The organism is Paenibacillus xylanexedens, from assembly GCF_007676705.1.
GTDB lineage: Bacteria > Bacillota > Bacilli > Paenibacillales > Paenibacillaceae > Paenibacillus > Paenibacillus xylanexedens_C.
The window spans coordinates 1-213,167 of sequence record NZ_VEBF01000007.1 but is presented as its reverse complement, the minus strand read 5'-3'; the positions used below and the strand labels follow the sequence as shown (position 1 = coordinate 213,167).

195 protein-coding genes and 2 riboswitches are annotated in these 213,167 nt (G+C 46.5%); of the genes, 146 read left to right on the top strand and 49 right to left on the bottom strand.

Translation table 11 applies throughout. The annotated features are described in order from the left end of the window. Positions 1 to 295: 295 nt before the first annotated feature. Positions 296 to 646, bottom strand: a complete 351-nt coding sequence (locus FS628_RS26470) for a WGxxGxxG family protein (protein WP_260871201.1) — start codon at positions 644 to 646, stop codon at positions 296 to 298. A gap of 581 nt (positions 647 to 1,227) precedes the next feature. On the opposite strand from FS628_RS26470, the gene ppc reads away from it, so the two are divergent. From ppc to glmS, 7 genes are all read left to right on the top strand, one after another. Further along, positions 1,228 to 4,020, top strand: coding sequence for a phosphoenolpyruvate carboxylase (gene ppc, locus FS628_RS26465; RefSeq protein WP_145325922.1), 2,793 nt, complete (start codon positions 1,228 to 1,230; stop codon positions 4,018 to 4,020). A gap of 259 nt (positions 4,021 to 4,279) precedes the next feature. Beyond that, entirely contained in the window at positions 4,280 to 4,846 is a 567-nt protein-coding gene (gene sigW / locus FS628_RS26460; RefSeq protein WP_017692117.1) for an RNA polymerase sigma factor SigW, read from the top strand. Between the two features lie 136 nt (positions 4,847 to 4,982). Continuing rightward, positions 4,983 to 5,597, top strand: a complete 615-nt coding sequence (locus FS628_RS26455; RefSeq protein WP_036614042.1) for a zf-HC2 domain-containing protein — start codon at positions 4,983 to 4,985, stop codon at positions 5,595 to 5,597. Positions 5,598 to 5,909: 312 nt separating this feature from the next. Beyond that, on the top strand, positions 5,910 to 6,746 hold the full coding sequence (gene cdaA, locus FS628_RS26450) for a diadenylate cyclase CdaA (RefSeq protein WP_145325921.1): 837 nt from the start codon (positions 5,910 to 5,912) through the stop codon (positions 6,744 to 6,746). Then, the gene (locus FS628_RS26445; RefSeq protein WP_186327977.1) at positions 6,739 to 8,232 is read left to right on the top strand and encodes a CdaR family protein; all 1,494 of its coding nucleotides are present in this window, start codon (positions 6,739 to 6,741) and stop codon (positions 8,230 to 8,232) included. Before cdaA ends, FS628_RS26445 begins: the two co-directional genes overlap by 8 nt. 71 nt (positions 8,233 to 8,303) lie before the next feature. Next, entirely contained in the window at positions 8,304 to 9,644 is a 1,341-nt protein-coding gene (gene glmM / locus FS628_RS26440; RefSeq protein WP_145325919.1) for a phosphoglucosamine mutase, read from the top strand. Between the two features lie 739 nt (positions 9,645 to 10,383). Continuing rightward, complete coding sequence (glmS, locus tag FS628_RS26435) at positions 10,384 to 12,216, top strand: glutamine--fructose-6-phosphate transaminase (isomerizing) (protein WP_145325918.1); 1,833 nt, start codon at positions 10,384 to 10,386, stop codon at positions 12,214 to 12,216. Positions 12,217 to 12,623: 407 nt separating this feature from the next. On the opposite strand, the gene FS628_RS26430 is transcribed toward glmS, so the two are convergent. After that, a complete protein-coding gene (locus FS628_RS26430) occupies positions 12,624 to 13,274 on the bottom strand; it encodes a nitroreductase family protein (RefSeq protein WP_145325917.1) in 651 nt (216 codons plus the stop codon). Between the two features lie 130 nt (positions 13,275 to 13,404). Between FS628_RS26430 and FS628_RS26425 the strand changes: the two genes are divergently transcribed. Beyond that, a complete protein-coding gene (locus FS628_RS26425) occupies positions 13,405 to 13,770 on the top strand; it encodes a MerR family transcriptional regulator (RefSeq protein ID WP_145325916.1) in 366 nt (121 codons plus the stop codon). Between the two features lie 43 nt (positions 13,771 to 13,813). Here the strand turns inward: FS628_RS26425 and FS628_RS26420 are convergent, their stop codons facing one another. Both FS628_RS26420 and FS628_RS26415 read right to left on the bottom strand, forming a co-directional pair. After that, a complete protein-coding gene (locus FS628_RS26420) occupies positions 13,814 to 14,488 on the bottom strand; it encodes a VOC family protein (RefSeq protein ID WP_145325915.1) in 675 nt (224 codons plus the stop codon). Between the two features lie 21 nt (positions 14,489 to 14,509). Next, positions 14,510 to 15,457: a LysR family transcriptional regulator gene (locus FS628_RS26415; RefSeq protein WP_260871200.1), complete on the bottom strand. Its 948-nt coding sequence runs from the start codon at positions 15,455 to 15,457 to the stop codon at positions 14,510 to 14,512. 105 nt (positions 15,458 to 15,562) lie between these two features. Here FS628_RS26415 and FS628_RS26410 point away from each other — a divergent pair, with 105 nt between their 5' ends. Beyond that, positions 15,563 to 16,759 carry an MFS transporter gene (locus FS628_RS26410; protein ID WP_145325913.1) on the top strand — a complete coding sequence of 399 codons (1,197 nt, stop codon included), beginning with the start codon at positions 15,563 to 15,565 and terminating at the stop codon, positions 16,757 to 16,759. A gap of 27 nt (positions 16,760 to 16,786) precedes the next feature. Here FS628_RS26410 and FS628_RS26405 read toward each other — a convergent pair whose 3' ends face one another. After that, complete coding sequence (locus tag FS628_RS26405; protein ID WP_145325912.1) at positions 16,787 to 17,818, bottom strand: helix-turn-helix transcriptional regulator; 1,032 nt, start codon at positions 17,816 to 17,818, stop codon at positions 16,787 to 16,789. A gap of 87 nt (positions 17,819 to 17,905) precedes the next feature. Here FS628_RS26405 and FS628_RS26400 point away from each other — a divergent pair, with 87 nt between their 5' ends. Beyond that, positions 17,906 to 18,349 carry a VOC family protein gene (locus FS628_RS26400; protein ID WP_145325911.1) on the top strand — a complete coding sequence of 148 codons (444 nt, stop codon included), beginning with the start codon at positions 17,906 to 17,908 and terminating at the stop codon, positions 18,347 to 18,349. A gap of 189 nt (positions 18,350 to 18,538) precedes the next feature. On the opposite strand, the gene FS628_RS26395 is transcribed toward FS628_RS26400, so the two are convergent. The 4 genes from FS628_RS26395 to FS628_RS26380 are packed head-to-tail and all read right to left on the bottom strand — an operon-like array spanning position 18,539 to position 22,970. Next, positions 18,539 to 19,318 carry a PHP domain-containing protein gene (locus FS628_RS26395; RefSeq protein WP_145325910.1) on the bottom strand — a complete coding sequence of 260 codons (780 nt, stop codon included), beginning with the start codon at positions 19,316 to 19,318 and terminating at the stop codon, positions 18,539 to 18,541. 41 nt (positions 19,319 to 19,359) lie between these two features. After that, on the bottom strand, positions 19,360 to 20,187 hold the full coding sequence (locus FS628_RS26390) for an energy-coupling factor transporter transmembrane component T family protein (RefSeq protein WP_145325909.1): 828 nt from the start codon (positions 20,185 to 20,187) through the stop codon (positions 19,360 to 19,362). Further along, positions 20,162 to 22,090: an ABC transporter ATP-binding protein gene (locus tag FS628_RS26385; RefSeq protein ID WP_260871199.1), complete on the bottom strand. Its 1,929-nt coding sequence runs from the start codon at positions 22,088 to 22,090 to the stop codon at positions 20,162 to 20,164. Before FS628_RS26385 ends, FS628_RS26390 begins: the two co-directional genes overlap by 26 nt. Further along, entirely contained in the window at positions 22,083 to 22,970 is an 888-nt protein-coding gene (locus FS628_RS26380) for a cell division protein FtsQ (RefSeq protein ID WP_145325908.1), read from the bottom strand. Before FS628_RS26380 ends, FS628_RS26385 begins: the two co-directional genes overlap by 8 nt. A gap of 201 nt (positions 22,971 to 23,171) precedes the next feature. Here FS628_RS26380 and FS628_RS26375 point away from each other — a divergent pair, with 201 nt between their 5' ends. The 8 genes from FS628_RS26375 (at position 23,172) to mmuM (ending at position 32,309) form a co-directional block, all read left to right on the top strand. Further along, positions 23,172 to 24,005, top strand: a complete 834-nt coding sequence (locus FS628_RS26375) for a MurR/RpiR family transcriptional regulator (protein ID WP_145325907.1) — start codon at positions 23,172 to 23,174, stop codon at positions 24,003 to 24,005. Further along, complete coding sequence (locus FS628_RS32095; protein ID WP_222125293.1) at positions 24,005 to 24,175, top strand: hypothetical protein; 171 nt, start codon at positions 24,005 to 24,007, stop codon at positions 24,173 to 24,175. The genes FS628_RS26375 and FS628_RS32095 overlap by 1 nt, the downstream gene beginning before the upstream one ends. Positions 24,176 to 24,511: 336 nt before the next feature. Beyond that, positions 24,512 to 25,417, top strand: coding sequence for a methyl-accepting chemotaxis protein (locus FS628_RS26370; protein ID WP_145325938.1), 906 nt, complete (start codon positions 24,512 to 24,514; stop codon positions 25,415 to 25,417). Between the two features lie 150 nt (positions 25,418 to 25,567). Then, complete coding sequence (locus tag FS628_RS26365; protein ID WP_145325906.1) at positions 25,568 to 27,280, top strand: spore germination protein; 1,713 nt, start codon at positions 25,568 to 25,570, stop codon at positions 27,278 to 27,280. A 34-nt stretch (positions 27,281 to 27,314) separates the two neighbouring features. After that, complete coding sequence (locus tag FS628_RS26360; RefSeq protein ID WP_145325905.1) at positions 27,315 to 28,415, top strand: GerAB/ArcD/ProY family transporter; 1,101 nt, start codon at positions 27,315 to 27,317, stop codon at positions 28,413 to 28,415. Further along, positions 28,412 to 29,614, top strand: coding sequence for a Ger(x)C family spore germination protein (locus tag FS628_RS26355; RefSeq protein ID WP_145325904.1), 1,203 nt, complete (start codon positions 28,412 to 28,414; stop codon positions 29,612 to 29,614). The genes FS628_RS26360 and FS628_RS26355 overlap by 4 nt, the downstream gene beginning before the upstream one ends. A 70-nt stretch (positions 29,615 to 29,684) precedes the next feature. Beyond that, positions 29,685 to 29,786: riboswitch (SAM riboswitch) on the top strand. A gap of 92 nt (positions 29,787 to 29,878) precedes the next feature. Then, positions 29,879 to 31,291: an S-methylmethionine permease gene (gene mmuP / locus FS628_RS26350; RefSeq protein WP_145325903.1), complete on the top strand. Its 1,413-nt coding sequence runs from the start codon at positions 29,879 to 29,881 to the stop codon at positions 31,289 to 31,291. Then, positions 31,269 to 32,309 (top strand): homocysteine S-methyltransferase, encoded by a 1,041-nt coding sequence (gene mmuM / locus FS628_RS26345; protein WP_145325902.1) that lies wholly within the window; start codon positions 31,269 to 31,271, stop codon positions 32,307 to 32,309. Before mmuP ends, mmuM begins: the two co-directional genes overlap by 23 nt. An 85-nt stretch (positions 32,310 to 32,394) precedes the next feature. On the opposite strand, the gene FS628_RS26340 is transcribed toward mmuM, so the two are convergent. The 5 genes from FS628_RS26340 to FS628_RS26320 form a co-directional block, all read right to left on the bottom strand. Beyond that, positions 32,395 to 34,797: an ABC transporter permease gene (locus tag FS628_RS26340; RefSeq protein WP_145325901.1), complete on the bottom strand. Its 2,403-nt coding sequence runs from the start codon at positions 34,795 to 34,797 to the stop codon at positions 32,395 to 32,397. A 2-nt stretch (positions 34,798 to 34,799) separates the two neighbouring features. Next, positions 34,800 to 35,558: an ABC transporter ATP-binding protein gene (locus FS628_RS26335; protein WP_145325900.1), complete on the bottom strand. Its 759-nt coding sequence runs from the start codon at positions 35,556 to 35,558 to the stop codon at positions 34,800 to 34,802. 147 nt (positions 35,559 to 35,705) lie between these two features. Beyond that, positions 35,706 to 37,154: a sensor histidine kinase gene (locus FS628_RS26330; RefSeq protein WP_145325899.1), complete on the bottom strand. Its 1,449-nt coding sequence runs from the start codon at positions 37,152 to 37,154 to the stop codon at positions 35,706 to 35,708. A 20-nt stretch (positions 37,155 to 37,174) separates the two neighbouring features. Next, the gene (locus tag FS628_RS26325; RefSeq protein WP_145325898.1) at positions 37,175 to 37,876 is read right to left on the bottom strand and encodes a response regulator transcription factor; all 702 of its coding nucleotides are present in this window, start codon (positions 37,874 to 37,876) and stop codon (positions 37,175 to 37,177) included. 224 nt (positions 37,877 to 38,100) lie between these two features. Then, positions 38,101 to 38,928 (bottom strand): AraC family transcriptional regulator, encoded by an 828-nt coding sequence (locus tag FS628_RS26320; RefSeq protein WP_145325897.1) that lies wholly within the window; start codon positions 38,926 to 38,928, stop codon positions 38,101 to 38,103. A gap of 375 nt (positions 38,929 to 39,303) precedes the next feature. Here FS628_RS26320 and FS628_RS26315 point away from each other — a divergent pair, with 375 nt between their 5' ends. Continuing rightward, positions 39,304 to 40,080, top strand: a complete 777-nt coding sequence (locus FS628_RS26315) for a sugar phosphate isomerase/epimerase family protein (protein ID WP_145325896.1) — start codon at positions 39,304 to 39,306, stop codon at positions 40,078 to 40,080. Positions 40,081 to 40,135: 55 nt separating this feature from the next. Beyond that, positions 40,136 to 41,155: a Gfo/Idh/MocA family protein gene (locus FS628_RS26310; RefSeq protein ID WP_145325895.1), complete on the top strand. Its 1,020-nt coding sequence runs from the start codon at positions 40,136 to 40,138 to the stop codon at positions 41,153 to 41,155. 126 nt (positions 41,156 to 41,281) lie between these two features. Here FS628_RS26310 and FS628_RS26305 read toward each other — a convergent pair whose 3' ends face one another. Together FS628_RS26305 and FS628_RS26300 are read right to left on the bottom strand one after the other, a co-directional pair. Beyond that, the gene (locus FS628_RS26305; RefSeq protein WP_145325894.1) at positions 41,282 to 42,229 is read right to left on the bottom strand and encodes an aldo/keto reductase; all 948 of its coding nucleotides are present in this window, start codon (positions 42,227 to 42,229) and stop codon (positions 41,282 to 41,284) included. Positions 42,230 to 42,249: 20 nt separating this feature from the next. After that, entirely contained in the window at positions 42,250 to 43,254 is a 1,005-nt protein-coding gene (locus FS628_RS26300) for a Gfo/Idh/MocA family protein (protein ID WP_145325893.1), read from the bottom strand. 118 nt (positions 43,255 to 43,372) lie between these two features. Between FS628_RS26300 and FS628_RS26295 the strand changes: the two genes are divergently transcribed. The 4 genes from FS628_RS26295 to FS628_RS26280 all read left to right on the top strand — a co-directional run bounded on the left by FS628_RS26295 (position 43,373) and on the right by FS628_RS26280 (position 46,866). Then, positions 43,373 to 44,212, top strand: coding sequence for an AraC family transcriptional regulator (locus FS628_RS26295; protein WP_145325892.1), 840 nt, complete (start codon positions 43,373 to 43,375; stop codon positions 44,210 to 44,212). 106 nt (positions 44,213 to 44,318) lie between these two features. Continuing rightward, positions 44,319 to 44,726 (top strand): RrF2 family transcriptional regulator, encoded by a 408-nt coding sequence (locus FS628_RS26290; RefSeq protein WP_145325891.1) that lies wholly within the window; start codon positions 44,319 to 44,321, stop codon positions 44,724 to 44,726. Positions 44,727 to 45,007: 281 nt separating this feature from the next. Beyond that, positions 45,008 to 45,457 carry a nuclear transport factor 2 family protein gene (locus FS628_RS26285; protein WP_145325890.1) on the top strand — a complete coding sequence of 150 codons (450 nt, stop codon included), beginning with the start codon at positions 45,008 to 45,010 and terminating at the stop codon, positions 45,455 to 45,457. Between the two features lie 287 nt (positions 45,458 to 45,744). Then, positions 45,745 to 46,866 (top strand): nucleotidyltransferase domain-containing protein, encoded by a 1,122-nt coding sequence (locus FS628_RS26280; RefSeq protein WP_145325889.1) that lies wholly within the window; start codon positions 45,745 to 45,747, stop codon positions 46,864 to 46,866. A gap of 226 nt (positions 46,867 to 47,092) precedes the next feature. Here FS628_RS26280 and FS628_RS26275 read toward each other — a convergent pair whose 3' ends face one another. After that, positions 47,093 to 48,472 carry an MFS transporter gene (locus FS628_RS26275; RefSeq protein ID WP_145325888.1) on the bottom strand — a complete coding sequence of 460 codons (1,380 nt, stop codon included), beginning with the start codon at positions 48,470 to 48,472 and terminating at the stop codon, positions 47,093 to 47,095. A gap of 209 nt (positions 48,473 to 48,681) precedes the next feature. On the opposite strand from FS628_RS26275, the gene FS628_RS26270 reads away from it, so the two are divergent. The 6 genes from FS628_RS26270 (at position 48,682) to FS628_RS26245 (ending at position 52,842) form a co-directional block, all read left to right on the top strand. Continuing rightward, a complete protein-coding gene (locus FS628_RS26270; RefSeq protein ID WP_145325887.1) occupies positions 48,682 to 49,005 on the top strand; it encodes an ArsR/SmtB family transcription factor in 324 nt (107 codons plus the stop codon). 132 nt (positions 49,006 to 49,137) lie between these two features. Further along, complete coding sequence (locus tag FS628_RS26265) at positions 49,138 to 49,326, top strand: hypothetical protein (protein ID WP_076334054.1); 189 nt, start codon at positions 49,138 to 49,140, stop codon at positions 49,324 to 49,326. An 84-nt stretch (positions 49,327 to 49,410) separates the two neighbouring features. Then, a complete protein-coding gene (locus tag FS628_RS26260; RefSeq protein WP_145325886.1) occupies positions 49,411 to 50,331 on the top strand; it encodes a helix-turn-helix transcriptional regulator in 921 nt (306 codons plus the stop codon). Positions 50,332 to 50,359: 28 nt separating this feature from the next. Then, complete coding sequence (locus tag FS628_RS26255) at positions 50,360 to 51,358, top strand: hypothetical protein (RefSeq protein ID WP_260871198.1); 999 nt, start codon at positions 50,360 to 50,362, stop codon at positions 51,356 to 51,358. Between the two features lie 27 nt (positions 51,359 to 51,385). Continuing rightward, positions 51,386 to 52,402, top strand: coding sequence for a hypothetical protein (locus FS628_RS26250; RefSeq protein ID WP_145325885.1), 1,017 nt, complete (start codon positions 51,386 to 51,388; stop codon positions 52,400 to 52,402). A 248-nt stretch (positions 52,403 to 52,650) separates the two neighbouring features. Beyond that, positions 52,651 to 52,842 carry an aspartyl-phosphate phosphatase Spo0E family protein gene (locus FS628_RS26245; RefSeq protein WP_076328857.1) on the top strand — a complete coding sequence of 64 codons (192 nt, stop codon included), beginning with the start codon at positions 52,651 to 52,653 and terminating at the stop codon, positions 52,840 to 52,842. A 45-nt stretch (positions 52,843 to 52,887) separates the two neighbouring features. Here FS628_RS26245 and FS628_RS26240 read toward each other — a convergent pair whose 3' ends face one another. Together FS628_RS26240 and FS628_RS26235 are read right to left on the bottom strand one after the other, a co-directional pair. Continuing rightward, positions 52,888 to 53,766 (bottom strand): carbohydrate ABC transporter permease, encoded by an 879-nt coding sequence (locus tag FS628_RS26240; protein WP_017692164.1) that lies wholly within the window; start codon positions 53,764 to 53,766, stop codon positions 52,888 to 52,890. A gap of 132 nt (positions 53,767 to 53,898) precedes the next feature. Then, on the bottom strand, positions 53,899 to 54,819 hold the full coding sequence (locus tag FS628_RS26235) for an ABC transporter permease (protein WP_145325936.1): 921 nt from the start codon (positions 54,817 to 54,819) through the stop codon (positions 53,899 to 53,901). 318 nt (positions 54,820 to 55,137) lie between these two features. Between FS628_RS26235 and FS628_RS26230 the strand changes: the two genes are divergently transcribed. From FS628_RS26230 to FS628_RS26220, 3 genes are all read left to right on the top strand, one after another. Continuing rightward, positions 55,138 to 56,898 (top strand): sensor histidine kinase, encoded by a 1,761-nt coding sequence (locus FS628_RS26230; protein ID WP_145325884.1) that lies wholly within the window; start codon positions 55,138 to 55,140, stop codon positions 56,896 to 56,898. Then, positions 56,873 to 58,465 (top strand): response regulator transcription factor, encoded by a 1,593-nt coding sequence (locus tag FS628_RS26225; protein ID WP_145325883.1) that lies wholly within the window; start codon positions 56,873 to 56,875, stop codon positions 58,463 to 58,465. Before FS628_RS26230 ends, FS628_RS26225 begins: the two co-directional genes overlap by 26 nt. A 239-nt stretch (positions 58,466 to 58,704) precedes the next feature. After that, entirely contained in the window at positions 58,705 to 60,357 is a 1,653-nt protein-coding gene (locus FS628_RS26220; RefSeq protein ID WP_145325882.1) for an extracellular solute-binding protein, read from the top strand. A gap of 222 nt (positions 60,358 to 60,579) precedes the next feature. Here the strand turns inward: FS628_RS26220 and FS628_RS26215 are convergent, their stop codons facing one another. Beyond that, the gene (locus tag FS628_RS26215; protein ID WP_145325881.1) at positions 60,580 to 60,822 is read right to left on the bottom strand and encodes a DUF7662 domain-containing protein; all 243 of its coding nucleotides are present in this window, start codon (positions 60,820 to 60,822) and stop codon (positions 60,580 to 60,582) included. A 282-nt stretch (positions 60,823 to 61,104) separates the two neighbouring features. Between FS628_RS26215 and FS628_RS26210 the strand changes: the two genes are divergently transcribed. The 6 genes from FS628_RS26210 to FS628_RS26185 all read left to right on the top strand — a co-directional run bounded on the left by FS628_RS26210 (position 61,105) and on the right by FS628_RS26185 (position 67,055). Next, complete coding sequence (locus FS628_RS26210; RefSeq protein ID WP_145325880.1) at positions 61,105 to 62,820, top strand: DUF6138 family protein; 1,716 nt, start codon at positions 61,105 to 61,107, stop codon at positions 62,818 to 62,820. 86 nt (positions 62,821 to 62,906) lie between these two features. Next, positions 62,907 to 63,959 (top strand): hypothetical protein, encoded by a 1,053-nt coding sequence (locus FS628_RS26205; RefSeq protein WP_145325879.1) that lies wholly within the window; start codon positions 62,907 to 62,909, stop codon positions 63,957 to 63,959. 234 nt (positions 63,960 to 64,193) lie between these two features. Beyond that, a complete protein-coding gene (locus tag FS628_RS26200) occupies positions 64,194 to 65,027 on the top strand; it encodes a hypothetical protein (RefSeq protein ID WP_145325878.1) in 834 nt (277 codons plus the stop codon). Positions 65,028 to 65,071: 44 nt separating this feature from the next. Beyond that, positions 65,072 to 66,034 (top strand): hypothetical protein, encoded by a 963-nt coding sequence (locus tag FS628_RS32820; protein WP_260871197.1) that lies wholly within the window; start codon positions 65,072 to 65,074, stop codon positions 66,032 to 66,034. 50 nt (positions 66,035 to 66,084) lie between these two features. Beyond that, a complete protein-coding gene (locus FS628_RS26190; RefSeq protein ID WP_145325935.1) occupies positions 66,085 to 66,786 on the top strand; it encodes a hypothetical protein in 702 nt (233 codons plus the stop codon). Then, on the top strand, positions 66,786 to 67,055 hold the full coding sequence (locus FS628_RS26185) for a DUF4176 domain-containing protein (protein ID WP_145325877.1): 270 nt from the start codon (positions 66,786 to 66,788) through the stop codon (positions 67,053 to 67,055). Before FS628_RS26190 ends, FS628_RS26185 begins: the two co-directional genes overlap by 1 nt. Positions 67,056 to 67,122: 67 nt before the next feature. Here FS628_RS26185 and FS628_RS26180 read toward each other — a convergent pair whose 3' ends face one another. Together FS628_RS26180 and FS628_RS26175 are read right to left on the bottom strand one after the other, a co-directional pair. After that, positions 67,123 to 67,398, bottom strand: coding sequence for a WXG100 family type VII secretion target (locus FS628_RS26180; RefSeq protein ID WP_145325876.1), 276 nt, complete (start codon positions 67,396 to 67,398; stop codon positions 67,123 to 67,125). 203 nt (positions 67,399 to 67,601) lie between these two features. After that, entirely contained in the window at positions 67,602 to 68,708 is a 1,107-nt protein-coding gene (locus FS628_RS26175; protein WP_145325875.1) for a stalk domain-containing protein, read from the bottom strand. Between the two features lie 192 nt (positions 68,709 to 68,900). Here FS628_RS26175 and FS628_RS26170 point away from each other — a divergent pair, with 192 nt between their 5' ends. After that, the gene (locus FS628_RS26170) at positions 68,901 to 69,776 is read left to right on the top strand and encodes a phosphotransferase (RefSeq protein WP_145325874.1); all 876 of its coding nucleotides are present in this window, start codon (positions 68,901 to 68,903) and stop codon (positions 69,774 to 69,776) included. 11 nt (positions 69,777 to 69,787) lie between these two features. On the opposite strand, the gene FS628_RS26165 is transcribed toward FS628_RS26170, so the two are convergent. After that, positions 69,788 to 69,994 carry a hypothetical protein gene (locus tag FS628_RS26165; RefSeq protein WP_017692174.1) on the bottom strand — a complete coding sequence of 69 codons (207 nt, stop codon included), beginning with the start codon at positions 69,992 to 69,994 and terminating at the stop codon, positions 69,788 to 69,790. Positions 69,995 to 70,330: 336 nt separating this feature from the next. Here FS628_RS26165 and FS628_RS26160 point away from each other — a divergent pair, with 336 nt between their 5' ends. Beyond that, positions 70,331 to 71,953: a copper amine oxidase N-terminal domain-containing protein gene (locus tag FS628_RS26160; protein WP_145325934.1), complete on the top strand. Its 1,623-nt coding sequence runs from the start codon at positions 70,331 to 70,333 to the stop codon at positions 71,951 to 71,953. Positions 71,954 to 72,016: 63 nt separating this feature from the next. On the opposite strand, the gene FS628_RS26155 is transcribed toward FS628_RS26160, so the two are convergent. Then, positions 72,017 to 72,649 carry a nitroreductase family protein gene (locus tag FS628_RS26155; RefSeq protein ID WP_145325873.1) on the bottom strand — a complete coding sequence of 211 codons (633 nt, stop codon included), beginning with the start codon at positions 72,647 to 72,649 and terminating at the stop codon, positions 72,017 to 72,019. Positions 72,650 to 72,774: 125 nt separating this feature from the next. Here FS628_RS26155 and FS628_RS26150 point away from each other — a divergent pair, with 125 nt between their 5' ends. The 6 genes from FS628_RS26150 to FS628_RS26125 all read left to right on the top strand — a co-directional run bounded on the left by FS628_RS26150 (position 72,775) and on the right by FS628_RS26125 (position 77,484). Beyond that, a complete protein-coding gene (locus FS628_RS26150; RefSeq protein ID WP_145325872.1) occupies positions 72,775 to 73,125 on the top strand; it encodes a winged helix-turn-helix transcriptional regulator in 351 nt (116 codons plus the stop codon). 126 nt (positions 73,126 to 73,251) lie between these two features. Next, entirely contained in the window at positions 73,252 to 73,701 is a 450-nt protein-coding gene (locus FS628_RS26145; RefSeq protein ID WP_145325871.1) for a disulfide oxidoreductase, read from the top strand. 19 nt (positions 73,702 to 73,720) lie between these two features. Further along, positions 73,721 to 74,164: a FixH family protein gene (locus tag FS628_RS26140; protein WP_186327975.1), complete on the top strand. Its 444-nt coding sequence runs from the start codon at positions 73,721 to 73,723 to the stop codon at positions 74,162 to 74,164. A gap of 184 nt (positions 74,165 to 74,348) precedes the next feature. Continuing rightward, positions 74,349 to 75,836 (top strand): alpha/beta hydrolase family protein, encoded by a 1,488-nt coding sequence (locus FS628_RS26135; RefSeq protein WP_145325869.1) that lies wholly within the window; start codon positions 74,349 to 74,351, stop codon positions 75,834 to 75,836. Between the two features lie 25 nt (positions 75,837 to 75,861). Next, complete coding sequence (locus tag FS628_RS26130) at positions 75,862 to 76,263, top strand: MerR family transcriptional regulator (protein ID WP_145325868.1); 402 nt, start codon at positions 75,862 to 75,864, stop codon at positions 76,261 to 76,263. Between the two features lie 165 nt (positions 76,264 to 76,428). Then, on the top strand, positions 76,429 to 77,484 hold the full coding sequence (locus tag FS628_RS26125; protein ID WP_145325867.1) for a serine hydrolase domain-containing protein: 1,056 nt from the start codon (positions 76,429 to 76,431) through the stop codon (positions 77,482 to 77,484). Positions 77,485 to 77,576: 92 nt separating this feature from the next. Here the strand turns inward: FS628_RS26125 and FS628_RS26120 are convergent, their stop codons facing one another. From FS628_RS26120 to FS628_RS26105, 4 genes are all read right to left on the bottom strand, one after another. After that, positions 77,577 to 78,254: a succinylglutamate desuccinylase/aspartoacylase domain-containing protein gene (locus FS628_RS26120; RefSeq protein WP_145325866.1), complete on the bottom strand. Its 678-nt coding sequence runs from the start codon at positions 78,252 to 78,254 to the stop codon at positions 77,577 to 77,579. Positions 78,255 to 78,349: 95 nt separating this feature from the next. Then, positions 78,350 to 79,318: an ABC transporter ATP-binding protein gene (locus FS628_RS26115; protein WP_145325933.1), complete on the bottom strand. Its 969-nt coding sequence runs from the start codon at positions 79,316 to 79,318 to the stop codon at positions 78,350 to 78,352. Between the two features lie 22 nt (positions 79,319 to 79,340). Beyond that, positions 79,341 to 80,141: an ABC transporter permease gene (locus tag FS628_RS26110; protein WP_145325865.1), complete on the bottom strand. Its 801-nt coding sequence runs from the start codon at positions 80,139 to 80,141 to the stop codon at positions 79,341 to 79,343. After that, complete coding sequence (locus FS628_RS26105) at positions 80,138 to 80,914, bottom strand: ABC transporter permease (RefSeq protein ID WP_145325864.1); 777 nt, start codon at positions 80,912 to 80,914, stop codon at positions 80,138 to 80,140. Before FS628_RS26105 ends, FS628_RS26110 begins: the two co-directional genes overlap by 4 nt. Before the next feature lie 305 nt (positions 80,915 to 81,219). Between FS628_RS26105 and FS628_RS26100 the strand changes: the two genes are divergently transcribed. The 10 genes from FS628_RS26100 (at position 81,220) to FS628_RS26055 (ending at position 90,275) form a co-directional block, all read left to right on the top strand. Continuing rightward, positions 81,220 to 82,071 carry a DegV family protein gene (locus FS628_RS26100; protein ID WP_124118162.1) on the top strand — a complete coding sequence of 284 codons (852 nt, stop codon included), beginning with the start codon at positions 81,220 to 81,222 and terminating at the stop codon, positions 82,069 to 82,071. Positions 82,072 to 82,275: 204 nt separating this feature from the next. Next, on the top strand, positions 82,276 to 82,941 hold the full coding sequence (locus FS628_RS26095) for a response regulator transcription factor (protein ID WP_440131314.1): 666 nt from the start codon (positions 82,276 to 82,278) through the stop codon (positions 82,939 to 82,941). Then, the gene (locus FS628_RS26090) at positions 82,938 to 83,867 is read left to right on the top strand and encodes a sensor histidine kinase (protein ID WP_145325862.1); all 930 of its coding nucleotides are present in this window, start codon (positions 82,938 to 82,940) and stop codon (positions 83,865 to 83,867) included. Before FS628_RS26095 ends, FS628_RS26090 begins: the two co-directional genes overlap by 4 nt. Positions 83,868 to 83,996: 129 nt before the next feature. Further along, positions 83,997 to 84,920, top strand: coding sequence for an ABC transporter ATP-binding protein (locus FS628_RS26085; RefSeq protein WP_145325861.1), 924 nt, complete (start codon positions 83,997 to 83,999; stop codon positions 84,918 to 84,920). Then, positions 84,913 to 85,611, top strand: coding sequence for an ABC transporter permease (locus FS628_RS26080; protein ID WP_186327974.1), 699 nt, complete (start codon positions 84,913 to 84,915; stop codon positions 85,609 to 85,611). The genes FS628_RS26085 and FS628_RS26080 overlap by 8 nt, the downstream gene beginning before the upstream one ends. Before the next feature lie 105 nt (positions 85,612 to 85,716). Continuing rightward, positions 85,717 to 86,529, top strand: coding sequence for a bifunctional hydroxymethylpyrimidine kinase/phosphomethylpyrimidine kinase (gene thiD, locus FS628_RS26075; protein WP_145325859.1), 813 nt, complete (start codon positions 85,717 to 85,719; stop codon positions 86,527 to 86,529). Positions 86,530 to 86,783: 254 nt separating this feature from the next. Further along, positions 86,784 to 87,464, top strand: coding sequence for a response regulator transcription factor (locus FS628_RS26070; RefSeq protein ID WP_145325858.1), 681 nt, complete (start codon positions 86,784 to 86,786; stop codon positions 87,462 to 87,464). Beyond that, entirely contained in the window at positions 87,461 to 89,209 is a 1,749-nt protein-coding gene (locus tag FS628_RS26065) for a sensor histidine kinase (RefSeq protein ID WP_145325857.1), read from the top strand. The genes FS628_RS26070 and FS628_RS26065 overlap by 4 nt, the downstream gene beginning before the upstream one ends. A 21-nt stretch (positions 89,210 to 89,230) precedes the next feature. After that, complete coding sequence (gene pssA / locus FS628_RS26060) at positions 89,231 to 89,776, top strand: CDP-diacylglycerol--serine O-phosphatidyltransferase (RefSeq protein ID WP_145325856.1); 546 nt, start codon at positions 89,231 to 89,233, stop codon at positions 89,774 to 89,776. Positions 89,777 to 89,789: 13 nt separating this feature from the next. Next, complete coding sequence (locus FS628_RS26055; RefSeq protein ID WP_145325855.1) at positions 89,790 to 90,275, top strand: DedA family protein; 486 nt, start codon at positions 89,790 to 89,792, stop codon at positions 90,273 to 90,275. A gap of 263 nt (positions 90,276 to 90,538) precedes the next feature. Here the strand turns inward: FS628_RS26055 and FS628_RS26050 are convergent, their stop codons facing one another. Beyond that, complete coding sequence (locus tag FS628_RS26050) at positions 90,539 to 91,729, bottom strand: cation:proton antiporter (protein ID WP_145325854.1); 1,191 nt, start codon at positions 91,727 to 91,729, stop codon at positions 90,539 to 90,541. A gap of 381 nt (positions 91,730 to 92,110) precedes the next feature. Between FS628_RS26050 and FS628_RS26045 the strand changes: the two genes are divergently transcribed. From FS628_RS26045 to FS628_RS26025, 6 genes are all read left to right on the top strand, one after another. Then, positions 92,111 to 92,683: a DUF420 domain-containing protein gene (locus tag FS628_RS26045; RefSeq protein ID WP_145325853.1), complete on the top strand. Its 573-nt coding sequence runs from the start codon at positions 92,111 to 92,113 to the stop codon at positions 92,681 to 92,683. A 73-nt stretch (positions 92,684 to 92,756) separates the two neighbouring features. After that, complete coding sequence (gene gpmA, locus FS628_RS26040; protein ID WP_145325852.1) at positions 92,757 to 93,500, top strand: 2,3-diphosphoglycerate-dependent phosphoglycerate mutase; 744 nt, start codon at positions 92,757 to 92,759, stop codon at positions 93,498 to 93,500. Positions 93,501 to 93,650: 150 nt separating this feature from the next. Then, complete coding sequence (locus FS628_RS31525; RefSeq protein WP_186327973.1) at positions 93,651 to 93,818, top strand: hypothetical protein; 168 nt, start codon at positions 93,651 to 93,653, stop codon at positions 93,816 to 93,818. Positions 93,819 to 93,990: 172 nt separating this feature from the next. Further along, positions 93,991 to 94,899: an aldo/keto reductase gene (locus tag FS628_RS26035; protein WP_145325851.1), complete on the top strand. Its 909-nt coding sequence runs from the start codon at positions 93,991 to 93,993 to the stop codon at positions 94,897 to 94,899. An 85-nt stretch (positions 94,900 to 94,984) separates the two neighbouring features. Beyond that, positions 94,985 to 95,311 carry a thioredoxin family protein gene (locus tag FS628_RS26030; protein WP_145325850.1) on the top strand — a complete coding sequence of 109 codons (327 nt, stop codon included), beginning with the start codon at positions 94,985 to 94,987 and terminating at the stop codon, positions 95,309 to 95,311. A gap of 207 nt (positions 95,312 to 95,518) precedes the next feature. Beyond that, positions 95,519 to 95,701 (top strand): hypothetical protein, encoded by a 183-nt coding sequence (locus FS628_RS26025; RefSeq protein ID WP_145325849.1) that lies wholly within the window; start codon positions 95,519 to 95,521, stop codon positions 95,699 to 95,701. Positions 95,702 to 95,970: 269 nt separating this feature from the next. Here the strand turns inward: FS628_RS26025 and bacA are convergent, their stop codons facing one another. Continuing rightward, a complete protein-coding gene (gene bacA / locus FS628_RS26020; protein ID WP_145325848.1) occupies positions 95,971 to 96,780 on the bottom strand; it encodes an undecaprenyl-diphosphate phosphatase in 810 nt (269 codons plus the stop codon). 214 nt (positions 96,781 to 96,994) lie between these two features. Here bacA and FS628_RS26015 point away from each other — a divergent pair, with 214 nt between their 5' ends. The 5 genes from FS628_RS26015 to FS628_RS25995 all read left to right on the top strand — a co-directional run bounded on the left by FS628_RS26015 (position 96,995) and on the right by FS628_RS25995 (position 100,689). Continuing rightward, the gene (locus tag FS628_RS26015) at positions 96,995 to 97,627 is read left to right on the top strand and encodes a TetR/AcrR family transcriptional regulator (protein WP_145325847.1); all 633 of its coding nucleotides are present in this window, start codon (positions 96,995 to 96,997) and stop codon (positions 97,625 to 97,627) included. Positions 97,628 to 97,743: 116 nt separating this feature from the next. Then, positions 97,744 to 98,595: a substrate-binding periplasmic protein gene (locus FS628_RS26010; RefSeq protein WP_145325846.1), complete on the top strand. Its 852-nt coding sequence runs from the start codon at positions 97,744 to 97,746 to the stop codon at positions 98,593 to 98,595. 32 nt (positions 98,596 to 98,627) lie between these two features. Continuing rightward, positions 98,628 to 99,272: an amino acid ABC transporter permease gene (locus tag FS628_RS26005; RefSeq protein ID WP_062836416.1), complete on the top strand. Its 645-nt coding sequence runs from the start codon at positions 98,628 to 98,630 to the stop codon at positions 99,270 to 99,272. 16 nt (positions 99,273 to 99,288) lie between these two features. Further along, positions 99,289 to 100,035: an amino acid ABC transporter ATP-binding protein gene (locus FS628_RS26000; protein ID WP_145325845.1), complete on the top strand. Its 747-nt coding sequence runs from the start codon at positions 99,289 to 99,291 to the stop codon at positions 100,033 to 100,035. Between the two features lie 231 nt (positions 100,036 to 100,266). After that, positions 100,267 to 100,689, top strand: a complete 423-nt coding sequence (locus FS628_RS25995) for an OsmC family protein (protein ID WP_145325844.1) — start codon at positions 100,267 to 100,269, stop codon at positions 100,687 to 100,689. Positions 100,690 to 100,782: 93 nt separating this feature from the next. Here the strand turns inward: FS628_RS25995 and FS628_RS25990 are convergent, their stop codons facing one another. Continuing rightward, positions 100,783 to 101,394: a TetR/AcrR family transcriptional regulator gene (locus FS628_RS25990; RefSeq protein ID WP_145325843.1), complete on the bottom strand. Its 612-nt coding sequence runs from the start codon at positions 101,392 to 101,394 to the stop codon at positions 100,783 to 100,785. Between the two features lie 142 nt (positions 101,395 to 101,536). On the opposite strand from FS628_RS25990, the gene FS628_RS25985 reads away from it, so the two are divergent. The 21 genes from FS628_RS25985 to FS628_RS25885 all read left to right on the top strand — a co-directional run bounded on the left by FS628_RS25985 (position 101,537) and on the right by FS628_RS25885 (position 131,631). Then, positions 101,537 to 102,715, top strand: coding sequence for an MFS transporter (locus tag FS628_RS25985; protein ID WP_145325842.1), 1,179 nt, complete (start codon positions 101,537 to 101,539; stop codon positions 102,713 to 102,715). Between the two features lie 217 nt (positions 102,716 to 102,932). Next, on the top strand, positions 102,933 to 104,723 hold the full coding sequence (locus FS628_RS25980) for a sensor histidine kinase (RefSeq protein WP_145325841.1): 1,791 nt from the start codon (positions 102,933 to 102,935) through the stop codon (positions 104,721 to 104,723). Beyond that, a complete protein-coding gene (locus tag FS628_RS25975; protein ID WP_186327972.1) occupies positions 104,716 to 106,311 on the top strand; it encodes a response regulator transcription factor in 1,596 nt (531 codons plus the stop codon). The genes FS628_RS25980 and FS628_RS25975 overlap by 8 nt, the downstream gene beginning before the upstream one ends. Positions 106,312 to 106,484: 173 nt before the next feature. Further along, positions 106,485 to 109,394, top strand: a complete 2,910-nt coding sequence (locus FS628_RS25970) for a glycoside hydrolase family 2 protein (protein ID WP_186327971.1) — start codon at positions 106,485 to 106,487, stop codon at positions 109,392 to 109,394. Positions 109,395 to 109,672: 278 nt separating this feature from the next. Continuing rightward, a complete protein-coding gene (locus FS628_RS25965) occupies positions 109,673 to 110,656 on the top strand; it encodes an ABC transporter permease (RefSeq protein ID WP_036606891.1) in 984 nt (327 codons plus the stop codon). A gap of 15 nt (positions 110,657 to 110,671) precedes the next feature. Continuing rightward, a complete protein-coding gene (locus tag FS628_RS25960; RefSeq protein ID WP_036606894.1) occupies positions 110,672 to 111,574 on the top strand; it encodes a carbohydrate ABC transporter permease in 903 nt (300 codons plus the stop codon). Positions 111,575 to 111,760: 186 nt separating this feature from the next. Further along, entirely contained in the window at positions 111,761 to 113,449 is a 1,689-nt protein-coding gene (locus FS628_RS25955) for an ABC transporter substrate-binding protein (protein WP_145325838.1), read from the top strand. 388 nt (positions 113,450 to 113,837) lie between these two features. Further along, positions 113,838 to 115,541, top strand: coding sequence for an ABC transporter substrate-binding protein (locus tag FS628_RS25950; RefSeq protein ID WP_145325837.1), 1,704 nt, complete (start codon positions 113,838 to 113,840; stop codon positions 115,539 to 115,541). Positions 115,542 to 115,860: 319 nt separating this feature from the next. Continuing rightward, positions 115,861 to 117,558 (top strand): ABC transporter substrate-binding protein, encoded by a 1,698-nt coding sequence (locus FS628_RS25945; protein WP_440131313.1) that lies wholly within the window; start codon positions 115,861 to 115,863, stop codon positions 117,556 to 117,558. Between the two features lie 144 nt (positions 117,559 to 117,702). Next, the gene (locus tag FS628_RS25940; RefSeq protein ID WP_313958631.1) at positions 117,703 to 120,129 is read left to right on the top strand and encodes a glycoside hydrolase family 95 protein; all 2,427 of its coding nucleotides are present in this window, start codon (positions 117,703 to 117,705) and stop codon (positions 120,127 to 120,129) included. A 16-nt stretch (positions 120,130 to 120,145) separates the two neighbouring features. Then, a complete protein-coding gene (locus tag FS628_RS25935) occupies positions 120,146 to 121,507 on the top strand; it encodes a GH1 family beta-glucosidase (RefSeq protein WP_145325835.1) in 1,362 nt (453 codons plus the stop codon). A gap of 329 nt (positions 121,508 to 121,836) precedes the next feature. After that, on the top strand, positions 121,837 to 122,100 hold the full coding sequence (locus FS628_RS25930; RefSeq protein WP_036606904.1) for a hypothetical protein: 264 nt from the start codon (positions 121,837 to 121,839) through the stop codon (positions 122,098 to 122,100). Between the two features lie 318 nt (positions 122,101 to 122,418). Continuing rightward, a complete protein-coding gene (gene cyoA, locus FS628_RS25925; RefSeq protein WP_145325834.1) occupies positions 122,419 to 123,393 on the top strand; it encodes a ubiquinol oxidase subunit II in 975 nt (324 codons plus the stop codon). Positions 123,394 to 123,414: 21 nt separating this feature from the next. Continuing rightward, on the top strand, positions 123,415 to 125,385 hold the full coding sequence (locus FS628_RS25920) for a cbb3-type cytochrome c oxidase subunit I (RefSeq protein WP_145325833.1): 1,971 nt from the start codon (positions 123,415 to 123,417) through the stop codon (positions 125,383 to 125,385). Continuing rightward, positions 125,386 to 126,006 (top strand): cytochrome o ubiquinol oxidase subunit III, encoded by a 621-nt coding sequence (gene cyoC, locus FS628_RS25915; RefSeq protein WP_036606911.1) that lies wholly within the window; start codon positions 125,386 to 125,388, stop codon positions 126,004 to 126,006. It begins immediately after the preceding gene. Further along, the gene (cyoD, locus tag FS628_RS25910; RefSeq protein WP_036606914.1) at positions 126,007 to 126,336 is read left to right on the top strand and encodes a cytochrome o ubiquinol oxidase subunit IV; all 330 of its coding nucleotides are present in this window, start codon (positions 126,007 to 126,009) and stop codon (positions 126,334 to 126,336) included. 214 nt (positions 126,337 to 126,550) lie between these two features. Then, positions 126,551 to 127,390, top strand: a complete 840-nt coding sequence (gene kduI, locus FS628_RS25905) for a 5-dehydro-4-deoxy-D-glucuronate isomerase (protein WP_145325832.1) — start codon at positions 126,551 to 126,553, stop codon at positions 127,388 to 127,390. A 225-nt stretch (positions 127,391 to 127,615) separates the two neighbouring features. Continuing rightward, on the top strand, positions 127,616 to 128,374 hold the full coding sequence (locus FS628_RS25900) for a DeoR/GlpR family DNA-binding transcription regulator (RefSeq protein WP_186327970.1): 759 nt from the start codon (positions 127,616 to 127,618) through the stop codon (positions 128,372 to 128,374). Positions 128,375 to 128,451: 77 nt separating this feature from the next. Next, positions 128,452 to 129,204 carry a 2-dehydro-3-deoxy-D-gluconate 5-dehydrogenase KduD gene (kduD, locus tag FS628_RS25895; protein WP_145325830.1) on the top strand — a complete coding sequence of 251 codons (753 nt, stop codon included), beginning with the start codon at positions 128,452 to 128,454 and terminating at the stop codon, positions 129,202 to 129,204. A 37-nt stretch (positions 129,205 to 129,241) separates the two neighbouring features. Continuing rightward, the gene (locus FS628_RS25890) at positions 129,242 to 130,087 is read left to right on the top strand and encodes a sugar phosphate isomerase/epimerase family protein (protein WP_145325829.1); all 846 of its coding nucleotides are present in this window, start codon (positions 129,242 to 129,244) and stop codon (positions 130,085 to 130,087) included. Between the two features lie 236 nt (positions 130,088 to 130,323). Beyond that, entirely contained in the window at positions 130,324 to 131,631 is a 1,308-nt protein-coding gene (locus FS628_RS25885; protein WP_036606925.1) for a homocysteine synthase, read from the top strand. An 84-nt stretch (positions 131,632 to 131,715) separates the two neighbouring features. On the opposite strand, the gene FS628_RS25880 is transcribed toward FS628_RS25885, so the two are convergent. Continuing rightward, positions 131,716 to 131,925 (bottom strand): hypothetical protein, encoded by a 210-nt coding sequence (locus FS628_RS25880; RefSeq protein ID WP_145325828.1) that lies wholly within the window; start codon positions 131,923 to 131,925, stop codon positions 131,716 to 131,718. 83 nt (positions 131,926 to 132,008) lie between these two features. Between FS628_RS25880 and FS628_RS25875 the strand changes: the two genes are divergently transcribed. Then, positions 132,009 to 134,021, top strand: coding sequence for a heavy metal translocating P-type ATPase (locus FS628_RS25875; protein WP_145325827.1), 2,013 nt, complete (start codon positions 132,009 to 132,011; stop codon positions 134,019 to 134,021). Between the two features lie 188 nt (positions 134,022 to 134,209). Here the strand turns inward: FS628_RS25875 and FS628_RS25870 are convergent, their stop codons facing one another. Next, on the bottom strand, positions 134,210 to 134,941 hold the full coding sequence (locus FS628_RS25870) for a ZIP family metal transporter (RefSeq protein WP_145325826.1): 732 nt from the start codon (positions 134,939 to 134,941) through the stop codon (positions 134,210 to 134,212). Positions 134,942 to 135,197: 256 nt separating this feature from the next. On the opposite strand from FS628_RS25870, the gene trxB reads away from it, so the two are divergent. Further along, positions 135,198 to 136,139 (top strand): thioredoxin-disulfide reductase, encoded by a 942-nt coding sequence (gene trxB / locus FS628_RS25865; protein ID WP_036668032.1) that lies wholly within the window; start codon positions 135,198 to 135,200, stop codon positions 136,137 to 136,139. 62 nt (positions 136,140 to 136,201) lie between these two features. Continuing rightward, a complete protein-coding gene (locus FS628_RS25860; protein ID WP_090924451.1) occupies positions 136,202 to 136,432 on the top strand; it encodes a glutaredoxin family protein in 231 nt (76 codons plus the stop codon). A gap of 338 nt (positions 136,433 to 136,770) precedes the next feature. On the opposite strand, the gene FS628_RS25855 is transcribed toward FS628_RS25860, so the two are convergent. Further along, the gene (locus FS628_RS25855) at positions 136,771 to 136,968 is read right to left on the bottom strand and encodes a hypothetical protein (RefSeq protein ID WP_017692236.1); all 198 of its coding nucleotides are present in this window, start codon (positions 136,966 to 136,968) and stop codon (positions 136,771 to 136,773) included. A 146-nt stretch (positions 136,969 to 137,114) separates the two neighbouring features. Further along, entirely contained in the window at positions 137,115 to 138,281 is a 1,167-nt protein-coding gene (locus tag FS628_RS25850; protein WP_145325825.1) for an ROK family transcriptional regulator, read from the bottom strand. A gap of 200 nt (positions 138,282 to 138,481) precedes the next feature. On the opposite strand from FS628_RS25850, the gene xylA reads away from it, so the two are divergent. The 10 genes from xylA (at position 138,482) to FS628_RS25805 (ending at position 155,687) form a co-directional block, all read left to right on the top strand. After that, positions 138,482 to 139,798, top strand: coding sequence for a xylose isomerase (gene xylA / locus FS628_RS25845; RefSeq protein WP_036606941.1), 1,317 nt, complete (start codon positions 138,482 to 138,484; stop codon positions 139,796 to 139,798). 471 nt (positions 139,799 to 140,269) lie between these two features. Next, positions 140,270 to 140,398, top strand: a complete 129-nt coding sequence (locus tag FS628_RS32815; RefSeq protein WP_260871196.1) for a hypothetical protein — start codon at positions 140,270 to 140,272, stop codon at positions 140,396 to 140,398. An 81-nt stretch (positions 140,399 to 140,479) separates the two neighbouring features. Then, positions 140,480 to 141,973 carry a xylulokinase gene (gene xylB, locus FS628_RS25840; protein WP_145325824.1) on the top strand — a complete coding sequence of 498 codons (1,494 nt, stop codon included), beginning with the start codon at positions 140,480 to 140,482 and terminating at the stop codon, positions 141,971 to 141,973. A 223-nt stretch (positions 141,974 to 142,196) separates the two neighbouring features. Beyond that, positions 142,197 to 142,928, top strand: a complete 732-nt coding sequence (locus FS628_RS25835) for a glycosyltransferase family 2 protein (protein ID WP_260871195.1) — start codon at positions 142,197 to 142,199, stop codon at positions 142,926 to 142,928. A gap of 1,085 nt (positions 142,929 to 144,013) precedes the next feature. After that, a complete protein-coding gene (locus FS628_RS33495) occupies positions 144,014 to 145,084 on the top strand; it encodes a glycosyltransferase family 2 protein (protein ID WP_145325930.1) in 1,071 nt (356 codons plus the stop codon). A gap of 245 nt (positions 145,085 to 145,329) precedes the next feature. Further along, the gene (locus FS628_RS25825; RefSeq protein ID WP_145325823.1) at positions 145,330 to 145,956 is read left to right on the top strand and encodes a bifunctional 4-hydroxy-2-oxoglutarate aldolase/2-dehydro-3-deoxy-phosphogluconate aldolase; all 627 of its coding nucleotides are present in this window, start codon (positions 145,330 to 145,332) and stop codon (positions 145,954 to 145,956) included. A 167-nt stretch (positions 145,957 to 146,123) separates the two neighbouring features. After that, the gene (locus FS628_RS25820; RefSeq protein WP_260871193.1) at positions 146,124 to 147,050 is read left to right on the top strand and encodes an alpha/beta hydrolase; all 927 of its coding nucleotides are present in this window, start codon (positions 146,124 to 146,126) and stop codon (positions 147,048 to 147,050) included. 229 nt (positions 147,051 to 147,279) lie between these two features. Further along, positions 147,280 to 149,673: an S-layer homology domain-containing protein gene (locus FS628_RS25815; RefSeq protein ID WP_145325822.1), complete on the top strand. Its 2,394-nt coding sequence runs from the start codon at positions 147,280 to 147,282 to the stop codon at positions 149,671 to 149,673. Between the two features lie 201 nt (positions 149,674 to 149,874). Continuing rightward, the gene (locus FS628_RS25810; RefSeq protein WP_145325821.1) at positions 149,875 to 151,002 is read left to right on the top strand and encodes a transglutaminase domain-containing protein; all 1,128 of its coding nucleotides are present in this window, start codon (positions 149,875 to 149,877) and stop codon (positions 151,000 to 151,002) included. Positions 151,003 to 151,166: 164 nt separating this feature from the next. Beyond that, a complete protein-coding gene (locus FS628_RS25805; protein WP_186327969.1) occupies positions 151,167 to 155,687 on the top strand; it encodes a collagen binding domain-containing protein in 4,521 nt (1,506 codons plus the stop codon). Between the two features lie 128 nt (positions 155,688 to 155,815). Here the strand turns inward: FS628_RS25805 and FS628_RS25800 are convergent, their stop codons facing one another. The 3 genes from FS628_RS25800 to FS628_RS25790 form a co-directional block, all read right to left on the bottom strand. Beyond that, positions 155,816 to 156,457, bottom strand: coding sequence for a class D sortase (locus tag FS628_RS25800; RefSeq protein WP_145325819.1), 642 nt, complete (start codon positions 156,455 to 156,457; stop codon positions 155,816 to 155,818). A 387-nt stretch (positions 156,458 to 156,844) separates the two neighbouring features. Further along, a complete protein-coding gene (locus tag FS628_RS25795; RefSeq protein WP_145325818.1) occupies positions 156,845 to 158,326 on the bottom strand; it encodes an amino acid permease in 1,482 nt (493 codons plus the stop codon). Between the two features lie 118 nt (positions 158,327 to 158,444). Next, positions 158,445 to 158,660, bottom strand: a riboswitch (Lysine riboswitch). Between the two features lie 147 nt (positions 158,661 to 158,807). Beyond that, positions 158,808 to 159,950 (bottom strand): virulence factor, encoded by a 1,143-nt coding sequence (locus FS628_RS25790; protein WP_145325817.1) that lies wholly within the window; start codon positions 159,948 to 159,950, stop codon positions 158,808 to 158,810. 242 nt (positions 159,951 to 160,192) lie between these two features. On the opposite strand from FS628_RS25790, the gene FS628_RS25785 reads away from it, so the two are divergent. Beyond that, entirely contained in the window at positions 160,193 to 160,609 is a 417-nt protein-coding gene (locus FS628_RS25785) for a hypothetical protein (RefSeq protein WP_145325816.1), read from the top strand. A gap of 46 nt (positions 160,610 to 160,655) precedes the next feature. Here the strand turns inward: FS628_RS25785 and FS628_RS25780 are convergent, their stop codons facing one another. Then, a complete protein-coding gene (locus tag FS628_RS25780; protein WP_145325815.1) occupies positions 160,656 to 161,354 on the bottom strand; it encodes a response regulator transcription factor in 699 nt (232 codons plus the stop codon). A 343-nt stretch (positions 161,355 to 161,697) separates the two neighbouring features. Between FS628_RS25780 and FS628_RS25775 the strand changes: the two genes are divergently transcribed. The 6 genes from FS628_RS25775 to FS628_RS25755 all read left to right on the top strand — a co-directional run bounded on the left by FS628_RS25775 (position 161,698) and on the right by FS628_RS25755 (position 170,544). After that, positions 161,698 to 164,544: a PAS domain-containing sensor histidine kinase gene (locus tag FS628_RS25775; RefSeq protein ID WP_145325814.1), complete on the top strand. Its 2,847-nt coding sequence runs from the start codon at positions 161,698 to 161,700 to the stop codon at positions 164,542 to 164,544. Between the two features lie 339 nt (positions 164,545 to 164,883). Further along, entirely contained in the window at positions 164,884 to 166,230 is a 1,347-nt protein-coding gene (locus tag FS628_RS25770) for a cytochrome ubiquinol oxidase subunit I (protein WP_145325813.1), read from the top strand. Then, entirely contained in the window at positions 166,227 to 167,261 is a 1,035-nt protein-coding gene (locus tag FS628_RS25765; protein WP_145325812.1) for a cytochrome d ubiquinol oxidase subunit II, read from the top strand. The genes FS628_RS25770 and FS628_RS25765 overlap by 4 nt, the downstream gene beginning before the upstream one ends. An 8-nt stretch (positions 167,262 to 167,269) precedes the next feature. Then, positions 167,270 to 167,425 (top strand): cytochrome bd oxidase small subunit CydS, encoded by a 156-nt coding sequence (gene cydS, locus FS628_RS31520; RefSeq protein WP_186327981.1) that lies wholly within the window; start codon positions 167,270 to 167,272, stop codon positions 167,423 to 167,425. A gap of 71 nt (positions 167,426 to 167,496) precedes the next feature. Continuing rightward, complete coding sequence (locus tag FS628_RS25760; RefSeq protein WP_145325811.1) at positions 167,497 to 168,543, top strand: MBL fold metallo-hydrolase; 1,047 nt, start codon at positions 167,497 to 167,499, stop codon at positions 168,541 to 168,543. Positions 168,544 to 168,918: 375 nt separating this feature from the next. Further along, entirely contained in the window at positions 168,919 to 170,544 is a 1,626-nt protein-coding gene (locus FS628_RS25755) for an ABC-F family ATP-binding cassette domain-containing protein (protein WP_145325810.1), read from the top strand. 114 nt (positions 170,545 to 170,658) lie between these two features. Here the strand turns inward: FS628_RS25755 and FS628_RS25750 are convergent, their stop codons facing one another. Next, entirely contained in the window at positions 170,659 to 170,847 is a 189-nt protein-coding gene (locus tag FS628_RS25750) for a hypothetical protein (RefSeq protein WP_017692261.1), read from the bottom strand. 290 nt (positions 170,848 to 171,137) lie between these two features. On the opposite strand from FS628_RS25750, the gene FS628_RS25745 reads away from it, so the two are divergent. Beyond that, positions 171,138 to 172,025 (top strand): cation diffusion facilitator family transporter, encoded by an 888-nt coding sequence (locus FS628_RS25745; RefSeq protein ID WP_145325809.1) that lies wholly within the window; start codon positions 171,138 to 171,140, stop codon positions 172,023 to 172,025. A gap of 91 nt (positions 172,026 to 172,116) precedes the next feature. On the opposite strand, the gene FS628_RS25740 is transcribed toward FS628_RS25745, so the two are convergent. Continuing rightward, positions 172,117 to 172,599 (bottom strand): hypothetical protein, encoded by a 483-nt coding sequence (locus tag FS628_RS25740; RefSeq protein WP_260871192.1) that lies wholly within the window; start codon positions 172,597 to 172,599, stop codon positions 172,117 to 172,119. A 366-nt stretch (positions 172,600 to 172,965) separates the two neighbouring features. Beyond that, positions 172,966 to 173,130 (bottom strand): DUF1328 domain-containing protein, encoded by a 165-nt coding sequence (locus tag FS628_RS25735; RefSeq protein ID WP_017692264.1) that lies wholly within the window; start codon positions 173,128 to 173,130, stop codon positions 172,966 to 172,968. A 222-nt stretch (positions 173,131 to 173,352) separates the two neighbouring features. On the opposite strand from FS628_RS25735, the gene FS628_RS25730 reads away from it, so the two are divergent. From FS628_RS25730 to FS628_RS25680, 11 genes are all read left to right on the top strand, one after another. Further along, positions 173,353 to 173,862 (top strand): DUF948 domain-containing protein, encoded by a 510-nt coding sequence (locus tag FS628_RS25730; RefSeq protein ID WP_145325808.1) that lies wholly within the window; start codon positions 173,353 to 173,355, stop codon positions 173,860 to 173,862. 68 nt (positions 173,863 to 173,930) lie between these two features. Next, a complete protein-coding gene (locus tag FS628_RS25725) occupies positions 173,931 to 174,464 on the top strand; it encodes a hypothetical protein (RefSeq protein ID WP_145325807.1) in 534 nt (177 codons plus the stop codon). Between the two features lie 94 nt (positions 174,465 to 174,558). Further along, entirely contained in the window at positions 174,559 to 174,903 is a 345-nt protein-coding gene (locus FS628_RS25720; protein WP_062836465.1) for a general stress protein, read from the top strand. A gap of 386 nt (positions 174,904 to 175,289) precedes the next feature. Then, positions 175,290 to 176,459: a PP2C family protein-serine/threonine phosphatase gene (locus FS628_RS25715; protein ID WP_145325806.1), complete on the top strand. Its 1,170-nt coding sequence runs from the start codon at positions 175,290 to 175,292 to the stop codon at positions 176,457 to 176,459. Next, the gene (locus FS628_RS25710) at positions 176,456 to 180,181 is read left to right on the top strand and encodes a response regulator (protein WP_145325805.1); all 3,726 of its coding nucleotides are present in this window, start codon (positions 176,456 to 176,458) and stop codon (positions 180,179 to 180,181) included. The genes FS628_RS25715 and FS628_RS25710 overlap by 4 nt, the downstream gene beginning before the upstream one ends. 86 nt (positions 180,182 to 180,267) lie before the next feature. After that, the gene (locus tag FS628_RS25705; RefSeq protein ID WP_145325804.1) at positions 180,268 to 181,140 is read left to right on the top strand and encodes a CheR family methyltransferase; all 873 of its coding nucleotides are present in this window, start codon (positions 180,268 to 180,270) and stop codon (positions 181,138 to 181,140) included. A 15-nt stretch (positions 181,141 to 181,155) separates the two neighbouring features. Then, a complete protein-coding gene (locus tag FS628_RS25700; protein WP_145325803.1) occupies positions 181,156 to 182,832 on the top strand; it encodes a response regulator in 1,677 nt (558 codons plus the stop codon). 86 nt (positions 182,833 to 182,918) lie between these two features. Next, positions 182,919 to 183,257, top strand: coding sequence for an STAS domain-containing protein (locus FS628_RS25695; protein WP_145325802.1), 339 nt, complete (start codon positions 182,919 to 182,921; stop codon positions 183,255 to 183,257). Positions 183,258 to 183,275: 18 nt separating this feature from the next. Continuing rightward, on the top strand, positions 183,276 to 183,728 hold the full coding sequence (rsbW, locus tag FS628_RS25690) for an anti-sigma B factor RsbW (protein WP_145325801.1): 453 nt from the start codon (positions 183,276 to 183,278) through the stop codon (positions 183,726 to 183,728). After that, complete coding sequence (locus tag FS628_RS25685) at positions 183,725 to 184,498, top strand: sigma-70 family RNA polymerase sigma factor (protein WP_145325800.1); 774 nt, start codon at positions 183,725 to 183,727, stop codon at positions 184,496 to 184,498. Before rsbW ends, FS628_RS25685 begins: the two co-directional genes overlap by 4 nt. Positions 184,499 to 184,629: 131 nt before the next feature. Further along, positions 184,630 to 185,661: a magnesium transporter CorA family protein gene (locus FS628_RS25680; protein ID WP_260871191.1), complete on the top strand. Its 1,032-nt coding sequence runs from the start codon at positions 184,630 to 184,632 to the stop codon at positions 185,659 to 185,661. Between the two features lie 17 nt (positions 185,662 to 185,678). On the opposite strand, the gene FS628_RS25675 is transcribed toward FS628_RS25680, so the two are convergent. The 4 genes from FS628_RS25675 to FS628_RS25660 all read right to left on the bottom strand — a co-directional run bounded on the left by FS628_RS25675 (position 185,679) and on the right by FS628_RS25660 (position 187,693). Next, a complete protein-coding gene (locus FS628_RS25675) occupies positions 185,679 to 186,044 on the bottom strand; it encodes a DUF5665 domain-containing protein (protein ID WP_145325799.1) in 366 nt (121 codons plus the stop codon). A gap of 82 nt (positions 186,045 to 186,126) precedes the next feature. Then, positions 186,127 to 186,534, bottom strand: a complete 408-nt coding sequence (locus tag FS628_RS25670) for a YtxH domain-containing protein (protein ID WP_145325798.1) — start codon at positions 186,532 to 186,534, stop codon at positions 186,127 to 186,129. A 64-nt stretch (positions 186,535 to 186,598) separates the two neighbouring features. After that, the gene (locus FS628_RS25665; protein ID WP_145325797.1) at positions 186,599 to 186,856 is read right to left on the bottom strand and encodes a GlsB/YeaQ/YmgE family stress response membrane protein; all 258 of its coding nucleotides are present in this window, start codon (positions 186,854 to 186,856) and stop codon (positions 186,599 to 186,601) included. 135 nt (positions 186,857 to 186,991) lie between these two features. Next, positions 186,992 to 187,693 (bottom strand): phosphatase PAP2 family protein, encoded by a 702-nt coding sequence (locus FS628_RS25660; protein WP_145325796.1) that lies wholly within the window; start codon positions 187,691 to 187,693, stop codon positions 186,992 to 186,994. A 178-nt stretch (positions 187,694 to 187,871) separates the two neighbouring features. Here FS628_RS25660 and FS628_RS25655 point away from each other — a divergent pair, with 178 nt between their 5' ends. Both FS628_RS25655 and FS628_RS25650 read left to right on the top strand, forming a co-directional pair. Further along, positions 187,872 to 188,891: an asparaginase gene (locus FS628_RS25655; protein WP_145325795.1), complete on the top strand. Its 1,020-nt coding sequence runs from the start codon at positions 187,872 to 187,874 to the stop codon at positions 188,889 to 188,891. A 139-nt stretch (positions 188,892 to 189,030) separates the two neighbouring features. Beyond that, on the top strand, positions 189,031 to 189,756 hold the full coding sequence (locus FS628_RS25650) for a pirin family protein (RefSeq protein WP_145325794.1): 726 nt from the start codon (positions 189,031 to 189,033) through the stop codon (positions 189,754 to 189,756). Between the two features lie 148 nt (positions 189,757 to 189,904). Here FS628_RS25650 and FS628_RS25645 read toward each other — a convergent pair whose 3' ends face one another. Continuing rightward, positions 189,905 to 190,129, bottom strand: coding sequence for a DUF1128 domain-containing protein (locus FS628_RS25645; RefSeq protein WP_017692283.1), 225 nt, complete (start codon positions 190,127 to 190,129; stop codon positions 189,905 to 189,907). A gap of 158 nt (positions 190,130 to 190,287) precedes the next feature. Here FS628_RS25645 and yyaC point away from each other — a divergent pair, with 158 nt between their 5' ends. From yyaC to FS628_RS33150, 5 genes are all read left to right on the top strand, one after another. Continuing rightward, positions 190,288 to 190,830, top strand: coding sequence for a spore protease YyaC (gene yyaC, locus FS628_RS25640; RefSeq protein WP_260871190.1), 543 nt, complete (start codon positions 190,288 to 190,290; stop codon positions 190,828 to 190,830). A 75-nt stretch (positions 190,831 to 190,905) separates the two neighbouring features. Next, on the top strand, positions 190,906 to 191,697 hold the full coding sequence (locus tag FS628_RS25635) for an alpha/beta fold hydrolase (RefSeq protein WP_145325793.1): 792 nt from the start codon (positions 190,906 to 190,908) through the stop codon (positions 191,695 to 191,697). A gap of 201 nt (positions 191,698 to 191,898) precedes the next feature. Next, on the top strand, positions 191,899 to 192,588 hold the full coding sequence (locus tag FS628_RS25630; protein ID WP_145325792.1) for a DUF6483 family protein: 690 nt from the start codon (positions 191,899 to 191,901) through the stop codon (positions 192,586 to 192,588). Positions 192,589 to 192,699: 111 nt separating this feature from the next. Beyond that, positions 192,700 to 193,941: a class I SAM-dependent methyltransferase gene (locus FS628_RS25625; RefSeq protein WP_145325791.1), complete on the top strand. Its 1,242-nt coding sequence runs from the start codon at positions 192,700 to 192,702 to the stop codon at positions 193,939 to 193,941. Positions 193,942 to 195,213: 1,272 nt separating this feature from the next. Continuing rightward, the gene (locus tag FS628_RS33150) at positions 195,214 to 196,557 is read left to right on the top strand and encodes an O-antigen ligase family protein (protein ID WP_369008896.1); all 1,344 of its coding nucleotides are present in this window, start codon (positions 195,214 to 195,216) and stop codon (positions 196,555 to 196,557) included. A gap of 331 nt (positions 196,558 to 196,888) precedes the next feature. Here FS628_RS33150 and FS628_RS25615 read toward each other — a convergent pair whose 3' ends face one another. After that, positions 196,889 to 197,236: a dehydrogenase gene (locus tag FS628_RS25615; protein WP_145325789.1), complete on the bottom strand. Its 348-nt coding sequence runs from the start codon at positions 197,234 to 197,236 to the stop codon at positions 196,889 to 196,891. 160 nt (positions 197,237 to 197,396) lie between these two features. On the opposite strand from FS628_RS25615, the gene FS628_RS25610 reads away from it, so the two are divergent. The 17 genes from FS628_RS25610 (at position 197,397) to FS628_RS25530 (ending at position 211,152) form a co-directional block, all read left to right on the top strand. Beyond that, positions 197,397 to 198,011, top strand: a complete 615-nt coding sequence (locus tag FS628_RS25610) for a DedA family protein (protein WP_145325788.1) — start codon at positions 197,397 to 197,399, stop codon at positions 198,009 to 198,011. Positions 198,012 to 198,013: 2 nt separating this feature from the next. Beyond that, positions 198,014 to 198,583, top strand: coding sequence for a thioredoxin family protein (locus FS628_RS25605; RefSeq protein WP_145325787.1), 570 nt, complete (start codon positions 198,014 to 198,016; stop codon positions 198,581 to 198,583). Positions 198,584 to 198,589: 6 nt separating this feature from the next. After that, complete coding sequence (locus FS628_RS25600; RefSeq protein ID WP_145325786.1) at positions 198,590 to 199,222, top strand: MBL fold metallo-hydrolase; 633 nt, start codon at positions 198,590 to 198,592, stop codon at positions 199,220 to 199,222. A 521-nt stretch (positions 199,223 to 199,743) separates the two neighbouring features. Continuing rightward, a complete protein-coding gene (locus tag FS628_RS25595; protein WP_145325785.1) occupies positions 199,744 to 199,989 on the top strand; it encodes a hypothetical protein in 246 nt (81 codons plus the stop codon). A 102-nt stretch (positions 199,990 to 200,091) separates the two neighbouring features. Next, a complete protein-coding gene (gene sigY / locus FS628_RS25590; RefSeq protein WP_145325784.1) occupies positions 200,092 to 200,622 on the top strand; it encodes an RNA polymerase sigma factor SigY in 531 nt (176 codons plus the stop codon). Between the two features lie 2 nt (positions 200,623 to 200,624). Beyond that, entirely contained in the window at positions 200,625 to 200,960 is a 336-nt protein-coding gene (locus FS628_RS25585; protein ID WP_145325783.1) for a YxlC family protein, read from the top strand. Next, positions 200,953 to 201,186, top strand: coding sequence for a hypothetical protein (locus FS628_RS25580; protein ID WP_186327968.1), 234 nt, complete (start codon positions 200,953 to 200,955; stop codon positions 201,184 to 201,186). Before FS628_RS25585 ends, FS628_RS25580 begins: the two co-directional genes overlap by 8 nt. A 220-nt stretch (positions 201,187 to 201,406) precedes the next feature. Further along, positions 201,407 to 201,790, top strand: coding sequence for a hypothetical protein (locus FS628_RS25575; protein WP_024631336.1), 384 nt, complete (start codon positions 201,407 to 201,409; stop codon positions 201,788 to 201,790). 205 nt (positions 201,791 to 201,995) lie between these two features. Then, positions 201,996 to 202,283: an Asp-tRNA(Asn)/Glu-tRNA(Gln) amidotransferase subunit GatC gene (gatC, locus tag FS628_RS25570; RefSeq protein ID WP_076333553.1), complete on the top strand. Its 288-nt coding sequence runs from the start codon at positions 201,996 to 201,998 to the stop codon at positions 202,281 to 202,283. A 27-nt stretch (positions 202,284 to 202,310) separates the two neighbouring features. Further along, a complete protein-coding gene (gatA, locus tag FS628_RS25565) occupies positions 202,311 to 203,768 on the top strand; it encodes an Asp-tRNA(Asn)/Glu-tRNA(Gln) amidotransferase subunit GatA (protein ID WP_145325782.1) in 1,458 nt (485 codons plus the stop codon). Between the two features lie 26 nt (positions 203,769 to 203,794). Beyond that, a complete protein-coding gene (gatB, locus tag FS628_RS25560) occupies positions 203,795 to 205,234 on the top strand; it encodes an Asp-tRNA(Asn)/Glu-tRNA(Gln) amidotransferase subunit GatB (protein WP_145325781.1) in 1,440 nt (479 codons plus the stop codon). Between the two features lie 95 nt (positions 205,235 to 205,329). Further along, entirely contained in the window at positions 205,330 to 205,791 is a 462-nt protein-coding gene (locus FS628_RS25555) for a GNAT family N-acetyltransferase (RefSeq protein WP_145325780.1), read from the top strand. 33 nt (positions 205,792 to 205,824) lie between these two features. Continuing rightward, a complete protein-coding gene (locus FS628_RS25550; RefSeq protein ID WP_145325779.1) occupies positions 205,825 to 206,535 on the top strand; it encodes an MgtC/SapB family protein in 711 nt (236 codons plus the stop codon). A 147-nt stretch (positions 206,536 to 206,682) separates the two neighbouring features. Continuing rightward, positions 206,683 to 207,276 carry a hypothetical protein gene (locus tag FS628_RS25545; protein ID WP_145325778.1) on the top strand — a complete coding sequence of 198 codons (594 nt, stop codon included), beginning with the start codon at positions 206,683 to 206,685 and terminating at the stop codon, positions 207,274 to 207,276. A gap of 25 nt (positions 207,277 to 207,301) precedes the next feature. Continuing rightward, complete coding sequence (locus tag FS628_RS25540; RefSeq protein ID WP_145325777.1) at positions 207,302 to 208,711, top strand: DUF4097 family beta strand repeat-containing protein; 1,410 nt, start codon at positions 207,302 to 207,304, stop codon at positions 208,709 to 208,711. Positions 208,712 to 208,881: 170 nt separating this feature from the next. After that, a complete protein-coding gene (perR, locus tag FS628_RS25535) occupies positions 208,882 to 209,304 on the top strand; it encodes a peroxide-responsive transcriptional repressor PerR (RefSeq protein WP_026081471.1) in 423 nt (140 codons plus the stop codon). Positions 209,305 to 209,421: 117 nt separating this feature from the next. Then, a complete protein-coding gene (locus FS628_RS25530; protein ID WP_145325776.1) occupies positions 209,422 to 211,152 on the top strand; it encodes a glycosyl hydrolase family 18 protein in 1,731 nt (576 codons plus the stop codon). Between the two features lie 269 nt (positions 211,153 to 211,421). Here the strand turns inward: FS628_RS25530 and FS628_RS25525 are convergent, their stop codons facing one another. Beyond that, positions 211,422 to 211,802 (bottom strand): DUF2614 family zinc ribbon-containing protein, encoded by a 381-nt coding sequence (locus FS628_RS25525; protein WP_145325775.1) that lies wholly within the window; start codon positions 211,800 to 211,802, stop codon positions 211,422 to 211,424. A gap of 122 nt (positions 211,803 to 211,924) precedes the next feature. Between FS628_RS25525 and FS628_RS25520 the strand changes: the two genes are divergently transcribed. Beyond that, positions 211,925 to 212,803 carry a nucleotidyltransferase-like protein gene (locus FS628_RS25520; protein WP_260871189.1) on the top strand — a complete coding sequence of 293 codons (879 nt, stop codon included), beginning with the start codon at positions 211,925 to 211,927 and terminating at the stop codon, positions 212,801 to 212,803. Positions 212,804 to 213,167 lie beyond the last annotated feature (364 nt).

The window sequence follows — 213,167 nt, the reverse complement described above, 5'->3', positions numbered from 1 at the left end:
GTTCAATGGTAGAACTTTAGCCTTCCAAGCTAATAGCGTGGGTTCGATTCCCATCACCCGCTTACATGACATAATGAAAGAGCCTTTGCTGATGCAGAGGCTTTTTTATTTATATTTCACGGTTTAACACATCAACAATATTATATGTAGAGTACATTTCTTGCTAAAAAGAGCCAAGACCCCCTATGCCTTTAAAGTAGGGAAGTCTTGGCTCTTGTGCTTACTTCTGTTTACTTCTGCTTCTGAGGTTCCCCTAAAATGCAGCAGTAGTGATTATAACATGCCTTAATTAGTGTTAACGTTCGTTACGATCCGTCACTCTTTTACGCATGCCAGCCAGCCCCAGCAGTCCCAACAAACCGAGCCAACCCCAATCCATACCATTATCACGGTCGTTTGTAGTGGCGTTAGCACGAACATTGTTGGTACGATAGTCACCATTGTTGCGGTAGTTTCCATCCATGTTCATATTCATGTTGGAATTAGTGTTTGTGCGGTCCATGTAGTTGGTGTCCTGATAAGAGCGAACACGTGAACCGTTGGTGTTGGTATCCACACCTTTGGACATTTGACCATCAGCAGCTGCTGGACCCGCCAATGCTGCAACCAGCAGTATGGATGCAATAGTTGTAGTAGCTTTCTTCATCATTTGGAATCCTCCTTTTTGGTTAGAGCTATAAATTAATCTGCCCAAGAAGACCAGAACAATATGTAGAAATGTTCTGTTAAGATATCCCTGTGGTTACAGTGAATTAACAAGCACATAAGAAAGTCGCCTAATAAGCAGACTGTAGTGGTTAGAAAATTTATATTTACACCTTTAATTTATTACGTCACTGTGGTAAAGTATACAAAAGCTTGCTTTGCCGGTCATGTTTCTTTGTATATCATCTGTTCTCAAACAATGAAATTATGCAGTTTAACCTTACGATCAGGTACCATGGAATCATATCTAAAGTAACTGTATATTTATAAATTTTTAAGCATAGGTATGAGACATTTGATTTATCTAAAGTACGTGAAAAAGGTATCATGCGACAGCATATGACCATTAATTGAAGCAGAACAAGAAAATGAATAAAAAAGCGTGTTTTTGTGCTGCAAATCGGGGATAATCCCCATTTTTTCTAGTAGAAAAATAAAGATTTTCGTGCCATTTTATTGTATGATGTTATGAAGGTGTCAAATTTACGTGTACGAATGGAACGATCAGATGGGAGGATAAGCATGACTGAAACTATGGTAACCGCCAGCAAAAGCCAATCCAACAACCTGCTTCGGCGAGACGTGCGGTTCCTGGGCAATATACTCGGGGAAGTTCTTGTCCATCAAGGCGGCACGGAGCTTCTAGATATCGTTGAGAAGATTCGGGAAACGAGCAAATCGTTGCGTGCAGAATTTCTGCCAGAACTGTATGCAGAGTTTAAAACGATGATCCAGGAATTAGACTCGGACAATCGTCATCAGGTTATCCGGGCTTTCGCAATTTATTTTCAATTAGTTAATATTGCTGAACAAAACCATCGGATCCGGCGTAAACGGGATTATGAGCGTTCTGCAGGGGACGCGGTACAGCCAGGATCAATAGAAAAAGCAGTACAGGATCTCAAGGAACGTGGACTGTCTCATACGGAAGTAGAAGAGATTCTGGACGAATTATCACTGGAACTCGTTATGACAGCTCACCCAACCGAGGCCATGCGCCGGGTTATACTGGACATCCACAAACGGATATCCGAAGATGTCATGCTACTTGATAATCCTACGCTGACGTTACGTGAACGTGAACAGTTGCGAGAGAAGCTGTTGAATGAGGTTATTACACTCTGGCAGACAGATGAACTTCGCGACCGCAAACCGACTGTACTCGATGAAGTGCGGAATGGGATGTATTATTTTCATGAAACGTTGTTCCACGTACTTCCGGATGTATATCAGGAGCTGGAACGCTGCCTGAACAAATTTTACCCTGACCATGACTGGCATGTGCCGACGTATTTGCGGTTCGGTTCCTGGATCGGTGGAGACCGGGATGGAAATCCTTCGGTAACTTCAGATGTAACATGGCAGACGCTGTTGATGCAACGCAAGCTCGCTTTGCGTGAATACCAACGGATTATGATTGAACTTATGGGCCATCTCAGCTTCAGCACGAACATCATCCATATATCGGATGAGCTGGTGCAGTCGATTGAGCAGGACCGTAGTTGTGTTACATTGAAAAAAGTGGATATCTGGCGGAATGAAAAAGAGCCATATCGCATCAAATTGGCTTATATGATTGCCAAGCTGAACAATGTATTAGACGAGAACAAATTAGGTCAGCCTGACCGTTATCATAGCGCTCAGGATTTGATTGATGATCTGATGATCATTGATCGAAGTCTGCGCCATCATTTTGCCGATTACGTAGCTGATACGACTATTCGCAAAATGATTCGTCAAGTGGAGTTGTTTGGTTTCCATACCGCAGCATTGGATGTGCGTCAGCACAGTAAGGAACATGAAAATGCGATGTCTGAGATTCTGGCTAAAATGAACATTGTAGAAGATTATGCGCGTCTGACAGAGGACGGTAAAATCGATCTGCTTGCTCGTTTGCTGGATGATCCGCGTCCGCTTACTTCTCCTTATCATCAATACACGGAGGGAACCAAAGAGTGTCTGGATGTCTTCCGTACCATTAAGCGTGCCCAGAATGAATTTGGGGACGGCTGTATCACAAGTTACCTGATCAGTATGACGCAGGGCGCAAGTGATTTGCTGGAGGTTATGGTATTTGCGAAGGAAGTGGGCTTGTTCACCAAAGGACACAACGGTGAAATTACATCTACACTTCAAGCAGTGCCATTGTTTGAAACGATTGATGATCTACATGCGGCTTCGGATATTATGCAGAAGCTGTTCAACCTTCCTGTATACCGCGCAAGCGTAAGAGGACGCAATGAACTGCATGAAATCATGCTTGGTTATTCAGACAGTAACAAGGATGGCGGAGTGGTTACAGCCAACTGGGAACTGCGCGTAGCAATGAACGCCATCACGGCTGTAGGTAATGAACACGGCGTTAAGCTGAAGTTCTTCCATGGACGCGGTGGAGCTCTTGGACGTGGCGGCATGCCGCTCAACCGTAGTATTCTTGCTCAACCCCCGCATACGATTGGTGGAGGCATCAAGATTACGGAGCAGGGAGAGGTTATTTCTTCCCGTTATTCCCTTCAAGGGATTGCATACCGCAGTCTGGAGCAAGCAACTTCGGCTCTGATCACAGCAGCACTCAATGGTCTTGAGCCGCAAGAGTCAGCATCCGAGCGTCATTGGGATAGCATTATCAAAGAGATTTCGGAAGTATCCCTGACAAAGTATCAGGATCTGATTTTCCGTGATCCGGACTTCTTCACCTTCTTCAAGGAATCAACACCGCTTCCGGAGGTTGGTGAACTGAATATTGGTTCCCGTCCATCCAAGCGTAAGAATAGCGATAAGTTTGAAGATCTGAGAGCGATCCCGTGGGTATTCGCTTGGACACAAAGTCGTTATCTGCTTCCGGCATGGTATGCGGCAGGAACAGGACTGCAAAGTTACTATCAGGATAAAGAGGAAAATCTGATTGTCCTGAAAGAAATGTATGCAAGCTTCCCATTCTTCCGCACGCTGATTGATACGGTGCAGATGGCAATTGCCAAAGCAGATCTGGTGATTGCCAAAGAATACTCAGCCATGACTTCCAACAAGGAAGCACGTGATCGCATATACGGTCAGATTGAAGCTGAATTCAAGCTCACAAAAGAGTTGATTCTTAAAATTACCGGAGAAGCTGAAATTCTGGATGATGTACCGGTTATTCAGGAATCCATTCGTCTTCGTAATCCTTATGTAGATCCGTTGTCCTACATGCAAGTTCAACTTCTGAGCGAGCTCAGAGATATGCGCGAACGTGGTGAGGATGATACGGAACTGCTTAGAGAAGTATTGCTGACCATTAACGGCATCGCTGCAGGACTGCGTAATACAGGTTGATTATCAAACTGTTCAAATGAATGATTATATGAAACAAAGTACCCATTACTTTGTTAACTAAAAGCTCCATTCTCTGCTCTACGGAGTGAGAGATGAAACGGGACTCCTGCTGGAGTTCCCGTTTTTACTGTTTTTGGCGGATATTTGTCATACAGTCTTGATTTTTGACCAAAGTTGATTTACGATTTGATTGGTGAATTACAAGTGTGGACGGGTATCAGAAGACGGAAGACCCATCAGCATGTCTGGGGGAATAAGGGTGGACAATTTGGAGAATAGGCTTGTGAAACTGGTGCTTAAGGGCGACCAGAGAGCCTTTGCAGAAATCGTTGAACTATATAAGGACAAGCTGTTTCATTTGGCATACCGGATGCTGAACAATCGTCATGAAGCTGAAGACGTTGTGCAGGAGACGTTTTTGCGTGTGTTTCGTAATATGGAGAAGTACGATCCGAACCAGAAGTTTTCAACCTGGATCTACCGGATTGCGACCAATCTGTGTATTGACCGACTGCGCAGAAAGAAACCTTCATACTCGTTAGATGCCGAACTGAATGATCAGGAAGGATCTGATGGTTATGCGATGCTCCCGAGTGATGATCGCACACCGGAGAGTGAAGCACTTCTGTCAGAGACGCAGACACTCATTCGTGAGGCCATTGACAGTTTGCCAGCCAAGTATAAGTCCGTTATGATTCTGAGATATTTACAGGACTTGTCGCTACAGGAAATCAGTGATGTTACAGGTATGCCCGTAACAACGATCAAGACACGCGTTCATCGGGGCCGTGATTTTCTACGCAAAAAATTGGAGTATAAGTTATAAATGTTAAACGCCTTTAAATCTGGGCGAAATTAATTGAAACATATCCGAAACGGATGCGTATGTAATGTATGCAAGTCTTATGCGTGCTTTTTAATGGCTCATGGACTAAGTGATTTAAGAAAGGATTGGCTCTCATATGGATTGCAACTCGGCCGTCTCTTTAATGCATGAATGTTTGGATGAGTCGTTGTCCCCGGCCCAGAAGGTTGAGCTGAAAAGTCACCTTGTGATCTGTCCGGATTGTCGCATGCGCTTTAAAGAGTTGGAACAGACGGAAATGCTACTCTTTGCCATGAAACACTATTCACCGTCTGCCTCGGATGAGCTGACCAATCGAATTATGAATGCTCTGCCCCAGCCCAAGAGACAGCAAGCATGGCTCAAATGGGTGAAAGGACATCCCGCGCTGACGGCGGCAGCCTTCTTTTTGGTCGTGATGCTCTTTAGCGCCTTGAATTTCTGGAATCAGAACAACGAAATGGTCGTTAAGGGAAATAATCTGGACCAGATCGTGATTCAGGGTAACACGGTTATTGTTCCTGAAGGTAAGTCTATTGCTGGCGATCTTACGATAGAAAATGGAACTGCACAAGTATATGGTGATGTGAACGGCAATCTGACGGTTATCGACGGACAACTGTTTCAGGCTTCAACGGCGCATATTTCAGGTCAGGTGAAAAGTATTGACCAGGCGCTGGACTGGTTCTGGTACAAAATAACCAATATGGTAAATGAAGTAGCTTATCGCTAGAACAGGGTAAATCTTCAATGGTATATACCAAGCAGGGTACCTCCAGATTGCAAGGGGTACTCTTTTTTTATACGTAAACTTTGTAATTCATGGTAAATGTGATGTTTATGCGCAGTTTGTGACTGCCGTAACTTGCAACCTGAACGTTAACGTTATAACCTAGATACTAAAGAGAACATACTACTACATATAGATAAGCATTTTGCAGGAATCCAATGATGTAAAATGCGGAGACAAAGGATTATATAAAATCCTAATGGGTTAATATGAGATCAGGGTTCACTCATCAATGGGGATAGCGGGGGCTGGCTTATGAATTATTTTGCTGACTTAACGTGGAAAGAGTCCATTAAGGACGTTATCGATATATTGATCGTTACCTATATTATGTACAAACTGATTTTGCTTGTGCGGGGTACGCGTGCGGTTCAGCTCCTAAAAGGAATTCTGTTCCTTGTGCTGATCTGGGCATTAAGTACGTGGCTAAACCTGTATACGCTCAAGTGGTTGATGAACCAAATGTTTACGTTTGGTGTCGTTGCGGTGTTCATTATCTTTCAGCCGGAACTGCGTCGTGGTCTGGAGCAATTGGGACGTGGGAAGCTGTTTGGGCGTTCAGCGGCAGCAAGTGATGAAGAATTAACGGTGTTAATTGGTGAGATTATTAAGTCTGTTAATTATTTGTCACGACGTAAAATTGGCGCATTGGTCGTATTTGAACGTGAAACGGGTCTGAACGATTACACGGAATCGGGCATTAAGATGCAATCTCTCGTCAGCTCCGAGCTGATGATTAACATCTTTATTCCAAATACACCGCTCCATGATGGAGCCGTCATTATACAGGGAAAACAAATTTCGGCGGCAGCCTGTTATTTGCCATTATCAGAAAATCCGTTTATCAGCAAGGAATTGGGAACACGCCACCGTGCAGCAATCGGGATTACCGAAGTTGCAGATGCGATCTGTTTGGTTGTCTCTGAGGAGACAGGACAGGTGTCGCTGGCGATGAATGGACAGGTCGTTCGTGATATTAAGGAAGAATCGCTGATTGCCAAATTGTATGAGGAGTTGCGCCCTACTTCCAATCTGAAAAAGAATGGCTGGACAACCTTCTGGAAACGGAAGGGAGGACGTAACAATGGATAAGTGGTTTAACAACAATAACTTTGCCAAAATACTTGCACTTGCGGTGAGCCTGCTGCTCTGGTTCATGATTCATCTGGATGAAGTACCAACCACCCCTACGATTACGACAGGGACAACCAATAAGGTTGTGGAACGTACGGTGCCTGTTCAACCTTATGGATTAGACAGCAACAGTTATGTGCTTACTTCACTAAGTACAGATGAGGTCCGGCTGGAAATCAAAGGGCAGCGTTCGATGCTTACATCGATTTTTACCAATGATGATTACAAGGTACTGGTCGATCTGAGTCAGGTGAAAGATGGGTCCAATACACTGCCGCTGGTGCCAGATCTGCCTTCCGGGGTAGAAGTGGTCAGCATGGAGCCTTCCATGGTTACCGTGAATGTAGAAAAATTGGGCACCAAATCTTTCAATGTGAATATTGTACCCGAAGGAGAAGCATCCGCCGGATACAGCGCTGGGACGCCCGTAATTGAACCTTCAGGTCCGGTTAAGGTAACTCTGCCCGAAGGGCAACTTGAAGCTGTAGCGAAGGTCCAGGGCAGTGTGAGCGTGAAAGATGCCAAGGAAGATGTCATCCAGAAAAAAGTGAAACTCCAGGCATACGATGCTGAAGGTAAGGTCCTTGAAAATGCGATTATAACGCCACAAACGGTTGAAGTCCGGGTTCCGGTCAATCAGCCCTATACATCTGTACCCTTAAGAATCAAATATTCGGGACAGTTGCCTGAAGGCCTGGTTCTCTCCACGGTAGAGCCAAGCGTGAAAGAAGTCTCGGTTTATGGATCAGAGGACGCACTTGCGGGTATACAGGCCTACGACCAAGTAACCCTTGATCTGACGCAGTTCGAGCAGTCAGGTACGTCGACAGTTAACGTGGACTTGACGCCGCCTTCCGGTTTTGAGAAAATCGAGCCTAGTTCGATTCAGATTAAGGTAACCATATCCCCATTTGACGAGGCAGAGGAGACGACGAAAGTCTTTCCAAATGTCCCCATCACACTTACCGGTGCGGGGAATGGATTGGAAGGTACACTGGTTACGCCTCGAAGTGGCGGTCTAAACCTCACACTTACAGGGTCAGCTAGTATGCTCGAGGGTCTGAGTAGTGATGATCTCACGTTGACGGGGGATCTTGCTGGGCTTGCGGTCGGAACGCATGAGATTGAGCTTGAAGCCGAACTGCCCCGTTTTGCCAAACTGGATGAATCATCTAATGCTCTGAGTGCAACGGTCAAAATTAGTGAAAAGGCTGAAGATACAACGACCACTCCTGGCGAAGACCCGACAGATGAGGGAACGGTAGCACCTGACCCTGCACCAGCCGAGGTCGAAAATGGGGAAACCGAGCCTGTTCCTGATGAAGAAGAGACGGAATCGAATACGGACAATCAGGATCAGGGTCAACAGGGGAGCACAACCAATCGAGGAAGTTTAAATAACAATAACAGCGGTAGTGGCAGTAAAAGTGGCTCAAATCCGTAACGTTCTAATTCTAAAATTCTTGAAAAATAATAACAGTGCTCGTATATGATGCGAATAGAAGGAGTTAAATCATGGGGAAATATTTTGGTACAGACGGTGTAAGAGGGGTTGCCAATAAAGAGCTAACGGCAGAGCTGGCTTACAGCATTGGACGTTGTGGTGGTTACGTGCTTGCAGGTGGTGTGGAAAGACCGAAAGTGGTTATCGGCATGGATACTCGTATCTCGGGATTGATGTTAGAATCCGCTCTGGTTGCAGGTCTGTTGTCCATCGGCGCTGATGTAATTCGTCTGGGCGTTGTGTCCACTCCGGGAGTGGCATACATTGCACGTTTGTTGAAGGCTGATGCGGGCGTGATGATCTCGGCTTCCCACAATCCAGTCGAGGATAACGGAATCAAGTTCTTTGGCGGAGATGGCTTCAAGCTGTCCGATGAGACAGAGAACCGGATTGAAGAGCTGATGGATGCGGAGACAGATCAATTGCCACGGCCAGTTGGTGGCGGTCTGGGTACCGTAACGACGGATGAAGAATCCCGTTATCGCTACCTCGATTTCCTGAAAACGACTGTAAATGAGTCATTCTCCGGTCTTAAAATTGTTCTGGACTGTGCAAACGGAGCAGCTTATGAGCTGGCACCGAAATTGTTCAGTGAACTTGGTGCAGAAGTCATCGCCATTGGTGCTGAGCCTAACGGCCTGAATATCAATGAGCAATGTGGATCAACTCATCCAGAGAACCTGAAACAGGAAGTACTCAAACATAAAGCAGATCTGGGTCTTGCTTTTGACGGGGATGCCGATCGTCTGATTGCTATTGATGAGACAGGTGCTGAGGTGGATGGAGACTTCATTCTGTGTATCTGTGGTGATGCGATGAATCGTGCAGGCAAGTTGAAGGACAGTACCGTTGTATCGACCGTTATGAGTAACATCGGATTCTACAAAGCAACGGAGAAACTTGCACTGAAAACAGCTAAAACGGCAGTAGGTGACCGTTATGTGATGGAAGAAATGCGTCGCGGCGGTTACAACCTGGGCGGAGAGCAGTCCGGCCATGTTATTTTCCTGGATTACAATACAACCGGAGACGGTATGCTGACTGCGATCCAACTCGTGGATACACTCAAGGCTTCCGGTAAAAAACTGAGTGAACTAAAAGCGCTGATGACCCAGTACCCACAAGTATTGGTCAATGTGCGTGTTGAAGATAAGAGCAAATATGAGGGCAATTCTGCGATTGAGCAAGCTATTGCTACAGTAGAACAACAACTCGGCGATAATGGACGTGTACTCGTTCGTGCTTCAGGTACTGAATCTCTGATCCGTGTTATGGCGGAAGGACCAGATAAAGACGAACTTGAACAATTTGTGTCTCAAATCGCAGATGTAGTGCAAAAAGAACTGGTATAGGACTGGAAGAAATCCCTCGTTCATACGGTTCTTTAAAGGGAATTGTTGTGTAAAAGGGGTCTAATAGAACAAGATTTAGGACTTATAGTGGAATATTCCTGCGTCCCGGCCTGATGAGACCAAGGGTCCGATTATCCGGTCGGGATTGTGGGTAAATATGCTGAAATTGTCACAGGTACTTTGCTCCATTGCAAAATGGACCTGACGTGCATATAATGAGTGGAGTCGTCATTCAGACACAGAAAGTGAGGAACGAGGTTACAGTTACACAAGCGCCAGAGCTTGGAGTTGCGCGGGATGATGTTGATCAGGATTTCTTCTAGGTTGAAGAACGGCTGATTAAGATCAACGGCAATCAAGCTGACGAGGTGGAGGTGTTCGGATTGTTCGGCGGGGACCTCCCGGTGAAGCACCAGAGCCGTAAACCGGATTGCGGAAAAGGGATAGGTGACTGTCCACACAACGCGCCGGTGTAGGTGCAAGAGTTAAACTAAAATTCAAATGAATGTGCGCGAAGAGCGTAAACAGTACGCGGACGGGAAAATGATGTACATTCATGATTGCATTCATAACAGCTTATGATGACTGCGGGGCGACACGAGGTCGCTCTGATCATTGATAACTGAATAGGTAACAAGTATTCATGAACCGCTAGGCAATCACTCATTTTTCCGATATGCCGCCTCTGCCTGTTTCTCTTCGTGACACAGTATTCATATACAAACGGAGGAAATAAACTATGTGCGGTATTGTTGGATATATTGGTAATAAGAACACTCAATCGGTATTGGTCGAAGGCTTGAAGAAACTTGAGTATCGTGGTTATGATTCTGCAGGTATCGCGGTATTCACACCGGAAGGTCTGCAAATCACGAAAGCTCTCGGTCGTCTTGCGAACCTTGAAGCCAAGCTGGATGGTGCACCATTGGTAGGTAATGCCGGAATCGGACACACACGTTGGGCAACTCATGGTAAACCATCGGATGAAAACTCTCATCCACACACAGATGGAAGCCAGAAGTTCTCTGTTGTGCATAACGGTATTATTGAGAACTACCTGGATCTGAAGGACGAATTGATGGCTCAAGGTCACACGTTCACTTCCGAGACAGATACTGAGGTTATCTCTCACCTGATCGCACGTGAATACAATGGTGATATCGTTAAAACAGTGCAAAAAGTGATCACGTTGTTGCGTGGTGCATTCGCACTGGGTGTATTGACAGAGCATGAGCCGGAGAAACTCGTAGCTGTGCGTCAAGCAAGCCCATTGATTATTGGTATTGGTGAAGGCGAGAACTTCATTGGTTCCGACATCCCGGCAATTCTGGAACATACACGTAACGTGTACATTCTGAATGATGGTGAAATGGCTGTTTTGACACATGATGCTGTCGAATTGATGACGATTGAAGGCAACTTTATTTCTCGGGAAATGATTCGTGTCGATTGGGATGCTGTAACTGCAGAAAAAGGCGGATTCGAGCACTTCATGCTGAAAGAGATTCATGAGCAACCAAAAGCATATCGTGATACAATGCTGGGTCGCATCGATAATGAAAGCAAAAAGGTTCAACTTCCTGAGTTGAAAATGACAGAAGAACAAATTAAAAATATCCGTAACGTTCAAATCATTGCATGTGGTACAGCTTACCATGCAGGTCTGGTTGGACGTACAGTGATTGAGCAATTGGTGCGTATTCCGGTTGAAACAGATGTGGCTTCCGAGTACCGTTACCGTTCCCCAATTGTGCACAAAGATACACTCGTAATTGTAGTGAGCCAATCCGGTGAAACTGCCGATACGCTTGCTGCATTGCGCGAAGCACAATCCAATGGCGCACATGTACTGGCAATCACAAACGTAGTGGGCAGTTCCATTGCGCGTGATGCAGATGATGTTATCGCAACATTGGCAGGTCCTGAAATTGCAGTAGCTTCTACCAAAGCGTATACTTCACAGTTGATCGCGTTCAACTTGCTGGGTCTGTACCTTGCACAAGTTCGTGGTACTCAATCTGCAGAAGAGATTGCACACACGCTGGCAGCGATGCAAGCATTGCCTGAACAAGTGGAATCCATGTTGGAGCAAGCGGAGGCAATCAAAGGATATGCAGAGCAAATCTCCAAACATGAACATCTCTTCTTCATCGGCCGTGGTCTTGACTATGCAGTAGCTCAAGAAGGATCGTTGAAACTGAAAGAGATCTCTTACATTCACTCTGAAGCTTATGCTGCGGGTGAGTTGAAACACGGTACACTCGCATTGATCGAAGACGGTATCCCTGTTATTGCCCTGGCAACACAGGAAAACGTACTTGAGAAAACAGTGAGCAACATCAAAGAAGTGAAAGCACGTGGTGCGGATGTACTGGCAATTACGTACGAAGAGCACGTAGCACCATTGCTGAAATCCGTAGACCAGGCGTTTGCAATTCCTAAGACGCTGCCATTGCTTAGCCCGGCTCTGTCTGTAGTTGCACTGCAATTGCTGGCATACTACGCTTCCCTGGCACTGGGTCACGATGTGGATAAACCACGTAACCTGGCGAAAAGCGTAACAGTTGAGTAAGGGATTGGCTAAATTCTTATAGTAGTAACGAAGATATATTAAAAGGGTCCTGATGACTTTGTCATCAGGACCCTTTTTGTTATAAACACATTATTCAATTTTCAATGTCCAGATCAGCATAAGGATATTTTATTAAAAGACTTATACGGATAGCGGGGTTAGAGGATGAGAGCACTGTTACTATAGGGTAATGCAGGCGAGTTTCATGTTTCTTGAAATGTATATCCAATTATAGTTGTTATATGAATCGGAATGCTAGTTATAAGAAAACACTTCATTATGTCTCTCATACGATCAGTTTCTAACTGGGTATGGCCATGACAACAAGATAATTTGCAATGAGTGTGAGTATGATGATTATAAATAGCCTTATCCATTGTTATGTTAGTTCTGAAATTTACTGTTGGTTATGCCCAAGTTGTAGTCGTTTCAACCGGGAGACGATAGGAAGGATAGCCATCTTTGGCTGCTTTACCTATGGAGATCAACATCACGGGCTGGAACCGTTCTTTATCCAGGCCGAAAGCTTCAGCGATCTGACCTTTGTCATAACCAGCCATAGGATTCGTATCATAGCCATGAGCACGGGCAACGAGCATGAGTTGCATAGATATGAGGCCTGAATCAATGAGGTTCATATCACGCAGTTCGGATGCGCTCATGTTCGCATAATAAGGTTGTACCTGCTGCATCTGCATATCCATGATGTCTTGTGGCATGTACCCAAGTTCCACTGATTTGCTGAAGATCTCTTCCATGTATTCAACATTGTTAGCATCGTAGAATACGGCAATGACAGCCGAAGACGTTAATGCCTGTGTCTGGTTAAAAGAGGCCAGTGGTGCAAGCTTCTCTTTGCCTTCAGCACTGTCGATGACAAGAAAACGCCACGGTTGCATGTTAATCGCCGAAGGGGCACGTGAAGCTTTCGCCAGTATTTCGGTCATCTCCTCGCGGCTGATTTTTACTTCAGGATCGTAGGTTTTAACGGAATGGCGCTCCAAGACGATGGTATCAAAATCATTTGTTTTGTTGAATTGGCCGGTAATTGTATTCATATCGATTTCTCTCCTCATATCTAATAGTGGTGAGAGTGGGTTATGGTTTATATCTTAATCCGTCTCACTATGAGGATTGTAAACTATGAAGTATACTTTATAGCAAGAAAAAGAAATGAGGGTGTTCCATATGAAAATTAGTGAAGTGGCAAACAGGGTAAACCTTCCGATATCCACTATTCGGTACTATGAGAAGATAGGTATTATCACGGATGAACATGTGCTGAGAGATCAAAATAATTATCGGATATATGCGCAGAGCATTATTCAGCATCTGGAAGTGGTCAAACAATGTTTAGTTGTTGGTTTTACGATCCATGAGATCCAATCTATGATCTCTAAACATGGGTTTTCAAGAAATGATCAAGCAAGCATTATCCAAGCGAAAATATCAGAAATTGAAGAAGCACAAAAACAATTAGAGAATTCCAAACAAAATCTGTACGAAATTCTTAAATCGGATATTACGTGTGAGGATGGTTTTGGTAAGTATTGAGCCGGACGTCCCTCTTGAGGTTTTCATACAGTACGCTTTTACATCAAATCGATTTAATCGAGTACATACCGTCCTGTAAACACAGACTACCAGGCTGCCCCGTTTCCACCTTCACCTCAGTAGCAAATACACCGGGCATGCGCCCATCTGGGAACCAGGGCATCTGTTTATCAATGACAATAAACATACCTTCTGCATCACCTGTGGGAGAGAAGTTCTTTCCGTCTCCGGCAAATGGTTTAAGGTGATAATGTCCATCCAATGTGCTCATCGTCTCAGGAACATCATCAACAGGCATGCCGATTTCACTAATACATAGCAGATGCTTCACTTCAAAAGCTTCATCCACTGCATTATCGAGTGAGTGGTGAGCGATGAATTCCATCAAGTTGCCGCTCGGATCATAGAAATAAATGGCTGTTGCATCCCAGTAAGGGAAATAGAATTCATCCTGTCCAGCTTTGGAGAGCAGCGAAATGTTACGGTCTTGGGCCCACCTTTTCGCATCAGCAAGTTTATTCGTTGGAATCGTAAACGCTACATGATAGTAGGGCTTCTCTTGCTCTGGCGCCTTCTTGAAAGAAAGGACCGAGTCTCCGGCACGGAACGAAACGCATGTTGTACTATCCTCCATCAGATCCATTCCTAATGAAATAGCGTAAAACTCTTTTATAGCCTCAATGTGATGGGTCAACAAACCAACTTCTCTTATTTTCATTCTATTTTAATACCTCTCCTTCTAAACTATCCCATGATTAAAATACTCAATCGTCTTCTCAATAAATGCCTTGGCCGATTGCGTGAGGTAACGGTCGGAGCGATGAATAATCTCAAAGTGTCGATATGGCGGATCATCCGTAATGCGGATACAGCGTAGTCTGGGTTCATTCATCGCTTGGATCAAAGGATAAGGCAGCAGTGTTCCTCCAACGTTGGCTTTGACCAGGCTAATGATAGAGGTTGCAGAACTAGTCTCCATGATGGTGTTTAGGGTGAATCCATATTTACGGCAATAGCCATCGACCAATTCCCTGCCCGTAAATCCTTCAGGGAACATCACCGTTTGAATATCACGCAGTTCCTGGATTCCAATCGTCCCTCGTTCAGCCCAATCATGATTCTCGGAAACAACCAGTACATATTCTTCACTGCACAAAGGAATTCGTACAAGCCGGCTATCAGGGGCAGACGTGATCTCAATGCCGATGTCGACTTCATTTTCCAACACTTGATTCACGACGTAGATCGAAGAGACGACCTTCAGTTGTACCTTGGGAAATCGGGCATGAAAATCAACGAGCAGTGGAGTGATGCGGTAATCCAAATCGGATGGAAGAACACCAATGACTAACCGACCTCGCTGATCATTGCGAAATTCAGCCAACGCATCTTGGGTATTCTGTAAATGCCGGATCATCTGTACACAATGCTCGAGAAACAGAGTCCCAGCCTGGGTCATCACAATCTTTTTGCCGACACGGTCAAATAAGGGAACACCAAGTTCATCCTCCAACCCACGTATTTGTTGACTCAACGTAGGTTGAGATATGCCAAGTTTCTCAGCTGCCCGAGTAAAATGAAGCTCCTCGCACACCGTAATAAAGTTTTCCATCTGACGAATCTCCATGAATTCACCTCTATCATTGGTTTTGTTAATCATTTTAATAGAAACAATAGTATTGTTCAATCATTATATTGAATCTATACTTAGTCAGTGTACCAACCCAAGATCCTTTCGGACCAATAAGAACTTGGTAAATGCATCGATACTACTACCATGAGGTGATCCATAATGAAAATTTTTTATATTGTATTGGCGCTTATACTGGCTTCACTGAACTTAAGACCACCCATTACCTCCATTTCTCCTCTCATGAGCACTATACAGCATGATCTGGGTTTGAGTGGAATGACGGCCAGTTTGTTAACTACATTACCTGTATTATGTATGGGCATATTCGCTCCGTTCTCTGTAAGACTAAGTAGAAGGTGGGGGAACGAAGGTGCCATTGTTCTGGCTTTAATTCTTATTGGGATAGGTACGGGACTACGATGGTTCGTGGGTGCAACTCCGTTGATGATGTTCACTTCTTTTCTGTCCGGTGTGGGGATTGCGATGGCAGGGCCGCTCTTGTCCAGCTTCATTAAGCAGTATTTCCCTAACCGAGTGGCAGCCATGGTAGGCATCTACTCTACGGCGATGGTGATGGGGGCCAGCATTAGCGTGGGACTATCGGTTCCGCTGCAGCATGCACTGGGCGGATCGTGGAGAGGCTCTTTGGCTGTATGGGCGCTACTCGCAACGATTGCATTGCCAATCTGGCTGAGATTAGCTTGGACTGCGCGCAGAGATCGACAATCGGGACAAACTTCGGCTGTAATACATGCACAACTACCGGTGAAGAACAGCCGTGCATGGATACTGACATTATTTTTCGGGCTGATGGCAGCGATCTTCTATTCATTAACCGCTTGGCTTGCACCAGCAATTCAAAGCCAGGGATACAGCCAAGAGACTGCTGGCAACATTCAAACGTTATTTACATTAATATCGCTGCCCTCAACGTTATTCATTCCCATGCTTGTACACAGGTACCATAGACGTGTATTCTGGCTTGTCGGATGTGCGTTGTTGGAGTTGATAGGTGTCCTGATGCTGAATCTCTCTGTCAGCCCGTGGCTCGCGGCGATCCCGCTCGGTATTGGTGCAGGTGGACTGTTTCCGATTGCACTTATGTTGCCGATTGACGAGACAAGTAATGCTCAGGAAGCTAGCAGTTGGTCGGCAATGACTCAATCTGGTGGCTACATCTTGGGAGCACTGGGGCCGCTGGCAATTGGTTGGCTCCGCGATCTAACAGGCAGCTTCGTGCAAGCATTCTATGGTTTGGCTATCATCATCGTGTTGCAGATTATCGTTCAATTGGCTATTGGCAATAAAAAAAGCTCAAAAGTTGTTGATCATGAGCAGGAGCTAAAAGGCATGTAAAGTGAAATGGATATAGAAATATGATCTTTATATATGATCCAACAAGTTCATATAGTACAGCCGCAGTGATTCTTTTAACGTTTCCGGTTCCATGATCTTAATGGATTTTCCAAATCCTGCAAGGTACCGAACAATGAAATCAAGTTCATGAGTCTCATAAGAACCTACAAGAAGCATTTGTGCCAATTCATTGCCCGGTTCGTTGACGTGCATGATCTGCATAGATGGATAATGTTCTTGCTGGAATAGCTCAACCCCGGCTTCGTCAATCAGGCACTTGAACGTAGTTGCTTGTTCCGATGGTTTCCATAACGAATGGGTATCCTGTGCTTGAAGTTCAATAACATGAGCCAAAGGTTCAATATCTGACACTTCGGCTGAGGTGATGCGGTCGCAGCGGAATACACGATAAGCCTGTTTATTCAGATCATACGCCTGGCAATACCAGTAGCCTCTCTTGGCATAGAGCGTGATGGGTTGGATCGTGCGGATGTTGGAGTTGGATGGACGAGAAGATGAATCCGATTGCTCAGGATCAGTATGGTCTGCAGGAGACGACCTTTGATCTGGTGATCTGCGCTGATCAGGATACGTAATCTGGATTACTAAATTTTGCACAGCAGCCATCAACAAAAACTCCAAATGTGCACTATCGCGGATCTGCTCTGTATGTCGGAAGGATACCCGGTGTTGAATGTTCTCAATATCCTGTCGTTGCTTGTCGGATAACGCGCTCATAAATTTCTCATGAATATTACGGAAAGAAACCTGAAAAGGTAAGCTGGAGAAGCTGCGGAGCGCCTGCATCGCAAAATAAAGGGCATGAAGCTCACCTGTGTTAAATGATATGGGAGGCAGCTGCATCTGTTGCAGCAGTCGATATCCGCCGTAGCGCCCATATTCGACATAGATGGGCGCACCCAACTCTTCCAATGAAGCGATGTCTCTTAACGCGGTTCGCTTGGAGATCTGAAACTCCTGCATGAGATCTTGCAGGGTGAACTGTTGTTTTTGATTAATAAAGCGAAGCATCTGGTTCATGCGTTCTGATTTTTTCATATCGAACCCTCTTAATGGTGCCATGGATTGGCACCTTTCGTTGTTATAGTGTTAAGTGTAATCCAATAGGAACTAGGAGGCAACATAATGAATTTTGAAGTGATACCATTTTTGTCGATGAACGGGGACGCGGCGGCAGCCATTGCTTTTTATGAGGAGTTTCTGGGCGCCAAGGTGATATTCAAGAAAAGCTATAAGGAAATGAAGGAGATGAACCCGGGCTTTGAGTACCCCGCAGGCCAAGATGACTATGTTACACATTCAGTGCTGGAGATTGGGGTTAACAAGATCATGATCGCGGAAGAGGCAATGGACACGGAGAGACCATGGCTGCTGGGAAACAGCAGTTCACTATGTATTCAATCCAAAGATAAAAGTACAATCGATCAGCTGTATCATTCTCTGATGCAACATGAGGGTGTTAAGGTACTGGTTCCCTATGAACAAAATGAATTCAGCCCAGGTTACGGCATTGTGCGAGATCCGTTTGGCATTGCGATTCAGCTGTGTGTGACGGTGCATGATTTTTAATCGAGGTGAGGCGTCCACTCATTCATTCATGCCTCAAGTGAATATTCATCACTAAAGCCCACTTCAGTAATCTGATAGGCTACGAATGATGTTGGAATACAAAAGAGACATGCTCTTGTTGAGCATGTCTCTTTTGAGCTTGATAACTTTCATTCAGCCATTTGGTGAGTCTAAATGTGGCTCCACTTTCTAAACCTCCTGCAGACTGGTGGCCTCCAGCTTGGCAAGACGTTTCATTACTTTCTTGAGCATCATAGAGGCTTTGACGCGTAAGGGAAGATCGGCGGAGATTTCGATGGTGTACGCTTCCGTGAGAATCTGCTCTTTGAGTTCAGCCACCGATGCACATGGACGATCCAACACGTTGTATACACTGCCGTATTGCAGACATTGGTGTGTATCACTTCCGGCGGTAACCGGTTTGCCTAGGGATTGGGCAAACGGTTCGACCTGACTGCGGCAGGTTTGGATATCCATTTTGTACATGTCCTTGGCGTTCAGGTCAAATGCATCCAGACGTCCAAGCAGGTTGCGGTCCAACTGATGCAGCGGAGTGGATTCGCGGAAAGGGTGTGCCCCAATTTTGAGTAAAGGCCAAGCTTCAGCCAGATCCAGCAGGTTGGCAAAGGGAATGAAAGACCCCTTGGACGTATAATTTTCCAGGCCGGCACGGATGGTGAGGATATGTTCTTTTTGACCAATCAGCAAAATGTGCCCCGTCTCCTGAATATCCACTTCCATCCCTGGGAAAATGCGAAGTCCGTCTGCATCGTAGTATTCTCCGTTATAAGGGTAAAGACGATCCAGCGTCTCATAGACATCGTAGAAGTGACGGGTGTTAAAATGCTCTGTAAGCGCGAGGGCATCCAGCCCGCTGGCTTTCGCTTCCGTGACCATTTCTGTGAAATACTCGATCGAGAAATCAGAGTTTTTGGATAGTTTTCCGTGAGTATGAAGATCAATGCGCATAATGACACTCCCTTTATTCCATGAATGGTTAAGTATATGAATTACAGAATTTCATAATGTGTGCCGAACCAGAACAGCAGTGCCACATAAAGTGCCGATGCAGCGAGAAATCCGATGTCACGTGGGGTGATTTTTAGATGGGCCAGCTTCAGACGTTTGGATTCTGGATGTTTCATGCCGTAAGAGAAACCGCGTGTCTCCAGTGCTTCAACGGTTGTGCGTGAGCGTTTGGCTGTAGCCAGCATGAGTGGGAAGAAGGACACAATGAACAGTTTCATATAATAAACGACAAGCCGCCAATAGAGCCATCCATGCCGGGAAGGAACAAGGCCCCGCAGTCGGTAGGACAACATGATATTCCGGAATTCACCAAACAGCACTGGCAAGATCCGATAAGCGTAAGAGAGGCTGAACGAGAATGTTGCAGGCATGCCGAGTGCAAGTAATCCATCACCAATCCGTTCCGGGTCCATACCCGAGAAGACGGTAATACTCGCCAGCGAGACGATCGATAGTTTCAGGGTGAGCAGCAACAGGGGGAATGCAGATTCCCAATTGCCCCCGAAGAACAGCGAGATGATAAACATCCAGCCCACTTGACCGATTAACCCCAGGCAGAGAATGATGATAATAAAGGGAGCAGCCCGAGATAAAATCGTGGTGGTGACCATGAGCAGGAACATGCCAAGCAGCACGGTGCCGTTATGAATAAACCAGGGTACAATGGCAAAAAAGAGATACCATATCAGCATAGCACGCGGGTCAATCCGTGACAGGCTGGCATGACCACTGCCATATACGGTATTCATTAGCTCCAGCTGTATGCGTTCAATGGATAGTTTGTCAAACCAGTTGCGGACAAGCTGCATAACGAGCCTCCTCCTTGGCGAATGATTGATTCAACAGACTTGCAACAAAGGCATCGGTTGTAGGATAAAGTGTAGGCAATCCGATACGGTGCGAGAGCTCCATGATCTGCGTAAGTGCAAGTCCCGATCGACGCAGAAGGGATTCATCTGCGAATACCTCGGAAGGGGTGCCGTCGGCTTCTACCCGGCCATTGTGAAGTACAATGACCCGACTGGCCCACTGGGTAACCAGTTGCATGTCATGCGTGGCAATGACGGTTGTTCGCACATGCTGATCGAGTTCATCCAGTACACCGATTAATTCTTCGCGCGTAGCCAGATCCAGATTAGCAGTAGGTTCATCGAGCAACATGAGGGAAGGTTTCATGGCTGCGCCGATGGCGAGGGTAACTCGCCGTTGTTGTCCACCGCTAAGGAGTCGGGCATCCCTCTCTTGGAGTGGCGTAAGCCGGAAGCGATCCAGCACATGAGCGATCTGCTGGTCAGCTTCCTGAATGCGACGGGTTTTCAGGAAATACGCCACTTCTTTGCGCACACTGTCTTCGATAAACATCTCGGAGGAGTTCTGAAAAATATAAGCGACCCTGCCAGCAAGCTGTTCCAAAGATGATCGATGGGTAACTTCGCCCAAAACGCTGACGCTGCCTTCTTGAGGCAAGCTGATTCCAGCCATGAGTTTGAGCAGTGAAGACTTGCCGGCTCCGTTGTTGCCCACCAAGGCAATCCGTTCTCCTTCATGCAGTGAAAAGTTAATGCCACGAATAACCTCATGCTCTTTTTTGCCCAGTCCTCTGTACCGTAACCGCGTATTTCGAAATTGGACAATGGGAACGGGCTGCCCAGTAGAATCTGTCAGTGTGCCTCCCGATATCCGAGACATGGCTGAACCGTTCTGCTCCATGGCAGACTGGATCGTATTCACGGTTTGCATCTGCAACGAATGCTCTGCGGCAACCGTCTGTTTGCCTGAAGCATGTATGTTCTGCTGGTATTGTCGTTGTACAAAGTAAATCGCGGCTTCATCCAACGTAATGGGTAACCAATGACGAGTAGCAGAATCCTGAATACCGCTGGAGAATTCACCTTCCTTAAATTGCTCAACGGCTTGAATAGCTGCACGAGTCACCTCGGGTGGCTGAATGCCAAGCCGCTCCAGATCGGCGATTCGATTCAAGCCTTCCTTGACGGGAAGATTCCATAACACACGGCCTTTATCCATCAGCACCACATCCGCGCAGAAGTCGGCGATAAATTCGGTATGATGTTCAATGACGATAATCGTCTTGCCATATTCCGTATTTAATCGGGACAGACATTCGTAGATCAGTCTCGCATGCTGCGGATCAAGCTGCGAGACAGGCTCATCGACGATCAGAATATCCGGGTCGAGTGACAGGGCACCAGCCAGAGCGAGCAGATGTTTCTGCCCACCACTCAATTCCCAGATGTATCGGTTATGAATGGTATCCAGTCCGCACATGACAAGTGCGTGTTCACCCAACTCCCGGTAGTTGGATAACCCGTAGTTCAGAGGTGCAAAGAAGGCTTCATCCAGAACGGTTGGGCGGACCAATTGGTTATCAAAGTCCTGGTATACGTAACCGATTTTTCTGGACAGGTCTGCAACACTTCGGCCTTCAGCAGGTACACCAAGTACATGGACTTCACCAGAGAAGTCTCCCGTGTAGAATTGGGGGATCAGGCCGTTGAACAATTTGCACATCGTGGATTTGCCACAACCGTTGCTCCCGATGATTGCAGTGAAACTGCCCCGTGGGAGTTCAAGTGAAACCCCGTTCAGGACAGGCTCCTCTGAGCCGGGATAGGTAAAGGTCACATTTTGAATGGAGATAGCGGACTCCGGTGTAGGAGTAGAAACGGATTGGGACATTACATTATGCATAAGGACGGTTCTCCGTACCTGGAGCAGATTTGTTCTTGTTGCGTCTGGCCCGCATGAAGATGAGTGTCACCACAGCGATTAATGCCGCAGCACCAATACTGATCCAGATAGAGGCAGAGCCGTATTGATCCGCATAGTCCGTCTCCCACACCGCAAAGTTAATGTCCATCTCGGAGAGGGATTCGGCGCCGAAAGCTAACGCGAGCAGTAACACACCGATCAGGATAAGCTTTGGACGGAAGAAGCCAATGCCTTCATATTTCATGCCAGGATTGCGAGGTTTGATTCCGAGCAGTGGTTCAATTTTTCCATAGAGCAGTGGAACCAGATACAGCGTAGGCAGTAGAGCGAACAGGATGCCCGAGAACAGTACGTCATTGAGGAAACCAACGCCTTCGATCAGTACCACACTTTCAGCGAGTCCCGGAACCGCTTCAAGCTGTTCCACGCCGATCCATACTTTGCCGATATCGACCAGCGAACTGAGGAACTGATGAATGATGACTCCGGTCATGGCTGCAATGCCGACCTGCCTGCGATTGCGTGGATCACTGACCATACGTCCTGCGACGTACATGGCGAAGGAAAATGTAATGAACTTTTCCAGCTCGCCAAGTCCACCGAATTGTCCCAACATCAACTCACCAAAAATGACTTCGCCAAGAGCCGCACCAAGAGCGGCAATCATGGGATGGAACAGAATGCAGAGGGTCAGCGGAATAAAAGCAAAGTATTCGACTGACAGTTCAATTAATCCAAGCTGCAACTTGGGAATAAGCTCTGTGAACATGTTGGACAAGCCGTACAGTGACATGGAAAGCACAAACACCATCATTTTCTGTGAAGACGTCAGCGTATAACGCTCAGTCATCTTCTTCATCGATACATACCTCCCTGAAAGTTGGTGATCATAGCCACAGTCTAGGGGCAGAGTATTAACGGGAAAGAAGACATTTGTAAATCAATTGTAATTTTTATTACATATTATAATTTTAATGAAAAAAATATTACATAATTTGACCACTTCTTCTTCAGTCTACTGATATACTGGTTGGAGAGCGAGAAAAGGAGTGTATCCTGAATGAATTTGTTTACCCAAAAAGAGCAGCTATCGCCAGGTCATCTGAAAATTGCCGATTTTGTTGAGCGTAATCCCGAAGAGATTCTATTCATGACGGAACAGGAGATTGCCGATAGGCTGGGGGTTAGTATTGCCACGGTATCCCGTTTCTGGCGTGCAGTTGGATATGACAATGCCAAGGCGTTCAAAATACGCCTCCGCACCTCTGAAGATACCACGCCGGCGTTGAAATTAAATAAAACCATATCCCGCATGGATACGGATAGCTTGCCTGTTCAATTATTGGAAGCTTCCGTTAGCCATTTGCAGGAGACGTTGTCTCATATGAAGCAAGGGGATTTGGAGCAGGCCGCAGCGATTCTTGCTGAAGCCCGAAGAGTGTACATCTATGCCCCTGGTCCATCTGCAGGTCTGGCTGAGCTGTTGTCATTCCGCTTGTCCAGATTCGGATTGACCGTCATTCATCTCGCCAGAGGTGGACATGAGTTATTGGAATCGTTGATGCACATGCAGCAAGAGGATATGGTGATGCTCATGTGTTTCACCCGTTTGCTGCCTGAAGCAGAGGTCATTCTGGATTATGCCAGTGATATGAGAAGCAAATCCATACTTGTGACAGATCGGGAAGACCTGTTATATGGACTGGCGACCGAATTATCTTTTTACGTCAGCAGAGGGGAACTGGGAGAATTTCATTCCATGGTTACTCCACTGCTCTTAATGGAACAGATGGTGCTGGCTGTGGGATTGATGCAGAAGGAGCGTGCGCTGTCCAAGTTGGAACGGCTTGCTGAACTGCGCAGTCGGTATGGAAATAAGCTACCGCGAGGCTGATGAATGGGAAGGACGGTATAGAGCTATTTCAGTACGCGAATACAGCGCGATCAGAACCAGTTAGGGCATCGGATTACGGATTGCAGCATATGGCGTTGGATGTGGACGATAATGCAAGAAGCTGCACAGTGAAGCGAAGCGCTGGACACCACCGGGCGGGAAGACATTAGAGAAGACCAAGTAAATACAGGGTGAAAAGACAAAAACAATAAAGATGAGATTAGATAAGAAACAGGACGATGGTCGCGACGAATCGTCCTGTTTCTCTTGTTTATAGGGGCTAAGCGGTTACAAAAAAACAGAAAAAATGTTCCTGATTCACAAAGTGAAAATTAACATACTAAAAAATAAACGGCAAAAGGTGATCCAAAATACTGCAAATCGGGTATCAATAGTAGAGTCATCTAGAACCTGATGGATACATATGTTGCTATGATCGTTGTTTCGCTGGTTAAGGCTGTTAATTATGGATGGACTGTGGGGGTTATCAAGTGCCTATATTAGATATGGAAAAGAAAGATGTTGTCACCGATGCAATGGTCATCAAAGCGATGGAGAAAAGTCTTGCTATCATTCGATTTGATCTGGATCGACGGGTAACCTACGTGAATGAAGTCTTTGCCCGGACGATGGGATATACGGTAGATGAAATGTATGGCATGTCACATCAGCAGTTATGCTTCGGCCATTTTGTGAATACCCCAGACTATGATGCTTTTTGGAAAAGCATTTTCAGTGGAATAAGTTTTCAGGATAAGGTCGAGCGCAAGGATGCGAACGGAAATTCAGTATGGCTTGAAGCTACATATATGCCGGTGTACGATGAGACGAATCGAAAAGTATTAGGTGTTTCCAAAATAGCAACCAACATCACGAATCGTCAGAACAATATTTCGGTCGTGGTGAATGAACTGAAAACCATGTCTCATGAGCTGAATAAACAAGCAGATGTTGGTATTGGACGAAGCCAGGAGTTAATGTCCAGTATCTCCTATATCTCCGAGGTGTCGGCTTCTAACCGTGCAACGCTAACGCATCTACAGGAACAGGCTGGATCAATTCAGGGAGTCGTACGAACCATACGCGAGATTTCGTCTCAGACGCAACTGCTCGCGTTGAATGCTGCCATTGAGGCTGCACATGCAGGTGAATTCGGACGAGGATTCGATATCGTAGCCAAGGAAGTAAAGAAGCTATCTACAATGGTGGAGAGTTCGATTAATGAGATTCGTGATAGCGTTACCGGAATAACCAAGGAGATCGGTAATATCACAGGTGGTACACAAAAAGTAGAGGAATATGTTGAGCAGAGCCAGAAAAGGATTGAGATCGCTTTGCATGACTTTACGGCCATTGCTGCATCTGCTCAGTTGCTTGATGCGAAAGCGGAGCATGTGACCAGAATCGTTTAATAAAAGTGGGTAGTGGCGGTTCCTTATACAGGGACCGTTTTTTTGTTGTTCTGGACACAAAAAAAAACGGGAATTATTGTGATCAAAGGGGGACACAATACTTGGGAATACCTGCAGCTTCATCATGCAGAGAAATGTTGGGGTGGGAACATGTGGTCAACAATTGTATCCTACGTGCCGGATTGGACCATATGGATTCAGGCATTCTTGGTCCTTATCATACCGATCGGCATTACAGTAACCATGCGGTGGATCAATGCCGCCATTAAGCGTGGAACCTTCTCTCGTTCCGAGAAACCCTCCATATCCTCGAAAGATATTTCTCCTGCTACCGCGGGTCAGGGTCAGGGAACCGAAACGGGCCACTATGCCAATATTAAAATGACCGGCAAGTACAATACGGATCTGATTAGCGTAAGAGAAAGCTTTGGTCAAAATGCTGACGTTCATATTCGGGAATTCACCATTAGAGGTACGAATACACGGGCAGCCGTCATATATACCGAAGGCCTGGTGGATCAAGACTTAATTGATGATCACCTGATCACACCATTAATGTTGGAAGGCGTACCAGAGCTTAAGCGAGAGGGTTTCCTCCATCCGGATAATGCACATTTACTGTCAGCCTACCTACAAGAGCAATTGCTACCTGTCAGTCTGGTTGAGGAGACCAAGTCCCTCCAAGAGGTCGCAGTTGGCGTGCTTTTTGGCAAAAATGCACTGTTGGTCGATGGATTGCCAGGGGCGCTGTTAATTGGAGCTCACAAGATCAAAACACGTGGTGTGAACGAACCTTTGTCAGAAGGGTTGTTACGTGGGCCCCGAATTGGTTTTACAGAACAGTTAAGTGATAACACAGGTATTCTACGTCGATATGGAAGTGATCAGAGCCTCTTTATTCAGAAGTATGAAGTAGGTTCACGGATCAAGAAAGATTTGGCTGTTGCCTATATTCAGGATATTGCTGACCCTAATCTCGTGGCGGAAGTCCAAAAGCGAATTGAAGCGATGGATATGGATTCCATGTTGGAATCAGGGTATGTTGAACAGCTTATCGAAGACAATACGCTCAGTCCGTTTCAACAAGTGTTAAATACGGAAAGGCCAGACCGGGTGATGGGTGCTTTGCTGGAAGGGCGAGTGGCTATTTTATTGGATGGGACGCCATTTGTCTTGATTGTGCCAGTGACGTTTAGCATGTTGCTCCAATCTCCCGAGGATTACTATGAACGATGGATTCCTGGAACATTCCTGCGAATGCTGCGCTTTATGTCCGCCATGCTGGCCTTGCTCGCTCCTGCGCTCTATATCTCGTTTATCTCGTTCCATCCGGGACTTATCCCAACCAAGCTGGTATTGACGATCATTGAAACGCGGACGGGAGTGCCGTTTCCTTCAATTATCGAAGTACTGATCATGGAACTTTCAATTGAGATTCTGAGGGAGGCCGGGATTCGTCTACCTAAGCCGATTGCACCAGCGATGGGTATCGTTGGAGGTCTGATTATCGGCCAGGCTGCTGTACAGGCCGGGATTATCAGCCAATTCCTGGTCATCGTTGTTGCAGTTACCGCCATATCCTCCTTTACGATCCCTGTCTATAGTGCCGGCATCACACTGCGAATTCTGCGATTTGCTGCCATGTTTAGCGCGGCTGTACTCGGATTGTTTGGCGTGGTTATGTTCTTTCTCCTTATATGTACCCATCTTGCGAGACTCTCGAGCTTTGGCCTACCTTATGTTGCACCGGCCGTTCCTTATCACTTTGGGGAATGGAAGGATTTCTTTATCCGTGCTCCGCTAAATATGATGAGGAAGCGTCCCGAGATGTCTAATCCAATAGATAAAGACCGCAAAAAATAAATCAAGCAAATCACGAGGTATGAGGTGGGATGAAGTGAACGGTTCTGAAGGAAGTATCAGCACAAGGCAGGCCGTCGTAATTATAGTTAATTACATGCTTGGCGCGGGGATCCTGACCCTCCCCCGAACGACGAGTAAAGCTGTCGGAACACCGGATGTCTGGATCTCCATCATTTTGTCTGGACTGATTATCACGGGTGTCGGAATTATTCTGGTTACCCTGTGTCGCAGATTTCCGGAGAAAACAGTGTTCCAGTTCACCCGTGAGATTACGGGGAGCTGGATTGCTTACATATTGGGATTCGCCATGATTGTGTATTTTATGGTGATCGCCGCTTTCGAAATCAGGGTTATGGCTGAAGTGACAGGCACGTATTTGCTTGAACGTACACCAACATGGGCCATCGTGATGGTCTTTATGTGGATTGGCATATATTTGATCTCAGGCGGACTCGCCGTCATTGTGCGTGTATTTGAGATCATTTTGCCGATTACACTGATTATATTTGTGATTGAAATTTTGCTTAGTAATCAGTTATTTGAGATCGGCAATCTGAGACCCGTACTCGGAGAGGGTATCATGCCAGTCCTCAAAGGTTTGAAACCTTCGCTGCTGGCTTACACGGGGTACGAAGTCATGTTTGTCATGACTGCTTATATGAAAAACCCCAAAAAGAGCAATGTAGCCATGAGCTGGGGCATCATCATATCGACTATGATTTATCTGATTACTGTAGTGATGGTTGTAGGCAGTCTGTCACTCGACGGCATCAAAACACGTACTTGGCCCACGCTCGATCTGGTTAGAAGCTTCGAGATTCAAGGTTTGATCTTTGAGCGTTTCGAATCCTTGCTATTGGTCATCTGGATTATGCAGATCTTCTCCAGCTTCACGATCACACACTATTGTGCTTCGGTAGGTATTCGGGATTTGTTTCGTACGAAGAAGATCAAGGTCATTATGTACGCCCTTCTGCCGTTGATATATCTAACGGCATTGATGCCGAAAACTGTGGACGAAACCTTCAAACTTGGTGATATGTTGGGCAACTCATCCGTGCTTTTATTTGCCACTTTACCTCTGTTGCTGCTGATAATAAGTCTGATACGCAAAAAGGGAGGCAAACATGCATGATTCGTTTTTTTATGCTTTTACGTGTAGCCTTTGCTTTGTCCGTCCTTCTGGTAATATCCGGATGCTGGAGCAGTAGGGAGATCGAGGAACTAAGTGTCTATGTTGGTCTCGGGATCGATATCGCTAAAGAAACAGAATTTGAGAAGGACATCGCTGCTCAGGGAGGAACGTATCCAAAGAATAATTATTTAACTGCTACGGTGCAGATTGCTCCGGGCAGTTCCAACAGTAAACAGAGCGGACAATCCGGTTCACCTGCTTCTGGAAAGACTTCCTACTCCAATGAACAGCTTACTGGAGATTCCTTGCTGCAAATCTTTCGTCAGTTTGCACTAAGGCGAGATCGTCCACTTATCGGACATCATCTGAAGGTTATCGTTGTCTCCAAGGATATTGCCAAAAAGTATAGTCTGGTCCAGCTACTGGACTTTGTACTTCGGGATAACGATATTCGTCCAAATTGTCTGGTACTGATAAGTCATCATCGTGCCGTGGATGTCCTGACTTCAGATGATCCCTCCCGGATTCCAGCATTTTATCTAACAGGTATTACCAGTAATTCGTACTTGTCCAACAAAATCCTGGACCCTGTTTTGCTCTCCAAATTAGATGCCCAAATGCAATCCGGTTCCAGTTTCTTGCTCCAGAATGTACTGTACTCCAATGGAGAGGACAAATTCTCCGGAGGCAGCATATTCGATGGGAAAACAACTAAGTTTATTGGAGAACTGAGTCAAACGGATCTGGAAGGTTTATCGTGGATCAAGCCTAAAGAAAAAGGAGGCGTTTTGAAGACTTACAACAAAGCGGGATTCACCGTTGTATACGAAATGAAGAAGAAGAAAACAAAAGTAATTCCCAAGGTGGTTGGTAATGACATTTCATTCCATGTAAAGGTCGATTCCGAAGGCTGGTTGATGGAAGATTGGATTTCTCCCGAAAGAGAGGAAAAAGGGGATTATCTTAGAGAACTAGAAAATGAATTCTCAGAACTGGCCGAACAACAGATTCGCCAGGTGTTATACAAGCTGCAGCATACCTACAAAGTGGATGTTGCGGATTTTCGGGACAGCTTGCGTATTAAAGAACCCAAAACATGGAAGAAAGTCAAAGATGATTGGGACAACATTTTTAGCACTGTGCCAATCACGTATGAGGTAAAGACCACCATCACCAATCCGGGGTCTTCTACCGAATAGCGAGGTGTGCCATTTATTATTTAAATGTTGACACATTCATGATAGATCGCTATATTTATAAAAAATCATTTTCTTATCCAGAGAGGTGGAGGGACTGGCCCTTAGAAGCCTCAGCAACAGATCTGAAGGATACTGTGCTAATTCCAGCGGGTGAAAGCCTGATAGATAGGAGCGTTTGTTTTTATTTGTCAGTAACGGCGCACTCTTTAGGCAGAGTGGGTCTTTTTTGTTTTTTCTGGATGAAGAAGTAGGGGAGCAGCAGGTATGGAGAACAACAACGACAAAGGGCATTTTCAGCGGAAAATGCAGGCACGGCATGTGATCATGCTCTCTCTTGGTGGAGTGATTGGAACAGGATTATTCCTAAGCTCGGGTTACACGATTCAGCAGGCTGGACCACTTGGGACCATTCTGTCTTATCTGATCGGAGCGATCGTCGTATATCTGGTGATGCTCTGTCTTGGTGAACTCTCGGTTCACATGCCAGAGACGGGAGCATTTCATAGCTATGCTGCCAAATATATCGGACCAGCAACGGGCTACACGGTGGCTTGGTTGTACTGGTTAACCTGGACCGTTGCACTGGGTTCCGAATTCACAGCCGCTGGATTGCTGATGCAGCGCTGGTTCCCATCGGTCAACGTATGGATATGGAGTGCACTGTTTGCACTGATGATCTTTCTGTTCAATGCATTAACGGTGAAATTTTTCGCTGAATCCGAGTTCTGGTTCTCATCTGTGAAAGTAGTGACTATCGTAGTCTTTATTATTATCGGTGGCGCAGCCATGTTCGGGTTCTTTCCGATGGCGGATGCTGAACCAGCGCCGTTTCTATCGAATATTACAGCATCCGGGTGGTTTCCCCATGGGGCTACAGCGATATTGATGACCATGCTTGCTGTAAACTTTGCATTCTCAGGCACCGAGTTAATCGGCATTGCTGCCGGGGAGACAGAGAACCCGGAGAAGACGATACCCAAAGCCATTCATACGACACTGTGGCGTTTGGTTATTTTCTTCATCGGAACGATTGTTATCTTGTCTGCTTTGCTACCGATGTCGGATGCCAGTGTACTGCAAAGTCCATTTGTAGCGGTAATGGAGCGGGTGGGTGTACCGTATGCAGCAGACATTATGAACTTTGTTATTCTGACGGCGATTCTCTCTGCTGCCAATTCAGGCCTGTATGCTTCGTCACGGATGCTCTGGTCTCTGGCTGATAAAAAAACGATCTCTCCGTGGTTTGCCAAATTGACTAAACGCGGGGTGCCATTGAATGCACTTCTGATCAGTATGGTTGGTGGTGCGCTGGCCCTGCTGTCTAGCATCATTGCGCCAGGTACCGTGTATATTACACTGGTTTCCATTTCAGGTCTGGCTGTCGTTGCGGTATGGATGAGTATCAGTGCCTCCCAATACATGTTCCGCAGACAATATATCCGGGAAGGCCATGCGGTTAAAGATCTGGTGTACCGTACTCCACTATACCCGGCGGTACCGATTATCTCATTTATATTATGCCTGGCTTCATGCATAGGTATTGCTTTTGATCCTACGCAGCGAATTGCGCTGTATTGTGGGGTTCCGTTTATCGCAGTGTGTTACGCAGCTTATTATCTGACAGAACGTGTGAATAAGAAAAGAGGACAAGTACATGACGCAAGCACAACAGACTAACCCCATAGAACAGATCCTGCGTGAACATCCGGTCATGATTCTGGATGGAGCGCTGGCAACCGAACTTGAACAGCATGGATGTGATCTGGACGATCCGCTCTGGTCTGCTCGTGTATTAATTGAGAATCCGGATGTTATCGTTCAGGTTCATGCGGATTATTTTCGGGCAGGAGCTGACTGCGCGATTACATCCAGTTATCAGGCGACAGTGGATGGCTTCAGCAAGAGAGGAATCGGAGAGCAGGCAGCGTTGGATCTGATCCGCAAGACGGTGGAACTGGCTGCACAGGCGAGAGATGACGTATGGGCGGAAGTGCAAAACAGCGTGTTAGAGAACACGGAAGTCACCCCTGAGGGCAATTCTTCCTTAATGGATACAAAAAAACAAATGTCTGTTGTCCCAGAGAAAGGTCCCTTGGTTCGGCCACGACCGCTCGTTGCTGCTTCTGTTGGACCCTACGGTGCATACCTTGCTGATGGATCGGAGTACATTGGTCATTACGGCGTCACAGATGAGACATTGGCTGAGTTCCATCGTCCACGTATAGCAGCCTTGCTTGAAGCGGGAGCTGATATTCTGGCATTGGAGACCATTCCATCCTTGCAGGAAGCACAGGTGCTGGTTGATTTGCTGAAGGAGTTCCCTCATGCATATGCCTGGCTATCTTTCTCCTTAAAAGATGGAATGACAATCAGTGAAGGTACGCCGATTGAGACGTGCGCACAATTGTTTGGTTCCGAGCCACAGATTGCTGCGATTGGCCTGAACTGTGCTCCGATGGAAGTCGTGACGGAAGCCGTAGGTATTCTGAGTCGTGCCAGCGCCAAACCCGTCATTGTCTACCCGAACTCGGGAGAAGTATACGATGCAGCAACGAAGACGTGGAGTGGACAGGGAACGTGTGGCAGTATGAGTGATGCTTCGGAACAGTGGGTTGCTGCGGGTGCGAAAATTATTGGCGGCTGTTGCCGTACTACGCCACATCAGATTGGTGAACTTGCCAAGAAGTGGCGATAGCAGATCACATATATCATAAACAGCCCTTCCACCTTTTATAAAGGCATGGAAGGGCTGTTTATTGCGTTGTAGAATCCTGACTACCTTATTCGATAACCAACATACGTGGCGATGCCTCACGAATAATTCGCGAAGAGAACCATGAACCAAGACCCGCTGCAATGATACTTAGACAGGCGAACAGTATCATTCCACCCCAATTCAGGATCAGTGGAAGCTCTACGATACCATAACCGGAAAGGACCAGTTCAAGTAGAAGAGGCAGTATATATATGCCGACGATCATACCCAGTATCGCTCCCATGGAGGACAGCATGATCATTCCCATCGTGACCGAGAATCGGATTTGACGGGATGTCATCCCCAGTGATTTGTATATTCCGTAGTTTCTGCTCTCTTTGCGGATATTGATCCGACAGGTGCTGAAAATAATGATGAACGTCACAGCGATGAATAGCAATCCAATCAGGCTCATCGGATAGATCAGGATATTAGCAGCTTCCGCATAGACCGAATCAAGCAATGTCTTCTGGGTAACTACGGATGCAAAATCTTTAAATTGTTCGTTCAATTCCCCGGCAACCAGATCGGCCTGTGTAATATCCTTCACGTTGATGAAAATGGCATCGAATTCACCATAAGCCGGGTTCACACTTCTCATGGCATCGATCGTGATTCGGCCTGAAACAGACATGTTGGCGATCGCCTGATAGATTCCTGTGATGAGGAATGTCCTCTTTTCTCCTTCAATATAGATGTCGATGAGATCACCAAGATCCTTATTGGATGTTTGGGCTATACTTACACCAATGGCAATTTCATTCGCATGGCGAGGGTTATCGCCTCTCAATGTTTTGAACCCAAGTTCCTGATATTTTCCGTCCAGTACACTCAAATTAAGACTGATGGATTGGCTCTGTTTGGTGGCTGAAGATTCTGGGCTAATGACACCCGTTGTGTTCCCTTGCCAGCCCACATTGCTGATCCTTGAATCCTGTTCTAACACGTGCTTCAGCTCAGCCTTGGGGAAGGTGCTTTTGTTCACCACGACTGCTGCGATGTTGGCATTGTCATAACCCCAATGAGCTGCAGTCTGATAGATTCCGGTTATGCTTGTCAGCAGAACATAACCTAGGACCAATACAGAGGACGCCATCGTGGTCAGCAGGAGGGTTAGAATAGAACTTTTGGTGTTTTTGAACACATGTCGAAGTCCAAGGGCCATAGTCACAGGCAGTCGTGTGAACCCGATCCATTGTGCCCAGGGCGAATTCATTTTGCCCGCCATCCGGCTATTATCTGTCTCGGACATACCATAACGAATGGCCTGCACAGGCTGTATGCTGCGTGCCTTTTTGGCATATAAAACAACGAACAGAATCACTATAGCAAATAGAAGCGCACCAGCCATTACGGCAGCGTCCAATCCGTGGGCTGGAATGTTCTGATGATCCACTCGAAGAGAGGACACGGATATATTAATGATCCACTTGGAGATCCATACGCTAAGTGCAATCCCGGGGATAATGGAAGCGATGGATAGCATCGCATATTGAATGACATAGGTGCCTATCGTTCTTCGGGAAGTTAGCCCAAGTGACTTGAGAACACCTATCGTTCTGTAATTGGCCAAGATGGCATCCGAAATTGTAAACCCGATAGTCATTAAGGCGATGGATAGCATGACAACACCCATGAAGATCATAATGAAGCCAATAACCTGGTTAATAATCAGATAAAAAGAGGAAATCGCTTCGAACTCCATTTTGGATTCCAGAAACGGAGTACCTGTCTCGCGATTGTACCGTTCCCAATACAATGAATTCATACTGTAATCGTTGAAATGGATGCCGATCATGTGATTCTCGTTGCCAGCGAGTGCCACCAAATCACGTTGATAATCAGCAGGATTCATCCAGACCCGTGCAGTATTGGAGAAGGGCGCTCCGTACGGTACGTCGATGACAATGCCCGACACATTCAATTCGAGTGTGCTTGAGCCGGTTTTGAAGCCAATGGTATCACCTACCGAAATATGATAGGCATTCGCCATGGACGTTGGAATCCAGACGGAGCCCGGCTCGGGAGTCGTGCTGGGTGTTCCACTTGAAAAAATAAGTTCATCCACACCCCATGGCGGCGGAGGCGTATTAAACATGTACAGGTAGATGTTAGGGATGTGAGTTTCATTCAAGATGATGCCTGACAATGTACGATACGATAGTAACGGGGATACCTGGACGTCATCCTGGGAAGCCCACCAGTCGTGCACAGTCTCCGGGTCATTCAGCCCTTTCTCAAACGTCAGAATCTGATGAGACCCATGGGTGCGGGTATGCATTTCATGAAACTGATTGCCCGTGTTGGCCAGAATGACGATAGCTGTGGATACAAGAAGTGTCGAGAGTAGCAGGAGCAGTGCAATCAACGCATTTTGTGTTTTATTCTTGCTCAGATACGACAAGCTAAGTTTAAACATGACTGCCATCGTTATTCCTTTCCCGTAACCAAAGCGAAGATGATCGCTTCACGATCTTGAATTTGATGTTCGTCATAGGTGTCAAACTCAAGGATTCCGCCAATCTTGCCGTCCAAAATGTAGATCAGGCGATCTGCCCGACAGGCGGCCTTGATATCATGCGTCACCATCACAACGGACTGTCCTTTCCGGTGAAGGTCCGTAAGGATATCCAGAACGGCTGTGCCGTGTTCCACATTCAGGCTTCCGGTCGGTTCATCGGCAAAGATGATATCCGGCGAATTAATCAAAGCTCGTGCAATGGCAGCTCGTTGCTGCTGTCCTCCAGAAGTTTGGGAGGGAAGACGGTTGCTCTGTCCTTCGATATCCATAGCATTCATCAGATGGGCAGCCCTGGATTCGATATCATTCTTTTTGTTTCCCGCGATATATCCTGGCAAGGCAATGTTCTCTTTGATGGAAAGGTCAGGGACCAGATTGATACTTTGATAGATATAACCGATCCGGCGGGTGCGGAAGTCGGACATTTCCCGTTCACTATAAGCGTCAATCCGTTGGTCGCGAAAATAGACCTCACCGGCTGTAATCTGATCCAGTCCGCTTAGCAGATATAAGAGGGTTGATTTGCCAGAGCCAGAGTTACCCATGATGACCGTGAATTCCCCTTCATAGATGTCGAGATCGACATTACGGATGGCATGATGCTGCTCACTTCCGCTGTTGTACGTCTTGCACAGATTCTGTGCACGGATAATCACCTTTTTGGACAAGTCGAATCACTCCCGAGTGCAGTATAGGATTCATTCTAGAGGAGGGATGTTGAGGAAGCCTTATCAAATTATGAATAAAGTATTACAGCCAAATGGGGTAAAAGCGGAAGTTAAAGGCATTTGATAAAATAGCCACGCTAGTGTGGCTTAGCAGATGGGAAGGTAGAACCGGAAGGTCGTGCCTTGTCCTTCTTTACTAGTGAAGGAAATATGGCCTCCATGTGCTTCAATAATGCTTTGGCAGATGGAAAGTCCCAGTCCCGTACCTTCCTGAACACGTTGGTCTGCCTGAATAGCCTGGCCTCTGAAATAACGCTGGAAAACAAACGGCATGTCCTGTACACGTATTCCCTGACCCGAATCGGCGATGGTCACTTTCAAGTGCCCGGATTCCAGTTCCGTGACGATACGTATCGTGTCTCCCGGAGATGTATGCTTCAGGGCATTGGCGGCAAGATTGGAGATGACCTGTTCAATTCGGGTAGGGTCGATTGCGACTAACACATTGGGGATATCGTTGGATTGAGGTCCGTCGTAGACCAGACCTTTCGTGAGAACAACATGTTCAATAGGCTTCAACATAGCTTCCAAGACAGGACCACTGTACATTTCACGAGGTTCCACCGAAATTTGCCCGAGTTCCTGCAGTGCATGAACCAGCAGGTCCTCCACAAGTCGGGCCGTTTTATCCGTATGGGTCCGCATGACTCTCATATATTCCATCAGCGTTTCTTGATCGTTACATAGCCCTTCCTCAATAGCTTCTATGTATGCTTTTATCGTGGTGATCGGCGTCTTAATATCATGAGATATATTGGTGATGAGTTCCTTTTGTGCTTGTTCCTGCTGGATGCGTATCTCGTTCATATGTTTAATCTCGGTGCGCATCAAATCCAACATGGCGTAGAGGTCGCCCATTTCGTCCGTCCGGTTGTAATGGATCTGTTCTTCATAATTGCCTTTGAGGATGGATTCCGCATGCAGCTTCAATTGATGGATGGGGGAGAGCAGCTGCTTCTCCAGTTTTCGTTTCATCCGAAATAGAAATAAGCTCAGGACCAGTGACAGGAGTAATAATACGCTAATCCATATCACAAGAAAAGTCATTGGTTTCTGAACAGTAACCATAGCTTGGGGGATGGAAAAGATGGCATTGCCGATCTGGCTTCCCACGGGTCCGTCCATCACGGGAAATGCAATTTCAAGCGATTCGTTACCATTCGCAGTCTGCACGGCATGATGCAGATCATAATGAAGGGACGAACGCAGATTAACTTGGGTTCCTTCAGAGGTGGGAACGGAGGACAGAATTACTGTTCCATCCAAATTCACATAGGTAAGCAGAACCCCGCTTTCTCTGGCGCTGGAACGTATATCATCATGGATATTTTGTTCGTCCAGATGTTGATGATTTTGCTCCAGAGCGAGCAGAGTGGGATTGACCTTGAGGCGAATTTGATTCATAGACAGATTGGACTCATCTGAAATTCGATTTTGGAATAGCATCATCGACAGTGCGAGGATACTTAAAATCATAATAATCAGAAGGCCAAGTGTTGTTAACAGCCAGCGTCTGGACCAGGTGTTCAATGACATGTGGATGTCTCCAATCTGGATTATTCGTAATTGAATTTGTAACCGACACCCCATACCGTCTTCAGAACAGTGGGATGGGAGGCATCTGCCTCGATTTTTTCTCGTAGTCTGCGAATGTATACGGTTACGGTGTTTTCATCGCCATATGTTGCATATCCCCAGATGGCATCAAGCAACTGGGATTTGGAGAAAACCTGATTCTTATGGCTTGCCAGATAATGAAGTAATTCAAATTCCTTTGCAGACAAAGAAACTTCGGAGTCGTTCACTGTGACCTTATAGGCTTTTTTATCAATCACCAGGTTTCCAAGACGTAGTAGGTCTGTTCGCTCCTGATCCGATGTCATGCTGTCATAACGCCTAAAGTGGGCATTGATCCGTGCTAACAGTTCGCTCAGCGAGAAGGGTTTCGTCATATAGTCGTCTGCTCCAAAGCCAAGACCAAGCACTTTATCGGTATCACTGCCTCTGGCACTCAGAATGAGGATGGGGATATTGTTGCGCCGTCTAATCTCTCGGCACACCTCAATCCCGTCCATGTCCGGAAGCATAATGTCCAGAATAATGTAATCTGGTTGAATAAGCTCCATGATCTGAAGCCCATCTTGCCCAGTGGCTGCAACGGCAGCTTCATACTGGTTTTTGGTCAGATAATCTCGCAGAATACGCGATATATCCGGTTCATCCTCGATGATGAGGACTTTGCGCTGGTGGGTTAGCATATGTATCGCTCCAGTATTTTTAATGGGAATTCAATGAGATATATGAATGGGTAAGATGACAGTCTTTATAATTGTACAGTCTTGTTCTGTTGGAGTCACATGAAATATTGAAGTGAATATCATTCTTATTAATCGGGGCCTTACTAGTAGCTGTCTACAAGTTTCGTCGTATCAAAATAACCCATGAACCTGCTTGAAGGTCATGGGTTGCTGATACTAACACGTCACACACGTTCTAAATCAATAGGCTCATGCTGCTTGGATTTGAGATACTCTGCCGGAGATACACCAAAATGCGCCCGGAATACCCGGTGAAAATAGGAGTAGCTTGCAAAACCGCAGGATTCAGCAATATGCTCCAGTGTCATTTCACTGTATTTCATACGTTCCAGCGCCGCATTCAGACGGATCTCAATCGCATATTGAATCATGGTCTGATTGTAGTGCTCCTTAAATAACCGAACTGCACGTGACAGGCTGAGTCCGGCATAACGTGCGGCTTCTTCAAGTTTAAAGGTAACGGTGGCATGTTCCTCAATAAAACGTTTTAACTTCAACGCAGAGGAAACAGCCCGATCCGTCTGGATATTCTCGGTGATTGCCCGGTCGATATATAGACATAATCCGCGCAGTAACGCATCCTTTAGCTCCGCATTCTCCTCAAGAGGTCCGCGACGTTTCTCCAGTAACATATTTCGCCATAGGCTGATCAGCTTATCATCCAGTCCAATCCGGCTCACAGTGGATCGTTGCTGCCGTTTCCACCAATTCTCGATCCAACTGCCCTCGCAGAACAGATAATAATCTCCGCTAGACAAGCGTCCTTCCTTATGTGGTTCATCGACTACAAGATGATAATCGTCACCAGGCTTGAGCAGCAGCAAGTCCCCGCTCGTCATCCTGAATTCTTCATCCTGTACATATACTTTGCACGAGCCTTCGGTCTGCAGGCGGAACAGATAGGTTTGCAGCTCGCCCTTCATATTATGAGTGAACGCCTTATAGTGATATGAGTAGTCACAGATCAGTACAGATGTTTCTAACGTATCCAAAGATGAAATCCCCCAGTATATCGATGCTTTTACATCATAAGTTTAACTTAACATTTACACGATAACGGAGAGGACAGAAAAAACCTGAAGAAACAAAGTGTTCGCCTTTAGCTCCAGATTTTATCCTTTTGAAAAGGAAATCAAGAAAATCTGGGGATAACAGCGATCGGAAGGTTGTTCTGTCATCGGAGTGCCAGTGTAAATATCTTCAGTTGAAATTAGGTACATTTAATAGATGCAAAATGATGGAAATAAAATTTGATCAGATAGTTCATGTTCTGACTATATTGTATATGTTCATTCTAGCCTGTTTTGCGGTAGGATGATACCAGATAGAGCAATGAAAGCAAATTTGAGAACAGAGGTGTATCCTACATGAAAAAACTTAATATTGGTTTGCAATTGTTTACACTCCGTGATGAAACTGCAGCAGATTTTCGTGGTACGTTGCGTAAGGTAGCGGCCCTTGGATATGAAGGCGTGGAGTTTGCCGGATATGGTGACATTCCAGCCGAAGAAATGAAAGCGCTACTAGATGAACTTGGATTGAAAGGATTCAGCAGCCATGTTTCACTACATGCGATGCGCGAAGACTTGCAAAAACAACTCGATTACCTGAAAACAATTGGTGCACAATATATCATTTGTCCTTACCTGATGCCAGAAGATCGTCCTGAGAATGCAGAAGGTTGGACCAAGCTGTTCGCTGAGTTACAACAATATGGAGCTGAAGCGGCGAAGCAAGGTTTGATCTTCGGTTACCATAACCATGACTTTGAATTCCATGGCCAGGTTGGCGATGCCAATGCCTTTGATGCCATGTTCGCTCAAACATCACCGGAAGCGGTAAAAGTGGAAATGGACGTATGTTGGGTACAATTTGCGGGGCAAAATCCGATCGAGTATATTAATAAATATGCGGGTCGCTTACCGCTGCTTCACCTGAAAGATTTCAGCAAAGACGAACAGGGTCAGATGAAAACGCTGGAACTGGGACAAGGTTCGGTTGATCTGCCGGCTGTTATTGAAGGCGCTACGAATGCAGGCGTGGAATGGTTGATCGTGGAACAAGACGTATGTCAGAACCCTCCGCTTGAGAGCGTATCCAATAGCTACAACTGGCTGAAAGAAAACTACCTGAACCAATTCTAATGGACCATCGAACCATGAAAAATGCTAATCTAATTGTCAAAGGAGACTTATGTACATGAGTAAAATTAAAGTTGCTGTATTCGGCTGTGGAGCCATTGCCGAGCGCAGACATATTCCAGAGTACGCTGCCAATGAGAACGTAGAACTTGTCGCTTTTGCCGATCCGATTGTGGAGCGTGCGGAGAAGATGGCCGAGACTTACGGCGGTAAAGCTTATTCCAGTTACGAAGAATTGCTTGCAAACGAAACAGTTGATGCCGTTAGTGTGTGTACACCGAACTATCTGCATGCGCCAATGGCGATTGCTGCTGCAAATGCAGGTAAGCATGTTTTGGTTGAGAAACCAATGGCAGTATCCACTGAAGAAGGCGAACAAATGATCGAAGCTGCCAAGAAAAATGGTGTGTATCTGATGGTTGGACACAACCAGCGTCTGATGCCTCCTCATGTCAAAGCAAAAGAAATTCTCGACTCCGGCAAACTCGGTAAAGTCCTGAATTTCCGTACTTCCTTCGGTCACCCGGGTCCGGAAGCATGGAGTGTGGACGGAGCAGAAAGCTGGTTCTTCCGTAAAGAAGAAGCGATTATGGGCGCTATGGGCGACCTCGGCGTGCACAAATCAGACTTCATCCGTTACTTGCTGAATGATGAAGTATCTGAAGTGGCTGGTTTCATCAGCACACTGCACAAGGAAGGCACTCAGGTTGACGATAACGCAACTTGCCTGCTTCGTATGAAGAGTGGAGCAATCGGAACGCTGGTAGCGAGCTGGACGCAATACAGAGCCGGAGACAACAGTACAGTTCTGTGGTGTGAGAATGGTGTTATGAAGATTGGAACAGTGGAAGGCGATGAAGTTATCGTTGAGTTGACCAATGGTACGGTTGAGACGTACAAAGTCGGTGCCATGGCTACCAACGAGAAACAAGTGCCGAGTGGTGTGATTGACGCCTTTGTAGAGTCGATTGTGACCCAAACACCTCCAGCGATTTCTGGGGAAGAAGGCTTGCGTTCCCTGCAAGTCATCCTGGCAGCATTCGAATCCGAGAAGACAGGTCAGATCATTAAGCTGTAATTCAACTGAATAACAGTGCAATTTCTAACATTTTATATGTCTTAATCTATGATATAAAGGACTTACCTTCAGAGATGTACTCTGGGGTAAGTCCTTCTGTATTTGTTGATGAATAATTAACTTTCTTTAGATGCCAGCCGGCACTTCACTGCCCAGATCCAGCCATGCTATTTCAGCAGGAGTCAGCGTGATTCGAGACCCTTCGTCACAGGAGAGCAGTTCCGCCTGATTCTGGGCTCCGATCAGCGCACAGGTTGGGAATGTCTGATTCAATACATAAGCGAGTGCAATCTGGATAGGTGTTGTTTTCTTCGAATTGGCCAATTGCTCAGCGCGACGCAATCGTTCCCAGTTGCCGTCACTATAGAATACACGAACCAGATCTTCGTTATCCCGAACTTCAGGTGTGAATCGTCCAGTGAAGAAACCGCGTGCCTGGGAAGACCAGGACAGCAATGGCAGCTTGGTTTGCTCATGCCATGCGAGCGTCTCTGCATCTGCCGACACACAGCCTTCCCAGAAAGGCTCGTTGGCTTTGGCGAGACTGAGATTCGGACTGCTGAAGGTGAAGCCCTTCAGGCCATTCGCCGCAGCGTACGCATTGGCTTCCTCTAAACGTTGCCAAGTCCAGTTGGAGGCACCGATGGCTCCGATTTTGCCAGATTCAATATGTTCGTTCAGTGCTTCAAGAATAACACTCACGGGGGTATTGGGATCATCCCGGTGCAAGGCATACATCTCTACATGATCCGTCTGCAGACGCTCCAGACTTTCCAGCAAGTCACTACGGATCGCCTCAGCGTTAACGCGTGGTCCGTTCTGGTCATGATGCGCGCCTTTGGTGAGAATGACGATCTGGTCGCGGTTACCACGTTCTTTCATGTAACGACCAAGGACTTCTTCACTCTGTCCACCACAATAGATATGTGCTGTATCTACAGTGTTACCGCCAATCGACAGAAAAGCATCCATGTTCGTAGCTGCTTTATCGTAGGCATTATGCACGAAATAATCGGTTCCTTTAATCAATCTGGAGACACGTTTACCTGCACCAGCAATTTCGATATATTCCATAAGTCAGTTCATCCTCTCAATTATAGTGTAATTCGTGTACGTTCTTCCGCTGAACGAAGGCAAGCTTCCAGTACTTTCATATTAGCTACTGCATCAGAAGGGGCGAAGCGCAGATCCTTGCCCTGAAGTACAGCACGTGCCATATCATCTCCCTGTAGAGAGTAGTGGTTTACTTGCGGGACTTCAATCTCTCTGCGTTCACCACCAGTCGTTACATAGAAGTTGGAACTGCGGTCCTGTCCGCTGATAAATGCCGAAGGGACTTCAATAATACCGTCGGATCCCAATACCTCCAGCGTGTTGCGGAAGGCTGCCCACATGCTGCTGTCAAACGTCACGCCAACGTGATTATCGAATTCCAGCAGTCCGGAAGCCATCATATCGACTTGATCATGCTGTGGAGAGAACATGCCAATAACGGTAACTGCACTTGGTTCTTGACCAAGCAGCAGACGTGCTACGCTGATGGAATAACATCCGATATCATACAGTGCACCTCCGCCCCAATCCCGCCGAAAGCGGACATTGCCTGATGCATTGGAATTATTGAACGAAAATGTACTGTGAATGCCGCGGATCTCACCAATCTCACCGCTGGCAATGATGTCTCTGATCTGATCGTAACGTGGATGATGGCGGTACATGAATGCTTCAGCCAGATGCACACCTGCATCTGCACAAGCTTGAACCATCTCCTGAGCTTCCTGCTCTGTCAGAGCCAGTGGTTTTTCGCACAAAATATGTTTGCCTGCTTCAGCAGCCCGGATCGTCCATTCCCGATGCAGATGATTCGGCAGTGGGATATATACGGCATCAATGGAATCATCAGCGAGCAAAGCTTCATAACTGCCATAAGCCTTCTCGATCCCAAGTTGCTCGGCCGTCTGTTTGGCTTTATCTTCGTCTCGACTGGCAATCGCGGTTACTTCATTCAACTCGGATTGCTGCAGGCCTGGAATGACGGATTCCACAGCAATGCTAGCGCTACCAAGAATGCCCCAACGCAATTTTTGAACTGGATTCATGTGTTGTATCCTCCTGTGTATAAATGTATATTGTGATTATAAGGAATAGATGATCGAATTAAAATGATAATATATTGAAGTTAGTTAACACAATATTGTTGAGTAAGGAGAAGTCGCTATGATGAGGCAAACCGTATTGCTAACCTTGCAGGATATTCCATATTTTTGTTACCCGGAATCGGTCGGGCACTATATGGATCATCCCCAGCATTCCGTATTACGGGAGGCTGGCGTACTGAACAATTTTAATATTCACTATGTCGCTGCGGGCAAAGGATACGTGGAAGTGGACGGGGTGGTGCATGAGCTTCGTGCAGGTCAGGCCGTGCTTTATTTCCCGCAGCAACAACAGCATTATTACAGCAGCGTAGATGATCCGTGGGATGTGAGATGGGTGCACTTCTATGGTGAACGTCTGCATGATTATATGATTGAGCGGGGGCTGCATCGCAATCTGCTGTGGACGCTGCGGCAGCGTAGTTCATGGGAAGAGGCTCATCTGGCCCTGCTAACCGAAGCTGAACAGAACACCATGCTGCGGCCAGCTCAGCTATCCACACTGACCTATGCTGTACTCGCTGAGTTCGTGCAGCATGCGGTACCTTTAAAGAGCACACGCACTACCAGCAAGGCGGAAAGTCGGGTTCTTGCGCTGCTTCCACAGATGCAGCAGGAGGCCTGCCAGCCTTTCCTATTACAAGACTGGGCAGATCTCGCAGGTGTGAGTTCGTATTACTTTTGCAAAATGTTCAAGAATGCTGTGGAGATGACGCCCATGGAGTTTATCACTCGTTCACGGTTACAGATGGCGAAACAATGGCTGCTGGAACGGCCTACGGCCAATATTGGACAGATTGCGGAGGACGCAGGGTATCCCAATGCCAGTTATTTTAACCGTCAATTCATGGCTCACGAGGGGATGACACCTACAGATTATCGTGGATTGTATCACAATTAACCCAGATCCTTGCGATGTTTCCAGCGCTTGAAGCACAGTAGTTTGACAGAGAGCTTAATCAAGTCTATTATGGATAAATTAAATCCGTGTATAATGAGGTGCCCTCATGAAATATTCAAAAGCAACAAATTATGCTTTGCATACCATGCTTCATCTTGTAAGTACTGCTCCTGAGCAGCTGGTTAGTGTACACCAACTTGCAGAACTGCAAAAGGTATCCCCAACCTATCTGTCCAAAATCTTGACCAAATTGGTTAAGGCGGGCATGATTGAATCTACTTCTGGAGCCAATGGTGGCTACCGGCTTAGTCGTAAAAATCCCGATCCTTCCTTCCTGGAAATCATTCATGCGATTGAAGGTCAGGCGTCCCTGTTCGAATGTTCCCAGAATCATAACGCAGGCTGCTTGATCCAGCAGGTGATGGTGCAGGCGGAAGAAGAGATGGAGAGTTTTTTGAACAATAAAAAGATGTCAGAACTGGCTTCTCAGATGAAGGGTGCACATACCCTGTAACTTGCGGCTAATGAAGTATCAATGAACGGTGTATTCGTCTGAAATATCGATTTTGTCTAGATCTTTCCCCATCCTCGTGCGAGGTAAGGAAAGATTTTTTTGTATTGTAGGTATTTCGTTGCAAGGGGACATTTCAAGAGTCAGTGGAGTGGTTAATATTCAAGCGTATAATATGTCGTTGTACCTAATAGAAGTCGAATGGTACAATAAGGAAGGTATAGTATGCGTACATACATGATCCAAATCTTACATCACATTTTACATCTCTGGAGGGACAACACATGAGCCAATCAACGATTACAGGACTGGAACAATTGCTCGCGCTGGAAAACATTCGGAACACCAAGGCGCGCTATTGCCGCTATATTGATACGAAACAGTGGGATACCTTGGGTGAAGTGTTCGCTCCGGATGCAGTCGCCGATTTCAGCACAGAAGGCAATCCGATTCCGGTATTAACAGGCCGTGATACGATCGTACAAGTATTCCGTGATCTGGTGGATGTTGCCGTAACCGTGCATCATGTACATAGCGCTGAGGTTGAATTTGTATCCGAGAACGAAGCGAAGGTCATCTCCCCAATGGAAGATTGGGTAACGTTCCCGGAGGGCAATGAGAACAAATCCTTCCACGGATTTGGGCACTACCACGAGACTTTTGTCAAAATCGACGGCCAATGGTATATCAAACATACGAGCCTGAAGCGTCTTCGTCTGGACTTGTTTGAATAGTAAAAATGTTTAGAAGAATATAGAAGTGAGCATCAATAGAATAATAGCCCTGGGGAGCGATGAATGCGTCCTTGGGGCTATTTTGTGCTGCATCTATGGGGAAGGTTAGTGAAAAACAATAAATTAAATTACGTACATACCTCTTGAAGGAGAAATATGCCCCCAAAAAGGAAGTTGGTACCATACCGCGAATATGGATATATATTCTAAAGAATGCTTGGACCATTCTAAAGCTAACTGCCACTTTAGTTTATGTGAAAGCATTCAGAGTACAAGGGGGTTATCTAATGATTGATGTTTTTGCTGTAGCTGACATTATTGTAAATCATATCAAGGAACATTACTCTCAAGATGTTGCGATTGTAGGGTATTATGGATCATATTTGCAGGGTCGAGCGACTGAACGATCAGATTTGGATTTCTTTTTCATCCCAGCCACGACCAGAGGGAGACAAGTAGAATGTCAGTTCATTGTTAATGGCATAAGTTTTGATTTCTGGCCAATTGGATGGGAACGTGCTGAGAGAATGGCAACTTCTGAAGAGTGGAGCACGACTATTATAGCAGACTGTGAGCTGTTATATGTGCGATCAGATGATGATCTAGCAAAATTTATGGGACTTCGTGAGACCATATCCAGTATGGGCAGTGAATCCAAAACAGCTGAAATGATAAACAAAGCTGAATCGGCATTGAAAGATTGTCTTATTTCCATAGCTAAAATGCGGATTGCTGAGAACTCCAAAGATCTGAGTTATTTTCGAACCCAATCTCAAGAGATTGCGGCAAATATCTTTAAGTCTCTTGGATTCTTGAATCAAACCTACTACACACGTTCGTGGGGGTACTACCGTGAGCAAGTCCGAAATCTTACCCATAAACCGGAGCAACTGGACAAGTATTTGGATACCATGATGTTTAGTCTTATTCCAGCAGACATAATGTTAGCGTGTGAAAAATTAACTGCAGACATGCTTCGCCTGATCTCGAAGCGACAAAATAGCCAAGAAGTGGTGCGTTCCTATAAAGAACACATGATGGGATACTACGAAGAGGAGAGGGGGATGATGAATAAGCTGCTAACCGCGTGCGAAAAAGGCCATTACGAAACGGCATTTTTTGTGGCCACAGGTTTACAGGATGGTTTATCTCGAATTTTGTATGCGGCAGAGAAAGGACGCTGGCCTAGTATTGCTGACTTAGGTGAGTATCGGGAGTTTTATGATCGTTATGGATATCCAGATCTTGTCGCGTTGTTAAATCCCACAGATCTTGAACCGTTGCGATTAGCTATACTGCTATTAATTGATAAGGTAGAGAATCACCTTAAAACAGAAGGTGTATCTTTAAACCAGTTCGACTCTGTTGCTGAATTCAAATCATATTACATAAATAGAATTATTACATAGTGATCTGACGAGGGACGCTAATACAATTTTTCAGATAAAGGAAAATTTATACAAGAATGGTCATGAAACTTATGTTTCAAACAACAGCCTAACCGAGAATAGGGATTGTTGCAGAAATAATGACAATTCTTTTTTGTATACAATTAAAAACCAGGTTTGGACTGAAGTGGCCCTCACCTGGTTTCTTTGAGATAAATACGATGATGTAACGAGTTAAGATGAGATATTAAATCTGACGACTTGTTTCCGTGACTTTCCGTGACTGCATTCTCAGATACACCTGAGAGAAAATAACCGATGCGAGTGCGACCACAGTCATGCCCCAGAAAATATTAGTGTACGCTGAGGATAGCGGCATGTTTTGCATCGCAGTCAACGCTACACCAGTGACAGCAACGCTGAAAGCACCGCTGAAGAACTGACTAAGTTGGAACAATCCCATACCTGCACCGACCTGATCCATGGTCAGATTGCCAGACAATTCATTGGACACGCTGGTGGTTAGGGAAGAGAAGCCTACGCTGAGCAGGACATAGACAGCCATAATGGCGTAGATGCTATTGTCTGCAAATAAGGCGAACAATCCGGCAGCGGCCAGTAGCAGCCATGGTGCAAACTTCAGCAGCAATGTATTGCCATGTCGGTCAATCATTCGGCCGATCCGGTTGGACAGCAGCATGGACACGACTGCACCCGGGAAGATGACAAGCCCGGATTGAGCAGGTGTCAGTCCATACAGATGCGCCAAAATCTGTGGCAGTAGGAACAGCGTTGAGAAGTTATTGATGTACGATACAATTCCTAGTGAACTAAGCATCATATATTTTTTGTCTTTGAACAAAGCAGGTTGAACAAATGGATCTGCTGCGCGTCGAATTCGGAGCCAGAACAGAAGCAGTGCGGCAGCACCGATAACAAGTGTGAACCACTGACGGGAAGTCAGGAATAACAGCACACCCGTAGTACCGATGGCGAGAAGCACGGCACCCAGCAGGTCAAATGAACCTTTTTGCGGTGTTTCCCGAGGAAGCAGTTTGAAGAATACAGGAATCAAGAACAATGTTAAACCCGTCACGATAAACAGATCATGCCATCCCAAAAACTGAGTAATACTTCCGCCGATGACAGGACCAAGTCCAAGACCCAGCGAACTGGCGGACATGATGACAGCCATCGATTTACCCCGGCGATCATGTGGAATGTACCGAGTAATCAGCACAATGGCGAGCCCCGGAACCGAAGCAGCACCTGCAGCCTGGATCAGACGTGCAATGAGCAAAATGATGAAGTGATTACTGAAAAAACCGAGAACGGAAGCAGCACCGAGTAACGTAAGCCCGGTCGTGAATAGTGTACGAATGGGTACGAAATCGGATAGCCGTGAGAAGGTGATCGAGGAAATCGCAAATACAATGGAATACCCTGTAACAATCCATGAGGAAGCGACGGATGTAAGCATAAATTCGGCTGCTATTTTGGGCAGGGCCAGATTAAACATCATTGTATTCATCACAACGAGTACAACGGTGAAGCCAAGCAAGCTTACGATTAATCCTTCCTGTATTCCGGTCCGTTCCCCTGATGATGCGGTTGCGGTGTTGTTCATAAAAACCTCCTGGAGTGAGTGATGTGTATTTCGCAACATTTCAGAAACGGTGTGTAACATTTGCAAAATGTAGTATGATGTCAATCCCGTGCCTGACAGCAGGGGTTACATAACGAAATCATTAAAGTTCGATTGGTGTCGAACATTAGAAATATATCATGGATCTGTGTTAAAATACAATGGATAGTCTGAAAAAAGGAGACTACAGTATGAAAATTTTACATCATCCGCAAGTAGCGGATATTGAACTTTCCTCTGTATTATATGCGTTAAGCGACCCGACCCGTCTTGGGATTGTTGCGGAAGCAGCGAGAAGCGGGGAGCAACCGTGCAGTCATTTTCATGCACCAGTTGTGAAGTCAACGATGTCGCATCACATTCGGACCCTGCGGGAAGCCGGAGTTATCCGGGTCAGAGTGCAGGGCACACAGCATTTTCTCACCTTGCGGTCCGATGATCTGGAAACACGCTTTCCAGGGCTCTTGCAACCATTATTGCAGGCCGCAGCACAGACGAGCACAGATCCTTCCTAAATGGTGTCCTTTCTTCAGGTCGAAGAGGGGACATTTTTTATTTTCTAATCCTGCTACGACATTCTGTGTCGTACCATGCCCTATATAATAACGGTGAACACACAAACCATATCGAAAAGAGGTTCACAACCATTGGCAAAAACCAAAAGAGGGCGCATCTTGTGGAGTCTTCCTTCCAGGGGCCGGGGAACATGCCCGGTGTGCAGCAGTACCCGAATTAAATTGTTGTATACGCAAACAAAAACAGACGGTACAAGTCTGAAAGTATGCAAGAAATGCTCCAAAGCAGTGCAATCCAGAGTGGATAAGGCACACGTATAACATAACGGGCCTGTTCTTCGGAACGGGCCATGTCTTTTGATATAATGGAATATATTAGGATTGGATGAGATGGGGGGCGGGAAGATGAGTAGCATGCACCGGATTCACTGGTTTGACGAACAGATTCGGGGTGGACGTTTTCCGAACAGCAGCTGGCTTGCCCGTGAATTTGAAATCTCCCGTCGTCAGGCTCAGCGTGATATTGAATATATGGCAAGCTCCCTGCGGGCCCCTTTGGTGTATATGGCGAAATATCGGGGCTATTGTTACGAGGATCAGACCTTTCGGTTGCCTCATTTGTATATGACCGAAGAAGAGCAGCGTGTGCTGAAATATCTGGCCCATCGCTATAGACATTACGATTATGATCAATCGGACGCGGTGAAACGTGTAGCACATTTGCTGGAGCGTTTTACGTTGGAGGAGCAGCAGATGGGAAGTAGCGAGCTTCCAGTGTTTTCAGCGCAACCGAAGCAGCTGCAATTCTTTGAATTGTTGTCCCATGCCATAACTGACTTGCGCAGAGTACATATTCATTACAGGGATCACGATGGAGAACGGCAGTTTTCCTTGTGCCCATTGAAGATGATATCCCAGTTTAACGCCGATTACGTGGTGGGATATGAAGCAGACCCTGTACAGCAAGTGGCAATTCGCTTGGAAGGCATTGTTCATGTATCGATCTTGGATGAGAGATTTGAGTACAGGTCAGATGCTCTCCTAGGTGGATGGGAAGAACCACTGCCTGTGCGTAAACCGTTTGTAGCTGAGATTCGCTTGAAAGAATTGCAGCAAATGGACCTATGGCAAGGGTATCGTATTCGGGCTAGGCAAGATCAGATTTATTCAATTGAATTTTATGACACGGACGCTTTCTTGCAGCATTTGTTTGTTAGCGAATGGGAGGAACTTTTATCTCCTGGGTGGCTTAGACGCAAGCTTCAGCAAAGCGCAGAAGGATTAATTGACAGGCTCGCGATACAATGTAAGCAAAACGTGAAATAAAGCAGCATAGAGAGGAGAAGATACTTCCTTGTCTGAGATTATTTTAGATAACCTCATTATGAAGCGGGAGTCCAAATCGTACGTGGATAGTCTGCATGCGATACTCACCCATACGGGTCAGTTTCAAGGTTCCAAGTATTTAGTTGCCGGATATACAGGCATGGCTTTCAAGCTGGCGGTGCATCGCAGACTACTTCCCATGTCGGTTACAGCGTATGGACAATGGGGGGAAGCACATCGTCCCGGAGTCGATAACCTGGGGATATTCACGATCTGGGATGGGGGACGTACACGTCATTCCACGTTCGGTTATTACCAGCAGGATGCAGTGAATTGGGTGAGACGTAGTCTTAATGAAGGCACTGGTGTGATTTACTGGATTCCTGAGTTCGGTGTTATTCATGGATATGATGACAGTGACCGCGTCTTTTATGTGCAAGACGGATGGAGCAAGGAAACGCAGATTTTGCTGTATGATAATTTCGGCTTGAATTATACAGGGTTTTGGTATTGTCAGATGTTTGGTGATCAGGTCCGCATCCCTGAACAGCAGATGCTGCTGGAATCCCTGCGACTGGCGATTGAGGATTGGGATATCCCCTATCGTCTCTTGCCTGATCGGAATATTGCTTCAGGTAGAAAGGCATATGATGTGTGGGCCCAGGCCCTGCGGAGTGGGGATTTCGATGAATCGGGTGCAGGTTATATTTTGGAATCCTTCTGCCATTCGCGAACCGAAATAAGGATGTATTTGCAGGATGTTCGAGGGATATGGAACGAACTGGACCAGGCTTGTGCATGTTATGAACAGATTGGGGCGTTAATTGACCTAATGAAAGGATATATGGTCCAGCAGGAGAACAGACGTGTCTTGCGACCAAACACCACAGAAGATTTAGCACAGGTACTAATGAAGGCGAAAGCACTGGAAGAGCAGGCTATTGATTATTTTCGAGTGATATCCAGGAAGTATCCTGACCGTAAAAGGTCCACTATACCACGGTGGGGAGCACATTCCGCACGATAGGATGAGAGAGGAAGGGAGTGAAGGATAATGGCAACCAAAGTATTGCAGGACTTGATTCGCTTCCCGCAAGCCCCAACCTCTGCTGATGCACACCTATCATGGAACGGTGTGAGCGCATATACAGATGCGTTGTATCGCATTTTATTACATAAACAGTGGACGGTTTTCCCACACCACATGATTGCAGGTATGACGGCAAGTGCATTCCGATTAGTGGTGGATCGGCGTCTGACCGCAGAATCAATCTCGGCATACAACTGGATGGCAGAGAACTTTGTGGCGGCTGATTTTCTTGGCGTAACAACGGGACAACATGGTGGATTTTCATTTGAACCGACTTTTCCGCTCTATCAGAAGCAGGCAGTGCTTGACATCAAGGCGTCCATTGACCGGGGAATAGGTGCGATTCTCTGGCATGATCAATTTGTCATTGCTGCCGGATATGATGATGAGGAGCAGGTGCTGTTTATTGGAGAAAGTGAAGGACATGAAGTCATTCGTCTGCCCTATGATTCATTTGGCAGGAACAGTACGCCATACTGGTACTATCAGGTGCTGGAATCTCATGAATCTGTGGATCTATGGGAAGTTTGCAAGGAATCATTAATTCAGGCCGTATACAAATGGGAAACCCATGACTACATGCTGCCGTCCCAGGATTATGCCTGTGGAGCGGCTGCGTATACGGTTATGGCTGCTACTTTGCAGTCTGGAACATATGACACAGAACAAACGGCAACTGTACTGCGCTATTATGTCAGATCAAGACTGGACATTGCCTCTTATGTTGCAGGGCTGGAGTACCTATCAGCTCGGATGGTTCATGTCATGCGTGAGTATGCATTGCTCGCAGAACTGTATTCGGAGATTGTTGATGTAGTTAATGATTCAATCTCATGGAATACGAAGGAACCAGATTGTGTGCAAAGGGTAATTGAGCTTATCCGGAAGGCAGGAGCTACGGAACAACGTGCCATTGATGCGATTAAACGTGCCTTTCCAGAGACAATAGGTAATCGTTTTAAGGATGTTGGATTAAGATGAATGGAGCATGATAGAGAAAATTGGAAAACTCAGCAGGAATAAAACCGGACAGGCCGCAGCCGATCCGGTTTATTTGTATTGAACATATATGCACATCAACTCATGTGATCCACGCTAATCATAACTTTTACAAGAAAAAATAACCAAAATTTTAATTTTGGGGTAATCCAAACCCCCTCTTGTTCCGAATATTATATTAGATGGTCTTTTTTGGATGATGATATTCAAGGACAACAGGGGGCGGGAGTATGGTACATAATCCGGAAACCATTCAGGAATGTATCGAACATGCACGGCAAAGGCTCTATCAAATTGCAGCTCAATACCCGGAACTATGGCATCCGGAGGTTATTCGCCAATCCATGGTGCTGGATGAGTTAATTAATGAATATAACAACGCAACTCGCGGGAGAAAGATCTCGAATCAACTGAAATCATGACCTTTCTGAACAAAGAATTCCAAGAGGGGATTCCGTGTGTTTGCCTTACTCTTTTACCGCCCCGAGCACAATCCCCTTTACGAAGAAGCGCTGTAAGAACGGATATACGAGCAGAATCGGCAGAGCGCCAATAAAGATCTGAGCCGCGTTCACCGTACGTTGAGACATGTTCTGGAGCTGCGTTGCATCCACGTTCATGTTGGAGAAATCCTGCTGTACGATTATGGTCTGCATTAACGTGGCGAGTGGATATTTGGAAGCATCATTCATATAGATCAGCCCGTCGAACCAGGAATTCCATTGACCTACCATGGTGAATAAAGAGATCGTGGCAATGGCCGGCATGGATACAGGCAGATAGATTTTGAACAGGGTCGTGATATGGTTGGCTCCATCGATAAATGCAGCTTCTTCCAGCTCTTTCGGCACGTTACGGAAGAAGTTCATCATCAGAATCAGGTTCCAGACAGCCACTGCTCCTGGCAAAATGAGAGCCCACATCGTATTAATCAATCCAAGCTTCTGGATCAAGATATAAGACGGAATTAATCCCCCGCTGAACAGCATCGTGAAGATAAAAAACCACGCATATAGCGAGCGCCCCTTGAAGTGTAGACTTTCCTTGGATAACGGATAAGCCGTCAGGAAGACAAGTGTCATACTGAGCAGTGTGCCCAGAACCGTACGCTGGACTGAAATCCAGAGTGCACTCAGAAAGTTACTGTTACCAAATGTTTTGGTATAGGCGTCCACCGTAAAATCAATGGGCCAAAGTGTCACCAGATTGGCGGATGCTGCCGCTTTACCACTGAAGGAAACGGCCAGAATATGGACCAGCGGCAGGATGCACAGGATCGAGACGGCCGCGATGAATATCAGGTTGAAGCCATTGAATATACGGTACCCGGTTGTTTTGTGATACACCTTGATTCCTCCTTAGCATTTTGCATAATTCGATTTGAAACGCTCGCGTGTACAAGATATAGACGAACTAAACCATTTCGATCTATATCTTGCTGATTGAAAGTCGCTGTCTGGATTTATGCAAAATGCCTCTTAAAATATACGGTAATTGGCGATTTTGTACGCCATCCGGTACGCAGAGATGACCAGGAACATCGCGACAAATGATTTGAATAGCCCAACGGCGGTCGCAAAGCTCATTTTGCCATTCAGAATCCCCATCCGGTAGACAAAGGTATCGATAATATCGCCTTTCTCATATACCAGCGGATTGTACAGGTTGAAGATCTGGTCAAAGCCTGCATTCAGGATATTGCCCAGCGATAACGTACCTACCACGATAATCATCGGCACGAGTGCAGGCAGGGTAATGTGCAATGTCTGTCTAAGTCGTGTTGCCCCATCGACCTCTGAAGCCTCGTACAATGCCGGGTTAATGCCCGCAAGTGCTGCCAGAAATACAATTGTCCCGAATCCAAACTCCTTCCACACATCACTGACTACCACCGTGACACGGAACCAGTCGCCATCCCCCAGGAAGAAGATCGGTTCAACACCAGCCGCCGCTAACACCTGGTTTACCAGCCCACCTTCCGGTGATAACATGTCGAGCAGAATTCCACCAAGGACAACCCAGGACAGGAAATGGGGCAGATACACCAAGGTCTGTGAGAAACGTTTGAACGTGGAGTTCCGAACCTCATTCAGCAAAATGGCAAACACCACAGGGGCCAAAAGTCCGGCCACGATTTTCATTGAAGCAATCAGTACCGTGTTCCAGATGACCTGAACACTGTCGGGATATTCGAACATGAACCGGAAGTTGTCCCAGCCCACCCATTTGGAGCCAGTGAACCCCAGCCACGGTTTGAAGTCCTGAAAAGCAATAATAATGCCGCCCATGGGCACATAGGCGAACAGTAATGTGAGCAGTACAGCAGGCAGCAGCATTAGATGCAGCGGCCATGTGCGTTTGAAATTCCAGCGGGTACGTTTGCGTGGATGGGGTTTCATTTTTCGCACCGGCGTATTGGTTGTTAACGGTTGTTCCATAGCCATCAGGGTCCCTCCTTTATCTCGTCCAGCCCTGGCATAATGAGGCGAGTAAGCCTCTGTACAGAGTGGAGCAACTGAATTATAGCAACGGAAAAGGGCGGACTATAGAACAACATTTCAATGCGGATGTTGAAATATTAACTTGTTGATGGAAACAGAGGTTTTCAAGTCACAGGAAAGCCGGAGAACATAAAATCATATAGAAATGTAAGGGTTTTCAATATAAAATAGGACTTCGGTATAGAAAGACTTCAAATTCAGGGACAGGGTGAAACGATGAAATTCACAGTATTTGCGAAGACGGTCATTCTTCTAATCTGCCTGCTGGTACCCATTCTGCTGCTGTATACATACGCGAACCAGGCAAATGTGGACATGGTGGTGGAGGAGAAACAGCAGTCGAGTCTGAACCAGTTCAATTATTTCAGTTCCCAGGTGGATAAAAATATCGAGCAGCTCTCTCTGTATGGTCTGACATTGCTACGAGATCCGAGTATCCTGCACTACCGTTACATGACCGATTCAACCAGCCAATATGAGAAGAACAGTATCTATCTGGATATTCTCGACAAATTATCATTGTACCAGTCCACCAGCCGCTGGAAGAACGATATTACCATTGTGCTGCCACAAGCGGAACTTGTGTTATCCACCATGTCCAGCCGGACAGTCTACAATGAGAAGATGTTGACGTTCCCACAACCTGGCCAATGGCAGCTGGAGCAGGGGAGTTTCACCTACTTTTTCACGGATAACTACGAGTGGAATGAAAAACCGGTGAACACAGGCGTGCGAACCGTGATGGAGATTAATTTTGACCCGATGAACGTGGTTGCCATGTTGGATGATTTTAAAGAAACGCAAGGAGGAGATCCTTTCTTGTTAGTACCGGGCAATGATCCGTTGCTGAACCGTACGGCAGACCGCGAACTGGTCCAAGCGATCATGCGGGATATCCCCTTTAACGGAGCGGAGAGGGAAGGTAATCATCAGCTGGAGGTAGGCGACAAGCAATATCTGGTCAGTTACGTGCACTCCAAACAACTGCAGGCGGTATACGTGAACCCGGTGGTATTGGATGATCTGTTGAACCCGATGGACAAGAGCCGGAATATGTTTATTACATCCATTCTGTTGCTGCTGGTGCTGAGTATCGGGGCTGCACTGCTTTTGTATCGAAAAGTTCAGGTTCCAATCCATCGTTTGATGAGAGGGCTGCAGCACATTCGCAAAGGCCAGCTGTCTACACGGATTCCGGTCGATCACTCCCGTGATGAATTCGCGTACCTGACCCAGAGTTTCAACCATATGGCGGAGCAGATTCAGGAACTGATCGAGAAGGTATACGAGGAACGTATCCGCTCACGGGAAGCGACATTGAAGCATCTGCAATCACAGATCAATCCGCATTTCCTGTACAACTGCCTGTTTTATATCAAAAATATGACCCAGCTCGGCAACCGTGAAGCGGTTATTGCCATGTCGCTAAGTCTGGGAGACTACTATCGCTACATTACGCGGGGCGAGAATGACATGACAACAGTGGAAGAAGAGATTCGGCTGCTGGACCATTATCTGTCCATTCAACAGATGCGGACCAACCGGCTGACCTACGAGATTGCCGTACCGCAGCAACTGATGCAGCTTCACATTCCGCGACTGCTCATCCAGCCGATCGTAGAGAATGCGGTGATCCATGGCATTGAGCCGATGGAAGGCAGTGGGCATGTCGTCGTAACGGGAATGGCGGTACCCGAACATATTGAGGGTCGGAAATATACAAGATATAGCCTGTTTGTTGATAATGATGGTGTCACGCTGACAGCGGAAGAGATTGCCGAATTGGAACGGGAGATCAATGAACCAATGGGTGAAGAGATTGGAACAGGCACGTGGAATGTGCACCAGCGTCTCGTTACGCGATATGGGCTGTCGTCGGGGCTTCATTTTGGAGCGATTCCCTACGGTGGACTTAGTGTAGAAATTCGATGGTTTGAGGAGGAACAACCGCATGATGAATCTGATGGTCGTGGATGATGAACATTCGGCAGTAGAGTCGATCGCTGTCTCGATACCGTGGAGAGAACACGGGATTGGTCAGGTATTCAAAGCCTATTCAGTCAAAGAAGCCCTGGAACATATGGCAACACATCAGGTCCATATTATTATCACGGATATCCGCATGCCGGGTCTGTCCGGTCTGGATCTGGTCAGTCACATCAGGCAAAAGTGGGAACAGACCAAATGTATTATTTTATCGGGGCATGCTTCCTTCGATTATGCGAAGCAGGCGCTCAAACACGGGACGGTTAGTTATCTGCTCAAACCGGTTCGAGATGAGGAACTGATCGAATCCGTGCAGCAGGCCGCCGTGCAGATTCGCCTGGAGGGTGAGAAACAAATGCTGCATCAGCGGGCCATGTATTCGGTAAGGGAACATCTGCCTGAGAAGCGAGCGGAGCTGATGAAGGATGTACTGTTAGGGCATAAATTTGCGGATGCTGAACTCGAAGGCAAGCTGGAGCAACTGGAGATCGGGTTCCGTCCACAGGATAAAATGCAACTGCTGCTCATCCGGTATGATGACCATCAACCTACACATAAAGCGTTTCGATTAATGAAGTACGCCATCTCGAATGTAGTGGAAGAGATTTACGGGAGTACCTATCATCTCTGCCATACGGATGACGCCTATGATGATCTGGTCTTTATGGCCAGTCCCAAACAAACCCAAGCCGAACCGGAAATACTAATGGGACGGCTTGGAGAACGGTTAATCCACAGTGTGAGGCAATATCTGAACGCGACGATTTCCCTGTCTGTTAGTCGTATGGGGCGTTTCCCAGATCAGGTGCCGCAACTATATCATCAAGCCGTGAGTGCGCTTCGCAAGCAAGCCGAGGCGGGCAAAGGATTACATCTGAATGCGGCGGCAGGAACCAATGGGGCCACGTTGAAGTCTCTTGCAGCGCTGTATGAACCGCCGGGTCTGACGACGTTACTGGAAGCCGGGCGCATGGAGGATGCACACCGTAAGATTAATCAGATCTTTGCCGAACTGTCGAACAGTGTGTTCCCGGAACATGTGTATGTGGCCTTTCATTATCTGGCGGCGGCATTCTCATATATGGCTCATCGGGAAGGAAGACAGTTAGCCGAAGTGCTTGGCGAGCAGTACCAGCAGTTGCTCAAGGATGGTTATGGCATCTCGCTGCGCAGTCTGGAAACGTGGACCAGAAGTGTGATGCAGCAGTGGGAAGAGAGCACAAGCGATGCGGGACAGGATGCCGGATCAACGCTGATTCGGCAGGTGCAGCAATGGATTGACCATCATCTAGGCGAGGATCTATCGTTGCAAGTCATTGCCGGAGAGGTGCATTTGCACCCGGTATATCTGTCGAAAATGTACAAACAATCCACAGGTGAAGGCATTAGTGACTATATCATCCGTTCCAGAATGGAACGTGCGGTTCATTTGCTGAAGCATACGGCGATGAAGATCTATGAAGTCGGTCAGGAAGTAGGGTACAATAACACGCCCTATTTCATTCAGGTGTTCCGCAAACATTATGGACTGACCCCGCAGGATTTTCGGAACGGTTAACAAATCAATATGAACATTGAAATTGTGATATATGTTTGCCTCCCCGGCTGCACTATCCTTTTCATGTAAGGTGCATTTGGCATCAATCCAATCAGCGACTTGCATCAGCAAAATAAGGATCGAAATGGTGTTGTTCGTCCATATTTTGTACCCGTGAGCGGTTGAAATCGAATGATGGCAAATGCAGAGGTGCATTTGGCACAAAAGGGTATCCAAGTTACCTGAGGAGGGGTTAGTTCATGTATAGAAAAATGATGACGGCATTGCTCGCAATCACGATGGTTGCTGTAACGGCATGCAGTTCGGGGGCCAAGGAAGAACCGGCGAAGGAAGCCGCTGCACCACTTGCTTTGCAAGATGGGAAGTATGAACCTGCGGTACAAATGAGCTATTTGCGTGCCTGGAATGATGATACGAAATTCAAGAACGGGGAAACGGCTCAGAACAACGTGCATACGAAATGGGCGAAGGAACGACTTGGCATCGATCTAACCACACCGTGGGCTGTATCGGTGACCAATGATGCATTTTACACGAAATTGCGCTTGTCCCTGTCCGCTAACGAAGAACTGCCGGATATCGTCTCCATTCGGGGAGACTACAATCTGGTACGGGAATTAATTGAGTCCGGCAAATTTGCCAATGCAGGCGAGTTGTTTGACAAGTATGCTTCGGACACATGGAAACAGGCATCTGAATCGGCACCGGAAGAATGGTATCCATACATGTATGAGGGCGAGCGTTATGGCATTCCGATCTTCGATTATGCGTATAACGGCGATTCGGTCATGTTCATTCGGGAAGACTGGCTGAAGAAGCTGGGACTGGAAGAACCAAAAACCATGGATGAGCTGGTTACGGTCATGGATGCTTTTACGAATCAGGACCCGGATGGGAACGGCAAGAAAGATACGTATGGTCTGACCGTCGGCATGAAGAATGCGCTCAATACCTGGATGACGGAATCCGGCTGGATCTTCGGCATGTACAACACCATGCCTGGACAATGGAATGATGCCGGAGATGGAACACTGCAATATGGCTCCATTCAGCTAGGTGTGAAGGAAGGCCTTGCGACGATGAAAGATTGGTTGTCCAAAGGTTACCTGCCCAAAGAAGCGGGTGTCTATGACGAGATCAAGGCAGCAGAACTGTTTACCGCAGGTAAAGCTGGCATTATCGTGGGACCACACTGGATGCCAAACTGGCCGATTGATGATGTGAAGAAAAATGTGGACGGTGCCACGTACAAGGCCATTGCTTTGCCTACAGGGCCAACAGGCGAGAGCCACCAACATGGTTCTGGTGCAAGCAACGGGGTGGTGCTGATTAACAAAGACATGGCGAACCCGGAGATCTTCTTCACGTATCAGAATTATCTGTTTGATAACTTTGCCAACCCGGAAGTGGGCAGCGAGTTTGAACATGGGTTCGCGCAAGGATATGACTATGACATCGTGGATGGCAAAGTCGTTGGTGAAGCTGAAGTGAAGGATGGTGTATCACCACTCAAATATACGATTACGTATGATGGTGCACGGATTCCGAATCTCATGATGGATACGCTGGCGGAACTTGCGAAGGGCAAAGAGCCGGAGACCCCTTTTGAGAAAAATACGAAGATTGCCAACAAACCCGAAGTATTTGCAGCCGCTGAAGTGGTCGTTGCGAATAAAGATAATGCCATTAAGAATAAGTTCACGGGAGCACCGACCGAGACGATGAAAATGAAGAAGGATGCAATCGACAAGCTGGAGAAGGATACGTTCAGCAAGATCATCTATGGTCAGGTGGGCATTGAGGAATTTGATGCGTTTGTGACAAAGTGGAAGTCCATGGGCGGGGATGATATTACAGCGGAAGTGAACGAATGGTATAAGACAGTCAATTAACAATCAAAGCAGGGTAGAACGGATGAATTCATCCGTCTACCCTGCTTTTTTAGTAGGAATTTTAATGACAAAAAACAACAAGGATAAGCAAAATAGAGCCTTTGAAGTCGTAACCAATAATCGGGTTCCTTCACCCGAATCTTCTATACCGAACAAAATATCTATTAAGCACACTGAACCTGAAATGACGAGTACCATCAGTGCAAGTAAGTACATAATCAATTAGGACTCGCAGCGCACAAAAGTTACTTGTTTTCCTAAAATCACATTTTCCACCTTCCATCCGGCATTTAACCAGGATAGTGCCTGTGTATGATTATTGGAATTATTCACCCACCATTGTTCGCGATTATACGCTGTAGGCGGTAACGTAAACCCGAGGATTTCCTCGAGCTCTGAGTATGTAAGGGTGATTGCAACCTGATTCAGATAGTTTTCCAAGGGGAAGTATTTGCTGTAGCTCATTTAGTCGGACCTCCTGAAAAGGAATACACTGATTATACAACGTGGGCATGATGATAGCGAGAGCATACATAGATATGAAAGGAATCCGTAGATCTCTCTTACTAGCGAACAACCGTGCGTAAGCCTTATTGTTCCCGTTGTACTTGAGAGAGTAAAATAATAGGTAATATACGAACATCAATACGTATTTTTAATATAGATGCCTCGAATTGATTCGGGATTCACAGAGGTTCAAGTGTGGTTGATGAACATCATAAGATGCATAGGAAAGTAGGAGATTAGATGAGCACATTGTATGACCAGGCGATGGAAGAGATGATTACGACGATCCATGAATGGTTTGATGAACAGGAAAAACGGGATGACTTGGAAAGTGTTGTGAAGCGAACAACACTGCAAATGGGCATCTTTAATGATATTGTGCTGGATTACAGACCTGGACGGACCACAGTAGACAGTCTGGATCTAGGTCTGGATGATGGTTGGAAATCGAAACAGGCAGGAGCCTTTACTGAGGAACAGGTGCGCAATGAGATCGGGCCTAAGCTTGCAGAGGTTGTCCAAGTTAGATTGGACAAGCTGGCTAACACACCGTTGATTGACTACCGCTTCACCTTCCGTGGGAAATTCCCAACAACCGAAGGTAAGCTGCAATTGACGTTACTGGAATATATTAATGAAGAGAAAAGACAGCTGCTCCTTGAGTGTATTCATACCTATGTAGACAAAAAGCTGGAACATGGTACATATCCGACGAAGCAACTGGAATCTTTCTTTTTGGCGGGGCATCTGCTCGATCCTAAGCTGTTCCCGGAGTTGGATGTAGCATGGACCATCCGGCAGTATGACCGGATTCAAGAGTTGAATCAGGGTCGTCCGGATGCACTGGCAGAACATCGTGGTGAGATTACTCGCGCGGTGACGGCATGGGCAGAAAATCAATTTTTGCCACAGTATTATGATGTGCAATCTTCAGAATATCGTGCTAATGAGTATTCACTAAAACCAGGAGCAACGCTGGAGTCGAACGTTGAGACACAGGCAGGCCAACACTTGGACGAGCCTCGGAAGCAGCAAACACCCGGGTCTCAACCAATCGATCTGCTGTTGTACGCAGCAGTCATGATTCTACGTTTTGAGCCCAGTTATAGCAAACCCAAAGGTCTGACTTTCTTGGAACTCGCGAAGCAGCTTGGTAGCCGTCGTGCAGCAAGCATGATGACGGAAGGTAGCGGTACGTATGCGAAGGACGATATTCATGTGAAAACGGAACGGGTTGAATGCAAAGCAAATGATGTATTTGCCCTGATGAACATTCACATTCATAAGGAAGAGCCGGGTGCCTATCGGCAGGCACTTACCTTTATCACGCATTTATTGAAGCAGGGATTTCCGAAAAGTTATAAAATCAAGCTCAAATCTGGCGTAAAGCAGTATTTGCCGATCAAAGGACTCGCGAAGTCGGATACCCACCGATTCTTTGCCAATGCACTGGAGTACCCGGAGCTGCATCCACTCCTGGAAGAGTATGCACGTGAGGCTATCCAAGAGTTCGAGTTCTACGAGGACACCGAGGGCGAGAAGAGCTGTATGCCAGGCAGTTATGCAACCTTTGGACTGGGGCTCATGGATGAGCGGTATTTCCCGCTGGTTGAATATTACATGGGCGAAGTGGATGATGAGCATCAGTTAATTCAGGATAAGTTCATTGCGGCATTTGTGGAAAAAAAGGGTGTAACGGCCCAATCCATACCTGCGTTAGTCGCCAGCTTGCGTCGTGCGACGGATAGTCTGAAGCTGAAGATTCAGCCCGAGCTGGAGAATGAGGAATTACTCGAACTGTTGGTTAGACCGATTCAAGGACTCGAACGTTATGAAGCAGAACAGGTACTTTACCCGATCTTCGGTAAGGTTAAGAAGCTCACAACGCTCGCTCGCAAAGCGGAGGGAAGAAGGAAGGAATTATTGCTGGAACTGTTGCAGGCCGCAGGGAAATAAAAATGTAAACAACACAAGTAAGATTGTGCCGTGTAAGTAAAGCATTTTAGAGAAGTGAAAGTGCATAAGGAAAGGTGGGGAGAGTTATGGAAACATTGAGACGAAACATGTGGCAGGCGTTGAATACTCAGGAGAAAGAGGCTTTGATGCGTAAGCTTGTTCATCAGTTACCGGATGGTATGGCATATAAGGGTCTCGAGACATTTGAACGATTCGGTCAGCGGATGGAGACAGGTGTGTTTACGCAGGAAGGTTTGCGGTTTGTATTTGTCCCTGGGGATCAAGTAACGCTGGGCTGGGATCATTGGCAGCATGGAATGAACGAAGAGACCTCAACCGACCTGCTCGAAACGGTAAGTGAATATGGTGTGGAGGACGTGGATTCGTTTCTGGCGAGTCAGATGTCACCAGTGAGAGAAGTGAGTATTGCGCCGATGCTCGTGGAATGCGAACTGATCTCGCTTGGTTGGATTGAAGTATCCGAGGAGGAAGCATTGGTACAAGAAAATCCTGATTTTCCGTCAGCATTGGAGCAATTTAAGCAGTCGGAGATACGTGAATATGAATTGCATCAACAATTCCGTCTGGTTCGCCAAGGTGAGGATGAAGTCCGAATCCTGTGGTTCAACGAAGGAATAGAACTGGAGGACGTCGTGACAGAGGAAGCAGCGGCCGGCTTTGGCTTGCTGACCGAGGATGAGTGGGAGTATATCTATGGTGGCGGTTGTCGCACGTTATTTCCTTGGGGTGACAGCTTCGACTATACGATGAGATTGAAGCACTTTGGAAGTCTGGAAGGCGTGAATGAGCTTGTGGATGAATCGACAGAATCGGACTATTCACTGGTTGAAGAAAAGGATGATCGTCCTTATGATCTGGAACTACCGAATTTCTTCGGGGTGCAATTTGTCGGAGACCCCTACAAGTATGAGCTTTCACTGGATTCGGCTGGGGACGTAATGCCCAAAGGTGGAGACGGCGGGAGTCTGATTTGTGGTGGGACAGGACCTCTGGTTGGTTTCTTACCTGCTGCTGCGGTGTATTATCGAGACGTTAATGCCAGTGAGCTCGATTGGGAGGATTTGATGGATGCGATGTACTATCGCAGGGTTGTTCGTTTGGCTAGTATTCATGAATAGGAAACTGTCGAAGAAACATTTTCCTTTCAGTGGGGCCTAATTGTAGAAAAATAATAGTCCAAGTGCAGTGTCATTGCTGTGACTTGGCTATTTTTTGGGTAAATATAATCAGGCCTAACGGCTTAAGATCAGGAGTGGGGGCGCATTGAGCCCAGCCAAGGTTCCTTTTACAATAAAAGAATAGAATCTCTCGCCAACCTCTTTAAATTGACATCATGGAAAAGGGGAATGACCTTGCCTTCATATACATCGTTTCAGTGTTCCGGCCGGGAGGCCTTGTTTCTGTTTCAATTGATGAATATTCCGGAAGCGAATCAACTGCTCGTGGATCTGAATGACCCGGAATTACAGGGTGTACAGTCAGAACGGGTTTACGGACAGATTCTTAGAGGTCTTGTTGAAGACGGTGTTATGGTGGAAGATAACAAGCAGATCACCATAGAGCCACAAGTACATAACCTGCTTACAGGCTGTAAGCTCAGCAGTGCAATAACCCGACTCGAATTGCATGCAGCAGATGGGAAATCGTCGGTGACTTATGGATTTTTGTCAGGTACGCAGATGGTTGAATGGCTATGGAAGCCTGCAGAAGATCAGGCGGTACTGACTTCATTTGATGAATTACAGGATATGTTCCAAGTCATTGGCAATCGGATTGAACTACCCGATCCATCCCCATCCCATGTTAATCCTGAATCACAGGATACGATTCGCACAACCATCCAGGGAGAAACGCTGCAGCGTCTGTCCGCGTTGGCAGTCGATTCACCCATGGAGAAGTTCGCGTCCATTTTGCAGCAGGACCATCATCTGGATCACACAGTATTACAGACATTGGCGAAGGGCTTTGCCACGCTTGAGAAGTGGGGGCAGTTCGATGTGTACACCCGGGGACAGGAAGGACAGGCACAGACCATTTATTTTATAGGCAGCACCCAAGGTAACTGGTTGTTCCTGGAAGGGGAAGAATCCAGTCTGTTTACAGCATTTAAGGTGACGGAAGAAGAATTGGTGCAAAGCCTGTTTCTGTTAACGACGCGTTCGTTATATGTACTGCCCGGAGTTTAAACCCAATATAGACATACACAAACGTAACCAAGGGGGGAATCCAGTTGACCAAAATTGTCATGAAGGGTGACTACTTGAACTCACTCGCACAGCAGATTGAACAAGTGACGGCACAGCTGCAACAGGTGGACGGTGTTCTTCAACACGCCATTCAGGGAGCAGCCTGGCAGTCGGGGAATCGACAGACCATTATTGGTCTGTACCAGACCCATCAGCAGCGGTTTCAGACCGCTGGACAGAGCATGCAGCAGCTGGCTGCGTATGTAAAGACGACTCGGGAGAAGATGGAACAGGAAGATCAGTCGGGTGGTACATTTGGCCTTACGGGTGTTAACCTGCTCGCACCATTTGACGGACCCGGAAGCACAGTAGGTACGCTAACTGCGGCTGCGGCTGTCGCCAAACTGGGATACCGAGTGAAGAACGGCTATATGGTCAAGCAGGAGCTGAATCGAAACACACCACGCATTTTGGTTCGCGAAAGCTACGATTCAGTGAAGGGAAATCCATTGGTGAACGGCAGACCAAGGGATTATAAAATTCATTATGTCCGTGACATTGAAGCCAAAATAGCAAACGGAACCGCTACGCCTCAGATTAAGGAAATTGCCTCGATGATGAAGCCAGGTTATGCAGTCAAATCCGCCTTAACGGACAAGCTGGGCTGGGCCAGTGTTGGCATCGATGTATTCACAGATACACAAGAGAACATCAGCCAGAATGCATCCGGTGACAAGATTGCTGGTGATATCATCGGTAATGTTGTCGTCGGTGGAGCAACAACGGTGGGAGCGACACTCTTGGCAGCGGCTATTCTGCCTGCGGCGGCGCCTGTCCTAGCCGTTGGTGCGGTCGGCCTGGGTGTATCCGTAGGTTTGACATATCTTGCAGAAGGGGTAACCATGAATATGGATTTGGATGGCGATGGGCAGGATGATTCCGTGAAGGATGTTGTGAAACATGGAGCGAAGAAAGCCTGGTCTACCGTTAGCGGGTGGTTTAAATAGTGAAGCGTCATAAACGATCTGCCATGTCATCCAATACTTCCGAGTCTACCATGTATGAAGGAACATCCTACAACCGGGATGCATTTGAGAACTATCTTGCGGTATACGCCGTGGATGGAATTCGTTTCAGCGCAGGTACGCTCGTTCTTTTCTTTCTTAACGTATTCCTGCTGATTCCGGTGTTCAGTGTTCCGGTTCAACTTATGTATGCATATATACTACTGCCGCCTCTGGCAGTGATGAATGTGTGGGCCCTCGCTCTAATAGTGGCTCCCCGCAGGCTGCAATTGAATTATGTCCTGTTTCGAGGTGTGTTTGGTATCGTATGTTCGTTGGGTTTTATGATTATTATTCAAAAGTTTGCCTACGGCATGTTGGGCCTCACAACGCCATGGTATGCGATTGGTTCGTTTGTCGTATATGGTTTTGCATTCTTTCAGTATGCGAAGTTTCACATAAACAGATTGAAGCAGTCACCTAACAGCCCCAAGTCTGAAAAGGGCTCTCGTATGCCTGTCGCGACGCTGACCATGTTGACTGGCGGGGGTTACTTGCTGGCTAATATTTCCCTGGCCTTTGTTACAGAACAGACGGTTGCTGTTGTACTCATGAGTGTGTATATCATGCTGGCCTTTGTTGTGTTTCATTTTATGATGGATGTACATCGGTACTACTGGCTTCGCCGGGTGCTGAACACGCCTGTGGAAGTCCAGAGCAACAAATCACAAAATACAGAAAGGAAGATTACATGATGGCAAACGAAACATCTACCTTACTGCCTAATGGCTCCGTGATTCGGTTGAAAGAAGGTACCAAAAAGCTCGTCATCTACGGACGAAAGCAGATGCTGCTAACCGAACCGCCACGTCAATTCGATTATATTGGCTGTCTGTATCCGGAGGGATACATTAATCCGGATTACACATATGTTTTTAATCATGAAGATATTGAAGAGATCATTTTCAGAGGATATGTGGACGAAGAGGAAGAGACTTTTGTAGCGGAGCTTGAGAATAAGTAACTTTATTTATAAAGGGCACTTTTACCTTTTTTTATATGTGAAGGAAAATAAAATAAACGGGTCAGTCCTAACGTGACTGATCCGTTTCGCGGAAACGCGTCGCTGTCTGCTGAAGACTGGTGCTGGTTTCCTGTAAACCGCGCAAATAATGACTGATATTCGTCATGCTGTCATTCATACGCCCGAGAAACTCCCGTTGGCGTTCGCCTTCCCATTGTCCCTCAGACTGATCAATCATCGTTTTGAGTTGGGCAAGAATATCTTGTCCGTTCTGGGATGCCTTGTTGAACTCACCTGCAAGTTGTTGCAGTTCTTCTGGGGACAGATCAATACGTTGGTTCATAAGGTCCACTCCGTTTCGCTTCTGTTGTAAGATGCTGTACACTCCATTATAACCCCATCCTTTTCAAAATGAAGCTGGACGAAAGCCTTGTTTTTAGAATTGCTAAAATTCGGCTTACATAGGACAAAACACACATCATATCAGCCCTTAATCATAGAGGGGACCGAGATGATGTGTGTTTCTGGTTTATTTCTATTTATCGTTTATTTCACTTTTTGGACGGATACCGCCATTTGCTCCAGTTGAGTGTGAGTTAATTGGTTATTTGGTGAGCTGAGTGTTACATAACAATCATCCAGCTTGAACGTGAGCATATCCGTTTGATCTGGTGTATACCATTTGGCGGATACGCCATTAGGCAGTTTTACCGTTTTGCCATCATAGCTGAACGAGTAGTCTTTAGGGGATACCGTTACATTCATGCGATTGAAAACAAAGTTTACACCATCACCGCCTGCACCTACGCTTTTGAACGTATCTCCAGCAACCATATGTTGTGGGGCATAGGCAGTTGTGAACCCGTCAAACTTCGCGAATGCCTTGCGGATGTTATCCAATTGTTGCTTGCTATAGTTCACATCTGCGAATGCAGAGATTCCTTGATTGTTGCTGCTACTGGCTTGCTGAACAGAGACAGCGACTTGTTGCAGTTGAGCTTGGCTCAGCTTATGATCCGGGGAGCTAAGGGTAACGTAACGATCATCCAGTTGGAACGTGAGCATGCCCGTTTGATCGGGTGTGTACCATTTGGCGATAACGCCATTGGACAGTTTCACGTCTTTGCTCGTATAGCCGTCCGAATAATCTCTTGGAGACACATCCACTTTCATATGGTTGAAAATGAAGCTGACACCATCGCCACCCGCACCTACACTTTTGAACGTGTCACCTGCGATCATCTGTTGAGGTGCATAAGCGGTCTTGAACCCATCGAATTGTGCAAAAGCTTTTTGAATCGCCTCTTTTTGTGCTGCGCTATACGTTACATTGGTCAAGGCTGATGGATTACTTGTCGTTTGGCCGATCATGACCTGTCCTTTTTTGGCGTCATAGGATACGGGTACATGCAGCGCATCAGCAAGCGCTCTTACTGGTAGATAAGTGGAGTTGTTATAGGTAATTGGCGCAAGTTTGTTGCCATTGCCATCCGTTGGTGTGTACGCCGCGCCATCGACATTGAAGCTAATTCCATGATTAAGGTATGCAGAGATTTTCTCCAGCTGCGTTCCGGCAAATACGCCCGTCGCTCCTGTCAATGTCATGCCAAGTACCATCATTGTTGCTACGGATTTCTTCATGTTTTTTTTCATCATCTATCTCTCCTTCAAGTTGGGGTTTGTTTTGTTTGATGAGCTCGCTGTCCCTTATGGCTTTATATTAAACCCCGAACATATCCAGAATAATTCTGAATTATCTCCAACTTGTAAACATGTGCATGTCGACAGGAGACTGGCATCTGTCTGTTGAATAGATCGCTTAGGATCAGGAAACGAGGTGAAGGCATGACTATTTTTCATTACGTGGCCGATCATTATGATATTGGGAATATTGTAGGATTTAATGCCATAGAACACGGTAATAGTTCTAAAGCGATGTTGATCGAGTCTACATCAGGTAAGTTTGTTTTACGCAAACTGAGGAACGAACAACAGGCGTGGATTGAGTATGAAATGGTTCAGGCATTGGCATCCGTAAACATTTCACCATCCATGGTACAGACAAAATATAGGATTCCGTATATTACATATAATAATGAGTTTTATAATTTGCAGATCTACATAGAGGATTTGCTTCCGCGTTCCCAAAGTAACATTGACTTTGTTCGGTTAGGTCAAGTGATCGGACTTTTTCATCGTATGACGAATCATCTTAAGGTTGCTGGTATGGAAGATCGTTTCGAGTTATCTCAATTATGGCGTGAGGTTTCCAATGTAGTGTTAGCCTCGTCATCTGAACAAATTCGTACGTTAGCCCAGCTTACAGAGGATTGTCTGGAGTTTCGCAAGACGAACCATTCAGTCATTCACGGGGATCTGGGCATGTGGAATTTGTTGTTTACAAAAGAGTCCATCTACATTATTGATTTCGGTGAAGTAAGAATGGACGATCATCATTTCGATCTGGCAGCTGTACTGACTTCTACAATTCCCTCATTAACACATAGGCAGGAACTTGGAAAGATTATGGCTGACTTTGAAGATGGTTATGTGCAGGAGAATGCTAATTTTAGCAGGAGGCATCTATACGAACAGATACAAGTATGGATGTTGCGAGGATTTTTGGCGGTAATCAGGGAGAGGGGAGTCGCCCCCTCAACCATTGGATATGTAGAACAAAACCTGAAGATACTTAGCATGTTTGAACGTATTCTTTGCTGATTCGAATAATTTTAGTTAAAAAGATAGAGGATTAGTCCGCCAAAACCAAGGACAATCGCCCCAACGTATACATAGGAAAGTTTGCTGAGATTTTGCTTTGTGCGGCGATCATACTCGGGATTACTGGTCTGATTGGCTTTGGAGTTTCCGATGATCATGGTAGCAATACCTCCAAATAAAGCGATACCTACAATTAAAACATAAGGTAACCAAGTCATAATTGGACCCCCTTCACGAATGATATGATTTGTCTTCATTGTACTTCAGGATAACCTTTGATGTAAGCTTTAGTTGAGAAATAAAGGGAAATGAAGTATCTGTCTTACAGTATGTATCTAGTCCTGGATAGAAAAGATCACGACAATTTTAGTTTTTTTAAACTATAAAAATCCTTGATACAACAAGCATTCGCGGCTTTCTTCACTGGAGGCTGCGGATTTTTTTTGTCCATTGAGTGATCCAGAATAGAGAACCCTGCGTTACACCCTATGAAGACGACGGCGAGGAAACAAATTATACACAACACATAATCGAGGAGTGAACACGTAATGAAAATGAAAATGAAGAAATTTATTGCACCTGTACTTAGCCTGACACTGTTGATGCCGGGAATCGCTGGAGCAGCTTCCACACCGCAGACACCGATGACGATGATGAAAGCATCCGTGAACACACCCGCTGCGGACCTGAGAGCGAACCTGGATCACCTGTTATCCGAGCACTTTGCACTTGCAGTAACCGCAATGGCCAAAGCATATGATGGAGCAAAAGATGCAGACGCAGCTTACAAAGCACTCGACCAAAACGCACTGGATATGCAACCGGCAATCGCTTCCCTATATGGTGACGCAGGTGCCAAAGAATTCGAACGCATCTTCCGTGCTCATAACAAATACACAGATGACCTTGTCAAAGCAACCAAAATGGGTAATCAGGCTGGGATCAAACAAGCACAGGCAAATATCAACGGATTCGTGGAGGAGTTCTCCACATTCCTGAGCACAGCAACCGAAGGCAAATTGCCAAAAGCAGCAGCTAAACAGGCTCTGCAAGTGCATGAAGATCTCGTGCAAAAAGTATTCGATGAGTATGTAGCTGGAGATTATGCTGACGCATACAAGGCTTACCGTGAAGGTTTCAAAGAAATGTTCGGCGTAAGTAAAGCCCTCTCCACAGCAATTACTACACAAATGCCAGAGAAATTTGAAAACACCAAAGCGGATACAAAAGCAGCTGATCTGAGATCTGCACTCAACCACTTGGCTTCCGAACACTTTGCGCTCTCGGCTCTGCAGATGCAAGAAGAATTCGATGGCCGTACAGCAGCTTCCAACGCACTGGTTACAACTGAAGCTGGAAATACAGCTGACTTCAAAGCAGCCATTGCTTCCGTTTACGGTAACGACGGTGCTAATGCGTTCGAGAAAATTTGGGTAACGAACCACGTTAATGCACAAAGCGACTATGTAAAAGCCGTTAAAAACAACGATGCTACGGCTCGTGCAGCAGTAGAGAAACGTATTGATGGATTTACAACAGAGTTCGCCACATTCCTGGATTCGGCAACAGCTGGCAATCTGCCAAAAGCAGCAGGACAACAAGCACTGACAACGCATGAAAACCAAGTACAAAATGTATTGAATCAATATGCAGCAGGTAATTATGAAGCTTCGTACACAACGAATCGTGAAGGCTTCAAAGTGATGTTCGGTGTAGGTCAAGCCCTGGGTAATGCCATCGTGACTCAATTCAACGACAAATTCCAAGAGCCAACAACACCTGCACCAGCGCCAGAAATGACAACGGTGTGGATGCAATTGAACAGCAAAATGCTGAAAATTAACGATAAAACAACCAACATGGATACCACTCCAGTGCTCTGGAAAAACACAACATACATTCCATTGCGTTTCCTGAGTGAAGGTATTGGTGCAACAGTCAAATGGGACAAAAAAGCACAGCAAGTAACCGTAATGGCTGGCGACGATACTCTTGAATTCTGGGTGAACAACAACGTTATGGAAGTGAACGGCGTGAAGAAAAACGTGGGTGCAACTGTATTTGTAAACAAAGATGGACGTACACAAGTACCCCTGCGCTTCATTGCTGAACTTCTGAACTGGGACGTGAAATGGGCACAAAAAGATGGATCTATTACACTGACAAAATCCATGTAATAGCAGCGTTTAAATAAGATTAAAACAAAAAGAGCTGCCCCATACGGCAGCTCTTTTTGTTCATCATAAGGAGGTCATTGTGTTTCGATACATAATTTGATGAACAGGATGACGTACCGTCTGATGTCCATTTTTCGTACCTTTACCAACAGCGATCAGCATGACATCCAAGTATCTTTCAGAAATATTCAAGCTGGCTTTTAATTGAGCGGAATCATAACCTGACATCGTGATGGTTTCGAAACCGGCCTCATTGGCGAGCAGAATGAATGACATGGATGCTAGACTTACATCTCGGGTTAACTCCAACTTCAGCTCTTCATCCGATTTATTTGCATAGTATTGTATTGCCGCATTCGCCAGATAATCTCGGAGTGATGCATCAAAAAAGCCCGACTGAAAGCCTTCTTCGTGAATTCTGATGATGTTATCCGCTTCAAATGCTTGATAATCCCCTAACATGACGATCAAAGCGGAAGCATCGATCACCTGTTGCTGATTGTAAGCAATAGGTAGTAATGCGCTCCGGAGATCAGGGTCATCAATAATAAGATACCGGGTCGCTTGAATATTATTCCCATTGGGTGACTTGCTTGCAGATTCAATGAATGAAGTGAGAATCTCCGGGTGTATCGTATAACTTGAATCAAAATGTCGAACAGAACGTCTATGTTCCAAAACGGATTGTACACTCATGAGATCATCTCCATCGTTGTTATTTAGGACTCCCTTGAATTATAGTAGGCATTAACAAATGAGAAAATAACGCACAAAAAAGTGGGATAGCCACTTTAAAGTATCTATTGAGGAGGAACGGCACATTGGTTAAGTATAATACCGGAATAAATATTTTCATGGATATCGCTGGGGGGAAATGGAAGTGTCTTATCCTTTTTTTTCTGAGTCAACAATCGGTGCGAACCAAGGAATTCTATGAACTGATACCTGGAATCACACAAAAGGTCTTAACCGACCAATTGAAACAGTTGGAGAGCGATGGACTTGTTCATAGGGAAATATTCAAGGAAGTCCCGCCAAAAGTAGAATATAGTTTAACTGAACTCGGACGATCCTTCGTTCCGGTCTTGAACACGATGTGCGACTGGGGCAATACGTACGCAAGGTCCAAAGGTATGGATCAGGATGAACATATTCAATGTGATCATGAATGAACCCAAAAGTTCAAATATTTGGTATAATCATCGGGTAATGACCTACATAACAGCTTAAATAGCCGATGGAGTCCAGAATGGGGTATGATAATTTGGTATAAGCAAAATGAAGAGGGGGACAGAGGAATGAGTACATCATCAAAATCAGAGCGTCCGGCGAAAAGTGTGGATACCCGGTTATTTGTTGCTTGGGCCGTTTCAGTTATTGCAACAGGGGGAAGTCTCTATTTTAGTGAGATCAAGGGTTATCTTCCATGTGATCTGTGCTGGTACCAGCGCATATTTATGTACCCGCTAACGATCTTGTTGGGCATTGCCTACTTTAAGGATGATGCGGGTATCGCGAAATACGTGCTTCCGCTTAGTTTTATCGGTGGCGGCATTTCGTTATATCATGTAACGATCCAGCGTATTTTTTCGGCTACAGGTAATGCCGTGGCGTGTGGCAAGGTTCCATGTTATACCGACTATTTGAACTGGTTTGGTTTTATCACCATTCCGCTACTGGCACTCATTGCATTTATTATTATCATCGTGATGCTGTGGGGCATTGGCAAAACATCAAAATCTTCTTAATAAGAAAGGACAGATGGTGATGAGCGGACAAGCTCGTTGGTTCATGCCCTTCATTGTTCTGATCCTCCTGACCGTGGGATGCTCCTATGAGGAACAGTCCGCGTCCGGAGAGATGCCAGAGATGATCAAAGTGCAGCTTATGATTCCGGATAAGGTGTCTGTCAAGGAAGATGTCGCTTTGCAGATCAAGCTGACCCAGGGAGAACAGCCTGTAAATGATGCGGATCATGTACAGTTTCAGGTATGGAATGAACAGGATGAACCCGAAGCACCTTCATTTGATCAAGGAATGATGAGTGCCGATGAGCTTGAATCTCGGGGAGCAACAAAGGCTGTATCTATAGGCGATGGTATATATGAAGTGAATTATACGTTTCAGGAACCTGGGGTATATGTCGTTCAGGCGCATGTGACCTCAGGGGCGATGCATACGATGCCGAGAACAAAGGTAACCGTGGAGTAATCGTTGTAGTTCACCCGATGAATATACCGTACAAGCTCTTCCAAGCTGTATGGCATATTTACCGGGTGTTCAGTGTGTCTACATCGGCTTCATTCATCCATTTTTGTTCATATATTCAGCCTTGACCTTGAAGTATACTTCAAGGTCTATTCTTGTCTTATCAAGAAATATTGGAGGCAGAATAATGAGAATATTAGAATGGATGTTGGTGTTGGTAACCGTAGCTGTTACGGTATGTATACTACTTTTTCCGAAGCGCCGAGCAATGACAATAGGCATACTCTCCGCTTTGGTTCTGGCAGTGCTTCTGCATGGTTTAATCAATTCATTCCGTGTGCAGATGGCCCCAACCTATATGGTTGGACTTGTATTATTTATTACATTAATCATTCAACTCATGAAATTATACCGTAGTGACCGCTACGTTCAGAGCACGCAGAAACATAACCGTCGTTCATGGATTAAGAAGACGTTGGTATCCATCCTGGTTCTGGCTTTCAGTGTGGGCTCATTCATACTGACCTGGCTGTTACCTGCCTTTACGATGCCTGAACCTACCGGTACATTTGCGATTGGTACGTTCTCTCAACACCTGGTGGATGAATCTCGCGAAGAGACCAAAACACCCGAGGCAGGAGACAAGCGTGAACTTATGATTAATGTCTGGTACCCCGTAGATCAGGAGGCCGCCCAAGGGCTACCACTGGAGCATTACCCTAGTGAACTGGGAGAAGCTATTAGTCTGGTGTTCGGCATTCCGTCTCAGGTGTTCAGTTATCTGGATACTATTCCAACACATGTGGTAAAAGGAGCTGGGATGTCCGCCACCCAGAGCAAGTATCCGGTATTGCTGTTTTCGCCGGGTATCCGCTCTGCTCGTTTTCAGAGTATGACAATGATAGAGGAACTGGTAAGCCACGGTTACATTGTCGTTGGTATAGATCACCCGTATACGTCAGCACGAGTAACATTCCCTGATGGGCGTGCAGTCCCATATGAGGCCGACCCTGATTTTGCAACGTCAGAGGAATTATATCAATATAATGTAGAAGGTATAGGCATCCGTGCAGCTGATGCAAGATTTGTCCTTGATACCCTGACCCAGTGGAATTCACATGATCCGAATCAATTGCTCGAAGGCAAACTTGATCTGGCTCATGTTGGTATTGTGGGGCACTCGTATGGTGGGGCAACGACAGCGGAAGCACTGGCGCAGGATGAGCGATTCCAAGCAGGACTTAGCCTGGAGGGCGGCTTCTGGGGAACGGTATCCACGAAAGCCCTGAAACAGCCGTTTATGTATATTATGTCGGGTGGAACCGCCAAAAGTCTGGAACCGGATGCTACTGCCAAGGATAAAGTGTTTTACCCCGAGTTTGAGCCGGATCTGGATCGAGTGATGACGAGCAGTCTTAATGATACCTACTATCTGACGGTTGAGAATTTCTTCCATCAAAGCTTTACGGATATTTCATTAATTTCACCGAAAATGTTTGCCAGAGGCATGACGCCAGAACATAATGTGGATATAACAAGATCTTATGCGTTAGCATTCTTTGACCGTTATCTCAAAGGAGAAGAGCAACCGCTGCTGCAAGGGTCTTTGGCGAAATTTCCTGAGGCCACCTATGATGCCCAATATACCAAGATACGCAACGAACAAGCGCAATAAATCCGCAGAAGGGTGGAGGGTAGGCATGGAAACCATGACAAGAGGAATGTTAGCCAAGCGTACCGGTGTGAGTATGGCAACCCTCCGTTATTACGAGGATAGCGGGATTCTGCCTGCTCCCCGTCGTTCCTCCAACGGATACCGGGTGTATACCGAGGATTATCTGGTCAAAATTAAGTTCATTAAGGATGCCCAGTCGCTGGGTTACTCCCTAAAAGAAATACAAGAGACCCTGCAACTGCTTAGTCAGGAGGATATGGAGAGTGATACGTTAAAAATACTCGTCCGTGACCGAATCGCAGATATTCAGAAGCATATCAATCACCTTGAACAGATGCAGATTCATCTGGCCAGATTGCTCAAGACGCCAGAAGGTGATATCCATAGCTATATTCAGTCGTTCAGGGTGACAAAGAAAGAGCCGTAATCGCGGCTCTTTTCCTTTTTAGGAGAAACAAGCATTGGCTATCGAGCAGGGAATAGGAGATTTAAAACGAATACATACTGTAGTTTGCCAATACATAGTGGTGGTTAAAAGTAATTTCAATATTCCAATGATGAAATTTACACCATAAAAGGAGTAACATTTTCTATGAGGGATTTACAAGGTTTTGTATCCGGTTACATCAAGGGCAAGAAACATCTGCATCTTGAGATTGGCATAATTACGAAGGGAGATATCGAATATCATTCATTAGGCAATCCTCAGAAGAAGAGCGCGGCTGCACCTGAACACAGATTGTTCGAAATCGGCTCTGTAACCAAACTGTTTACAGCTATCCTTCTATTAGAATTGGAACGTCAACAGCAGCTATCCTCCGATGACACGGTTGGCAAGTACATACTCAACGGTAAAAATGATTATTTGAATAAGGTTACCTTAAAAAGTCTTGCTACGCATACCTCTGGATTACCCCGAATTGCCACAAACCTGTCTTCGAAGAAAAATCGATACAATCCGTTTTCAACGTATACGGAGGATGATTTACTTGCTTTTTTATCCGAAGCTGATTTTACGGATCAGTTGGGTTCATTTGAGTATTCCAATACCGGCGTGGGCTTACTGGGCTATATCCTATGTAAAGTATCAGGCAGTACATATGATGATATGCTGAAAAAATATATCACAGGTCCATTAAACATGACGGAGACAGCTACTATGCTGAATGCAGAACAGAATGGCAGATTTGTGGATGGATATACTTCAACGGGGAAAAAAATGCCTCACTGGGATAATGGTGTACATGAAGGGGCAGGGGCAATCAAGTCATCTCTTCACGATATGTGTTTATTTGTGCAGGCCAATCTGAATGAGGATCATCCTGCAGCCTCTGCAATACAACAAAGTCACATGCCTGTAATGATTGGAGATTCAACTCATCGTTATGCCTGGATTAGTGATAACATCTTAGATCAGGAAATTCTCTGGCATAATGGTAGCACATTTGGTTTCAGCAGTTTTTTGGCTATAAATAAGGAACAGAGTGTAGGCGTTGTATTATTGTCCAATTATTGTTTTGGATCAGCCTCCATTGTCGATGAGTATCTGGATGCGATATTCAAGTTTATAACTAAAAAAGACCTTTATCCACTCATGCCGCTGGACCCTGTGGGTATACAAATATTGGAAGAAATGATGCAAAGATAAACGCAGAAAAGTCACCTCCAAAGCGAACTCCCGAAGTACATCCTCGGGCGCTCTCTTCTGAAGGTGATTTATTTCTATTTTAATGATCTCAATCATGTTAAGCCCGCTTCACGTAGAAAATGGTGCACAATTTCCGTCTGATACTTGATACGGGTCGCGCGTTTCAGACTCCAGCAGGTCTCCACCGTAACAGAACGGGCTTGTAATAGTCTTGAAGCCGCTGTACGGGCAGATCCCGGCAATTCATGCTGTTTGAGGTTAAAGTGACGATCACGAATGGATATCGACCGATTCATCCGTTCGATAACTCTTCTGCAAGCCGGAATCGTCCGACTGCCGGGATTGGTAATCAGCGTCTGTCCAAGCACTCGCGAACTAAGCTGTGACAGCCCGTTGGCTTCATGCAGATCGAGCCACCAGTCAGCCCGATGTTCACGCGCCAGCTGAAAAACCGCTGCAGCCAGTGGATGCTTGGCCTTGCCTGACATACGACGTGGAAACGTACGATTCAGATCTGGCTTGCCTCTGATTTTCTTTGCGTAGGCTTTCTGGTTCACGCGTGGCACAATAATCAGCAGCCCTCGCTGAATGACAGGGCGACCCGTCGCACAATCATCTGCGAGCTTTTGTGCAGCGGCCATACTCGCCGTTTCATTCCCGTGCACCCCGGATGTAATGAACATTACCGGTCCCGGCATCATGCCACGTACGATGTAATAGGGAGTGGCGTGTGCGCTGGATGCCGCAAGTACATGTTTGGTCACAAGCATGACACTTCACCTCCGCTATTACAGTACGTCATGTCCCTCTTTCATGTAACGGCAGAAGAACAGCTCTTCATCCAATTTCCTCACAAAAGGGCCAATTAATACACCCGATGAATGATATCTTCAAAATCCGGTTCTTTCATCTCCACATCTTCAATCTCGCCCCAGTATTCCAGTTGTTTCAGAATGTCCATTGTGCTCCATTCCTTCCGGTTTACTTCAACGGTAACGATCTGGTTCTCCACGCCTGTGACATGGAGCGCAGAGGGTAAAGAGTCTGGCAGGTGAAACGCTCCCCGGAACGTTATCCGAATTAACGTAGGCAGTCCGATGGTTTCGCGAAGCGATGAGATCGTCCCGTCATATGTCAGTTGACCATGGTTGATCACCATGACCCGGCTGCATAACTGCTCGATATCGTCCATGTCATGTGTGGTCAACAGAATTGTTTTGCCAAACGTTTCATTTAAGGTACGTAAAAACTGGCGAATGTTCCGCTTCGCGTTCACATCCAGTCCAATGGTTGGTTCATCGAGAAAAAGCAGTTCCGGGTCATGCAGCATGGAAGCTGCGAGATCCGCACGCATGCGTTGTCCAAGCGAGAGCTTGCGGACAGGCGTGGCCCAGAATGATTCAAGGTCCAGCAGCTCGGCAAACTGGGATAGCCGTTTCTTTTTGTCCTCGGCACGGACGCCGTACATCTCGGCCAGAATATCATATGAATCTTTCACAGGCAGATCCCACCAGAGCTGACTGCGCTGTCCAAACACAACGCCCAGTCGACCGACGGTTCTGCGCCTGTCCTGATGCGGGTTCATACCACCAAGTCGTACCTCACCCGAGGTTGGGTGGAGGATACCTGTCAGCATTTTGATCGTGGTAGACTTGCCAGCCCCGTTCGGACCGATGTAGCCCACAAACTCCCCTTGCCCGATATCAAAACTGATATCGCGTACCGCTTCCTTGGACACATACTCACGTGAAAATAACGTACGTAACCCTGAGAAACGTCCTTCTCGAATAACAGGGGTCTTAAATTCCTTTTGCAGATGCCGTGCTGTGATCATGTTCATGATTCGTTTCGCCTCCTTAGCTACCTGTACTTTGATATTTGGTCATGCCGAATTGCCAGAAACGCAGACTTGCAGCCAAACTCAGTACGGCAACCGTCGCAACAGCAACAAGGACCCACGCGCCTCCTTCACCCCGCAGTAGATAGAGTGACGGGATGTAATTGACGAATCCCACCGGAATGACCGTTAGCAGAATGCCAGACATCCATTTGGGATATAACGTTAGCGGATATTGGGCAGCCGTTCGTGCTGCATCTTCAGTGATCGTCTGTAATTCCTCGATGCGCGTAGTCCAGAATCCGAGTGTGGCGGTAGCGAGTCCTATGGAAAAGAGAATGACTGCCCCCGTCAGGATAATGAACAGGGAGAAGGGAATGGCTATCCAGCCAATCTGTCCGCTATGCATCATGCCTGCCAGAGACCAGCAGAGAATGAACCCGCCTTGCAAGACTTCCCCAGCCATGATGCGGAAGTTCTGGGGCAACAGGGCCAACAATACGGGCATAGGACGTGTTAACAGTTGATCAAGCTCACCACCCACCAGATATTTTTCCAGATGGTGAACCTCATTGCCGAATGTGCGGTACAGTGTTTTGGATAAGGTCATGATGGCGAAGAGATAACCAATCTCATGGAGGGACCAGCCTTTAATTGCTCCGAATTTGTGCAGCACCAGAGCAACCATCAGAAACTCGGAGATCTGAATTAAAGCGGCGAGTACGGATGCCATGATGAAATTAAACTTGTATTGCATCCGGCTGCGGATGCTTGTTCGAATGAGCATTTTATATAAATTGAACCAGGAAGTCCGTTTCATCCGCCCTGCACCTCCACTTTACGACGTAACACCTGGGTAATCGCAAGACAGAACAACGTCATGAAGACGCACCAAAGCAAGGTTCCCCATAGCAAGGAGCCATCTTCGAAACCAAGGTAGATTCGGGTAGGTACATACAGCAGGAAAGGGTAGGGGGATAGCCAGGCAAGTTGTTCAAGCCAGTTCGGCAGCCACTCCAGTGGAATGAAGAAACCAGCCAGCAGATTCATCATGGCGTGATTGCCCCAGTGAAGCCATGAAGACTCCGTGGTCCACATCGACGTAGCACCAATGATGTAGTTCATGCAGATGGACAAGTATGCGGCGCCGGCAAGACCAAGTGCGGCATAGAACAGCGTTGAAACGTCTGAGGGCCAATCCAGGGAAAAGACAATGGAGAAGAGCAGGTAGATCGGAATACTTTTGTACACGAACTGGTAGGCGATCTGCCCCCATTCGCGTGCCATCAGGTGGGTGAACAGATGAACTGGCCTCATGAGGTCCAGTGCGATCTGCCCTGTCCTGACGGATAGGGGGATACCCAATCCGTTCGTGAGAAAACCCGAGATCCAGAGAGAGGATTGCGTGAACGCAATGTAGCTGATCATCCCTTGTGTCCCGTATTCCCCGAGCGTGTGGTCGGCCCCGATGCCGATCCAGAGGCAGGCGTACATGTAACCAAACATGGCGCTTGCCAGGTTATGTACCATGTGTGCCCCGCGGTATTGCAGATTCCGGGAGTAGGCTTTGGAAGCCAGGGTGAAATAAAGCATGTGACACCTCCGATAAGTGGATTGAACGGCGTTTCCGTTCACTTCAGTCAAGGCGAAAAAGAGAGAAGGACAACAGCATACCAATTTATTCCTTCACAGGCAAGACATTTTTTTAGCTAATACTGGTATTAATAGGGGTGTTCATGATTGCGCCACAAGACAACGGTCTGTCCGTTCATTTATAATTGAGAGGCAGTATCGCAAACGTTTACAATGTGAAATATTCAAATTTTAAATACACCGCCGGGCTTGTGCCTGACGATTGAGGATACAGAACGAACAATCCGGCAAGAGAGAAGGATGTCATGAAGAAAATTGCATGGGTCACCGATAGTACCAGTACACTGGATCCCGTTTTTGCGGAGCAAAATCATATCTACATCGTACCGCTGCGCATCGTATTTGGAGAGGAATGTTACCGGGAAACCGATGACATTACATCTGAAATGTTCTATGAGAAACTTGCGGAGGCTTCACGTGCGAGCAGTTCGCAGCCACCCATTGGCGAGTTCATTGAACTGTATGAGTCGCTCAAAGACAAGTACGATGAGATTATTACGATTCATTGCTCTACAGCGCTTAGCGGAACGCTGCATACGTCCATGCAGGCTGCAGAGATTGCAGGAGTGACGGTGACCGCAATTGATTCAAAGGCAGGTGCCTATCCTCACCGTGAGATGATTATGCAAGGACTGGAATGGCAGAAGCAGGGATGTTCAGCTGCCGAGATCAAAGTAAACATTGAACAGATGATTGATAATATGTCCTTTTACCTCATACCGGCCAGTCTTCAGCATCTTCATCGCAGTGGACGGGTGTCGGGCACACAGCTGATCATCAGTCAACTGCTCAAGATCCATCTGCTGCTTCGATTTGAAGAGGGCAAAGTGGTTGTGAATGAGAAGATCCGCACGTTCAAGCGGACGAAAGAGCGCATGCTGGATATGCTCAAGCTGGATATGGAGAAAGTAAAACATGTGTGCATTATGCATGCGAACAATCAGGAAGAAGCCGTAACGATCAAAAAACAGATTGCAGCTCTGCTGCCTAGATTAAAGACCGAAATCATGCCGTTTATCCCTGTGGTTAGTATCCATGCAGGTGCAGGAACCATTGGACTGTGCTGGATCCACAGCGAGAACGGATATAGAGATTAGAAGCACCAGCATTTATCTACAGACGCTCATAGACCTGGCAGGAAACACACTTGATGTCAAAGTGGTGCTCCTGTCAGGTTTTTTCGTATGTCATTGCCAATTCAAACAAACTGTGAGGTAATAAAGAAAAATGTTCATGTTGGAGGGAAACATGTGTTAAGTCACCGCTTGTTGCTTGTTGAAGATGATCGTTCAATTAGTGAGATGGTCGGACCCTATCTGGAAAAAGAGGGATACGACGTCACTTATGCATATGACGGCTTAGAGGCAGAGCGTCAGTTCAGCCAGTCACAACCTGGCTATGATCTGGTTATTCTGGATCTGATGCTGCCCCGCAAAAGTGGGATGGATGTGCTGCAAACCATACGGGCAGTCAGTCTGGTGCCTGTGCTCATTCTGTCTGCGAAGGATGGGGAAGTGGACAAAGCGCTAGGTCTGGGCTTCGGCGCAGATGATTACTTGAGCAAACCGTTCTCGTTAATCGAACTGACTGCCCGCATCAAAGCTGCGATTCGCCGCGCCAATTATACCACTCCGCCTGTGACTGAAATGGTTAAAGATCAACGTATTCACATTGGAGGACTTGTGGTTGATATGGAGACGTACGAGGTGGAGCGCGAAGGTACACCCGTTAAACTGACATCCAAGGAATTTGGCATCCTGAAACTATTGGTTACCCATCCTGGCAAAGTGTTCACCAAGGCGCAGATCTATGCTTCCGTCTGGAACGATCATTATTATGGGGACGAAAATATCATTAACGTACATATGCGTCGTCTGCGTGAGAAACTGGAGGCAGATCCTTCGGCTCCCCAATATATCAAGACACTCTGGGGCATCGGCTATAAGCTGGAGGCGGAGCAGGGATGACACTGATTTTTGCCATTACAACGGGTATTCTGGCCATTGCCGTCATTGGATTGTGGATGAGATTGCGGAAACGCACCCAACATCTGTCCTATATTCATCAGAAAATATCCGCAATTCTGGATCAAGGCACCTTTGAGCGCTTGCTTGTATTCAATAGTGATGACCAAGTCAGTCAGCTTCTGAAAGACATGAACGAGCTGCTGGACTATGCCCACCGCGCCAAAGCGGGGTATGCGAACCAGGAGAAGGAGATGCGTAACATGCTCTCCAACATTTCGCATGATCTGAAAACGCCACTCACAGTAGTGCTGGGTTATAGTGAGACCTTACTGCACAGCCCATCATTAACCGATCAGGAACGGAAGATTATGACGGAGAAAATACAGGATAAGGCGCAGGAAGTGTTGCGTTTGATTCATTCCTTTTTTGATCTGGCGAAGCTGGAATCCGGAGATACGGAACTGGTGCTTGGTCGGGTGAATTTAAGCGAATTATGCCGGTTGAAGATGATCTCCTTTTATGAAATGTTGACGAATCTGGGGTTGCACGTGGAGCTGGAGATACCTGATGGGGATATCTTCGTACAAGCGAATGAAGAAGCATTGGACCGTGTGCTGGATAATCTCATTACCAATGGGATGAAATATGGAGCAGAGGGTAAGGTGCTAGGACTTTCACTCGACCATTCGATAGGTGGACCTGTGACGCTACAGATCTGGGACCAGGGAAAAGGGATTCCGGAGAGCGAGCATAGTCGTGTGTTCGAACGCATGTATACATTGGAAGATTCCCGCAATCGACTCTATCAGGGCAGCGGCCTTGGTCTTACGATCACGAAGCGGCTAGTCGAGCAGATGGGTGGAAGCATTCGCTTGCATAGTGTGCCACATCAACGTACTGTATTTTCGGTTACCCTAAAGGCCTGATAGAGCCTTCGTTGGCGTTTCCGGTCAGACTTAAGGTTTTTGTAAGATTTGATTAATAAAAAAGAAGACTTTTCTCTTTACAATATAGATATAGGAACCCGGACAGGGGACGTAAAGGAGAACAAGACGATGAATTATATCGCACGAACAATAGATGTGACCAAAGTATATGAAGGGGCAGAGGTTGTATCCAACGTCAATATGAATATTAAGCAAGGTGAGATCTATGGGTTTCTTGGTCCGAATGGTGCAGGTAAAACAACCATCATGAAGATGCTCACCAATCTCGTCAAACCAACCTCAGGGGAGATTGAATTGTTTGGGGAGAAGCTTACGCCGACCTCCTATGAAGTGCTGAAGCGAATGGGCAGTATTATTGAATATCCTTTTTTCTACGATAGACTGTCTGCTCGCGAGAATCTGGAGCTTCACTGTGAATACATGGGATTCTACAACAAAAAGATCATCGACAACACGATGGAAATGGTAGGGTTAAAAGATACAGGCAAGAAATCGGTTAAAGACTTCTCTCTGGGCATGAAGCAAAGGCTCGGACTGGCTCGTGCACTCATAACCACACCTGAACTGCTCATCCTGGATGAACCGATTAATGGATTGGATCCGGTAGGGATCCGAGAGATGCGAGATTTGTTCAAGCGACTTAGCAATGAGTATCGGATCACCCTATTGGTCTCCAGTCACATCCTTGGGGAGATCGAGCAGATTGCGGACACGGTTGGTGTCATTCGCGGCGGTCGTTTGGTGGAGGAGGTCTCGATGGAGAGCATTCGTGGAAGTCAAAATGAGTACATCGAGTTACAGGCGGTAGATGTCCGCAAAGCGACCTATGTCATTGAACATCAGCTTGGTTTGAGTAATTATAAACTGGTCGATGACCAAACGTTACGCATCTATGATCCGGGAATCATTCCATCGGAATTAACCACCAAGCTGATTCAGCATGGCATTGAGATCGAATCGATATCCAAACGGGCTCATTCCCTGGAAGAACACTTCATGAAGCTTGTGAAAGGGGATGAAGACGTTGCTTAAACTAATCAGACTTGAGATGCGAAAGCACCGATTTGCACGTAATTTTGCAGGTGCAGGTATTGCCAGTATAGCCATTCTTCTTTTCCTGATCATGATTGGATTCGTGGATGTGGGAGCGGAAGATTATGCCTATGCCGATTACCAGACTGCCTTTATGATTATCGATACGTTTGTGAGAGCGACCTTTATCATATTTGCAGGAGCTTTATTAACCAAGCTGGTGATCAGTGAGTATAGAAATAAAACGATGAACGTCATGTTCACCTATCCCATCCAGCGTCATAAAATCATCGCAGCCAAATTGATTATCGTGTTTGTTTTTACATTTGTGATGATTATGGTTACCGATCTGTTGATGGGTTCACTGCTGCTAATTGTTAATCAATTCTACTCCTTCATTCCTGGATCATTGACGAGTCGGGATATATTGGGACTTCTGGTGAAGTATAGTATGAGTTCTTTATCGGCTGCGAGTATGGCACTCATTCCCCTATTCTTCGGTATGCGAAAGTATTCTGTTACAACTACAATGGTCGCGTCCATTTTGCTGGTTTTGGTTGTCTGCTCCGGATTCAACGGGTCGGAAGTTTCCATTCATTCGCTTATTATTATCCCTCTGACCCTTGGAGCAATAGGGATATGGATTGCTTCGATGTCCATGGTTCGTCTGGAGACCAAAGATGTGAACTGAATCATTCGGAAAACCATGCTCTGTATGGCTTCAGATGCCATTGACATCCGCTCGTACAAGGGATAGGATAATGTCAACTGAGACACGAAGGAGAATGCGACTACCATGACGATTCCAAAAACATTAACAATAGCTGGTTCGGACACGAGCGGCGGTGCAGGGATTCAAGCTGATTTGAAAACTTTTCAGGAGCTGGGTGTGTATGGCATGACCGTACTGACTACGGTTGTGGCAATGGAGCCCGATACATGGGATCACCAGGTCTTTCCTGTTGAATTAAATGTGGTTGAAGCGCAGCTTCGCACTGTTCTGGACGGCATCGGTTTCGATGCAATGAAGACAGGTATGCTCGGTTCTGTAGATATTATTGAACTGGTAGCGAAACATATTCGCCGCAGTGGTCTGCCACAGATCGTTATCGATCCGGTAATGGTCTGCAAAGGTACAGACGAAGTACTGCAACCGGAAAATACGGAAGCGATGATCGAATTCCTGTTGCCAGGTGCCGATCTGGTTACACCTAATCTGTTTGAAGCATCCCAACTGGCGAAGAGTGGACCGATTCGCTCTAAAGAACAGATGGAAGCAGCGGCAGCAGCAATTCATGCCCATGGCTCGAAGCATGTACTGATCAAAGACCGAGGTGTGATTAACCCGGGTAAAGCAATGGATCTACTCTATGATGGAACCAACTACGAATGGTTTGAAGCCGATGTTGTCGGCTCCGGATATACGCATGGTGCGGGCTGCACGACGTCTGCGGCGATTACCGCAGGGTTGGCTCGTGGTCTTACAGTGAAAGAGGCTGTTCGTGAGGGGAAAGCCTTCGTGACCAAAGCGATTGCAGGCGGATTCCCGCTGAATCGTTTTGTTGGTCCTACACTTCATGTGGCACACCGTCTGGAGCAACAACGTTAAGTGTTGCCAGGGAGCGCGCAGTCGTAGCGCATCACTTCTGGATGACACAAATCGATTTCATTCAAGTAGCTGTCAATGAGCAGGAAGTTGCTCGTTGGCAGCTTCTTTTTTGTGCGCATTTTGATAAAAATTAGTAACTTTTGGCTTATATTAATCGTATATATCATGGGGTTCATTCCAAAACATGTATGGACACATGAACGACACATAGAATAGGTATGTTATCATCAGAAATCTAAAAAGGAGAGTCGGCCATGATCAGAACAGTGCTTCTGGTGGAAGATGAAAGCCGCATTCGTGAGATTGTGGCCGATTATTTCATAAAAGAACAATGGAACGTCTTAGAAGCAGAACATGGAGTACAGGCATTGGAACTGTTGGCATTGCATGAGGTGGATCTGGTTATTCTGGATGTTTTGATGCCTGAAATGGATGGATGGACATTATGCGGGCATATTCGTTCCCAATCCACCGTACCTATTATCATGCTGACTGCACGGTCTGAGGATGACGATAAAATTCATGGATTCCAGCTGGGCGTAGATGATTACGTCACGAAGCCATTCAGTCCGCGTGTGCTGGTTGCACGTGCAGAGACCTTAATGAAGCGGGTTGAAGGTTCATTTGCAAGAGAGCAAGGTGTGATTCGCTTCGGACAGGTAACCCTTGATCCATGGGCTCGGCGGCTGGAGAAGGACGGGGTTGAAGTCGAGCTTGCGCCAAAGGAATATGATCTGTTGCTCTATTTGGTGCGTAATGCAGGCATTGTATTGTCCCGGGATGCCATTTTGAATCGGATCTGGGGGTTTGATTTTGAAGGTGACTCGCGTGTTGTGGATACTCACATCAAGAAGCTTCGCAGCAAACTGGGTGAAGAAGCCAAGTGCATCCGGACAGTGATTGGCACCGGTTATCGTTTCGAGGCAGAAGCATGAGAAGAAATGGCGTAACGATGAAGCTATTCCTGGTCATGGCAGGATGTCTGGTTCTTTTATACGGAACGACGGTTTTTGCCCAGTTGGTCTGGTTTCCCGACTTCTATCAGCATCAAAAGGTCAGCAGTATGAAGAAAAAGCTGTCCAAGTTCGAACAGCAATACTCCAATGGGCATTGGAGTGATTTACAACTAGCCAAGGAGACCGGGAAGTTCATGCGTCAGAATCAGTCTCATCTGGTCATTCTGACGAACACCGGAAGACTGGTTAATGATCCTTTCCACATTACGCTGCTTCAGGAGGACGGGAGTTACGTGAAGGTGTCCTTGTCCTTGTTTATCAATAGTGAGAATGCAGGTTGGATAACGTCCCATCTGAAGTATGGGCAGGAACTGACGGTGAGAGGCCCGGCCAGTGGGTCCATGGTATATCCATTTAAAATCCAGGATGCCAATTCTGCTGCATGGGGTACAGAAAGTTTTCAGGAGTCGATTGAACCGGTAAAGGAGTGGTCAGGTGTATTGACCGAGGTAGTTCTCCCCAATCTGGCAACGTGGAGTCAGAGGCAGGGACTGCTGGTGCAGGCACTGGATAGTCGTTTCCCTTTATCCACCGAAGACCAACTTGCCTTGGCAAATGGCAAAATGCTTAATGAAGAGTGGACGGATAGCTGGAGCGGTGTTCGCAATGTGATCACCATTGCTCCAGTGCATCGTTCAGGACCTGAGCAACAACTGATCTTCTCGCTCACTTCTCTGCAAGAGATGAGGGAAGCGAATGAGGCAACACGTTTGTTTTATGCATATTTTGGTATTGGCGCATTTGTATTGATTCTGTTATTGGCATTGCTCCTGTCCCGAATTGTAACGAAGCCGCTCCTGGCCTTGAACCATGTTGCCAAGAAAATGTCTACGTTGGATTTTACGGTGAAATCACCTATTCGGCGTAATGATGAAATCGGCAGCCTATCCAATAGTCTGAATGCATTATCGGGGACCTTGGGCCAGACACTGGAAGAACTGAGGCAGGCCAACACACAGATGCGCACGGATATGGAAATGAAGCAGCAGATCGAACAGCGTCAACGCAAGTTTTTTGCCGATGCATCGCATGAACTCAAGACGCCAATTAGCATTATCAAGGGATACTCCGAAGGGCTTAAGGATGGCGTGAGTGAGAACAAACGGGAGCGTTACATTGAGATTATCGCTGATGAGGCGATCAAGATGGAAACGATGGTTGAAGAGATGCTGGATCTGGTGCGACTGGAATCCTCAGCCATTCAATTGAATACAGATGCTGTTGCGCTGGCTGACATGATTGAAGATATCGCCGGCCGTCTGGGTCCGCAATTGAAGGACAAAGGATTGGATGTGGTGCTTGTATCCACAACAGAGCAGACGGTGGAGGGTGACCGAAGCAAGCTGGAGCAAGTTATTTTCAATATCATGATGAATGCTATACGTCATGCGATACCACATACCGATATAACTATTGAGATCAGCAGGCGTGACGGTTTTGTTCACATTACCATTGAGAACAAGGGCGAGCAGATTGCTGAAGCTGAGCGGCAATTTATATGGGAGAGGTTCTATCGGGTAGAGCGCTCACGTAATCGCAAAATGGGGGGAACCGGGCTCGGCCTGGCCATTGCGAAGCAAATTCTCGATCTGCATGGATGCAATTATGGAGTGGAGAATACACCGGATGGAGTCCGTTTTTATATTATTTTTCCTAAAGCCTAGTACGAAAGGGAGTCAAATCTTATGAAGTCTTTACCATCGATTTTAACCTTGGGAAATCTGAGTTCAGGCATGTTGGCAGTCATTATGGCTATTCATGGTGAGTTCGCCCTGGCTGTAATGATGATATGGGTAGCGATGTTCTTTGATCTGTTCGACGGGTATGCGGCCCGCAAATTGCATTGTGAGGGTGAGTTCGGCAAAGCCCTGGATTCCCTCGCGGATGTAGTTTCGTTTGGAACAGCCCCTGTGCTGATTCTGTACCTGAACTCGATGAATGAAGTGAGCATGCTGGGGATGGCACTGACTGCATTGTTTCCGGTGTGCGGTGCATTGCGTCTTGCCCGTTATAACTGTCAGAAGACAGCAAGCAGTGGTTTTGTCGGGATGCCGATTACATTTGCAGGGGGCCTGATGTCCTTTTTCGCGCTCTGGAGTCCTTATTTCACGCATGGTGTAGCCTTTCTTGTCATTATTGTACTATCTGGTCTCATGGTGAGCCAAATCCGATTCCCATCACTAAAACAAGTGCTAGCCTCTCATGAGAAGGATATTGTGGAACCGAAATAAGGAGCGAGTCAGTATGGAATTTGCAAAAGAATTTATTAGTCAATATGGATATTTCGCAATATACGGACTACTGGCTCTTGGTGTCATTGGCATGCCGATTCCGGATGAGGTGATGATGACTTTTGTCGGTTATCTCGCCTCCATCTCGGTATTGAATTACTCCGTATCCATCGCCGTCAGTTTCGGTGGAGCATTTACCGGCGGATTGCTCAGCTACATGATCGGCAAGAAGGCGGGCAGGCCGCTGGTTGAAAAATACGGCAAGTGGGTCGGCGTCAATGCCAAACGATTCAGCAGGGTGGAGTCGTGGTTTCTCAAATATGGATATTGGTCCATCATCCTGGGTTACTTCATTCCAGGCATTCGTCATCTGATGTGTTGTTTCTCTGGAATTAGCAAGATGGCCATCGGCAGGTACATCCTCGTATCGGGCATTGGTGCCTTTATATGGTGTGTTGTCTTTATCTCCATTGGTTTTTATGTCGGTGTGCTAACTTAAAATGGGACAGCCTGTTGCAACAACAGGCAAAGATCGAAGACCTCTTGAGTGTAAGGTGGTCTTTTTTTGTTTTTCTACGAGTTATAGCGAACTGTGAATGAGTAATGAATAGGAATAACTTTATGTAAATACAAAAAGCCGCTCGAACCATTTCCCCCTTCGCATTGAAGGAGAGAATGGATCAAAGCGGCGTGTGCTTCACGACCGATATATTACATTTTATAAAGCAAGTATAGCTTTATATACGTAATGATTTCAATACTTTACCCGTTCAAATGGGATTCCTCAATCCCTTTTTCAATCCGCTGTTCACCCTTTTTGCGTGCAAAAGTAATTTTGAGCAGAGGTGGCGTAACCAATGTGGTGATGATAACCATGATCACAACGCTGGTAAAGTACTCGGAATCAAGTAATCCTGAGGCGAGTCCGGTCGAAGCAATAATAAGGGCAACTTCCCCTCGCGAGATCATGCCTGCACCAATAGCCAGTGAGGATGAACGGTCGAATCCGGTCAGTCGTGCTCCGGCTCCTCCACCAATGAGCTTGGTTACAATAGCAATGAGACTGATGACGACAATAAACCAAATCTGTGATCCCACACCATCAAAGGTGACATTTAAGCCGATACTGACAAAGAATACCGGGACAAAAATTCCGTAAGCAATCGGCTCAATTTTGGTTTCAACCTCGTGTTTGAAGTTGGTTTGAGAGATGGCAATCCCTGCTGCGAAAGCACCGATAATGCCAGCAACTCCCATCCACTCAGCAAAGTACGAGAATCCAAAACAGATAATGAGTCCGGTTGTAATCACAGTTTCGGTGACCCGAAGCGGGGCCATCCATTTCATGATTCGCGGCACAAGCCACCAGCTTGCGGCGAAGATGATGACAAAGAATAGAAGTTTCTTGCTAATCAACCATCCAATAGAGACATCCCCCGCACCAGTGCCGAGCAAGCTCATCATAACGGCGAGCAGAACTACCACGAGTACATCATCGACAACGGCTGCACCCAGAATTGTAGTGCCTTCACGTGAACTCAGCTGATTCATGTCCTTCAACGTCTGAACTGAGATACTGACTGACGTTGCACAGAACAACAGTCCGAAGAAAAGCGCGTGTGTCTGCGACATACCAAAAGCCAAGGCCGAGCCGTATCCCCCTACAAAAGGTAAAATAACGCCGCCAACAGCCACAGCAAAAGCGGACTTCCAGTTTTTCTTCAACTGCTCCAGATCGGTTTCCAGTCCGGCAATGAACATTAACAGCAGTACCCCGATCTCGGCCATATAATGAACGAAATCACTTTGCTGAACCCAACCGAGCAGGGCAGGGCCGAGTATGACACCCACAATCAGTTTCCCCAAAACCGATGGCTGACCCAATCTTACGGATAGATCACCAGCGAGTTTGGTAAAGATCAAAATAAGTGCAAGAACCAAAATAAATTCCATAGGTGTACTCCTCTCCGGCGTTAGCGTCAATAGGTTATCCTGTCCAAGGGTGAAGCATTCCCATCCAAGCTTTAAACGAATAAAAAGGCACAGAACGGCATTTAGAAAAGTGCCGTTCTGTGCCTGAAAAAGACAAAGAGGGGCCCTTGGTGACAGGCTCCTCCAGTTTCAACGCGTATGTGATTAATTGCATTAATTATACCACAAATACAGACTCGGGTAAATGGGAGCCGGATTGGATTTGATTGAAAATAGCCGCAAAGGGGCATTTTATAGTGAAGTGCTAAGGTTTTTGTTCAGAGTGTTGTCACTTAACAGCCCGGAATTGCCGAGATATAATGATATAGAACATAGAAGTTAGGATATGAGGAGGATTTTGCATTGGGCAAAAATAACAAAGGGGAATCGAACATTCCATCCCCGACGAGCAATAAAAATTTCGCAGGCATCATTATCACGATTTCCATTCTCGCTAATGTCATTATTTTATTATTGTTCTTCGCACCATCCATTGGTTACAAAGGTGATGTAACCTTTGATATTACGGTGTTGCCGCGTTTTAATGCCGTGTTTAACAGCTTTACCTTCATCTTCCTGCTCGCAGCGCTCATTGCTATTATCAAGCGGAATGTGAAGCTGCACAAACGTTTCATTCTTGCTGCATTCTCAACGACACTGTTATTCCTTGTGACGTATCTGACCTTTCATTACCTCTCACCAGAGACGTCCAAATACGGCGGCGAGGGCATCATTCGTTCCATCTATTTCTTCATTCTGATCACCCATAGTATACTGGCAGCCCTGATCGTTCCTTTGGCGTTGTTCACACTTGTATGGGGTTGGACGAATCAATTGAAGAAGCACCGTAAAATTGCACGTTGGACTATGCCAATCTGGTTGTATGTCAGCTCTACAGGTGTTGTAGTATATCTCATGATGGCACCATATTATTAATGTTATGAACGTTTAACTGTGCTAATTAGTTTGACTTGCGGGTAATGTTTCCATGGAAGGAGGGTTCACGTTTATGTACAGAGTTGTTTTGATTCGCCATGGACAGAGCATGTGGAATGTCGAGAACCGATTTACCGGTTGGACAGATGTCGATCTGACGACGGATGGTTACGGAGAAGCTCGTAAAGCAGGGAAGATCATGAAGGAACAGGGGTTTGATTTTGATTGTGCCTATGCATCTGTGCTGAAACGTTCGATTCGTACACTCGATATTGCGCTGGATGAGATGGACCTCATGTGGATTCCCATTACGAAGACATGGAAGCTGAATGAACGCCATTATGGTGCGCTGCAAGGACTGAACAAACAGCAAACGGCCCTGAAGTATGGGGAAGACCAAGTGAAGGAATGGAGACGCTCCGTTAGTGTATCTCCCCCGGCACTGGACGAAACCGATGATCGATATGTGCAGGACCTGGACAAGTACAAGCGGCTTGATTGCACTATTCCGTTTACGGAGAATCTGATGGATACATCGAAGCGCGTGCTGGATTACTGGAATGCGGAGATTAAACCAATGGTGTCAGCTGGCAAAAGAGTGCTGATCTCTGCGCATGGGAACACGCTTCGTTCACTCGTCATGCATCTGGACCAACTGTCGGAGGCTGACGTCGTGGCTCTCAACATTCCGACAGGCATTCCACTGGTCTATGAATTGGATGAAGATCTGCATCCCATCGGACACTTTTATCTGACTGCGGATGGCTCGACCTATAAACATGAAGAAATGACTCATGTGGCAACGCCATCTGATTAATTAGTTGGAAGTGAGTAGATGACCGCTGAATTTTAATTCGGAGGTCATCTTTTTTTGCGCGATCAAGCTTTCACTTCGTTTCGTTTTCCGCTCAAAGGGTAATTGTCAAACAAGACACGATGTACATTTATCCTGAAGGAGGAGAAGCACATGTCTAAAAGAAGAGGAATCATTATGACGGCTATCGGAGCAGGCGTAACTTACCTGATGAGGAACAAACAAGCAAGAGATAAGTTGTTTAGTACCGTCTCCGGTATGATGAAAAACTCCAATTCATCTCATGCAAGCAAAACCAGACCACGCGTTGAAGTGAAATAGATTTTGACATACTCATTTAATTCATATGCCTATCATGAGAAAACCTGGAGCTGTAGTAGTTCCAGGTTTTTTGGTGTCAAAAGCAAACCTTGGCTCTAGTCTGACATGCGATTTTTGCCAGCAAGAATGATACAATGGATACTTGCAGAACGTAATGGAAGGAGATGCACACATGAAGAAAAATCATTTGGGTACATCCGAATTGATGGTGTCTGAGATTGGACTGGGCTGTATGTCTCTCGGAACCGATATAACACCTGCCGTAGCTCTAATTCATGAAGCTCTGGATCACGGCGTGAATCTGCTGGATACAGCCGATCTGTATGACGCAGGGCGTAATGAAGAAATTGTAGGACAAGCGATTAGAGGACGTCGGGACCAAGTTATTGTAGCCACCAAAGTAGGTAATCGTCGTATTGCCGGCAAAGAGGGTTGGTCGTGGGACCCGTCCAAAGCTTACATTAAGCAGGCTGTCCATGAAAGTTTAAAGCGACTGCAGACGGATTATATCGATCTGTATCAGCTGCATGGCGGTACGATGGAAGATCCAATCGAAGAAACAATTGAAGCCTTCGAGGAGCTGAAACAGGAAGGACTTATCCGTTATTACGGTATATCCTCCATTCGTCCGAATGTGATCCGGGAATATGTGAAAAGAGCTTCTATCGTCAGCGTCATGAACCAATACAGTGTGGCAGATCGCCGGGCAGAAGAGGAAGTACTGTCTTTACTTGAGCAAAACGGTATTAGCGTAATCGCTCGTGGACCTGTAGCCAGTGGGGTGCTAGCCGATTCCGGATCTGCCAAGGCAGAGAAAGGTTATCTGGATTATACGCCAGAGCAACTGCACACGATTCGGCAAGGGCTAAGTCGTCTTGTCACGGACCAACGCAGTATGGCTCAGACGGCTATTCGTTACGCGTTATCCCATCCTGCGGTAGCAGCTGTTGTCCCTGGTTCAAGTTCAAGAAATCAGTTGCTGCATAATATTGCCGCTTCGAATGCACCTGCGCTCACAGCTGCGGAAATTCAGGAAATACGGGGACTCAGTCCCGCTAATCTGTACAAGCAGCATCGTTAACTCCATCCAGCCTATTTTCAATTGTAACTATACGAGGTACAATGAAGATCAGCCAAAAAAGGAACAGATAAGGGAGAGAAGACCTATGGAAAGAATTCAAAGTGAACAACAATATCTGGATACAATTAACTCTGATGGTTTTACCGTCATTAAATTTGATACAACCTGGTGTCCGGATTGCAAAAACCTGGATCGCTTTATCGGGGACGTTATCGACCAGCACACAGATAAAACCTTCTATGCCCTGGATGCAGAGAAGTTCCAGCCATTTGCTGACGAGAATGGTGTACGTGGCATTCCAAGCCTGCTCGTTTTCCAGAACGGCAAGAAGATCGCACATCTGCATAGCAAATGGGCTAAAACACCTGCTCAAATCTCCGAGTATTTGGAGACGCTTGAATCCAAAGTTTAATTCTTTCGCGTTCGTGTAGTCAGAAGCATTTAAGCAGAAGCTACAGATAAACCCCTTCCTATTGCATCACTTGGGAAGGGGTTTTTGCTTTTGGGAATGGTACGGAAAACGGAATAGGAGATGGAACGGGGGTTGTTTAGAATTTGTTTAGTGTGTCTCTGTATACTAGGTATTACAAACTGAATACTGGAGTGAAACGAGATACTAATGAACAAAACCATTTTTGAAGAAATGCACCAACTCAGCCATAATGATGACCAAAGGTACAGATTGTTAATGAGAGGTGTAAAGCAACTGTTACAGGAACAGAAGCAAAATAGATATAATCTGCTGGAGAAATTAAAAGTTCGGAAGAAACAAAGGAATATTCAAGTGAAAGAGTGGTATTAAGCCAGAAGACATTTCAGTAGTAAACATGAATCTGGTTCCATGTTACATAGTACACCTAGTCCGCATCCCGAGTGATCTAACCGATCTAAGCAAGGAACTTATGAAGAATAAGACTTCTTCTAATTTCAGATATTCATGTGTCTCTGAAACCACAACAGAATCATGAAACAACAAAAGCACAGCATAGAACACAAAAATGGCGGCCTCGTTCCAAAGGGAACATGGGGCCGCCATTGATTTTGCCTGTCTAAATAAATTGAATTGTAAGGTTACATCAAAATAATAAAGAACACGGCTGCCAGTACGAAGCGATAGACAGCGAAGACGGTCAGACTCAATTTTTTCAAAATGGACAAGAACGTCTTGATCGCAAGCATAGCGACGATGAAAGCAGCGATGAATCCGATCGCGAAGATCGGGAAATCACTACCGTTAAGGTGATCGATACTCTTGTACAGGTCATATCCCGTAGCACCAATCATAATGGGTACGGACACGAGGAATGTGAACTCGGCAGCAGCTACACGGCTTACCCCTGCAAAGAGGCCGCCTGAGATCGTTGACCCGGAACGGGAGAAGCCTGGCCACAACGCCAAGATCTGAAATATCCCAACTACGAATGCCTGTTTGTAGGAGATATCATCGACATCATGGGTAGTAATCCGTGCACTCTTGCGACTCCAGCGTTCTGCTACAATCATCAATATACCACCAATAACTAGGCTGTACAGCACTGTCTCCGGACCAAATAAATGTGCTTTGATCCAGTCGCGGAATACAAGTCCGATGACTACGGCAGGAACCATCGCCAGGAAGATATGTCCCAGATTGAGGCGGCGGGAATAAGATCGTGTCCCTCCAGTGAAGCGGAACATATCAATGAATTTGTTCCAGTACAGTACAACAACAGCAAGTACAGCTCCGAGTTGAACAACCACCTCAAACGTTTTGACTGACTCGTTGTCCTCCGATAAACCCAGCAAGTGGGCAGTCAGAATCATGTGTCCAGTAGAAGACACGGGCAAAAACTCAGTCAAACCTTCGATGATGCCCATAATAATGGATGATATAATGTCCAATTCTCTTCCTCCTTGAAATGCAGATGACAGCACAGGCTGTCCTGCTTGACAATGCTTGTTCATCTGAACAAGACTATCCCCTATTATGATCACAAATGCACTCAACTTCAACTTATGCTTGTAACCATTTGTTTAAAACTATATTGACAAAAACCTAGTTATCCCATAGGATATAACTTAACTGACTGACTGATCAATCGGGAGGGTTACATGAATGACCAAAATTAACGGTTTGGAACCCGGAGAAGAACGCCGGGACCAGATAATACGCATAGCGATGGAACGGTTTGCGACGCAAGGCTACCATCAGACGAAAATTTCCGATATCGTCCGTGAAGCTGGTGTTGCGCAAGGAACGTTCTACTGGCACTTCAAGAGTAAAGAAGCCATTGCTTCGGAGATTGTATTAACGGGCAAGGAGAAACTGCTTGAAGCGATTGGGCAAGGCTACCGTAAGGATGCCGGATCGGTAGAGGATATGGTGAAAGCATCGGAAAGACTGTTCACCGACATGTTCTCATTTGCTGCGCAGAATCGTTATTTTATGGAACTGTTGCTCAAAGGCATCGTATCCGAAGAATCCGTACAACGTCTGGTCGAGGAGACACGTAATGCCGTCGAGACTGCGTTCCGTCACAATATGGAACGTGCCATCGAGCTCGGCATGTTGCCTAAGGACATGGATGTGCCACTTCGGGCAGCGCTACTGGTGAGCATGATTGAAGGTATGATATCCCGCTGGTTATTCGGCTCCGATGAGTTGCACAGCAAGTTCTCAGCCATGACAGCTTCAACGCTGGCAGCCGAGGCAGCAAGCTTTGAGTTTTATGGACTCCTGGGTAGATAAGATTCACATGATTAAGCAAAGAGCAGGGAATAATGGGTACAACTGCGGTTTAATGGACAACGAAATAACCAAATGTACACCATGAGTGAATACACGAATGAGAGGAAGTTAACGTAATGAACAAAACATATGGATCGAAAACTCGTAAAGGCTGGTCTTTGACAGCGATTCTGCTGATGACGGTGCTCGTACTTAGCGCTTGTGGAAGTAAGGCAACAGACAATGGAGGCACGAACGGTGCACAGGCAAGTAATGAACTGGAGCAGATCAAGTCTGCTGGTGTCATCAAAGTGGGCATGATGGGCACATACGCACCGTACAACTTCCTGAATGAAAAGAAAGAAATGGATGGCTACGATGCCGATATCGCACGTGAGGTTGCCAAGCGTCTGGGTGTAGAGGTTGAATTTGTATCCCAGGAGTTCTCCGGTCTGACTCCAAGTCTGCAAGCCAAAAAGCTGGATGCCATCATCAGCCAGATGACCATTACTGATGATCGTAAGAAAGTACTGGATTTCAGTGATCCGTATATTACGAACCAAGTTAAAATTATTGTAAAAGAAGACAATAACGATATTACCAAGCTGGAAGACTTCAAAGGAAAAACGATTGGCGTAGGTCTGGGTACGAATGATGAATCATATCTGCGTAATGAAGTGTTGCCGAAAGTGGGAGACTTCACAATTAAAACCTATGACGATGTCATCTCTTCACTCAAAGACCTGAATGCTGGACGGATTGATGCCACAATCAACAATATGTATGCACTGAAACCGATTGTGGATGCCAATGGCTTTAATATCAAAGCCGTAGGTGAACCAATTAAGAGTGACCAAGCAGGTATTGCTGTTCGCAAAGATAATCCGGAACTCGTAGCAGCACTGAATGATGCTCTCAAAGGCATGAAAGATGATGGCACGTACAATACCATTTTCAAAAAATGGTTTGGTGAAGAGCCTGCGCAATAATGAACTGGCAAGGCGAAGGGGAGATTTGACCCATGGAACTGGTATTTGAGAATATCCCCTTCTTTCTGAAGGGGGCTTACTATACGCTGTATGTAACTGTGATCTCCATGTTTTTTGCCTTTATCATCGGAGTGCTTGTTGCGATTGCTCGTCTGAAGGGACCGATGTGGCTTAGGTTGATCGCAAGATTCTATGTATCCATCATGCGGGGAACGCCGCTGCTGGTGCAATTATTCGTCATTTATTACGGATTGGTCGATTATGGAGTGACCTTGGGATCGCTCACGGCTGCATGTCTGGGATTGAGTCTGAATGCAGGTGCATTTCTGTCGGAGACGTTCCGTGGAGCCATTCAGGCTGTACCTAAAGGACAGACGGAAGCTGCATACGCAACGGGAATGACCCCGGCTCAAGCGATGAGACGCATTATCTTCCCGCAGGCTGTGCGCATTGCCATCCCGCCGATGGGTAACACCTTCATTGGCATGTTGAAGGAAACATCACTTGTGGCTGCCCTTGGGGTTACAGAGTTGCTGCGCTCGGCACAGCTGTTGGTAGCCCAATATTATGTGAATATGCCGTTTTATCTGGCTATTGGTGTGATCTACTGGATCATGAGTATCGGCTTCTCGGCCATTCTGGAACAAGTGGAGCGCCGGTTGGCCCGGGCTTACTGATGGGAGGAGAGAACCGATGATTACAACAACTGGACTTACCAAACGTTTTCAGAAAAATGAAGTACTTACGAACATCGATCTGCATGTCGATGCCAAAGATATTGTTGTATTGCTTGGCCCAAGTGGTTCCGGCAAGAGTACCTTGCTGCGCTGCCTGAATGGACTGGAAGAGCTGTCCGGAGGACAGATCGAAGTGAACGGTGTTGTGGTCAACAGTGCTGATTCGCTGCGTGTCCAGCGTACCCGGGTATTGGAGATTCGTCGCCAGACCGGCATGGTATTCCAGCAGTTCAATCTGTATCCGCACAAGACGGTCCTGGGCAATGTGATGGAAGGTCTCGTTACGGTAAAAAAAATTAAACGTGACGAAGCAGCCGAACGCGGCCGGATTCTGCTGGATCGGGTGGGCCTGTCAGACAAGCAGGATGCGTATCCATCCCGATTGTCCGGTGGACAACAGCAGCGGGTCGCCATTGCACGTGCACTCGCGATGGAGCCGGAAGTGATGCTGTTTGATGAGCCAACTTCAGCCCTTGACCCTGAATTGGTCGGAGAGGTACTTTCCGTCATGAAGGAGCTGGCAGAGGAAGGCATGACGATGCTGGTCGTGACACATGAATTGAAGTTTGCCCGTAATGTGGCGAACAAAATCGTCTTTATGGCGGATGGATCGATTGTGGAAGAGGCAAGTCCACAGGCGTTTTTTGAACAGCCGAAGCAAGAGCGCACCCGCCGTTTCTTGCAACAAATTACTGAATTCTAATTACATTACTACAATTTATACTGATTGATACGATCGATTATAGCGATAAGCTGCTGAGTGAAGGGGACGGAATCGATTCTGAAGAAGCGTAGCGCTCGCCTTTGTCACCGAATATTGTCCTTTGTGAATATAAATCAAAAATATTTGGAGACAACAGCGATCGGAAGAACGAGCCGTACCCGGAACGGAGTTCTGCAAATCGCAACTATTCTAAGAAAGAAGGATAACATCATGAATGTAACAACCGTATGGAAAGGCAAACGCGCGTTTACTTCCGAAGGACCCTCTGGCTACGCCGTTGGCATGGATGCCACTGCTGCTTATGGTGGTGACAGCAAGGGGGCGACCCCGATGGAATTGTTACTGGCGGGTCTCGGCGGCTGTATGGGAATCGATATTACGATGATTCTGGACGCATTTTTGGACAAAATTGAATCGATTGAGATTGAAGCGCAAGGCACCCGCAGCGAAGAGATGCCTAAAGGCTTCACATCCATTGATCTGATCTTCAAAGTAGATGGTGATATCCCGGATTATCGAATCTGGAAAGCCATCCAGATGGCTGAGGAAAAATATTGTGCAGTCTCCGCTTCGCTGAGCGCCGATATTCATCCGAAACTGATCCTGAATGGGGTAGACACACCTCGTCCTTAACACATATGAGTACATCTTATACTGAGAAGGCACTTCCAATCGTGGGAGTGCCTTTTTTGGCATTTCTAACCCATCAACAGTTCATAAATAAAGTCAGGCTGAATGTTGAACAATGTTCCAGATGCCCATGAATTCCGTGATAGCCTGATCGATCGTTGCATGAGGAACACCGTCCCGGGCTTGTGTAGATATGCCTTGCATAAAGGTATCAAATACAGTGGTCAGCATGGCTACATTCGTGGAAGCAGGAATCTCACCGACATCTACAGCTCGCTGGATGCAATCCTGCAGGCGGTTGCGTGTCAGCTTTCTTTTCTCAGCGGTAATGTCACGGATATGATTGTTTTTGGAAGAACATGTGCTGGCTGACAGCACAATTAAACAGCCAGATGGATGTGCGCTGTCTGTTTGCATTTTTGCTGTGCTTCTTAATGTTGTTTCGATCGCTTCTCTTGGTGACAGCGTGAGATCCGAGAAGCTTTCTGTCACACGTCCAAACGTGCCCATATATCGTTCCACCGTTTCTTTATACAGCGCTTCTTTAGATTCAAAGGCTGCATAGAAGCTGGCTGCTGAAATATCCCCCATGGCTGCTCGAAGCTGAAGTAATGATGTAGCCTCGAATCCTTGCTCCCAAAAGAGCATCATTGCCTGTAATAAGGCTTCATCCCGATCGAAAATGCGCGGACGTCCCGTTCTTGCCATAAGAGATTCCCCCTTTTTTTCTTAATTATATACTAATCGATCCAAAAGTCATTGACAAGGTGAGACAGCCTGAATAATATAAGGAATGATCGATACATAATTCGATTACTTGTTTCATACTACCTTAAAAGGAGCTGCACAGATGTCTGATATATCTTCTCATCGTTTTCCGTGGCTGGGGTTGCTGGCCCTGGCTATGGCGGGTTTCATAGCCATTATGACCGAAACACTTCCTGCGGGGTTACTGCCGCAGATTAAAGAAGGGCTGCAGGTCTCAGAGGCAGGGGCAGGGCAGCTTGTCACCTTTTATGCTGTTGGGTCACTGGTTGCGGCCATACCTGTGGCGTTGCTAACAAGGGGCTGGCGGCGGCGTCCGCTTTTACTTTTGTCCATCATCGGTTTTCTTGTCTTCAACACCATTACTGCCCTCTCGTCAAACTATGTGCTGACACTATTCGCTCGCTTTATGGCTGGTGTTGCAGCAGGTGTCTCTTGGGGCTTGATTGGTGGTTATGCATTACGCATGGTACCTGATCATCTAAAAGGAAGGGGCATGGCTGTGGCTATGATTGGAACGCCGATTGCCTTATCATTCGGTGTTCCGGCAGGTACGTTGCTGGGTTCATTTATGGGCTGGCGCTCGGTGTTCTGGCTGATGTCGTTGCTGGCCTTTGTACTGATTTTCTGGGTGCTCTGGAAAGTACCCGACTATCCGGGGCAGTCAGCTGATAAACGCATCTCTGTCAGACAAGTGTTGTTCACCCCCGGTGTCATTCCCATTTTGACTGTCGTTTTGGCCTGGATGTTGGCTCATAATATTTTATACACGTATATAGCTCCTTTTCTCGCCGATGTCGGTATGGAATCCAAGGTTGGACTCATTTTACTTGTATTTGGTCTGATGGCATTGATGGGCATCTGGGTTACAGGCATATTCATTGATCGGTGGTTGCGTATGCTGGTTCTCATGAGTCTTGCGGGCTTTGCTTTGATTTCCCTCGTATTAGGTCTTTGGAGTGAGCACGTTGTTGTGGTCTTCGGTTCTGTTGCGCTGTGGGGTCTGACATTTGGCGGTGCGGCTACCCTGTTACAGACTGCACTTGCTCAAACTACTGGGGAACAGGGTGTGGATCTTATCATGCCGATTAATACAACCGTCTGGAATCTGGCTATTGCCCTTGGGGGAATGGTGGGAGGTGTTCTTCTGAATCAAGGGGGAGCTTCGTCCTTTACATGGGCCATTTTGGCTTTATCACTGGTGGCTCTGATTGTTGCATGGCGTGCCAAAGGATATGGGTTCCGCCCATCTAGGGGTCACTAAACTACTGTAAGCAAAAATAATTCGGTAAGCCCGGTCGCCATGTTAATGGCGGCCTCTTCTGCTAGAGGTAGGCTGGCTTGTAGCCTGGCAATATATTACCCATTTCAATGACCATCCGAAATTTGGCGGTTATGTGGTATGATAAATTAAAAGGACAGGACATCCTGATCCTGCTCTTTATATGTAAGCGCTTATACAGGAGACGGAAGGTGCAGACATGTTTAAAAGGCTGATACGAACCACCAATAATCTCAAATTAAAGCATAAATTGCTCATTTCCTATGTACTGGTTGTCATGATCCCGGTCTTGATCGTCGGTCTTGCTGTGACCAGTTATTTTCGCCAGCAAGCCCTGGATAATGCGATTGGTCAGACGATCATTAATGTGGACAAGATCAAGAGCCAGACGGCGACCATGCTGCGTGTACCAACGGATATATCCAACCTGTTAATGTTTAACGCGGACCTTAAGGAAATCGTGAACAAACGGTACGAGAGCGTTGTGGAACTAACCTCGGCTTATCTCGCATACAAAGATTTTCAGGAGTATAGGCGTTTGTACCGTGAGATAGCGGGTATTCGCTTTTACTCTACTAACCCAACCTTGATCAATAACCTCGAATTCATCCCGGTGGACAAGAAGACGGAAGAGAGCTACTGGTACCAACAAGCATTGAAAACGACCAGCATCGGGTGGTTCTACATTCCGGATAAGGAAGACAATCCTGTACACAAGCTGAGTCTGGTGCGCAAAGTGCCTTTTGCCGAATATCGGACCGAGGGTGTGCTGATGATTGAGATCAATCAGGATGAGCTGAATGGATTGTTGCGTCAAGAACAGTTCGAGACGATGATTACGGACGAGCAGGGCTATGTGGTTGCAGCCAAGAATACCGAGCTGGTGGGTAAAACGCTGGATGAGCTTGATTTTGGTGTCGATCTACAGAATCAGGCGAAAGGCACCATAGAGGGTGATTTCCGGGGGGAACCATCTAATATTGTTATTGATGAGCTGGGCCCTGGATCGAGTATGAACAGCCTGAAGGTGATTTCGGTTTTTGCCACCAAAAATATAGTCAAAGACGCCAACACCGTCAGCTTGATCGGCATGATTTTTATTATACTGGTGCTGGTCATCGCCCTACTATTCGTATATATTATCTCGTTCCTCACTTCTAACCGATTGTTGCGGCTGAGTAAACATCTCAATAAGCTTGCATTAGGAGACCTGAACGTGACTTCCCGAATTGATGGCAACGATGAGATTGGACAACTGTCACGACAGTTCAACTATATGGTGAAAAGTATCAATGAACTCATGACTCAGGTGGTAGAGGCAACGGAACAGAACAATCAATTGGAAATCGCCCAGAAAGAAATTAAACTGAAAATGATGGCGAGTCAGATCAATCCCCATTTCTTGTTTAATGCCCTGGAGTCCATTCGCATGAAAGCCCATATCAAAGGGGAAGCAGAGATTGCCAACATCGTCAGGCTGCTGGGCAAGCTAATGCGCAAGAGTCTGGAGATTGGCAGTGGAAAAACAACCTTCCGGGCTGAACTAGAAATGGTACGTTCCTATTTGGAAATTCAGAAATTTCGGTACGGCGACCGACTTGCGTTCCAGATCGACATTGATCCCGAGGTGGAGAAGATGTACATTCCCCCGCTCATTATTCAGCCTTTGGTTGAGAATGCGATTGTCCATGGTCTGGAGAACAAAGAGGGTACGGTCCGAGTTCATATCAGTATTCGTTTAGTACAGAACATTGTGCAGATACGTGTAGAAGATGATGGTGCGGGCATAACGCCGGAACGACTGGCTGAGGTGATGCAGTTCATCTGTGGACCGGAGGAACAGGAGAAGAGCCGGATCGGTATGCGCAATGTACATCAACGCTTAACACTGACATATGGGGAGCCATATGGATTGCAGATTACGAGTGTATATGGGGAAGGAACAGAGGTTTCTTTCACTTTGCCAGCAGGAGGGGACCAACATGTATAAAGTATTTTTGGTGGATGATGAACCGAGCATACGTGAGGGACTGACAACCATTATCGAGTGGGAAAAATATGGGTTTCAAGTCATCGGTACAGCGGCCAGCGGGCGAGAGGCCATCACTCGTTTTGAGGAACTGGAGCCTGATCTGACCATTATAGATATTCGGATGCCTGGTATGACCGGGCTGGATGTTATTGCAGAAGTGCGCGTGAACCATCCAGGTTCGCACTTTTTGATATTGAGCGGTTATGCAGATTTTGATTATGCCAAGAAAGCCATCAGTTTTGGTGTGGATGGTTATCTGCTCAAACCTGTGGATGAAGAAGAGATTATTGGTGAACTTGAGCGTATTGCTGCGATACTGACCCGTGAACGGGAGACGATGGCGCGTCATGCAGGTGAAGATACCGTCTATCGGGAGCATCAGATCGAGGCTTTACTCTTTGACAGTCTGGAGGGTGCAGGCAGTATGGAAGAAGACAGCCTGGGTCTGCACTGGCCTCACTATCAGATCGTGCTGCTTGAGATGCATGCGGCCCCAGATTTGCAGCGGGGGAGTGTCATGAAACGCAAACTGATTGAAGCGTTTGATCAGAAGGATCGAGGCATCATATTTTCATTTCATTCCGGTCTGGGTCTGTTAAGCAAGGAAGTGATCACATCCGAGTCGTCTGCAAGGAATCTGTATGTTGAGCTGGAGGAACTGCTGGGAGAATGGGATATTCACATGTATGGGGCTGCGGGGGAACCTGTACAGTCCACAGCTGAGATTGCGCGGTCTTACACACAGGCGAATCGTACACTGGGGGAACGCTTCTTGTTTGCGGAGCAACGCGTCATTTTATGGAATGAAGGTAGCGAAGGCGGAGGCGTTGGACCAGAAGGTGAAGCTGTGGACGGAGCACCTGAACCAGATGAGGAGGAACTTGCGGACAAGTTGTATTATGCGCTGGACATCCGCAGTAGTGAGTCGGTCATGCGGGTATTGGGTGAGATGGAAGAGCGTCTGGTTCCCTATCATCGGACAGAGCAAGCCATCAAGACGGCGTTCTCACAGGTGTTTTCTCTGGCGATCAACAAGCTCGCAGCGACGAATCAACATATGCAATCCATCATGCAGGAACATTCGGTTCTGATTAACGAAGTCTATCATCAATTCACGCTGTCTGATCTTAAAGTGATGGCCGCGGAACATTTGAATCGACTTATTCAACGTATGGGTGGAGGCAGTAAGGATACCGTACTGAAGCAGATGATTGAATTTATCCAGCGTAATCCTGGTGAAAACCTCAAGCTGGAGGTACTTGCTGAAGTATTCAACTATAACAGTAGTTATCTGGGCAAGTTGTTCAAGAACCATACAGGAGAGTACTTTAATGTATTTCTGGACAAGGTCCGTATGGAAAAGGCCAAGGAATTGCTGGATGAAGGACTCAAAGTCCATCAGGTTGCGGCCAGAGTGGGGTATGCGAACGTGGACTATTTCCACGGCAAATTCAAGAAGTATGTAGGGGAATCACCTTCCGCGTACAAACAAGCCAGAACCCAGTCCCTGTCCAAAGAATCTGCTACGGATATGAACGAAGAATAAGTATGAAATGCCGGGCCTTGCCCATGCTCAATAATAAAACGTTTTCGGGATCATGGACATTTTTCAGATTCATCATATTGTCCATGCACTTCCCATGATAAGCAATGGTCACGGAGTGTATCACACCTTAGACTGGGTTTACTAGAACTCAGATGAAGGGATGGCTATACGATATGAATTTGTCTGATACAGGCACTGTCCGTCAACCATTGAACTTAAATGGAACATGGCAGTTTTGTTTGGATCTAGAGTCCGATGAACTCGTTGAACATACAATATTACCGCCTTCACTACGTGAAAACATCTCATGGGGAACCATTCAGATTCCCGGTTCCTGGGAAGAGCAAGGATACGGGGATGAGCCTGAATACGACAGGCTTGATACCTGGACCAAGGTGCGTGAGTATGAAGGCCCAGCTTGGTATGCTCAGGATGTTACGGTTCCAACAGATGATCCTGGTTGCCAGTATATATTCAGATTGGAAGGGGTCCGCTGGACAACAGATCTCTGGATTAATGGACAATATGCCGGGCAGCAGGATAGTCTGGTGAATCAACAGAAGTGGGATGTTACCTCTCTAATGAAGCGGGGAGAAGTGAATCGGGTGGAGATCCGCGTGGATAATACCATGAAACTTCCGCTGGCTGGTAGCCATATTCATTCTTTACACACGGCCACAGCCTGGGGTGGGATTACAGGTGGTGTTTATCTGGACCGTCTGCCCCCATGCCGCGTACAGACGTTACGTATTCAACCAGATGCTGAAAATGGAACCGTTCTGGTTCATTGTGCTGTAAGCGCTCCCGCTAATGAGAAGGATATCCATATGCAATTGCATATGGATATCCAGCATCCGGACGGCACATGGCTTGATCGATACAGTTGTAATGTGAAGCTGAGTGCTCCAGCGCATGCTGATATAAGCTCAGTAGGTTTAATTGAAAGTAACGCTGTAATAGATCAGTGGCGATTGGAACTCGGGACAGAGAAGTCAATTGCATTGTGGTCGGATGAATCCCCTGAACTTTACAAGGCAGTGATCCGTCTCCATGACGGTGAACAGGAACTGGATCAAGTGGAACAATCATTTGGTGTGCGTTCCTTTGCAACAAAGGGAAAGCAGCTTGAATTGAATGGGACACCGGTGTATTTGCGCGGGTACGTCGATTGCTGTATCTTTCCACTGACGGGTTATCCCGTCTGGGATAAGGAGCATTATATTCAGCAGTTTCGAGTCGCTAGATCATACGGCTTCAACCACGTCCGACTGCATGGGTGGAGTGCGCCAGAGCCATTCTGGGAAGCTGCTGATGAAGAGGGCATGCTGGTACAGGCAGAACTCCCACATTGGTCTCGATTCTTTGAGCAACCGAATCAGTCTGCGCCGGCTGAAGTGATGTCTTATCTGACACAAGAACTGGACGGGTTGCTCCAGTCGCTTCACAGACATCCTTCATTCGTCATGTTCTCCATGGGGAATGAGCTTATTGGTCCGAATGGCCATCCTGAACTTAATGCATGGGTATCAAGGGCAAGGGATATCGACCCAACCCGGTTATATACGGACAATACAGGATTTGGACAGCTTCCAGCGCAAGGGCGGGAAGGTGATTATTATATCCAGTCGTTGAACTGGCATCCCCCGCTGGAATCCGCATACTCTGCTGTGCCGGATACCACGCTGGACTATCATGCAGTAACCCGACTTGCGGAGCATCCCGTCATTGGGCACGAACATGCACAATACACCATGTATGTGTGGCCTCAGGAACGAGCCAAGTATACGGGCGTTCTGCGTCCCACCTGGTTACAACCTGTTGAAGAGTCGTTGACACACAAAGGAATGATGGCGGATCTGGAGCATTTTCAACAGGCCAGCGGTACACATCTGGTGCGGTCCCTAAAAGAAGCTATGGAGCGGATTCGGCGAACGCCAGATGCTGCGGGCGTACAGTTGCTGGATATCCGCGACTTTCCGGGCCAGGGACATGCTACGACGGGCATTTTGGACGTATTCTGGGATGACAAAGGCATTACAACACCTGAAGAATTCAAGCGATTCAACGCAGATGTGGTTCTATTGTTAAGTTGCAAGGAGCGTACATTTTACGCTGGTGAATCCATCCAAGTGGATGTACGCATATCTCACTATGGTAAAGAGCCACTTAAGGATGCATCCATACAGTGGAAGTTGATTAGCGATGATGTGATACTTAACAAAGGGGAATGGAAAACCGGAGACATCCAATGTGGGTCTGTAATGTCACTGGGATGCCTCGTCGCTACTGCACCTCATGAAGGGGCAGCAGCTTTTCGGATTGAAGCGGAATTGCGATCAGGCGATTCGGAGAGGATCGCAGTCAATATGTGGCATGGATGGTCCTTCCCATTTTATCGGACTCATTCGCAATCGAAACGAATCTGGAATACCGTGGCAGAGCTGCAGCCACTTCTCGGGGAAGCACAACATGATGTTGTGGATCATATGGATGGATTTCAGTTGTTGAAAGATCGGGAGATTGACTTGGTTATCGTTCAGTCGTTAACACCCAATGTTGTTGATTATGTGGTCAACGGGGGAAGTGTTTGGATTCAGCCAACCGCAGAAGGGATATACGATTCAGTGGAGACCAAGTACCTGCCTGTATTCTGGAATTATCTCATGTTCGCTACACAGCCTGGTGCAACGATGGGCATGTATTTGAACGATCAGTTACCACTGTTGGGCTCTTTCCCGCATGATGGAGCTTCCGACTGGCATTGGTACCACCTGGTGAACGGTACCCCAGCGATATGTATGGATACTCTGCACGGGGTAAAACCACTGATTGAAGTGATCGATCATTTCCATCGGGCCAAACGGCTCGCTTATGCTTTTGAGGCAAAAGTAGGGAAGGGCAGGATTTTGGTATCCTCCATCCCGTTCACCAACCTGGCGTTAATGAAGCGTCCGGAAGCCGCCTACTTATTTCAGGAGATACTTGCGTATCTGCATGGAGATCAATTCCGTCCGGTAACCTCCATTTCTGTTGCACAATTGCTCGGGATCGTTAAACTGCAAACAATTCAATTCACCTTGTAATTATAGGGACCCGAAAGGGTCCTTTTTGTATGCCATCAGGTTGAAGTAAACGATTTCTATAAAACGTTTTCGAAATTTACCATACCATATAGCCTTTTACCTTTATATTACTTTTGTTGCATTTGAAAGTAGAATTTATCACTGATTCTAACTAAATAATGTCTGATTATATATGCCTATATCTAATTTTTATATGATTTTCTCTAAAATCCAGATGGTATTTTGAAAACGCTCTATCGAGTATGATTATTTTATAAAACAGAGGAGGGGGAACGGAGATGGAAACGCTAACAAAAAAATCCGCTTCCGCGAACAGAAGCAGTGACCCCAAACCGCCTTTAAAAAATCGGCGGAACGGAATTTGGGACAGAATGAAGCAGCAGAAATATCTCTATCTCATGTCATTGCCATTCGTAGCTTGGGTTTTCGTATTTAACTATCTGCCACTATGGGGATGGACGATGGCTTTCCAAAACTATAAACCTGCCAGATCATTTGGTGATCAAGAGTGGGTTGGCTTTAAACACTTTGTAGAGCTGTTCAGTGATGATCGTTTCTATCTTGTACTTCGAAATACGCTCGCAATGAGCTTGATGGGACTGGTTGTCGGTTTTATCGTGCCGATATTCTTCGCCATTCTCCTGAATGAAATGAGAGGCATGTTCTTCAAACGTGCCGTGCAAACGGTATCATATCTGCCTCACTTTGTATCCTGGGTCGTTGTGGCAGGTATTATCACCAAGATGCTCTCCACCGATGGCGGGATTATCAATGATCTATTGGTAGGACTGAACATTATTGATCAGCCGATCCAATTTATGGCCAAGGGGAACTTGTTCTGGTACATTGTAACCGCTTCAGATATGTGGAAGGAAACCGGTTGGAATGCCATCATCTATCTGGCGGCGATTACAGGTATCGACAATGAGCTGTATGAAGCTTCCCGTGTAGATGGAGCCAACCGCTGGAGACAAATGTGGCACATCACGCTGCCTGGCATACGGACCACGATTTCCGTACTTTTCATCATGTCAATTGGACATCTTATCAGTATCGGTTTCGAGAAGCAGTTCTTGCTTGGCAACAGTCTGGTCACAGACTACTCGGAAGTACTTGATCTATACGCGCTCAATTATGGTTTGAATATGGGACGATTCTCATATGGTACAGCCATAGGTATATTCAACTCCGTTGTCAGTATCATCCTTCTGTTTACTGCGAACGGCTTGTTCAAAAAATTCACTAAAGAAAGCATCATGTAGGGAGGGGACGACATTATGGCGAACAAAGCATTCAATGCTACTCGGGGCGATAAACTGTTCGATATATTCAACATCCTCGCGATGACCATGGTGCTGGTTGTAACACTTTATCCATTCCTTAACGTACTAGCCATCTCACTCAATAACTCGACAGATACAGTACGTGGCGGAATTTACTTGTGGCCTCGCGAATTCACATTACAGAACTACAAAACGATTTTCCAATATGATGGCTTGCTGCAAGGTTTGCAGATCTCCATTCTGCGTACACTTGTAGGTACCGTGCTCGGATTGATCAGTTCATCCATGATCGCCTTTACACTGAGCAGACCTGATTTTGGACTTAGAAAATTTGTTTCCACAACGCTCGCGCTCACGATGTATTTCTCCGGTGGTCTGATTCCGGTGTACATTCTGATGCGTGACTTGAACCTGATCGGTACATTCTGGGTATATGTATTGCCTGGCATGATCAGTGCATTTAACGTGTTCATCATCCGTTCATTCATTGATGGCCTGCCATACTCATTGCAGGAATCCGCGAAGCTGGACGGAGCGAATGACTTTACAATCTATTACAGAATCATCTTGCCACTGTGTAAACCAGTGCTTGCTACCATCGCATTGTTCCTGGCTGTAGGTCAATGGAATGCGTGGTTCGATACGTACCTGTATAATGGTTCAAAGGCACATCTGACCACGCTCCAATATGAGCTGATGAAAGTATTGCAAAGTACGCAGCAAGGCTCAGGTGCTGGACGAAATGCCAATGATATGGCACAGCAAATGACACAGATTTCACCGGAATCAATCAAAATGGCGATTACGATCGTTGTAACGGTTCCAATCCTCATTGTATATCCATTCCTTCAGAAGTACTTTGTTGGCGGTATGACACTGGGCGCAGTAAAAGGTTAAACAATTGGGTACAGGCTGCCACATAGAGCGGCCGTACATCTACAAATGAAGCATCAGGATACCCGAAGCGCAGCCATTTGGTCTGCGCTTCACCGTATAGGGCTGCGGTGTGGTATTCATGAAGCTATAGACAGGGACAAAAAAGTCCCGGACAAACAGACATATGAAACAGGGAGGATTACCATAATGGCAAGTTCCAAAATGAAGATTGCACTGGCACCAGTGCTTGCAATGTCTTTACTCGCAGGTTGCGGTGGAGGAAGCGGCGGTGATACGTCGTTCAAAGATACAAGCGCAGAGACAACTCCACTTACTTTTGATTTCTTCAGCGTTGACCCCAGTCCGAACTGGAATGGCATGAAGGATGATGTGGGTAAAGTCCTTACAGAAAAAACAGGGATAACCCTTAACGGTGAATTTGCCGTTAGTGGTGGTCAAGATAAAATATCCTTAATGGCGGCGAGCGGAGACTATCCGGATATCGTCTCACCCAAAGGAGAACTCAGCAAACTGGTGGATGCCGGAGCAATGCTCGATCTGACAGATCTGATCGACCAATATGCTCCCAATCTGAAGAAGCTGTATGGTAATTACATGGACCGGTTGAAATACAGTAATGAGGATCAGGCTATTTATGTGCTGCCGACGTATTATGCGGTAGACCAGAAGTACTTTGATGCAGGTGGTGGATTTGGGATTCAGCACCGTGTACTGAAAGAGCTCGGATACCCGGAAGTGCGCACACTTCAGGATTACGAGAATGTATTGAAGGCATATAAAGAGAAACACCCAACGATTGATGGTCAGCCAACAATCCCGTTAACACTGGACGCGGATGATTGGAGAATCATGATTACCGTAACGAACCCTGCCTTCCAGGCAACAGGTGCTCCGGATGACGGTGAATACTATATCGATCCAGAGACGTATGAAGCAAGTCTTCATTACAAACGTCCAGAGGAAAAAGAGTACTTCCGCTGGTTGAACCATATGTATAACACTGGATTGCTGGATCAGGACAGCTTCATCCAAAAAACAGACCAATACAAATCCAAAATTGCTAGTGGACGTGTTCTGGGTGTCATTGACCAGGATTGGGGGTATTCCGATGCAGAAAATGCACTGAAATCTGCGGGCAAGGAAGAAGCAACGTATTCACACTTCCCGGTAACCCTGTCCGAGGATATCAAGGATCATGCCTATCAAGACCCTGGTTTTGTATCCGGTTGGGGTGTAGGGATTACAACATCGAATCCTGACCCGGTTCGTACCATCAAATTCTTCGATTACCTGGCTTCTGAAGAAGGTCAAGTGCTGATGAACTGGGGAATTGAGGGCAAACAGTATGAAGTGAAGGACGGCAAACGTGTGATTCCTGCCGACATTCAGGATCAGAAAACCAATAATGCAGCCGTATTCCAGAAAGAAACAGGTATTGGACTGTACACCAATATGTCTGGTCACTATGGAGACGGTGTGAAGGATTCAACGGGTAACTACTACACTACGAATTTCCCTGAACAGATCGTGGCAGCATATTCCGATGCAGAGAAAGAAACACTCAAAGCTTACGGTGCTACGACGTGGAAAGACCTGTTCCCGAGTGAAGACGAGTTCCCAATCAAACCATGGGGAGCAGCATACAATCTGCCAACACCTGGTGACTCTAACTACAATGTCATCTTCAAGAAGACACAGGATATCATTCGTAAACGTATCCCAGAAGCCATTCTGAGTACTCCTGAGCAGTTCGATGCCATCTATGACGGCATGATTGATGAAGTGAACAATGCAGGAGCAGAGGACATGGAGAAACAATACACTGAGCTTGTCCAAAACCGTGTTCAATTGTGGAGCGGCGAAGAAGCTAAATAAGCTATCGATTGAACGGATTCAAACCGAGAAAGAACCCGGATAACCGGGTTCTTTTTTATACATAAAACGTTTTCTAAAAAACGTTTTATATTTTACATATTCACTATTGACAAGGGGTATGGGAGAGATTATTATTCAATTATGAAAGCACTTACATTAGTTCGTACATCAGAGAAAAACAACATACATCATTCCTATTTATTCAAGGGGAATTCCAGAGGGTGACGAGTAAATTAAGGTGTGTGAAGATCCATTCACTGTTTTAGAGAAAGCGCTTTTAATGTTAGAGTAACAAGAAAATTACAACATCTTCATCTGGTCACGGTATGTGCAGGTCAGCCTGTTATACAAATATACAGCTTCATTATATCCATAAGGGGGATTACACATGAAGGGCAAAACACCAAAAACATTCGCAATGCTTCTGTTAGCCAGTGCACTTGCAATTACCGCAGGATGCAGTGGCAGTGGAGGAGGAACTAACGCTTCAGAAAAGCCGGTTGATTCTGGAGATACGACCAGCCCGGTAACCTTTACATTCTTTGGTGCAGATGCAAGTCCAAGCTGGAACAACATGAAAGATGCAGTGGGCCAAGAGATTACCAAAAGAACAGGTGTTACAATTGAAGCAGAATACGATGTGAACAATGGTGGCGACCAAAAGATTCCTTTGATGGCTGCCAGCGGTGATTACCCTGATATTATCTTTCCTAAAGGTAACCTGTCGAAGCTGGTGGATGCAGGCGCAATGCTGGACCTGACTGACCTGATTGAGGAACATGCACCTAACCTGAAAAAGATATATGGCGATCAGATGAATCGTTTGAAATACAGTCTGGAAGATCAAGCGATCTATGCTATTCCAACCAACATGGGTGTAGATAACGTCGCTTTTGATGCAGGTGGTGGATTCGAAATTCAGCAAAGAGTGTTGAAAGAACTGGGATACCCAGAAGTGAAAACACTTGAGGATTACGAAAACGTTCTTAGAACGTATTATGAAAAGCATCCAACGATTGATGGTCAACCAACCATTCCACTGACATTGAATGCAGATGACTGGAAGATCATGATCACTGTAACGAACCCGGCTTTCCAGGCAACAGGTGCACCGGATGATGGTGAATATTACATTAATCCTGAAACGTATGAAGCGATGCTTCACTACAAACGTCCAGAGGAGAAAGAATACTTCCGCTGGTTGAACAAAATGTACAATGAAGGTCTGCTCGACAAAGATACTTTTGTACAAAAAGATGATCAATACAAATCCAAAATCGCCAGTGGCCGTGTACTTGGTCTGATCGACCAGGACTGGAACTATGGCGAAGCTGAGAACGCTCTCAAAGCAGCAGGCAAGGACGAAGCCACATATGCGCACTTCTCCGTGTCCCTGAACAAGGACATTGTGGATCATACATTCCAGCCAACAGGATTTGACGGTTATGGCATCGGGATTACAACTTCGGCCAAAGATCCGGTACGGATTATCAAATTCATGGATTGGCTCGCTTCCGATGAAGGCCAGGTGTTGAGAAACTGGGGTATTGAAGGTGAACACTACAATGTAGAAAATGGCAAACGTGTGATTCCTGACGATGTTCAGGAACGCAAAACGAATGACAACTCCAATTTCACGAAAGAAACAGGAGTTGGATTGTACAATATTTTCAGCGCAAGATACGGTGATGGTGTAAAAGATTCTACAGACAACTACTATACAACGAATTTCCCAGAGCAGATCCAAGCAAGCTACACACCAGCTGAGAAGGAAACGTTGAAAGCATACGGTATCACAACATGGAAAGATTTCTATCCATCCGAAGACGAATTGAAATTGAAAGATTGGGGCGCAGCGTATAATATGCCTGTACCTTCTGACACAGACTACAACGTAACGTACCAGAAAACACAGGATATCATCCGTAAACGGATTCCAGAAGCTATCCTTGCCAAACCGGAGAACTTTGACAGCGTGTATGACAGTCTCCTGGCTGAACTTGATAAAGCAGGTGCAGTAGAAATGGAGAAACAATACACGGTTTGGGTGAAAGAACGTGTCTCCCTGTGGACTGGAAAAGATGTGAAATAAAATTGAAAACAAGGCATAAAAGCCATTGATTTTCATTGCAAAAAAAGCCCTTCAAAAAGGGCTTTTTTTGTTGTTGACGTAAGGTGGTGATAGCAGTATAATCTATCATGTAAGCACTTTCAGTAAGCGTTTTATAGTTATTACGAAAACGTTTTATGCTTGTTAACAGAACTGTTTCAAGTTTAAATCGATTGAAATTCTAGCTTTGCAGTAGGCAAGAAAAGATTGTATCGAAAGCGCATTCAAAAAAAGTGGTATCCTCAGGCAAAAAGCCTGTTATACAGATAAAACCTTCATAAATAATAGGGGGAACTAGACAATGAGAGGCAAAATGAAAGGCAATACACCCAAGACGTTTGCAATGTTGATGCTCGCAAGTGCAATGTTGGTTACAGCTGGCTGTGGGAATTCGGGAACGAAAGAGACTACAGAATCCAGCGGTACCGAACCCATTACAGTTACGTTCTTCGGAGCGGATGCTAGTCCGACCTGGAACAAGATGCAAGATGCTGTTGGTAAAAAGATCACGGAGAAAACAGGCGTTACAATTGAAGCTGAATATGATGTAAACGATGGTGGTAACCAGAAGATTGCACTGATGGCTGCCAGTGGTGACTTTCCTGATATGATCTACCCTAAAGGTAACTTATCTAAGCTTGTGGATGCAGGCGCGATGCTGGATCTCACGGATCTGATTGAGGAGCATGCTCCCAATTTGAAAAAAATCTATGGAGAACAGATGAACCGTTTGAAATACAGTCTCGAAGATCCGGCGATCTATACGATTCCAACCAATATGGGTGTCGATAATGTTACGTTTGACGCTACAGGTGGATTCGAAATTCAGCAAAGAGTATTGAAAGAGCTTGGGTACCCTGAAGTGAAGACACTTGAGGATTACGAGAACGTACTCAGAGCCTATTATGAAAAACATCCAACGATTGATGGTCAACCAACCATTCCATTGACATTAAATGCAGATGACTGGAAAATCATGATCACGGTAACGAATCCAGCTTTCCAGGCAACAGGTGCACCGGATGATGGTGAATATTACATTGACCCTGAAACGTATGAAGCAAAACTGCACTACAAACGTCCAGAGGAAAGAGAATATTTCCGCTGGTTGAATAAAATGTACAATGAAGGCCTACTGGACAAAGATGCATTTGTTCAAAAGGATGACCAATACAAGTCCAAAATTGCCAGTGGCCGTGTCCTCGGTCTGATTGACCAAGAGTGGAACTATCAAGAAGCGGAGAACGCGCTCAAATCATCGGGCAAGGATGATGCCACATACGCTCACTTCTCTGTATCACTTAACGATGAAATTGTGGATCACACGTTCCAACCAGCAGGATTTGACGGTTATGGCATCGGGATTACAACTTCGGCCAAAGATCCAGTGCGTATCATCAAATTCATGGATTGGCTTGCTTCCGATGAAGGACAAGTTCTGAGAAACTGGGGTATCGAAGGTGAACATTACAACGTAGAAGATGGTAAACGCGTGATTCCAGATGACGTTCAGGACCGCAAAACGAATGACAACTCCAATTTCAGTAAGGAAACAGGAATTGGGATGTACAACGTATTTAGCGCAAGATACGGTGATGGTGTAAAAGATTCAACGGATAACTACTACACAACGAACTTCCCAGAGCAGATTGTAGCTGGTTACACAGCTGCCGAGAAAGAAACACTGAAAGCTTACGGTATCACGACTTGGAAAGAATTCTATCCAGCTGAAGAAGATCTGCCAGTTAAGGATTGGGGCGCAGCATACAACATGTCAGTACCTTCCGGTACAGACTATGAGGTAACTTTCCAGAAAACGCAGGATATCATCCGTAAACGGATTCCGGAAGCTGTTCTGACTACACCAGCCAACTTTGATGCAACCTATGATGCTTTACTGGCTGATTTGGACAAAGCTGGTGCAGTTGAAATGGAGAAACAATTCACGGTTTGGGTTAAGGAACGTGTCTCTCTGTGGACAGGAAAAGACGTAAAATAATATGGATGGTTTACAATCCATGGTTACACAAGGAAAGGCCCTATATGGGGCCTTTTTTTTGTGGATGATGTGATGATTTGCATTGACGCAAATTTTGAAATCACATATAATTCTCTTATTGTAAGCACTTACCGAAAACGTTTTATGAAAACGAGAATTTTACTGCTTATTCAGGAACAGGAGCTAATCATGTCCCAACACAATAATCAAACTAAAATCAATCGTCTATGGTATCGACAACCGGCAAAACGCTGGGAAGAAGCACTCCCCATCGGGAACGGCCGTCTTGGAGGCATGGTGTACGGTGGCGCAGCAGATGAACGAATTCAGCTCAATGAAGATACATTATGGTCAGGATTTCCACGGGATACGATTCAATACAGCAGCCAACGGTATTTGAAACAGACACGTGAGTTGATCATGTCTGGACAGTATGGTGAAGCTGAGGATTTGTTAAACCGTGAAATGCTCGGTCGTGATGTAGAGGCTTACCAGCCGATGGGTCACTTTCTATTGCATCATGAAGGTCTGGATGATCTTTCGTATGATGCATATGAGCGTGAGCTTGATCTGGAATCAGGTATTGCAACCACGGCGTATTCATGGAAAGGAACTCGATATGTGCGTGAAGTGTATTCCAGTGCTGTGGATGATCTGATGGTCTGCATATTGACTGCCGATCAAAAGGGCGCTGTGAATGTAAGTGTTTCTCTAGACAGTCCACACCCTTATCAGGTTCAGACTTCGGGAGATGCACTCACCATGTTTAGTCGGGGCCCCAGTCATGTGGAATCCAATTACTTCAGAGATCACCCGGAATCCGTTATCTATGAGGAGGATCGGGGAACGGCATATGCTGTCCATGTAGCAGCTGCGGCATCAGGCGAGCAGGTGAAGGTCTCCAATCTGGAAGGTAAGCTACATATTCAGGGTGCTGATCAGGTTGTGTTTTATCTCGCAGCAGCTACGTCCTTTGAAAGTTATGATGTGTTGCCTGTGAAGGATCATCTTGTTTTGGAAGAGGAATGCAAGGATATGATCTCCAAAGCGATCACACATGGCGCGGAAGCGCTTCGTGACCGACATATTCAGGATCATAGTGCGTTGTTTAACAGAGTCTCTATTGATCTAGGTGTATCGGCTAACGCCGAATTACCTACAGATGAGAGATTACAAGCCTATCAAGCAGGGGAACAAGACTCTGGGCTTGAAGCACTTTATTTTCAATATGGAAGATATCTGTTAATGGCTAGTTCACGCCCAGGAAGCCAGCCTGCCAATCTGCAGGGAATCTGGAATCACCAGGTGGAGCCGCCGTGGCACAGTGACTACACAATCAATATTAACACCGAGATGAATTACTGGCCGGCAGAAGTCTGCAATCTCAGTGAATGTCATGAGCCGCTATTCGATATGCTGACAGATCTCAGTGATACAGGGCGCAGAACAGCGCGGATTCTCTACGGAGCCCGTGGATGGACTGCGCATCATAACGTGGATATCTGGAGAACCACCACGCCTACAGGCGGAGACGCGAGCTGGGCATTCTGGCCAATGGGTGGCGTGTGGCTGACCTCGCATCTATGGGAGCATTACCAATTTACCGGGGATCAGCGTTTTCTTGAGGAACGTGCGTATCCCATCATGAAAGAGGCTGCCTTGTTCTGTCTCGACTGGTTGGTGGAAGGACCTGACGGTTATCTGGTCACGATTCCATCCACTTCACCAGAGAACAAGTTCCTGACAGAAGACGGAGAGGCACGTAGTATATCCATGGCTTCAACGATGGATATGACATTAATTCGTGAATTGTTCAGCCGCTGCATTGAGGCCGCGAAGCAATTGAATCTAGATGAGTCATTGGTGAGCGAGTGGTATGAGGCTCTGGACAAACTCCATCCATTCCGTATTGGAAGCGAAGGACAATTGCTGGAGTGGTTTAAAGATTTTCCTGAATCTGAACCAGGACATCGTCACGTATCCCATCTGTACGGACTGTATCCGGGGGAACAGATTAATCGCGTGCATACACCGGAACTTGTGGAAGCGGCACGGGTGTCGCTTGAACGTCGTATCTCACAAGGTGGCGGGCATACAGGATGGAGCTGCGCATGGTTGATTAATCTGTATGCACGACTGCTGGATAAGAACCAGGCACATCAGTTTGTACGGACATTGCTCGCCCGATCCACGCATCCGAATCTGTTCGACGACCATCCACCTTTCCAGATCGATGGAAACTTTGGAGGTACGGCTGGAATGGCCGAGATGTTATTGCAGAGCCACTTGAACGAGTTACATCTACTACCGGCACTGCCTGACCTATGGTCTCAAGGCCATGTTGAAGGGCTTCGGGCAAGAGGCGGTTACACGGTGGGCATAACGTGGGCCGATAACAAGCTCGCGTCAGCCATCATTCAGGCAGACCGAAATGATTCGCTGACCATTCGAAGTGCTTATCCGCTGCGCGTGGAAGGGCATGAACAAGTCAAGTCAGAGCTTACGCCTCAGGGCGATTATGTAATTATTTTAACCATGACCGCAGGACAGACGATCCGCGTGTCATCATGAGACGGAGGAGTAAACCATGACGATTTTTAAATTTCCGCAAGATTTTCGCTGGGGGACAGCAACGGCTTCCTATCAAATAGAAGGAGCGGCTCAGGAGGGTGGACGTGGGGTATCCATCTGGGATACGTTTGCACGCACGCCTGGCAAAGTATATAACGGAGACAATGGTGATGTCGCGTGTGACAGCTACCACCGGTATGAGGAAGATATCGAATTGATGAAGAAACTCGGGATTAATACATACCGATTCTCCATTGCCTGGCCTCGTATTATTCCTGACGGAGATGGCGAGATCAATCAAGAAGGCCTGGACTTCTACCACCGCTTCGTGGATGCATTGCTGGAGGCTGGTATTGAGCCGTTTCTCACACTGTATCACTGGGATCTTCCACAAACGCTGGAGGATGACGGGGGTTGGGGGAACCGTAGAACGGTAGATGCATTTGTGAAATATGCCGAAGTCATCTTCAAAGAATTCTCAGGCAAAATCAACTTTTGGCTGACATTCAACGAACCATGGTGCATCGCGTTCCTGTCGAACCTTCTTGGTATCCATGCACCAGGAAACAGAGACCTGCAAACATCAATCAATGTTGCTCATGGACTGCTGGTTGCTCACGGTAAAGCCGTACAATCCTTCCGTCGCTTGGGGACAACCGGACAGATTGGTATTGCTCCGAACGTATGCTGGGCTGAGCCATACAGCAAATCTCCTGAAGACCAGGCTGCGTGTGACCGATCAATTGCGCTCAATACCGATTGGTTCCTTGATCCGATCTACAAAGGTTCATATCCGCAGTTTATGGTGGATTGGTTTGCAGAAGCGGGTGCTACCGTGCCTATTCAAGAAGGTGACATGGGGATCATCTCACAACCGATCGACCTGCTGGGCATTAACTACTACACGATGGGGATCAATCGCTTCAATCCAGATGCAGGTGCTCTTCAATCGGAAGAAGTCGATATGGGCTTGACCAAGACGGATATCGGCTGGCCGGTGGAATCCCGTGGTTTGTATGAATTCATGCATTACTTGCAAAAGTATGGCAATGTGGATGTATACATCACGGAGAATGGTGCCTGCATCAATGATGATCTGGAGAATGGCAAAATTAATGATGATCGCCGGATTGCCTATTATGAACAGCATTTGGCTCAAATTCACCGCATCATTAACGACGGCATTAACCTTAAAGGATACATGGCGTGGTCACTGATGGATAATTTCGAATGGGCAGAAGGCTACCGTATGCGCTTCGGTCTCGTTCATATGGATTATCGTTCATTGGTAAGAACGCCGAAGGAGAGCTACTACTGGTATCAGAATGTCATCAAGAATAATTGGTTGGAGACACGGAACGAACATAATCCCCAATAGACACAATGGCAGCTTCTAAAGGAATTAAAAATGAGAAAGACGGTCGCATTGGAGTATTCCAATGCGCCGTCTTTTTTTGTTGTTTCACAGATGAAAATGAGTAGTTCATAAAGGTTTCATAAGGTCAAGTGTGTTTTCTGTTATGAAGAGACGGTTTTTGGGTTATAAGAAGTAAGGAAGAAATGAATGATGTTTTGTCAACGGGTAAAATTAAAATAAAGTGTCCAAATTGCGAAGAAAATTTGAACATTTGTTGACTAAAATTCATACTGATGTGGTATATTGGTATAAGGAAAGCACTTACAAAAAGGGAAAAGGAAGTGTTTACTATGGCATCGAAGACAGCAATGGTTAGCCAATTGGAGCGCAAAGACAAAAATATGCGGCGCGCCGTCTTGACGATGACAGTTCTGGCATGGGTCGCACTCATTACGGGAGTGATCATGTGTCTGATCAATCTGAATGAATTTAATGATCGTAATCTTGGCTTGATGGTCGGCATTGGATTCCTTGTAGGTAGTGTGTTTATTTACGTTATTGCCAAAGCGATTGGCCTTGTTCATACACGCCGGGAAGACGAAGGCGCCGATTAATTATAATCCTGCGTTTATTCGTTCATAATAAGACTGGATAAGTACCCGGAATCCAGTCAATAAAGCCCTTTGCGGATTCGTTGACATTGTTCAACGGGACTGCAAAGGGTTTTATTTTGTGACTTGATGTGTAAAGATTACAATAAGCAAATATCAACCATGCAAGCGATTTGTGAGAAAAAATTCACACATTTAAGGTGTAAAATCGACAAATTTGTTAACAAGAACAAAAAAGTTGTTCATTTCTGATATCTTTAGTAGGAAGAGAGTAGTATACTGATTTTTCAGTATGAGCGAATTTAAGGAGAGGGGATCAAAATGAACAAGAAACCTAGGTCGCTAACCCGGATTATCATTCCGGTTGTCCTGACGTTGGTTACAATTGCATTGATTGTCTGGCCAATGCTGGCAGGCGGGCAGTACGTTGTTCTGGATCCGAAGGGACCAATTGGCGCTTCGCAGAGAGATTTGATTGTCATCTCGACAATTTTGTGTGCTGTCATCATTGTGCCAGTACTCATTTTGTCTGCCGTAATCGTATGGCGTTACCGCGACAAGCCGGATAACAAAGCTGCTTATGAACCTAACTGGTCTCATAGTACGAAGGCGGAGGCAATCTGGTGGACGGTTCCAATTATTATTATTGGAATACTTGCCATTGTTACGATTCGTTACACGTATGATCTGGAGCCTTCGAAGCCGTTGGCTCACGAGAAAGCACCAATTACCATCCAAGTGTCTTCACTGGATTGGAAATGGCTGTTTATGTATCCTGAGCAAGGGATTGCAACGGTCAACACGTTGAATATTCCGGCAGATCGGCCCGTGAAATTTGAACTCACTGCGGATTCACCAATGAACTCGTTCTGGATTCCGCAACTTGGAGGACAAATTTATACGATGTCGGGTATGGCGATGACCTTGTACCTGCAGGCAGATCATGAAGGTAAGTACTGGGGTTCCGGTGCTAACTTCACAGGTGAGCATTTTGGAGAAATGCGTTTTGATGTGAATGCTACATCGGACGAAGATTTTGACAAATGGGTAGCTGATGTGAAACAGAATTCTCAGCCATTGACCACAGAAGGTTACAGTGCACTGGCTGAACCAGGAACAAGCAATGTTGCTTATTATTCTGCCTTCCCAGAAGGATTGTTCCAAAATATCGTAACCAAGTATGTTGTAGATGGTCAAAGTGCTCATAGCAAACATGGAACTTCAAACGAAGCTTCTGGAGCCATTCAAAATGCAACTGATACGTCCAATCAAGACGAGGACAAGAGTGCTAACTAAAGATTCGAAAGGAGGCCCCCAATGTTAGAGGGACTTAAAGAGTTTGCATCGGAGTTTTTCGTAACCGGTGATCCGCTCATTTATGGTGCGATGGTAGCTATCGGAATTACCATGATTACTATTGTAGCGGTGCTAACTTATTTCAAAAAATGGGGCTGGCTCTGGCGTAACTGGTTAACGACTGTCGATCATAAAAAGATCGGTATCATGTATATCATCGCTTCCATTATCATGTTGTTCCGTGGTGGTGTGGATGCGCTAATGATGCGCCTTCAGCTGGCTATTCCTAACAATGAATTTCTAAATCCTGAACACTATAATCAGGTCTTCACAACTCACGGCACGATCATGATCCTGTTCATGGCGATGCCATTTATGTTTGGTCTTTTTAACGTTATCGTACCACTACAGATCGGAGCAAGAGACGTTGCGTTCCCGTTCCTGAATTCACTCAGCTTCTGGCTGTTCTTCTTGGGCGCAATGCTGTTTAACCTGTCCTTCGTTATCGGTGGTTCACCGGATGCAGGATGGCTGAGTTATCCGCCGCTATCGGAGCTGTCGCACAGTCCGGGGGTAGGACAGAACTTCTATATATGGGGTATACAGATATCAGGTATCGGTTCCCTGGCTACCGGTATCAACTTCCTGGTTACCATCATTAAAATGCGTGCGCCAGGCATGAGATGGATGAAAATGCCGATGTTCACATGGTCGGTATTCTCCACTTGTATTATCATCTTGTTCGCTTTCCCAATCTTGACCGTGACACTTGCATTGCTATTCCTCGACAGGTTTGCCGGGGCGCATTTCTTCACACTTGATTTGGGCGGTAACCCAATGATGTATATCAACTTGATCTGGATGTGGGGTCACCCTGAGGTATACATTGTCGTCTTGCCGGCATTCGGTGTATTCTCCGAGATTGTAAGTACCTTCTCTCGGAAAAAACTGTTTGGTTACAAGTCGATGGTATTCGCAATGTTGATCATCAGCTTCCTGTCCTTCTTCACATGGGCGCATCACTTCTTCACGATGGGTTCCGGAGCAGACGTGAATGCATTCTTCGCCGTAACGACGATGTTGATTGCTATTCCAACAGGGGTTAAGATATTCAACTGGCTGTTTACCATGTATCGAGGAAGGATTCGCATGGCGACTCCGATGATGTGGACACTTGCCTTTATCCCGTGCTTTATTGTCGGGGGTATGACAGGCGTTCTGTTATCCGTTGCTCCAGCTGACTTCCAGTTCCACAACAGTTACTTCCTGATTGCCCACTTCCACCAAGTATTGATCGGTGGCGTTGTCTTCGGATACTTCGCAGGTCTGTACTACTGGTGGCCTAAAATGTTCGGTTTCCAACTCGAAGAGAAACTGGGCAAATGGGCATTCTGGACTTGGAATATTGGTTTCTATGTCTGCTTCATGCCGCAGTACGCTGTCGGCTTGATGGGTATGACACGTCGTCTGAGCACTTACGGCTGGGATACTGGCTGGTGGGAATTGAACTTCGTATCTACAATCGGGGCATTCCTGATGGGTGTCGGATTCCTGTTCCAAGTTGCGCAAATCGCAGACGGTATTCGCAAATACAAATCACTCAAAGCTCCTGCCGATCCATGGGATGGCCGTACGCTGGAGTGGTCAATTCCTTCACCAGCTCCTGAATACAACTTCGCCGTTACACCGCGCGGAGATGATATTGATGAGTGGTGGGAAGAGAAAGAACGTCGTGCCAAAGGCATCTATCCGCCAGAGCAACCGCTTGAGCCGATTCATATGCCGAAGAACTCTGGAATTCCGTTCATCATGTCTGTCTTCTGGTTCATCGCCGGTTTCGGCTTTGTCTTCGGATGGCTGTGGATGGCAATTCTCGGACTCGCTGGCGTAGGGATCTGTATGATCGCCCGTTCATTCTCATACGATACGGATTATTATATTCCGGTCGACGAAATTAAGCGTACCGAAGCGTCGTTAAGGGGGTCGGTATAGATGGCTCAAGCAGCCGCTAAGCACGGTGAGAATCATGCACATGGTCACGACCATGGACATCATGATCCACAGGAAATGAAAATTCTCGGATTCTGGTTCTTCCTGATTTCCGACGTTATCCTGTTCTCCGTATTGTTCGCAACCTTCATTGTGTTGCGTGACAATACGGCGGGCGGACCGATTTTGTCTGAATTGATCAAAATGCCTGGTGTTATTGCCGAAACGTTTATCTTGCTCACAAGTTCATTCACGAGCGGACTAGCCGTACTGGCGATGAATCAAGGCAAAGTAAAACAATTAATCAGTTGGCTGGCCGTTACAGCCGTTCTGGGTGCAAGCTTTATCGCACTGGAAGTATATGAGTTTATTGAGTTGATTCACGAAGGGTTTAGCTTTACAACGAGTGCTGCTTCTGGCGCATTCTTCACCCTTGTGGGAACTCACGGACTTCACGTATCGCTCGGTCTGATCTGGATGATTGGACTTATGTTACAACTGAAAAAACGTGGTATTACCGATGTTACTCGCGGTAAAATCAACGTAATCAGCTTGTACTGGCACTTCTTGGACGTCGTATGGATTTTCCTCCTGTCGATCGTCTATCTCATGGGGGTGATGTAGATGTCAGAGCACAACTCACATGATTCCCACGGTCATGAGCAACATGGTTCACTGAAGTCTTATGTCATCGGCTTCATCCTGTCCGTCGTTCTGACAATCATTCCACTTGTGGTGGTTCTCAATGATATGATGGAAAGAACAGGAACACTCATAGTTGTTCTTGGCACAGCGGCACTGCAGTTTGTGGTTCAACTCTTCTTCTTCATGCATATTCGTGAAACAGAGAAACCACGCTGGAATGTTATGGCTCTTATCTTCGGTTTGCTGATCATGATGACTATCGTGATTGGTTCGATCTGGATTATGCTTAACAACGCTGTTGCACATTAATATGTGATCAAAGAGATCTCCCGGTCTTGTATTACAGACTGCGGGGATCTCTTTTTGTTTTTTATTGAGAAATAAACATCATTAATAATTAATTAGATGAATTTTTTTGAAAATAAAGGTACACAAAAGATACATAATGAACTAAAATGAACTTATATGAACATTAATAATATCAATCTCAACTAATTTAAATGACGAAGGGAATGGATTAATAATGGAAAATCGCTATGCTGCACACCCGAACGAAGTAAAAACCTATGATACGTCCCGACTGCGCGAGGAATTTCTGATGGAGCAACTATTCGCAACGGATGAACTGGTAACCGTATATTCTCATGTGGATCGTTATATTGTGGGAACGGCTGTACCTCAAAGCAAAGACATTGCGCTTGAAGTAAACCTGAAGGATATCGGAACGAACTTTTTCTTGGAGCGTCGTGAAATCGGTATCATTAATGTAGGTGGTCATGGAACAGTGACAGCGGATGGACAAGGCTATGAGATTGGAGCAAAGGAATGTCTCTACATCGGTAGAGGTGTGAAGGAAGTCGTGTTCACGAGCAGTGACAAGGCTCAACCTGCCCAATTCTATTTTGTATCCACACCGGCTCACCACACCTATCCAACGGTAAAAGCAACACAAGAGCAAGCTCAACCAAATCACTTGGGCAGCATCGAAACTTCCAATGAACGTACGATCTATCGTTATATTCACCAAGGAGAAGGTGGAATTCAAAGCTGTCAGTTGGTGATGGGTATTACCGAACTCGACAAGGGCAACATGTGGAATACCATGCCGGCACATACCCATAATCGCCGTTCCGAAGTATACTTGTACTGGAATCTGCCTGAAGACGGCGTTGTATTCCACATGATGGGTGAGCCGAACGAAACGCGTCATCTGGTTGTACGTGATCGTCAGGCGATCATCTCCCCAAGCTGGTCCATTCACAGTGGTGTGGGCACAAGCAACTACACGTTCTGTTGGGCAATGGCTGGTGAGAATCAGACGTTCGAAGATATGGACGGTGTAGCGATGAAAGACCTGAAATAATAAATTACAGATGTCTGAGTTAAATTGACAGGGTAGACACTAGAACGGAGGGTACAGAAAGGACCAGAAGAAGCGAAGCGTGCGCCTTTATCACCAGATTTTTCCCTTTAAAAAAGGGATTAAAGAAAATTTGGGGATAAGAGTGATCGGAAGGTTTTCTGTACCCGAAGTGTACGTGTGAAACTGTTATTCATTTAACTCAGGTAGTATAGGAAGTTGATTATGATGAATCCATTGAAAAGACATGAAAAAATTATGGAGGCTCTGTTGGAGCGTCAGGAAGTAACCGTCAGTGATCTCAGTGATCTGTTGCAGGTGACTGGGAAGACTGTCCGAGAGGATCTCGACAAGTTGGAGAGCATGGGACTGCTCGTACGTGTCCATGGCGGGGCTATGCTGGCTCAGAATGACCAGTACGGGATCCTCAACAGCCGTGGAGTCACAGAGAAGCATCATCCGGAGAAGACGGAAATTGCTGAGCGTGCCCTTGCTTACATTCGACCTGGAGATATTGTTGCTCTCGATGGTGGCAGCACCACGCTGGAGATGGCCAAACGTCTCGACAATCAGCCACTGACGGTAGTGACTAATGATCTGTTCATTATTGCGGAGCTAACCAAAAAGGAGCAGGTGCGACTGGTTGTGCCTGGCGGGGCTCGTGTACGGAATATGCTGGTGGGGGATGATACGGCTGCGTTTATATCCGGTCTTAACATTCACAAAGCCTTTATATCGACGACAGCTCTTCATCCGGACTTTGGTTTATCGATCTACACGGGAGATCTGGTTCCGTTGAAAAAAGCAATGATATCTGCCTCGCAGCAGGTATACGGCGTTGTGGATCATTATAAATTCGGACAATTTGCACTTCGGACTTTCGCTCAGTGTTCGGAACTGGACTACATTATTAGTGACGGTCGTCTGGATGAAGAGACGGCTGCCTTGTACGAACAGAGCGGTGTCACAGTGGATTATCAAAGTTAACCTCATATATCATTCACGGGATTAAAGAAACGTTAGGAGCTATTGTTTGCACATCAAACCATGCGGAGGAATCATTCATGAACCCATTTGATTTAAGCGGACAAGTTGCACTGGTGACAGGTACCTCGGGAGGACTAGGACAAGGGATGGCCATTGGCCTGGCAGAAGCGGGCGCCGATGTGGTATTGGTCTCTTACTCCAAGCCTGCGGAAACGGCAAGTGCGATCGAAGCACTTGGGCGCAAAGCTTATGTGATTGAAGCGGATTTAAGTCGTGAAGATGAGTTGTCGGCTGTGTTCGAAAAGGCGCTTGCGTTCCAGGGCCGAATTGATATTCTGGTCAACAATGCCGGAATCATTCGCCGCACACCTGCGGTTGACCATGCAGGGCAGGACTGGCACGATGTGATCGGCCTGAACCTGAATACGGTATTTTTCCTGAGCCAATTGGCTGGCAGACATATGATTGAACGCGGAAGTGGCAAAATCATTAATATTGCATCCATGTTGTCCTATCAAGGCGGGATTAATGTACCGGGTTATACAGCCAGTAAACATGGTGTTGCCGGTTTAACCAAAGCACTCGCCAATGAATGGGCAGGTAGGGGTATTCAGATTAACGGGATCGCACCGGGTTACATGGAAACGGATAATACCACCCAGATCCGTGCAGACGAGAATCGTTACCGGGATATTACAGCCCGTATTCCTGCTGGACGTTGGGGTACACCGGAAGATCTGAAAGGCCCGGTAGTCTTTCTGGCATCCGCAGCTTCGGATTATCTGAATGGTCATGTACTGAATGTCGATGGCGGCTGGATGGCTCGTTAATCTCTTAATGATCGGACTTGCATAAGGAGGCAGTGACATGAAACTTGGTATTCTGGCGCATACATTTGGCAAACAGCCTACAGCAGAGCTTGCGCAGACGATTGCGGATAACGGATTCAATTCCGTGCAGTTGGCGCTTGCCAAAGCATTATCCGATGTGGACTCGTCCAATGGCAAACTAAGTCCAGGACTTGCGAATGAGATTGGAGATCAATTTGCACAGCGCGGGGTGAAGATTGCGGTACTGGGCTGTTATATTAATCCGATTGACCCTGATCCGGTAACAAGACGTGCGGACATTGATCGATTCAAGGAGCATCTGCGTTATGCCCGGGATTTTGGTTGCAGCATGGTGGCAACGGAGACCGGGGGCTTGGACACCTATCAGGATACACATCCGGATGGATATGAAGAGAAGGCGTGGAGCGTGCTGAAAGAAACGGTTGAGGAGTTGGCTGAGGAAGCCGAGAAGTGGGGCGTACATGCGGCGATTGAGCCTGTGTCCACCCACACCCTTCATACTCATGAGCATATGACACGGTTGTTTGAAGAGATTCCTTCTTCCAATCTGGGGATGCTGTTCGATCCGTGTAATCTGATCAAACACCCACACGCAGCAGATCAAGGGGCTTTCTTGCGCGAGGTGATGGAGTCACTGTATCAGCGCATGATCGTGATTCATGCCAAGGATGTGGCCTTCGACGCACAGGGAGAGAAGTTCAATCCTGTACCTGGGGCGGGCATACTGGATTATCCGTTATTTTTTGAATTGCTCAAAACATATAAGCCACATATCGATATTTCACTTGAAGGTGTAACTGCGGAAGAAGCGGTGCCTGCGGCCAAACATTTGCGTGACGTATGGAGTGCAGTTCGAGTTTAAGTAAAAACCTATATTTGGTTTTGCATACCGAAGCCAAAATAGCCGAAAAACCTTTGCGAGGGCAAAGGTTTTTTTGGTACAGTAATCGACTAAATACATATTAATTATTTCTTATCGGATAAATCGGAAATAATTCTTTTCAAATGCGACATCTTGTGAGAGAATATGGAAAACATACGCCACCATGCGAAGACATCAGGACTCAGAGAACGTATACCAAGGGAGGATTCAGATTTATGTCAAACGAACGTGAGCTTTCATTTGAAACATTGGCAATTCATGCAGGCCAGGAGATTGATCCAACCACCAACGCACGAGCTGTGCCTTTGTATCAGACGACATCCTATGGATTCAAGGACACCGAGCATGCAGCTAATCTGTTTGGTTTGAAAGAGTTTGGCAACATCTATACCCGCCTGATGAATCCAACAACCGATGTGTTTGAGCAACGGATTGCGGCGTTGGAAGGCGGAGCTGGGGCGCTCGCTACAGCTTCCGGTCAGGCAGCTATTACGTTTTCGCTTCTGAATATTGCCGGTGCAGGGGATGAGATCGTGTCTTCGGCGAGTTTGTATGGGGGGACGTATAATCTATTCTCGACTACTTTGCCGAAACTGGGCCTGGACGTAAAATTTGTGGATTCCAGTGATCCTGAGAATTTCCGGGCAGCGATTACGGAGAAAACGAAAGCATTGTATGCCGAAACAATCGGTAATCCGAAGGGGAATGTACTGGATATTGAAGCGGTGGCAGCCATCGCCCATGAACATGGCATCCCTTTGATCGTGGATAATACGTTCCCAAGTCCGTACTTGCTTCGTCCAATCGAACATGGAGCTGATATCGTTGTTCACTCTGCGACGAAATTTATTGGAGGTCATGGTACGTCCATTGGTGGCGTGATCGTGGACAGCGGAAAATTTGACTGGAAAGCAAGTGGAAAATTCCCTGGATTGACGGAGCCAGATTCCAGTTATAACGGTGTTGTATATACGGAAGCGGTTGGACCGATCGCTTATATTATCAAAGCACGGGTACAACTGCTACGCGACCTGGGTGCAACGATCTCTCCATTCAACTCATGGTTGTTGCTGCAAGGACTGGAGACATTGCACCTGCGTGTGGAACGTCATAGTAGCAACGCTCTGGCTGTTGCGGAATTCCTTGAGAAACATGAAGATGTGTCTTGGGTAAGTTATGCAGGTCTACCGAGCCACGGCTCTTACGAGCTTGCACAGAAGTATCTGCCAAGAGGGCAGGGTGCCATTCTGACTTTTGGAATCAAAGGTGGTGCGGACGCGGGTCGCAAGTTGATTGAAAGTGTCAAACTGTTCTCTCACCTTGCGAACGTGGGCGATTCCAAATCACTGATCATTCACCCGGCGAGCACAACTCATGCGCAGTTGACCGAAGATGAACAGACTGCCGCAGGGGTTAACCCGGAGCTCATTCGCCTCTCTGTGGGTACAGAGAACATTCAAGATATTATCTATGATCTGGAGCAAGCCATCAAAGCAAGTCAGGGAGCAAGTGTAGGCGCGTAAATAAACAGGTCAAACGAATATTAAAATGATGGTTTAAGCCGTTGTCCTTCGGGACAGCGGCTTTTTGTCTTTTTGAACATGCATTTATGAGTTACCGTTGAAAAATGCCCATTTACAAATGCGAATCACAGGCATATACTGATTAAAAGTTGTATTGAGTAAAAACAATTGCATAAGTGCAAAAATGATTATCATTCTCATTCGAGATATTTCAAAATCATTCACAAAACCATGCTGCTGCGGGATTCCCGCAGCAGCATGTGTCATTTTTAGGGCATTAACAATGGCTCTCATTCTCAATACAACTTCATTTTAGGGAGCGGGATTGAGCAGACTCGTCATCCCCAAACCTACCATTCGAAAGGAACGTGATTCATATGCAAGCAATACATCAACCTGTACACAGACAGAAGCAAGCTGAGCAGCTCTCGTCCCAAACACCAGGTCCAAACCGGGGACGTAAGCCTGATTTTCGAGCCATGTTACAAAACAAAGAGATGCAATCCGCATTGGGCAGTGGGCTGTTGATGCTGATTGCCTGGGGAACTGCACCGTATTTTGGTACATTGTCCATCATGCTTTACATTATTGCCTATGTCGTCGGCGGTTGGACCAAAGCGAAGGAGGGCATCGAGACACTGGTCAAGGACCGTGATCTGGATGTAAATCTACTGATGATCGCCGCTTCACTTGGGGCAGCAGCCATTGGCTACTGGAATGAAGGCGCAATGCTAATCTTTATTTTTGCACTCAGTGGTGCGTTGGAAAGTTATGCGACAGAACGAAGTCATAAGGATATCTCATCGTTGCTGGCGCTCAAGCCAGAGACTGCAATGCGTATTGAGGACGGACAGATGAACATCGTGGCTATTGATGATCTGCAGCCGGGCGATCTGCTGTTGGTCAAACCGGGAGAATTAATCCCAGCGGATGGCCTTGTGTACCGGGGGAGTTCTTTTATCAATCAGTCGTCTATCACTGGAGAATCTCTGCCTGTGGACAAAGTTGCAGGGGATGAAGTATATGCAGGTACAGTAAACGGGGAGGGTGCATTGTACGTAGAGGTCACAAAATCGGCTGAAGGGTCGCTGTTCGGTAAAATCATTAAAATGGTGGAAGAAGCGCAGGCGGAAGTGCCCGATTCCCAGCGTTTTATGGAGCGATTTGAAGGGATTTACGCACGTATTGTTGTAGGAATAACCTTACTTTTGATTGCAGCAACTCCGCTGTTGCTCGGCTGGACATGGAATGAGGCATTTTACAAAGCAATGGTATTCCTGGTTGTTGCTTCGCCCTGTGCGTTGGTGTCTTCCATTATGCCTGTCATGCTGTCCGCGATGTCCAGCAGCGCCCGCCGTGGCATTCTCTTCAAGGGAGGTGCCCATATGGAGAATATGGCTCGGACACGGGTCGTAGCTTTTGACAAGACAGGTACATTGACCATGGGCACCCCGCAAGTCGCCGATATTCTAACTGTTGAGAGTGTAGATCGCACGCAACTGTTATCTGCGGTAGCGGCAATTGAAAGTCTCTCCATGCACCCCTTGGCTCGTGCCATTGTAGATCAGGCAAACAAGGAGAACATTACTCTTCAGGAAGTGGAGCATGTACAGGCTATGACAGGTTGGGGCATCGAAGGAACTGTAGATGGTGTGGTCTGGAGAGTCGGAAAAACAACTGGAATGGAATCAATGAAGTCTGAGGAGATGAAAGACAGCAGCATTGATCTAGGTAAACATGATGTTATCCAAGTGAACGTATCTTCAGGATGGGGTGATATATGTTCCCGTCTTGAAGGAGAAGGGAAAACCGTATCTGTTGTTATGGCAGATGGGGAAATAGTCGGATTGATCGCGATGCGGGACACGGTTCGTCCTCAGGGAGCAGCAGCAGTGAATAGGCTCAAAGCGATGGGTGTACAGGTTGCGATGTTAACAGGTGATCGGGCCAGATCCGCTTCTGTTATTGCGCGTGAAACAGGAGTAAGCATGGTCTATGCAGACTTGTTGCCTGAAGATAAAGTGAAGCAGGTACAGGCACTGCGTAAACAGTATGGTCCTGTGCTGATGGTAGGGGATGGAGTTAATGATGCGCCGGCACTCGCGGCGGCAACGGTTGGTATGGGGATGGGGTTGTCGGGGAGCGGCACTGCACTGGAGGTTGCCGATGCGGTGCTGATGAACGACAACATTGAAGAGATCGCGTGGGTGATTGGGCAAGCTCGGCGAGCACAGCGAACGGTGAAGCAAAATATGTGTTTTGCCATTACGGTCATTCTAGCCTTAATTGCAGGTAACTTTTTTCGAGATGTCGCATTGCCTCTGGGTGTGGTAGGTCATGAGGGGAGTACAATTCTGGTTATTCTGAATGGGCTTAGACTGTTGCGGTAATCAGAATTGAAGAGAGATGGGAGAAGAGGGCGTAATGCCTCTGACAGGCAATCCCATTAATTTCATGGAATCTTCATTTGTGGCTAAACAAAGAACCCGGTCGACAGTCTTGGACTGTCCGCTCGGGTTCTTTATGTTGTGCTTATAAGGGTGCCTTATTGGTTGTAATGTAAGTATTCGTTCTGCAATTAGAACAGTTCGGTCAGACCGATCATCGTGATGAGCCCGAGCAAAAAGGACATCGTCGCTACACGTGCATTGCCATCGCCGTGACTCTCGGGAATAAGTTCCTTATAGACGATAAACATCATCGCACCGGCTGCAAAAGCCAAACCATAAGGGACAAGACCAGCTACGAGACTACTTAATGTGTACCCGATCATAGCTGTAATAATCTCTACGGCACCGGTCAGGGTGGCAATACCTAGTGCTTTGAAGCGGCCAATGTTCTGATTTACTAAGAAAAGGGCCACCAGGAATCCTTCCGGCGCATTCTGCAATCCGATGGAGAAGGCAATGAGATTGCCCAGGTTCGCATCCGAGCTTGCATAGCTGACTCCAACTGATAATCCTTCCGGCAGGTTATGCATGGTGATGGCTGCAATAATCATGAAAGCTTTGGCTTCGATTTTGAAAGGCATTTTCTCGGGATTCTCCAGATCCACGTGTGGAATCTTCATTTCCAGAACCAGTAGAACCAGGCTACCAAGCAAAATACCAAATGCGAGTACAAAAAGGTTTGATTGGCCAAGTGCTTCCGGAATGAGATTATACACTGAAGCCGAGGTCATAATACCTGCGGCGTAGGCCAGCAAGATATCACGCAGACGGTGTGATATTTTGCGCATAAATAGAATCGGTACGGCCCCTAGGCCGGTAGACATGGCTGATATAAAACTGCCAATGAGTGCATCGTTCATGCTTCCATTTTCCCTCCTGATGAAGACTTCTTCATAATCGCTGCCGAGCATTGACACCGTACATAAAAGAGATCATAATGAACAACAGATTAGAATGATTATAAATTAGAATTCCGTTTCTGCATAGGGCAATTGTCATTTCGCAGGCAGGACTTGTGGACATGATGTAGGCTTTTCGTTCTAGTGTATGCAAAAGCATAAGCTTTTGATGCCGGAGGGCCCAACCTTTTTGTAGAACCCGGGGGAGGAACTATACATGTATAAATCAATTATTATTGGAACAGGCCCTGCAGGGCTGACAGCAGCAATCTATCTGGCACGTGCCAACTTGAACCCACTCGTTATTGAAGGACCACAACCAGGTGGCCAACTGACAACGACGACTGAAGTGGAGAACTTCCCAGGTTTTCCTGATGGAATTATGGGTCCAGAACTGATGGACAACATGCGCAAACAAGCAGAACGCTTCGGTGCTGAATTCCGCACAGGTTGGGTGAACAACATCGACATGAGCGAGCGTCCGTTCAAGATTCAAGTCGAAGGTATGGGTGAGCTCGTATCGGAAACGTTGATCCTGTCTACAGGCGCATCTGCCAAATACCTGGGTATCCCTGGCGAAGAAACGAATGTGGGCCGCGGTGTCAGCACATGTGCAACATGTGATGGATTCTTCTTCCGTAACAAAGAGATCATCGTTATCGGCGGTGGAGACTCTGCTCTTGAGGAAGCAAGCTTCCTGTCCCGTTTCGGTTCCAAAGTAACGCTGGTACACCGTCGTGAAGAACTGCGTGGCTCCAAAATCATGCAGGATCGTGCACGCAGCAACGAAAAAGTAGAAATGGCTCTTAACCGTACACCACTCGAAGTACTTGCTGGCGATAACGGCGTGACAGGACTCAAAGTGTTGAACAACGAAACAGGTGAAGAAGAAGTGATTCCGGCAAGCGGCGTATTCGTAGCCATTGGTCACACACCGAACACTGGATTCCTTGGTGGACAGATCACTACGGACGAACACGGTTATATCTTGACTACACCAGGTACATCCGAGACGAACATCCCAGGCGTATTCGCATGTGGTGACGTTCAGGATACACGTTACAAACAAGCGATTACAGCTGCAGGTAGCGGATGTATGGCTGCCATGGACACAGAGAAATACATTGAAAGCTTGGAGCACAGCGCAGTTGTTTTGTAATAAAATGAGCTGATCCTAAACAAACTATAGATTAATATAAAACCATATGAGGTGAATTAAACATGGAAAACGTAATTGTATATACTTCAACGAACTGCCCGAACTGCAAATCTGTAAAAACATTCCTGGCTGACAAAGGTATCGCTTACGAAGAGCGCAACATTGAGACTAGTGATGAGTTCGCACAACAAGTATGGGACATGGGCGTACGTGCCGTGCCTTTGACTGTAATTGGTGAACACCGCATTCTGGGTATGAACAAAACCCAATTTGCCAAAGCATTGGACGCTTAAATTACGCTGATCATCTGGAACATGATGTATTGAATGAACTTTTCGATGCAATTCCGGTTTTCGCGAGCCGTTAGGATATAGAAAGAACCGTACCCGATTGGGTACGGTTTTTTGTGCGTTTTCTTTGAGGGCGCCGAAACTACCCCCCTGGGTGAAAGCTCTTTTGAAACATTTGAAATAAAGTATATCCCTATAGGGATTGCAAGATACGGACTTCGACAATCATCATCCTGTATAGAAGTGCGGACAACCAAAAAAGGGAGGCGCCAGTGGCTCCTCCTTTCTCATTTGTACATCCAAGATTGTCAGAACATAAGATTCAATACACCATCTTCCATCTAGAAAAAGATGCTCATAAAAGTCTGAAATACAACATACACCAGCAATCCTGACAGCATGTACATGAAACCAGCCTTCTTTTTGCTCTGGAACAATCGGAGTATGCCAAGGCTGAACAGGGGCGCAAGCACAATCAGGAACAGGAGTACGGTGACAAACATTTGCGCCGAGATATCTGAAGTATCCACGTAGGTCACGCTTTTTTCACTCCGTTTCGTTATCGGAATTAACACAGCTGTATTCACACAGCCATGACAAAAATCACATAACCTCATTATACCTCTGGATTTCTTTAACAAAAAGGGAGGAAATGGGGCAAAATGATGTCAATTTTCATCTATTATTAGACGGACACCCTAATTCTACCTAAAAATTGGGATATCGCAGAGTAAGCGGCACCAACACGTGTAGAACGGCTGCCCAGGGCTGCCCATTCAATCTGCAGACTACGACGGTGATAAGGTAATGTTCGCTCCTCAACCACTTGCTTTAAGGCTGTCTCAATCCAGGGACCAGCTTCGGAGAGGGGACCGCCAATGATAATGCGTTCCGGATTGAAACTGTTCACGATATTGGTAATGCCAATCCCCAGCTTTCGTCCAATCGTGTCGTATAATGCCTGAACATCCTCGTGACCTTGCTCCGCATAATGAATCAGATCTCGGGTGGTATGAGCAGGTAACTTCAGCTGATGATCCGGATGCTCATAGGCTTTTTCCGATGCATATAACTCCCAGCAGCCACGATTACCACAGGAACAGGGCAGACCTTCCGCTTCAATGGACATGTGGCCTGTTTCCCCAGCGTAGCCCCACGCTCCTTTGTATAATTCACCATCCACCATGATGCCTGAACCAATACCCATGCCTGCACTGATGTAGATCATGTGACGGACACCGATGCCTGCCCCAAAATTCAACTCTCCATGGGCACCCGCATTGGCTTCATTATCGATGGTTACTGGCAGTTCAAATTCTTCTTCAAGCATGGAGCGAAGAGCTACCTTCTCCCACCCCAGGTTGGGTGCAAACAGGACCGTCCCTGCCTCATCGACCATGCCGGGTACTCCGATGCCAATGCCAATGACACCGTGAGGCGAAGGAGGAGCTGCTTCAATGAGCTGCTTTGCGGCCAATTTTAATTGCTCGAGTACAGAGGACACGTCATGGTGTTCCAAGGTCACTGCGTACTCTGTAATGACGTGACCTTCCAGATCTGTAAGCACGCCTTTCAAATGGGTCACACTGAGTTCCAGACCGACTGCATAGCCTGATGTCCCTCGAAACAGCAGCATGAGTGGTTTACGTCCGCCGCTGGATTCCCCAGGGCCAATCTCCTGCACCAGATCATCACTGATCAGATCAGCAACCAGGTTGGATACCGTTGCCTTGTTCAGCCCCGTGACCTCGGACACCCGTGCGCGCGAGAGAGGGGCATGCCGCCGGATCGTATCAAGAACGATCGACTTGTTTATTTTTTTGACCAGCATCTGGTCTCCCGTAATTTTCATATCGTTAAGGCACTCCTATTCTTCTGATAAAAGGGTTCTGACCCACATCCGTAACAAGTTATTCGACTATTATAGCGTAAACAAACCTGTAAAAAACATTTTTATTTTTACTTTGTTTAACCAATAGACAAAGTATAATCGATGTGATAGGATAACGGTGTAAACGATTTCTTTAAAACTATTGAGGAGGCATTTTACACATGGCCTATTTTGAATCCGTTAATAAAATTGCATTCGAAGGTAAAGATTCCAAGAATCCATTTGCTTTTAAACATTATAATCCGGAAGAAGTGGTAGCCGGCAAATCGATGGAAGAACATTTCCGTTTCGGTATGGCTTACTGGCATACATTAACTGCAGGCGGCAGTGACCCGTTCGGTGCGGAGACAGCTGTTCGCTCTTGGGATAAATACTCGGGTCTGGATCTCGCGAAAGTACGCGTAGAAGCGGCATTTGAATTTTTGGAGAAAATGAATCTCCCGTTCTTCTGTTTCCACGATGTGGACATCGCACCAGAAGGCAACAACCTGCGTGAGTTCTACAGCAACATCGACACGATCGTTGATCTGATTGAAGACCACATGAAATCCAGCGGCAAAAAACTGCTCTGGAATACAGCGAACATGTTCTCGAACCCACGCTTCATGTTTGGTGCAGCTTCCACTTGTAACGCAGATGTGTATGCTCACGCTGCAGCACAGATCAAGAAAGGTCTGGAAGTGGGTAAACGTCTTGGCGCTGAAAACTATGTCTTCTGGGGCGGTCGTGAAGGTTACGACACATTGTTGAACACAGACATGCAACTGGAGCAAGACAACATTGCTCGCATGTTCCATATGGCTGTAGACTACGCGAAGGAAATTGGTTTTGACGCACAATTCCTGATCGAGCCTAAACCAAAAGAGCCAACGAAACACCAATATGATTATGATGCAGCTACTTCCATTGCATTCTTGCAAAAATACGGTTTGGACAAACACTTCAAACTCAACCTGGAAGCGAACCACGCTACACTGGCTGGTCATACATTCGATCACGAAATCCGCGTAGCTCGTACAAACGGCATGCTCGGTTCCCTTGATGCGAACCAAGGCGATATGCTGATCGGTTGGGATACGGATGAATTCCCGGTTGATATGTACGATGCTACATTGACAATGTATGAAGTATTGAAAAACGGCGGTATCGGCCGTGGTGGTGTGAACTTTGATGCGAAAGTACGTCGTGGTTCCTTCGAAGCAGACGATCTGTTCCTGGCACACATCGCAGGTATGGACACGTATGCGAAAGGTCTGAAAGTAGCAGCAAAACTGATCGAAGATCGCGTATTCGATGATTTCATCGAAAAACGTTACAGCAGCTTCAGCGAAGGTATTGGCGCAGATGTGGTTGCAGGTAAAGCAACACTGGCTTCCCTTGCTGAGTATGCACTGAACAACGAAAGCCCACGTAAAAACCAATCCGGACGTCAGGAATTGCTGAGAGCACAACTCAACCAGTACATCCTGGCTGACTAATAGCGGATTAGGCAGGATTGGTGCACGTCGACCACCGATGGTTACTCATATGTGGTTGGACATTAGTATCCAAGTCTGCCTTGCACAAGCTTGTACCACGGAACGCCTGAACAAGCATGACATTCGGACCGTCCCCGACTTTCCCTTGGGAAGACGGGGGCGGTTTTTTGATTAAACAAACAAGCGGTTTTTAAATTTTTGATTTAAATGTTTATCTATGATGGTGCATGCAGAACGAAGTGAGCAGAAAGGACCCGAGGAAGCGAAGCGGTCGCATTTATCCCCGGATTTCACCCTTGTAAAGGGTATTAAGGAAATCTGGGGGTAACGGCGATCCGAGGGTTTTCTGATCACGAAGTGGTTACATGTTCAATTGAGAGGTTTCATTTATAACCAATGGCGAATCAAGGCCATTGGATCAATCTTTCTGCTATAAGAACGAGTATGTTTTTACTGTTTTGATATAAATGTTTGTCTAAGATGGCACAGGCAGAACGAAGTGAGCAGAAAGGACCCGAGGAAGCGGAGCGTGCGCATTTAACCCCGGATTTCACCCTTGCTAAAGGGTATAAAGGAAATCCGGGGATAACGGCGATCTGAGGGTTTTCTGATCACGAAGTGACCACATGAGCATCAAGGTTTCATTTATACAATCCTGTTACAAACGAGAGGAGTTAACCTATGAGTTACGTCATTGGTGTCGATCTAGGGACGAGCGCGGTCAAAACTGTGCTGGTCAATCGTGAAGGAAAAGTAGCATTTGAAGCATCCGAGGCATATCCGTTGTATCAGCCCAAGGCCGGATATAGTGAACAAAATCCAGAAGATTGGGTAGAGCAGACGATTGTCTCCCTGCGTAAATTGCTGGAAGTGTCTGGCGTGCATCCTTCGGAAATCGAGGGTTTGAGTTTCTCCGGACAGATGCATGGACTGGTTTTGGTGGATGCCGAAGGCAAACCGCTGCGTAACGCAATCCTGTGGAACGATACACGTACAACGGCTCAGTGCCGTCGCATCGAAAAAGTGCTGGACAGCAAGCTGTTAAGCATTGCGCGGAACCGTGCACTTGAAGGTTTTACATTGCCGAAAATTCTGTGGGTTCAGGAGAACGAGCCTGAATTGCTGCAACAAACATCCTTGTTCCTGTTGCCGAAAGACTATGTGCGTTATCGCTTGACTGGGGACTACGCTATGGATTATTCGGATGCAGCGGGAACTTTGCTGCTGGACGTGGCAGGCAAGCAGTGGAGTAACGAAATTGCAGAAGCATTCGAGCTGCCGATCTCCCTCTGTCCACGTCTTGTGGAATCGTTTGAGGAAGTAGGCACATTGCTGCCTGAGATTGCGGATCAAACGGGTCTGGCGGCTGCAACGAAAGTATATGCAGGTGGAGCGGATAATGCATGTGGTGCCATTGGCGCAGGCATTCTGAGTGAAGGACAGACGATGTGCAGCATCGGGACGTCCGGGGTTGTGCTTTCCTACGAAGAGCGCAAAGATCTCGATTTCGAAGGAAAAGTACACTTTTTTAACCACGGCGAGAAGGATGCCTTCTATATTATGGGGGTAACACTTGCCGCAGGATATAGCCTGTCCTGGTTCAAGGATACGTTTGCAGCGGACAAATCATTTGATGTGCTCTTGCAGGGCATTGATCAGGTTCCGGCGGGCAGCAACGGATTGTTGTTCACACCTTATATCGTTGGGGAGCGTACGCCTCATCCAGATGCGAATATTCGCGGTAGCTTCATCGGTATGGATGCGGGGCACAAGCTGGAGCACTTTGGACGCGCGGTAATGGAGGGCATTACATTCTCACTGCGTGAGTCCATTGATATTCTGCGTGGTGCAGGCAAAACAGTCAATGAAGTCATCTCCATTGGTGGCGGTGCCAAGAATGAAGCCTGGTTGCAAATGCAGGCTGATGTCTTCAACGCTACGATTGTGAAGCTGGAGAGCGAACAGGGTCCTGCGATGGGTGCAGCGATGCTGGCCGCCTATGGCTGTGGCTGGTTCCCGTCCTTACAGGAATGTGCGACGGCGTTCATTCGTCCGGCGAAATCCTATGTGCCTAACCCGGATACGGTGGCGGTCTATGATGGACTGTTTGCACTCTACCAGGATGTCTATGGACAGACACGTAGTCTGAATGATCGTCTGGCTGCGTACCGTTAATTCATTTATTTCACTACATTAATCTTGTGATCACATTAAAAGCATCCGCGCAGGCGGGTGCTTTTTTGTCGTTCATCAAGATTAACCCCATGAAAGGTTTTCTTGGCCTGCATATCCGCATTCCGGCTCTGCATAGATTGGAAATAGAGGATTGTGATTCGTCCAGACATCAAGGGTGTCCGACGATTTTAATAGGTAGAAGCTTGAGCATGGGGGTGAAGCTTTGGATGAACATGAGGAGTGTGGAAGACCACATATCACCTTGTCGATGATCGTTCGTAATGAGGAGAATCGATATCTCAGGCAGGCATTGGAGACACATCGTCCCTGGATTGATCATGCGGTAATTATTGATGATGGGAGCACGGATGGAACGGTTGCGATGTGCCGGGAACTTCTGGAGGGCATTCCACTTGTATTGATAGAGAATCCTGCTTCACGTTTTGCAGATGAGGTGAGTCTCAGAAAGCAGCAGTGGGCGGAGACAGTAGCGACCAACCCCGAGTGGATTTTGAATCTGGATGCGGATGAGATTCTGACCCGTGACTTTGGGGCTGTACGCGATCTGTTGCTCAGTGGCAATGAAGATGCGATCTATTTCAGATTGTTTGATATGTGGAGTGAGACGCATTACCGGGAAGACGAGTTCTGGCAGGCGCATGCCTATTATCGACCATTCTTAATAAGATATCACCCGGAAATGAGTTATGAATGGAAAGAAACCCCTCAGCATTGTGGTCGCTTTCCGTTAACGATCCAGCATTGGTCCTATGGCTGCCATGTTCCCCGAGTGAAGCACTATGGTTGGGCGCGCGAAGAAGACCGCATCCGCAAATATGATCGCTATCAAGAACTGGACCCTGAAGCAAGATACGGTTGGAAGGAACAATACGAATCGATATTGGATCAAGAGCCACGGCTGTTGCCATGGTCCGAATATGGAGAGGGGGAATGAACACGTTGAGGAAAGATCAGGTACGCTCATCGCAAGAAGAATCCATACCTCAATTAGAATCCAATCTTCAAGTAGAGCCGAATTCACACGAGAAAGAGAATCAGAAAGAGAACCAACATGAGAACCAGAAAGAGAGCCAGAGTGATCATCGACCGTCCAGACGTTCTGCAAAATCGAAAGATACCCGTCAATCGGAAAAACCTCAGGAGCAATATCAGGAGCAATATCAGGAAAAAATTCTGATCGCCAGCCCTGTTCGTCAGACCGTTGCGGTGCTGCGTGAATTCCTGGATTCTCTGGATGCACTGGAACGGACGACGGTGAAGACGGATTATCTGTTTGTTGACGATAACGAGGAAGAAGCGGCGTCGAATATGTTGCGTGAATTTGTGCTTCAGCACGAAGGGACGGTTATTCAAGCAGATGAACATGACAGCGGTAGTCCTGACAACAAAGGCGTGTACACCAAGGATGAGGGAGGCCACTATTGGCAGGATGAACAGATTTGGCGCGTAGCCGGTTTGAAAAATCGCATTTTGCACTATGCGCGCGACAACCAATACGATGCAGTTTTCCTGATAGATTCTGACTTGGTGCTGCATCCGCGGACGCTGGAGCAACTCGTATCGAGTGGCAAAGACATTGTATCCAATATCTTTTGGACCCGCTGGCAGCCTGATGCCAGGGAAATGCCGCAGGTATGGCTGCAGGATGAGTATGCTTTGTATCGCCGTGGTGGCAAAACATTAGACGGAACCGAGACGGAGGACGAGGGTGCACAAACGACTGCTTTTCTGAGCCAGCTGCGGATTCCGGGTTGTTATGAAGTTGGAGGGCTAGGGGCGTGTACCCTTATTCGCAAAAATGTTCTGGCAGCCGGGGTTTCGTATGACCAGATTCCGAACGTATCTTTCTGGGGCGAAGATCGTCATTTCTGCATTCGTGCTCAGGCACTTGGTTTTCGCTTGTTCGTCGATACACATCTACCGGCCTACCACATCTATCGTTTGTCTGAATTACCTGGGGTATCTGCTTTTAACCGTAGGGCCAGAAGAGGAGAGCAGACGATCAGTATTACGTTATGTATGATTGTGAAAAATGAAGAGGCTTCCCTCGCCAGATGTCTGGACTCCGTCAATGGGATTGCCGATGAGATCGTGATCGTCGATACAGGTTCAACCGATCATACCCGTCAGATCGCAGCCAGATACACGGAATGTATTGTTGACTTTAAATGGGTGGATGACTTTGCAGCAGCTCGTAACTTTGCCTTCGATCAGGCGAAAAGCGAATATATTCTGTGGCTGGATGCCGACGATGTGTTCGAACCGGAAGATCGCGCGAAGCTGATTGCCTTGAAACGTTCGCTGGACCCGACTGTCGATAGTGTTACGATGGATTACAATCTGTCATTCACAGCAGATGGAAAAGTAGCCTACAGCTTGCGCCGGAATCGTCTGGTGCGTCGGGATCGGCAATTTCGCTGGATTGGTGCGGTGCATGAATACCTGGCTGTAGCAGGCAATCTGCTGCATAGTGATATAGCGGTTACCCACAAGAAAGATAAAGAGTATACCGATCGAAATCTGCGGATTTATCGCAAAAAGGAGCAGGCCGGAGAGGATTTCTCGCCGCGTGATTTGTACTATTTTGGCAATGAATTGAAGGACCATGGACAGCTTGAGGATGCGGTAAAGTACTATGAGAAATTCTTGGATACCGGGCTTGGCTGGGTGGAAGATCAGATCGCTGCTTGCCAGAAAATTGCCGATTGTGAAGCCGCGCGTGAACGTCCCGAACAGGAAGTCACGGCGTTGTTCCGATCGTTTGCGTATGATTTACCGAGAGCCGAGATTTGCTGCCGATTGGGTGGGTATTTTGCCGACCGTGAAGATTATCGCAAAGCGCTGTTCTGGTACGAACAGGCCACTCGGGCTGTACGTCCCGATGATCCAATGGTGGTACTGAATGAAGCAGCCTGGACCTGGATGCCGCATCTGCAACTATGTGTGTGTTATGACCGGATGGGCAACCGTGCGAAGGCCCGTGAACATAATGATATCGCACTTGCGTATCATCCAACGCATCCAAGCATGTTATATAATGATCGTTACTTTAAAGATTTGGAGAAGGATAACGTATTGGAAAATGCTTAGTATTTTCGGCCGAAATCTGCCTCTTTCGTGGAGTTAATGGGTGAATTAATCCCGTTTTCCATGGAGAGGTTTTTTTCGTTGTGGTGAAAATACTTCATAGTGTACGTGGAACAATCATTCACTTAGAAATGGATTAATGTATTCCACCCAGGAGAGGATATGCTTTACAATAATAGTAACGGAAAAGCGGTGAACATGATTGCCTGTCTTCGGCTGCCGAATTGATGAACAAAGGGGAACTGGATATGAATCTGACGGAAGTACTATTGGAGTCGAGGCTGGTCGCGATTGTGCGTGGCATTAGCCGTGAAGCGGCAGTAACAGCTGGACAAGGCATGACGAGTGGTGGCATCCGATTAATGGAAGTCACACTGAACACGCCTGGAGCACATGATATTATTACAGACTGGCGTGAGCGACATGAGGGTAAAGCCTATGTTGGAGCAGGTACCGTATTGAATGTGCACATGGCCAAGGAAGCAGTCGCTGCAGGCGCACAATTTCTGGTGTCCCCCAATGTCGATCTGTCTGTAATTGAATATGCTGTAGAACATGGTGTCGAGATCTGGCCTGGAGCCATGACACCAACGGAGATTGTCGCTGCACATGAAGCGGGAGCACGTGTTGTGAAGCTGTTTCCAATGGCGAGTCTGGGCATTCCATATCTGCGGGAGATCAAAGCTCCACTGAATCACATTCCGCTGCTGGCAACAGGTGGCGCAACTCTGGAGAACATTGCTGAATATTACGCAGCAGGCGCTGCTGCAGTGGGTCTGGGAAGTGCACTTTTGCCACGAGAAGCCCTTGCCTCAGGAGATCATGAGCAGATTGCAGCTTGCACTCGAAGATTTGTGGAAGCAGCGAAGGAGTAGGCACAGGTAACGGACGAGAGTTACGTAGATTTGGGTATATGTATGAAGGTGTCTTTAGAACAATTTTAGATTAATCGTTATCATAAAAACCGATGTCGTTTAACGTGCCGTTCATTCTATTGTCTTATAATGGGTGTATGCCAGAAGCCGGAGAGGAGAGATGCCCTGTGAAAGCTAAAACAATGATAGGTGGCATGCTCGCCGTGGCCGCAGTAACGGCAGGTGGATTATGGAAGGCGGCGGTGAAGAGCCAGACACCCAAGAAAATTCCAATCACCCTGACACCCCCAATGCCATTTGAAGATGTGACCTTCGACAGTGGTGGAGGTCGGGTGCATGGCTGGTTCATCCCGGCCAGAGCGGACATTCCGAAGCCATGGCCGCTTATTATTATTGCCCATGGTTGGGGCTCAAATCGCTCCCGTGTTCTTCGTTATGCACGGCCGATCTGGGAAGCAGGATATGCCCTGTTTATGTATGATGTCCGCAGCCACGGGGCCAGTGATCCGGTTCGTGCTGCATCTGCCTATTTGTTCCGGGATGATCTGCTGGCGGCATTGCAGTATACGACCGCACGACCGGAGATCGATCCGGATGCCATCGGTGTGCTTGGACATTCTTTGGGTGGACTGGGCACGATTCTTGCGGTGACGGAAGGCATTCCTGTATCAGCGGTGATTACCGACTCCATGCCATCGCAATTTGAGGTTATTGTTAGTTCAGAGCTGAGACGTCGGCGTCTGCCCCTGTTTCCACTGGCCCAGTTAATTCCAAGAATCTGGTTCTGGCGGCTTGGTGAATCTCTGAAATCCTATCGTCAGCGTGAACCGGTGATGATGCTCAATGAACGGCGCAGGGGAATGCAACTGCCGATGCTTATGGTGCACTCCAAGGGCGACAACTTCATTCCCCCGAGTGAGCTTGAATATTTTATGTCCAAAGCCGATCCACCAGTAGAACATCTATGGGTCAACAGCGGAGGACACAGTTGTTCCGAGGAAGACCCCGCCTTCTGGGATACCGTTATTCCATTCTTGCAAACCCATGTCCAAGGTCGGTCGAAGTCGAACGATTCCACTATTGTGAGCAGTTAAACCAGGTAGAATCAGGCCTACATAAGAGTGCAGGCTAACAGAGAGAACGCCAACGTCGTTGGCGTTTTTTTTGCTGTTATGAACAATATGCAGAAATTCACATTTGTAAAATTGCCCCGAAAACGACCATTAAAAAGGAAGCTTATGGTATCATAGGATAGACTGGCAATATTCATGCGAGGTTATTTGCTATGCATCTTTGTATGAAATTGAAGGGAGAGGTCCAGATTTGAGTTTGAATTGGAAGTTTAATGTACGTTTCAAAATGTTCACAGTCAAAGCTGCAACGGCAGCGATGGCAACACTGTTACTTGCTTCGCAAACACCAGGTTTTGCAGGCAGTGCATCAGCCGCGCAAGCAGAACAGTTGACTGAAGCGACAACGGGGGAAAATGAACAACTAGACGCAACGAGCAATGACGTGCCCGAGGGAGCGAAAATCTCATCCAGGCAAGCCAGTGAAAATATACTGAAGCTATTTCCTTTGTTAAAGAAAGCAACGATCTCATCTGCACGATTCGATTCACCTAATTCTTATCCACCGCCAGACTACAAGGCATGGGAGATCGGGTTCCAGATTACGCAAGGCAATCATACGTCAGGATTCAGTGCAACCGTACATGCAGGCACAGGGGAAGTGTTAAGTGTACATTTGCCGTCGGATGTCATGGATAAGCAGATCTCGGCATCGGATGTTAAGCTAACCAAAGCTGAAGCCGAAGAGAAGGCTGTGGACCTGTTGTACCAAGCGATTCCAGGTCTGAAAGATACAGAGTATGCTCCGCTTGGAGATCTGTATTCTTCTATTGAACAACAGTCATTATTCGGCAGAACAGAGTATCGATACGGTTACCAGTTGAAGCATGACGGGTTATTATCTGACGCAGAGACAGTCTACATAAATGTGGATGAAAGTGGTTTGGTGACAGGTTACTCACGAGGTACTACCTCAGCTAAGTATCCTTCATCGAAACCGGCAGCTTCGGAAGAGAAGGCGAGACAGCAGTTTGAAGAACAGTTCGATGTGGAGCTGGCCTATATCTCCAAAGATCGTCTGTCTTCCAAACAAGGTCAGCAGTATTATCTTGGCTACACACCAAAGACTATCAGTATCGTTCCGATTGAAGCCAATACGTTGGAACGGATTAATACATTAACCGGTAAAGCTGTAGATGAAGATTCTTTGCAGCAGGATACGAAGCTGAAAAGCGATGTAACTCCGTTTGTCCCGGCCAATGGGACGAGGTTAAATGTACAGCAGGCCGCCAATCGGGTGGCTACGAACTTTGATATTCCTAAGGGCTACAAGCTGGAGCACAGCCAATTAAGCAAGGGATTATATGCAAGTCCGAACAATCAGGTATGGAGTCTGAGCTGGAGTGATCGAAGTGCCAATATGTCCTATATGTTCATGCGGGATATCTCAGCACAGGTAGATGCAGTTACTGGACAGATCTACAGCTATACGATGATGCAACGAATGGGACCACAGATGGAGCAGGAGAAGCCAACTGAAGAGAAGGAAGGCAAATGGGTAAACCGAAAGCAGGCTGAGAAACTGGCGATGGACACGGTCATTGCGCTAGTTCCAGATGCAACGGAGCAGTTCCGCCTATCTAACGTCATTGAGGTAGATGATGCACGTACCTTTATGTTCCAGCGTTACCTGAACGGAATTCCGGTTAAGGATGACACGGCACAAGTACAGGTGCTGAACAACGGAACGATTAACGAATTCTATACACGTATTGCCGCAACGCCTGAACAACTGCCAGCAGAGAAAGAACCAGCTATCAGTTACGAAGAGGCAAAGGCAATCTATCTGAAAGAGTTCAAGCTGGTTCTGGCGTACTCTCGTTACGGTGGATGGGGTATGAACAGCGGTGAAGTCATCCCGGTGGGAGTTAACCTAGCTTATATGCCTACACGAGATGAAAATTCGATCTACGGCAACTATGAAGTGCTGGATGCTAACACAGGAAAATGGACGTTGTTATACGGGGATACAAGCTCTGCAACTAAGGCGGATCCTACGGATATTTCCGGTCATGTCGCCGAAGTAGCTCTTCGTAATATGACACAACATGGCGTATTGCTCGCTGATGAGCAAGGACGTGTATTCCCGGATCGTGTGATCACCCGAGGGGATTGGTTTAACTATTTAGCAAGAGCCATTAATCCAAATATGGATATGTACTATAGTGGGGACGGGGATGACAAGCTGTATGCCGACGTTACACCTGACAGTCCGTATTATAAGGCGATCAAGGTTCTAATCGATCAGCGCTGGCTTGCCGGAGCGGACCCTGAACAGAATTTGAATCCGCAAGAAGAAATGACGCGTGAAGAATTGGCTGTGCTGCTCGTACGTATATTACGCTATGAGAAGCTGGCTGGATTTTACACGTTGCCATCGGATCTTCCCAACATCGCGGATGCCAGTGCCATTACGAGTAAGGGTGCTGTTTCCCTGAGTTTGAAGCTTGGATTGCTTCCTTCCATTGAAGGAAGATTCATGCCAGCACGCAAAGTGACGGTAGCCGAAGCCTCACAGGTATTGGAACGGCTAGCGAAGCTTCAAGGGAAGACAGATACATTTATGAGTGGTAATCGTCTGTATTAAACGAGGAATCGTGTATATCATGCCCGTGTGAATCATAGGATGAAGATAACGGGTAATCGTGTTTCATTGAACTGAAGATCAAAGGGACCTTCCATAGAAGGTCTCTTTTGATTTGCTTTGACAAAACTAGAAGAATGACGACAGAGCCTTTTGTGATACAATAGGGCGTGAGAACTTTGCAAAGAGGGGTGGGTTCCTTTCATGGGCAAGAACGGGAAACGTATTATTACCATATTGCTGGCAGGCTGCCTGATTGCTGTAGCGTTGCCACGCACAGTTGATCTGGATCAGCTGTATGCCGCATCGGGAACATCAGATATCTCTACGACTACGGATCTGCGCCAGACCTTGCTTACAGCAATGTCACAGCGAACGGAGGAACTTGTTTTTACATACAAAGGCAATGTGAAAGGCCTCAAAAAACAATTGCAAACCTCCATCGATGAGGCAATGAAGAGTGACCCCTATATTCAATATACCGTTAAAAGCTATGCATTTAACTATAAAGGTTCCAATGTATCGGCCGAAGTACATGTGACTCTCTCCTACCGGGAGACCAAGGAACAGACCGATTATGTGAATCGTAAAGTCACGAACGTGTTGAAAGAAATCATCAAACCCGGCATGACGGATCATGAGAAGGTCAAGGTCATCCATGACTGGATTGTGCTTAACCTTTCCTACGATACCTCTCTGAAGAAATATACAGCCTATGATGGGCTTGTTACAGGCAGTACCGTCTGTCAGGGATATTCACTGCTGGCATATCGGATGCTGGAGCGAGTAGGTATCGATAACCGGATTGTAGAAGGTACAGCGGGTGGACAGCTTCATGCCTGGAATATCGTGAACCTGGACGGCAAGTGGTACCACATGGACACCACCTGGGATGATCCTACCCCTGACCGCAAAGGTAAGGTGAGCCACAGCTATTATTTGCTGAGTGATGATGAGATGGCACGTGACCATATCTGGACAGGCAAAAGCAAGTACCCTGCTGCGCCTGCCCCGTATCGGGAAGCTTTACTGAAGCTGGTGAAGGCCGGAGATAGCAAAAAGGCTGCCTATCAGAAGCTGTACCATGCTCTCGACTACTCCCTGTATGATGAACAGGATGCCGTTAAAGGCCATGCTGCGCTGAAGACCAAAGTTCAGAGTAAGCTGAAGGAAGGCGGAACCTCGCTGACATTCAGGTACAAGGGTACGGAGGCTGGGCTGATAGAAGATTTGCAGGATTTGTACCAGCTTGGCATGAAATCGATATCCTACTATGTGTCCAAAATGGAAGGTACCACAGATCTACGTGTCAAAATTAACTGGACGTTATAATCATTGTGTTGAACAGGATGCTCCGTTTGAGGAGTGTCCTTTTTTTCGTCCAATTTTGTGTTCAATAACGAGGGTTTGGGCATTGTCTATTTTTTGTATATGTCGCTTTGCTATTCTATTCTTCGGCGTATGCCAACACTACGTACGAGGAGGATATGCAAAAAATGAGGAAAAAAGTGAGCATAGTGATCATTGCTCTGTTACTGGTCACGCAAATGATGCAGGGTTGGTTATTTACACCGATCATGCATGCTCAGGATGAAATGACTAATTTGCCAGCAAGTGCAATGAGTGATACAGCATCAGAAGAAGGTTCCGCAGATTCGGGAGATGTGGACAACGTTGACGTTGCTGTTACTCCGGAAGAAGAGGAGGAGGGGAACCTCAACCAGAGCAGTTTAGCCATAACAGCTGCAGGCCCGGTGATCACAGACCAATTGATTACCAGTGTGCAGATGTACAATCAGGCACCGGAAGACAATGGGAACGGCACAATTGAAATAAAAGGCGATAAGATCGAGGATATTCGTCCACGCATTCAGGATGAAGTGGCTGTAGTCTTTACATGGGGACTTGCAGATGACACTCATAACTATAGCGATGGCTCCACGTTCACTTTTAACTTGCCGGATAAATTCATCATTGGATCACAGCTTAAGGGCAATCTGGATGGCGGTGTTGGGGAGTATGTGGTGAATACAGATGGCACAATCATCTTTACTTTTAATGAACTTATCGAGCAAGCGAAGCTGGAAGGCAACTTCTACGTGTGGATTAAGTTCGATGAGAGCAAGATGGATGATGGTTTGAAACAAAAAATTGACTTTAGCTCTGTAGGGCAAGGCATCATTGATGTGCACTTTGCCAATACAGCCACAGATAAATTAAAGAAATCGGGAATCGCAAACAAAAATAATTTCAACTCCGATGAAATTAAATGGACAGTAGATTTTAACCAAGGCGAGAAGGCCATGAAAAATGCTGTTCTTACAGATACGTTGCCAGCAGAACTGGAACTCGAGGGCAATATTGAAATTCGGGAATTGGAAGTCCAACTGAATGGAACTGTAAAAGAAGGTCCAGGGGTTCGAACAGAATCGCAATTTCCAATTCAATTGGGAGACACGGATAAGGCATACCGTGTAACCTATACGACGAGTGTTAAAGCGCCGACCACTGCTCCGTTCACCAACGTGGAGTATGAAAATCAGGTTGCGCTTACTACGGATCAGAGCGAGCATAACGAAACGGATATTGGCCGAGTTCGTGTGAGTTTTAATGAGCCTTTGAACAAGTCAGGGCAAGATAGTGCGTATGATCCCGTGACACAGACGATTACATGGAAAGTACAATATAACTATAATCAGCAAGAAATCATGCAAACGAATGCATGGATTGAAGACCGCTTTGATACGGCAAAACAAAAACTGATCAACAATTCCGTCAAAGTGTATCAAGTGGAAATTAATGCGAGCGGAGCGGCTTCGAACAGAACGCTGGTCAATCCGAATGAATACACACTTGAAGCGATGAATACAGGGTTCGATGACGGCTTCAGATTACATTTTAAGAACGATATTACAAAGGCCTATGAGATCGAATATGACACACAATCCATCGCCCGCGTCTACACGAATGATACCATTACGAACACAGTGAACATGTATGATGGTACTTCAAAAACAGGCCGGAAAGACATTCAGGAAGTCATTTTTGCAAAGAGTGTAAAAAGTGAAAACTTCAATATAAAAGAAATTGAATGGCAGATGGTGTTGAACCGTGATTTGCAGGATATGACGGATATCGTCATCACCGATCATTACGAAGGCAGACATATGAAACTCATTCCGGGCAGTCTTCAAGTGAGTGGTGTTAACCAAGACGACTTCGAACTGATTCCAGACCCGGCTGACTTAACGTATGAAAAAGGATTCTCACTTCGCTTGAAGGACGGCGTCACGCTTAGTACGGAGCATGTTATTACTTATAAGACAAGCTTCGATCCGACAGCAGGTATGCCAACGGATGATGAATATCGCAACTCGGCCAAGATCGATTGGGAAGAGTCTGATGTAAAACAGACTGCGATTACAAAATCTGCTGTGGTCAAACCGCAGGACTACACGATTCAAAATGGTAACAAGAAGGGTGAGTACAGCGCCAAAGATAAAACGATCACCTGGACAATCGATGTAAACTACAACTTGTTTGATATTCAGGATGCAATCCTCAAGGATGCTTACACTGGAGACCAATCTTTCGTAGAGGGCTCATTGAAGGTTCATGAGTTAGAATTACAGGGAGCCAATAATGTTACTGCTGTAGGTAGCGAGGTACCACTCACACCAGGTCAATTCCAGCTGAACCCGGACGGTAAAGGTTTTACGTTGGATCTGGGTAACATGGGCAAAATGGCTTATCGCATTCAGTACCAAACAAGTCTGGATGGACCATATTCTGTCCTAGGCGCTTATGCCAACCAGGCTGTTCTGACGGACGGTGAGGGCGGTGCAATTCGATTTAATAGATCAGCCAGTGTTACACCTGCCCACGGTGGTGTATACGTGCGCAAAACAGGGAAGCAAGAAGGTACAACGGATAAAGCCTCATGGACGGTAAATATTAATCCAAGTCAATCTTATATTCCTGCGGGTACTCAATTAACAGATACCCTGTCGGAGAACCAAATTTTATTGGCTGATTCATTGAAATTATATGCAACCAATTTACCTGCCAACAATTCAGGCAATGTATCCACCAAAGCTGGACTTGTTGATCCGGCTGATTATGAATTGGATGTGGAGGGCAATACATTTACCTTCACCTTCAAGAAAGATATCCATACTGCATTCATTTTGGAATATCAGTCTTATATTAATGCCGATCATGGCGCCCGAATTGGGAATAAGGTTGAATTTGCAGGCCAATCTTCCTCGGTAATCGGAGAAGGTAATCAGTCGGGAATCAAAGTTTCCTTGGCTGGAGCCGGTGGAGGAGCCTCCACAGGTCTGGGCAAGATCAGAATCCACAAAGTTAGTGATACAGGACTTCCGCTGGAGGGTGCAATATTTGCAATCTATAATGCGTCTGGAACTACGCTTCTGGAAACATTGAAACCGACGGACGAGAATGGAGTGGTTGAAAGCTCCAGAAACTATCGATTGAACAATCTGACGAGTGGCTTGCCATACAAATTGAAAGAACTATCTGCACCGGCAGGATACTTGGTTGATCCGGAGTATGGCGCTGCTTCAGGCAAAACGATTGAATTCAAGGATGCGGATATCGCCTTTGAAATTGAAAATAAAAAGATTCGTCAAGGCTTTGAGTTAACCAAGGTAGATGCGGTGGACTCCTCCAAGACACTTAAGGGTGCAACTTTCGAATTGTACTCCAAGGACGGCGCAACCCGAGAGAAAATCGATGAGTTATCGACAGGAGAAGATGGGAAGATCGCCAAAGGAGGACTTTTGCCAGGGGATTATGAGTTGGTAGAAGTCGTGTCACCTGAGTTTTATCAATTGGATGCTACACCAATTCCGTTCACGATTGCAGAGAATCAGACGGAGATTATTACAATGACGAAGTCTAATGCAATGGGGACGGGAGGTAAACTTGTCGTTACCAAAGTAAATGCCAAGGATCAATCTGTATTAAGCGGAATTGAATTCGAACTGCGTGATCCTTCCAACATTGTCATCGATACGAAAGTAACCGATCTGAATGGGGTCATTGAATTCGACGGTTTGGACTATGGCACATATACATTGGTAGAGACGAAGGCAGAGGGTTTTGTTATTGAACAACCTGAGACGCTAGTATCTATTACCAATCCGGATACCCAACTGACCATTGAAAATAAAGAAAATGATCGTTCTGTAAAACTGATTAAGTTCAACGCAAGCAGAACCCAGCATCTGCAGGGAGCTGTATTTGAATTACGTGCTCAAACTGCATTGATGGACGCAAATGGGAATTGGGTGTTCCATAAGGTAACAGGTCTGGATGAAGCGACATTGACCACCAATCAACAAGGTGAAATTGTACTTGAAGACTTGGATATCAACAAATATCAGTTGGTTGAGATAAAAGCACCTAACGGATATATCTTGGACACAACCCCAGTATCATTTGAAATTACGAGTACACAAACCGAAGTTGTAATTGTGGAAAAAACAAATCAGGCTATGCCGGTATCAGGTGGATCGAGTGGACCTTATAATCCGGGAACACCTAATACGGGTGTAACGCCGCCAGATCCGGATAAACCAACAACACCGGAACCGGAAACACCAGGAACGTCTATCCCAGGCACTGTTGTTACTGAACCTACAGAACCTTCAGAACCTGAAGACGGAACCGAAATTCCAACAGATGAAGATAACGGAGTAGCTCCTCCTTCACCTGGCGTTTCGAACGGTGATAACACTGCACCTCCAGCTGGGGATACAGAGACACCGGATGGGGATAGTGCACTAGCTCCTCCTGCTGGAACGGACACAGATGGATCACAGGGCAATGAAAATTCTGCATCACAGCAAAACGGAAATTCTGGATCACAGGGAATGCTGCCACAAACAGGTGAAGAAAGCACACTGGCTTACACTGTTGCAGGCATGATGCTGATGGCATTAGGTAGTGCGGGATATATGTACTTCCGCCGCAGACAACAGCTGCAGCGCTAGATCGAAACACGCAGTATAGCAGGTTCATCGTGGTTAGATAAAAATACCCTCTAGCAATCACTACGAAGACTTAGAGTCAACGTGTGAATATGCCAGAGGGTATTTTTTTGGATGAACCTTAGGGAGGTTCAGGTCCCGTTAACATTCGGATTCACTTCAATGGCTCTTACAATCAGCCGATGTGTTGGATTGATGAGTGGATCACAGGTAATCAAGGTGAGGACCTGTCCAAGTCCCGGGTCTTCCAGCACAGACAAGTCATTCGGCTCCACAACGGAGATCTGATCTACCCTGTATTGGATAATTGTTTGATCTGCCAGGGTGACTTGCATCGTATCCCCAATCTGGAGTTCTCCCAGGCGATTGAACAGTCGTCCTTTTTTGTGGGCGCGATGAGCCGCAATGGCGGCATTACCTTTGTTCCCGATCCTAGTGGTTTCGACAAGATGGGTTGCGGCTACCTTCATGTTGTCTTCCGTTGCTCCCTCCAAAATGGGCAGGCGGACATCGATCTTGTCAATCGACAGAACTCCCAAAGTATCTGAATTGGCTTCTTGCACTGCATTTGTACTATTCGTAGCCGGCTCGTTAGAAGCTGCATCCTGTATGCCTTGTTCAAAGGAGTGATTAAGCTTGGACAAGCCATTTTGCAACTGCTCCAGCTCGTTCATCACACGGGTTTGCTGCCAGTCATAATACGTTTCCCGCAGGAAAGGAAAACCGACGACCAGGATTCCCAGTAGAATGAGCAGGATAGATATTTTTTTCAATATGCCTCAACTCCCGTTGTCCAAGAAAAATAATGTACCTTTCTATTTTACGTATGAATCTATACAAAATATGGACAGGAACGAACGGGCATACAGGAATGTTCAGGTTGATAGCCGATTCCAAACAAAACATCCCCGTAGCGCTACAGTAGAAAGACTGCAGCGCCACGGGGATGTTTTATGATATGGAGTAAGATCGTAGGAACTGTATAAGTTGAACTAACCATTTACATGAGAACGTAGAGGACAGAAAAAACCTGAAGAAGCGGAGCGTTCGCCTTTATCCCCAGATTTTCACCTTTGTAAAAGTGAATCAAAATAATCTGGGGATAACAGCGATCGGAAGGTTATTCTGTCATCGAAGTGGTATGTGTAAATATTGCTTCGTTAGTGCTTATCAGCTGGTGAATCCGTAGGTGTGAAATCACATTCCTGCAGCGGCACCACTTTGGTCTTCTTGATCCATTTGTAACCTAGCCACAACACCAGGAACAGGGGTACGCTCAGGTAAGCGACGATTGCTCCGCTCCAGTCGATCTGGTCACCCGTGAATGCCTGATAGTTCTGTCCAATAATCACGATAATGCACAGAACAAAGGCGAAGATTGGCCCAAACGGGAACCAACGTGCGCGGTAAGGCAGATCACTCAGATCTCTGCCTTGTGCAACGTAAGCACGACGGAAGCGATAATGACTTATGGCAATTCCAAGCCAAGTGATAAATCCGCACATACCGGATGCATTCAGCAACCAGGTATACACAATACCATCGCCGAACAGGGAGGCAAGGAATGCTAACATACCAACAGCTGTCGTGAGTAAAAGTGCATTCATTGGAATGCCTTTTTTATTCAGCTTGCCCAGGAAACGAGGGGCTTTACCATCTCGGGCAAGGGCATAGAGAACCCGGCTTGAAGCATACATGCCTGAGTTACCGGCAGAGAGTACTGAGGTTAAAATAACAGCGTTCATCACGGAAGCTGCAATGGCGAGTCCAGCTTTCTCAAACACCAGCGTAAACGGGCTGACCCCGATATTTTCCAGATCTCCTTTGAGCAGATTCGGATGGGTATACGGAATGATCAGACTGATCACGGTAATCGCCAAAATGTAGAAAATCAGTATGCGCCAGAATACCTGACGAATTGCACGAGGTACGTTTTCACGCGGATTTTCGCTTTCACCAGCGGCTACACCGATAAGCTCTGTACCCTGGAATGAGAATCCCGCAGCCATGAACACGCCAAGCACAGCGAAGAATCCGCCATGGATGGGCGCATCACCTATGGTGAAGTTGCTAAAGCCCACCGCTTCTCCGCCCATAATACCGAAGATCATGAGCACACCAACGGCCAGGAAGATGATCACGGTAGCTACTTTGATAATGGCGAACCAGTACTCGGACTCTCCGTAGCCTTTGACGGACAGGACATTCAAGGCAAAGATCAGCACGAGGAACAACAAGCTCCATAACATGGATGAACTGTCGGGGAACCAGTATTTAATGAGTACTGTAGCGGCAGCAAGCTCTGCTGCAATGGTTACCGCCCAGTTGTACCAGAAGTTCCAGCCCATGGCGAACCCAAGTGCTGGATCGACAAAACGTGCGGCATACGTATTAAATGAACCGGAGTCCGGCATAAAGGTCGCAAGCTCACCAAGGCTGGTCATCAGGAAATAGACCATGATGCCAACGGCTGCATAGGCAATTAATGCTCCGCCAGGGCCAGCGGTTGAGATGGCGGTACCACTTGCGAGGAACAACCCGGTACCAATGGAGCCACCGAGGGCGATCATCGTCATATGGCGTGCGCGTAATCCTTTTTTCAGGGAAGGTCCAGTTGTTGTTGGGTTACTGCGGTCTTGCATGGAAACACTCCTTCATTCGATATACTGATGTTTTGCGATACTTGACTCCATAAACAAAAAAAGACCACAGGCATCAGCCTGCGGTCTCTATATTCAATGTCCGCACCATGTCCCAGATGATTAAGATAGCTCAACACAGAAAAATTCATACCTCCATAAAAGGAAATATGTACTTCCGTGACAGTTCTGCGCCTTTCGACAGCAGCCCCAGCTCACCGGACCGTATAAGGAACGTCCAGTAAGCTTCGGCGGGTGCACCTTTCGGCTGATATCATAAGCGGCTCCTAGCGCCTCCATCAGCGTACTGATCGCACCCGCGACCTCTACCTCACCATCAATGGATGAGGTGTATCTATTGTTTATGAAATTATAATCAACACAACGTAACACGATGTGTCCTGTTTAGTAAACAGACAATTAGTATAACGCGCATAGTTTTCCAGTGCAATAACAATTGTTGGATGTGAGGTCTAAGGGACCACTATTCCTCTTTTTTGTTACGGCCAGCCATCTGCTGCCATACCGTTCCAGCAGCCTGTTCCCCCGATTCGATTCGCTCCAGAGCCATCTTGGCTTGTAGGCTGACTTCAAATTCAGGATCATCGGCTGCAACACGCAGGGCTTGCTCTGCTTCTTCTGTTCCGACCTCATATAGAAAACGTGCAGCACGCCAGCGTACAAGTTTACTTTTATCGGATAACGTTGCTGTCATGGCTGGAGTAGCGGCAGGATCACCAATATCCGACAAGGTATCGCCGGCCGTACGGCGTACCGCTGGAGAACTGTCCTGGAGCGCTTCATACAGCAGTTCCATCGCTTCCGGTGTACGAATGTCACCCAGGTATACCACGGCCAAGCGGCGAATCTGCATTTTGTTGTCATGCAGGGCATGGGCTACGAGGGGCAGTCTTTCTGCCGTAGGTTCCATGCCGTCAAACGCCGCATAGCGAACATTCCAGTCATCACTCCGCAGAGCCTCTTCAAGCTCGGCTCCATCCAATTCGCGACGGCGCTCAACGAACTCTTCTGATTTGGTGCCATGTTCGATGGCCTGTTGGATGACCTGCTCCAGTCGTTCAGGTGGGTAAGCGGCTTCGAGTTCCTGTTCAACTTCGCGTGCGATGTCCGGTAATTCACCATATCGAACACCATAATCACTCAGTTTGCGTTCTTTGATCATTGTCGCACTGGCGACTTCTGTGACGGCTTTGACAAAGCGGTCCGACAAGGAGATTCGTTCTTCCTTGACCCCGGCCTTGACCCTGATTTGCATGGGTACGCCTCGGAAGAACTGAACGAATACCTGTGCTTCTCCGAAGTGCTCGCCAGAGTTATCTTCGGATTCAATCCAGTCCAGATCGATGCCTTGCTGTCCAAGGCGATTTTGGACTTCGCCCAGAATGACGGACCAGTCTGCATTTCCTTTGCGATCAAGCGCCACAAAATCTGTTGTGTGGAATACACTCTTTACGCCAGGAATATGAAGCATCTGGCGAATGAACGCCGGAGCGGATCGTTCGTTGTCCAGCGTATATGTTCTACGAATCCCATCCTCCAGACGTTCATCGAGATGCAACATCATCGTATTTGGACTTGGTGTGGGTTCAATGGAAATAATATTCATCGGTGTAACCTCCTAAGATACCATATTCATCTCTAACTTCCCGTAAATTAAATCACACGGGTATTTCTCTATTTTACATCAATGTGCGTAATCTGCGAAATCATCCAGAAGAGACCTAGTCGTGACTGACACAGTATGTGAAGAATTGCGAAAATTGTTAACACTTCTTTCATGTTCACGCACAAACATTTTTAAACGAAAATTGACACAATAAGAGGAAGAATCAACTGGAGGTCATACCTATGGAACCTATTACCGTGCTCTCGGATGGAAAACGTCGTATTGCATATGAGAATATTATTCAATTGTTCAGGAATTGGATTGCCGATGCACCATCCGGTTCTGTGATACAAACGCACCGGGGAAGTTGGGAAAACTCCCGTTATTGTATTGTTGATTATCAGATTGCTGAAGAAGCGGTGTCAGCAGCCAATGCCATCCGGGCTTTTATGCCGCAGATTCCGTTGTTGGTCATTACGGATTTCAAATCGCTGATTCGGAAGCGACACCTGCAACTGATTACAGGTACAGGTGAGATGAAGATGATCCTCTGGAACGAGCAAGAACCGGATCAGCTGATCAAAGACATGGAACAGTGGCTGTATTCCTCTGTATATGAATCACAAATAGCCATACCTCCCATCTTATCCATGAGGTAAGAGAGGGATATGGCTAAAGGTTTCTAAATGTAATGTTACAATCGAATTAGATCACATATTTGTAGCCTGTTCCCCACACCGTTTTGATATAACGGGGGTTCTTGGGGTCAGGCTCAATTTTTTTGCGTAGGCTTGAGATATGAACATCAATCGTTCGATCCAGATAGGCGCGCTCTGAACCTTTGATCCGATCCATCAGCTCATTGCGGGTGAACACTTTGCCCGGATTCCTGTACAATTCCTTCATAATTTCAAACTCAATATGAGTGACCTCGATCTCAACACCATCCACAAACAGGGTTCTTCTGTACTCATTTACATTCACATGTCCAGTAACTTCCGCCTGTTTGTCTTCTTTAGCCGGTTTATCCTGATAGGAAATGATGGATCTGCGCAGCAGGGCTTTAATTCTGGCGTCCAGTTCTTTGAGGCTGAATGGCTTGCACAGAAAGTCATCCGCACCATTATGTAAAGCACGAAGTCGATCATTCAGCATCGTGCTTGCTGAGATCATTAGAATCGGCACGGTGGAGTGCTGGCGAAAGGCTTCTACAAGAGCATTCCCATCCGTTTCAGGAAGCATCAGATCCGTTACAACAATGTCTGGCTGGAATTGTGGGAACAGTTGAAGTGCCTCGTGGGCATGATGAACCCGTTCCGTGATGTATCCTTCCTCCTCAAGAAAGAAAGCAATCATGTCAGCCAGATTTTTCTCGTCTTCTATAAGAAGTACTTTGATCGTCATAGGGTCACACTCCTGGTGAAAATAATGTGTTAAGAAAATACTAAAAAAAAGCTGTGATTTGCTAAAAAATACTGCAAAATTTTTAATGTTTCTATCCCAGAATATAGGATGTATATGTAGATAGGAAGCAGGCTTTTTAGATGAACTTCAATATTTTAGCATGAATGCAGTTTGATTGCCGAGCGATCAGAATTTCCCAAAGCTACATCAAGTGATAATTACAGTATAATGGATCAGAACGATTTGAGGGGAAAAAAGTAGATTGTATCCGCTTAAGTTTATAGGGGGAACCAACGTTGTTGTTAAATACAGAACAAAAAGTCAGCCGCGAGGGCAGTTGCTTATGGATAGTATAAAGGCAAGCCAACTGCTGGAGTGGGTCGTGCTGAAGCTAAGGATACCCTGGTTTGGAACCAGCATTCTGATCGTTCTTGGCTCACTAAGTACTATATTTCCACTTACCTTATTCTATGGTGTACAGTTTATGGTTGGCAGCGCAGCAGCACTCATCGCTCTTCGTTTGCATGGTGCTATCTATGGATTTGTCACCCTTACAGTCATTCATCTGCTAAATACCGCCATTGTCGGCTTCGAGCCGCGGAACTTAACGGTCATGATTGCGCATTTCATTGAACTGATCTGGATGCTCGGTTGGCAATTGCGTTGGAAGAATGGCAGCCTAATCAAGGCTAATGCTGTCTTCTGGGTAGTCATGCTTCTTCCCGTCATCTATTGCGGACATTATCTATTGGGACTGAATATAGAAGATTTGAAGTATGAGTATATGTATATTGCCGTGATTGGCATGGTGAATGCGCTGATCGCGGGTATTGTGGTGGATTTCTGGATTACTACGGGTGAGCACAAATCAAAGCGCACAGGAACCATTCCACTCACAAGAATTGCATTTAAATACGTAGTCGCCTTTGTGGTGTTTGTTTCTCTCCTATTGTTATCCGCAGATAGCCGCAGACAATTGAGTCAAATGAATGATGCTATTTTACGTGATATGAAACATGCAGCAAATGCCGTTGTCCAGGATCTGGACGAAAAGTATGTTACCTCGGAGAATATGGATCAGAACATGGCGAGATATCATCATCTTTTGGGTATGAATGTGATTTTGCTGAATCGGAATGATACAGTCGTCGCTTCTGGTTTGAATACACTGCAGGCTGGCGAGTACCTGGACATGGATAGATACAGTCTCCTTAAGTCGAAAGATAACCTTATTCTGTTAAGCTCCGAGAATATCCATTACAGCGATGTATTGAATCACTGGAAACAGGCATCTTTCATCTATGAAGCGGAGATGACAGCTGTAACACCTTATCGGGTATTCATTGAGACCAGCTCAACCAAGTATTATCCCCGAATAGAAACGATCTACCTGTCCACGTTGCAATCCCTGTTCATCATCATCGTTGCTTCCATGATTGTGGCGGCTCCTCTGAGCAGTAAGGTCGTTAGTCCACTGTTAAGACTAACCAGGATGACAGGTTCTCTTCCGAGGTTGCTGTTTCGAAATGGGAAGATGGAGTGGCCAACGAGCCATGTAACCGAAGTGCAGATTCTTATTGGTAATTTGCGCAAAATGGCTGATGTACTGCTGGAACAATTCGAACAGATTCGTCACGATAAGTTAACGCTGGAGGACAGGGTCATAGAGCGGACCAAGGAACTCAAGAATAGTGAAGAAGTCAAACGTGCAATTATTGAATCGTCGATTGATGCGATTATCGCTGTGGACTCCAATGGAATCATCGTTGAGTTTAATCCGGAGGCCGAAAGAATGTTTGGATTGCTTCGGGAAGAAGTGATCCTGATGAAGGAAGCACCGTCTCTTTTTCAAGGGGCAAGCTGCATGGAGATTAAGACATTGCTGGAGCGATTCGAATATGTTGAAGGCAAGAGATACACGATCGTAGATGAAATTTCAGGTATTCGCCGGGATGGTTCCGTCTTTCCGATTGAGTACAAAATTGTTGAAATTCAGCTCGGCAAGAATGAGACGTTATATAACCTGTTTATTAAGGATATTACGGAGCGAACAAGAGCAGAAGAAGACCGGGTACGTCATGCCCTTGCGCTGGAAAAGCTGAATTCGGAGCTGTTACATGAAAAGATTGCCATTCAGGAACAGCGGGATATCAGCGAGCAATTTATAGAATCCGTTCGGGAAGGGCTCGTCATGTCAGATCGATCAGGCACGATAACCATCGTCAACCGAAGGATAGAAGAGATGTTTGGTCTGGGTAATTTCTTGGGTAGATCCATTGAAGATCTGGCTCAGGCGATTGATACGATGGTATTGACGGATAACTTCAATCTGTTGGAACAGACGAAGGCGTTCCTGGATGGAGAAACGGCATTTATCGAGACTGAATTTATATTTAACAATGTGGAGAAAAGTTTATTTTCCTTGTATATGAAACAGATGGACGTTCCGGGTAAAAATCATGGATTCCTGCTGGTCTTCCGTGATCGGACAGGGGAAGAACGGCTGGATCGGATGAAGAATGAACTGATCAGCGTGGTATCCCATGAGCTTCGAACACCTGTAGCGACCATTATGGGATATGTGGAATTGATGATGATGTATGACCTTCCGGCAGCTCAACGGCAGGAATTCATGCAGACCATCTCCTCGGAGGGCATGAGGCTGAGTAGTTTGCTGGATGATGTGCTTGATATTCAGCGCCTCGACAACGAAGGTATGACCTACCATATGACCTATGTACCGCTGGTTGAACTGGTAGAAGGTGTAGTTGAGCAGTGGAATATGAAGTCCGTTCAGCGCATCCATGTTCATACGTTTAATGGGGACTTTTTTGCTTATGCTGACCAGAACAGGATGGTTCAGGTTCTTCATAATCTGGTGGGTAATGCGGTCAAATACTCACCGGGAGCCGACCGAATTGATGTTACGCTATGGGAAGAAGAGGAATGGTTATGTATCGACGTGCGTGATTACGGAATAGGTATTGACGAGAAAGAGAAGGACATGCTGTTCAACAAATTCTATCGTGTAGATAATTCGGATCATCGACAGATTGGTGGAACAGGAATCGGGTTGTACATTTCCCGCAAAATTGTAGAGGATCACAACGGTACACTGTCCTTCATATCTGCACCCGACAAAGGAAGCACGTTCAAGGTTCGACTGCCGAAACAGGACGTGCTGCTCTGAACATAATGATTGGGAATGAAGAAGCCTTTACCTTTCGACGCAAAAGCGTCATGAGAGGTAGGGGCTTTTTTTTGTTTTTTCAATGTCCCGGATAAAAAAACCTATTCTTTTGCACACTGTATATAGAGCCATAATTTGCATCCCATGCCAAAGGAGGACGTCGACAATATGTTTCGTAAACAAGAGAAAACGCTCATCATCGTCTGTCTGGTCGCAGCTGTGGTTGTACTGTATGCCGTGGTGAAAAGCATCATCCGAATCATGAGTTATTGAGCTACATGTTCAAGCAGAGTGATCTGCTGTCGTACATAAACGATTACGTGAAAGAGGAGTGTAACCATGTCATCCCTGGATCCTGTTTTGCTCAGCCGAATATTGACCGGTCTTACCCTGTTTGTGCATATCATTTTTGCCTCCATTGGTGTAGGTGTTCCCCTCATGATTGCCTTGGCCGAGTGGCGAGGGCTGCGAACCAATGATATTCATTACACCTTGCTGGCACGCCGTTGGGCGCGAGGTTTTGTCATCACGGTTGCCGTTGGTGTTGTTACAGGTACCTCCATCGGATTACAGCTCAGTCTGCTGTGGCCGATGTTTATGCGGGTCGCAGGTCAGGCGATAGCCCTGCCCCTGTTTATGGAGACGTTCGCCTTTTTTATCGAGGCAATCTTTCTTGGGATTTACCTCTATACGTGGGATCGTTTCAAAAAGAAATATACGCATATGCTGCTGCTGATTCCTGTGGCACTGGGATCATCTGCCTCTGCGATCTTCATTACAACGGTGAATTCCTTCATGAACCAGCCTCAGGGATTCACCCTGATTAATGGCATCATGAAGGACATCGATCCGATTGCTGCGATGCTGAATCCAGCGACACCTACCAAGGTGTCCCATGTACTCGCCTCATCGTACACCTTGAGTGCCGGTGTCCTGGCGGGCATAGCCGCCTTCAGTTTACTTCGAGGACGGGACCATGTGTATTACAAAAAAGCACTTAAACTCACGACGGTGTCTGCGCTCGTCTTTGCGATCAGTACCGTCATGATCGGAGACTCCTCCGGTAAATTTCTAGCGAAATATCAGCCGGAGAAGCTGGCTGCCGCAGAATGGCATTTCAAGACGATGAAGAAGGCACCGCTCGTCTATGGCGGTATTTTGGATGAGAACAATGAAGTGAAATACGCGATTGAGATTCCCTATGCTCTTAGCATTTTGGCAGGTAATCGTCCCGATACGGAAGTGAAAGGTCTCGAAGAATATCCTGCGGATCTGAGGCCACCATTGTCTATTCACTATATGTTCGACCTGAAAGTCACAACCGGAGTGATCATTCTGATGATTCCAGTGTTATATGTACTGCGTCGATGGTTGCCAGGGCGTAAGCCATATCCCAAATGGCTGCTGCTCGGTATTGTCTTCCTGGGGCCTCTGGCCATGATTGCAATTGAGCTGGGGTGGATGTTCGCCGAAGTCGGCAGGCAGCCCTGGATCTTACGTGGGTATATGAAGGTGTCGGAAGCAGCCACGACGTCAACATCGGTAGGATGGATGCTGGTGTTGTTCATCTTGCTGTATCTAATTCTGTGTTTCTCGTGCATTCGGGTACTCAGCAAGCTGTTCCGTAACAAGGAAGCAGAGAAGGAGCTGGAGACGCTGGGGCTTGAAGGAGGGATCGTGCATTGAGTTTTGAAATTGCAGGCATCGCGATATTGTGGACGTTTTTGTTCGGTTACCTGATCGTTGCTTCGATTGATTTCGGTGCCGGATTTTTCAGCTTTTACAGCATCTTGACCGGGCACGAGAACAAAATTCATAACATCATTCAGCGCTACCTGTCTCCCGTGTGGGAAGTGACGAATGTGTTCCTGATTTTTTTTGTGGTCGGACTGGTCGGATTTTATCCGGACAGCGCCTTTTATTACGGGACAGCCTTGCTGGTTCCGGGTTCCTTGGCCATTGTACTGCTTGCGATCCGGGGCGTGTATTACGCCTACAATACCTATGGCAATCATGGGAAGAACAGCCGGATCTACATGGCACTGTACGGAGCAACGGGGTTGCTTATTCCAGCGGTGTTCTCCACCATTTTGGCCATATCCGAAGGCGGAATCATTGAGCAGGTGGGCGATCAGGTATTTTTTCGCTGGCGTGAATTTTTGACGAATCCCTATACCTGGTCGGTTGTATTGCTTGCACTGGTCAGTGTGCTCTATATCTCGGCGATGTTTCTGTCTTATTACGCCAAGCGGGCGGGGGATGAGCCGGCATTTGAGGTGCTTCGAGAGTATGCGTTACTCTGGAGTTTGCCTACCATTTTTGCGAGTTTTCTGGCTTTTCTGCAGATTAACAAACAGAATCCCGCACACTTTGAGCAGATGTTGAATATCTCTTGGATGTTCATTGCTTCGTTTATTTGTTTTGTCATTGCCGTGTCGCTGGTGTGGAAAAGTAAATATCTAGGTTGGTGCTTTATCGCTGTCATGCTTCAGTTTGCTTTTGCCTGGTATGGTTACGGGCGATCCCACCTTCCGTATATTCTGTATCCTTACATTAATATTTACGACAGCTTTACGAATCGTACGATGGGGATTGCATTGATTACAGCGTTCAGCCTGGGGCTGCTCGTGCTGATTCCTTCGCTTGTGCTGATTATGAAGTTGTTCTTGTTTAATGCGAATTATGTGCGCGGTAATTCTGGTAAAAAGAAAGGATGAGTCCATTCATGGTCCTTACTGAGGGAGTCACTGGTATACCCGGTATAACCGGATTGACCTTTTTTGAGACATTCACCATTATGTACGCCCCGCCTCTGATCATCGCGGCTGCTATTGTTTTTCTGTTTGTATACCTGGCCGTATATAAGAACCCGAAGGACTGATTGGCTGGTACGTCCATTCCCGTTTGGGGTAATCTCTTGTTAAGAAATGAGGAAGGGAGGAGGGCCCTTTCATGCCGAAAATCCGTTATAACAATATTGATAATGTAAGTACGGACAAAACGCTGAAGGAATTTAAGCAATGGAGGGAGCAGCGGCGCAATAAAGTGAAGGACTACTCCTACACCGTGCCCAAACACCCGCCTGAACTGGATTATCTGCATGCCAACCGGGATGAAACAAGTATTACCTGGATTGGTCACTCCACGTTTTTTATTCAATATTATGGATTGAACATCGTGACTGACCCGGTGTGGGCCGAGAAAATGGGATTTCAACGAAGGCTCGGCGCCCCCGGCATTCCGATTCAGGATATTCCGCCTTTGGATGTCATTCTGATATCCCATTCCCACTATGATCATCTGCATCTGGCTTCCTTGCGCAAGCTGATTACAGCCAAGACGTTGCTCATCGTACCCGATGGTCTGAAGCGCAAGATGATCCGCAAAGGATTCCTTCGATGCCAAGAGATGAAGTGGTGGGATCATATTACACTTGGCGGAGTCAAAATAACCTTTGTCCCTGCACAGCACTGGACGCGCCGAACGCTGTTCGATACCAATACGTCCCATTGGGGCGGGTATGTGTTGGAACCGAACCATTCGGCAACGACATCAGCAGTGGAAAGTGCTGCAACAACGAGAGATCAGGATGAATCATCCACAGAATCCGGAAAGAACGCAACATCCAAATCATCAGGCGGACCGCCTGTGTTATATTTTGTGGGTGATACAGGTTACTTCCAGGGTTTCAAAACGATTGGAGAGCGCTTTGACATTGGTGTTACCCTGATGCCCATCGGTGCCTACGATCCGGAATGGTTCATGACTTCTCAGCATGTGACACCCGAAGAAGCGCTGCAGGGGTTCGTTGAATCCGGTTCACAGCTCATGGTGCCAATGCATTACGGCACATTCAAACTGGCGGATGATACGCCCAAGGAAGCACTGGATCGGCTCGAAGTCGAACGTGAGCGGCTCGGCATTGGTCCAGAGCGGATTCGGGTGCTTGGTCATGGCGAGACACTTCGAATCAGGCATGAGGAAGGTAAACAGGACTAGGACATATCTCAAAACTCCTGAAGTGCATCTTTTACCGCCTTTTCGCCCCATACTGCGTCACTTTCCCTTGACGTGCCCCGGCACGCCTGCGGTAAATTTCCTTGCTTGGAACGAAAATTCGGCAAAATCTGCTTCTTCGGAGTTTTCAGACAAGCCCTAACAAAAGCAAGCCAAATATGTTAATGTAGAGGTATACCCGCATGAACAGTATATTTACCAAATCTTTAATCAGTAAAAAGCGGCCAATTTTCGAATTTGCCGCTTTTTTGTGTTATAATATGGTGCCAGAATAGGCATCGGGATATTGAATCCATGATTTACGCAACTTGCTATTCATGCAGTATGAAGATTAACCAATAAAGGATGGTATGCTTAATGATCAGTACAAGCGGCATCACGCTCCGCTACGGAAAACGTGCACTTTTTGAAGATGTAAATATCAAATTCACACCAGGAAACTGTTATGGCCTGATCGGCGCCAACGGAGCCGGCAAATCCACGTTCTTGAAAATTTTGTCCGGTGAAATTGAATCAAACTCGGGAGAGGTGCACATCACCCCGGGCGAACGTATGGCCGTTTTGAAGCAAAACCACTTTGAATATGATGAGTATCCGGTTCTCGAAACGGTAATTATGGGCCATAGTCGTCTCTATGCCATTATGAAAGAAAAAGATACGCTGTATGCCAAAGCGGACTTCACTGAAGAAGACGGCCTGCGTGCAGGTGAGCTTGAAGGTGAATTCGCCGAGTTGAATGGCTGGGATGCTGAGCCGGATGCAGCGGCACTCCTGATCGGTCTGGGTATCGACCGTGACATGCACGAGAAGAAAATGATTGAACTGAGTGGTAACGAAAAAGTTCGTGTCCTGCTTGCACAAGCATTGTTTGGTCGACCAAACAACCTGTTGCTCGATGAGCCTACCAACCACTTGGATCTCGAATCCATTCAATGGCTTGAGAACTTCTTGATGGACTATGAAGGTACTGTTATTGTGGTATCCCATGACCGTCACTTCCTGAACAAAGTATGTACGCACATTGCGGATATCGACTTTGGTAAAATCCAGCTGTACGTAGGTAACTATGATTTCTGGTACGAGTCCAGCCAATTGGCACTTGCTTTGCAGCGCGATGCTAACAAGAAGAAAGAAGAGAAGATTAAAGAGCTTCAAGCCTTTATTCAACGTTTCTCTGCGAATGCCTCGAAATCGAAGCAAGCAACTTCCCGGAAGAAACAGCTCGACAAAATCACGCTGGATGACCTTCGTCCATCGAACCGTAAATATCCGTTTATCAACTTCAAACCTGAACGTGAAGCAGGTAAACAATTGTTGACTGTAGATCGCATCAGCAAATCAATTGATGGCGTGAACATGCTGAATGATATCAGCTTTGTCGTGAACAAAGGGGATAAAATCGCATTTGTTGGCCCGAATGGTAATGCCAAGTCACTCTTGTTTGATATTCTTATGGGTGAAACGGAATTGGATAGCGGCGAATACACTTGGGGCGTAACAACAACTCAAGCTTATTTCCCAAAAGACAACTCCAAATATTTTGACGGTGTAGACATGACGCTCGTGGATTGGCTTCGTCAATATTCCAAAGATCAGGATGAAACGTACCTGCGTGGATTCTTGGGACGTATGCTGTTCTCAGGTGAGGAATCCTTGAAAAAGGCAAGTGTACTCTCCGGGGGCGAGAAAGTTCGCTGTATGCTGGCGAAAATGATGCAGACGGGTGCTAACGCATTGATTCTGGATGAGCCTACGAACCACTTGGATCTCGAATCCATCACAGCGCTGAACAATGGTATGATTGATTTTGACGGCACAATGCTGTTCACATCCCATGACCATCAGTTCATTCAAACGATTGCTAACCGGATTATCGAAATTACGCCGAATGGCATCATTGATCGCCAAATGAGCTATGACGAATATCTGGAAAGTGATGAAATTAAAGAACTACGCAATAAAATGTATCCGGTAGAAGCTTAAAATAAGCATCATCTACGATACGTTATGCATAGGAACACAAAAGAACCGCAAGCCTCTGTAAGAGGGCTTGCGGTTCTTTTGGTTATGCACTGGGTATCTTTGCGGCTCTAAGTCCTAAGATCCACCAGTACGGCGACGTTGGTTGTTAGGCTTCTTGTTGTTCTGACTCTTCATCGCTTTCGGTCCGCCTTCAAAGTAGGCGCTGGATTGGTTACCGGAATTTGCTTGTTCTTTCTTTTGTGCCAGCTTCTGGCGTATAGCATCCTGCAAACTGACCTTTTTCGGTTCGTTATTTTCGCTCATCGTTATTTCCCTCCCGGTCTTACAGTAAGCCGTCCAGATTGGACGGGATGTACCTATTTTATACGTTTTACAAAAGCCCCACAAGGGCAACCTGATAAAATGCTCAAATCCTTTGGTTTTACCTAGGCCAACATTCTTTCTCAGCACCTACAGCCCTGCCGTCTGGCAACTTTGTTTCGGCTTGCCTACAGCAATGCAGCTTGGCAACACTGTTTCTGTAGACCCACACGCTCCGCATTTGGTAACATGGAAAAACCGTAATACGAAACGTTAAAGGAGTGTCGCCCGGTTTGAACGCTTATGATGAAATACGAAAAGGGGAGCGAGGCGCTTGGGTTAGTATCGTAGCCTATCTCGTCTTGTCCGCCTTTAAGCTGATCTGTGGATATTTATTTGCTTCCAGCGCTTTGTTGGCGGATGGTTTTAATAACCTTACGGATATTGTGGCGTCCGTTGCTGTATTGATCGGGCTTCGGATCTCCCAGAAACCCCCTGATTCGGATCATGCCTATGGTCATTTTAGAGCGGAGACTGTTGCTGCCTTGGTGGCTTCATTTATTATGGCTATGGTTGGGCTGCAAGTGTTGGTTGAAGCCGTTCGTTCCTGGTATGAAGGAGCCTTTGTTGCTCCTAATCTGTGGGCGGCAGCGGTGGCTGTAGTCTGTGCGGTAGTGATGTTAGGTGTGTATCGTTACAATCACCGTCTCGCCAAACAAATTAATAGCCAGGCCTTGATGGCTGCGGCCAAAGATAATCGCTCGGATGCCTGGGTCAGCATCGGCGCTGCAGTGGGCATTATCGGTGCGCAGTTCGGACTTCCTTGGCTGGATAAAGTAGCTGCGATAGCTGTAGGCCTGTTGATCTGCAAGACGGCTTGGGAGATTTTTCGGGATTCTACACATCGTCTTACCGATGGATTTGATCAAAAAGAACTGACGGATCTCAGATCTTCCGTAGCTCGGGTTCCGGGCGTGGAAATGATCAAGGATGTTAAAGCACGTGTGCATGGCAGTCATGTACTTGTGGATGTGGTGATTGAAGTGGACGGAGGCCTAAGCCTGATTGAAGGCCATCAGATCTGTGACAGAGTGGAAGAGCGGTTGAAGCGATCACATAACATCATGCATGTGCATGTACATGTGGAACCGAAGATGGATGAGGTTACTGGGAACCCTTGAACAGGGAGTGAACATCTTGGTAAATCAAAAGAGGACAGCTGCGATTGTGTGCGCTGTCCTCTTTACTTATCGTTAGAACGATTATACGATGTTACTTAATGGCAACGTGGATCCACGCTTTGCCTTTCCAAGTGTACACTTGCACCCACTCGCCGCCGTCGAATCCGTCAACCACTTCACCTGTTGTATCGATAACTTGGGAGCTTAATGCACCGATTGGTTTACCGTTAGGTGCATCATAGAACCAAGTGCGCTCCAGAAGGTTCAGCAACATCGTTGGTACCAGTACTACATCGCCTGGTTTTACAACTGGTTCGTCAAATAACTTATCTGTTGTAGGAGAAGGGTTATTACCATTAGTGCTGTAGGTAGCACCGGTTACTGTCTCAGTAGTACCTTCTACTGTTTCTACAGCAGGTTTGTTCACTTCAACAGCCGGAGTTGTTGTCGTTGTTGTAGCTTCTGTTCCTTTTTCCGGAGTCACCGTTCCAGTAACCGCTTCCTCAGCACCCGCAGCGGCAGCCAGCGAACCCATCAACGTTAAAGCAGCGGCAAAACTTACGATTTTTTTCATTTTGTTTTTCCTCCTCGGTAGGTATGTAAAATGTTGTCCTGATTACAAGTAACCAAGCAAGCACCCTTATGAATCACAAATTATAACAATATTTTCTTGAATCCTCCAGTGTCAACTGGCTCATATGTGGGTATATAGCAAAGCCTGTAAATATCATACTTCAGTGGGATAAAACCGGGTTGGCTATCTCAAAAAGGTCCTGTTTTTTTGGGATTCATACGAGAGTGGATTGGAATAAAGCAGAAAGGAGTGCAATACATAATATAGAAAAGTCGACCTGTGCCTGAACGCACAAAAGCCAATCGGCTTGGTAGCACGATCGGCTTTTGTATGTATTCGTCTTATTGACTCATTCGGAACATCAGGTTATCGCATTCGGCTGCGTCCCGTAATAAGGGAAATCACGAACAGTACTACAAAGATGAAGAACAGTACTTTGGCGATTGAAGCAGCTGCTTCAACAATACCGAAGAATCCGAAGATACCTGCAACCAGTGCAATAATTAGAAATAATACAGACCATTTCAACATGAGGATTCATCCTTTCGTTTACTGATTTGTGGAGTGAGTTGTGTTTCACCTCACCGCCTTGTGTAGTCTAACTTTAACCGAGTGTTCTCCGGTTGAAACATTGGTTTTTTTTCCAAGCGCATGCATATATGAAGCGACATATAATATTGTTTCGTCAGGGAAATCGCCGGGTAACTATAGCAATAACAAAACTGATGCACATATGGAAAGAGAGGTTCTTTTATGATCTATCAAATTAGCGTGGCCCTGATTGCAGTGGCATTTGCAGTACTTGTTTTCTTCTTAATTCGTACCTTGAAATCCGCACAGGGTTCTTTGGACAATGTCTCACAGACATTACAGGAGGTACAGAAGACCATTGACGAACTTAGTTATGAAGTGAAACAGACGGTAAGACATGCCAATGACATTACAGTGGATGTGCAGCACAAAATGAAAAAAATTGATCCTGTGATGGAATCTGTTGAGAATCTCGGAGAAGTGTTGAATGAAGTGACGGCAGCAGCCAAACAAGTCTCCACGACGCTGATGGCCAGATTTCAGACCAAACGAAACCATGCTGAAGAGACGAAGCATGCTAAACCGTCTCATGTAACAGCATCGCCTGCTACATCAACGGACCGTACCCTGCAATCCTATGAAGCTACATATAATGGTGAAGCTAAGGGCGGGAAGAACTGGATGAAGTATATCGATGTTGCAGCAAATGTATGGCAACGCATGCGCAAATAACATGACCGCTTTGTAATCCATAAAGAAACCTTCAGAGCGGTGATGAACCTGATGAAAGGGTGAGAATCATGATGAAACTACTGCTTGTGATGTTTAGCGTAATTTCTCCCTTTTCCGTTCAACCGGCAGCGGTGCCCGCTGCTCACGAGATGCAATGGACGGCAATGGAAGAGAAGGCGTCAGAGGTGACTCTGGCTGTTGATCGTTCCGAGACTTTCCAGCATTTTCGGACTCTGAATGGCATTTCTCTGAATGACACCATGAATGACTTGTTGGCCAAGAAGGGCCAGCCGGGGCATAAGCAGGAAGATCCTTATCTGGGGTGTCCTGAATATCACTTTCATGATGTGAAGGTTGGATTGTGTGAAGATACGGATATTATTCAATATGTGCATATCGATGCATCTGAGAATCACTTCATGTTAAACGGTGAGAAAATTGAGTTGAATATTGAAGCGATCCATCAAGCTCTTGGTAAACCGTATTATGTGGCTGAGGACGGAGAAGTGTTTCTCCGTGGAGATCAGGCCTTAAAGGTATATATGAAGTCAGGCTCCAGCCAGATCAATGGCATTGATCTTTTTGGTGACACGGTTTCCTAGAATTGGTTATTACACAATCGTTTCAACCCCATATAGTATGGTTATATACTAAGTAGCTCGTTATAGAAGATTAAATCAGAGGAGAGTGGAAACGATGAATTCAACCAATGCGCAAGCTTATGCAAAAGTGGTAGAAAACGGAGTCCAGGCGGTAGAAGCGGTGAAAGAATTGCAGATTACCGGATACCTTGCTGATCATATCTTTGTTCTCGCCCATGAGAAGGATCGTACAGATCGAATTGCCGATACGGCAGATGCCAAAGAAATTGGTATTAAGGAAGAAGGCGTATTTGATTCCTTAGCGAATCTGTTCCGCTCACGTGGTGATGAACTCCGGGCCAAAATAGTTTCGATGGGCTTTACCGAAGCCGAAGCCGACTTCTACGAGAGTGAACTCGACAAAGGTAAAGTACTCGTTATTGCCAAAAAGAAAGATTAACCAATATACGCTGCAAGTTAAGCTTGCTGAACGTGGACAAGCTTCTGAACACTTATGTAAAACACTTAATCAAAAACATAGATAAGGAATGGGGCTTTCCCCATTCCTTATCTATGTTTTTGCAAGTTTGGAAGCGGGATCAGGACGCTGCAAAAACAGGGTGAAAGAGCAGGAGGTCTTCTGCAATGTTGCCATTTACTGATAAAAGGTTGTTCAAAAAGTCTGCTTTTGAACACGTATCAATAGAAGTTTTTCGTTTTTAAGATTATAGTTATACTAGGAATTATTATGTCTACTGCCGTTTTGTATGCAAAATTTGTATAATTAAGGTTGGTTTAACCTAATAAGAATCGACAAACCCGGACGCCACAGATAAGGAGATATCAATGAGAATACTTATTGTTGACGACAATCCGACGAATGTCATTATCATTCGAGAAATTCTGAAAAAAGAAAATTATCGTGACATTGTAACGGCGAGTTCCGCCATGGAAATGTTTGAAGTTTTGGGAATTGGAGAGGAAAGCAATGAACTTCGTCCAAGACCGTCGGATATTGACCTCATTTTGCTAGATATGATGATGCCTGAGATGGATGGCATCGAAGCTTGCGGTATTGTGCAGAAATTTGAAAACCTGAAGGATATTCCGATTATTATGGTGACTGCCATCGGTGACTCCAAAAAACTTGCCGAAGCATTGGATGCTGGCGCATCCGACTATGTAACCAAACCGATTAACAAAGTCGAATTGATGGCCAGAATTCGACTCGCACTTCGTTTGAAACAAGAGAAGGATTGGCACAAAGAGCGTGATCAGCGTATTCAGGATGAGCTGAAGCTGGCAGCAATGGTTCAGAATGCCGTATTAAGTCCGGCACTCCGGGATCCTTTGTTTCAAGTGCATGCCATCTATAAACCTTCCTTCGAACTGGCGGGTGATCTGTATTCGTGGTATCCGCTCGGGGAAGGCCGTTATGGGGTACTGCTGCTCGACATGATGGGACATGGGATATCTTCATCCTTGTTTACGATGTTTATCGCTTCTGTCTTGAAAGATACGGTAACCACCTACGTTGATCCGGAGAAGGTTATTCAGGAGTTGAATCGGCGCTTCAATCAGCTCCATCTGGGGAAACAATTGGTACAGTACTATTTCACGGCAATCTATCTGGTTGTGGATACACGAATGAAGCGTATTGATTATGTCAACGCAGGGCATCCGCCTGCATTATTCTTCCAAGATGACGGCAGTGTCACTACTTTTGACAGCGTCTGCTGTCCTGTTGGTTTATTTGACAAAATGGATATTGAGCCACAAACGATCCATTACGAAGGTGACGGGCATATTGCGCTTTATACAGATGGTTTATTGGAAGCTGTTCAGGGTGGTCAAGAGGAGCAGCACGAATTCCTGATCGAAAAACTGAGCGGTTCACATCAGTGGAATGAAGCTGCCATGCAGGCGCTGTTTTTCGACGACGAGATTTCACAGGAACGTGATGATGATAAGTGTCTGGTCTGGATTACTCTAGAAAAAGGGGCAGATGCTGAATGAAGATCAGGAATAAACTGCTGATTGGCTTTACCGCTCTGATGGCCATTTTGATTGTGCTCACATTTGTGAGTTATGAACGGCTGAACAGCAGCAATCAACAGATAGATCAGATGTATCAGGAACGTTATCTCAAAGTAAGATTCACTTCTGCTGCACGCGGAGAGGTTAATGATATCGCTAAAGTGCTGGCTAACTTGTTATTGAATCCAAACAACTCGACTGCAGCAGCAGACGCTGACCTGAAGGAGATGAAGGATCGAGGCGATCGCAACCTCGTAGAAGTGAGAAACCGGGCAGACAGTGCGCCTGAACATCAGCTGGTGGATCGTGTAAATACTGCATGGAATGCTTATACAGCCTATGCTACGAGACAGATTAGCCTGATGTCCCAGAACCGGGTAGAAGATGCGAATAACTACCGCAATTCAACAGGACTCGCCGTGCAAAAAGAGGCCGTAGATAGTTTGAATGCTCTTTCCCGTTATCAGGACCAAGAGATTGATACGGAGATTAAGGACGCTAACGCAGCGTATACCAGAGCAGTGCAGATTACAGTAAGTATCATGATTGCCGGATTGTTGCTGGCACTGGGTGTCATTATGTGGGTGCTGCCAAGCATTACACGTGGTCTGAATACCGTATCCATGATGATCACCAGTTTCGGCAAAGGCCGCTATCGGACTATCCGCCGCATTCAGGTCAACTCGACGGATGAGATTGGTCAGATTGCTAGTGTGTTCAAAGATGTGTCCAGCGATCTGGAAGAAAAACTGGAAGTTGAGAAGGCTTATATGCAGGCTCAACAGGATCAGAACTGGATGAGTTCGAATATTGCAAGAGTCCCGGAGTTGCTTCGGGGGATTGGATCCATCCGGCAAATTTCACAGATGTTTATCAGTGAGTTCACACCTGTGCTTGGTGGTCAGTTGGGTGTCGTCTATCTGATTGATGAAGAGAAACATCCCGACGAACTGAGACGTTACGGTGCATATGCATTTGAGGAGAATGAAGACGTTGGTAAAGAAATGTACCGGATCGGTGAAGGCTTGATTGGTCAGGCTGCACTGGATATGACACCGATTATTCTGGATAATACGCCAGATGATTACGTGCATATTGGTTCAGCTTCAGGTTCAACACGTGCTGCGGGCATCATGATCTATCCTGTTGTGTTCGAGGATGAATTGATTGGTGTTGTTGAGCTGGCTTCCTTTGAAGGGTTCAATGAACTGCACAAGCAATTGTTCTCTCAACTGATCATGAACCTGGGCGTTATATTGAACAATGTTCGACGTCGTTTGCGTGTGGAGGAGCTACTTCGTGAATCCCAGGCACTGACAGAGGAACTGCAGGTTCAATCGGAAGAATTGCAGACACAGCAAGAAGAGCTGCGCCGTTCCAATGAGAATCTGGAGGAGCAGACTGAGGCACTTAAACGTTCCGAGGAATTGTTGCAGCGTCAGCAGGAAGAACTGGAGCATTTCAATACAGAGCTCATTGCCAAGACGAGAGCGCTTGAGGAGCAGGTACGTGAAGTTGAAGAGAAAAATGACGAAATTGAGAAAACGAAGACACAGTTGGAACAACAAGCTACGCAATTATCGATGACAAGCAAGTACAAGTCCGAATTTTTGGCGAATATGTCGCATGAACTCCGTACACCACTGAATAGTCTGCTGATTCTCTCTCAGTTATTGTCGGAGAACAAGGGTGGAAACCTGACTGACAAGCAGCAGGAATATGCTCAAACCATCTACATGTCGGGCGCGGATCTGCTGAAGATGATTGATGAGATTCTGGATCTGTCCAAGGTGGACGCAGGTAAGATGGATATCAACTATGAGACAGTTCGAATGGAAGAGTTGACCAGCTTTGTTCAGCAGAATTTTGGACCAATGGCGAATAAAAAGGAACTCAACTTGAATATTGAGTTCGACAGCAATTTACCAGAATGGGTATACACCGACAGTCATCGCGTCAAACAGATTTTACGAAACTTGTTGTCGAACGCGTTTAAGTTTACCAACCGTGGTTCAGTCAGTCTGATTGGACGGCGGATGAAACCTGAAGAACTGCCGGGATATATGAATACCAATCAGGAATATATCGGATTTAGTGTGAAAGACACCGGCATTGGCATTCCATCCGACAAGACAGATCTGATCTTTGAAGCGTTCCAGCAAGTGGACGGGACAACAAGTCGGAAATATGGTGGGACTGGCCTGGGATTGTCCATTAGCAGGGAACTGGCACGTTTGCTTGGTGGCGCTATACAGGTGGAATCATCCGAAGGTGAAGGTAGTTGCTTTACCTTGTATCTGCCGGATAATCATGAAGAGGAAGCTCTATCGAAAAAAGGTGCTTCAAGAGAAGCGGCTGTATCCTCTGAGGAATTTTATGAACAGTCCATCGGAACACGGACCATGCTATCAAGTCATCAGTCCATCCTCTCTCCTGAACCGGAGCGGAGCGTGGATATGGATCTGTCTCCTACCCATACTCCAGATGTCATGCAGATCGAAGATGATCGGGAGAATCTCATGGAAGGTGACAAGATCCTTCTCATCATTGAAGATGATGTGAACTTTGCACATATTTTGATGGACATGGCGAGAGGTAGAGGTTTCAAAGCACTTGTTGCCCTTCAAGGTGACAAAGGGCTTGAAATGGCACGTCAATATCTGCCGGATGCCATCATCTTGGATATTCAATTGCCAGTTATGGACGGTTGGACCATTCTGGGTGAGCTGAAGAGCAGTTCGGCAACACGCCATATTCCGGTACATGTGATTTCGGTCATTGATGATATGAAGCAAGGATTGATGATGGGCGCCATTGCGTATCTGAAAAAACCGTCCAGCAAGGATTCACTGGATAAAGCTTTCTCGCATATCAAATCCTATACCGAGAATCAGCTGAAACGACTTTTGATTGTAGAAGATGATGAGATTCAGCGTAAAGCCATTATTGAATTGATTGGTCATGATGATGTTGCAATTACAGCAGTGTCCACAGGTAGTGAGGCTTTGAATGAATTACACAGTCAGCGTTATGACTGCATGGTGCTGGATCTGATGTTAACGGATATGACCGGGTTCGAGTTGCTCGACCAGATCCGGGATGATGAATATCTGAACGATCTGCCGATTATAATTTATACAGGCAAAGAACTGGATTCCAAGGAAGAAATGAAGCTGCGCAAATATGCGGAATCTATCATTATCAAGGATGTGAAGTCACCGGAACGTCTGCTGGATGAAACCACACTGTTCCTGCATCGGGTGGAAGCCAATTTGCCGGAAGACAAGCGTCGAATCTTGCAGAAGCTGCATAATAAGGAAACGTTGTTTGAAGGTAAGAAAATATTGCTTGTAGATGACGATATTCGTAATGTATTTGCCCTTTCAAGTGTCCTTGAAGGCTATCGTATGGATGTAACGTTTGCAGAGAATGGTCGTGAGGCTCTGGAAATTCTGGAGAAGAATCCGGAAATTGATCTGGTGCTGATGGATATGATGATGCCAGAAATGGATGGTTACGAAGCCATGACACGAATTAGACAGATACCGCAGTTTGAAAAGTTACCGATTATTGCGCTTACGGCCAAAGCCATGAAAGAGGATCGAGGCAAATGTATTGAGGCTGGAGCATCTGACTATGTGAAAAAACCAATTCAGACAGATCAATTGTTATCCTTGATGCGCGTATGGCTGTATTCGTAAGTTCATTATTCGTATGTTCATTGTTTGGGTAATGAAAGACAATACGACGAATACGCAAGTAACAAATGAAGAAGTGGAGAGAAATTATGACACCGTGGGAACCTACCGAAACAGGGACAGATTTGGTCCGCATGCCGCAAGATGAAGAGCGCGAGCTGATCGAGATTGAGTTGCTGTTGGAAGGCATGCACCGTTTATATGGTTATGATTTTAGAAACTATGCACTGCCATCCCTGAAGCGAAGAATCTGGCATCATGCACATGCCGAAGGTGTTAAGAGCATATCCGGCTTGCAGGAGCGTGTCCTTCATGACCGTTCCGCGTTTGAACGTTTTGTACAGAACTTGTCCATCCCTGTAACGGAAATGTTTCGAGATCCCTCGCTTTTCCGAATGTTTCGGGAACAGATTATTCCTATTCTGAGAACCTATCCGTACATCCGAATCTGGCATGCGGGTTGCTCTACGGGAGAGGAAGTCTATTCCATGGCCATCATGTTGCATGAGGAAGGACTGTATGACAAGGCAAGAATCTACGCGACCGATATGAATGATCGGTCATTGCAACAGGCTAAAGAGGGCGTCTACGGTATTGAGAAAATGAAATTATTTACTACAAATTATTTGGAGGCAGGGGGTACCAGAGCCTTCTCCGAGTACTATACAGCGAAATACAATTCGGTGATGTTTCACCCATTTCTAAGGAAGAACATTATATTCGCCGAGCACAATCTGGCAACAGATCGGTCATTTAACGAGTTTAATGTTATCTTTTGCCGAAATGTCATGATTTATTTCAATGATGAACTACGGAATCATGTGCATGGGCTGTTTCACGAGAGCCTGAGCCACTTTGGGATTCTGGTTCTGGGGTCTAAAGAATCGATACATTTTACAGAGTTCAGTGATACCTATGAGCCGTTAGACCGGACCGAAAAAATATACCGGAAGATCAAATAGGGGGTTAGGTTAGCCATGGGGCTCAATGAACCAATCCACATATTATTGGTAGATGATCGCCCTGAGAACTTGCTTGCGCTTGAAGCAGTTCTGGAATCGGAACAATATAAACTCGTTAAGGCAACTTCCGGAGAAGAGGCACTCCGCTGTCTGCTGAAAGACGAATTTGCGGTTATCGTACTTGATGTGCAGATGCCTGGAATGGACGGAATTGAGACAGCAAAGTTAATTAAGGCACGGGACAAGTCCAAGGATGTGCCGATCATCTTCATCTCTGCGAATAGCAGAGAGGCGGAGCACTTGTTTGCCGGATATTCAGCCGGGGCCATTGATTACATGGTTAAGCCGTTTATTCCTCAGATTTTGAAATCCAAAATCGAGGGCTTTGTGGAGATGTTTATCACCAATAAACGATTGAAGACACAGACGATGCTGCTTCACCAGAAGACACAGGAACTGGAGAAGATGAACCAACAACTCATTCAGGCCAAGGAAGAAGCGGAAATCGCAGCCAATGCGAAGACCGAGTTCCTGGCGATGATGAGCCATGAGATTCGTACGCCGATGAATGGAGTCATCGGTATGGTGGATCTGCTAATGGAGACGGAACTGAAGGAAGATCAGAAGGAGTACGCAGACATCGTTCGTCGCAGTGCCGATGCACTCGTGACGGTTATTAATGACATTCTTGATTTTACCAAGATGGAATCCGGCAAAATGGAATTGGAAGAGCATCCTTTCGAACTAGTCTCCTGTATTCGGGAGGTACTGGGATTGTTTGCTGCAGAAGCAGGCAAAAAGAATCTGGAACTGGACTATTTCCTCGAAGATTCTGTCCCTCAATTAATCTATGGAGATATGGCGAGGCTACGCCAGGTTCTCTTGAACCTGATTGCTAATGCGATCAAATTCACCGACCATGGCGGGGTATATCTGATCGTGTCCGTTAAGGAGGAGAATGGCGGACGAATGGCATTAGAGTTTGCCGTGAAGGACACAGGAATAGGCATTGCATCAGACAAGGTTGATCGCCTGTTTCAGCCATTTTCCCAGCTGGATACATCCATGACACGCAAGTACGGTGGAACGGGCTTAGGGCTGGCCATATGCAAGACTCTGGTCGAAATGATGGGTGGACAGATCTATCTGGACACTACGGAGCAGCGGGGGGCAACGTTTGTATTTACCATTCAGGCGAAACGTTATGTAGAAACCGAACTGGTACAGATGAACGGAGAAGAGAATCTGACGGATGTGAAGAATGAGAATAAATATCCTACGGTATTGATTGTGGATGATCATCCCATTAACCAGAAGTTGATGGCGATCATGCTCAGTAAGCTCGGGTTGTTATCGGACATAGCCGAAGATGGGCAGAGCGCACTGGACATGGTGCTTGGTAGCCGTCATGCCTATGATTATATATTCATGGATCTGCAGATGCCTGTGATGGACGGTCTGGAATGTACACGGCGGATTAGAGAGAGCTTGCCCCAGTCCAACCAGCCCATCATTATAGCCATGACTGCGAACGTTATGGAAGGAATTCAGCAACGCTGTACTGCCGCAGGTATGGATGATTATATTAGTAAACCGGTGAAGATGGGGAATGTAAAACAGAAAATAGCCCAGTTTCAGAAATCACGACAAATGTTAAACTCAGGTCCATCTGCCATGAATCATGCCAATTGAAACATTTGCCAAACTTCTTTTTGTTTCACTCGTGCTGAAGTTGGGTTATTAGGTAAGGAAACCATTGATCAGGAGAGAGATGTCTAATGAATACAAATAAGAATGAAAAATTCAATGCAAGAACTGAAACAGAAGACGGTGTGTGCACAGTGTATCTGACTGGCGAACTGGATTTGTCTGTCGCTCCTGACTTCCGCTTGGTGATGGAGCCGCTCGTGGACAACAAGGAACAGGATCTTATGATCAACATGAAAGACTTGAAGTATATCGATAGTACAGGGATTGGCATCCTGCTATCTGTTCTGAAGGCTAGACATGGAATGGAAGCTCGCTTTGAAGTACAGGAAGTTCCTGCGCAAATCCAGAAACTTTTTGACATGACGGGCATCGCCAAATTCTTTGTCACACAGAAGAATTCCCAATAGGAAAGGATCGAAAAAGGAATGAATGCAGAAGTTCAAAGAGTCACCCTTAATTTACCGGCGACAGCTGATTACGTTGATATTGTAAGACTCAATCTTTATGGAGTAGCATCCAAAATGGGATTCTCTTATGAAGACATTGAGGATATGAAAGTTGCTGTATCCGAGGCCTGTAACAACTCTGTACTGTATGCCTACTCACATGAAGGCGGCATGGTTGAAGTCGTATTTGAAGTGGATGGCGAAACATTGTCCATTACTGTTAAAGACGAAGGTGCCAGTTTCGAGAACATGAACCCTGCCGTGTCACGTGCCGGTCTTCACGACAAAGAATTGACAGAAGCTCAGATTGGCGGACTCGGGTTCTACCTGATGCAAGCCTTGATGGACGATGTCAGTGTGGAAAGTGAGGCGGGCAAAGGTACGAAAGTAGTACTCGTAAAACGTCTTGCAAGAAGTGAGGAGAAAGTATGAGTGAAAAAGTGACTCCCCCAGAGTCCATGTCTGAAGCAATAGGTTTGATCTGGGAATACCAGCAAACCCAAGATAATGAAATTGCAACAGTTCTCATCCGTAAATATGAACCGATGGTAAAGATGGCAGCAGGTAAAATTGCTCGGAATCGCCCCGATCTATACGAGGACTTGTATCAGACCGGGCAGATGGCATTGATTCGTTTGCTCAAGCAATACGATATCAACCTGGGTATCCCATTTGAACCTTATGCCATGAAGAGCATGATCGGTCATATGAAGAACTATTTGCGTGACAAATCCTGGTATATTCAGGTGCCCCGTAGAATCAAGGAAAAGGGAGCACTTGTGCAGCATGCCATTGATGAGCTAACCGTGAAGCTGGAGCGCTCACCTGGTGTGAACGAGATTGCTGAATACCTTGATTTGACTGCAGAAGAGACGATTGAGGTTCTAGCTGGTCGGGAATGTTACCACTATGTGTCGCTGGATTCTCCGTTATCTCAGGATGACAGTGCAGCCACATTGGGAGAACTGATCAGTGCAGATGTAAATGACTTCGATTCAGTTGAAAAACGGATGGACTTGCAACAGGCATTGGCGCAATTGAAGGAACAGGAACAGAAGGTACTTATTCTAGCATTCCAGGATGGCCAGTCTCAGCGGGCAATTGCCCAGAAGCTTGGTGTTTCACAGATGAGTGTATCTCGGATTCAGAAGCGAGCTACAGAGAAATTGAAACAGATCATGTCCAATGCTTCAATGTTATGAAAGATGAATCCCTGATGTTGTTGAGCACGGCATAGAGAAGGACACGTAATTCCATTGGAATACATACGTGTCCTTTTTGGGATTAAAAAGGTTGTATGCATGCAATAAACATATGTGCAGGAGTGGATATTGTGATTGTGGACCAAATCAAGCTGGAGGCTCGTCGCGACAAGTTATCTTACTCAGATCATTGGCAGTGGTGGGATTGGGTTGCACCTGATACGGATAGCATGAAGAATGCCTTGGAGGACCTGACCGAGGCCTTTCCGAATATGCAGTATTGGCTTCATAAAATTCAGGAAGTGGAATCGAATTATTTGTCCGTCCGTTTCGTGAATGGTACTGAGCCCGTCATATTTGGCTCCTTGTTATATGCGATTAAGAATGAGAGAGATGACAAACGAAAAGATAATCAGATGTTCTTTTATGTCGATCGCACCAACCTGGTTACCTTGAATATGGATGACAATACAAGAGGCATTATGAAGACAGATGAACGTGCGAATATGTTGCAACAATGTACGGTGGCGAGGGATGGCATGTTCGTACTTTTTCGAGCTATACTGCATTACTATCATGTGGGTATGGATCATTTTGAGATGAACCTGCGTGATTTGGAACGAAAGATGGAGTCTCGTAATGCACGTACCTTGATGGACCAGATTCTCGCTGCCCGATTTGAATTGTTATACTGGAGTAATCTGTTTATCCCATACTCGGAACTCATGGCCGCTGCCCATGAAGCTTACCTGAGTGAGATGAAAGACAATCGTTACTTTCTACAGCTTCAATATCGTGTGGAACGGATGGAGCGTCTCTTTAACCATTATGAGAAAGAGATTGACACTTTAATCTCTATTGATAATGCCATCTCAGGGGTTCGTGGCAATGAGATTATGAAGACGCTAACCATAGTTACAGCTGTGTTCATACCGGCAACGGCTGCTGGAGCGATATGGGGCATGAACTTTGAGAATCTGCCTCTGATCGACAAGAGCTGGGGAGTTGTACTGGTCATCGGACTGATTATCTTTAGCATGATCAGCATGTATGTATGGCTGATGATGAAAGGATGGACAGGAGACCTGCTGAAAGTGAAGTCTTCACAGCCTTCAGCTGAAGAGATCGAGAAAAAAGGAGCAACAGAAACGCATAGGGGATAGCCTATTGGCTAGTCCTCTTAGTTTTTGTAATCTTCAATATAGCCAAGTAAATCAGCAATGTATTGTCCAACAATCGGCATATTGACGAATTGACTGAGAATGAACGCCAGCAAACCCAGAACAACAAAGGTACCCACGGTTAGACCGAGTCCTCTTGCCATGCCTGCTGTAAAGTTAGTAATGATCCGCTTTTTGGGACTGCTGTAATTCTCAATAATATCTTTGATCTGTGCCCTCTCCAGACTGTCCGCAATCTGGTCCAGACGGGCGTTCAGCCGCTTTACCTCATGTCTTAATTCAAAAGGGTGCTCGCTCGTATCATACTGTTGCGCAGGTGTTCCTCCCGTAACTGGAGTATTTCCGTTGATTGTAACTTTACTCATGCTCCTTTTCCTCCCATTCGCATTGGATAAAAAATAGCCAGCTGGAATGCAGCTGGCTATTGGTCACTCGATCTACATCCCCTTACAGGCTAGTCGAGTTCAGTTCTTTACGTGCATCTTCCTTCGCTTCTACGGAAGCGGCAGCCACTTCATCAGATGCACGGGACGCTTCGTTAGCCACATCAGCGGACGCTTTTCGTACAGAGTCCATGACATCATTACGGCCTTGATTTACCGTTTTCGCAATTTCAGAAGTTTTGGAGGAGACCGTTTTAGCCAGTTCAGAGGCTTTGTCGCCTACAACCGTTGCCACTTCTTTAGTGCGATCAGTAACCATGCCTACTTTCTCGGAAAGATCACCACGTAATTCACGTCCTGGTTTAGGTGCAAAGAGTAGAGCTGCAGCTGCTCCCAGCAAACCCCCGATGAAAATTCCTTTGGCGAAAGTCGAACCCGTCTGTACAGGATATTGTTCTTCTACTTTATTCATGTCTAATCACTCCTTCTTCAAATTAAAAAACAAATACGAAACACCGAACACCTTGTTGCCCGAATCAGGCAGCCTGTCTTAGCAGTCTGGACACAAGCCCCAGCAAGAAAACAAAGAGCGCTGTACCAATGATGGCAGGAAGAATGGCAAAGTTACCGATAACCGGTCCCCAGTTACCAAGCAAAAGTGCTCCCAGCCAAGCTCCGGCAAATCCGGCAATCATTGCACCGATGATGCCTCCAGGCATATTGTGACCGGCTAGCGCATCTCCGATTAAACCGATGATGACAGCCATCACAATGCTGATAATGATGCCCCACATAACAACCGCCTCCTTTTAAACTTGATGTAGGATGTTGTCTGTTCGCGTTTGCTTACTTCGTATATAAACGCCGTGCATGCCTGTGAAACAACAAAGATGAGGATGAACGAACTGGAAATTAGAGGAATCCATTCTTCAACTGGTGCGTTTAATGCCTTTAATCATGCAGAAGATCCATGCCAATCCAGCGGCAAACCCCGTAAATACATCTGTAGGATAATGAACGCCCAGCATGATGCGGCTGATGCCAATCAATAAAATAAATATAATGCCGCATAGAACAGGAAGCCAAAAACCAACAGAATTATTCCGTTGTCGTTCGATCGCCCAGATGACAAAGAGCATACCGTAGAAACCCATGGAGATCATCGCATGACCGCTGGGGAAACTGTATCCGTGAACGACCAGCAAGTGATCCAGCTCAGGCCGGCTCCGTTTGAAAAATTCTTTCAATAACGTGTTCAGAATCCACATCACGGCAAAGCTTCCCAAGATCGTATATCCATATATAACAAACCTTGGACTGCGTTGCGTGAATACAAGAAGAGCAAAACCTCCTGCAGCCACAGCAGAGATCTTGAATGAGCCCAGTGCAGTTATGAATGAAGTATAAGGGAACAGGTGGAGGCGTGAATCCGAATTCAAATAAAATAATTGCTGAATCCAATCATCCAGACGAATAATATCATCAGCGCCTAACCAGGCACCTAGAGCGGCCAGGATGAATACGACTGAAGCGCTAAGCGCCATACCCGCCAAACTCCAGTTGAGCAAGGTGCGTAATAACATGCCGGGAGTTGAAACGGATGAGGATGGTAGATACGATTTGCGCGGCATAGTGAGTTTCTCCTTCAGTAGTAGTAATAGATGAATGTAGATTGATATAGGTATACCCGAAATACCTGTCGAAAAAACTGTAAAAACGTCGTTTTTGTACTATACTATTTAAGATATCCCATGCGGCGTCGTGACGCAAAGCAGAGATGAATTCGGGAGCATAAAGGAGAGAACTCGCATGGAGAGTGCCTTGTTAATTAAAGAATACCGTGCAGGCGTTATGGAATCCGCCCATTACGGACACATAAGTATTACGGATAAGCAGGGTCGAATCGTATACTCGGCTGGCAATCCTCATTTTCGAGCGTTTACTCGCTCATCAGCCAAACCTTTTCAGGCCATTCCAGGCATTCGGGCAGGAATTGCCAGTCATTATGGCCTCTCAGCACAGGAGATTGCTATCATGTCTTCTTCGCATCGTTCGGAACCGGAACACATTCGGGTGCTGGAGCAGCTATCCGGTAAGATCGGGTTGGGTGAAGAGTGCTTGATCTGTGCTCCAAGCTATCCGCTTAATGAAGAAAGCCGAAATGAATGGTTACGTGGACAAGGGGAGAAACGTCGCATTTTACACAACTGTTCCGGCAAACATCTGGGAATTCTGGGATACAGTCAGATGAAGCAGATGGATCTGGGCAGTTACGCTGAGCCGGATCATCCAGTGCAACGTGAAATTCTTGAAACCTTTGCCGACCTGGCAGGCATTGAGGAGAAAGAGATTGAGCTTGGGACGGATGGCTGTGGCTTTCCGGTATTTTCTTTGCCGTTGTCAGCATTGTCGAACGCCTATCTGAAGCTCGCTTGTCCCGATCTTATCGCTGATCCTTCCACAAGAACAGCTGTCGAGACCATCACATCGGCCATGAATGAACATCCGTTGATGGTAGGTGGCACGGAGCGTGTAGATTCAGTACTCCTGGAAGACGATAATATAGTAGCGAAAGGTGGATTCAAGGGTGTATTCGGATTCGGCCTGAAAAAGGAACGACTGGGAATCACCTTCAAGGTACTGGATGGTTCCGAAGAAGAGTGGGCCATCATTACCCAATCCATTCTGAAACAGATTGGTTATTCCAATGAGCAAACTATTGCACGACTGGCTGAAGTCTTTCCATCGGGCATTCGTAATGATGCAGGGAACCTTGTTGGTCATACAGATAGTGAGTTCCTTCTGCACTCACTTGATGATAGCCTATAACCTTAAGAAGGGGCGTGATTAGAGTTGCCGGACCCCGGGTAAAGATGACATACCAACTGGTATTGATCTATACAATTCATATACACGCGTGGACTGCCGTAGTAATGTGGCAGCTCTAAACCCTTGGAGGTGGATGAACATGATTAAAGTGGTGACATCGGAAGAAAGGCACACGTCGGATCGAGGTTGGATACACAGTGAATTCAGCTTTTCCTTTGCGGATTATGATGATCCGAGCAATGCCCATTTTGGCTGTTTGCTTGCTCATAATGACAACACACTGATGCCGCAAGAAGGCTTTAAGAAACATCCACATCATGATCTTGAACTTGTCAGTTATGTCATATCAGGTACGCTCAAGCATACGGACAGCATGGGAACAGAGCAATTACTTGAGCCGGGCACGGTTCAGGTTATGAGCGCAGGTACGGGAGTGGACCATTCCGAGACCAATCCGTCAACGGATGAACCGGTACGTTTCCTCCAGATGTGGTTTTTGCCATCTGAACGTATGCTGAAACCTTCCTATACGAATCGAAGGGTAGAGGCTCAGGAACAGTTGAATCGTCTATGTCCGATTGTATCAGGACAAGGCGGCGAGGGAGCCGAGGGCGCTTTGGCTATTTCCCAGGATGTAACCTGCTACCTGTCCCATTTGGAATCCGGTAAGAAGTTGATGTACCCGCAGCACGAAGATCGGCGTACACATCTTTTCCTGATCAGTGGACATGTCGAGATCAATTGTTCGGATGGCAATTTCAACCTCAAGCCAGGGGATGCTGCACGAATTCGTAAAAGCTGTGATCTGCAAATCACGAGTACAGGCAGTGAACCTGCCGAATTTGTTCTGGTTGACCTGCCTTAATGTTCATGTTATCCCATAAGGATGGTTTTAAAATATAATGAAGCAAAAAGGGATCTGTCCTCCACATGCACGTGGAAACAGATCCCTTTTTGGCTTGTTCTTAAATATGTCTTCATAGAAGTTGCAGATGACCAAGATCAATACTGTGCTAAGATTTACGAAGATTACCCAGTTCCGAAGCGACAGCTTCCACTTCTGAGATACTGAGATGTTCCTTGCTCAAAATCATTTCATACAGGTCAAACAGATCTTCATATTTCTCGAGTGGGAATGAAGAAGCTTGCATGGCGGCACCGCTTGCCATACGAAGTTTGGTTTTGATCGCTTCAATCATATATTCCATATTGGCTGCTGTTGCTTGTGTTAAATCCATCGTTAAGTTCATCCCTTCCGTATCGGAAACTCCTGTTATTGTATCATGATTGGAAGTGCTCAGGCCAATGCTTTTGCGGGGAAACGAAGCATCGGTTACAATGATGGATACAACAACAGGGATCAATGGAGACCTGAGTGTACTGGAGGGAATACAGCTTGGCAGCGTATAAGCGAGAAATGGTTCGCCAACAAGGAAGGGAAGTCCGTAAAGGTGTACCTGCAGGGGATCTGCTCTTATTTTTCAAAAACATTGTTCAACTTCATTCTCCAGATGAAATTACGTTTGTCTGCATCGGCACCGATCGTTCCACCGGAGATGCGCTGGGCCCACTGACAGGAAGTGTACTGCAAGAGAAGGGAATGGAGAACGTGATCGGCACGCTGTCTTCCCCTTGTGATGCAGATACATTGGAGAAAAAATTGGCACTTGTTCCACCACATCATGCCATCATAGCAATTGATGCGTGTGTGGGTCCCCAAAATGCTGTAGGTACATACTATCTCTCAAATAACCCACTCATCCCGGCTCAATCGGTTGGAGGCAAGCTGCCACCTGTCGGACAATACAGTGTAGCAGCTGTGGTCAATGCCAACGGGCCAAGGCCCTATTCCATATTGCAGATGACCTCGCTTCACTTGGTTATGGGGATGGCGAGAACGATTGCAGATGCTGCAATCGAAGCATGGAAATGGAGATAAACGTTTCATTCATGATAACCAGGCTTAATAATATACAACCTGAATTATATCATTCGCGCAGAGAGAGGGATTCATATGGAAAAAGTGATGTGTGATGGAACGACGATTTGTTATGCCGAACAAGGTAAGGGAGAAGCACTCATTTTGCTCCACGGATACTGCGGCAGTTCATCGTATTGGGACGAGGTCGTACCTGAGCTGGCACGCAGCTATCGCTGTATCGTACCTGATCTGCGTGGACACGGAAAAACAGATGCACCTGTAGGGAGTTATACTATCGAGCAGATGGGCAACGATGTATTACAGTTGATGGATGAACTAAATGTAGAGAAAGCGGTTCTCCTGGGACACTCCATGGGCGGATACATTGCGCTCTCGATCGCACAGCGCCATCCAGAACGCCTGAATGCATTTGGTCTGATTCATTCCACAGCCTATCCGGACAGTGAGGAAGCCAAGGAGAAACGCCTTCGCGCTGTATCCACCATTCAGACCGAAGGTATCGTGCATTTTGTAGATGGACTGGTTCCCGGCCTATTCGCACCAGAACATGTCGAGACATTGTCTACGCAAGTAACACGTGTGAAGGAAATTGGTTACCAGACTGCACCCCAAGGTGCTGTCGGCGCTGCACTTGCTATGCGGGAACGGCCGGATCGCCGTGACGTATTGTCGGCTACCCCATTACCTGTATTACTGGTAGCGGGAGAGAAGGATGCCGTTATCCCACCAGAACGTACATTTACAAGTGACAAGCCTCATATAGTGCAAGCCGTTATTGCTAGTGCGGGGCATATGAGTATGTACGAAGCTCCTGAAGAGTTAATTCAGGTCATTAAGCAATTCATGGCGGGATTATCGAAGTAATTTAATTTCATGAGTACCAGTACCATTCAAGTCCAACCCCTGCAACGTCCCTTTGGGACAGGCGGGGGTTTGGTGCGTTTAGGGCCATAGATGCGTATGTCTGTTTTTGGCTTTTTGTCATGGCATGAATTAAAATCATTATAAAGGGACGATGTGAGAACGAGTGGATTAACATGGTCGAACGATGAGGGGGCATACAGCATGTTCAGAAAAGATTATCTGCTCCGCATGATGGAGGAAATGACAGAGGCCATTGGCAAAGTGTTCACGCTCAAACAGCAACGTAAGCACACCGAGGCTTTGTCTGAACTGGATGAGTTGATGCGCAGGCAGTTTGGGTTGAACTTATCTTTACTGAACTCATTGCCAGCGGAGGATGTCATTGAAATGTTCCGTTTTCGTGGAGTTATCGAAGTGGACAATCTGCAGCAAGCAGCCAGGCTGATTGAAGAAGAAGCTTACATTTATCAAGAGAAGGCCAGAGTGGAAGGCATAGATGATCAGGAGAGAATGGACGCAGAGGATGACGCACTCATTCGAATGATGAGATCACTTCATTTTTACCTGTATGCATTGAATCATGGCGCTAATCCTAAGTTATTGGACGCACCGGAACGGGTGGAGGCTGTATTGGGTCTCACGAAAGAATATGAACTCCCTGCCCGAACCGTGAGAGAGCTTGCCCTGTATCGTGAGCAACAAGGACGGTACGACCAGGCAGAGAACAGTTGGTACAGATTGTTACAGCTTGGTGCTGACTTCCCGGTGAATTATCGAGCTGATGTGCAGGCGTTCTACGAAAGATTGAACCATCTGACGGATGAACAACTGGAGCAAGGTGGTCTGCCACGGAACGAAGTTGAAGAGGGGCTGGCTGAACTCAATCGCTAAGAGATGAACTCATAAAATGTGGCTTGGATCAAGGCTTGTTACATGCCTTCACTTGGAGAGGGGACGGAAGTGTGGTATGGTAACGGTTGACCAAACCAAACCGAAAGTGAGATGTACCCCGTGGATTCATTGCGAAAGCTTATACAAGACATCTTTGAACAGAATTCGCTGATTACAGCGACCTGGAGCCAGCTGCGCAGACGGGACAATGTCTCGTATACCAAAGTGCAAGTCAAGCCGGTGACACTGAAGAATCAGCTGCATTATCAATTTGCATTTCATTATAACAATAAAGTGCTGCACGAGAATTTGACTCCGGCTGAAGCGGCGGATCGCATGACTTTGCTATGCGAAGAGACGTTTCGTCAAGGGCTGCTCTGCACGACCGAGGCAGACTATCAAATTTTGATCAGCAAAAAATATAAAGTATCCATACTGACTAAATCTGCATCCAAGACTGCGGTGGATTTGTCGCATAATCGCAAGAAGCAATATGTATTGGAAGAGGGAGTGCCTGTCTCGTTCCTCGTTGAACTTGGTATTATGAACGAAGAAGGTCGTGTGCTGGCTCGTAAGTACGACAAGTTCAGACAGATCAACCGTTTCCTCGAAATGGTGCAGGATGTCATACCGCATCTACCCGAGGGACGTCCGCTGACCATCGTAGATTTTGGTTGTGGCAAGTCTTATCTGACATTTGCCTTATATCATTATCTGTCGGTACAGCAACGGCGTTCGCTCAAGATCATCGGTCTCGACTTGAAGGCTGATGTCATCGAACATTGTAATGATTTGGCTAACAAATTACATTATAGTGACCTCAAGTTCCTGGTTGGGGACATCGCCGACTACGATGAACTCAATGAAGTGGATATGGTCGTAACGCTGCATGCTTGTGATACAGCTACTGATGCGGCTTTGGAGAAGGCAGTTCGCTGGGGCGCTTCAGTCATTCTGTCTGTGCCTTGCTGTCAGCACGAGCTGTTTGACCAGGTTGAATCTTCTGTGATGAATCCATTGTTGTCTCATGGCATCTTGAAGGAACGTTTCTCCGCACTGGCTACGGATGCGATTCGTGCCAAGCTGCTGGACCTGATGGGATACAAAACACAACTGTTAGAATTCATCGATATGGAGCATACGCCCAAAAATATATTGATTCGTGCCGTTCGTGGTCAGGCAGGCCAGATAACGGATATGTGGAATGAATATACAGCTTTCCGTGATTTCATTCATGCCGATCCATATTTGGAGCGGGCTTGTGCAGATTTGCTTCCAGGCGATGGCAAGCAGGTAAGCCAGAAATCGAGCAAAGAAGCCGTTCAGGATTCCGCGAATTGCGATCTTTGCTAAGTGTGTCAATGACAATCCAGGGACATACTGCAATTAGGGTCTCTGAATGTAAACATTAATACAGTGCATATACTTCGTAGCAAGCAACATTATAGCTGTCAGAACGATCAGACAGAAGGACCCGTGTATCGGGGACTTCTGTCTTTTTTGTTGTGTGTGCGGAGCGGTGAAGGGAGGTGAACGTGGATGAAACATCGGACAACAGACAAGAGAATTTTAAGAAGTAGACGAGGGTATGAGGAGAACAGGGAAATGGTGGAACACCCCTTTGACAGGTCCCATCATGCAGATGGTACAAAATATGTAGATAACAGGTACTTATGTAATGAGGAAAGTGGGGACAGTACATATAATCCAAATGGAGCTATCCAAACTGAGGGGTCAGGTAGTTTTTCTCAAAGTTCAAGGCGTAAACGTTATTCAGGATTGGGGTGGACTGTTGGGTTGGGCATACTCTCCATTGTCTTGCTGCTTGCAGGATGTCTGAGTCGAGGACTGTACTATTCCACCAATCTATATTCTGTTCTTCTGATCGCAGCAGGAAGCACCTTGATCATGGTAACCCTGTTCCTTGTAGGTATTCGTCCACAGAAGGCGAGTGAACGAATAGTGGAGAAAACACTTCGATTTCCGGGAATGTGGCGGGTGTTATGGCCGCTGGCGATGATGATTTGTTACGCCCTACATGCATGGGCAGGCTCGGTGAGTAAGCAGGGCAGTATGGATGAGATGCTGCGATGGAGCCTGCTTGCAATGTTTGCCCTGCTCACCGCAATACTGGCTGCGCGTACGGATGGTGCGCGCTGGTTAGCCTGCGGTTGGCAGATGGCAGGCGGCTTGCTCGTGCTAAGCGGCATCCTGGCCGTGTGCGGGGTATTGCCGCTGCCCTTCGGGGTGATGCGGACTGCTGACCCCGAGATCAGCTCCGCCGGTGCCCGGCTCGGCGGATTATTGCAGTATCCGAATGCGTACGGTGCCGTTGTCGGCATGTACGCATTGGAGCGGCTGACGGCCGCCGCACGAGTCATAGCCCGGCCTGTTCCGGCCGGGCGACTCATCGCGGCAGTGCTGCCGCTCATGCCTGCGCAAGCCGCGCTCCTGCTGAGCGAGTCGCGCGGCGCTTGGCTGGCGACCGGCTGCGCCGCGGTCGCCGCCTTCGCTGTGCAGCGGCGCGGTGCCCGCCTGCCGCTGCTGCTGGCCACGGCCGCGCCACTGGCGTGCGCGGCCTGGCTGTACCGCCAGCTGGCTGCTGCCCAGCTGGCGCCTGCACCCGTGCCCGGCCTGCTGGCACTGGCCGGGGCATGGGCAGCTGCGCTGCTCGGCACGCTGCTGCTGTGCCGTCTATGGCACAGCGGCGCCGCCAAGGCTCCTCGCGCCGCTGCCCTGACGGCCATCATGCTGGCGGGAACCACCGCCGCACTCATGGCCGTGGCCTCCACCGCCGATCGCCTTGCGGCTGGTGTCGGCACAGGGGTGTCCCGCCTGCACCTGTGGCGGGACGCCCTCCAGCTGTGGACCGAGGCCGCATGGCTTGGCCACGGGGGAGACACATGGCGCAACATGTTCCGCGCCATTCAATCCTCGCCTTATGTCGGAGGCGAGGTTCACAACGGCCTGCTCGATCTTGCCCTGGATACGGGCTTGGTCGGCATCCTGCTTGTCGCAGGGTGGTTTCTCCTCACCCTGCGAAGCATGCTTCACGTTGCACCGCAGCTCATGCCATCTTTGCTTATTTTTGGCCTGCATGGGGCGATGGACTTTGACTGGAGTTTCACACTATTCTGGATGCTCTTCATCTGGCTCGGTGCTTGGGCAGCTGCATTAAAGAAGGAAGCGATGGAAGGCAAGCGATCCGAGGGTACTGTCGAATACAGCCCACCCAGACCTCATCTATCCGATTCCCCACCAACCCAATCCCGTCTAGTATCTTTACTGATGCGTTCCTTCTCTCATATTCTCCAGCGTTTAACTTATTGGGGAATACGGGCATCAGTAGTGATGATTATCCTGTTCTGGCTCGGTGGAACAGTCTGGCTGACCTCCCGATACGCCGTAGCAGAAGTACAGTACCGTCAGGCGATGTCTGAATCGGATGGAACTCCCGTACAAAAGGCACATCTAATAGCTGCCTTTCAATCGAATCCGAATCGACCAGATATTATCTTATCCCTTGCACGATCTCTCAGGGGGCAAGAAGCAGAATCACTCCTTCTGAACAGCCTGTCCCATTCCCCGGTGCACCCTCAGATTTACTTCGAACTGGGACGATTGGCAGCCCAATTCGGCGAAGGACAGCAGGCAGGAGAATATTTTGAAAAAGCTATTGCATTGAATCGCTATGATGGCATTGGCCAATCCGCGGCTTTGTATTGGATGGAGCAGGCTGCGCGGCGGGAATGGGAGGCAGGATTCACGAATCGAGCCCAACAGACTGCCGCCGCTGGTGTACAGATGTATGAACGTTATCGTTTGTTGGTGGAGAAAGTGGAAGCAGGGGGCGTTCATAATGATCGTCGTTTTGTAATGGAAGAGAATGCTCTAGATTATGGAGAGAACCTGCGCAAGCTTGCTTCCGCAACTGCTTCATCTCCTCGGTTTACTCCAGAGATCTTCTAAGGAACACAGGACGTCTTATTTGGCTTTCCGCTACTCTTTTTAACTTGTAAGGAACATCAGACACGTTATTTCCCAAAATCCTCTGAAAAAACGCGATAAAAGGCTGGAAATTCCGATTTAGCGTGTCTCAGATTCCTTAGATCTCTAACAGTGCTTCAAACCCTTGAATAAGACGCCTCAGATTCGTTACCGCTCGTGGGCTTGAGCATAACAAATTACTCGCTGTTTTTGTTCATGCCAACTGCGGAGGTCGGCTCCACGCTCTGCTCAACCGCAAGCCAGAGGACGACCCCGAATTGCCCTCAGAGCGAAGCTTTTCATTTCTACATATTTACAGTCGATACCCGCCAAATGCATGCTGAAATGCATCTTTTAATGGTTCAACATCCACTTCCCATAGCGCAGCAATCTCTGCACTGACATCCGTGTTCCACCACTCACATAATTTTTTGCGGTTGTCGCGATTTTCCCCGATCCAGAGCAGGTTGGCAATTACCTTACGGTAATAACATTCTTCCGCCTGCTTCATTCGTTCGGGGGAGACGTACACCTTCAGCCGTTTGGCTGTGCGGTACAGTTCCTTGCTGCATGCCCGGCGAATTCCCCTGGCGGAAGGAAGATTTTGACCAGATTGCGTATGTTTGACCGGTGGAGAACCGGGTATTGACTTGTGTGACATCTTCTCACGCTCCTCTCCCCATACCATATGCGAAACGCTGCAAACGGGACACTATCCCAGGCTTGTGAAGTAGCAACGTCCACAGCCCTGTGATAAAATAGGGACGAACATCCATGGTGCGGAGGGGCACCGCCAATCAGGATGGAGAAAGAGGGTTGAGATGGACTTTATTCATAACCTTGTCGGCCAATTGTTCGATTGGATTCAAAGTCTCGGATACTTTGGAATCATGCTTGGATTAATGATGGAAGTCATCCCGAGCGAAATTGTGCTGGCGTATGGAGGTTTTCTCGTTTCACAAGGTAATATCAACTTTTTCGGTGCTATGATTTTCGGAACAGTGGGCGGTGTGATTGCCCAATTATTTATTTACTGGATTGGCCGTTATGGCGGTAGACCTGTACTTGAACGCTACGGTAAATACATACTCATCCAGAAAAAACACATCGACCATTCCGAAGAGTGGTTCCGCAAGTATGGTACAGGTGTCATTTTCACGGCTCGTTTTGTCCCGGTGGTACGACATGCAATCTCCATCCCGGCTGGCATCACGAAAATGCACGCAGGCAAATTCATCTTGCTTACTACACTCGCTGTTATACCTTGGACTGCATTGTTTATATATTTAGGGATGATTCTTGGAGATCAATGGAAGCACATTGATGAGAAAGCAGCACCATATGTTATGCCTATTTTGTTGGTCGCTCTAGCCCTTATGATTGTTTATGTACTTATTAAATGGATGAATGCTCGTAAAAAGAAAGGAAGTGTCTAGTCATGGGTAAACCCAACTTGTCTCACAAATTCGGTAAAGGTCTGCCACCGAAGGATTTCATCGAGAGTATGACCAAGAACCAGAGTGAATTTCAGGCCAACTATGATAGCTTTACATGGTCGAATGAAGAGGATCGTGAGTTCTTTGAGAGCCTGAACCATCGCGACGATCTGCGTGTGTTAATTCTGGCTGCTGACTGGTGCGGGGATGTTGTACGTAATATTCCGGTTGTGTTCCAGGCGCTTGAAATCTCAGGAATCCCAACAGAAGTTCTGATTATGGAGAACCATCCGGAAGTGATGGATGAGTTCCTGACGATGGGTGGACGCTCCGTGCCAGTCGTTATTTTCGCCGATACAGGCGGCCACGTGTTGGGTCAGTGGGGACCTCGTCCGCAGCATGTACAGGAAGTTATGATTGAATTCAAACGCCTTAATCCGGATCGTGAAGCAGCAGACTATCAAGAAAATTTAGCTGTAGCGCGTCAAGAGATAGGCAAACGTTATGGGGAAGGAACGGAGTCACATGCAGTCATTATCCGTGAGTTGCGTGAACTGATTTCGGGTTACTAAGTCGATATGCTTAACATTCGTACGTTTACACTAGGCCCGCTTCAAACCAATGCGTATCTCCTGCAAGGAGATGATCCGAGTAAAGCAGTCATTATCGATCCGGGCATGAATCCAGGGCCGCTGCTTAAGGCGATCCAAGACTTGGAGATCGAAGCCATTCTCCTGACTCATGCTCACTTTGATCATATGGGTGGGGTAGATGAGATCCGTCAATTGAAGGGATGTCCTGTGTATCTTCATGATTTGGAGAGTGACTGGCTCACAACCCCAAAATTAAATGGATCTTTGAATTGGCCGCAGGCGACACCGCCGCTTTCGACAGAGCCTGCCGAATATGCCATGGACGAAGGACAGAAGCTGAATCTGATTGGTCATACGTTTAAAGTGTTCCATACACCTGGACACTCACCAGGAAGTGTAAGTCTGCTTTGTGGTAATGACCTGTTTGCCGGTGATGTGCTGTTCCGCATGGGTGTGGGCAGAACGGACCTGACCGGAGGGCGTGAACGGGATCTGATCGATTCGATCCAGAACAAGCTTTACACCTTTGCAGATGAAGTGAAAGTGTATCCAGGTCATGGACCCAAAACGACCATTGGTTATGAGAAACAGAACAATCCTTACGTGTCCGCAAGATAATCCGACAGGATATGTGAAGAAAGTCTGGACAAGTGACAACTTTTTCATTAGAATAGCAATTAGTTGTTACAAGCGTTAAGGCATCATCTAACTGAAGCATTACCAAGAAACACCCAACCTCGCGAAGCACGCAGACTGTGGTCTATACCCGGTTTGCGTTCTTTTTTTATTTTCAGCCGTTTTTTTATCGCAGAATCAGCCAGATTTACCCTACATAGAAATGCATGACACGCTTCATAACAATCCAGTTTGAGACCAATAGCAAGTACAGATTGATTTAGAAATAATAAATTTAAGAAAATAGTATATAAGTTGAACTAATCATTTACAGGATAACGGAGAGGACAGAAAAAACCTTAAAAAGCGAAGCGTTCGCCTTTATCACCGGATTTTCCCTTTAAGAAAAGGGAATCAAAAAATCTGGGGATAACAGCGATTGGAAGGTTATTCTGTCATCGTAGTGTCAGTGTAAATAATCTTTAGTTCAACTTATATAGATCAAGAGAGCGGGGAAGATCAGAGTGGAGAAAACAAGAGTCATTCCGTTGGGACAGCGTGTCGAGTATCCGATTATTGAAGAAAACCGTCGCATGTTGGATAGTGGAAAAAGAGAAACAGGTACTAACCGAGCTTTAATACATAATCCTAGCGTGACCAATGAAGTGATCAAGCCTCAGCAGAATATATGGACAAGCCGTGTACTAAGAAACGGAGCCTGCAACCAACCGTGGTTCGACAAACTGCAAGATTACCGGAATCAAGTCTGATTGCCCGGGAAATTGTCGGGTTTAATTTTTTTTGATTCCATTGAACGTTTCTGCAGAGACTGTCGTATTAACTCCAGATTGAACGGGAAGCAGGTGATTTTCATGATAAAGACAGCTGAGCTTGAAGAGGTACGCAGAGCAGTATCGGGGGACGATAGCGCACTCGCAGCGTTGTTGCAACGTCACTACACTTTTGTGTATAAGTATCTTGTCAAAGTGACAATGGACGCTAACCTCGCAGAAGAGACGGTGCAGGATACGATGATTCGTTGTATGGAAAATATCCATCGATATGATGGCACGTCTGCCTTTTCATCATGGATGATCACCATTGCGACCCGCATCTATATCGATAAGACAAGACGTAAGAAGAGAGAACAGAACTGGCTTGCTCTCATCCGGGATCAGGCTGTACGTCGATTCCGCTGGCAGCTTGAGACTCGGAATGAAGAATGGACAGATGTCATGGATGCGATGACAAGACTGACACCCGAACATCGTGTTGCAGTGCTACTGAAGCATTATTATGGATACGGGTATGACGAGATCGGGGAAATGTTGGCTATTCCTGCCGGAACGGTGAAGTCACGCACAGCTTATGGTCTCCGTCAGTTAAGAAAGGAGCTGGAATAAGGATGGGCAGATCAGATGATGCACAAGAACAAGAAGTTGTAGAACGATTGCAGCAACACATGAAAGTGCTGGATGATGCATTTGAGCCGACAAGTATTCCTTCCTTGGGTTCACTTGAAGCCCAAGTGAGGGAACGGAAACAGATTAGACGTCGAGCCAATTGGATCGAGATGATATGTTTCTGGTTGGTTGGATTGCTTGTCATTACGTTCGGGGCATTATTTTTTGTATCTGCTCCAGCTCTATATTTGGGAATCCAGGCTCTTGGTACAGCTGTTGCGGTGATTTTGGCTGTGATCTGGGCAGGACGGCGCCGGAAGGAGGTTCGTCATGAATAAAATGCATTATTCATTGGATGAGGTTTCTCCACTGTGGCTTACATTGCTTGGCATTTTTCTTCTGGTTCAGGGCACATGGATCTTTCAGGACGCACGCAAACGTGGACGTTTCCCCTGGTTATGGGGATTATGGGGGATCACCGGATTTCCCACGCCGCTCATCATATACTGGTTCGTCGTGATTCGATCACAACGCAAGCCAGGCACACAAAACAAGAAAATATGATTGTTTTAATAGAGGTTGTTTAAAAAAGTCCGCTACTCCATTTCTAACTTCATCCCATCTTCTCGGTACCGAATACCGTTCTTTTTAAACACGTACTAATGCAGAGAAAAAAGATTTTGCACAAATATGTTGTTTAATTCTAGTATTCCTAGACATCGTTATTCTTTTCTAGTAGACTATACAGATAAATATTAATGATAGACTACCAGGAGGTTAGACGATGCTGCGATTAGGAGAGAAGGTTGTCATCGTCGCGGATGCGTTTGAGCAGAATCTTCCTGTGGGGGAATATGGTTTCATCATCGCTTATGACCGGAATCCGGACAATGCGTTCGATTACGTGCTTCGAGTGCCGCAGGTGAACCGGAACTTTTTTGTTCCATCCGGCGACGTCGATCTGGAAGAGGTTCTGCTGAAGCAGGAAGCTGAGCGGGTCGAGCGAGAAGCGTTGATAGATTACGCCCTTGCGACACACAATGAGAAGCTGTTTCATCATCTGATGAACGGAGATTTTCAAGCTGTGGAAGAGGAAGAGGAAACCGCGAACGATGTTATGTCACAGGCGGATTTTATAAAGCAGGTTAATCTGCGTGCATGGATTTAGAATTTTAAGAGTCGGCTGATGCCGGCTCTTTTTTATTTTATAAGTTTGATTTCAGCTTCCCGGAAGCCTGTCAGGTCATTTGCATTGAATTGTCGAACTATCTCACCTATAATGAAAAAAGTTATCTTGAGACTTTAGCCCGTTAAACGAGCGATTCGTTTCAGGTCGTTTCGGGAATCAGAACGAATGAAGGAGGCATCCGCTAATGAGTATTTCGAATAATGACGTTCAGCATGTGGCCAAGCTGGCCCGGCTCAACTTGACTGCTGAAGAAGAACAGACCCTGACAGGTCAGCTGAACGCGATTTTAAAATATGCAGAAAAGCTGAATGAGCTGGATACAGAAGACATCGAACCCACCACTCACGTTCTGCACGTAAGCAATGTTATGCGTGATGATGAGACCAAAGAAAGCCTGTCGATTGAACAGGTGATGCGCAATGCACCGGAAGAAGAAGACGGGCAGTTTAAAGTGCCTGCTGTAATGGAATAACGGATAACCGGAAGGAGGACAAAAACAGTGAGTTTATTTGAACAATCGTTGCCTGAGTTACATAACAAGCTGCATGCCAAAGAGCTGTCGGTCAGCGATCTGGTGGATCAGGCGTATCAGAACATTGGCGCGCATGATGATAAAGTTAAGGCATATTTGGCACTGGATGAAGAACAAGCACGCGCTCGTGCACGTCAACTGGATGACCGTCTGGTTAGCGGCGAGGAGAAAGGTTTGCTTTTCGGCCTGCCTGTAGGCATTAAGGATAACATCGTTACAAACGGACTGCGCACGACGTGTGGTAGCCAGTTTCTTCGTAATTTCGACCCGGTGTATGATGCGACAGTTGTCGAGAAATTGAAAGCTGCGGATACCGTAACTATTGGTAAACTCAACATGGACGAATTCGCCATGGGCGGCTCCAATGAGAATTCAAGTTTCTCCCCTGTACGTAATCCATGGGCACTTGATCGTGTTCCAGGAGGCTCCAGTGGTGGTTCTGCAGCAGCTGTGGCTGCGGGAGAAGCATACTTTACACTCGGATCAGACACAGGTGGCTCCATCAGACAGCCTGCTTCGTATTGCGGTGTTGTTGGATTGAAGCCGACCTATGGACTTATTTCCCGCTTTGGTCTTGTGGCATTTGCTTCATCCCTGGATCAGATTGGACCTTTGACGAAAAATGTTGAAGATTCTGCCTATGTATTGCAAGCCATTGCTGGTTATGATGGCAAAGATTCGACATCTGCAAAAGTGGAGATTCCCGATTATTTGAGCGGACTGACAGGTGATGTCAAAGGACTTCGTATTGCCGTTCCGAAAGAATATATCGGTGAAGGCGTCGATCCACAAGTGAAAGAGACAGTTCTGTCTGCATTGAAAGTTCTCGAAGGACTCGGGGCAACATGGGAAGAAGTATCCCTTCCGCATACCGAATATGCGGTAGCTACGTATTACCTGCTTGCTTCTTCGGAAGCTTCTTCGAACCTGGCTCGATTTGATGGTGTACGTTATGGCGTGCGTGCAGACAATCCGGACAACTTGTTGGATCTGTATCATCAATCCCGCAGTCAAGGCTTTGGTCCTGAAGTGAAACGACGCATAATGCTTGGAACGTATGCACTCAGCTCGGGTTACTATGATGCCTATTATCTGAAAGCACAGAAAGTTCGTACATTGATCAAACAGGATTTCGACAATGTATTTGCCAAATATGATGTCATTATCGGACCAACTGCGCCAACAACGGCGTTCAAACTGGGGTCACAGGTGGATGATCCACTTACGATGTATCTGAACGATATTTTGACGATTCCGGTCAACCTGGCTGGTGTACCTGCTGTTAGTATTCCATGTGGATTCTCGGAAGGATTGCCAGTAGGCCTGCAGATTATCGGTAAAGCATTTGATGAAACGACCGTATTGCGTGTAGCGCATGCGTTTGAACAAAATACAGAATTCCACAAGCAGCGTCCGCAGCTGTAGACTGCCCGGAACGGAGGAATATAGAAATGTCCGCATCTAAATATGAAACGGTCGTTGGACTTGAGGTCCACGTGGAGTTGCACACGAACTCCAAAATTTTCTGTGGTTGCTCCACAGCTTTTGGAGCTCCGCCGAATACGCATACCTGTCCGGTCTGCCTTGGGCATCCGGGCGTATTGCCTGTACTGAATCGTCAAGCTGTAGACTATGCGATGAAGGCAGCGATGGCCCTGAATTGTACGATTGCTGATGTCAGCAAGTTTGACCGTAAAAACTACTTTTACCCCGATTCACCAAAAGCCTACCAGATCTCGCAATTCGATCAACCGATCGGTGAGAACGGCTGGATTGATATCGAAGTGAATGGTGAAACGAAACGAATCGGCATCACGCGTCTTCACTTGGAAGAAGATGCAGGGAAGCTCACACATATCGATGGTGGGTACGCGTCTTTGGTGGACTTCAACCGTGTCGGCACCCCACTCGTGGAGATCGTATCCGAGCCTGAGATTTCTTCTCCGGAAGAGGCACGTGCGTATCTCGAAAAATTGCGTGCAATCATGCAGTACTGTGATGTGTCGGATGTGAAGATGGAAGAAGGTTCACTGCGTTGTGACGCCAACATCAGTTTGCGTCCACATGGTCAGGAGAAGCTGGGAACAAGAGCCGAGCTGAAAAACATGAACTCCTTCCGTGGTGTGCAGCGTGGTCTGGAATATGAACAGTATCGTCAGGCTGAAATTCTGGATGATGGCGGTGAAGTGGTTCAGGAGACACGTCGTTGGGACGAAGCTCAAGGAAAAACACTGTCGATGCGTGGCAAGGAACAGGCGCATGACTACCGTTATTTCCCGGACCCGGATCTCGTGAAGCTGCATATTGATGCGGACTGGAAAGAGCGGATCAAGGCTACCATACCTGAGCTTCCGGACGAACGTAAGGCTCGTTACACGGCTGATTACGGATTGCCTAGTTATGATGCAGAGGTTATTACTTCATCAAAAGCTATTGCTGATCTTTTTGAGGATAGCCTGAAATTCACTGAGGATGCCAAATCCGTATCCAACTGGATTATGGGCGACTTACTGGGTTACCTGAATACGAGCAACCTCGAGGTGACTCAGGTTCCATTAACGGGTCAAGGTTTGGGTGAGATGATCGGACTGCTTGAGAAGGGCACCATTAACAGTAAAATCGCCAAAACGGTATTCAAAGAAATGCTGGAGAGCGGCAAGCTTCCACAGCAGATCGTTGAAGAGAAGGGTCTTGTGCAGATTAGTGATGAAGGTGCCATTCTAGCCATCGTTGAGCAGGTTGTGGCGAACAATCCTCAATCTGTGGAAGATTATAAGGCTGGTAAACAGAAAGCCATTGGTTTCCTCGTTGGTCAAGTTATGAAAGAAAGTAAAGGCAAGGCGAATCCCGCCCTCGCCAACCAACTGCTTGCAGATGTACTGAACCGCTAATCCTTCCGGTGAGGCCGGACAGAAAGAGGCTCGTCCCTGTGACAGCCTCTTTTTGTTATGAAAGAGACGAAAGTAATTCAGACGGGGGAACGGATATGAACATTCAATCATTGTCATTACGTGATCTGGAGACGTTGGGACAGTTATGGAGACTTCAACATATGGCCTATCGATTGGAAGCTGAAATCATCGGATTTCAGGAGATTCCTCCTTTGATGGATACGATGGAGACACTTCGGGATTGCGGAGAGCACTTTTATGGTGTCCATGATGACGGAGAACTTATCGGGGCTGTCGCTGTAGCGGAGGAAGAGGAGAACACACTGACCATTACACGAATGATGGTGCACCCGGATCACTTTCGCAAGGGAATCGCTGCATCTTTAATGACGCATGTCTTGGAACAGCATGCAGATCTTCCGCGTTATATCGTCTCCACAGGAACGCTGAATCAACCCGCTGTGAAACTGTACACCAAATTTGGTTTCAAACCCGTGGAAGTCACACAGATTGCACCTGGAGTGGAATTAACGACTTTTCACAAGAATAAACTTTAATAACGTTAACAACTTGGAGGAGGAATACCGACTTTGGGCGATCCCTGGTTCATTGATGAGTGGCACATTTTATTACGATTATTACTGGCTATGCTGCTTGGAGGGCTCGTAGGCCTGGAGCGGGAACGGTCCAATCATGCTGCTGGTTTGCGTACCCATATTTTGGTCTGTCTGGGCTCTGCACTGATTATGATGTTGTCTGTTTATGGCTTTAAAGATTTTGCTAATGAATTAAATGTAAGGATCGACCCAGCCCGTCTGGCTACAGCTGTAATTACTGGTGTCGGATTCCTGGGAGCAGGGACAATTCTCTTCACTGGAAAATCCATCACCGGATTGACTACGGCAGCTTCGATCTGGGTTGTTGCAGCTATTGGGCTCGCAGCAGGTGCGGGATTCTTTTTTGCATCGATCGTATCCACCGTCCTGGTATTGCTTAATCTCTGGGTATTTAACAAACTGGAGCTGAGGTATTTACGAGGGAACAAGATGCATGTCGTTACACTTCATACGTTGTCAGAACCCGGTTTTCTGGAACAACTGTCTTCATGTATGGAGCAGGAGAAGATCAAGATCCGTAAAATTACTGTGAATGAACAAGACCTGGCATTTGCAGAGATGATATCGGTTGAACGCAAAATTGAGATTGTGCTGCATGTCCAGGTACCGCATGATTTCGAAACAGTAGGGCTTGTATCTAAGTTAAGGCAGTGGGAACACGTGACCAAAGTTTCGATCGAATAAATGAATTACAACCCTCCACAGGCCAGTAGTGCCGGAGGGTTTTTGGTCATATCCATATTTCTTCCAGTTACTCTCCTTGCTCTTTAGGGTACTATCTAACCAAATGCATGAAGAGCGGAAGGTCGGATCAGAAGAGAGGAGTATGTTATGAAGCGGAGACGTCAATTGAACAAAAAGACCCGTACAGTTCAGGCCAAACCGGTCAGAAATCGGACTCACAAGTTTATTGCGGGATTACTTAGTGCCATTATTCCTGGGCTTGGTCATATTTATCTGAGATTGTACATGCGAGGTTTGACCTTTATGCTGCTGGTTTTGCTTGATCTGTCAGCAGTGTTGTACTTCTCATCCATTGGAATACAGATCAATGTGCCATTGCTTATCTTGCTTGCTTTGTGTATCCCGGTTATTTACTTTTACAATGTATATGATGTGCTGCAATCTGCAGATTGGGTCATGATGCGCAGACGGAGAGCAGTAACCCAGGGAACTTTGGACAAGCCGGTATCCAATGAACGTTCTACACGAGAGGCAATGATGGTCTGGGAGAGAGGCATATCGTTTGGGTTGCTCCTGATTGTGGGAGGGTCTTTGATGGTACTGTTTTTCCGTAAACCACGCTGGTTCCAGGAGATTCTTGCCATGTACGGTGGATATTCATTTGCGATTCTTATGATTGTAGGAGGATTGCTTCTGTTCGGGCGTGAGTTTTGGGTTATGTTGAACAAGAAAAAATTGTAGTCGATACGATAAAGGGGGGAACCTGATGAACCGTAAAGTCCGGGTTGGCCGCTATACGGCTGCCGCCTTAATCATAGCGGTTGGTGTGCTGTTGATTTTGGATAAACGGTGGGGAACTGACTATGTATATGAGATGGTGGACTGGTGGCCATTTTTACTCGTTGTTTTAGGCGTGGAATATATTGTGCTGTTCTTGTGGACACGTAGAAGAAAAAAAGTGCAATCCGTTAATTCAGACAATCCCGATGAACCCATAAAAGTACGTTTTAGACCCGATGCCAAAGGCATTCTGACCTCGTTGATTTTGGCGGCTTCTGTATTTATTGTTACGGAACAGGATCACTACATGCACTTATGGAATAGAGTGAGTCTAAATCTTGGAGCGGCTTCCATGGACTACAGTCAAGCTGCAGGATATATGGAAGATAAGGGCACGATCCGTGTACCTGTTGGTATGGATACTTCAGATCTGGTGGTTGAAGGTGTGAACGGAGATATCTCGGTACAACGGGGAGACACAGAGGAGATTGAAGTACGAACGGTTATCTGGGTGGATCAGACGACGGAGGTGCAGGCGAAAGCCGTAGCGGATGCCTCTTTTGTGGAGACGGATGGAACGAAAGTAATTCATATCAAGGCTACAGGCAAGACGTATGGAGAAAATGAAAAAACACAGCCACGGATGAATATGACTATTACGATTCCGGATGATCGTCGCTTTAATTTGGATATTCGAACTTCCAATGGAGCCATATTATTAAATCGTCCGGAAGCGATCAGTACTATATTAGCTGAAACGGGGAACGGACGAATCCGGATTACCAATGCCGTGGGAGATATCTCGGGGAAAACGTTGAACGGAGATGTCATTGTGGCCAACGCCATTGGTAATGTAGATCTGGACAGTAACCGTGGAGACATGAAGGCTCGCGGTGTTTCAGGAGATGTCGATCTGACCACACAAGTGGGAAGTATCAGTATCGCAGACTCCGTTGGCGAATTCACGGCAGAGACACGTAACGGCAATATTACGCTGGATGGAGCCAATCTGGGAATCAAGGCTCAATCGCTCAATGGCAGTATTAACATCGTATCTGCCAAAGTCGGAGGAGACTGGGATGTGTACAGTGCTGTAGGTGCCATTAACGTGCTGCTCCCTGATCGGGGGGACTATAGTCTTTCTGGTTCCAGCAGTTATGGAGATTTAAGCACTGATTTGCCTTTCAAAGTCCAGAACAAAACCATAGAAGGCCAGCTCGGGGAGGGTGAGTACAGGGTGAAAATTGAAGGCAACAGTGATCTCACCATTCAGAGCAACCCGGCCGTGTCTACGCCAGAAAAAGTTACACCGGAGTCTGAAGATGCGCCTGAGAATCTGGAACAGACAACCGAAGACGGAGCAAATTCCCAGGAGGATTCTACAGAGGTTCCTTGACCACCGCGTTGACAATAAACTTGTAATCGCCGTAAAATAAATGTACACTGGCAAGATTACACGACACGATAGATGGGGTGTCGTTGTTAATGGCCGGGAATCAACTCTGTACGAGGAGACAGTACTCACTCTTCACCAGAGAATGAATGAAAGGTAAGGCGGTGGGTTTTATGGCAACACGTGTCCAACATGCGTTGGAGCATCTGAAAACGACCGGTGTCCGTATTACACCCCAGCGTCATGCCATATTGAACTATCTGATGGAATCCATGGGGCATCCGACAGCCGATGAAATTTACCGAGCGCTTGAACCCCAATTTCCCAGTATGAGCGTGGCGACGGTATATAACAATTTGAAGATGTTTCTGGAAGCTGGCATGGTCCGGGAATTGACATACGGAGATAATTCAAGCCGCTTCGATGCCAATGTGACGGATCATTATCATGTTATCTGTGATCAATGCGGCAAGATTGAAGACTTCAGCTATCCTTCACTCAAAAGTGTAGAACTTCAAGCGGAGTCTAGTACGGGTTTTGAAGTACATGGTCACCGATTGGAAGTATATGGCGTTTGTAAAAGTTGCAGGGATTAAGAGAGTTGAATTACAATATTAACGTGTAGAATTCAGAGTATGGATTCTACACGTTTTTTTTATAAACAACTTATGCGCACATTCTTATGATTCAGCATAATTAACGGAGGTAGACGTTTGGGTAGAAAAAGCAGATATACACGTCAGAAGCGACGTTCATTTTGGCCCGGTTTTCTCGGAGCTTGTCTGATCGCCGGGGGTGCCTACTGGCTTATAACGAATGTATGGTTGAACCAGACCCATGAAGACCCGGATTGGGTAGGAAGAAGTCAGCCTATTTTTGTGGATGGGCAACTGATGGACGGAGACGCTTCGGGTACAGGGGATCAACTCAAGTTACCTGTTAAGGTGCTGCAAGAGGCGGTTGATGCGGGTATACGTTATGAACCAGAGTCTGGAGATATCATTATTGCCTCCCCTCAGCGTGTCCTTCATATGAAGGAGGGCAGCACACAAGCAGAACTTAATCACAAGGACTATCCTATGACGGTTAAGCCGGAGGTTAAGGACGGAGAAGCGTACATTCCGCTCAAACCATTGAAAGAAGTATACGGCATAACCATACAGGAAGATGCGGTAACAGGTGCTGTGCTGCTGATGCGTGGAGGAGACACGATACAATATGCAGCGATTGATACGTTGTCATCCAAAGAAGACAAGACAGTACCGCTATATAAACGTGGGGGAGAATCCTCACCAATCATTGCTGAGATGGATAAGAATGCACGGGTACGTGTATGGCAGACGGGTGATGACCAGAGTTTTGTTCAACTCGATAATGGTTATGCCGGATATGTTGATAATGATTATATCGCGCTCACCGAGAAAAAGAAGGTGGACATGCCCAAGTACACGCTGACTGCAGCTGAGAAGAAGTGGCAGAATAAACCGGTCAACCTGGTTTGGGAAGCTGTGTACAATCGTCAGCCTGATGTAAGCTCTATTGGTAAAATGCCGGGTGTAAATGTGGTCAGCCCCACATGGTTCCACATTACAGATGGACAGGGCACTGTGAAAAGTAAGGGAAACCAGGCTTATGTAAACTGGGCTCATCGTTCCGGCATGGAAGTATGGGGGTTAATGGATAACAGCTTTGATCCCGACATTACAAAAGAAGCCGTCGCTTCTTACAAGACACGCACTCATATTATCGAGCAGATGCTAGAGTATGCACAGACATATCAATTGGATGGTATCAACATCGACTTTGAGAACGTGTACACAGATGACGGGCCGAATATTACGCAATTTGTACGCGAGATCAAGGCGATGGCGCGCATACATGGATTAATGTTATCCGTTGATGTGACACCAAAATCGAACAGCGAGATGTGGTCAGCCTTTCTGGATCGCCGCGCTTTAGGTTCTTTTGCAGACTATGTTATTGTGATGGCTTATGATGAACATTGGGCGGCCAGTCCCAAGGCAGGTTCGGTAGCATCTCTGCCGTGGACCGAGGCTTCCATGAGACGCATACTTGAGGAGGATGAAGTACCTTCTAACAAGTTGATTATGGCGGTTCCGCTCTACACACGGATCTGGACGGAAGAGACGGATGATCAAGGCGAGGTTAAGGTGTCTTCCAAAGCGGTAGGCATGAATACCATTGTGGAACTCATCCAAGAAAAGAAACTCAAACCCGAACTGGATCAGGCAAGTGGACAGAACTATGTGGAATATGAGGAAGATGGAGCTACCAAGAAAATATGGATCGAAGATGCCGTGTCCCTGCAGGCGCGTGTGGATTTGATTGCTTCGTTGAAACTGGGCGGAGTAGCTGCGTGGAATCGGAGCTTTGCTAATGCTTCTGCCTGGGAGGTATTAAAGCAAGCCGGTTACCAGAAATAATTAACTTGCTCCGGGTTCGACGGATCACTTTGCTTGTTTTGCTTCGCAGAGCCAAAAGTTGCTCCCGTTCGATACCAGCTTACATGCAATCTATCATTTTAGTAGCTGTAGGACTTATAACTTAACTTCGTATTTTAACTTGTCATAACATTTACAAGGGTTACACTTATAAGCCAAGCCAAAAAAGGTCCGGTAGACATACCGGGCCTTTTTTTGTTCTTGGATGAAATTAAGGTGAAAGACATCGGGCGGTTGAAGATCAATTTGTACTATCCATCGGTGGGGGGGACTGTTGTAGAAGGCGCTTTCAGTTGTTGACTGGTCATATTAGCCTTATTAGGATCCAGGGTGAGGATGGTATGACAGAACATGCATCGATCCGTTTTGCCAAGCATTTTGGTTAACTTCCCGCATTCCGGGCAGTCGACTTGTACTGCGCTGGTGGAGAGTATGCCAGCCCAGAAATAGATGGCCAGACTGGCCATCATGGCAATCAGTCCGATGACGAGTCCAACAGCTGCGAATACTTTGCCTGCATGTCCCCAGAATACAATCCCGGCTGTCCCCAGTATCATTAGGCCCATACCCAGCATGGTCAGCAGTAATCCCCAAGTGCGAAAAGCATTAATTTTTGCTGATTTAAAAATCATGAAAAATGCTCCTATCGTATGAGTAGTAACGGACCTGGAAAAGAAGGAAACTTTAGTCTGGATGTAGAATTACATTATAACTGACTTGGCGCTTATCTGCCATGAATTGTATGGAGGGAATCGTGGAATTAAAGAACCTTGCTTTTTTGTCCGAACAGTCGGAAGAGACGGGGGCAGTTGGGGCTATCGCTTATTCCCACCCGGGAGAGCGATTCCACGGCTCCCTAGTTCAAGATTTTGAATTATTAGTACTTGTTGTTCATAACGATGACCAATTGACATCGACGGTGGGACATTACAGATATGGTGATCTTCGTTATCAAATGATCTATGCCAGCCGTCATGAAGTACAGAGCAGTGTAATTACCGGTAATCATAATAACCTCACCCAGTGTCTGATTGAAGGTGAGATCATCTGGGAAGCAGACAGCGCATTAAGTGATTTGCGAGAAGAATTGTCTGCTTTTGGTACAGAATTGCGTGAGCAGAAGCTTCTGCACGAATTCACCAGTTTCTTGAGAATGTATGTCGAGGCCAAGCGTCATATCCAGGAAGGTCATGTGGTAGACGCCTACTACAATGTATTAGAGGCTTTGGGGAACTGGGCACGAATTGTGTTGATTGAACAGGGGATATACCCGGATCATGCGGTATGGACACATGTGCAGAATCTGGACCGCGCTTTATGGAAGCTATATCAGGAGCTTACCGTAAGCTCGGAGACGCTGGAGCAGCGAGTAGAGCTTGTATTGCTTGCCTGTGAGTTCTCCGTAATGTCCAAAATGAGTGAATGTTCAGAGCTTCTACTCCGTGTGTTAAGAAGTCGCAAGGAGCCGTGGAGCATGAATGAGCTTGTTCATCATCCCCAGTTAAGATTTGTTAGAGAGGATCTGCCGTTGGTTCTGCGTAAGCTGGTCTTTCGTTCTATTGTAAAAGAATCGGCAGGATGGCCATCAATCGAAGGAGAGGGCCGGGACATTCGGTATTGGATTGAGTCATAACCTCATCTAGAAGACTGATACTATATTCATCACATAAGGGAGGGGAAACCTTCCTTTTTTGTTTGTTTAATAATTTATAAAAAAATGTTGACTCTCATTCGCGATATGTGATACATTATATTTCGTTCCTCAAACGAGCTAATCGCCAACAAACGATAAAATCTTTAGAGGAAAAGTGAAGAACTAAAGCTTCAAAAAAAGAAATTAAAAAAAGTTCTTGACGAAAACAAACGAAATGTGTTACATTATTTAAGTCGCCGCCGAAACTTGGTTGAGACGAAAAATGAGTAAAACAAATCGTGTTTGATCTTTGAAAACTGAACAACGAGTGAGTAAACATTCTGCTTGCAGAATGAAACGCGAA

Excerpts from the sequence above, each read along its gene's own strand:
- FS628_RS26470 (WP_260871201.1), bottom strand. The coding sequence starts at position 646 with ATGAAGAAAGCTACTACAACTATTGCATCCATACTGCTGGTTGCAGCA.
- ppc (WP_145325922.1), top strand. The coding sequence starts at position 1,228 with ATGACTGAAACTATGGTAACCGCCAGCAAAAGCCAATCCAACAACCTG.
- FS628_RS26455 (WP_036614042.1), top strand. The coding sequence starts at position 4,983 with ATGGATTGCAACTCGGCCGTCTCTTTAATGCATGAATGTTTGGATGAG.
- cdaA (WP_145325921.1), top strand. The coding sequence starts at position 5,910 with ATGAATTATTTTGCTGACTTAACGTGGAAAGAGTCCATTAAGGACGTT.
- FS628_RS26445 (WP_186327977.1), top strand. The coding sequence starts at position 6,739 with ATGGATAAGTGGTTTAACAACAATAACTTTGCCAAAATACTTGCACTT.
- glmM (WP_145325919.1), top strand. The coding sequence starts at position 8,304 with ATGGGGAAATATTTTGGTACAGACGGTGTAAGAGGGGTTGCCAATAAA.
- glmS (WP_145325918.1), top strand. The coding sequence starts at position 10,384 with ATGTGCGGTATTGTTGGATATATTGGTAATAAGAACACTCAATCGGTA.
- FS628_RS26430 (WP_145325917.1), bottom strand. The coding sequence starts at position 13,274 with ATGAATACAATTACCGGCCAATTCAACAAAACAAATGATTTTGATACC.
- FS628_RS26425 (WP_145325916.1), top strand. The coding sequence starts at position 13,405 with ATGAAAATTAGTGAAGTGGCAAACAGGGTAAACCTTCCGATATCCACT.
- FS628_RS26420 (WP_145325915.1), bottom strand. The coding sequence starts at position 14,488 with ATGAAAATAAGAGAAGTTGGTTTGTTGACCCATCACATTGAGGCTATA.
- FS628_RS26410 (WP_145325913.1), top strand. The coding sequence starts at position 15,563 with ATGAAAATTTTTTATATTGTATTGGCGCTTATACTGGCTTCACTGAAC.
- FS628_RS26405 (WP_145325912.1), bottom strand. The coding sequence starts at position 17,818 with ATGAAAAAATCAGAACGCATGAACCAGATGCTTCGCTTTATTAATCAA.
- FS628_RS26400 (WP_145325911.1), top strand. The coding sequence starts at position 17,906 with ATGAATTTTGAAGTGATACCATTTTTGTCGATGAACGGGGACGCGGCG.
- FS628_RS26395 (WP_145325910.1), bottom strand. The coding sequence starts at position 19,318 with ATGCGCATTGATCTTCATACTCACGGAAAACTATCCAAAAACTCTGAT.
- FS628_RS26390 (WP_145325909.1), bottom strand. The coding sequence starts at position 20,187 with ATGCAGCTTGTCCGCAACTGGTTTGACAAACTATCCATTGAACGCATA.
- FS628_RS26385 (WP_260871199.1), bottom strand. The coding sequence starts at position 22,090 with ATGCATAATGTAATGTCCCAATCCGTTTCTACTCCTACACCGGAGTCC.
- FS628_RS26380 (WP_145325908.1), bottom strand. The coding sequence starts at position 22,970 with ATGAAGAAGATGACTGAGCGTTATACGCTGACGTCTTCACAGAAAATG.
- FS628_RS26375 (WP_145325907.1), top strand. The coding sequence starts at position 23,172 with ATGAATTTGTTTACCCAAAAAGAGCAGCTATCGCCAGGTCATCTGAAA.
- FS628_RS32095 (WP_222125293.1), top strand. The coding sequence starts at position 24,005 with ATGAATGGGAAGGACGGTATAGAGCTATTTCAGTACGCGAATACAGCG.
- FS628_RS26370 (WP_145325938.1), top strand. The coding sequence starts at position 24,512 with ATGGAAAAGAAAGATGTTGTCACCGATGCAATGGTCATCAAAGCGATG.
- FS628_RS26365 (WP_145325906.1), top strand. The coding sequence starts at position 25,568 with ATGTGGTCAACAATTGTATCCTACGTGCCGGATTGGACCATATGGATT.
- FS628_RS26355 (WP_145325904.1), top strand. The coding sequence starts at position 28,412 with ATGATTCGTTTTTTTATGCTTTTACGTGTAGCCTTTGCTTTGTCCGTC.
- mmuP (WP_145325903.1), top strand. The coding sequence starts at position 29,879 with ATGGAGAACAACAACGACAAAGGGCATTTTCAGCGGAAAATGCAGGCA.
- mmuM (WP_145325902.1), top strand. The coding sequence starts at position 31,269 with ATGACGCAAGCACAACAGACTAACCCCATAGAACAGATCCTGCGTGAA.
- FS628_RS26340 (WP_145325901.1), bottom strand. The coding sequence starts at position 34,797 with ATGGCAGTCATGTTTAAACTTAGCTTGTCGTATCTGAGCAAGAATAAA.
- FS628_RS26330 (WP_145325899.1), bottom strand. The coding sequence starts at position 37,154 with ATGTCATTGAACACCTGGTCCAGACGCTGGCTGTTAACAACACTTGGC.
- FS628_RS26325 (WP_145325898.1), bottom strand. The coding sequence starts at position 37,876 with ATGCTAACCCACCAGCGCAAAGTCCTCATCATCGAGGATGAACCGGAT.
- FS628_RS26315 (WP_145325896.1), top strand. The coding sequence starts at position 39,304 with ATGAAAAAACTTAATATTGGTTTGCAATTGTTTACACTCCGTGATGAA.
- FS628_RS26310 (WP_145325895.1), top strand. The coding sequence starts at position 40,136 with ATGAGTAAAATTAAAGTTGCTGTATTCGGCTGTGGAGCCATTGCCGAG.
- FS628_RS26305 (WP_145325894.1), bottom strand. The coding sequence starts at position 42,229 with ATGGAATATATCGAAATTGCTGGTGCAGGTAAACGTGTCTCCAGATTG.
- FS628_RS26300 (WP_145325893.1), bottom strand. The coding sequence starts at position 43,254 with ATGAATCCAGTTCAAAAATTGCGTTGGGGCATTCTTGGTAGCGCTAGC.
- FS628_RS26295 (WP_145325892.1), top strand. The coding sequence starts at position 43,373 with ATGATGAGGCAAACCGTATTGCTAACCTTGCAGGATATTCCATATTTT.
- FS628_RS26290 (WP_145325891.1), top strand. The coding sequence starts at position 44,319 with ATGAAATATTCAAAAGCAACAAATTATGCTTTGCATACCATGCTTCAT.
- FS628_RS26285 (WP_145325890.1), top strand. The coding sequence starts at position 45,008 with ATGAGCCAATCAACGATTACAGGACTGGAACAATTGCTCGCGCTGGAA.
- FS628_RS26280 (WP_145325889.1), top strand. The coding sequence starts at position 45,745 with ATGATTGATGTTTTTGCTGTAGCTGACATTATTGTAAATCATATCAAG.
- FS628_RS26275 (WP_145325888.1), bottom strand. The coding sequence starts at position 48,472 with ATGAACAACACCGCAACCGCATCATCAGGGGAACGGACCGGAATACAG.
- FS628_RS26270 (WP_145325887.1), top strand. The coding sequence starts at position 48,682 with ATGAAAATTTTACATCATCCGCAAGTAGCGGATATTGAACTTTCCTCT.
- FS628_RS26260 (WP_145325886.1), top strand. The coding sequence starts at position 49,411 with ATGAGTAGCATGCACCGGATTCACTGGTTTGACGAACAGATTCGGGGT.
- FS628_RS26250 (WP_145325885.1), top strand. The coding sequence starts at position 51,386 with ATGGCAACCAAAGTATTGCAGGACTTGATTCGCTTCCCGCAAGCCCCA.
- FS628_RS26245 (WP_076328857.1), top strand. The coding sequence starts at position 52,651 with ATGGTACATAATCCGGAAACCATTCAGGAATGTATCGAACATGCACGG.
- FS628_RS26235 (WP_145325936.1), bottom strand. The coding sequence starts at position 54,819 with ATGAAACCCCATCCACGCAAACGTACCCGCTGGAATTTCAAACGCACA.
- FS628_RS26230 (WP_145325884.1), top strand. The coding sequence starts at position 55,138 with ATGAAATTCACAGTATTTGCGAAGACGGTCATTCTTCTAATCTGCCTG.
- FS628_RS26225 (WP_145325883.1), top strand. The coding sequence starts at position 56,873 with ATGATGAATCTGATGGTCGTGGATGATGAACATTCGGCAGTAGAGTCG.
- FS628_RS26220 (WP_145325882.1), top strand. The coding sequence starts at position 58,705 with ATGTATAGAAAAATGATGACGGCATTGCTCGCAATCACGATGGTTGCT.
- FS628_RS26215 (WP_145325881.1), bottom strand. The coding sequence starts at position 60,822 with ATGAGCTACAGCAAATACTTCCCCTTGGAAAACTATCTGAATCAGGTT.
- FS628_RS26210 (WP_145325880.1), top strand. The coding sequence starts at position 61,105 with ATGAGCACATTGTATGACCAGGCGATGGAAGAGATGATTACGACGATC.
- FS628_RS26205 (WP_145325879.1), top strand. The coding sequence starts at position 62,907 with ATGGAAACATTGAGACGAAACATGTGGCAGGCGTTGAATACTCAGGAG.
- FS628_RS26190 (WP_145325935.1), top strand. The coding sequence starts at position 66,085 with ATGTATGAAGGAACATCCTACAACCGGGATGCATTTGAGAACTATCTT.
- FS628_RS26185 (WP_145325877.1), top strand. The coding sequence starts at position 66,786 with ATGGCAAACGAAACATCTACCTTACTGCCTAATGGCTCCGTGATTCGG.
- FS628_RS26180 (WP_145325876.1), bottom strand. The coding sequence starts at position 67,398 with ATGAACCAACGTATTGATCTGTCCCCAGAAGAACTGCAACAACTTGCA.
- FS628_RS26175 (WP_145325875.1), bottom strand. The coding sequence starts at position 68,708 with ATGAAAAAAAACATGAAGAAATCCGTAGCAACAATGATGGTACTTGGC.
- FS628_RS26170 (WP_145325874.1), top strand. The coding sequence starts at position 68,901 with ATGACTATTTTTCATTACGTGGCCGATCATTATGATATTGGGAATATT.
- FS628_RS26165 (WP_017692174.1), bottom strand. The coding sequence starts at position 69,994 with ATGACTTGGTTACCTTATGTTTTAATTGTAGGTATCGCTTTATTTGGA.
- FS628_RS26160 (WP_145325934.1), top strand. The coding sequence starts at position 70,331 with ATGAAAATGAAGAAATTTATTGCACCTGTACTTAGCCTGACACTGTTG.
- FS628_RS26155 (WP_145325873.1), bottom strand. The coding sequence starts at position 72,649 with ATGAGTGTACAATCCGTTTTGGAACATAGACGTTCTGTTCGACATTTT.
- FS628_RS26145 (WP_145325871.1), top strand. The coding sequence starts at position 73,252 with ATGAGTACATCATCAAAATCAGAGCGTCCGGCGAAAAGTGTGGATACC.
- FS628_RS26140 (WP_186327975.1), top strand. The coding sequence starts at position 73,721 with ATGAGCGGACAAGCTCGTTGGTTCATGCCCTTCATTGTTCTGATCCTC.
- FS628_RS26135 (WP_145325869.1), top strand. The coding sequence starts at position 74,349 with ATGAGAATATTAGAATGGATGTTGGTGTTGGTAACCGTAGCTGTTACG.
- FS628_RS26130 (WP_145325868.1), top strand. The coding sequence starts at position 75,862 with ATGGAAACCATGACAAGAGGAATGTTAGCCAAGCGTACCGGTGTGAGT.
- FS628_RS26125 (WP_145325867.1), top strand. The coding sequence starts at position 76,429 with ATGAGGGATTTACAAGGTTTTGTATCCGGTTACATCAAGGGCAAGAAA.
- FS628_RS26120 (WP_145325866.1), bottom strand. The coding sequence starts at position 78,254 with ATGCTTGTGACCAAACATGTACTTGCGGCATCCAGCGCACACGCCACT.
- FS628_RS26115 (WP_145325933.1), bottom strand. The coding sequence starts at position 79,318 with ATGATCACAGCACGGCATCTGCAAAAGGAATTTAAGACCCCTGTTATT.
- FS628_RS26110 (WP_145325865.1), bottom strand. The coding sequence starts at position 80,141 with ATGAAACGGACTTCCTGGTTCAATTTATATAAAATGCTCATTCGAACA.
- FS628_RS26105 (WP_145325864.1), bottom strand. The coding sequence starts at position 80,914 with ATGCTTTATTTCACCCTGGCTTCCAAAGCCTACTCCCGGAATCTGCAA.
- FS628_RS26100 (WP_124118162.1), top strand. The coding sequence starts at position 81,220 with ATGAAGAAAATTGCATGGGTCACCGATAGTACCAGTACACTGGATCCC.
- FS628_RS26095 (WP_440131314.1), top strand. The coding sequence starts at position 82,276 with ATGGTCGGACCCTATCTGGAAAAAGAGGGATACGACGTCACTTATGCA.
- FS628_RS26090 (WP_145325862.1), top strand. The coding sequence starts at position 82,938 with ATGACACTGATTTTTGCCATTACAACGGGTATTCTGGCCATTGCCGTC.
- FS628_RS26085 (WP_145325861.1), top strand. The coding sequence starts at position 83,997 with ATGAATTATATCGCACGAACAATAGATGTGACCAAAGTATATGAAGGG.
- thiD (WP_145325859.1), top strand. The coding sequence starts at position 85,717 with ATGACGATTCCAAAAACATTAACAATAGCTGGTTCGGACACGAGCGGC.
- FS628_RS26070 (WP_145325858.1), top strand. The coding sequence starts at position 86,784 with ATGATCAGAACAGTGCTTCTGGTGGAAGATGAAAGCCGCATTCGTGAG.
- FS628_RS26065 (WP_145325857.1), top strand. The coding sequence starts at position 87,461 with ATGAGAAGAAATGGCGTAACGATGAAGCTATTCCTGGTCATGGCAGGA.
- pssA (WP_145325856.1), top strand. The coding sequence starts at position 89,231 with ATGAAGTCTTTACCATCGATTTTAACCTTGGGAAATCTGAGTTCAGGC.
- FS628_RS26055 (WP_145325855.1), top strand. The coding sequence starts at position 89,790 with ATGGAATTTGCAAAAGAATTTATTAGTCAATATGGATATTTCGCAATA.
- FS628_RS26050 (WP_145325854.1), bottom strand. The coding sequence starts at position 91,729 with ATGGAATTTATTTTGGTTCTTGCACTTATTTTGATCTTTACCAAACTC.
- gpmA (WP_145325852.1), top strand. The coding sequence starts at position 92,757 with ATGTACAGAGTTGTTTTGATTCGCCATGGACAGAGCATGTGGAATGTC.
- FS628_RS31525 (WP_186327973.1), top strand. The coding sequence starts at position 93,651 with ATGTCTAAAAGAAGAGGAATCATTATGACGGCTATCGGAGCAGGCGTA.
- FS628_RS26035 (WP_145325851.1), top strand. The coding sequence starts at position 93,991 with ATGAAGAAAAATCATTTGGGTACATCCGAATTGATGGTGTCTGAGATT.
- FS628_RS26030 (WP_145325850.1), top strand. The coding sequence starts at position 94,985 with ATGGAAAGAATTCAAAGTGAACAACAATATCTGGATACAATTAACTCT.
- FS628_RS26025 (WP_145325849.1), top strand. The coding sequence starts at position 95,519 with ATGAACAAAACCATTTTTGAAGAAATGCACCAACTCAGCCATAATGAT.
- FS628_RS26015 (WP_145325847.1), top strand. The coding sequence starts at position 96,995 with ATGACCAAAATTAACGGTTTGGAACCCGGAGAAGAACGCCGGGACCAG.
- FS628_RS26010 (WP_145325846.1), top strand. The coding sequence starts at position 97,744 with ATGAACAAAACATATGGATCGAAAACTCGTAAAGGCTGGTCTTTGACA.
- FS628_RS26005 (WP_062836416.1), top strand. The coding sequence starts at position 98,628 with ATGGAACTGGTATTTGAGAATATCCCCTTCTTTCTGAAGGGGGCTTAC.
- FS628_RS26000 (WP_145325845.1), top strand. The coding sequence starts at position 99,289 with ATGATTACAACAACTGGACTTACCAAACGTTTTCAGAAAAATGAAGTA.
- FS628_RS25995 (WP_145325844.1), top strand. The coding sequence starts at position 100,267 with ATGAATGTAACAACCGTATGGAAAGGCAAACGCGCGTTTACTTCCGAA.
- FS628_RS25990 (WP_145325843.1), bottom strand. The coding sequence starts at position 101,394 with ATGGCAAGAACGGGACGTCCGCGCATTTTCGATCGGGATGAAGCCTTA.
- FS628_RS25985 (WP_145325842.1), top strand. The coding sequence starts at position 101,537 with ATGTCTGATATATCTTCTCATCGTTTTCCGTGGCTGGGGTTGCTGGCC.
- FS628_RS25980 (WP_145325841.1), top strand. The coding sequence starts at position 102,933 with ATGTTTAAAAGGCTGATACGAACCACCAATAATCTCAAATTAAAGCAT.
- FS628_RS25975 (WP_186327972.1), top strand. The coding sequence starts at position 104,716 with ATGTATAAAGTATTTTTGGTGGATGATGAACCGAGCATACGTGAGGGA.
- FS628_RS25970 (WP_186327971.1), top strand. The coding sequence starts at position 106,485 with ATGAATTTGTCTGATACAGGCACTGTCCGTCAACCATTGAACTTAAAT.
- FS628_RS25965 (WP_036606891.1), top strand. The coding sequence starts at position 109,673 with ATGGAAACGCTAACAAAAAAATCCGCTTCCGCGAACAGAAGCAGTGAC.
- FS628_RS25960 (WP_036606894.1), top strand. The coding sequence starts at position 110,672 with ATGGCGAACAAAGCATTCAATGCTACTCGGGGCGATAAACTGTTCGAT.
- FS628_RS25955 (WP_145325838.1), top strand. The coding sequence starts at position 111,761 with ATGGCAAGTTCCAAAATGAAGATTGCACTGGCACCAGTGCTTGCAATG.
- FS628_RS25950 (WP_145325837.1), top strand. The coding sequence starts at position 113,838 with ATGAAGGGCAAAACACCAAAAACATTCGCAATGCTTCTGTTAGCCAGT.
- FS628_RS25945 (WP_440131313.1), top strand. The coding sequence starts at position 115,861 with ATGAGAGGCAAAATGAAAGGCAATACACCCAAGACGTTTGCAATGTTG.
- FS628_RS25940 (WP_313958631.1), top strand. The coding sequence starts at position 117,703 with ATGAAAACGAGAATTTTACTGCTTATTCAGGAACAGGAGCTAATCATG.
- FS628_RS25935 (WP_145325835.1), top strand. The coding sequence starts at position 120,146 with ATGACGATTTTTAAATTTCCGCAAGATTTTCGCTGGGGGACAGCAACG.
- FS628_RS25930 (WP_036606904.1), top strand. The coding sequence starts at position 121,837 with ATGGCATCGAAGACAGCAATGGTTAGCCAATTGGAGCGCAAAGACAAA.
- cyoA (WP_145325834.1), top strand. The coding sequence starts at position 122,419 with ATGAACAAGAAACCTAGGTCGCTAACCCGGATTATCATTCCGGTTGTC.
- FS628_RS25920 (WP_145325833.1), top strand. The coding sequence starts at position 123,415 with ATGTTAGAGGGACTTAAAGAGTTTGCATCGGAGTTTTTCGTAACCGGT.
- cyoC (WP_036606911.1), top strand. The coding sequence starts at position 125,386 with ATGGCTCAAGCAGCCGCTAAGCACGGTGAGAATCATGCACATGGTCAC.
- cyoD (WP_036606914.1), top strand. The coding sequence starts at position 126,007 with ATGTCAGAGCACAACTCACATGATTCCCACGGTCATGAGCAACATGGT.
- kduI (WP_145325832.1), top strand. The coding sequence starts at position 126,551 with ATGGAAAATCGCTATGCTGCACACCCGAACGAAGTAAAAACCTATGAT.
- FS628_RS25900 (WP_186327970.1), top strand. The coding sequence starts at position 127,616 with ATGAATCCATTGAAAAGACATGAAAAAATTATGGAGGCTCTGTTGGAG.
- kduD (WP_145325830.1), top strand. The coding sequence starts at position 128,452 with ATGAACCCATTTGATTTAAGCGGACAAGTTGCACTGGTGACAGGTACC.
- FS628_RS25890 (WP_145325829.1), top strand. The coding sequence starts at position 129,242 with ATGAAACTTGGTATTCTGGCGCATACATTTGGCAAACAGCCTACAGCA.
- FS628_RS25885 (WP_036606925.1), top strand. The coding sequence starts at position 130,324 with ATGTCAAACGAACGTGAGCTTTCATTTGAAACATTGGCAATTCATGCA.
- FS628_RS25880 (WP_145325828.1), bottom strand. The coding sequence starts at position 131,925 with ATGAGAGCCATTGTTAATGCCCTAAAAATGACACATGCTGCTGCGGGA.
- FS628_RS25875 (WP_145325827.1), top strand. The coding sequence starts at position 132,009 with ATGCAAGCAATACATCAACCTGTACACAGACAGAAGCAAGCTGAGCAG.
- FS628_RS25870 (WP_145325826.1), bottom strand. The coding sequence starts at position 134,941 with ATGAACGATGCACTCATTGGCAGTTTTATATCAGCCATGTCTACCGGC.
- trxB (WP_036668032.1), top strand. The coding sequence starts at position 135,198 with ATGTATAAATCAATTATTATTGGAACAGGCCCTGCAGGGCTGACAGCA.
- FS628_RS25860 (WP_090924451.1), top strand. The coding sequence starts at position 136,202 with ATGGAAAACGTAATTGTATATACTTCAACGAACTGCCCGAACTGCAAA.
- FS628_RS25850 (WP_145325825.1), bottom strand. The coding sequence starts at position 138,281 with ATGAAAATTACGGGAGACCAGATGCTGGTCAAAAAAATAAACAAGTCG.
- xylA (WP_036606941.1), top strand. The coding sequence starts at position 138,482 with ATGGCCTATTTTGAATCCGTTAATAAAATTGCATTCGAAGGTAAAGAT.
- xylB (WP_145325824.1), top strand. The coding sequence starts at position 140,480 with ATGAGTTACGTCATTGGTGTCGATCTAGGGACGAGCGCGGTCAAAACT.
- FS628_RS33495 (WP_145325930.1), top strand. The coding sequence starts at position 144,014 with ATGATTGTGAAAAATGAAGAGGCTTCCCTCGCCAGATGTCTGGACTCC.
- FS628_RS25825 (WP_145325823.1), top strand. The coding sequence starts at position 145,330 with ATGAATCTGACGGAAGTACTATTGGAGTCGAGGCTGGTCGCGATTGTG.
- FS628_RS25810 (WP_145325821.1), top strand. The coding sequence starts at position 149,875 with ATGGGCAAGAACGGGAAACGTATTATTACCATATTGCTGGCAGGCTGC.
- FS628_RS25805 (WP_186327969.1), top strand. The coding sequence starts at position 151,167 with ATGAGGAAAAAAGTGAGCATAGTGATCATTGCTCTGTTACTGGTCACG.
- FS628_RS25795 (WP_145325818.1), bottom strand. The coding sequence starts at position 158,326 with ATGCAAGACCGCAGTAACCCAACAACAACTGGACCTTCCCTGAAAAAA.
- FS628_RS25790 (WP_145325817.1), bottom strand. The coding sequence starts at position 159,950 with ATGAATATTATTTCCATTGAACCCACACCAAGTCCAAATACGATGATG.
- FS628_RS25785 (WP_145325816.1), top strand. The coding sequence starts at position 160,193 with ATGGAACCTATTACCGTGCTCTCGGATGGAAAACGTCGTATTGCATAT.
- FS628_RS25780 (WP_145325815.1), bottom strand. The coding sequence starts at position 161,354 with ATGACGATCAAAGTACTTCTTATAGAAGACGAGAAAAATCTGGCTGAC.
- FS628_RS25775 (WP_145325814.1), top strand. The coding sequence starts at position 161,698 with ATGGATAGTATAAAGGCAAGCCAACTGCTGGAGTGGGTCGTGCTGAAG.
- FS628_RS25770 (WP_145325813.1), top strand. The coding sequence starts at position 164,884 with ATGTCATCCCTGGATCCTGTTTTGCTCAGCCGAATATTGACCGGTCTT.
- cydS (WP_186327981.1), top strand. The coding sequence starts at position 167,270 with ATGGTCCTTACTGAGGGAGTCACTGGTATACCCGGTATAACCGGATTG.
- FS628_RS25760 (WP_145325811.1), top strand. The coding sequence starts at position 167,497 with ATGCCGAAAATCCGTTATAACAATATTGATAATGTAAGTACGGACAAA.
- FS628_RS25755 (WP_145325810.1), top strand. The coding sequence starts at position 168,919 with ATGATCAGTACAAGCGGCATCACGCTCCGCTACGGAAAACGTGCACTT.
- FS628_RS25750 (WP_017692261.1), bottom strand. The coding sequence starts at position 170,847 with ATGAGCGAAAATAACGAACCGAAAAAGGTCAGTTTGCAGGATGCTATA.
- FS628_RS25740 (WP_260871192.1), bottom strand. The coding sequence starts at position 172,599 with ATGAAAAAAATCGTAAGTTTTGCCGCTGCTTTAACGTTGATGGGTTCG.
- FS628_RS25735 (WP_017692264.1), bottom strand. The coding sequence starts at position 173,130 with ATGTTGAAATGGTCTGTATTATTTCTAATTATTGCACTGGTTGCAGGT.
- FS628_RS25730 (WP_145325808.1), top strand. The coding sequence starts at position 173,353 with ATGATCTATCAAATTAGCGTGGCCCTGATTGCAGTGGCATTTGCAGTA.
- FS628_RS25725 (WP_145325807.1), top strand. The coding sequence starts at position 173,931 with ATGATGAAACTACTGCTTGTGATGTTTAGCGTAATTTCTCCCTTTTCC.
- FS628_RS25720 (WP_062836465.1), top strand. The coding sequence starts at position 174,559 with ATGAATTCAACCAATGCGCAAGCTTATGCAAAAGTGGTAGAAAACGGA.
- FS628_RS25715 (WP_145325806.1), top strand. The coding sequence starts at position 175,290 with ATGAGAATACTTATTGTTGACGACAATCCGACGAATGTCATTATCATT.
- FS628_RS25710 (WP_145325805.1), top strand. The coding sequence starts at position 176,456 with ATGAAGATCAGGAATAAACTGCTGATTGGCTTTACCGCTCTGATGGCC.
- FS628_RS25705 (WP_145325804.1), top strand. The coding sequence starts at position 180,268 with ATGACACCGTGGGAACCTACCGAAACAGGGACAGATTTGGTCCGCATG.
- FS628_RS25700 (WP_145325803.1), top strand. The coding sequence starts at position 181,156 with ATGGGGCTCAATGAACCAATCCACATATTATTGGTAGATGATCGCCCT.
- FS628_RS25695 (WP_145325802.1), top strand. The coding sequence starts at position 182,919 with ATGAATACAAATAAGAATGAAAAATTCAATGCAAGAACTGAAACAGAA.
- rsbW (WP_145325801.1), top strand. The coding sequence starts at position 183,276 with ATGAATGCAGAAGTTCAAAGAGTCACCCTTAATTTACCGGCGACAGCT.
- FS628_RS25685 (WP_145325800.1), top strand. The coding sequence starts at position 183,725 with ATGAGTGAAAAAGTGACTCCCCCAGAGTCCATGTCTGAAGCAATAGGT.
- FS628_RS25675 (WP_145325799.1), bottom strand. The coding sequence starts at position 186,044 with ATGAGTAAAGTTACAATCAACGGAAATACTCCAGTTACGGGAGGAACA.
- FS628_RS25670 (WP_145325798.1), bottom strand. The coding sequence starts at position 186,534 with ATGAATAAAGTAGAAGAACAATATCCTGTACAGACGGGTTCGACTTTC.
- FS628_RS25665 (WP_145325797.1), bottom strand. The coding sequence starts at position 186,856 with ATGTGGGGCATCATTATCAGCATTGTGATGGCTGTCATCATCGGTTTA.
- FS628_RS25660 (WP_145325796.1), bottom strand. The coding sequence starts at position 187,693 with ATGCCGCGCAAATCGTATCTACCATCCTCATCCGTTTCAACTCCCGGC.
- FS628_RS25655 (WP_145325795.1), top strand. The coding sequence starts at position 187,872 with ATGGAGAGTGCCTTGTTAATTAAAGAATACCGTGCAGGCGTTATGGAA.
- FS628_RS25650 (WP_145325794.1), top strand. The coding sequence starts at position 189,031 with ATGATTAAAGTGGTGACATCGGAAGAAAGGCACACGTCGGATCGAGGT.
- FS628_RS25645 (WP_017692283.1), bottom strand. The coding sequence starts at position 190,129 with ATGGATTTAACACAAGCAACAGCAGCCAATATGGAATATATGATTGAA.
- FS628_RS25635 (WP_145325793.1), top strand. The coding sequence starts at position 190,906 with ATGGAAAAAGTGATGTGTGATGGAACGACGATTTGTTATGCCGAACAA.
- FS628_RS25630 (WP_145325792.1), top strand. The coding sequence starts at position 191,899 with ATGTTCAGAAAAGATTATCTGCTCCGCATGATGGAGGAAATGACAGAG.
- FS628_RS25625 (WP_145325791.1), top strand. The coding sequence starts at position 192,700 with ATGTACCCCGTGGATTCATTGCGAAAGCTTATACAAGACATCTTTGAA.
- FS628_RS25615 (WP_145325789.1), bottom strand. The coding sequence starts at position 197,236 with ATGTCACACAAGTCAATACCCGGTTCTCCACCGGTCAAACATACGCAA.
- FS628_RS25610 (WP_145325788.1), top strand. The coding sequence starts at position 197,397 with ATGGACTTTATTCATAACCTTGTCGGCCAATTGTTCGATTGGATTCAA.
- FS628_RS25605 (WP_145325787.1), top strand. The coding sequence starts at position 198,014 with ATGGGTAAACCCAACTTGTCTCACAAATTCGGTAAAGGTCTGCCACCG.
- FS628_RS25600 (WP_145325786.1), top strand. The coding sequence starts at position 198,590 with ATGCTTAACATTCGTACGTTTACACTAGGCCCGCTTCAAACCAATGCG.
- sigY (WP_145325784.1), top strand. The coding sequence starts at position 200,092 with ATGATAAAGACAGCTGAGCTTGAAGAGGTACGCAGAGCAGTATCGGGG.
- FS628_RS25585 (WP_145325783.1), top strand. The coding sequence starts at position 200,625 with ATGGGCAGATCAGATGATGCACAAGAACAAGAAGTTGTAGAACGATTG.
- FS628_RS25580 (WP_186327968.1), top strand. The coding sequence starts at position 200,953 with ATGAATAAAATGCATTATTCATTGGATGAGGTTTCTCCACTGTGGCTT.
- FS628_RS25575 (WP_024631336.1), top strand. The coding sequence starts at position 201,407 with ATGCTGCGATTAGGAGAGAAGGTTGTCATCGTCGCGGATGCGTTTGAG.
- gatC (WP_076333553.1), top strand. The coding sequence starts at position 201,996 with ATGAGTATTTCGAATAATGACGTTCAGCATGTGGCCAAGCTGGCCCGG.
- gatB (WP_145325781.1), top strand. The coding sequence starts at position 203,795 with ATGTCCGCATCTAAATATGAAACGGTCGTTGGACTTGAGGTCCACGTG.
- FS628_RS25555 (WP_145325780.1), top strand. The coding sequence starts at position 205,330 with ATGAACATTCAATCATTGTCATTACGTGATCTGGAGACGTTGGGACAG.
- FS628_RS25545 (WP_145325778.1), top strand. The coding sequence starts at position 206,683 with ATGAAGCGGAGACGTCAATTGAACAAAAAGACCCGTACAGTTCAGGCC.
- FS628_RS25540 (WP_145325777.1), top strand. The coding sequence starts at position 207,302 with ATGAACCGTAAAGTCCGGGTTGGCCGCTATACGGCTGCCGCCTTAATC.
- perR (WP_026081471.1), top strand. The coding sequence starts at position 208,882 with ATGGCAACACGTGTCCAACATGCGTTGGAGCATCTGAAAACGACCGGT.
- FS628_RS25525 (WP_145325775.1), bottom strand. The coding sequence starts at position 211,802 with ATGATTTTTAAATCAGCAAAAATTAATGCTTTTCGCACTTGGGGATTA.